The sequence below is a fragment of the Pseudomonas sp. GW821-FHT07F01 genome (assembly GCF_059418825.1).
Genome location: NZ_JBWKQO010000006.1, coordinates 89,259 through 315,014 on the forward strand (window position 1 = coordinate 89,259; position 225,756 = coordinate 315,014).

General features: G+C 63.9%; 204 protein-coding genes, 2 tRNA genes and 3 pseudogenes (1 of these 209 cut by a window edge). 100 read left to right on the forward strand and 109 right to left on the reverse strand.

From position 1 onward, the window contains the following. Positions 1-16: 16 nt before the first annotated feature. The 5 genes from AC07R1_RS22245 to AC07R1_RS22265 all read left to right on the forward strand — a co-directional run bounded on the left by AC07R1_RS22245 (position 17) and on the right by AC07R1_RS22265 (position 5,166). Entirely contained in the window at positions 17-166 is a 150-nt protein-coding gene (locus AC07R1_RS22245) for a hypothetical protein (RefSeq protein WP_493060544.1), read from the forward strand. Between the two features lie 54 nt (positions 167-220). After that, positions 221-535: a RebB family R body protein gene (locus AC07R1_RS22250; RefSeq protein WP_011058564.1), complete on the forward strand. Its 315-nt coding sequence runs from the start codon at positions 221-223 to the stop codon at positions 533-535. Between the two features lie 380 nt (positions 536-915). Further along, complete coding sequence (gabD, locus tag AC07R1_RS22255; RefSeq protein ID WP_011058565.1) at positions 916-2,358, forward strand: NADP-dependent succinate-semialdehyde dehydrogenase; 1,443 nt, start codon at positions 916-918, stop codon at positions 2,356-2,358. Between the two features lie 177 nt (positions 2,359-2,535). Next, positions 2,536-3,813: a 4-aminobutyrate--2-oxoglutarate transaminase gene (gene gabT / locus AC07R1_RS22260; RefSeq protein WP_011058566.1), complete on the forward strand. Its 1,278-nt coding sequence runs from the start codon at positions 2,536-2,538 to the stop codon at positions 3,811-3,813. A gap of 138 nt (positions 3,814-3,951) precedes the next feature. After that, entirely contained in the window at positions 3,952-5,166 is a 1,215-nt protein-coding gene (locus AC07R1_RS22265; protein WP_011058567.1) for a response regulator, read from the forward strand. Positions 5,167-5,272: 106 nt separating this feature from the next. On the opposite strand, the gene AC07R1_RS22270 is transcribed toward AC07R1_RS22265, so the two are convergent. Together AC07R1_RS22270 and desA are read right to left on the reverse strand one after the other, a co-directional pair. Next, positions 5,273-6,265: a GGDEF domain-containing protein gene (locus tag AC07R1_RS22270; RefSeq protein WP_011058568.1), complete on the reverse strand. Its 993-nt coding sequence runs from the start codon at positions 6,263-6,265 to the stop codon at positions 5,273-5,275. A gap of 216 nt (positions 6,266-6,481) precedes the next feature. Next, complete coding sequence (gene desA, locus AC07R1_RS22275; protein ID WP_011058569.1) at positions 6,482-7,666, reverse strand: delta-9 fatty acid desaturase DesA; 1,185 nt, start codon at positions 7,664-7,666, stop codon at positions 6,482-6,484. A 146-nt stretch (positions 7,667-7,812) separates the two neighbouring features. Here desA and dibA point away from each other — a divergent pair, with 146 nt between their 5' ends. The 6 genes from dibA (at position 7,813) to AC07R1_RS22305 (ending at position 14,244) form a co-directional block, all read left to right on the forward strand. Beyond that, on the forward strand, positions 7,813-9,732 hold the full coding sequence (dibA, locus tag AC07R1_RS22280; protein WP_011058570.1) for a phosphodiesterase DibA: 1,920 nt from the start codon (positions 7,813-7,815) through the stop codon (positions 9,730-9,732). Positions 9,733-10,032: 300 nt separating this feature from the next. Beyond that, a complete protein-coding gene (gene oscA, locus AC07R1_RS22285; protein WP_011058571.1) occupies positions 10,033-10,215 on the forward strand; it encodes a sulfur starvation response protein OscA in 183 nt (60 codons plus the stop codon). 171 nt (positions 10,216-10,386) lie between these two features. After that, complete coding sequence (locus tag AC07R1_RS22290; RefSeq protein WP_011058572.1) at positions 10,387-11,397, forward strand: sulfate ABC transporter substrate-binding protein; 1,011 nt, start codon at positions 10,387-10,389, stop codon at positions 11,395-11,397. 150 nt (positions 11,398-11,547) lie between these two features. Beyond that, a complete protein-coding gene (gene cysT, locus AC07R1_RS22295) occupies positions 11,548-12,366 on the forward strand; it encodes a sulfate ABC transporter permease subunit CysT (RefSeq protein WP_011058573.1) in 819 nt (272 codons plus the stop codon). Between the two features lie 12 nt (positions 12,367-12,378). Next, positions 12,379-13,251 carry a sulfate ABC transporter permease subunit CysW gene (gene cysW, locus AC07R1_RS22300; RefSeq protein WP_011058574.1) on the forward strand — a complete coding sequence of 291 codons (873 nt, stop codon included), beginning with the start codon at positions 12,379-12,381 and terminating at the stop codon, positions 13,249-13,251. Positions 13,252-13,254: 3 nt separating this feature from the next. After that, positions 13,255-14,244 (forward strand): sulfate/molybdate ABC transporter ATP-binding protein, encoded by a 990-nt coding sequence (locus AC07R1_RS22305; RefSeq protein ID WP_011058575.1) that lies wholly within the window; start codon positions 13,255-13,257, stop codon positions 14,242-14,244. 141 nt (positions 14,245-14,385) lie between these two features. Here the strand turns inward: AC07R1_RS22305 and AC07R1_RS22310 are convergent, their stop codons facing one another. Further along, positions 14,386-14,910, reverse strand: coding sequence for an Mpo1 family 2-hydroxy fatty acid dioxygenase (locus tag AC07R1_RS22310; protein ID WP_495110949.1), 525 nt, complete (start codon positions 14,908-14,910; stop codon positions 14,386-14,388). A gap of 102 nt (positions 14,911-15,012) precedes the next feature. Between AC07R1_RS22310 and AC07R1_RS22315 the strand changes: the two genes are divergently transcribed. Then, the gene (locus AC07R1_RS22315; protein WP_011058577.1) at positions 15,013-15,699 is read left to right on the forward strand and encodes a Crp/Fnr family transcriptional regulator; all 687 of its coding nucleotides are present in this window, start codon (positions 15,013-15,015) and stop codon (positions 15,697-15,699) included. A 221-nt stretch (positions 15,700-15,920) separates the two neighbouring features. Here AC07R1_RS22315 and uraH read toward each other — a convergent pair whose 3' ends face one another. Together uraH and AC07R1_RS22325 are read right to left on the reverse strand one after the other, a co-directional pair. Then, complete coding sequence (uraH, locus tag AC07R1_RS22320; protein ID WP_220223523.1) at positions 15,921-16,331, reverse strand: hydroxyisourate hydrolase; 411 nt, start codon at positions 16,329-16,331, stop codon at positions 15,921-15,923. Positions 16,332-16,430: 99 nt separating this feature from the next. Continuing rightward, on the reverse strand, positions 16,431-16,919 hold the full coding sequence (locus AC07R1_RS22325) for a GlcG/HbpS family heme-binding protein (RefSeq protein WP_015633712.1): 489 nt from the start codon (positions 16,917-16,919) through the stop codon (positions 16,431-16,433). 136 nt (positions 16,920-17,055) lie between these two features. Here AC07R1_RS22325 and AC07R1_RS22330 point away from each other — a divergent pair, with 136 nt between their 5' ends. Continuing rightward, positions 17,056-17,736, forward strand: a complete 681-nt coding sequence (locus AC07R1_RS22330) for a heavy metal response regulator transcription factor (RefSeq protein ID WP_011058580.1) — start codon at positions 17,056-17,058, stop codon at positions 17,734-17,736. Further along, entirely contained in the window at positions 17,723-19,111 is a 1,389-nt protein-coding gene (locus AC07R1_RS22335) for a heavy metal sensor histidine kinase (protein ID WP_015633713.1), read from the forward strand. The genes AC07R1_RS22330 and AC07R1_RS22335 overlap by 14 nt, the downstream gene beginning before the upstream one ends. A gap of 116 nt (positions 19,112-19,227) precedes the next feature. Here AC07R1_RS22335 and AC07R1_RS22340 read toward each other — a convergent pair whose 3' ends face one another. Continuing rightward, complete coding sequence (locus tag AC07R1_RS22340) at positions 19,228-20,232, reverse strand: AraC family transcriptional regulator (RefSeq protein WP_011058582.1); 1,005 nt, start codon at positions 20,230-20,232, stop codon at positions 19,228-19,230. Positions 20,233-20,331: 99 nt separating this feature from the next. Here AC07R1_RS22340 and AC07R1_RS22345 point away from each other — a divergent pair, with 99 nt between their 5' ends. After that, positions 20,332-21,405, forward strand: coding sequence for a fatty acid desaturase (locus tag AC07R1_RS22345; RefSeq protein ID WP_065364760.1), 1,074 nt, complete (start codon positions 20,332-20,334; stop codon positions 21,403-21,405). 113 nt (positions 21,406-21,518) lie between these two features. Continuing rightward, positions 21,519-21,965 carry a pesticin immunity protein gene (locus AC07R1_RS22350; protein ID WP_011058584.1) on the forward strand — a complete coding sequence of 149 codons (447 nt, stop codon included), beginning with the start codon at positions 21,519-21,521 and terminating at the stop codon, positions 21,963-21,965. A 186-nt stretch (positions 21,966-22,151) separates the two neighbouring features. Here AC07R1_RS22350 and AC07R1_RS22355 read toward each other — a convergent pair whose 3' ends face one another. Genes AC07R1_RS22355 through AC07R1_RS22365 form a run of 3 tightly spaced genes read right to left on the reverse strand, consistent with a single transcriptional unit; the run spans position 22,152 to position 26,184 of the window. After that, positions 22,152-23,762, reverse strand: coding sequence for an arylsulfatase (locus AC07R1_RS22355; protein ID WP_015633716.1), 1,611 nt, complete (start codon positions 23,760-23,762; stop codon positions 22,152-22,154). Between the two features lie 14 nt (positions 23,763-23,776). Further along, positions 23,777-24,592 (reverse strand): ABC transporter ATP-binding protein, encoded by an 816-nt coding sequence (locus tag AC07R1_RS22360; protein ID WP_011058586.1) that lies wholly within the window; start codon positions 24,590-24,592, stop codon positions 23,777-23,779. Further along, positions 24,589-26,184 carry an ABC transporter permease gene (locus tag AC07R1_RS22365; RefSeq protein ID WP_019095371.1) on the reverse strand — a complete coding sequence of 532 codons (1,596 nt, stop codon included), beginning with the start codon at positions 26,182-26,184 and terminating at the stop codon, positions 24,589-24,591. Before AC07R1_RS22365 ends, AC07R1_RS22360 begins: the two co-directional genes overlap by 4 nt. Positions 26,185-26,552: 368 nt before the next feature. Between AC07R1_RS22365 and AC07R1_RS22370 the strand changes: the two genes are divergently transcribed. Beyond that, entirely contained in the window at positions 26,553-27,575 is a 1,023-nt protein-coding gene (locus AC07R1_RS22370; RefSeq protein WP_015633718.1) for an ABC transporter substrate-binding protein, read from the forward strand. A gap of 160 nt (positions 27,576-27,735) precedes the next feature. Here AC07R1_RS22370 and AC07R1_RS22375 read toward each other — a convergent pair whose 3' ends face one another. Further along, complete coding sequence (locus AC07R1_RS22375) at positions 27,736-28,656, reverse strand: LysR family transcriptional regulator (protein ID WP_015633719.1); 921 nt, start codon at positions 28,654-28,656, stop codon at positions 27,736-27,738. 183 nt (positions 28,657-28,839) lie between these two features. Here AC07R1_RS22375 and AC07R1_RS22380 point away from each other — a divergent pair, with 183 nt between their 5' ends. After that, positions 28,840-29,745, forward strand: coding sequence for a TauD/TfdA dioxygenase family protein (locus AC07R1_RS22380; RefSeq protein WP_495110950.1), 906 nt, complete (start codon positions 28,840-28,842; stop codon positions 29,743-29,745). A gap of 378 nt (positions 29,746-30,123) precedes the next feature. Here the strand turns inward: AC07R1_RS22380 and AC07R1_RS22385 are convergent, their stop codons facing one another. Together AC07R1_RS22385 and AC07R1_RS22390 are read right to left on the reverse strand one after the other, a co-directional pair. Beyond that, a complete protein-coding gene (locus tag AC07R1_RS22385) occupies positions 30,124-31,740 on the reverse strand; it encodes an alkaline phosphatase family protein (protein WP_492585228.1) in 1,617 nt (538 codons plus the stop codon). 240 nt (positions 31,741-31,980) lie between these two features. Then, positions 31,981-32,925, reverse strand: a complete 945-nt coding sequence (locus AC07R1_RS22390; RefSeq protein ID WP_495110951.1) for a LysR family transcriptional regulator — start codon at positions 32,923-32,925, stop codon at positions 31,981-31,983. Between the two features lie 154 nt (positions 32,926-33,079). On the opposite strand from AC07R1_RS22390, the gene AC07R1_RS22395 reads away from it, so the two are divergent. Both AC07R1_RS22395 and AC07R1_RS22400 read left to right on the forward strand, forming a co-directional pair. Then, on the forward strand, positions 33,080-35,452 hold the full coding sequence (locus AC07R1_RS22395) for a TonB-dependent receptor (protein WP_077933189.1): 2,373 nt from the start codon (positions 33,080-33,082) through the stop codon (positions 35,450-35,452). 66 nt (positions 35,453-35,518) lie between these two features. Further along, the gene (locus AC07R1_RS22400; RefSeq protein WP_495110952.1) at positions 35,519-36,856 is read left to right on the forward strand and encodes an aryl-sulfate sulfotransferase; all 1,338 of its coding nucleotides are present in this window, start codon (positions 35,519-35,521) and stop codon (positions 36,854-36,856) included. A 64-nt stretch (positions 36,857-36,920) separates the two neighbouring features. On the opposite strand, the gene AC07R1_RS22405 is transcribed toward AC07R1_RS22400, so the two are convergent. The 9 genes from AC07R1_RS22405 to AC07R1_RS22445 form a co-directional block, all read right to left on the reverse strand. After that, on the reverse strand, positions 36,921-37,250 hold the full coding sequence (locus tag AC07R1_RS22405) for a hypothetical protein (RefSeq protein ID WP_236203006.1): 330 nt from the start codon (positions 37,248-37,250) through the stop codon (positions 36,921-36,923). Continuing rightward, entirely contained in the window at positions 37,247-37,684 is a 438-nt protein-coding gene (locus AC07R1_RS22410) for an SMI1/KNR4 family protein (protein WP_011058596.1), read from the reverse strand. The genes AC07R1_RS22405 and AC07R1_RS22410 overlap by 4 nt, the downstream gene beginning before the upstream one ends. 95 nt (positions 37,685-37,779) lie before the next feature. Beyond that, a complete protein-coding gene (locus tag AC07R1_RS22415; RefSeq protein WP_047335383.1) occupies positions 37,780-38,451 on the reverse strand; it encodes a hypothetical protein in 672 nt (223 codons plus the stop codon). Positions 38,452-38,526: 75 nt separating this feature from the next. Then, positions 38,527-38,742: a helix-turn-helix domain-containing protein gene (locus AC07R1_RS22420; protein ID WP_011058598.1), complete on the reverse strand. Its 216-nt coding sequence runs from the start codon at positions 38,740-38,742 to the stop codon at positions 38,527-38,529. Positions 38,743-38,751: 9 nt separating this feature from the next. Further along, entirely contained in the window at positions 38,752-39,330 is a 579-nt protein-coding gene (locus tag AC07R1_RS22425; RefSeq protein ID WP_015633727.1) for a hypothetical protein, read from the reverse strand. A 532-nt stretch (positions 39,331-39,862) separates the two neighbouring features. Beyond that, entirely contained in the window at positions 39,863-40,339 is a 477-nt protein-coding gene (locus AC07R1_RS22430; protein ID WP_174395564.1) for a DUF6392 family protein, read from the reverse strand. Positions 40,340-40,489: 150 nt separating this feature from the next. Beyond that, a complete protein-coding gene (locus AC07R1_RS22435) occupies positions 40,490-41,695 on the reverse strand; it encodes a CynX/NimT family MFS transporter (protein WP_495110953.1) in 1,206 nt (401 codons plus the stop codon). Then, complete coding sequence (locus AC07R1_RS22440) at positions 41,682-42,143, reverse strand: nucleoside deaminase (RefSeq protein WP_401402384.1); 462 nt, start codon at positions 42,141-42,143, stop codon at positions 41,682-41,684. Before AC07R1_RS22440 ends, AC07R1_RS22435 begins: the two co-directional genes overlap by 14 nt. A 28-nt stretch (positions 42,144-42,171) precedes the next feature. Further along, entirely contained in the window at positions 42,172-42,834 is a 663-nt protein-coding gene (locus tag AC07R1_RS22445; protein WP_011058603.1) for an ankyrin repeat domain-containing protein, read from the reverse strand. A gap of 108 nt (positions 42,835-42,942) precedes the next feature. On the opposite strand from AC07R1_RS22445, the gene AC07R1_RS22450 reads away from it, so the two are divergent. From AC07R1_RS22450 to AC07R1_RS22500, 11 genes are all read left to right on the forward strand, one after another. Further along, positions 42,943-43,806, forward strand: a complete 864-nt coding sequence (locus AC07R1_RS22450; RefSeq protein ID WP_011058604.1) for a LysR substrate-binding domain-containing protein — start codon at positions 42,943-42,945, stop codon at positions 43,804-43,806. Positions 43,807-44,318: 512 nt separating this feature from the next. Then, positions 44,319-45,134, forward strand: coding sequence for an energy transducer TonB (locus AC07R1_RS22455; RefSeq protein ID WP_011058605.1), 816 nt, complete (start codon positions 44,319-44,321; stop codon positions 45,132-45,134). A 55-nt stretch (positions 45,135-45,189) separates the two neighbouring features. After that, on the forward strand, positions 45,190-45,915 hold the full coding sequence (locus AC07R1_RS22460) for a MotA/TolQ/ExbB proton channel family protein (protein ID WP_011058606.1): 726 nt from the start codon (positions 45,190-45,192) through the stop codon (positions 45,913-45,915). A 1-nt stretch (position 45,916) separates the two neighbouring features. Continuing rightward, entirely contained in the window at positions 45,917-46,318 is a 402-nt protein-coding gene (locus AC07R1_RS22465; RefSeq protein WP_011058607.1) for an ExbD/TolR family protein, read from the forward strand. Between the two features lie 532 nt (positions 46,319-46,850). Beyond that, complete coding sequence (locus AC07R1_RS22470) at positions 46,851-47,432, forward strand: alpha/beta hydrolase (RefSeq protein ID WP_011058608.1); 582 nt, start codon at positions 46,851-46,853, stop codon at positions 47,430-47,432. A 57-nt stretch (positions 47,433-47,489) separates the two neighbouring features. Next, complete coding sequence (locus AC07R1_RS22475) at positions 47,490-48,422, forward strand: sigma 54-interacting transcriptional regulator (protein WP_011058609.1); 933 nt, start codon at positions 47,490-47,492, stop codon at positions 48,420-48,422. Between the two features lie 392 nt (positions 48,423-48,814). Further along, a complete protein-coding gene (locus tag AC07R1_RS22480; protein WP_011058610.1) occupies positions 48,815-49,597 on the forward strand; it encodes a MetQ/NlpA family ABC transporter substrate-binding protein in 783 nt (260 codons plus the stop codon). Between the two features lie 468 nt (positions 49,598-50,065). Next, positions 50,066-50,731: an amino acid ABC transporter permease gene (locus AC07R1_RS22485; protein WP_011058611.1), complete on the forward strand. Its 666-nt coding sequence runs from the start codon at positions 50,066-50,068 to the stop codon at positions 50,729-50,731. Then, the gene (locus AC07R1_RS22490) at positions 50,712-51,371 is read left to right on the forward strand and encodes an amino acid ABC transporter permease (RefSeq protein ID WP_015633731.1); all 660 of its coding nucleotides are present in this window, start codon (positions 50,712-50,714) and stop codon (positions 51,369-51,371) included. Before AC07R1_RS22485 ends, AC07R1_RS22490 begins: the two co-directional genes overlap by 20 nt. Next, positions 51,368-52,150 carry an amino acid ABC transporter ATP-binding protein gene (locus tag AC07R1_RS22495; RefSeq protein ID WP_495110954.1) on the forward strand — a complete coding sequence of 261 codons (783 nt, stop codon included), beginning with the start codon at positions 51,368-51,370 and terminating at the stop codon, positions 52,148-52,150. The genes AC07R1_RS22490 and AC07R1_RS22495 overlap by 4 nt, the downstream gene beginning before the upstream one ends. Then, entirely contained in the window at positions 52,147-53,031 is an 885-nt protein-coding gene (locus AC07R1_RS22500; RefSeq protein ID WP_019095357.1) for a transporter substrate-binding domain-containing protein, read from the forward strand. The genes AC07R1_RS22495 and AC07R1_RS22500 overlap by 4 nt, the downstream gene beginning before the upstream one ends. A 322-nt stretch (positions 53,032-53,353) precedes the next feature. Here the strand turns inward: AC07R1_RS22500 and AC07R1_RS22505 are convergent, their stop codons facing one another. Further along, positions 53,354-54,550 (reverse strand): AAA family ATPase, encoded by a 1,197-nt coding sequence (locus tag AC07R1_RS22505; protein WP_011058615.1) that lies wholly within the window; start codon positions 54,548-54,550, stop codon positions 53,354-53,356. Positions 54,551-54,824: 274 nt separating this feature from the next. Between AC07R1_RS22505 and AC07R1_RS22510 the strand changes: the two genes are divergently transcribed. The 3 genes from AC07R1_RS22510 to AC07R1_RS22520 are packed head-to-tail and all read left to right on the forward strand — an operon-like array spanning position 54,825 to position 60,069. Then, positions 54,825-55,919 (forward strand): efflux RND transporter periplasmic adaptor subunit, encoded by a 1,095-nt coding sequence (locus AC07R1_RS22510; protein ID WP_011058616.1) that lies wholly within the window; start codon positions 54,825-54,827, stop codon positions 55,917-55,919. Beyond that, a complete protein-coding gene (locus AC07R1_RS22515) occupies positions 55,916-56,986 on the forward strand; it encodes an efflux RND transporter periplasmic adaptor subunit (protein WP_072443775.1) in 1,071 nt (356 codons plus the stop codon). Before AC07R1_RS22510 ends, AC07R1_RS22515 begins: the two co-directional genes overlap by 4 nt. Next, positions 56,983-60,069 (forward strand): efflux RND transporter permease subunit, encoded by a 3,087-nt coding sequence (locus tag AC07R1_RS22520; RefSeq protein WP_011058618.1) that lies wholly within the window; start codon positions 56,983-56,985, stop codon positions 60,067-60,069. The genes AC07R1_RS22515 and AC07R1_RS22520 overlap by 4 nt, the downstream gene beginning before the upstream one ends. A gap of 174 nt (positions 60,070-60,243) precedes the next feature. Here the strand turns inward: AC07R1_RS22520 and AC07R1_RS22525 are convergent, their stop codons facing one another. The 11 genes from AC07R1_RS22525 to AC07R1_RS22575 form a co-directional block, all read right to left on the reverse strand. Further along, positions 60,244-60,870 (reverse strand): class I SAM-dependent methyltransferase, encoded by a 627-nt coding sequence (locus AC07R1_RS22525; protein WP_103407118.1) that lies wholly within the window; start codon positions 60,868-60,870, stop codon positions 60,244-60,246. A gap of 152 nt (positions 60,871-61,022) precedes the next feature. Next, the gene (locus tag AC07R1_RS22530; RefSeq protein WP_011058620.1) at positions 61,023-61,667 is read right to left on the reverse strand and encodes a methionine ABC transporter permease; all 645 of its coding nucleotides are present in this window, start codon (positions 61,665-61,667) and stop codon (positions 61,023-61,025) included. Beyond that, on the reverse strand, positions 61,657-62,781 hold the full coding sequence (locus tag AC07R1_RS22535) for a methionine ABC transporter ATP-binding protein (protein WP_123397760.1): 1,125 nt from the start codon (positions 62,779-62,781) through the stop codon (positions 61,657-61,659). Before AC07R1_RS22535 ends, AC07R1_RS22530 begins: the two co-directional genes overlap by 11 nt. A gap of 1 nt (position 62,782) precedes the next feature. Further along, positions 62,783-63,592, reverse strand: coding sequence for a MetQ/NlpA family ABC transporter substrate-binding protein (locus AC07R1_RS22540; protein ID WP_492618075.1), 810 nt, complete (start codon positions 63,590-63,592; stop codon positions 62,783-62,785). A 113-nt stretch (positions 63,593-63,705) separates the two neighbouring features. Continuing rightward, entirely contained in the window at positions 63,706-65,073 is a 1,368-nt protein-coding gene (locus tag AC07R1_RS22545; RefSeq protein WP_065364776.1) for an LLM class flavin-dependent oxidoreductase, read from the reverse strand. Next, positions 65,073-66,272 carry an SfnB family sulfur acquisition oxidoreductase gene (locus AC07R1_RS22550; RefSeq protein WP_015633742.1) on the reverse strand — a complete coding sequence of 400 codons (1,200 nt, stop codon included), beginning with the start codon at positions 66,270-66,272 and terminating at the stop codon, positions 65,073-65,075. Before AC07R1_RS22550 ends, AC07R1_RS22545 begins: the two co-directional genes overlap by 1 nt. A gap of 39 nt (positions 66,273-66,311) precedes the next feature. Next, the gene (locus tag AC07R1_RS22555) at positions 66,312-67,553 is read right to left on the reverse strand and encodes an SfnB family sulfur acquisition oxidoreductase (RefSeq protein ID WP_011058625.1); all 1,242 of its coding nucleotides are present in this window, start codon (positions 67,551-67,553) and stop codon (positions 66,312-66,314) included. A 486-nt stretch (positions 67,554-68,039) separates the two neighbouring features. Further along, positions 68,040-68,801 (reverse strand): L-cystine ABC transporter ATP-binding protein TcyN, encoded by a 762-nt coding sequence (gene tcyN, locus AC07R1_RS22560; RefSeq protein ID WP_011058626.1) that lies wholly within the window; start codon positions 68,799-68,801, stop codon positions 68,040-68,042. Positions 68,802-68,805: 4 nt separating this feature from the next. Beyond that, positions 68,806-69,471 carry a cystine ABC transporter permease gene (tcyL, locus tag AC07R1_RS22565; protein ID WP_015633746.1) on the reverse strand — a complete coding sequence of 222 codons (666 nt, stop codon included), beginning with the start codon at positions 69,469-69,471 and terminating at the stop codon, positions 68,806-68,808. Next, a complete protein-coding gene (gene tcyJ, locus AC07R1_RS22570) occupies positions 69,471-70,268 on the reverse strand; it encodes a cystine ABC transporter substrate-binding protein (RefSeq protein ID WP_011058628.1) in 798 nt (265 codons plus the stop codon). Before tcyJ ends, tcyL begins: the two co-directional genes overlap by 1 nt. Before the next feature lie 273 nt (positions 70,269-70,541). After that, positions 70,542-71,537, reverse strand: a complete 996-nt coding sequence (locus AC07R1_RS22575) for a D-cysteine desulfhydrase (RefSeq protein WP_011058629.1) — start codon at positions 71,535-71,537, stop codon at positions 70,542-70,544. 189 nt (positions 71,538-71,726) lie between these two features. Between AC07R1_RS22575 and epsC the strand changes: the two genes are divergently transcribed. Together epsC and betT are read left to right on the forward strand one after the other, a co-directional pair. Next, entirely contained in the window at positions 71,727-72,653 is a 927-nt protein-coding gene (gene epsC, locus AC07R1_RS22580) for a serine O-acetyltransferase EpsC (RefSeq protein ID WP_011058630.1), read from the forward strand. Between the two features lie 493 nt (positions 72,654-73,146). Beyond that, positions 73,147-75,108 (forward strand): choline transporter BetT, encoded by a 1,962-nt coding sequence (gene betT, locus AC07R1_RS22585; protein ID WP_161466434.1) that lies wholly within the window; start codon positions 73,147-73,149, stop codon positions 75,106-75,108. A 9-nt stretch (positions 75,109-75,117) separates the two neighbouring features. Here betT and AC07R1_RS22590 read toward each other — a convergent pair whose 3' ends face one another. Then, positions 75,118-75,375 (reverse strand): hypothetical protein, encoded by a 258-nt coding sequence (locus tag AC07R1_RS22590; RefSeq protein WP_015633747.1) that lies wholly within the window; start codon positions 75,373-75,375, stop codon positions 75,118-75,120. Between the two features lie 52 nt (positions 75,376-75,427). Next, the gene (locus tag AC07R1_RS22595; protein WP_495110955.1) at positions 75,428-76,168 is read right to left on the reverse strand and encodes an SDR family oxidoreductase; all 741 of its coding nucleotides are present in this window, start codon (positions 76,166-76,168) and stop codon (positions 75,428-75,430) included. 132 nt (positions 76,169-76,300) lie between these two features. Here AC07R1_RS22595 and AC07R1_RS22600 point away from each other — a divergent pair, with 132 nt between their 5' ends. Next, the gene (locus tag AC07R1_RS22600) at positions 76,301-77,191 is read left to right on the forward strand and encodes a LysR family transcriptional regulator (RefSeq protein WP_011058633.1); all 891 of its coding nucleotides are present in this window, start codon (positions 76,301-76,303) and stop codon (positions 77,189-77,191) included. Between the two features lie 159 nt (positions 77,192-77,350). Here the strand turns inward: AC07R1_RS22600 and AC07R1_RS22605 are convergent, their stop codons facing one another. After that, a complete protein-coding gene (locus AC07R1_RS22605) occupies positions 77,351-78,397 on the reverse strand; it encodes a LacI family DNA-binding transcriptional regulator (RefSeq protein WP_011058634.1) in 1,047 nt (348 codons plus the stop codon). A gap of 205 nt (positions 78,398-78,602) precedes the next feature. Between AC07R1_RS22605 and AC07R1_RS22610 the strand changes: the two genes are divergently transcribed. From AC07R1_RS22610 to mgrA, 3 genes are all read left to right on the forward strand, one after another. Beyond that, positions 78,603-80,861 (forward strand): TonB-dependent receptor, encoded by a 2,259-nt coding sequence (locus AC07R1_RS22610; RefSeq protein ID WP_492618072.1) that lies wholly within the window; start codon positions 78,603-78,605, stop codon positions 80,859-80,861. 143 nt (positions 80,862-81,004) lie between these two features. Further along, the gene (locus AC07R1_RS22615; protein WP_495110956.1) at positions 81,005-82,333 is read left to right on the forward strand and encodes an LLM class flavin-dependent oxidoreductase; all 1,329 of its coding nucleotides are present in this window, start codon (positions 81,005-81,007) and stop codon (positions 82,331-82,333) included. Between the two features lie 149 nt (positions 82,334-82,482). Continuing rightward, positions 82,483-83,520 (forward strand): L-glyceraldehyde 3-phosphate reductase, encoded by a 1,038-nt coding sequence (gene mgrA, locus AC07R1_RS22620; RefSeq protein ID WP_019094917.1) that lies wholly within the window; start codon positions 82,483-82,485, stop codon positions 83,518-83,520. A gap of 95 nt (positions 83,521-83,615) precedes the next feature. Here the strand turns inward: mgrA and AC07R1_RS22625 are convergent, their stop codons facing one another. Next, complete coding sequence (locus tag AC07R1_RS22625) at positions 83,616-84,803, reverse strand: HlyD family secretion protein (protein WP_011058638.1); 1,188 nt, start codon at positions 84,801-84,803, stop codon at positions 83,616-83,618. A 77-nt stretch (positions 84,804-84,880) separates the two neighbouring features. On the opposite strand from AC07R1_RS22625, the gene AC07R1_RS22630 reads away from it, so the two are divergent. Next, entirely contained in the window at positions 84,881-86,476 is a 1,596-nt protein-coding gene (locus tag AC07R1_RS22630) for a DHA2 family efflux MFS transporter permease subunit (protein WP_065364781.1), read from the forward strand. Between the two features lie 14 nt (positions 86,477-86,490). Here the strand turns inward: AC07R1_RS22630 and AC07R1_RS22635 are convergent, their stop codons facing one another. Continuing rightward, entirely contained in the window at positions 86,491-87,537 is a 1,047-nt protein-coding gene (locus AC07R1_RS22635; protein WP_011058640.1) for a GlxA family transcriptional regulator, read from the reverse strand. A gap of 371 nt (positions 87,538-87,908) precedes the next feature. Here AC07R1_RS22635 and AC07R1_RS22640 point away from each other — a divergent pair, with 371 nt between their 5' ends. The 8 genes from AC07R1_RS22640 (at position 87,909) to lpdA (ending at position 96,604) form a co-directional block, all read left to right on the forward strand. Continuing rightward, positions 87,909-89,690, forward strand: coding sequence for a fatty acyl-AMP ligase (locus AC07R1_RS22640; RefSeq protein ID WP_019095745.1), 1,782 nt, complete (start codon positions 87,909-87,911; stop codon positions 89,688-89,690). Further along, the gene (locus AC07R1_RS22645) at positions 89,687-90,595 is read left to right on the forward strand and encodes an acyl-CoA desaturase (RefSeq protein WP_015633759.1); all 909 of its coding nucleotides are present in this window, start codon (positions 89,687-89,689) and stop codon (positions 90,593-90,595) included. Before AC07R1_RS22640 ends, AC07R1_RS22645 begins: the two co-directional genes overlap by 4 nt. A gap of 31 nt (positions 90,596-90,626) precedes the next feature. After that, a complete protein-coding gene (locus tag AC07R1_RS22650; protein WP_015633760.1) occupies positions 90,627-91,583 on the forward strand; it encodes an acyl-CoA desaturase in 957 nt (318 codons plus the stop codon). Between the two features lie 52 nt (positions 91,584-91,635). Then, positions 91,636-91,956 carry an acyl carrier protein gene (locus AC07R1_RS22655; RefSeq protein ID WP_011058644.1) on the forward strand — a complete coding sequence of 107 codons (321 nt, stop codon included), beginning with the start codon at positions 91,636-91,638 and terminating at the stop codon, positions 91,954-91,956. A gap of 18 nt (positions 91,957-91,974) precedes the next feature. After that, complete coding sequence (locus AC07R1_RS22660; RefSeq protein WP_495110957.1) at positions 91,975-93,954, forward strand: alpha/beta fold hydrolase; 1,980 nt, start codon at positions 91,975-91,977, stop codon at positions 93,952-93,954. A 37-nt stretch (positions 93,955-93,991) separates the two neighbouring features. Then, positions 93,992-94,189, forward strand: a complete 198-nt coding sequence (locus AC07R1_RS22665; RefSeq protein WP_011058646.1) for a rubredoxin — start codon at positions 93,992-93,994, stop codon at positions 94,187-94,189. A 202-nt stretch (positions 94,190-94,391) separates the two neighbouring features. Continuing rightward, positions 94,392-95,153, forward strand: a complete 762-nt coding sequence (locus AC07R1_RS22670; protein ID WP_169892889.1) for an alpha/beta hydrolase — start codon at positions 94,392-94,394, stop codon at positions 95,151-95,153. Beyond that, positions 95,150-96,604, forward strand: coding sequence for a dihydrolipoyl dehydrogenase (gene lpdA, locus AC07R1_RS22675; RefSeq protein WP_443692810.1), 1,455 nt, complete (start codon positions 95,150-95,152; stop codon positions 96,602-96,604). The genes AC07R1_RS22670 and lpdA overlap by 4 nt, the downstream gene beginning before the upstream one ends. 57 nt (positions 96,605-96,661) lie before the next feature. Here lpdA and tauD read toward each other — a convergent pair whose 3' ends face one another. From tauD to AC07R1_RS22710, 7 genes are all read right to left on the reverse strand, one after another. Beyond that, positions 96,662-97,501 carry a taurine dioxygenase gene (gene tauD, locus AC07R1_RS22680; RefSeq protein ID WP_065364783.1) on the reverse strand — a complete coding sequence of 280 codons (840 nt, stop codon included), beginning with the start codon at positions 97,499-97,501 and terminating at the stop codon, positions 96,662-96,664. Positions 97,502-97,625: 124 nt separating this feature from the next. Continuing rightward, positions 97,626-98,465 (reverse strand): taurine ABC transporter permease TauC, encoded by an 840-nt coding sequence (tauC, locus tag AC07R1_RS22685; protein ID WP_041115196.1) that lies wholly within the window; start codon positions 98,463-98,465, stop codon positions 97,626-97,628. Then, positions 98,462-99,256 carry a taurine ABC transporter ATP-binding subunit gene (gene tauB / locus AC07R1_RS22690; protein WP_401333652.1) on the reverse strand — a complete coding sequence of 265 codons (795 nt, stop codon included), beginning with the start codon at positions 99,254-99,256 and terminating at the stop codon, positions 98,462-98,464. The genes tauC and tauB overlap by 4 nt, the downstream gene beginning before the upstream one ends. A gap of 27 nt (positions 99,257-99,283) precedes the next feature. After that, positions 99,284-100,261: a taurine ABC transporter substrate-binding protein gene (gene tauA / locus AC07R1_RS22695; RefSeq protein WP_011058652.1), complete on the reverse strand. Its 978-nt coding sequence runs from the start codon at positions 100,259-100,261 to the stop codon at positions 99,284-99,286. Between the two features lie 173 nt (positions 100,262-100,434). Further along, positions 100,435-102,018, reverse strand: a complete 1,584-nt coding sequence (gene gshA / locus AC07R1_RS22700; RefSeq protein ID WP_026020196.1) for a glutamate--cysteine ligase — start codon at positions 102,016-102,018, stop codon at positions 100,435-100,437. A 215-nt stretch (positions 102,019-102,233) separates the two neighbouring features. After that, positions 102,234-102,617: a PaaI family thioesterase gene (locus AC07R1_RS22705; protein WP_011058654.1), complete on the reverse strand. Its 384-nt coding sequence runs from the start codon at positions 102,615-102,617 to the stop codon at positions 102,234-102,236. Then, complete coding sequence (locus AC07R1_RS22710) at positions 102,617-104,941, reverse strand: Tex family protein (RefSeq protein ID WP_011058655.1); 2,325 nt, start codon at positions 104,939-104,941, stop codon at positions 102,617-102,619. The genes AC07R1_RS22705 and AC07R1_RS22710 overlap by 1 nt, the downstream gene beginning before the upstream one ends. Positions 104,942-105,300: 359 nt before the next feature. On the opposite strand from AC07R1_RS22710, the gene ompR reads away from it, so the two are divergent. Both ompR and AC07R1_RS22720 read left to right on the forward strand, forming a co-directional pair. Continuing rightward, positions 105,301-106,041, forward strand: a complete 741-nt coding sequence (gene ompR, locus AC07R1_RS22715) for an osmolarity response regulator transcription factor OmpR (RefSeq protein ID WP_011058656.1) — start codon at positions 105,301-105,303, stop codon at positions 106,039-106,041. Between the two features lie 105 nt (positions 106,042-106,146). Continuing rightward, on the forward strand, positions 106,147-107,460 hold the full coding sequence (locus tag AC07R1_RS22720; RefSeq protein WP_220223540.1) for an ATP-binding protein: 1,314 nt from the start codon (positions 106,147-106,149) through the stop codon (positions 107,458-107,460). Between the two features lie 75 nt (positions 107,461-107,535). Here the strand turns inward: AC07R1_RS22720 and rimK are convergent, their stop codons facing one another. The 3 genes from rimK to rimA are packed head-to-tail and all read right to left on the reverse strand — an operon-like array spanning position 107,536 to position 109,716. Next, the gene (gene rimK, locus AC07R1_RS22725; protein WP_007931744.1) at positions 107,536-108,441 is read right to left on the reverse strand and encodes a 30S ribosomal protein S6--L-glutamate ligase; all 906 of its coding nucleotides are present in this window, start codon (positions 108,439-108,441) and stop codon (positions 107,536-107,538) included. Then, positions 108,438-108,920, reverse strand: coding sequence for a retropepsin-like aspartic endopeptidase RimB (gene rimB, locus AC07R1_RS22730; protein ID WP_007931742.1), 483 nt, complete (start codon positions 108,918-108,920; stop codon positions 108,438-108,440). The genes rimK and rimB overlap by 4 nt, the downstream gene beginning before the upstream one ends. A 16-nt stretch (positions 108,921-108,936) precedes the next feature. Then, complete coding sequence (gene rimA / locus AC07R1_RS22735; RefSeq protein WP_011058658.1) at positions 108,937-109,716, reverse strand: S6 modification regulatory phosphodiesterase RimA; 780 nt, start codon at positions 109,714-109,716, stop codon at positions 108,937-108,939. A 115-nt stretch (positions 109,717-109,831) separates the two neighbouring features. On the opposite strand from rimA, the gene AC07R1_RS22740 reads away from it, so the two are divergent. After that, the gene (locus tag AC07R1_RS22740; protein WP_011058659.1) at positions 109,832-110,236 is read left to right on the forward strand and encodes an RNA-binding S4 domain-containing protein; all 405 of its coding nucleotides are present in this window, start codon (positions 109,832-109,834) and stop codon (positions 110,234-110,236) included. A 38-nt stretch (positions 110,237-110,274) separates the two neighbouring features. Here AC07R1_RS22740 and AC07R1_RS22745 read toward each other — a convergent pair whose 3' ends face one another. Further along, complete coding sequence (locus AC07R1_RS22745; RefSeq protein ID WP_011058660.1) at positions 110,275-111,087, reverse strand: phosphatase PAP2 family protein; 813 nt, start codon at positions 111,085-111,087, stop codon at positions 110,275-110,277. 98 nt (positions 111,088-111,185) lie between these two features. On the opposite strand from AC07R1_RS22745, the gene hslO reads away from it, so the two are divergent. Both hslO and AC07R1_RS22755 read left to right on the forward strand, forming a co-directional pair. After that, the gene (gene hslO / locus AC07R1_RS22750) at positions 111,186-112,088 is read left to right on the forward strand and encodes an Hsp33 family molecular chaperone HslO (protein ID WP_011058661.1); all 903 of its coding nucleotides are present in this window, start codon (positions 111,186-111,188) and stop codon (positions 112,086-112,088) included. 179 nt (positions 112,089-112,267) lie between these two features. Beyond that, positions 112,268-113,812: a phosphoenolpyruvate carboxykinase gene (locus AC07R1_RS22755; RefSeq protein ID WP_011058662.1), complete on the forward strand. Its 1,545-nt coding sequence runs from the start codon at positions 112,268-112,270 to the stop codon at positions 113,810-113,812. 115 nt (positions 113,813-113,927) lie between these two features. Here AC07R1_RS22755 and AC07R1_RS22760 read toward each other — a convergent pair whose 3' ends face one another. Then, complete coding sequence (locus AC07R1_RS22760) at positions 113,928-114,782, reverse strand: EamA family transporter (protein WP_495111039.1); 855 nt, start codon at positions 114,780-114,782, stop codon at positions 113,928-113,930. Between the two features lie 40 nt (positions 114,783-114,822). Beyond that, a complete protein-coding gene (locus tag AC07R1_RS22765; protein WP_495110958.1) occupies positions 114,823-115,176 on the reverse strand; it encodes a DUF1493 family protein in 354 nt (117 codons plus the stop codon). A 233-nt stretch (positions 115,177-115,409) separates the two neighbouring features. Here AC07R1_RS22765 and AC07R1_RS22770 point away from each other — a divergent pair, with 233 nt between their 5' ends. From AC07R1_RS22770 to AC07R1_RS22790, 5 genes are all read left to right on the forward strand, one after another. Continuing rightward, a complete protein-coding gene (locus AC07R1_RS22770) occupies positions 115,410-116,567 on the forward strand; it encodes a YfaP family protein (RefSeq protein WP_495110959.1) in 1,158 nt (385 codons plus the stop codon). Between the two features lie 67 nt (positions 116,568-116,634). Then, positions 116,635-117,765 carry a polysaccharide deacetylase family protein gene (locus tag AC07R1_RS22775; RefSeq protein WP_123431238.1) on the forward strand — a complete coding sequence of 377 codons (1,131 nt, stop codon included), beginning with the start codon at positions 116,635-116,637 and terminating at the stop codon, positions 117,763-117,765. 168 nt (positions 117,766-117,933) lie between these two features. Continuing rightward, positions 117,934-119,868 (forward strand): RecQ family ATP-dependent DNA helicase, encoded by a 1,935-nt coding sequence (locus AC07R1_RS22780; protein ID WP_495110960.1) that lies wholly within the window; start codon positions 117,934-117,936, stop codon positions 119,866-119,868. A 104-nt stretch (positions 119,869-119,972) separates the two neighbouring features. Continuing rightward, on the forward strand, positions 119,973-121,199 hold the full coding sequence (locus AC07R1_RS22785; RefSeq protein WP_495110961.1) for a 3-hydroxyacyl-CoA dehydrogenase: 1,227 nt from the start codon (positions 119,973-119,975) through the stop codon (positions 121,197-121,199). Positions 121,200-121,266: 67 nt separating this feature from the next. Beyond that, positions 121,267-121,701, forward strand: coding sequence for an acyl-CoA thioesterase (locus AC07R1_RS22790; protein WP_011058669.1), 435 nt, complete (start codon positions 121,267-121,269; stop codon positions 121,699-121,701). 188 nt (positions 121,702-121,889) lie between these two features. Here AC07R1_RS22790 and AC07R1_RS22795 read toward each other — a convergent pair whose 3' ends face one another. From AC07R1_RS22795 to AC07R1_RS22805, 3 genes are all read right to left on the reverse strand, one after another. Continuing rightward, positions 121,890-122,363 carry a glycine zipper domain-containing protein gene (locus AC07R1_RS22795; RefSeq protein WP_011058670.1) on the reverse strand — a complete coding sequence of 158 codons (474 nt, stop codon included), beginning with the start codon at positions 122,361-122,363 and terminating at the stop codon, positions 121,890-121,892. Positions 122,364-122,662: 299 nt separating this feature from the next. Then, complete coding sequence (locus tag AC07R1_RS22800; RefSeq protein ID WP_495110962.1) at positions 122,663-125,011, reverse strand: FdhF/YdeP family oxidoreductase; 2,349 nt, start codon at positions 125,009-125,011, stop codon at positions 122,663-122,665. A gap of 281 nt (positions 125,012-125,292) precedes the next feature. After that, entirely contained in the window at positions 125,293-126,180 is an 888-nt protein-coding gene (locus AC07R1_RS22805; protein WP_011058672.1) for a LysR family transcriptional regulator, read from the reverse strand. 136 nt (positions 126,181-126,316) lie between these two features. Here AC07R1_RS22805 and lysM point away from each other — a divergent pair, with 136 nt between their 5' ends. Then, entirely contained in the window at positions 126,317-126,757 is a 441-nt protein-coding gene (lysM, locus tag AC07R1_RS22810) for a peptidoglycan-binding protein LysM (RefSeq protein WP_011058673.1), read from the forward strand. Positions 126,758-126,825: 68 nt separating this feature from the next. Here the strand turns inward: lysM and yrfG are convergent, their stop codons facing one another. Beyond that, positions 126,826-127,488 (reverse strand): GMP/IMP nucleotidase, encoded by a 663-nt coding sequence (gene yrfG / locus AC07R1_RS22815; protein WP_011058674.1) that lies wholly within the window; start codon positions 127,486-127,488, stop codon positions 126,826-126,828. Between the two features lie 224 nt (positions 127,489-127,712). Between yrfG and nudE the strand changes: the two genes are divergently transcribed. Together nudE and cysQ are read left to right on the forward strand one after the other, a co-directional pair. Then, the gene (gene nudE / locus AC07R1_RS22820) at positions 127,713-128,279 is read left to right on the forward strand and encodes an ADP compounds hydrolase NudE (RefSeq protein ID WP_011058675.1); all 567 of its coding nucleotides are present in this window, start codon (positions 127,713-127,715) and stop codon (positions 128,277-128,279) included. An 11-nt stretch (positions 128,280-128,290) separates the two neighbouring features. Then, complete coding sequence (cysQ, locus tag AC07R1_RS22825) at positions 128,291-129,118, forward strand: 3'(2'),5'-bisphosphate nucleotidase CysQ (RefSeq protein WP_495110963.1); 828 nt, start codon at positions 128,291-128,293, stop codon at positions 129,116-129,118. Between the two features lie 141 nt (positions 129,119-129,259). Here cysQ and AC07R1_RS22830 read toward each other — a convergent pair whose 3' ends face one another. The 7 genes from AC07R1_RS22830 to rfbB form a co-directional block, all read right to left on the reverse strand. Next, entirely contained in the window at positions 129,260-129,715 is a 456-nt protein-coding gene (locus AC07R1_RS22830; protein WP_011058677.1) for a YiiD C-terminal domain-containing protein, read from the reverse strand. A gap of 37 nt (positions 129,716-129,752) precedes the next feature. Next, positions 129,753-131,159, reverse strand: a complete 1,407-nt coding sequence (locus tag AC07R1_RS22835) for a sigma-54-dependent transcriptional regulator (protein ID WP_495110964.1) — start codon at positions 131,157-131,159, stop codon at positions 129,753-129,755. A 74-nt stretch (positions 131,160-131,233) separates the two neighbouring features. Beyond that, positions 131,234-133,042: a sensor histidine kinase gene (locus tag AC07R1_RS22840; protein WP_011058679.1), complete on the reverse strand. Its 1,809-nt coding sequence runs from the start codon at positions 133,040-133,042 to the stop codon at positions 131,234-131,236. A gap of 34 nt (positions 133,043-133,076) precedes the next feature. After that, positions 133,077-133,958 carry a dTDP-4-dehydrorhamnose reductase gene (gene rfbD / locus AC07R1_RS22845; protein WP_495110965.1) on the reverse strand — a complete coding sequence of 294 codons (882 nt, stop codon included), beginning with the start codon at positions 133,956-133,958 and terminating at the stop codon, positions 133,077-133,079. Continuing rightward, positions 133,955-134,500, reverse strand: coding sequence for a dTDP-4-dehydrorhamnose 3,5-epimerase (rfbC, locus tag AC07R1_RS22850; protein ID WP_220223547.1), 546 nt, complete (start codon positions 134,498-134,500; stop codon positions 133,955-133,957). The genes rfbD and rfbC overlap by 4 nt, the downstream gene beginning before the upstream one ends. Then, positions 134,497-135,372 carry a glucose-1-phosphate thymidylyltransferase RfbA gene (rfbA, locus tag AC07R1_RS22855; RefSeq protein ID WP_183000643.1) on the reverse strand — a complete coding sequence of 292 codons (876 nt, stop codon included), beginning with the start codon at positions 135,370-135,372 and terminating at the stop codon, positions 134,497-134,499. The genes rfbC and rfbA overlap by 4 nt, the downstream gene beginning before the upstream one ends. After that, on the reverse strand, positions 135,369-136,451 hold the full coding sequence (gene rfbB, locus AC07R1_RS22860; protein WP_072452130.1) for a dTDP-glucose 4,6-dehydratase: 1,083 nt from the start codon (positions 136,449-136,451) through the stop codon (positions 135,369-135,371). Before rfbB ends, rfbA begins: the two co-directional genes overlap by 4 nt. A gap of 239 nt (positions 136,452-136,690) precedes the next feature. On the opposite strand from rfbB, the gene AC07R1_RS22865 reads away from it, so the two are divergent. The 4 genes from AC07R1_RS22865 to AC07R1_RS22880 all read left to right on the forward strand — a co-directional run bounded on the left by AC07R1_RS22865 (position 136,691) and on the right by AC07R1_RS22880 (position 142,310). Further along, complete coding sequence (locus AC07R1_RS22865; RefSeq protein WP_495110966.1) at positions 136,691-139,609, forward strand: aminotransferase; 2,919 nt, start codon at positions 136,691-136,693, stop codon at positions 139,607-139,609. A gap of 265 nt (positions 139,610-139,874) precedes the next feature. After that, entirely contained in the window at positions 139,875-140,753 is an 879-nt protein-coding gene (aguB, locus tag AC07R1_RS22870; protein WP_011058685.1) for an N-carbamoylputrescine amidase, read from the forward strand. Positions 140,754-140,758: 5 nt separating this feature from the next. Then, positions 140,759-141,865: an agmatine deiminase gene (aguA, locus tag AC07R1_RS22875; protein WP_495110967.1), complete on the forward strand. Its 1,107-nt coding sequence runs from the start codon at positions 140,759-140,761 to the stop codon at positions 141,863-141,865. 244 nt (positions 141,866-142,109) lie between these two features. Continuing rightward, positions 142,110-142,310 (forward strand): hypothetical protein, encoded by a 201-nt coding sequence (locus AC07R1_RS22880; RefSeq protein WP_011058687.1) that lies wholly within the window; start codon positions 142,110-142,112, stop codon positions 142,308-142,310. Between the two features lie 81 nt (positions 142,311-142,391). Here the strand turns inward: AC07R1_RS22880 and AC07R1_RS22885 are convergent, their stop codons facing one another. Beyond that, the gene (locus tag AC07R1_RS22885; RefSeq protein ID WP_401024342.1) at positions 142,392-144,491 is read right to left on the reverse strand and encodes a TonB-dependent receptor; all 2,100 of its coding nucleotides are present in this window, start codon (positions 144,489-144,491) and stop codon (positions 142,392-142,394) included. Positions 144,492-144,753: 262 nt separating this feature from the next. Between AC07R1_RS22885 and AC07R1_RS22890 the strand changes: the two genes are divergently transcribed. From AC07R1_RS22890 to AC07R1_RS22910, 5 genes are all read left to right on the forward strand, one after another. Then, positions 144,754-145,449: a DsbA family protein gene (locus AC07R1_RS22890; RefSeq protein ID WP_011058689.1), complete on the forward strand. Its 696-nt coding sequence runs from the start codon at positions 144,754-144,756 to the stop codon at positions 145,447-145,449. A gap of 27 nt (positions 145,450-145,476) precedes the next feature. Beyond that, a complete protein-coding gene (locus AC07R1_RS22895) occupies positions 145,477-145,866 on the forward strand; it encodes a nuclear transport factor 2 family protein (RefSeq protein WP_495110968.1) in 390 nt (129 codons plus the stop codon). Between the two features lie 238 nt (positions 145,867-146,104). Next, entirely contained in the window at positions 146,105-147,391 is a 1,287-nt protein-coding gene (locus AC07R1_RS22900) for an OprD family porin (protein ID WP_015633793.1), read from the forward strand. A gap of 207 nt (positions 147,392-147,598) precedes the next feature. Beyond that, on the forward strand, positions 147,599-148,264 hold the full coding sequence (locus AC07R1_RS22905; protein ID WP_232643933.1) for a hypothetical protein: 666 nt from the start codon (positions 147,599-147,601) through the stop codon (positions 148,262-148,264). Positions 148,265-148,269: 5 nt separating this feature from the next. After that, positions 148,270-148,965, forward strand: a complete 696-nt coding sequence (locus tag AC07R1_RS22910; protein WP_011058694.1) for a tetratricopeptide repeat protein — start codon at positions 148,270-148,272, stop codon at positions 148,963-148,965. A gap of 72 nt (positions 148,966-149,037) precedes the next feature. On the opposite strand, the gene AC07R1_RS22915 is transcribed toward AC07R1_RS22910, so the two are convergent. From AC07R1_RS22915 to AC07R1_RS22945, 7 genes are all read right to left on the reverse strand, one after another. Continuing rightward, positions 149,038-150,159, reverse strand: a complete 1,122-nt coding sequence (locus AC07R1_RS22915) for a lysozyme inhibitor LprI family protein (protein WP_072443802.1) — start codon at positions 150,157-150,159, stop codon at positions 149,038-149,040. Positions 150,160-150,183: 24 nt separating this feature from the next. Next, entirely contained in the window at positions 150,184-150,570 is a 387-nt protein-coding gene (locus AC07R1_RS22920; protein ID WP_011058696.1) for a c-type cytochrome, read from the reverse strand. A 79-nt stretch (positions 150,571-150,649) separates the two neighbouring features. Continuing rightward, complete coding sequence (locus tag AC07R1_RS22925; protein WP_011058697.1) at positions 150,650-151,444, reverse strand: hypothetical protein; 795 nt, start codon at positions 151,442-151,444, stop codon at positions 150,650-150,652. Positions 151,445-151,457: 13 nt separating this feature from the next. Next, entirely contained in the window at positions 151,458-152,285 is an 828-nt protein-coding gene (locus AC07R1_RS22930) for an acid phosphatase (RefSeq protein WP_011058698.1), read from the reverse strand. Between the two features lie 35 nt (positions 152,286-152,320). Beyond that, entirely contained in the window at positions 152,321-153,172 is an 852-nt protein-coding gene (locus tag AC07R1_RS22935) for a MipA/OmpV family protein (RefSeq protein WP_495110969.1), read from the reverse strand. 213 nt (positions 153,173-153,385) lie between these two features. Continuing rightward, positions 153,386-154,420 carry a DUF1254 domain-containing protein gene (locus AC07R1_RS22940; protein ID WP_011058700.1) on the reverse strand — a complete coding sequence of 345 codons (1,035 nt, stop codon included), beginning with the start codon at positions 154,418-154,420 and terminating at the stop codon, positions 153,386-153,388. 161 nt (positions 154,421-154,581) lie between these two features. After that, entirely contained in the window at positions 154,582-155,565 is a 984-nt protein-coding gene (locus tag AC07R1_RS22945; RefSeq protein WP_495110970.1) for a helix-turn-helix domain-containing protein, read from the reverse strand. A gap of 1,072 nt (positions 155,566-156,637) precedes the next feature. Between AC07R1_RS22945 and AC07R1_RS22950 the strand changes: the two genes are divergently transcribed. Beyond that, complete coding sequence (locus AC07R1_RS22950; protein WP_495110971.1) at positions 156,638-158,419, forward strand: GmrSD restriction endonuclease domain-containing protein; 1,782 nt, start codon at positions 156,638-156,640, stop codon at positions 158,417-158,419. A gap of 47 nt (positions 158,420-158,466) precedes the next feature. Here the strand turns inward: AC07R1_RS22950 and AC07R1_RS22955 are convergent. Together AC07R1_RS22955 and AC07R1_RS22960 are read right to left on the reverse strand one after the other, a co-directional pair. Continuing rightward, positions 158,467-159,416 (reverse strand): annotated as a pseudogene (locus tag AC07R1_RS22955) (hypothetical protein). Then, a pseudogene (locus AC07R1_RS22960) lies at positions 159,389-159,906 on the reverse strand (hypothetical protein); the annotation flags it as partial. The pseudogenes AC07R1_RS22960 and AC07R1_RS22955, both read right to left, overlap by 28 nt. On the opposite strand from AC07R1_RS22960, the pseudogene AC07R1_RS22965 reads away from it, so the two are divergent. Next, positions 159,906-160,064, forward strand: a pseudogene (locus tag AC07R1_RS22965) (tyrosine-type recombinase/integrase); the annotation flags it as partial. The pseudogenes AC07R1_RS22960 and AC07R1_RS22965 overlap by 1 nt on opposite strands. An 8-nt stretch (positions 160,065-160,072) precedes the next feature. Continuing rightward, on the forward strand, positions 160,073-160,663 hold the full coding sequence (locus AC07R1_RS22970) for a hypothetical protein (RefSeq protein ID WP_236203030.1): 591 nt from the start codon (positions 160,073-160,075) through the stop codon (positions 160,661-160,663). A gap of 102 nt (positions 160,664-160,765) precedes the next feature. Here the strand turns inward: AC07R1_RS22970 and AC07R1_RS22975 are convergent. The 3 genes from AC07R1_RS22975 to AC07R1_RS22985 form a co-directional block, all read right to left on the reverse strand. Beyond that, a tRNA-Thr gene (locus AC07R1_RS22975) sits at positions 160,766-160,841 on the reverse strand. Positions 160,842-160,954: 113 nt separating this feature from the next. Then, the gene (gene speB / locus AC07R1_RS22980; protein ID WP_011058702.1) at positions 160,955-161,911 is read right to left on the reverse strand and encodes an agmatinase; all 957 of its coding nucleotides are present in this window, start codon (positions 161,909-161,911) and stop codon (positions 160,955-160,957) included. Between the two features lie 29 nt (positions 161,912-161,940). Then, complete coding sequence (locus AC07R1_RS22985; RefSeq protein WP_495110972.1) at positions 161,941-163,326, reverse strand: sodium:solute symporter family protein; 1,386 nt, start codon at positions 163,324-163,326, stop codon at positions 161,941-161,943. Between the two features lie 198 nt (positions 163,327-163,524). Between AC07R1_RS22985 and AC07R1_RS22990 the strand changes: the two genes are divergently transcribed. Further along, complete coding sequence (locus tag AC07R1_RS22990; protein ID WP_065364809.1) at positions 163,525-164,169, forward strand: amidase; 645 nt, start codon at positions 163,525-163,527, stop codon at positions 164,167-164,169. Between the two features lie 53 nt (positions 164,170-164,222). On the opposite strand, the gene AC07R1_RS22995 is transcribed toward AC07R1_RS22990, so the two are convergent. The 9 genes from AC07R1_RS22995 to AC07R1_RS23035 all read right to left on the reverse strand — a co-directional run bounded on the left by AC07R1_RS22995 (position 164,223) and on the right by AC07R1_RS23035 (position 174,801). Continuing rightward, positions 164,223-164,444 carry a formate dehydrogenase subunit delta gene (locus AC07R1_RS22995; protein ID WP_011058705.1) on the reverse strand — a complete coding sequence of 74 codons (222 nt, stop codon included), beginning with the start codon at positions 164,442-164,444 and terminating at the stop codon, positions 164,223-164,225. Next, complete coding sequence (gene fdhF / locus AC07R1_RS23000; protein WP_077933213.1) at positions 164,441-167,338, reverse strand: formate dehydrogenase subunit alpha; 2,898 nt, start codon at positions 167,336-167,338, stop codon at positions 164,441-164,443. The genes AC07R1_RS22995 and fdhF overlap by 4 nt, the downstream gene beginning before the upstream one ends. Then, positions 167,335-168,894 (reverse strand): formate dehydrogenase beta subunit, encoded by a 1,560-nt coding sequence (locus AC07R1_RS23005; RefSeq protein ID WP_103290611.1) that lies wholly within the window; start codon positions 168,892-168,894, stop codon positions 167,335-167,337. Before AC07R1_RS23005 ends, fdhF begins: the two co-directional genes overlap by 4 nt. Beyond that, positions 168,894-169,370, reverse strand: a complete 477-nt coding sequence (locus AC07R1_RS23010; RefSeq protein WP_011058708.1) for a formate dehydrogenase subunit gamma — start codon at positions 169,368-169,370, stop codon at positions 168,894-168,896. Before AC07R1_RS23010 ends, AC07R1_RS23005 begins: the two co-directional genes overlap by 1 nt. A 404-nt stretch (positions 169,371-169,774) precedes the next feature. Continuing rightward, positions 169,775-170,590, reverse strand: coding sequence for an ABC transporter permease (locus AC07R1_RS23015; protein WP_495110973.1), 816 nt, complete (start codon positions 170,588-170,590; stop codon positions 169,775-169,777). A 7-nt stretch (positions 170,591-170,597) separates the two neighbouring features. Further along, complete coding sequence (locus AC07R1_RS23020) at positions 170,598-171,434, reverse strand: ABC transporter permease (RefSeq protein WP_011058710.1); 837 nt, start codon at positions 171,432-171,434, stop codon at positions 170,598-170,600. A 10-nt stretch (positions 171,435-171,444) separates the two neighbouring features. Continuing rightward, positions 171,445-172,557 (reverse strand): ABC transporter substrate-binding protein, encoded by a 1,113-nt coding sequence (locus AC07R1_RS23025; RefSeq protein ID WP_015633809.1) that lies wholly within the window; start codon positions 172,555-172,557, stop codon positions 171,445-171,447. A gap of 85 nt (positions 172,558-172,642) precedes the next feature. Next, positions 172,643-173,734 carry an ABC transporter ATP-binding protein gene (locus AC07R1_RS23030; protein WP_019093895.1) on the reverse strand — a complete coding sequence of 364 codons (1,092 nt, stop codon included), beginning with the start codon at positions 173,732-173,734 and terminating at the stop codon, positions 172,643-172,645. A 149-nt stretch (positions 173,735-173,883) separates the two neighbouring features. Next, positions 173,884-174,801 (reverse strand): LysR substrate-binding domain-containing protein, encoded by a 918-nt coding sequence (locus AC07R1_RS23035; RefSeq protein ID WP_011058712.1) that lies wholly within the window; start codon positions 174,799-174,801, stop codon positions 173,884-173,886. A 283-nt stretch (positions 174,802-175,084) separates the two neighbouring features. On the opposite strand from AC07R1_RS23035, the gene AC07R1_RS23040 reads away from it, so the two are divergent. Then, positions 175,085-176,668, forward strand: a complete 1,584-nt coding sequence (locus AC07R1_RS23040; protein WP_183000655.1) for a zinc-binding metallopeptidase family protein — start codon at positions 175,085-175,087, stop codon at positions 176,666-176,668. A gap of 285 nt (positions 176,669-176,953) precedes the next feature. Here AC07R1_RS23040 and AC07R1_RS23045 read toward each other — a convergent pair whose 3' ends face one another. The 5 genes from AC07R1_RS23045 to AC07R1_RS23065 form a co-directional block, all read right to left on the reverse strand. Further along, the gene (locus tag AC07R1_RS23045; protein ID WP_495110974.1) at positions 176,954-178,162 is read right to left on the reverse strand and encodes a methyltransferase; all 1,209 of its coding nucleotides are present in this window, start codon (positions 178,160-178,162) and stop codon (positions 176,954-176,956) included. Between the two features lie 48 nt (positions 178,163-178,210). Next, positions 178,211-178,900 carry an ABC transporter permease gene (locus AC07R1_RS23050; protein WP_011058716.1) on the reverse strand — a complete coding sequence of 230 codons (690 nt, stop codon included), beginning with the start codon at positions 178,898-178,900 and terminating at the stop codon, positions 178,211-178,213. Then, the gene (locus AC07R1_RS23055; protein ID WP_011058717.1) at positions 178,900-179,592 is read right to left on the reverse strand and encodes an ABC transporter permease; all 693 of its coding nucleotides are present in this window, start codon (positions 179,590-179,592) and stop codon (positions 178,900-178,902) included. The genes AC07R1_RS23050 and AC07R1_RS23055 overlap by 1 nt, the downstream gene beginning before the upstream one ends. A gap of 66 nt (positions 179,593-179,658) precedes the next feature. Then, positions 179,659-180,411, reverse strand: a complete 753-nt coding sequence (locus tag AC07R1_RS23060; protein ID WP_011058718.1) for an ABC transporter substrate-binding protein — start codon at positions 180,409-180,411, stop codon at positions 179,659-179,661. Between the two features lie 13 nt (positions 180,412-180,424). Then, complete coding sequence (locus AC07R1_RS23065) at positions 180,425-181,198, reverse strand: ABC transporter ATP-binding protein (protein WP_011058719.1); 774 nt, start codon at positions 181,196-181,198, stop codon at positions 180,425-180,427. A 565-nt stretch (positions 181,199-181,763) separates the two neighbouring features. Between AC07R1_RS23065 and gabP the strand changes: the two genes are divergently transcribed. From gabP to AC07R1_RS23080, 3 genes are all read left to right on the forward strand, one after another. Beyond that, positions 181,764-183,155 carry a GABA permease gene (gene gabP / locus AC07R1_RS23070; RefSeq protein WP_011058720.1) on the forward strand — a complete coding sequence of 464 codons (1,392 nt, stop codon included), beginning with the start codon at positions 181,764-181,766 and terminating at the stop codon, positions 183,153-183,155. Between the two features lie 196 nt (positions 183,156-183,351). Beyond that, the gene (locus tag AC07R1_RS23075; RefSeq protein WP_495110975.1) at positions 183,352-185,382 is read left to right on the forward strand and encodes a DKNYY domain-containing protein; all 2,031 of its coding nucleotides are present in this window, start codon (positions 183,352-183,354) and stop codon (positions 185,380-185,382) included. Positions 185,383-185,740: 358 nt separating this feature from the next. Beyond that, a complete protein-coding gene (locus tag AC07R1_RS23080; RefSeq protein ID WP_047335447.1) occupies positions 185,741-186,061 on the forward strand; it encodes a hypothetical protein in 321 nt (106 codons plus the stop codon). Between the two features lie 82 nt (positions 186,062-186,143). Here AC07R1_RS23080 and AC07R1_RS23085 read toward each other — a convergent pair whose 3' ends face one another. Then, positions 186,144-186,554 carry a hypothetical protein gene (locus tag AC07R1_RS23085; RefSeq protein WP_011058723.1) on the reverse strand — a complete coding sequence of 137 codons (411 nt, stop codon included), beginning with the start codon at positions 186,552-186,554 and terminating at the stop codon, positions 186,144-186,146. Positions 186,555-186,813: 259 nt separating this feature from the next. Between AC07R1_RS23085 and AC07R1_RS23090 the strand changes: the two genes are divergently transcribed. Genes AC07R1_RS23090 through gltS form a run of 3 tightly spaced genes read left to right on the forward strand, consistent with a single transcriptional unit; the run spans position 186,814 to position 189,757 of the window. Next, positions 186,814-187,539, forward strand: coding sequence for an IclR family transcriptional regulator (locus AC07R1_RS23090; protein ID WP_019093890.1), 726 nt, complete (start codon positions 186,814-186,816; stop codon positions 187,537-187,539). Positions 187,540-187,557: 18 nt separating this feature from the next. Continuing rightward, positions 187,558-188,496 (forward strand): formimidoylglutamase, encoded by a 939-nt coding sequence (hutG, locus tag AC07R1_RS23095; RefSeq protein WP_041115264.1) that lies wholly within the window; start codon positions 187,558-187,560, stop codon positions 188,494-188,496. A 52-nt stretch (positions 188,497-188,548) separates the two neighbouring features. Further along, on the forward strand, positions 188,549-189,757 hold the full coding sequence (gltS, locus tag AC07R1_RS23100) for a sodium/glutamate symporter (RefSeq protein ID WP_011058726.1): 1,209 nt from the start codon (positions 188,549-188,551) through the stop codon (positions 189,755-189,757). Here gltS and AC07R1_RS23105 read toward each other — a convergent pair whose 3' ends face one another. Together AC07R1_RS23105 and AC07R1_RS23110 are read right to left on the reverse strand one after the other, a co-directional pair. Then, positions 189,758-190,735 (reverse strand): alpha/beta hydrolase family protein, encoded by a 978-nt coding sequence (locus tag AC07R1_RS23105; RefSeq protein WP_041115266.1) that lies wholly within the window; start codon positions 190,733-190,735, stop codon positions 189,758-189,760. It lies immediately after the preceding gene. 49 nt (positions 190,736-190,784) lie between these two features. Then, positions 190,785-191,114, reverse strand: a complete 330-nt coding sequence (locus AC07R1_RS23110) for a hypothetical protein (protein WP_041751913.1) — start codon at positions 191,112-191,114, stop codon at positions 190,785-190,787. A 122-nt stretch (positions 191,115-191,236) separates the two neighbouring features. On the opposite strand from AC07R1_RS23110, the gene AC07R1_RS23115 reads away from it, so the two are divergent. From AC07R1_RS23115 to AC07R1_RS23125, 3 genes are all read left to right on the forward strand, one after another. Continuing rightward, complete coding sequence (locus AC07R1_RS23115; protein ID WP_065364820.1) at positions 191,237-191,578, forward strand: isochorismate lyase; 342 nt, start codon at positions 191,237-191,239, stop codon at positions 191,576-191,578. Positions 191,579-191,830: 252 nt separating this feature from the next. After that, complete coding sequence (locus AC07R1_RS23120) at positions 191,831-192,289, forward strand: hypothetical protein (RefSeq protein ID WP_019093885.1); 459 nt, start codon at positions 191,831-191,833, stop codon at positions 192,287-192,289. A gap of 171 nt (positions 192,290-192,460) precedes the next feature. Beyond that, positions 192,461-192,784, forward strand: a complete 324-nt coding sequence (locus tag AC07R1_RS23125) for a hypothetical protein (protein WP_019093884.1) — start codon at positions 192,461-192,463, stop codon at positions 192,782-192,784. Between the two features lie 266 nt (positions 192,785-193,050). Here the strand turns inward: AC07R1_RS23125 and AC07R1_RS23130 are convergent. From AC07R1_RS23130 to AC07R1_RS23145, 4 genes are all read right to left on the reverse strand, one after another. Continuing rightward, a tRNA-Phe gene (locus tag AC07R1_RS23130) sits at positions 193,051-193,126 on the reverse strand. Between the two features lie 104 nt (positions 193,127-193,230). Continuing rightward, positions 193,231-193,503: an oxidative damage protection protein gene (locus tag AC07R1_RS23135; RefSeq protein WP_011058732.1), complete on the reverse strand. Its 273-nt coding sequence runs from the start codon at positions 193,501-193,503 to the stop codon at positions 193,231-193,233. Then, positions 193,500-194,567 carry an A/G-specific adenine glycosylase gene (mutY, locus tag AC07R1_RS23140; RefSeq protein ID WP_053148603.1) on the reverse strand — a complete coding sequence of 356 codons (1,068 nt, stop codon included), beginning with the start codon at positions 194,565-194,567 and terminating at the stop codon, positions 193,500-193,502. The genes AC07R1_RS23135 and mutY overlap by 4 nt, the downstream gene beginning before the upstream one ends. Next, positions 194,564-196,789: an AsmA family protein gene (locus AC07R1_RS23145; protein ID WP_053148606.1), complete on the reverse strand. Its 2,226-nt coding sequence runs from the start codon at positions 196,787-196,789 to the stop codon at positions 194,564-194,566. Before AC07R1_RS23145 ends, mutY begins: the two co-directional genes overlap by 4 nt. Before the next feature lie 342 nt (positions 196,790-197,131). On the opposite strand from AC07R1_RS23145, the gene AC07R1_RS23150 reads away from it, so the two are divergent. The 7 genes from AC07R1_RS23150 (at position 197,132) to AC07R1_RS23180 (ending at position 202,902) form a co-directional block, all read left to right on the forward strand. Next, on the forward strand, positions 197,132-198,793 hold the full coding sequence (locus AC07R1_RS23150) for an OFA family MFS transporter (RefSeq protein ID WP_011058735.1): 1,662 nt from the start codon (positions 197,132-197,134) through the stop codon (positions 198,791-198,793). Positions 198,794-199,030: 237 nt separating this feature from the next. Next, positions 199,031-199,624 (forward strand): imidazoleglycerol-phosphate dehydratase HisB, encoded by a 594-nt coding sequence (gene hisB / locus AC07R1_RS23155; RefSeq protein WP_011058736.1) that lies wholly within the window; start codon positions 199,031-199,033, stop codon positions 199,622-199,624. Continuing rightward, positions 199,624-200,262, forward strand: a complete 639-nt coding sequence (gene hisH, locus AC07R1_RS23160; RefSeq protein ID WP_019093880.1) for an imidazole glycerol phosphate synthase subunit HisH — start codon at positions 199,624-199,626, stop codon at positions 200,260-200,262. Before hisB ends, hisH begins: the two co-directional genes overlap by 1 nt. Further along, positions 200,263-200,523 carry a DUF2164 domain-containing protein gene (locus AC07R1_RS23165; RefSeq protein WP_011058738.1) on the forward strand — a complete coding sequence of 87 codons (261 nt, stop codon included), beginning with the start codon at positions 200,263-200,265 and terminating at the stop codon, positions 200,521-200,523. 42 nt (positions 200,524-200,565) lie between these two features. Then, complete coding sequence (gene hisA / locus AC07R1_RS23170) at positions 200,566-201,303, forward strand: 1-(5-phosphoribosyl)-5-[(5-phosphoribosylamino)methylideneamino]imidazole-4-carboxamide isomerase (RefSeq protein ID WP_007921811.1); 738 nt, start codon at positions 200,566-200,568, stop codon at positions 201,301-201,303. Between the two features lie 9 nt (positions 201,304-201,312). Continuing rightward, entirely contained in the window at positions 201,313-202,083 is a 771-nt protein-coding gene (gene hisF, locus AC07R1_RS23175; protein ID WP_015633827.1) for an imidazole glycerol phosphate synthase subunit HisF, read from the forward strand. Positions 202,084-202,146: 63 nt separating this feature from the next. Continuing rightward, entirely contained in the window at positions 202,147-202,902 is a 756-nt protein-coding gene (locus AC07R1_RS23180; protein WP_053155988.1) for a substrate-binding periplasmic protein, read from the forward strand. A 38-nt stretch (positions 202,903-202,940) separates the two neighbouring features. Here AC07R1_RS23180 and AC07R1_RS23185 read toward each other — a convergent pair whose 3' ends face one another. The 5 genes from AC07R1_RS23185 to gpmI form a co-directional block, all read right to left on the reverse strand. Continuing rightward, positions 202,941-203,747, reverse strand: a complete 807-nt coding sequence (locus tag AC07R1_RS23185) for a divergent polysaccharide deacetylase family protein (RefSeq protein ID WP_495110976.1) — start codon at positions 203,745-203,747, stop codon at positions 202,941-202,943. Positions 203,748-203,862: 115 nt separating this feature from the next. Next, the gene (locus AC07R1_RS23190; protein ID WP_011058743.1) at positions 203,863-205,173 is read right to left on the reverse strand and encodes a S41 family peptidase; all 1,311 of its coding nucleotides are present in this window, start codon (positions 205,171-205,173) and stop codon (positions 203,863-203,865) included. A gap of 31 nt (positions 205,174-205,204) precedes the next feature. Next, positions 205,205-206,491, reverse strand: a complete 1,287-nt coding sequence (locus AC07R1_RS23195) for a murein hydrolase activator EnvC family protein (RefSeq protein ID WP_019093876.1) — start codon at positions 206,489-206,491, stop codon at positions 205,205-205,207. Positions 206,492-206,665: 174 nt separating this feature from the next. Then, on the reverse strand, positions 206,666-207,580 hold the full coding sequence (locus AC07R1_RS23200) for a DUF1460 domain-containing protein (RefSeq protein WP_103290632.1): 915 nt from the start codon (positions 207,578-207,580) through the stop codon (positions 206,666-206,668). Between the two features lie 166 nt (positions 207,581-207,746). Next, positions 207,747-209,288, reverse strand: a complete 1,542-nt coding sequence (gene gpmI, locus AC07R1_RS23205; RefSeq protein WP_342403503.1) for a 2,3-bisphosphoglycerate-independent phosphoglycerate mutase — start codon at positions 209,286-209,288, stop codon at positions 207,747-207,749. Positions 209,289-209,452: 164 nt separating this feature from the next. Between gpmI and AC07R1_RS23210 the strand changes: the two genes are divergently transcribed. Genes AC07R1_RS23210 through secB form a run of 3 tightly spaced genes read left to right on the forward strand, consistent with a single transcriptional unit; the run spans position 209,453 to position 210,642 of the window. After that, the gene (locus AC07R1_RS23210) at positions 209,453-209,866 is read left to right on the forward strand and encodes a rhodanese-like domain-containing protein (RefSeq protein WP_011058747.1); all 414 of its coding nucleotides are present in this window, start codon (positions 209,453-209,455) and stop codon (positions 209,864-209,866) included. Next, complete coding sequence (gene grxC, locus AC07R1_RS23215) at positions 209,866-210,120, forward strand: glutaredoxin 3 (RefSeq protein ID WP_011058748.1); 255 nt, start codon at positions 209,866-209,868, stop codon at positions 210,118-210,120. Before AC07R1_RS23210 ends, grxC begins: the two co-directional genes overlap by 1 nt. Before the next feature lie 42 nt (positions 210,121-210,162). After that, positions 210,163-210,642 carry a protein-export chaperone SecB gene (gene secB, locus AC07R1_RS23220; protein ID WP_011058749.1) on the forward strand — a complete coding sequence of 160 codons (480 nt, stop codon included), beginning with the start codon at positions 210,163-210,165 and terminating at the stop codon, positions 210,640-210,642. A gap of 95 nt (positions 210,643-210,737) precedes the next feature. Here the strand turns inward: secB and trmL are convergent, their stop codons facing one another. Beyond that, positions 210,738-211,193, reverse strand: coding sequence for a tRNA (uridine(34)/cytosine(34)/5-carboxymethylaminomethyluridine(34)-2'-O)-methyltransferase TrmL (gene trmL / locus AC07R1_RS23225; protein ID WP_047283558.1), 456 nt, complete (start codon positions 211,191-211,193; stop codon positions 210,738-210,740). On the opposite strand from trmL, the gene AC07R1_RS23230 reads away from it, so the two are divergent. After that, complete coding sequence (locus tag AC07R1_RS23230) at positions 211,192-211,632, forward strand: hypothetical protein (protein WP_495110977.1); 441 nt, start codon at positions 211,192-211,194, stop codon at positions 211,630-211,632. The genes trmL and AC07R1_RS23230 overlap by 2 nt on opposite strands. Positions 211,633-212,317: 685 nt before the next feature. Here the strand turns inward: AC07R1_RS23230 and ntrC are convergent. Then, positions 212,318-213,754: a nitrogen regulation protein NR(I) gene (gene ntrC / locus AC07R1_RS23235; RefSeq protein ID WP_011058752.1), complete on the reverse strand. Its 1,437-nt coding sequence runs from the start codon at positions 213,752-213,754 to the stop codon at positions 212,318-212,320. After that, a complete protein-coding gene (gene glnL / locus AC07R1_RS23240) occupies positions 213,751-214,836 on the reverse strand; it encodes a nitrogen regulation protein NR(II) (protein ID WP_011058753.1) in 1,086 nt (361 codons plus the stop codon). Before glnL ends, ntrC begins: the two co-directional genes overlap by 4 nt. Positions 214,837-215,207: 371 nt before the next feature. On the opposite strand from glnL, the gene AC07R1_RS23245 reads away from it, so the two are divergent. Then, entirely contained in the window at positions 215,208-216,302 is a 1,095-nt protein-coding gene (locus tag AC07R1_RS23245; RefSeq protein ID WP_232643961.1) for a bifunctional transcriptional activator/DNA repair enzyme AdaA, read from the forward strand. On the opposite strand, the gene AC07R1_RS23250 is transcribed toward AC07R1_RS23245, so the two are convergent. Continuing rightward, positions 216,285-217,697 (reverse strand): MFS transporter, encoded by a 1,413-nt coding sequence (locus AC07R1_RS23250; RefSeq protein WP_283990403.1) that lies wholly within the window; start codon positions 217,695-217,697, stop codon positions 216,285-216,287. The genes AC07R1_RS23245 and AC07R1_RS23250 overlap by 18 nt on opposite strands. 157 nt (positions 217,698-217,854) lie before the next feature. Next, positions 217,855-218,754, reverse strand: a complete 900-nt coding sequence (locus AC07R1_RS23255; RefSeq protein WP_011058756.1) for a LysR family transcriptional regulator — start codon at positions 218,752-218,754, stop codon at positions 217,855-217,857. A gap of 110 nt (positions 218,755-218,864) precedes the next feature. Between AC07R1_RS23255 and AC07R1_RS23260 the strand changes: the two genes are divergently transcribed. After that, entirely contained in the window at positions 218,865-220,586 is a 1,722-nt protein-coding gene (locus AC07R1_RS23260; protein WP_065364827.1) for an acyl-CoA dehydrogenase family protein, read from the forward strand. Positions 220,587-220,621: 35 nt separating this feature from the next. Then, complete coding sequence (locus AC07R1_RS23265) at positions 220,622-221,809, forward strand: CaiB/BaiF CoA transferase family protein (protein ID WP_236185292.1); 1,188 nt, start codon at positions 220,622-220,624, stop codon at positions 221,807-221,809. 3 nt (positions 221,810-221,812) lie between these two features. Here AC07R1_RS23265 and AC07R1_RS23270 read toward each other — a convergent pair whose 3' ends face one another. From AC07R1_RS23270 to glnA, 3 genes are all read right to left on the reverse strand, one after another. Continuing rightward, positions 221,813-222,319, reverse strand: a complete 507-nt coding sequence (locus AC07R1_RS23270; RefSeq protein WP_015633837.1) for a DUF4124 domain-containing protein — start codon at positions 222,317-222,319, stop codon at positions 221,813-221,815. Between the two features lie 68 nt (positions 222,320-222,387). Then, positions 222,388-222,942: a chorismate mutase gene (locus AC07R1_RS23275; RefSeq protein WP_011058760.1), complete on the reverse strand. Its 555-nt coding sequence runs from the start codon at positions 222,940-222,942 to the stop codon at positions 222,388-222,390. 137 nt (positions 222,943-223,079) lie between these two features. Continuing rightward, positions 223,080-224,486: a glutamate--ammonia ligase gene (glnA, locus tag AC07R1_RS23280; protein WP_011058761.1), complete on the reverse strand. Its 1,407-nt coding sequence runs from the start codon at positions 224,484-224,486 to the stop codon at positions 223,080-223,082. Between the two features lie 331 nt (positions 224,487-224,817). Between glnA and thiI the strand changes: the two genes are divergently transcribed. Then, positions 224,818-225,756, forward strand: the 5' portion of a protein-coding gene (thiI, locus tag AC07R1_RS23285) for a tRNA uracil 4-sulfurtransferase ThiI (RefSeq protein ID WP_011058762.1). Its footprint extends 516 nt past the window's final position; only the first 939 of its 1,455 coding nucleotides appear in the window; the start codon lies at positions 224,818-224,820; its stop codon lies beyond the right edge, outside the window.

Consider the following 225,756-nt stretch of genomic DNA (forward strand, 5'->3'; position numbering starts at 1 on the left):
GCAGCAGCAAAACACCCTGGCCCAGGCGGCCACCAACCAGGGCGTGATGCAGATCTACAGCGTCGACACCACCGCCGGGGCGGCGGCCACCGAAAAAGTCGCCCAGGGCGGGGTCTCCGACAACCTCACCAGCCTGTTGACGGTTCTCAAGTCCTTTCAGAGCTGATGGCTGAAAGCCTGATTTTCCGTTGAACCTACCTGCTGAAAAAATGGAGTTTTTATGAGCACAGTCAGTCCGCAAATCACCGATGCCGTCACCCAGACCAACGTCAAGGTCGTCGCCGAAGCGCCAGCCATGTCGATGGGCACCATCTACCAGTCCATGGGCCAGTCCGTGGCCATCCTGTTCCAGAACTCGGTTTCGGCGCAGCAGCAGCAAAACACCCTGGCCCAGGCGGCCACCAACCAGGGCGTGATGCAGATCTACAGCGTCGACACCACCGCCGGTGCGTCGGCCACCGAGAAAGTCGCCCAGGGCGGTGTGGCCGACAACCTCACCAGCCTGTTGACGGTGCTCAAGTCGTTCAGTAGCTGACCGTTCCCCAGGCGCCATGCCAGCGCCCCCGCCGCCTGCCATAGGCTGCGGGGGCGTTGTCTTTTGCCCGGCGGCATGGGAGGTTGAAGCGGATTTTTTACCGCTAGGCGCCTTTACGTTCTTTTTTTCGAACAGCCTATTGTCCTTTACCCCCGTTGACCCTAGGATTCGTTTGAGATTTCAAACGCTCTTGCCTGGGTGCCCAAACGCACGTCTATTCTTGTGTGCGACTTTTTCGTGCTTTTACCCAGTGAACGATTTTCCTGACGGCAGCCTGGCCACGGGCTGGTGACAGCGCCCCGGCGCTCTCCTCCTGACCTGGCGCCTTTCTACAATCACAATTCGCCCCGCGTATGCGCGGTGCTGTTAAGGAAGCCGACATGCAGCTCAAAGACGCCCAGTTGTTCCGCCAACAAGCCTTCATCGATGGAGCTTGGGTCGACGCGGACAACGGCCAGACGATCAAGGTCAACAACCCCGCTACCGGTGAAATCCTCGGTACCGTACCCAAGATGGGCGCCGCCGAAACCCGCCGCGCCATCGAGGCCGCCGACAAGGCCCTGCCGGCCTGGCGTGCCCTGACCGCCAAGGAGCGCGCCACCAAGCTGCGCCGCTGGTATGAATTGCTGATCGAGAACCAGGACGACCTGGGTCGCCTGATGACCCTGGAGCAGGGTAAGCCGCTGGCCGAAGCCAAGGGCGAAATCGCCTACGCCGCCTCCTTCATCGAATGGTTCGCCGAAGAAGCCAAGCGCATCTACGGCGACGTGATTCCCGGCCACCAGCCCGACAAGCGCCTGATCGTGATCAAGCAGCCGATCGGCGTGACCGCGGCCATCACCCCGTGGAACTTCCCGGCGGCGATGATCACCCGTAAAGCCGGCCCGGCCCTGGCCGCCGGTTGCACCATGGTCATCAAGCCCGCTTCGCAAACCCCGTTCTCGGCCCTGGCCCTGGTGGAACTGGCGCACCGTGCCGGCATCCCGAAAGGCGTGCTGAGCGTGGTCACCGGCAGCGCCGGCGACATCGGCGGCGAGCTCACCAGCAACCCGATCGTGCGCAAGCTGTCGTTCACCGGCTCCACCGAGATCGGTCGCCAGCTGATGGCCGAATGCGCCAAGGACATCAAGAAAGTCTCCCTGGAGCTGGGCGGCAACGCGCCGTTCATCGTGTTCGACGACGCGGACCTGGATAAGGCCGTCGAAGGCGCGATCATCTCCAAGTACCGCAACAACGGCCAGACCTGCGTCTGCGCCAACCGCCTGTACATCCAGGATTCGGTCTACGACGCCTTCGCCGAGAAATTGAAGGCAGCAGTGGCCAAGCTGAAGATCGGCAACGGCCTGGAAGAAGGCACCACCACTGGCCCGCTGATCGACGAAAAAGCCGTGGCCAAGGTCCAGGAACACATCGCCGACGCCCTGAAAAAAGGCGCGACCCTGCTGGCCGGCGGCAAGTCCATGGAAGGCAACTTCTTCGAGCCGACCATCCTGGTCAACGTGCCCAAGGATGCAGCCGTGGCCAAGGAAGAAACCTTTGGCCCACTGGCGCCGCTGTTCCGCTTCAAAGACGAAGCCGAAGTCATCGCCATGTCCAACGACACCGAGTTCGGCCTGGCCTCGTACTTCTATGCCCGTGACCTGGGCCGTGTGTTCCGTGTGGCCGAGGCCCTGGAATACGGCATGGTCGGGGTCAACACCGGCCTGATCTCCAACGAAGTGGCGCCGTTCGGCGGCATCAAGGCCTCGGGCCTGGGCCGTGAAGGTTCCAAGTACGGGATCGAGGATTACCTGGAAATCAAATACCTCTGCCTGGGTATCTGATCCGGTTTCAAGCGCCGGGGGCACGAGAGCGCTGTCCCCCTGCGCAGCTTTAAAAAACGCACTTTTCAAGGTGGCCCGGGACCGCTCCGACAGTCGATCATCGCATGCTGTCGCAGGCGCTTCCCCGCCCCGCAACCCTTGAATCACACCGCTGCCGCAGCGGTGAATGAGGACACTATGAGCAAGACCAACGCATCTTTGATGAAACGCCGTGAAGCCGCTGTACCGCGCGGTGTTGGCCAGATTCACCCGATCTTCGCCGACAGCGCGAAGAACGCCACCGTCACCGACGTTGAAGGCCGCGAGTTCATCGACTTCGCCGGCGGTATCGCGGTACTGAACACCGGTCACGTGCACCCGAAGATCATCGCCGCGGTGACCGAGCAACTGAACAAGCTGACCCACACCTGCTTCCAGGTCCTGGCCTACGAGCCTTACGTGGAGCTGTGCGAGAAAATCAACGCCAAGGTGCCAGGTGATTTCGCCAAGAAAACCCTGCTGGTGACCACCGGTTCCGAAGCTGTAGAGAACGCCGTGAAGATCGCCCGTGCCGCCACTGGCCGCGCCGGCGTGATCGCCTTCACCGGCGCCTACCACGGCCGCACCATGATGACCCTGGGCCTGACCGGCAAGGTCGTGCCGTACTCGGCCGGCATGGGCCTGATGCCAGGCGGCATCTTCCGCGCGCTGTACCCGAATGAACTGCACGGCGTGAGCATCGACGACTCCATCGCCAGCATCGAACGCATCTTCAAGAACGACGCCGAGCCTCGTGATATCGCCGCGATCATCATCGAGCCGGTGCAGGGCGAAGGCGGCTTCTACGTCGCGCCCAAAGAGTTCATGAAGCGCCTGCGCGCCCTGTGCGACCAGCACGGCATCCTGCTGATCGCTGACGAAGTGCAGACCGGCGCTGGCCGTACCGGCACCTTCTTCGCCATGGAACAGATGGGCGTTACCGCCGACCTGACCACCTTCGCCAAGTCCATCGCCGGCGGCTTCCCGCTGGCCGGTGTCTGCGGCAAGGCCGAGTACATGGACGCCATCGCTCCAGGCGGCCTGGGCGGCACCTACGCCGGTAGCCCGATCGCCTGTGCGGCGGCCCTGGCGGTGATGGAAGTGTTCGAGGAAGAGCACCTGCTGGATCGCTGCAAGGCTGTTGGCGAGCGCCTGGTGACCGGCCTCAAGGCCATCCAGGCCAAGTACCCGGTGATCGGTGAAGTGCGTGCCCTGGGCGCGATGATCGCGGTGGAACTGTTCGAGAATGGCGACAGCCACAAGCCGAACGCCGCTGCCGTGGCCCAGGTCGTGGCCAAGGCTCGCGACAAGGGGCTGATCCTGCTGTCCTGCGGCACCTACGGCAACGTTCTGCGGGTTCTGGTGCCGCTGACCTCGCCGGATGCCCAGCTGGACAAAGGCCTGGCCATCATCGAAGAGTGCTTCGCTGAACTCTGATGACGCTGTGACCTGATCGACAGAAAAACCCGCTTCGGCGGGTTTTTTTTCGCCCTCAGGCGGCTCCAGGGGGATTTGCGTTGTATGGAAGCCCGCGCATTGACTAAGGTGCAAGGGATTGCCTAGGGAGCGTGCTGCATGACCGCTGTTGATTTACCCGCTGTACCTCGCGTGCTGATTGCCGAGGCTGATCCCTGGTCTCGTGATTTGCTCAAGCAAGTGCTGTTGAACGTGCGCTGTGATGCGCGTCTGGACTTGTGTGCCGACGGTCAGGAGGCCATGGACCTGCTGAGCGCCAAACCCTATGACCTGATCATTGCCGATTGGGAGCTGCCGGGCATCGATGGCCTGTCGCTGCTGCGCGCGGTGCGCCAGCGCAAGCGCAATCCGGTGCAGCCGTTCATCCTGCTGAGCGTGCGCAGCGACAGCGCCAGCGTGCGCGAGGCCTTGCCCCTGGCGCCCACTGCCTACCTGACCAAGCCCCTGAACATGGAGGGGCTGACCCAGCGCCTGCAGGGCCTGCTGCTGGACGCCGGCCAGGAAGTCTCCTGCGAGGTGCCGGCCCTGGCGCCGGGCATGACCCTGTGGCCCTTTCTCGAACGCCGGCGCGATGTGGCCGACGGCGCGCCGCTGCTCACCGATGTGCAATTGGCGGTCAAGCGCAGCCTCAACCCCGAAGGCCTGGACCTCAAGGTGCTGGAGGAAGAGATCCGCACCGATCCCCAGGTCACCGCGGTGCTGATCGCTGCAGCCAACAGCGCCGCGCAGCACCATGGCGACGGCGTGCAGACCCTGTCCCAGGCCCTGCATCGGCTGGGCACCGGACAGAGCATGAACCTGATCCTCGGCCTGACCCTCAAGCGCAGCGCGCGCCTGAGCGATCCGGCCCTGGCCGACTATGCCGAGCGCTATTGGGAGCTGTCCCTGCATACCGCGGAATACGGCCGGACCCTGGCGCGCCTGCTGGACCTGGACCAGGAGCGCTGCTACTGCGCCGGGCTACTGCATCGCCTGGGCGACCTGGCGCTGCTGCGTTGCCTGCAGGAGTGGAAACAGGCCGGCGGCGAGCTGGACGACCAGGAAGAAATCGGCGATGCCCTGGAGCGCTTTGGCGCGGCCTACGGCTCGGCGCTGCGGACCCGCTGGCGCATGCCCCTTGAACTGCGGGAGCTGATTGCCTCGATCTACCAGTTGGGCGGTGGGGTGTATTCCCGCGAGGCGCTGGTGATGAACCTGGCGGCGCAGCTGGCGCGGCTGACCGAGCACGAAGGGGTGGAAGAGATCGCGCGCTGCAAGACCGCGCGGCTGCTGAAGGTCGGGCTGCCGGAACTGACCCGCCTGCGCAAGGGCTGAACCACTGTAGGAGCCGGCTTGCCGGCGAAGAGGCCTTCGAGTCTTGTGCAAGCCTTGCGGGCGCCTTCGCGGGCCAGCCAGCTCCTACGGGCGAGTGATCGCGGGTTTATCCGGTGATGATGCGGTTCTTGCCCTGGCGCTTGGCTTCGTACATGGCGCTGTCGGCGCGGGCGAACAGGTTGTCCAGGCTTTCGTCTTCCGCCAGCAGGCCGGTCAGGCCCTGGCTCACGGTGATGGTGAACGTCTGGCCCTGGTGGCTGAAATTCTGGCGCTGGATCTCCCGTTGCAGGCGCTCGGCCACCTGGCGGGCCATGTCCGCGGTGCAGCCGGGAAAAACCGCGGCGAACTCCTCGCCACCGATCCGCCCGAACAGGTCGCCGCGACGCAGGGCCGCGCGCCCGCTTTCGGCGATGCGCTGCAGGACGATGTCGCCTTCGGGGTGGCCGTAGGTGTCGTTGATCACTTTGAAGTCATCGATATCCAGCAGCAGGAAGGCCAGGGACGAGCCTTGCAGGCGCGCCTGCTCGAACTCGCGGTTGGCGCATTCGAAGAAGTGCCGACGGTTGCTGCTCTGGGTCAGCACGTCGGTGGTGGCCAGGCGTTGCAACTCGGTTTCCAGCTGCTTCTTTTCGGTGATGTCTTCGGCGATGCCGACCACGATCAGGCGTTGCCCGGGCTCGGCATTGCGGTTGATGAAGCATTTGTCGCTGAGCCAGCGCACCTGGCCCTGGGCATCGATGATGCGGTATTCGCGATCTTCCACCGCGCCCTTTTCCAGGACCTGGGCCAGGCTGCGCTCGGCGTACTCCAGGTCATCGGGGTAGATGCTGTCGCGCCATTGATTGCAGTCCGCCAGGAGCAGGCCTGCGGGGCGACCGAAGATCCGTTCATAGGCCGGGCTGACGTACAGCACCTGGCGGCTGTCCCAGTCGAAGGCCCAGAGCACCGCGTTGACACTGACCAGCAGCGAGCTGAACAGCTGCTCGCGTTCGGTCAGGCGGGCCACTTCGCCCTGTGCATGCATCAGGGCCATCAGGGTTTGCGCGGCTTCGGGCCACTGTGGAAGCGCAGAGGGAGTGTGTGGGTTCTTGTTGACCATCGGCACAGATCTCAAAGGGCGTGCCGCGCGCCGTTAGGCAGCGGCTACAACCAAGCCCGCCTGGGTGGCGAAGTGTTGTTTGAGATAGGGGATCGGGCGCTAAGTTCCCGGCCGCTACAGCGATAGCGCGAGCGCCCGCCAGACGGTCGAGAGGGGCCTGCAAGGCTTGATTTCAGAAGGGCAGCCCCTCGCCACGGGAGTGGCGAGGGGCTGGGGTCAGGCGGTGGTGGGACGCAGGGAATAGGTCTTGAGCTGATGGGCGAAATCACGCAGGGACTGAATGCCGCTGGCCTCGGCCTCGTGTACCCAATCCTTGATGGCCGCGAGCATGTCGTGGCCGTTGGAGCTGGTCTTGACCCAGATCTGCTGCAGGGCCAGACGCTTCTCGTAGATCACCTTCAAGGCCTGGCTGTGCTCCAGCATGCTCTGGATGCGCAGGTGGTGGCGGTCTTCCAGCAGGCTGGTTTCCCGGGACAGCAGGCGCTTGGCGCGGTGGAACTGGTGGCGCACCGAATGATCGACCTTGGCCAGTTCCTGTTTCACCAGCGGGCCGATCACCAGCTTGCGGTACTGGGCCATGATCTGGAACCGGTTGTTGAGGATGGCCATGGCGGTGTCCATGTCCAGGTGGCCCTTGCCTTCGACCCGGTGGGCGATAGGCGCCACGCGCTGGACCCTGGCCAGACGCAGGAAGCTGAAGACCTTGATCCAGGCCCAGCCCAGGTCGAACTCCCACTTCTTCACCGAGAGCTTGGCCGAGTTGGGGTAGGTGTGGTGGTTGTTGTGCAGCTCTTCGCCGCCGACGATGATGCCCCAGGGCACCAGGTTGGTGGCGGCGTCGCGGCATTCGAAGTTGCGGTAGCCCACCGCATGCCCCAGGCCATTGATGACCCCGGCGGCCCAGAACGGAATCCACATCATCTGGATGGCCCAGATGGTGATGCCGATGGTGCCGAACAGCAGCAGGTCGATGGCTGCCATCAGCGCCACGCCGCCCAGCTTGTAGCGGCTGTAGAGGTTGCGTTCGATCCAGTCTTCCGGGCAGTTCTTGCCGTAGATGCGCAGGGTCTCCGGGTTCTTCGCCTCTTCGCGATACAGCTCGGCGCCCTTGCGCAGCACAGTGGACAGGCCCTTGACCACCGGGCTGTGGGGGTCGTCGGCGGTTTCGCACTTGGCGTGGTGCTTGCGGTGGATGGCGGTCCACTCGCGGGTGTTCTGCGCCGTGGTCAGCCACAGCCAGAAGCGGAAGAAATGTTTCAGGCCGGCATTGAGTTCCAGGGAACGGTGCGCGGAATAGCGATGCAGATAGACCGTGACCGCGACAATGGTCACGTGGGTCATCAACAGGGTGACTGCCACCAGTTGCCAGGCGGACAAGCCAAGTAAACCTTCGTACCACATAGGCGATAAGGCCCTCGATAAAGAAAAAAACAGCCCAGGCATTATCACTAAGCCCACTGAGAAAACCAGTCGCCCTTTCAGATAAGAGTGGCGGAATGTTTCTTCCTCTATAATCCCAAACTTTTCGTGTGGAAATAGACGGACTTATGTCGGTTTCTTATCGCAATGGTTTGCGTGCCGCGCTGCTCTATCTGCTGTTGTCGCTGGTCTGGTTGCAGTTCAGTGGTTACTTATTGAGCAGTTTCTTCGATGAGTTTTCCGATCGGGCCCATTGGCAACTGGTTGGCGGCTATGCCTGGGCGGTGGTCAGCGCGGTGCTGATCTTCTTCGCCCGGGCCCGTCTGCTGCGGGTGTTGGGGGCCGATCGCTGGCTGCGCCACCAGCAGAAGGACCGCGAGCGCCTGCGCCAGGCGGCGGCGGTGTTCGACTGCACCCGCGAAGGGGTGCTGGTGAGCGATACCCAGGGGCAGATCGTCCACGTCAACCGCGCCTTCATCGAAATCACCGGCTACCAGCGCGAAGAGGTGCTGGGCCGCCAGCCGAGCCTGTTCAAGTCCGGGCATCATTCGGCGCAGTTCTATCAATCGATGTTCGACTCGTTGCAGAAGACCGATGAGTGGAGCGGTGAAATCTGGAATCGGCGCAAGAGCGGCGAGATCTACCCGCAATGGCAGACCATCCGCGCGATCCGCGATGAGCAGGGCGAGCTGACTCATTACGTTGCGGTATTTTCCGACATCAGCGCGATCAAGGATTCCGAGCACGAGCTGGCTCACCTGGCCCATCACGATCCGCTGACCGACCTGCCCAACCGCCTGCTGTTCACCGACCGTGCCGAACAGGCCCTGGCTTCGGCGCAGATCCACAAGCGCGGCTGCGCCATGCTGATGATCGATCTGGACCACTTCAAGATGATCAACGACAGCCTGGGGCACAACGTCGGCGACCAGCTGCTCAAGGCGGTGGCCGAGCGCCTGGGCGGGATGTTCGGCCCGGGCATCACCCTGGCGCGCCTGGGCGGCGACGAGTTCGCGGTGCTGGCCGAAAGCTGCCCGCAGCTGGTGCAGGCGGCGGCCCTGGCCCAGCGCATCATCGACGGCCTCAAGGAGCCCTTCCAGCTCGGCGAGCAGCAGGTGGTGATCAACGCCAGTATCGGTATCAGCCTGTTTCCCAGCGACGCGCTGAGCGCCAGCCAACTGCTGCGCAACGCCGATGCGGCGCTGTTCAAGGCCAAAAGCGCCGGGCGCAACGGTTACGCCCTGTACACCGAGGAGCTCACCGCCCATGCCCAGCAGCGGGTGGAAATCGCCTTCGAGCTGCGCCGCGCCCTGGACCAGCAGGAACTGCGGGTCTATTACCAGCCGGTGCACGACCTCAAGACCAGCCGCCTGGTAGGCGTCGAGGCCCTGGTGCGCTGGGAGCATCCCGAGCGCGGGCTGGTGTCGCCGGCGGAGTTCATACCGATTGCCGAGCGCACCGGGATGATTGCCGAGATCGATGCCTGGGTCATGCAGCAGGCTTGCCGGCAGATGTGCCAGTGGCAGGCCGATGGCGTGGTGCTGTCGTTTATCGCGGTGAATGTCTCGACCCGCCTGTTCGCCCGCAGCGAGCTGTACCAGCAGGTGGCCCAGGTGCTGCACGAGACCGGGCTGGACCCGGCCTACCTGGAGCTGGAAGTCACCGAAAGCGCGGTGATGGATGACCCCGAAGTGGCCCTGGAGCAAATGCACCGTTTGCGCGAGCTGGGCATTCGCCTGGCCATCGACGACTTCGGCACGGGCTACTCCTCCCTGCTGCGGCTCAAGCGCCTGCCGGTGCAGAAGCTCAAGATCGACCAGGGTTTTGTCGCCGGCCTGCCGTTCGACGAGGACGATGCAGCGATATCCCGGGTAATCATTGCCCTGGCCCAGAGCATGGGCATGCAGGTGCATGCCGAGGGTATCGAGCAGGTGGAACAGGCGCGTTTTCTTCTGGAACACGCCTGCGACCTGGGCCAGGGCTACTGGTTCGGCCGGCCGATGCCGGCGGCGCAACTGGTCTGGAGCAACGCCCCGCAGATCCGTTGATCCCTGTAGCCGCTGGCGCAGGCTGCGAACGGTTTGGGCGGCATACCGACGTGGCAGGCGCGGTGTTGAGGTTTGGCGCAAGGGCGCCAGGCAAGGCCCTGGGGGCCTTTGCGCAGCCTCGCTGATGCTCGGCAGCGGCTACAGGGTTGGGGCTAAGCTGCTGTCAGCTCGAATAATTTCTTCTGGTTATATAAACATTCTTAAATAGTATTTTTAAGAATATCCGGCCCTATCTAGTATTGCTCCCACGCCGCAAGCAGTGCCGCCACTGCCAGGCACATCCCACTCAGGAGCAACACCATGAGCGCATCTCTACGTAGCGTTGACGGCCAGGACGAAGCAACCATCTTGCGGGAAATTCAAAGCGCACTGCGCGACCTGCGCTTCGGTGCGGTGGAAATCACCGTGCACAACGCCCAGGTCGTGCAGATCGAACGCAAGGAAAAATTCCGTCTGCAGCAGCCCGGCCACAAACCGAGTTGAAAGTACCTCGCTGAACACCGCGTCACCCTCTCGCGAACGAGAGGCCCGACTGGTCAACCGGAGGGCGTCATCCATGACCCCCTGCACGAATCCCAGCGTTCCTTTTCGAATGCGGGCTGAAATCGCCATAAGAAAAATGCCAGCACCTTAAAAAATTTCAGGAGCTTCACCATGTCGTCGATTCGCCGTTATGCCCTGGCCGCCCTCGCCAGCGCCGTTTTCGCCGGTTCCGCTGTTGCCAAGGACTATGAGCTGCTCAATGTGTCCTATGACCCGACCCGTGAGCTGTACCAGGATTACAACGCCGAGTTCGTGAACTTCTGGAAGAAGGACCACCCGGGCGACAACGTGAAGATCCAGCAATCCCACGGTGGCTCCGGCAAGCAGGGCCGGGCGGTGATCGACGGCCTGCGGGCCGACGTGGTGACCCTGGCCCTGGCCGGTGACATCGACGAAATCGCCAAGCTCGGCAAGACCCTGCCGGCGGACTGGCAGAAGCGCCTGCCCGACGCCAGCACGCCCTACACCTCGACCATCGTGTTCCTGGTGCGCAAGGGCAACCCCAAGGGCATCAAGGATTGGGGCGACCTGATCAAGAAAGACGTCTCGGTGATCACCCCGAACCCGAAAACGTCCGGTGGTGCACGCTGGAACTTCCTCGCCGCCTGGGCCTATGGCCTGAAAGCCGGTGGCAGCGAAGCCAAGGCTCAGGAATATGTGAAGGAGCTGTTCAAGCACGTGCCTGTGCTGGACACCGGGGCCCGCGGCTCGACCATCACCTTCGTCAACAACGGTCAGGGCGACGTGCTACTGGCCTGGGAAAACGAAGCTTTCCTGGCCCTCAAGGAAGACGGCGGCGCCGACAAGTTCGATATCGTCGTGCCTTCGCTGTCGATCCTCGCCGAGCCACCGGTGGCGGTGGTGGACAAGAACGCCGAGAAGAAAGGCAACACCCAGATCGCCGAGGCCTACCTCAAGCACCTGTACAGCCCGGCCGGCCAGGAAATTGCCGCGAAGAACTTCTACCGCCCACGGGACAAGGACATCGCCGCCAAATATGCCCAGCAGTTCCCGAAACTGGACCTGGTAACTATCGACAAGGACTTCGGCGGCTGGAAAACTGCCCAACCGAAATTCTTCAATGACGGTGGTGTGTTCGACCAGATCTACACGGCGCAATAACCCTGTTGTAGGGGCTGGCTTGCCAGCGAAGGCGCCCCTGAGGGCAAAGCACGACTTGCGGGCCCTTTGGCCGGCAAGCCGGCTCCTACCAGGCAGAGCCCGCATTGAGTTGCGGGTTTTGCGTATCCGTTCCGTTAACCAAGGACTCTTATGTCGCGTCGTATCTCCCCCGTCATACCCGGCTTCGGGCTGACGCTGGGCTACACCTTGGTGTACCTCAGCCTGATTGTGCTCATCCCCCTGGCGGCGATGTTCGTGCATGCCGCGCAACTTACCTGGGAACAGTTCTGGGCGATCATTTCGGCGCCACGGGTGCTCGCCGCGCTCAAGCTGAGCTTCGGTACCGCGTTGTATGCGGCCATCATCAACGGCGTCATCGGCACCCTGCTGGCCTGGGTCCTGGTGCGCTACAGCTTCCCCGGGCGCAAGATCATCGATGCCATGATCGACCTGCCATTCGCCCTGCCCACCGCCGTGGCGGGCATTGCCCTGACTGCGCTCTACGCGCCCACCGGCCTGGTGGGGCAGTTCGCCACCGACCTGGGTTTCAAGATCGCCTACACCCCCCTGGGCATCACCCTGGCACTGACCTTCGTCACCCTGCCATTCGTGGTGCGCACGGTGCAGCCGGTGCTGGCGGACATCCCCCGTGAAGTGGAAGAAGCCGCCGCCTGCCTGGGTGCCAAGCCGTGGCAGGTGTTCCGCCATATCCTGGTACCGGCCCTGCTGCCGGCCTGGCTCACCGGTTTTGCCCTGGCCTTTGCCCGGGGCGTGGGCGAGTACGGCTCGGTGATCTTCATCGCCGGCAACATGCCGATGAAGACCGAGATCCTGCCCCTGCTGATCATGGTCAAGCTCGACCAGTACGATTACACCGGCGCCACTTCCATCGGCGTGCTGATGCTGGTGGTTTCCTTCATTCTGCTGCTGCTGATCAACCTGCTGCAGCGGCGCATCGAACGACCTTAAGGAGGCGCGACCATGTCCCAATCGTCCATTTCCGCCGCGTCCTCCGCCAACGCCGCCCGCCGTGGCAGCGCCACCTCGCGGCGCCTGCTGATCGGCCTCGGCTGGCTGATCTTCGCCCTGTTCCTGCTGCTGCCGCTGTTCATCGTGGTGTCCCAGGGCCTGAAGCTCGGCCTGGGGGCGTTCTTCGATGCGATCTTCGAGCCCGACGCCCTGTCGGCGCTGAAACTCACGGTGATCGCGGTGCTGATCTCGGTGCCCCTGAACCTGGTGTTCGGGGTCAGCGCTGCCTGGTGCGTGAGCAAGTACTCGTTCCGCGGCAAGAGCATCCTGGTGACCCTGATCGACCTGCCGTTCTCGGTGTCGCCGGTGATCGCCGGCCTGGTCTATGTGCTGATGTTCGGCGCCCAGGGCCTGTTCGGCCCGTGGCTTTCGGACCACGACATCCAGATCGTCTTCGCCTTGCCGGGCATTGTCCTGGCCACCATCTTCGTCACCGTGCCCTTCGTTGCCCGGGAACTGATCCCGCTGATGCAGGAGCAGGGCACCCAGGAAGAGGAGGCCGCCAGGTTGCTGGGGGCCAATGGCTGGCAGATGTTCTGGCACGTCACCGTGCCCAACATCAAATGGGGCCTGATCTACGGCGTGGTGCTGTGTACCGCCCGGGCCATGGGTGAGTTCGGCGCGGTGTCGGTGGTTTCCGGGCACATTCGCGGGGTCACCAACACCCTGCCGCTGCACGTGGAAATCCTCTACAACGAGTACAACCACGTCGCCGCCTTTGCCGTCGCCAGCCTGTTGCTGATCCTTGCGTTGTTCATCCTGCTGCTCAAGCAGTGGAGCGAATCCCGAATCAACCGCCTGCGCGCCAGCGCCGCGGAGGAATAAGTCATGTCGATCGAAGTCCGTAACGTCAGCAAGAACTTCAACGCCTTCAAGGCCCTGAACAGCATCAACCTGGACATCCAGAGCGGCGAGCTGGTGGCCCTGCTGGGCCCGTCCGGCTGCGGCAAGACCACTCTGCTGCGGATCATCGCCGGGCTGGAAACCCCGGACCAAGGCAGCATCGTGTTCCACGGCGAGGATGTCTCGGGCCACGACGTGCGTGATCGCAACGTCGGTTTCGTGTTCCAGCACTACGCCCTGTTCCGCCACATGAGCGTGTTCGACAACGTTGCCTTCGGCCTGCGCATGAAGCCGAAGAACCAGCGCCCCAGCGAGAGCAAGATCGCCGAGAAGGTCCACGAGCTGCTGAACATGGTGCAGCTGGACTGGCTCTCCGACCGTTACCCGGAACAGCTCTCCGGCGGCCAGCGCCAGCGTATCGCCCTGGCCCGCGCCCTGGCGGTGGAGCCCAAGGTGCTGCTGCTGGACGAACCCTTCGGCGCCCTCGACGCCAAGGTGCGCAAGGAGCTGCGGCGCTGGCTGGCGCGGCTGCACGAAGACATCAACCTGACTTCGGTATTCGTTACCCACGACCAGGAAGAAGCCATGGAAGTGGCCGACCGCATCGTGGTGATGAACAAGGGCGTGATCGAGCAGATCGGTTCCCCGGGCGAGGTCTACGAGAACCCGGCCAGCGACTTCGTCTACCACTTCCTCGGCGACTCCAACCGCCTGCACCTGGGGGAGGACAACCACGTGCTGTTCCGGCCTCACGAAGTGTCGCTGTCGCGCTCCGAACTGGAAGACCACCACGCCGCCGAAGTGCGGGATATCCGTCCGCTGGGGGCCACCACCCGGGTGACCCTGAAGGTGGAAGGGCAGAGCGAACTGATCGAGGCCGAAGTGGTGAAGGACCACGACAGCCTGATCGGCCTGGCCCGTGGCGAAACCCTGTTCTTCAAGCCCAAGGTCTGGCAGAAACACGCCAGCCTCTGACCCCGCCGACATCACGCCCGCTGTAGGAGCTGGCTTGCCAGCGAAAGCGTCCTTCAGGTTTGCACCTGGCTCGAAGGCCTCTTCGCCGGCAAGCCGGCTCCTGCGGGGGCCGGCCCAATATTCCCGAAGCGTTCCCGGGCTTCAGACCATGGCTTTCTTGTGCCGCAGGGCCACCGGCCCGGAACGCTGCTCGATGGCCTGCTTCAGGTCATGGCGCAGGCCCAGCAGGAAGGCCAGTTCGGCCACCACGAACAGCGGGCCGACAATCAGCCCCGAAAGGTCGTCGACGAAGGCCGGCTTGCGGCCCTCGTAGTAATGGCCGATGAACTGGATCACCCAACCGGTCACGAACAGGCCCAGGCCGCTGCTCAGCCAGAGCCCGGTACTTTGCGCCGCCAGCACCTGGCCGGCCCACACCGATAGCGCCATCAGCACCGTCATCAGCACCCCCAGGCGCACTTCCAGGCGCAGGTAGAACACTGACGCGGCCAGGGCCAGCAGCAACGCCGGCGACCACGACAGCCCGGCCATGCTCCAGGCGGGACGCGACAACAGCACGGCCACCGCCACCACGATCATCGGAATGCCGATAAAGTGGCTGGCGATATTGCGCGGGTCGCGGTGGTAGGCGGCGTATTGACTGAGATGATCAACGAGGCTTTTCATTGTTGTTCCTCCGTTAGGGTGGCTCGATCATGCCCGGCGGCGGTGCTCGGCTCTGTCAGCTAGGCGACAATCATTGCGATGCCCTGAGGGAAAGACCTGTTCATGGACCTGCACCAGTGGCGTGAATGCCTGATGACCGGCCAGTGGTTCAGCCACCTGCCGGCTTCCTTACAGAATAGTTTGCTCGACAGTGCGCGCCTGCGCCGGCTGACGGCGGGGCAGTGCCTGTTCCGGCGCGGCGATCCGCCCTGCGGGCTGTACGCGGTGCTGGAGGGCACGGTGCGGGTGGGCGCGGTCAGCGAGCAGGGCAAGGAGGCCTTGCTGAGCCTGATGGAAGCGCCCCACTGGTTCGGCGAGATCTGCCTGTTCGACGGCCAGCCCCGTACCCACGATGCCTACGCCGAGGGCGCCTGCACCCTGCTCCAGGTGCCGCAGGCGAACCTGCTGCAACTACTGGAGCAGCAGCCGCAATACTGGCGCCAGTTCGCCCTGCTGATGAGCCACAAACTGCGCCTGGCCTTTATCAACCTGGAGCAGTTGAGCCTGATGCCGGCCCCGGCGCGGGTGGCCAGCCGCCTGCTGGCGATGGCCGCCGGCTACGGTGAAGTGGCCCAGGCCCGCCGCGTGCTGCAACTGCCCCAGGAACAACTGGCGCTGATGCTCTCGCTGTCGCGCCAGACCACCAACCAGATCCTCAAGGAGCTGCAGCACCAGGGCATCCTGCGCCTGAGCTATGGCGAGATTGAAATCCTCGACACCGAGCGCCTGCGCGCCCTGACCTCGCCATAGAAGCCCCCGCAAGATCGCCTTCGCCGGCAAGCCGGCTCCTACAGAAACCCCCGCGTTGTTCCTGCCTCCCGTAGGAGCTGGCTTGCCAGCGAAGAGGCCCGCAAGATCGCCTTCGCCGGCAAGCCGGCTCCTACAGAAACCCCCGCGTTGTCCCTGCCTCCCGTAGGAGCTGGCTTGCCAGCGAAGGGGCCCGCGAGATCGCCTTCGCCGGCAGCCGGTTCCTACGAGCCACGATAGGTCGAGAACCCATAAGGGCTGAGCAACAACGGAATGTGGTAATGCTGCTCGGTCTGCCTGACCTCGAAGATCACCGGGATCTCCGGAAAGAAGGTCTCGCGCTTGGCTTGCCTGAAGTACTCGCCGGTCTTGAACACCACCCGATACTCGCCGGCCGTCAGCGCCCGGCCCGCCGGAAACAGCTCGGCAATCCGCCCCTGCTCATTGGTCACCCCTTCGGACAAGGGCTTCCAGTCCTGGCCCACCTGCTGCTCCAGGGTCACCTTGACCCCCGGCGATGGCAGGCCGTTCTCCAGGTTCAGCACGTGCACGCTCATCGGATTGCCTGCCGCCAGGGCCAGGCTCGACAAACCACACAGGCCGATGGCCGCCAGACTATTACGCAAAACATTCATGCCCCACTCCTTCCTCGATTGAACAAACAACAGAACCTGTAGCCGCTGCCGAGCCCGCGAGGCTGCGAACGACCGCAACGCGGGCGCAGGTTTTCACGATCACTCACGCCCGGCCTCGGTAGCCAACCCCACCCGCTGCGCGGCCTGGAGCGCACATGCCTCGTCCTGCGCTGCGCCACCGGCCCCGGCAATCCCGATGGCCCCCACCAACTGCTTGCCGGCAAACAACGCAAGGCCGCCACCGAGCAACAACAGCTCCGGCAAGGTATTGAGATTGGCCGCCTCGGGGTTGTTGCGCGCCCGTTCGGCGAACAGCCGGCTCGAAGTCTTGGTCGACAGCGCGGTGTAGGCCTTGCGCTGGCTGGCCGGGCCGTTGTGCGGGCCCACCCCATCGCCGCGCATCGCCACCAGCAGGTTGCCGCCACGGTCCAGCACCGATACCGCCGCGGTGCACTGGGCCAGGCTGGCATCGGCCAACTGGCGGGCGGCGGCCAGGTCCAGTTCGGCATGGCGCGGCAGTTCGAGCGCCGCCAGGGCCGTGCCGGCGAGGCTCAGGCCGAGGCCCAGGACAAGAGGTTTGCAGATCATCGAACGAGCTCCATAAAGACCGGTGGCCACCTTAGCCAGCGCACTCCGTCAGAACTCCGTCGTCTTGATTACAAGTTTGTAATGGGCAAGCGCGCGTCGGGCGCCTAGCCTGTGCCGATCATTTCCGAGGTGCGCCATGCGTTTGCTGGTAGTTGAAGACGAAGCCAAGACCGCCCATTTCCTTGCCAAGGGCCTGGGAGAATCCGGCTTTGCCGTGGACGTGGCCCTGAACGGCCTGGACGGGCGCTATTTCATCGAGCAGCAGGAGTACGACCTGATCATCCTCGACGTCATGCTCCCCGGCCTCAACGGCTGGCAGTTGCTGCAACTGGTGCGCCAGCGCGGTGCCACCCCGGTGCTGTTCCTCACCGCCCGCGACGCTATCGAAGATCGGGTCCGCGGCCTGGAACTGGGCGCCGACGACTACCTGCTCAAGCCCTTCGCCTTTGCCGAGCTATTGGCCCGGGTGCGCACCCTGCTGCGCCGCGGACCGCTGCGCGAGGCCGAGTCCTTCAGCATCGCCGACCTGGAGATCGACGTGCTGCGCCGTCGCGTCAGCCGTGGCGGCCAGCGCATCGCCCTGACCAACAAGGAGTTCGCCCTGCTGCACCTGCTGGCCAGCCGCCAGGGCGAAGTGCTGTCGCGGACCCTCATCGCCTCCCAGGTGTGGAACCTGAACTTCGACAGCGACACCAACATGGTGGAAGTAGCGGTACGAAGGTTGCGGGCCAAGGTCGACGACCCCTACATGCCCAAGCTGATCCACACCGTGCGTGGCGTCGGCTACCAGCTGGAAGCCCCGGATGAAGCGCTCTAGTTCCATCGCCTGGCGGCTGGCCCTGGCCTTTGCCGCGGTCTGCGCCCTGGTGCTCAGCGTGATCGGGGTGTTCCTCTACCGTTCCCTGGCCGGGGAAATCGCCTACCGCGACGACCTGGCCCTGCTCGGCCGCCTGGAACAGGTGCGGGCCCTGCTGCAGGACAGCGACAGCCTGGATGCCCTGCAAGCCCGGCCCCGGCTGTACCAGAACATGCTGGGCAACCAGGAAAGCCTGCTGCTGGTGCTGCGGGCCGATGGCTCGACGGTGATCGACATCAACCCGCGCCGGCAGCCCCTGCCCGCGCTCGACCCCATTGCGCTGCAACAGGCGCCGCAACGCACCGATGTCCGCCTCTGGCCGGGGCCGGACGATGTGCCGGTGGCGCTGCTGGCGGGCCAGGCCCGGGGGCCCAAGGGCGAAGCCCTGACCGTGGTCGCCGGCAAGGTTCTCAGCGAGCGCGAGCAGATGCTCGCCAGTTACCGCCTGCGCCTGTACCTGGCGGTGGGGCTGGGGGCCTTGCTGGCCTTCGCCCTGGGCCTGCTGCTGTTGCGCCGGGGCTTGCAGCCCTTGCGCCAGCTCAGCGAAGCGGCCCGCCAGATCGACCTGCGCAGCCTCGACCGGCGCCTGCACACCAACGGCATCCCGGCGGAATTCCACGAGCCGGTGCAGGCCCTGAACGCCATGCTGGCGCGGCTGGAAGAGAGTTTTGAGCGCCTGTCGCAATTTTCCGCCGACCTGGCCCACGAGATCCGCACGCCGTTGCACAACCTCCTGGGCAGCAATGGCCTGGCCTTGAACCAGCCGCGCAGTGCGGCGGAGTACCAGGAAGTGCTGGCCTCCAACATGGAAGAGTTCGAGCGCCTGGGACGCATGGCCGAGAACCTGCTGTTCCTGGCCCGGGCCGAGCAGGCCGATGCGGTGCTGGACCTGCAGGTACTGTCACTGGCCGGTGTCGGGGCGCAACTGTGCGACTACTTCGAAGCCCTGGCCGACGACCGCCAGTTGCGCCTGGAGAACGGTTTTTCCGGCGAGCTGCGGGCTGACCAGCAATTGCTGCAACGGGCCCTGGGCAACCTTCTGGCCAATGCCGTGCGTCATGCCGATGCAGGGTCGCTGATCCGCCTGCGGCGCCACGACGAAGCGGGCTGGTGCTGGTTGCAGGTGCACAACCAGGGCCCGGCGATCGCCCCCGAGCACCTGCCCCGGCTGTTCGACCGTTTCTACCGGGTCGACCCGTCTCGAGCCGAGCCGGGGGACTCCGGGGGCCTGGGGCTGGCCATCGTGCACTCGATCATGCTGCTGCATGGCGGCCAGGTGCGGGTCACGAGCGATGAGCAGGCCACGGTATTCGAACTGGGCTTCCCCCTCCTGTAGCCGCTGCCGAGGCTGCGACAAGGCCGCCAGGCCTTCAGCGGTCTGCAGTATTTGCGCCCGCGTTGCGGTCGTTCGCAGCTTCGCAGGCTCAGCAGCGGCTACAAGGCTGCTGGGGCTTAGCGCAGGCCGTCGCGAAATTGCCCCGGGGTCATCCCGGTCCAGCGCTTGAATGCCCGGCTGAAACTGCTGGCATCGGCAAACCCCAGCAGGTAGCTGATCTCGCTCAGGGAGCATTCCAGGTCCCGCAGGTGCAGCAGGGCGAGGTTTTCCCGGCATTCGTTGAGCAGGGTGTCAAAGCGCGTGCCTTCATCCGCCAGGTGCCGTTGCAGGCTGCGCAGGCTCAGGTGCAGGGCCTGGGCCACTCGCTCCGCCGAAGGTTCGCCTTCGGGCAATTGGGCTTCGATCACCCCGCGTACCTTGCGCTCCCAGGTCAGGGGCCGCAGTTGCAGGAGGGTGCGCTTGAGCACCGCTTCGTTGTGCTCGGCCAGCTCCGGGTTGGCGTCGTCCAGGTGGCTGTCGAAATCGTGCAGGCCGAACTCCAGGCAGTCGTCCACGGCGGCGAACTGCACCGGGCAGCGGAATACCTTGTGCCACTGGCTCGGGTCCGCCGGGGCCGGGCGCCGCAATTGCACGGCCAACGGCGCGTAGTCACGGCCCAGGCGGTTGCGGCAGGTGCGCACGTAGATCGCGGCAAAGGCGTCGATGGCTTCGAAGGCCGGTTGCGGCGCGCCTTCGGGCACCTTGAGGAAGAACCGGTAGCGGTCCGCTTCCCGGGTCAGGGCCAGTTCCAGGGCATCGCTGACCACCTGGTGATAACGCACGATGCGTTCGAACACTTCCCGCAGGCTGCCGCTGGCCACCAGGGCGTAGCCCAGGGCATGGAAGGTGGTGGGGCTGACAAAGCGCGACACCCGCAGGCCGATGGCCGGGTCGCCGCTGGCCTGCACGGCGAGATGCCACAGGCGGGTGGTGGCCGACAGCGGGTAGCGGGCGTTGGGGTCGTCCATCAATTGCGGGTCGAGCCCGGCTTCGCGGCATAGTGCGGCGCTGTCGAGGTCCAGAGCGTCCAGTTGCTTGCGCAAGGCGCGGGTCCAGCTGGCAAGGGAAGTGGCTTCGGTCATGCGATTGGCGCGTCCGGTCAACAGGTTGGCGTTTACGGCTAGCGCCCGGAGCCGGGGCTCGGGGCAGGATGCACACATCACTGACCAGAGGATGGAATCATGCAGGGTATTTCTGCAAGCCCCGAGCGGATGAACGCGCAACAGCGGGCGGCGCACATTCGCCAGGTGGTCCTGGCCCGGGGCGATGAACTGCGCCGGCGCTTTCCCTTGCTGCGGCACCAGGACGCGCTGGGCGCGGGGATCCTTGCGTTCGCTCTGTCGGGGATGCTGGGGTCAGCGCTGCTCTATGTCACGGGTCACCTGGCCTGGTGGGCGTGCCTGCTGCTCAACGCGTTCTTCGCCTCCCTGACCCACGAGCTGGAACACGACCTGATCCACAGCATGTACTTTCGCAAGCAGCGCCTGCCCCACAACCTGATGCTGGGGCTGGTGTGGCTGGCGCGGCCGAGCACCATCAACCCCTGGGTGCGCCGCCACCTGCACCTGAATCATCACAAGGTGTCCGGCAGCGAGAGCGACATCGAGGAGCGCGCCATCACCAACGGCGAGCCCTGGGGCATCGCCCGCCTGCTGATGGTGGGGGACAACATGATGGCGGCCTTCATCCGCCTGCTGCGGGCGCCGGGGGCCAGGCGCAAGCTGGGCATCCTCGTTCGTACCCTGGCGGTGTACGCGCCGCTGGCATTGCTGCATTGGGGCGCCTGGTATGTGTTCCTGGGCTTTCATGGGGCCAACGGCGTGGCCGCCCTGCTGGGCAGCCCGATCCAGTGGTCGCAAGACACCGCGTCGCTGATGCACTACGTCGATATCGCCGTGGTGGTGATCATCGGCCCCAACGTGCTGCGCACCTTCTGCCTGCACTTTGTCAGTTCCAACATGCACTACTACGGCGACATCGAGCCGGGCAACGTGATCCAGCAGACCCAGGTACTCAACCCCTGGTGGATGTGGCCGTTGCAGGCCTTCTGCTGCAACTTCGGCAGCACCCACGGCATCCACCATTTCGTGGTCAGGGAGCCGTTCTACATCCGCCAGATGACGGCATCGGTGGCGCATAAAGTGATGGCCGAGATGGGCGTGCGCTTCAACGATTTCGGCACCTTTGCCCGGGCCAACCGCTTTACCCGGCAGGAGCGCGAAGCGATGCAACCGGCGCATAACGCCCGGGCTTGAGGGGGCGGACTGTCTTTCTGGTTAAATACCCAAGGACCGATAACGTTAAGCCAAGGTCACGCAGTGCCGGGAAACGCCCGGAATCCGCGAAGAGGCAACGACAGGGAGACAGTATGAGCAGTGCGGTAAGGCGATTGATCGCCGTTGCCTTGATGAGTGTGGGCAGCGCGTCGCTGGCCGACTCGGTGGCGCAGGGCAGTGACGAGGCACTGGCGCTGAGTATCTTGAAGCATCTGGAAGTGAACGGTTTTCGCAATTCCTTGCGGCCGCGGCATTACCCGGACGGCACCACGCTGGGCCAGACGCCCTATCGGATCTACGAGAAGGCCGCAGGCGCCGAGGGCACCTACAGCGCGGTGGACGAAGAGCAAAGCTGGGTCTACAGCGTCAGAGTGATGGAGCAGGGGAAGCAGGGCATCGCCATCTGTTTTGTCGACCAGAGCCTGCGCGGCAGCTACTTGGCCGCTTCGCCGTTGCGGGTCGAGAAAAACCGGGCTGGGCATTACGTCGTGGTCAAGGAACTGCCGAATACCCCGGCTTGCCGCATCACCCGAGGCTGAGGCCAGCGCCTGGCGCAGCTCGGTGTATTCACCGACAACCCAAACGCACCCCGTAGGAGCCGGCTTGCCGGCGAAAGGGCCCTGGAGACTTGTGTTGTTCTGGAGGACGCCTTCGCTGGCAAGCCAGCTCCTACACAAGCAGGCTCCTCCAGGGGCCGGTTCATAGACAAGCCAGCTCCTGCAAGATCAATCCGGCTGGAACGGTGATTCGCTGAGGATCACTCCGGTTTCATCCACATAACGCTGCCATTCTTCCAGCAGGGTGCGCAGTTTTTCCGGCTGGCTGTGGGCCAGGTCGTGAATCTCCCCCGGGTCCTGGCCCAGGTCGTACAGCTGCCACGTCGCCGGGCCCACGGGGCCGGGGATGTACACCGCCTTCCACTGGCCCTGGCGAATTGCCCGGCGGCCGAACAGCTCCCAGCCGGTTACCGTTTGTTCGTCATGCACCCGGGCGGTTTCGCCGGAGAGAAAGCCCAGCCACGACTTGCCCCGCAGTGGCGCCACATCGCGCCCGCGCCAGCGCTTGCCCGGGTGGCGCACGCCGGCCAGGTCGAGCAGGGTCGGAGTAATGTCCATCACCGTGCCGAAGCCGTGGCTGATCTGCCCCTTGAGCGGCAGTTGCGGGTAGTGCAGCAACGCCGGCACGCGAATTCCGCCCTGGGTGGTGAAGGCCTTGAACAGCCGCGATGGCGCAGTGGCCGCCTGGGCCCAGGCCGGGCCGTACCAGACGTAGGAGTTGGCCCGGCCGATGTTCTCCAGGCGGTTGTCGTAGTGCTGGTTGAGGTAGGTCAAAAGCTCCGGGCCGAACTTGGGGAAGGCTTCCAGCAGCGCGCCCTCGGCACCGTTGTCGGACATGAACAGGATCAGGGTGTTGTCCAGCTGGCCTTGCTGGCGCAGGTAGTCCACCACCCGGCCGATGTTCCAGTCCATGCGCTCGACCATCGCCGCATACACCTCCATGGCCCGTGCCGACACCTGGCGCTGTTCTTCGCTGAGGGCGTTCCATTCGGCGTTCAGGTTGATCAGCGGATGGGGCTCGACCTGCGGGTCCACCAGGCCCAGGGCCTGGAGTTTTTCCAGGCGCTCGCGGCGCAGCACTTCGGGGCCGGCGTCATAGCGGCCCCGGTACTTGGCGACGATTTCCTCCGGAGCCTGCAGCGGCCAATGGGGCGCCGAGAACGGCAGGTAGGCGAAGAACGGCCGGCTCTGGTCGCGCTCTTTCAGGTACTGCAAGAGCTTGTCGCCAAAGGCATCGGAGGAATAGAAACCCGCTGGCAGTTCATCGATGAAGCGGTCGTCCTCGATGTACAGCGCCGGCGTGGATTTGAGCAGCCCGGGGGTGTGCTCGTCGTAGGTCGGCTCGAAGCCGTAGTGGTTGGCCGCCCCCGGCAACAGCGAGAACGAGCGCTCGAAGCCCCGGGCATGGGGCGCGCGTTCGGCAGTCAGCCCCAGGTGCCATTTGCCGCTCATCAGGGTCTGGTAGCCGGCCTCGCGCAGCAGTTCCGGCAGGGCCACCACGCGGTCGTTGAGGTAACCCTCATAGCCCGGCTTGCCGATCAGCTCGGGGGTCAGGGCTTCGGCCATGGTGCCGATCCCGGCAATGTGGTGGTCGGTGCCGGTGAGCAGCATGGAGCGGGTTGGCGAGCAGGTGGGGGCGGTGTGGAAGTCGGTCAGGCGCAGGCCGTTGAAGGCCAGGGCATCGAGGTTCGGCGTGGCGATCTCGCCGCCGAAGGCGCCGAGGTCGGAGAAGCCCAGGTCGTCGGCCAGGATCACCAGGAAGTTGGGACGTTGCGGCATCGAGTCACTCCTGTTCAGCAAGCAATGAAGGTCAGGGGCAGGTCGCGGATCTGTACCGGCGAAGGCGCCTGGTAGAGCTCGTCGCGGGTCAGTTCGTGAAGCAGCTCCTCACGCAGTTGGTGGAAGTCGAAACTGCTGCGCTGGCGCGGGTGGGGCAGGGCCACCTCGACCACGCGCTTGATCCGCCCCGGGCGCGGTTCCATCACCACCACCCGGTCGGCGAGGAAAATCGCTTCCTCGACATCGTGGGTCACCAGCACCGTGGTGATCTTGGCCCGCTCGCGGATCGCCAGCAGTTCGTCCTGCATCTGTTGGCGGGTCAGGGCGTCGAGGGCGCCGAAGGGTTCGTCCAGCAGCAGGATCCGCGGGCTGGCCACCAGCCCACGGGCAATGGCCACCCGTTGCGCCATGCCGCCGGAGAGCTGATGGGGATAGGCCCGGGTGAAATCCTTGAGGCCCACCAGTTCGATGAATTCGCCGACCCGCTGCTGGCGCTCGGCGGCGCTCAGGGGCTCGTTGACCAGGCCCAGGCCGATGTTCTCGGCCACCGTCAGCCAGGGGAACAGGCGGTGTTCCTGGAACACGATGCCGCGCTCGCCGCCGATGCCGCTGACGGCCTTGCCGTCGACCCGGATCTGGCCACGAAACTCGGTGTCCAGGCCGATCAGCAGGCGCAGCAGGGTGGACTTGCCGCAACCGCTGGAACCGACGATGGCGACGAACTCGCCTTCGGCGATGTCCAGGTTGAATTCGCGGATCGCCTCCACCTCGCCACCGGCGACGGCGAAGGTCTTGCCCACGTGAGTGAAACTGACCAGGGGTGCGTTCATGCGTGTCTCCAGCGGGTGGCGCGAAGTTCGAGTTGTTGCCCGATCAGGTTGAGCAGGGCCCCGGTAAGGCCCACCAGGAGCATGCCGGCCATGATCAGGTCCATGCGTAGCAGTTGCTGGGCGCTGATCATCTGGCTGCCGATGCCGCCGTTGGACGGCATGAAATATTCCGCGCCGATGGTGCCCAGCCAGGCGTAGATCAGGCTGATGCGCAGGCCGGCGAAAATCCCCGGCGCGGCGCCGGGCAGCACCAGCCGGCGCAGCCGTTGCCAGAGGTTCAGGCGCAGTACCTGGGCGGCTTCCGCCAGTTGCGGCGAGAGCTGGGCGACGCTGCGCTGGGTGGCGATGAACAGCGGGAAGAATGCGGCCAGGGCGACGAACACCCACTTGGCCAGTTCCCCCAGGCCGAACCAGGCGGTGAGCAGCGGCACCCAGGCGAAGATGGCGATCTGGCGGATGGCGGCCAGGGTCGGGCCCAGCAGGCGTTCACTGAACCGCGACAGGCCCAGCAGCAGGCCAAAGGCAAAGCCCAGGCCGCCGCCCAGCAGAAGGCCGCCGAGGGTGCGGCCCAGGCTCAGGCCCATGCCCCCCAGCAGGCTGCCATCGAGCAGGCCGTTGCCGGTGGTGGCGAGTACCGCCAGGGGGCTGGGCAGGATGTTCGGGTCGACCCACTGCTGGTCGCTCGCCACTTGCCACAGGGTTAGCAGCGCCAGGGGCAGCAGCCAGGGTTGCAGGCGCTGCCAGCCCTGGTAGCGCGGGCCGCGACGGAATTCGGCGGTGGCCGGGTGCGGCCAGTGCACCAGCCGGCGGTCGAGCCAGCCGATGCCGCGGTCCATGCACACCCCCAGCAGGCCGATCACCAGGATGCACACGAAGACGATGTCCAGCATGAACAGCTGGCGTGCCCAGACCATCAGGTAGCCGATGCCTTCGCTGGAGGCCAGCAGTTCCACTGCCAGCAGCGAGGTCCAGCCGGTGGCCAGCGCCAGGCGCACCCCGGCCATGAAGGCCGGCAGCGCAGCGGGCAGCACCAGGCGGCGCACCAGCAGCGCCGGCGGCAGGCGCAGCACCGCGGCGGCTTCCCGCAGCCGGGGCTGGGCATCGCGCACGCCCACCAGGGTGTGCAGGGTCACGGGCACCACCACCGCCTTGATCAGCACCACTAGCTTGAGCACTTCGCCGATGCCGAAAAACACCATGAACAGCGGGATCCAGGCCAGGGTGGGGATCTGCGACAGGGCGCCGAAGGTGGGAAACACTAGGCGCTCCAGGCGTCGGCTGAAGCCCAGGGCACCCCCCAGCAGGGCGCCGGCGGCGATACCCGCCAGCAGGCCCCAGAACAGCCGTTGCAGGCTGATCGCCAGATGGCTCCACAGCTCGCCGTGGGCCAGCTCCAGGGCACTGCTCCAGACCAGGGCCGGGGCCGGCAGGATCTGTTCGCTCATCCATTGATTGCGGCTGGCCAGCCACCACAGGGCGAACAGGCTGATGGGCAACAGCCAGGGCAGCAGCCGCTGGCTGATCAGGGGCCAGCCCGGGCGTCCGTCGGACGGCGCCGCCAGGGGCAGGCTGAGCAGGGAAACACGGGCCATGGATGACCTCCGTCGTCGGGTACTGCATGGCGTGGGTCGATGCCGTAGGGGCTGGCTTGTCGGCGAATCAGCGTTTGAGGGTCTGTTCGCTGGCAAGGCGGTTTCTACGTGTTATGCATTTGTGATCTATTAAAATTCTTATCGATTCTATTAAGAGATAAGAAAGGCCATTTAAGGCTTCTCGCCGACACGCATCCAATGCATTTGAAGAATATTTTTCATGCATTTCATGCATATCCCCGGGGACGCCCGTGGCAGCTGATTTATTCGATATGGTTATTAAAATGTGAATTTATAGTATTTAAATGTTGAACGATTCCGTGCCTACCTTTTGCTCCTCTCAGCCTTTGCCACCAGGAGCCGCACCCATGAACCTTCCCTTCAAACGCGTCATCAGCCTGTTCGCCGCCCCGGCCCTGGCGGGGCTCCTGGGCTGCCTGCCGCTGCTGGCCCAGGCCGACGAACTCAAGGAAATCCGCATTGCCGTGCCCGACCTCAGTGCCGGCACCCAGCACAGCGGCGGTGGGGTGGTGGATGTGCTGCGCCAGCAACAGATCTTTGAAAAGGCCTTCGCCGACCAGGGCATCAAGATCCAGTGGAATTTCTTCAAGGGCGCAGGCCCGGTGATCAACGAGGCCTTCGCCAACGGCCAGGTGGACCTGGCGTACCTGGGGGACCTGGCCGCCATCATCGGCAAGTCCAACGGCCTGGATACCCGCCTGCTCAGCGCCTCGGCCCGTGGGGTCAAGCACTATCTGGGGGTGGTGCCGGGTTCCGGGATCAAGACCCTGGAAGACCTCAAGGGCAAGCGCGTGGCAGTGTTCCGTGGCACCGCCACCCAGCTGTCGTTCGACGCGGCCCTGGCCAGCCGGGGCCTGAGCGAGAAGGACCTGAAGGTGGTCAACCTTGACTTCAACGCGGCGGTAGCTGCATTGGCGGCCAAGCAGATCGACGCCTCCTGGGGCAGCACCGGGCTCTCGGCCCTGCGCAGCAAAGGCCTGGCCGAACTGCCCCTGAGCACCAAGGACCTGGGCGGCGCCGGCAGCGTGCAGAGCGTGCTGGTGGGCGCCGGCAAGTTTGTCGACGAACATCCCGAGGCCGTGGAAAAACTGCTCAAGGCCCAGCAGCAGGCCGTAGAGTGGCTGACCCAGGACAGCAACAAGGAAGCCTACATCCAGCTGGTTTCGGGGCTGGCCAGCTACCCGCCGGTGATCTTGCAGGATGACCTCAAGGACCAGCGCCTGAGCGAGATCTTCCCCTCGACCCTGGACCCGGTGTTCCTCGGCAAACTGCAGGATTCGGTAGACCTGGCGGCCAAGGAACGCTTGATTCGCAAGCCGTTCAAGGTGGATGCCTGGGTCGCCCCGCAGTTGGCCGCTGCCGGTCTTTGAGGTCGGCACCATTCGCCGGCAAGCCGGCTCTTGCGTAACCCTGGAGCCGGCTTGTCGGCGAGGGCGGTCTTGAGGGCCTCTTCGCTGGCAAGCCAGCTCCTACGGTCGACGGGGATATCGTGCGGGATCTTGTAGGAGCCGGCTTGCCGGCGAAGCTGTTCTACACGGCGATGGCGTGCCCCTGCCGATCCACCGCCACCAGCACTTCGATCATCTTGCGCGCCGCCGGCGACAGGCGAAAACCGCTGCGGCTGACGATGCCGCAACGCGCATTCAGGCTGTCGATGTTCTGCGGCAGGTTGCGCCAGTGCAGCAGCGCCAGCGAACCCTGGGCGATGTCTTCGGCAAAGGCCTCGGCGGTGCCCACGCCGATGGCATTGGACTGGCGGACGATCTTCACCAGCGCCGGAAAGTGCTCGGTTTCGATGGTGGGTGAAAAATCGATGCGTCCGCTGAGGTTGGCCAGCAGCTTGCGAATCCCCGGGGGGATCAGGGTGGTGGCCAGGGGGTAGTCGAACATGTCGTTGGTGGACAGGCTTTCCTTGGCCAGCAGCGGATGCCCGGGACGGCAGAAGAACACCCCGCGCTTGGGCGTCAGGGGCTGGGTCTGGTAGTTCGGGTCGGCCTCGAAATGGCGGATGTCGGCGATAAAGAATTCGATCTCTTCGCGGTTCAGGCTGCGGCTGAGTTTTTCCCAGTTATCCACGGCAAAGCAGGTGCGCACCTTCGGGTGGGCACTGGTGAATTGCGCCACCGCATCGGGCACCAGTTTCACCGCCGGGGCCGGGCCGCAGCCGAAGCGCACTTCGCCGGCATCGAGCTTGGTCATCTGGGTCACTTCGCTGCTGAGCAAGGCCGCGCCCTGAACCAGGCTCAAGGCGTGTTGCAGCACCACCTGGCCTTCCGGGGTGGGGCGCAGATCCTTGTTGCCACGGTCCACCAGCACGCAGCCGAACTCCTGCTCCAGGCCCTGGATACTGCGGCTGAAGGCCGGCTGGGTGATGCCCATGGCGTCGGCGGCGCGGACAAAACTGCGGTGTTCATTGAGGGCGATGAAGTAACGCAATTGGCGAAGATCCATATGCTTTCCCGGCATCCGAAAAATAGCTCGAAGGCATTTGCGACGAGTGAGGAATGAGGTTTTAAATGCAAGCTCTTATTCCGTCAACGAAGCATGTAGTTATCTATTAGATCTAAATTGAATATAGATAGAGCGTTGTTTCGCGGCGGTTCCACTGTAAGCAGTCCGATGAGGGTGTACCTGATGAGCAATGCCGCCTTAGCCGTTCAACCTGCTGTTCATGCCCTTGATATTCACCCGGTGGCCGGCCGTATCGGCGCCGAGATCCGTGGCGTGCAACTGTCCGGCGATCTCGACGCCGCCACCGTGGAAGCGATCCGGCAAGCGCTGGTGCAGTACAAGGTGATTTTCTTCCGTGGCCAGACCCACCTCGACGACCAGAGCCAGGAAGCCTTCTCGCACCTGCTGGGCGAACCGGTGGCCCACCCCACCGTGCCGGTACGCGACGGCACCCGCTACCTGATGGAGCTGGATGGCGCCCAGGGCCAGCGGGCCAACTCCTGGCACACCGACGTGACCTTCGTCGACGCCTACCCCAAGGCCTCGATCCTGCGCTCGGTGGTGGCCCCGGCCTCCGGTGGCGACACCGTCTGGGCCAACACCGCCACGGCCTACAACGAACTGTCGGCGGAACTGCGGGAGCTGGCGGACAAGCTCTGGGCGGTGCACAGCAATGAATACGACTACGCCGGGGCCAAGCCGGACGTTTCGGCGGAGAAGCTGGAGCGTTACCGCAAGGTGTTCACCTCCACGGTGTTCGAGACCGAGCACCCGATCGTTCGCGTGCACCCCGAGAGCGGTGAAAAGAGCCTGGTACTGGGGCACTTCGTGAAGCGCATCAAGGGCTATTCCCAGGCGGACTCGGCGCATTTGTTCGGCTTGCTGCAAAGCCACGTCACCCGTCTGGAAAACACCGTGCGCTGGCGCTGGAGCGCAGGGGACGTGGCGATCTGGGACAACCGCTCGACCCAGCACTATGCCGTGGACGACTACGGCACCCAGGACCGCATCGTGCGCCGTGTGACCCTCAAGGGCGACGTTCCGGTGGGCGTCCACGGCCAGCGCAGCCAGACCATCAAGGGGCTCTGACCCGCCCCCTCAAGCCCCTACGGGCATTTACCCGATGAACCTACCCACTGTAGGAGCTGGCTTGCCAGCGAAGGCGCCCTCGAGAGCACTGCAAGACTTGAGGGCCTCTTCGCCGGCAAGCCGGCTCCTACAGGAATTTACGCGATGAACCTGCCCGCTGTAGGAGCTGGCTTGCCAGCGAAGGCGCCCTCGAGAGTGCTGCAATGCCCAAGGGCCTCTTCGCCGGCAAGCCGGCTCCTACAGGAATTTACGCGATGAACCTGCCCGCTGTAGGCGCCGGCTTGCCAGCGAAGGCGCCCCTGAGAGTGCTGCAATGCCCAAGGGCCTCTTCGCCGGCAAGCCGGCTCCTACGGGGGAAGGTGCAGGTACGGGTGGGGGTTACCACACGCCGATCTGTACCAGCTTTTCGCTTTCCGGCTCGCCGTAGCGAAAACGCTGGCCGCGCAGGTCGATTTCTTGATGGCTGATGGTGGTACGGCGTTTCAGGCCGCGCAGCCATTCCAGCACATATCCCAGGTGTTCTTCGCGCACCGCGGCATAGGCCGGATCGGCCCCCAGGTCGTGCAACTCCTGGGGGTCGTTGTGCAGGTCGAACAACTGCGGGCGCAAGCCATCGTAGGCCAGGTACTTCCAGCGCTCGCTGCGCACCATGGTCATGCGGCAGCGGTCGATGGGCTGGCCCAGGCGCTCTCGCGCAGGGGCCTGGAAGGCGTAGTCGTATTCGCTGATGGCGTAGCGGCGCCAGGCCGGTTCGGCGCCGTGCAGCAGGGGGATCAGCGAGCGGCCTTCCAGGCGATGCTCGGCCCCCGGCAGGCCCAGGGCCTCGAGAAAGGTCGGCAGGGCGTCGATGGTTTCCACCAGGCGTTCGTCCACGGTGCCGCGGCTGCTGTCTGCCGCCGTGCGCGGGTCGCGGACGATCAGCGGCACGCCCACCGCCGGTTCCAGCAGAAATTCCTTTTCCCCCAGGTAGTGGTCGCCAAGGAAGTCGCCGTGGTCGCTGGTGAAGACGATCAGGGTGTCGTCCCAGCGGCCGTTGCTCTGCAGGAAGTCAAACAGCCGGCCGAGCTGGTCATCCACCTGCTTGATCAGGCCCATGTAGGTGGGCACCACGTTCAGGCGCACCTCATCCCGGGAAAAATTCAGGCTTTCTTCATGCTGGCGGAAGGCGGCGTAGACCGGGTGATCGCTGAGCTGCCCTGGCGCGGCGCGCACCGCCGGGATCACCTGCTCCGGGCCATACAGCGAGTGGTAGGGCGCGGGTGCGATATAGGGCCAGTGGGGCTTGATGTAGGACAGGTGCAGGCACCAGGGCTGCTCGCCTTGTTCGCTGATGAAGTCGATGGCGCGGTCGGTGGTGTAGACGGTTTCCGAGTGCTCTTGCGCGACCCGGGCCGGCAGGTGGGCGTTGCGCATTTTCCAGCCGCTGCGGATTTCTCCCTGCTCGCCGGCCCCGGCGTTGGCCCAGTCGTGCCAGGGGTTGCGCCCTTGGTAGCCGAGGTCGCGCAGGTAGTGTGTGTAGGGCGCCGACTCGCGCTTGTCGTCGAATACCGGGTCGTCGGGGTAGATGCCGTCATGGCGGAAATAGGGCTCGAAGCCGACTTCGTTGAGCACCTCGGCCTGGGCACTTTCGGGGTCGATGGCCAGGCGTTGCAGGGCGTCGAGGTTGGGTGTGGCGTGGGTCTTGCCCACCAGCGCGGTGCGGATGCCGTGGGGTCGCAGGTAGTCCCCCAGGGTCAGTTCTTCAAGGGGCAGGGGCACGGCGTTCCAGGCCACCTGGTGGCTGCTGACGTAGCGCCCGGTGTAGGCCGACATGCGCGACGGGCCGCAGATGGTGCCCTGGGTGTAGGCGCGGCTGAAGCGCACCCCGGCGTTGGCCAGGCGGTCGATGTTCGGGGTATGCAGGTGCGGGTGGCCGTAGCACGAGAGGTAATCCCGGCGCAGCTGGTCGCACATGATGTAGAGCACGTTGCGCACGGGCGGATGGGTATTGGACATGGGGTTCACCAAGGGGAAGACAGGCGAGGTTTTTCGCCTCCGGCGGGGGCTTCCGGCAAGCGCATTTGCCGAATAGTTTCGATGCGTTTCATGCAATGCCGACCGGCCCCCCACGTCGTGTGCGGACGGCAGGGTCTTGTAGGAGCTGGCTTGCCAGCGAAGGCGTCCCTGAGAGCGCTGCAAGGCTCAAGGGCCTCTTCGCCGGCAAGCCGGCTCCTACGGTGAGAGCATGCAGGTGGCTCAGACCGCCAGGTTGTCCAGGCTGCACACGTCCTCGTCCTGTTCGTCGATGCGCTTGATCTCGTCGATCATCGCCGCGGCCAAAGGCGACAGGCGATAGCCGGCGCGGCTGACGATGCCGTAGCGGGTGTAGAGCTCTTCCAGGTCGTCGGCCAGGCCGTCGATCTTCAGGCACACCAGCTCGCCCTTGGCGTTGTGCAACGCGTCGCTGTAGGAACCGATGATGCCGATGGCATCCGAGCGCATGACCACCCCCAGCAGGCTGTAGCTGTTTTCGCATTCCACATTGGGCGTGAAGTCCGGCTTGCCGCTCAGGTCGACAATGACCTTGCGCAGGTTGGGCGGGCGGATGGTCACCGCCAGTGGGTAGCTCATCAGTTCGCTGGCGCTGACACTTTCGCGCTGGGCCAGGGGGTGTCCGGCGCGGCAGCAGAAATGCCATTTGCGCGGGCGCAGGCGCTGGGTCAGGTAGTCCGGATCGGCCTCGAAGTGCCGGGTGTCGGCAACGAAGAATTCGAACTCTTCGCTGAGCAGGCGCTTGCTCAGGCTTTGCCAGTCATCCACCTGGAACTGCACCCGGGCCTTGGGATAACGCCCGATAAAGCTGCCGATGGCCCGGGGGATCAGCCCGGCGGCTGGCGCGGGGCCACAGCCGAAGCGCAACTCTCCCGCTTCCAGGCCATTGAACTGGCTGATCTCGTTGGCCATCTGCTGGGCGCCGCTGACCAGCCGGCGCGCGTGCTCCAGCAGCAACTGGCCCTGCTTGGTCGGCGCCAGGTCCTTGCGCCCGCGATCCACCAGCTGGCAGCCGACGCTGTGTTCCAGGGCCTGGATGCTGCGGCTGAAGGCCGATTGCGAGAGGTTCACCGCCGCTGCGGCCGCGACAAAGCTGCGCTGTTCGGCGAGGGCGATGAAGTGGCGGAGCTGGCGCAGGTCGATATGCATTTTTCACATAAAAAATATCGGGGAAATGCATTGGCTATGCATTAGGTCGACTCCTTATAAAGGCAATCTCTTATGCAGTAAATCTTTGTAAAAACATAAATAAATAACTTTAAGGAATATACAAGGCTGTATATTTTCTGACCAGGAGCCGCCCATGAGCCCGTTGTCCCTCGCTTCACCCCTCTCGCCCCGGCGGCTCAAGCGCCTGCCCCTGGCGCTGTTGCTGGCCGGCAGTGCCAGTTGGACACCGACCTGGGCCGAAGAGGCCCCGGCGCCGCAAGCCACCCCGGCCAAGAGCAGTGCCAACAAGGCCAAGGCCGATGATGGCCAGTTGCAGACGGTGACCGTCACTGCCCGTCGACGCGAGGAAAGCTCCCAGAGCGTGCCCACCCCCATGAGCGTGGTCAGCGGCCAGGCCCTGGAGAGCCAGCGGGTGTACCGCATCCAGGATCTGCAGCAACTGGTGCCCAGCGTCAACGTCGCCTACATGCATGCGCGCCAGTCCAGCGTGTCGATCCGTGGCCTGGGCAACAACCCGGCCAGCGACGGCCTGGAAGGCAGCGTCGGGCTGTACATCGACAACGTCTACCTCGGAAGGCCGGGGATGGCGGTGTTCGACCTGATGGATATCGAGCAGCTGGAAGTGCTGCGCGGCCCCCAGGGCACCCTGTTCGGCAAGAACACCACCGCCGGGGTGATCAACATCAGCACCCGGGCGCCGAGCTTCACCCCGGAGCGCAGCATCGAAACCTCCCTCGGCGAGGATGGATACTTCCAGACCAAGGGCACGATTTCCGGGCCGCTGACCGATGAGCTGGCGGGGCGTTTTTCCGCCTATCGCACCCGCAGCGACGGCGACATCAAGAACGAATTCGACGGCCACGACCTCAATGGCGGCTCACGCCAGGGCTTTCGCGGGCAGTTGCTGTACAAGCCCAATGAGAGCTTCAACCTGCGCTGGATCGGCGACTACAACGAAGAGGATTCCAGCGCCGGCACCCGAGTGCTGTACAGCACCGGCCCGACCATCAACGGCACCAATGTCTACGAGTCGCGCGCGGCGGCGGCCGGCGCGACCCTGGTCAATGGTTCGCACCGCAAGGTCAACCTGGACAACGACCAGCACGTGACGGTGTTCCAGGGCGGCACTTCGCTTGAGGCCAACTGGACCCTGCCCAGCGACTTCACCCTGACCTCGGTCAGCTCCTACCGCTGGTGGAATTTCACCCCGCGCAACGACGATGGCCTCAACGTTCCGGCCAGCTACAACGCCGGGGTTTCGGTGCAAGACAAGCAGTGGTCCCAGGAATTTCGCCTGGCCTCGCCCACCGGCGGCTTCTTCGACTACGTGCTGGGCGCCTACTACTTCGGCTCCGACCTGGACAACAAATCCTTCGCCTATTACGGGCCCAAGGCGGACATCTGGAACGGCACCCCGGCCGGCGCCCTGAGCAACGTCACCAGCATCGGCAACGGGCATATCCAGACCAACAGTTTCGCCCTGTTTGCCCAGGGCACCTGGCACCTCACCGAGCGCCTGGATTTCACCGCCGGCCTGCGCGGCACCTACGAGGAGAAAAGCGCCTGGGTGACCCGTAACGCCCCGGTGGGCGGCGTGGCGGTGGCCGGCGCCGCCGCCAACGCGCGGCGCGGGCGCACCGGAGCCTATGACTCCGGCGACCTCAACCAGTACAGCACCAGCCCCTCGGGCCTGCTCAACCTCAGCTACCGCATCACCGACGACCTGCTGGGCTACGCCACCCTGTCCCACGGCGAGAAGTCCGGTGGGGTCAACCTGACGGTGGGGTCGGCGCCTACCGCCGGGGCCGATTCGCTGCTGATCGGCACCGAGCGCGCCAACAACGCCGAGCTGGGTTTCAAGAGCACCCTGTGGGACCGCCGCCTGCAACTCAACGCCAACCTGTTCTGGACCCAGGTCAACGGCTACCAGACCAACGCCTACGACGACGTCAACCGCGTGCAGTACCTGACCAACGCCGGTTCGGTGCGCTCGCGCGGGGTGGAAGTGGAAAGCACCCTGGTGCCGATCCGTGGCCTGACCCTGAACCTCAACGGTTCCTACAACGACGTGCGCTACCTCTCCTACAAGGATGCGCCGTGCCCGCCGGAAGTCAGCCTGCGCCCCGGTGCCCCGGCCTCGTGCGATCTCAGCGGCCACCAGGTGGTGGGCGCCTCGAAATGGATCGGCAACGCCAACGGCGAATACAAGTGGAACCTGGACAACGGCCTGGAAGAGTACGTCACCGCCAGCTATGCATTCCGTTCCAAGGCGGTGGGCACCGTGGAGGATTCCGAGTACGGGCAGATCCCCAGCTACGCCGTGGTCAACCTTTCCACCGGCTTGCGCGGCAACTACGAGCAGGGCCAGTGGGACGTTTCGCTGTGGCTGAAGAACGCCTTCGACAAGACCTACTACACCACCCTCTGGACCGGCGGCAACGGCGGTTACGAAGGCCTGCTGGGCACCCCGCGGACCTTGGGCGTGACCGGTCGCTACGATTTCTGATACCCGGCTTTTCGCACCTTGCGCCGGGTTCTCCGGCGCCTTTCGACTTGAACAGGAGTGCTTGTCATGTTGCGCCTCACCACCGCTTTGCCCCTGCTGCTGTCCACCGCCCTGCTGGCCTCGGCGGTGCAGGCCGCGCCCAGCGTCTACCCCACCGGCGTCACTCGCTACGACCCGGCCAGGGCCTATAACCAGTACGTGATCTTCAGTGGTGCCGATAAGCAGACCCACCTGATCGACATGAACGGCAACGAAGTGAAGAACTGGCCCCAGGCCGGTTTCCCCTCGGCCATCATCGACCCGCAACTGGTGGGCGGCGAGCGTGGCCGGGTGCTGTTGCAGCTCAAGGACAAGGAGCCCGGGCCCCTGGGTTCGGCGGGCAACGGCCTGGGCAACCAGAGCGTCGGCGAGCTGGACTGGAACGGCAAGCTGGTCTGGCAGTGGGGCGACCAGGCCCCGGGCGGTGCGGCCCAGCAGCATCATGACCAGCGCCGGCTGAGCAACGGCAACACCCTGGTGCTGGCCAACAAGGTGCACAAGGTGGCGGGGTTCAAGGAGCCCCAGGTGATCGACGACGCGATCTATGAAGTCAGCCCCGAGGGCCAGGTCAAATGGCAGTGGCTGGCCTCCGAACACCTCACGGAATTCGGCTTTACCCCGGCGCAACTGAAGCTGGTGTACGGCACCGACAACCCGGACTACCTGCACATCAACAACCTCAGCGTGGTGGGCCCCAACCAGTGGTTCGACGCCGGTGATAAACGCTTCGCCCCGGACAACCTGCTGATCGACTCGCGCAACGCCAACTTCATCGCCATCCTCGACAAGCACAGCGGCAAGGTGGTCTGGCGCCTGGGGCCGAACCTGTCGCCGATCAACCCGAAGACCGCCGCCAAGGTGCCGCGCCCGGTGGACCAGTTCGTCGGCCAGCATGACGCCCACATCATTCCCGCCGGCTTGCCAGGGGCCGGGCATCTGCTGGTGTTCGACAACCAGGGCACCGCCGGTTACCCCTCGGTGCCCCTGGGACTGATCGCCGGCTCCCGGGTGCTGGAGATCGACCCGATCAAGAACCAGATCGTCTGGCAGTACAGCGCCGCCAGTTCCCGGCAGCCGGGCTGGGCTTTCTACAGCTCGTTCATCAGCAGTGCGCGGCGCCTGCCCAACGGCAATACCCTGATCGACGAAGGCATGAACGGACGCTTCTTCCAGGTGACGGCCGGCGGTGAAATCGTCTGGGAATACGTCAGCCCCTATCTGGGCAAGGCACCGGGCAGCGAGGCCATCAGCAACTGGGTGTACCGGGCTCTGCCGGTGAGTTACGACTGGGTGCCCCAGGGCACGCCGCGTTCGGAAACGGCAGTGAGCGTGCCGGACTCGGGGCTCAAACAGGCGGGGATTTGAGCAGGTTCCCGGGGGCGGGCGGCCTCGCCACAAATCAGGTGCGGGAGCAGCCCTGGGGATGGCTTCAGAAGTAGAAAAACAGGCCGGTGTCGCGTTCCAGGGCCAGTCGATTCAAGGCGATCAGCTTGGGGAGCAGTTCGTCTTGCGCCGTAGCGGCCCGGGTCAGGATCGACAGGGCCGTGGCCAGGGCGGCCTGGCCCTGGATCGAGGCGTCCTCGTAGTCATCGATCAGGGTGCCCAGGGCACGGTTCAAGCTGGGCAGCAGGTCGCTGCGGGACAGGGTTGCCCACTGCTCCGGGGACAGGGCCAGCTCCTCCAGGTCGCCCGGTAGGCACTGGTCCAGGTCCAGGCGTTGCTGGGCGTCTTTGCTGGTGGGCACGACTATCCACTTCATGGCTGCCACAGCTCGACAAAGGCCTTGAAATCGGCGGCCACCGGGTAACGGCTGGCGCTCTCGGGGTCGAAGATTTCCACCGCCACGGCCGGGCTGTTGAAGTCCAGGCAGATCAGCAGGCCGCCGGCATCCCGGGCAATCGGCAGGCAGCCTGCGGCGAGCCCCGGCACACGGCCAGGGCTGGCGTACCAGAGCAGGGTCCAGGGCTGGCTGCTCAGGCCGAATTCGAAGAACTCGCTGATGCAGGTGTAGCCGCCGTCATAGGCGAAGCCGCCGATCCCCGGCGTGGCGGCCTCGGCGTACTGCACCAGCTCCAGGTACAGCGACGGAAACTCGACGCCGAGGCGATGCTGCACCTGGGCGATCAGCTGTTCGTCCACGATAGATCCGGGTTCTATTTCCCAGGCATTCCAATCCAGGGTCATGCTCGACATGCGCCTTGTCGTTGAGGGACCGCGCCCGCCCGATGGAGGATCGGGCGGGCGTCGAGGGGCGATTGTAGGCGTGTCGCCCGGTGCGTGGTAGGCGCTTATTTGCAGCTATGGCCTTCGGGCAGGGTGACGGTGTATTTGCGCTGCACCCGGTTGCGGAAGTCCAGGTTGTCCAGGCTTTCCTGCACCAGGAAATCCTCGACCTTGGCGTCCTGGCAGTCCTCGTTATAGGACGAGGCCCGCAGCAGGAATACCGTGCGCCGGCTCTGCTCGTCCTTGGCCTTGATGTTGAAGGTACTGAGGGTGGTGTAGCCGGTGCGCTCCGAGGAACCCACCGGGCCCCAGGTGGTGGTCGGGGTGCTGTTGCACACCAGGTTCTTGTCTTTATGGGTGCTCTGCTTGCACACCGTCTTGGTGCTGCTGGGCACCTGGCCGTAGTCGGTGGCGGTGTAGCGGTAGCTGACCTTTTCGCTGCCCACGTCGAGGGTGAAGTTCATTCGGAACGGCGGATGGTTCTTGGGCAGCGACGTATCGGTGTAGACCTGCTTGAAACCCATGCCATGCAGGGCGGCGACCATGTCGCGCAGGTAGTAGCTGGCGTTGAGGCCGTGGGCATCGTTGGCTCCGTTGATGCTTACCAGCACCGGGGCCTGAGGGTCGAAGTAGTAGTCCGGGGCCGGAGTGGCGGCAATCGCCACTTCGAGTTTGTTGGCGCAGCCGGTCAAAAGACAGGCGAGCAAAAGCAGCGGGCAGAGCAGGTAGCGAGTCATGAATAAGCCAATGTGCAACGTGAGGAGTGGTAAGGCTTTAACGATCGGGACTCGGATCAAACAAACGCGGGGGTGTCACGCGGGCTCGGTGGCCTGATATTCCAGCAGGTCGCCGGGTTGGCAGTCGAGTGCGGCGCAGAGTTTGTCCAGGGTCTCGATTTTCATCCCCTTGACCTTGCCATTTTTCAGCAACGACAGATTGGCCTCGGTAATGCCCAGGATGGCGGCCAACTCTTTCGAGCGAATCTTGTTTTTAGCCATGACAACGTCAAGCCGAACGATAATGGTCATCTCATTGTTCTATATGTAGTGACTGTGCTCATCACTGAGGACTTTGGCGTCGCGCATGATAATGGAAAACGAGCAGAGCAAGATTCCTTTGACCACCTCGTAGGCCGCGTAGGACGAGAAGCCCGCGGAAATCTGCAGGATGCGCTGGCCGGGCGGCAGGTCGATGGACAGGGCCAGGCCTTGCAGGGTTTCCATCATCGGGAACGTGGCCGGGGCGACTATCCACAGCATGCCCACGCGCCAGAGGATGCGGATGTTGCGATCGCTCCAGGTTTCGCCACGGGACAGGCGCAGGAAGAACACGCCGGTCAGGTACAGGGCGAAGCTCGACAGCAGCAGTGGCAGGAAGTCGAGGATCACCAGCAGGGCGAAGCTCAGCGACGAGAGCTTGAAGTCCGCTTCCAGCAGGCGCGGCGAGTGTTCGGCGAATACGCCGAGCAGGGCGCCCAGGACCTGGTCCTTGCTGTAGATCCAGAGCCCGGCATTGCCGCCCAGCTCCACCACGCCCATGACCCAGGCCAGGATCGCGGCCAGCAGGCCGACCCGTCGTAAGCGGTACTGGGCCGAGCCGTTGATTTGGGAGTTCATGCGTTATTCCTTGCAAAACTTTGGGGGTGGCAAATTATTGATAAAAAATTATCGAATTACAATAATTTATTTTCAATAATCGTCACGACTCCAGGCCAGGAATCATGCTGTGGCGAGGGAGCTTGTTCCCGCTCGGGCGCGTAGTGGCCGTAAAACCTGAGGTTGGGGTCTTATTGGTGTACCTATCCATTGCTGCGGTCACGGCCACTTATGGTTTCGCTCTTGCAGCGAGTCACTTTGAAGCCCGGAATGCCGGCCAGCCCAAAGTAACCAAAGGCTCCTGCCCCTCCACTCGGTGCCTCGCCTGCGTTTGGCCATCGTGTCTAAGGGGGCAGGAAGATCAAAAGCCAGAGCAAGATCAAAATCTGCCGGCGGCCTGCCTGCCGGCCTATCTCTGTCGTCCTCCACGTTTCCCGTCGCCGCTGCCGAGCCTGCGAAAGGGACTGCAGGGCCTTGCTTGGCGATCTCGCGCCGGTCCTCTGATGCCTGGCGGATCGCCGCGAGTCTCCACGAGCCACTCTGTGTGGCCGAATCAGTCGCGCTGCGGCTCCAGCAAGTCGAACGACAGGACCTTGATCTGCCGGTCGGCGCTATAGACGAACCCAACCCGCGCACCGGGATGCAGGTGCTCCGGCAGGCGGTAGCTCTCCCAGGCGTTGAGCGTGTATTGCCCATCTGCTGATGGCCTGCGCTCCCCCGATCGCAGGGGCGTACCCAGCAGGTTGCGGATGTCGGCGTGGGTCATGCTGCGCGAGAACGGGGCGGGCAGCTCGCCCCTGTAGAAGGAGCGCCCCTGTTCAAGGGGCATGAGTTCGATCAATACCTTTTCCAGGGCCAGGCTGTCTTCCCAGAAGTCCAGCATCAGGCCGGGCTCGACGATCACGGTCAGCCAATCGAATTCGTCGTAGATCTTGTCCGTCGGGGTCTCGATGCGTTCTCCCCGGGCGATCAGTTCTGCATGGCTGAGCCCCAGGCTGCTTACCCAGCGGCCGATCGTTGCAGCGTCCATCGCTATTCCTGTGTCCTGAGTTGAGTGTGTGCCCGTTGTCGCGAGAGGCGTTGGCGGCCGATCTTAGCCGGTCGAGAAGGATAGTGGTGCTGTGGCGACATGAAGAACGCCGCCTGCCGTGCTGGCAGGCGGTGGGTTGGAGGGCCGGTGTCAGGCCGGTTGGGGCGCGGTATCGAGCTGGGCCCGGGCCTGATAGCTGGCGGGGCTGAAGATCCGGGTCAGGAACAGCATCGCCAGGACACCCACGATCAGCACCCACCAGGCGCTGACAAAGCTGCCGGTGACTTGCCGCAGCCAGCCGCTGAGCCATGGCGAGACGGCGTTGATCAGAAAGCCCACGCCCTGGACAAAAGCCGCCAGTTGCCCGGCTTCCCGAGGGTCGCGCCGGTGATCCAGGGTGAGGATCAGGCTCAGGGCAAAGCACGCTCCGAGGCCGAAGCCGATCAGCGCCACCCACAGGTGCGGGCTCTGCAAGGGCCACAGCACCAGCCCGAGAAAACCCGCGGCCTGGGCCGCGAGGCTGATGCCCAGCAGCGGGCGGCGGTCGCTGCTGCGTTGGGCCAGAGCCGGCATCAGCAGGGCGGCGCTGACTTGGAACAGGGTCATGAAGGCCAGCAGCGAACCGCTCTGGCTGGCGCTCCAGCCCATCTGCAGGTAGTAGGCCGGCACCCAGGCGACCATGCTCATGTAGCCGCAGTTCACCAGGCCGAAATACAACGCCAGCAGCCAGGCGCGGCGGTTGTTCCAGAGCCCGGCCAGGGGAGCCGGGCTGCCGTTGCGGCGTCCGGCGCCCAGGGGCAGGCAGGCCCAGAGCAGCAGCGCCGCCATCGCCGGTAGCAGCCAGACGCCAAGCCCCGCCTGCCAGTTGGCGAAGTGGCTGGCCACCTGCGGGCTGAGCAGGGCGGCAATGCCGCCACCGCCCATCAGCGAGGCCGAGTAGACGCCCATGGCCAGGGCCACCCGGTGCTGGAACTGGCGCTTGATCAACGCCGGCACCAGGGCCTGGATCAAGGCCACCCCGGCGCCGCCGAGCAGGGCGGTGGCGAGCAAGGCCGCGGCCTGGCCGAAGAACAGCCGCACCAGGCAGGCCAGCAGCACCAGCAGCAAGCCCAGGGAAACGCCCCGACGCTCGCCCAGGCGGGCTTCGATGCGTACACCGAGCAAGGCCACCAGGCCCATGCAGATCACCGGCAGGCTGGTGAGCCAGGCGCTGCTCTGGAAGCTCATGCCGGTGGCGCCGCGGATCTCGTTGAGCAGCGGGCTGACCGAGCTGAGGATGGGCCGCAGGTTCAGCCCCAGGCACACCAGCAGGGCCCAGCCGGCCCAGCGCTGGAAGGTGGATTCAGTTCGCTGCATGACGCTCCTGCCAATCCTGGTAGAGGGCGCTCATCGCTGCCTGGGGCAGGTGCAGCACCGGCAGGCGCTGGGCTTCCAGGGGCTTGCTCAGTTGCTGGTAGATGGCCGCGGTGGACAGGCCGAACGGCTCAGCTTGCTCATTGCTGGCAGCGAATACCGCGCGGGACACGCCGCACAGGTACATGGCGGCCAGGCACATGGGGCAGGGCTGGCCGCTGGCGTAGATCACGCAACCATCCAGGCGCGGGCCCAATTGCCTGCTGGCGGCGCGGATGGCCAGCATCTCGGCGTGGGCGGTGGGGTCCTGGCTGAGGTGGATTTCATTCACCGCCTCGGCCAGTACCCGGCCGTTGTGCACCAGCAATGCGCCGAACGGGCGGCCGCCCTGTTCGACATTGCGCCGGGCCAGTGCCACGGCCTGTTGCAGGTAGTGTTGATCGTCGTGCATGCAAGGTTCCTTCAAAAGAGGGGCGGGCTCAGGCAGCGCCGGCATCGCGCAGCAGCTTGGCGATGGCGCCCTGGCCACGGCGCTCGGCCTGTTGCAACGGGCTGAGGCCGGCACGGTCCGGCAGGTTCAGGTCGGCGCCGGCGGCAATCAGTTGGGCGACGATCTGTTGGTGCGCCGGGCCGCCGTCGGACAGCACTATGGCTTCCATCAGGCAGGTCCAGCCCAGGTGGTTGACGTGGTCCAGCTCGACGCCAGCCTCGATCAGCAGGCGCACGGTTTCCACGTGGCCGCGTTCGCAGGCCGGGATCAGCGCGGTGCCGCCGTAGCGGTTGGTGCTCTTGAGATCGGCGCCGTGGGCCAGGGTCAGCTTGAGGATTTCGTTGTGACCGCTGGCGCCGGCCAGCAGGTAGGGGCTGTCCTGGATCAGGTTCTTGCGGTTGACGTCGGCCCCGGCCTCGATCAGCGCCCGGGCGATGTCGATGCGGTTGTCCCGGGTGGCCACCAGTAGCGGGCTGCTGCCGTCCAGGCCACGACCATCGAGCGCCGCGCCTTGCTCAAGCAACTGTTGCACCTGTTGCAGTTGCCCCTTGCGTACCGCTTCCAGCAACGCGCCATCGCTGGCCATGACCACCCCCGCAGTGAACAGGCCGGCGGCGATCAGGCCGCGTTTGAGAAAACGCTTGAGTTGCATGAGAACCTCCCGTTCCGGCTGATGAAAGGGAAGTATGGTGACGGCCATGGGTATTCTGAAATTAAATATAATCATGCCAACCAGTGGCATTCAGGATGGTAGGTCAACATGTTGGATCCGGTGTTGTTACGCAGTTTTGTCGCGGTCGCCGACAGCCAGAACTTCACCCGCGCCGCCGAGCGCCTGCACCTCACCCAGTCCACTGTGAGCCAGCAGGTGCGGCGCCTGGAAGAGAGCCTGGGCTGCCAGTTGCTGGACCGTGACCAGCGCCGGGTGGTGGCCACGGTGGAGGGCGAGCGGCTGCTGGCCTACGCCCGGCGCATCCTGGCGCTGCATGAAGAGGCCAGCGATATGCTGGTCAACCAGCGCGGCGAAGAGGTCCTGCGCCTCGGGGTGCCGGAAGATTTCGCCGCCGAGCGCCTGATGCCCATGCTCTCGCGCTTTGGCCTGGACTACCCGGCAGTGCGCCTGGAGGTCAGCAGCGGCCTGGGCCCTGAGCTGTTGCGCCAGTACCGGCGGGGTGAGTTCGACCTGCTGCTGGTCAAGCAGATGGGCCACAGCGATGACTGCGTGGACTCCTGGCCCGAGCCGCTGTGCTGGGTCGATAGCGTTCGCCAGCCCGCCTTTGGCCGCGATCCGTTGCCTTTGGTGGCGTTCCCGGTGGGCGGCCTGTACCGCCAGGAAATGCTCCATCACCTGGAGGTCGGAGGCTGGCCGTGGCGCATCGCCTATTCCAGCGCCAGCCTGGCCAGCGTCTGTTCGGCGGTGGCGGCGGGCCTGGGCATCAGCCTGTTGCCGGTACGGGTGCTGGGCAAGGGGCATCGCGTGCTCGACGCCGACAGCGGTTTGCCGGACATCCAGGGCGTGCGCCTGGCGTTGTACGCCGGCAGTGGCTTGAGCCGGGCCGGCAAGGAGCTACAGGAACAGTTGCGGGCAGTGGCAAGCGTCAAGCCGCAAGTGGCCAGGCGATGACTGTCTGCTGGTTGGCCAGGTTCGTCTGCACCAGGGCTGTACAGGCCGATCATCCGGGGGGCGAGTTGCGGAACAGCTTCGTCTAGCCGTCGCGCGTTCGATAACAGGCGGCCGCCGGGATCTCGTCGCCTCATGCCGGTAGCACAGTGCCCCAGCGGCCCTGGAATGCCCCTTCACAAGATTGTTCAAGCAGCGCAAGGGCTGATCTTGAGGGGGCGCTGCTGCTTGGAGAGCTGTTCCATCCCCCGCCAAGCGTCTTGTTTCGATGCTTTGCGGGAATATTTTCGATGCCCGCAAGGCATGGTGTTTTTCCCTCTTGGCTGCAGCCCTTGAACCACGGGGCCTGGGGCTTTTTCGCGAAATCATGTATTCGATTTCGATCTATCTATAACTTGAAAGATTACTTTAAGAGATAAGCACGGGGCACTGATCATTGACCCCGCGGCACCGTTGCGTGGGGGCAGTTCAAACGCCGGTGCCGGGTTTTTCAAAAGATCGTAGGGAGTGAATCCATGGGCAATGTCCAGACCGCCGCCAGTGCACACGAGGTGCTGTGGCGCCAGGCACCGAGCGGCGAGTTGGTCGACCTCGGCCGGCCTCACCGCTTGCCGCTGGGCCAATTGCGTCTGCAACGCACGCCCAAGGGGATATTGCGTCGCCGTGAGGCCATCATCCTCGGCGCCGCGGCCCTGGTACTGCACGCGGCAGTGATCTACTGGCTGAGCCAGAAGCCGACCCCGGTGCTGCCGATCGTACCGCCGGAAATCCCGCCCATGACCATCGAGTTCTCGCGCCCGGCGCCGCCGGTGGTCGAGCCCCCACCGCCACAGCCGGTACAGCCGGTGGTGGAGCCGCCACCGCCAGTGGAGGACGAGCTGGCCGTGAAGCCGCCACCGCCCAAGCCGGTGCCCAAACCCAAACCCAAGCCGGTGCCCAAGCCCGAGCCGAAACCTGCGCCCAAACCGGTGCAGCAGACTCCGGCGCCGCCACAGCCCGCGGCCCCGGTAGCCGCTCCGGCTCCGCCCGCGCCACCGGCCCCGGCGCCCGTGACCCCGGCTTCGGCGAATGCCGCGTACTTGAAGAACCCGGCGCCGGAATATCCGTCGCTGGCCCAGCGTCGCGGTTGGGAAGGCACGGTGCTGCTGCGGGTACATGTACTGGCCAGCGGCAAGCCGGGCGAGATCCAGATCCAGAAGAGCAGTGGTCGCCAGCAACTCGATGACGCCGCCCTGGCCGCGGTCAAGCGCTGGAGTTTCGTCCCTGCCAAGCAGGGCGACGTGGCCCAGGACGGCTGGGTCAGCGTACCCATAGATTTCAAGATTCATTGAGCCGCAAGGCCGATCAACCAACACGCGCTAAACGCTTACACAGAGGGAACACATCATGACGTTACTGGCATCTCCACTGGAATCCATCGAAAGCGCGGTGATCTGGCTGTTGGTGGTCTTCTCCGTCGCCACTTGGGGCCTGGCCCTGGTCAAGGGCGTGCAGTTCGCCCGCCTCAAGTCCCAGGATCGCAAGTTCCATAATCAGTTCTGGGCAGCGTCCAGCCTCGACTCCGCTGCCTCGTTGAGTGAAACCCAGCCCGGCGCGGCGGCCCGGGTGGCCCAGGCCGGCTATGCGGCGATCCAGGTTGGCGAAGCGCCCCACGCGGCGGACCTGAGCCAGGCAATCAACCACCAGGACCGTCTCGAACGTGCCCTGCGCCAGCAGATCGTGCGTGAGCGTCGTTCCCTGGAAACCGGCCTGGCGGTGGTTGCCAGTATCGGCAGCACCTCGCCCTTCATCGGCCTGTTCGGCACCGTGTGGGGGATCATGGAAGCCTTGAAAGGCATCAGCGCTGCTGGTTCGGCGAGCCTGGAAACCGTGGCCGGTCCCATTGGCGCAGCCCTGGTGGCGACGGGGGTGGGGATCGCCGTCGCAGTGCCGGCGGTGCTGGTCTACAACTACTTCCTGCGGCGCCTGAAGCTCACGGCCGCGGACCTGGACGACTTCGCCCACGACTTCTACAGCCTGGCGCAGAAGAACTCCTTCCGCGTGCTGATCCACCCGAGCGTGCACAAGGCCGCGGCCCAGGGCAGCCCGCAAAAAGTGAAGGAGGCGTCCTGACATGGCCTTTTCCACCCAAGACAGCGATGAAGTGCTGAGCGAGATCAACGTCACGCCGCTGGTGGACGTGATGCTGGTGCTGCTGGTGGTGTTCATCGTCACCGCGCCGCTGCTGACCAACGCCATTCCGATCAACCTGCCCAAGACCGAGGCCGTGGCCCCGGTGGAGCAGAAAGACCCGCTGGTGGTGAGCATCGACGGTGCCGGCAAACTCTTTATCAACAAGGACGAGATCCAGCCGGACCTGCTGGAAACCAACTTGCAAGCGGCCAAGGCCAAGGACCCGCAAGTGCGGGTCCAGCTGCAGGCCGACGATGGCGTCAACTACGGCGAAGTGGCCCGAGCCATGGCGTCCATCGAGCGTGCGGGCATCACCAAACTGTCGGTGATTACCGCGCGCTGAGACCGAGCAACAACGCCACGACTTTTCAGGCCGTCTCCTTGGCAGGGTGCGGCCTTTTTTTTGCCTGGCGAAAAAGCCCCCGCAAGAACACCACCGTAATCGCGCCAGCCGTAGGCGCTGGCTTGCCAGCAAAGGCGTCCTTGAGCACGGTGCAAGGCTTGCGGGCCCCTTCGCCGGCAAGCCGGCTCCTACAAGAACACCGCCGTAATCGCGCCAGATGTAGGCGCTGGCTTGCCAGCGAAGACGTCCTTGAGTGCGGTGCAAGGCTTGCGGGCCGTTTCGCCGGCAAGCCGGCTCCTACAAGAACACCGCCGTAATCGCGCCAGATGTAGGCGCTGGCTTGCCAGCGAAGGCGTCCTTGAGTGCGACGCAAGGCTTGCGGGCCTCTTCGCCGGCAAGCCGGCTCCTACGGAGGCCGGGGGGAAGTTTTATATTCGTTTAAGGTATTAATAAATAGCTTCTTATTCCTTAACGAATATAAATCCCCTCCCTATACTCGTCCGGGAACAGACACGCAGCAGGAGAGTTCCCCATGCGCAACGAATCCATTCGCTACTTGATTGTGCCGGGCTGGCAAGGATCGCCAGAAGATCATTGGCAAACCCACTGGCAGAACAGCCTGCCCAACAGCGCGCGGGTGGAGCAGGCCGACTGGCTGACGCCGCGCCGCGAAGATTGGGTGGCGGCCCTGGCCGAGGCCATTGCCGCCGACGACACTCCGGTGATCCTGATTGCCCACAGCCTGGGTTGCATTACCGTGGCTCATTGGGCCGCGCGCGCGCCCGTAGCGGCCCTGCGCCAGGTGCGCGGTGCGTTGCTGGTGGCCCCGGCGGACGTCGAGCGCCCGGCCTGTGCCCCGGCGCTGCGCAATTTCGCGCCGATCCCCCGGCACCTGCTGCCGTTCCCCAGCCAAGTGGTCAGCTCGGATAACGACAGTGCCGTGAGCGCGCCGCGGGCCCTGGAGCTGGCCCGTGACTGGGGCGCCGAAGCCGGGATCCTGGCCGGCGCCGGCCATATCAACGTCAAGTCCGGCCACCATCGCTGGGAGCAGGGTTTCGCCTATCTGTACCGCTTGCAGAACCGCATGGAACAACACGCCCTGCGTCGTGCCTGATCGTCCTTTTTTCGTTTAAACGCCCCGTCCCCCGGCGGTCTGGGGCGGGAGCCTGCCATGAGTGCCCATACCCCATTCGGTCAGCCGTTGCTGACCTTCCCCGATGCCGAGAAAAGCCCCCTGAGCATCCGCGCCAAGGCGCTGGTGTTCGTCGACCCGCGCTCGCGGCAGTTGCGCGAAGAGCTGGAGCAACTGGCGCCGCGTTCGGTTTCGGTACTGATCCGTGGCGAAACCGGCACCGGCAAGGAGCTGCTGGCCCGGCACATCCACCGTGCCAGCGATCGCAGTGGCCTGTTCGTCTCGGTGAACTGCGGCGCCATCAGCCCGACCTACGCCGACGCCGAACTGTTCGGTTATGCCGCCGGCAGTTTCAGCGGTTCGGCCAGCAGCCGCGCCGGCTGGTTCGGCTCGGCCAACGGCGGGACCCTGTACCTGGATGAAATCGGCGACCTGCCGCTGCCGATCCAGACCAAGCTGCTGGCCGCCCTGGAGAACCACGAAGTGACCCGGGTCGGCGCCCAGCAACCGAGCCCGGTGGACGTGCGCCTGGTGGCGGCCACCAGCATCGACCTGGCCCAGGCGGTGGCGGCGGGCAAGTTTCACGAGCGCCTGTATCGCTACCTCAGCGAAGGCCAGCTGGAACTGCCGGCGCTGCGGGAACGGGTGGGAGACATCGAGTCCCTGGCCGAATACTTCCTCGGCATCTACAGCCAGCGCCTGGACCTGCCGGTGCCGCTGATCAGCGAAGCCGCGCAGCAGGCCCTGAATCGCCACAGCTGGCCGGGCAACACCCGGGAGCTGGAGAACGTCATCCACTTTGCGCTGCTGGTCAGCAGCGGCGAGGAGATACTGCCCGAGCACCTCAACCTGCCGCCGACGCCCTCGCCGCTGGAGCAGATCCAGCAGTTGTTGCAGCAGATCGCCGAGATCGGATCCGCTGTCGAGCGCCAGGCGCTGCACCAGTTGCTGCAACGCACCGCCCTGACCTGAAACCCCGGCCACCGTAGGAGTTGGCTTGCCAGCGAAGGCCTCCGCTAGGGCGACGTAGGGCCGGAGGGCCTCTTCGCCGGCAAGCCGGCTCCTGCCAAGACGACTTCAGATCCGACCCGTAGGAGCTGGCTTGCCAGCGAAGGCGTTCGTTAGGGTGATGCAAGGCCTCAGGACCTCTTCGCCGGCAAGGCTGGCCTGGCAGGTGGGAAATCGCAGGCTAGAGCGCCGGGAGGCTGTATGAACAAAATGGAATATGAACGTGAATAAAAGATATTGTTCGGGAATAAAAAATCTCGGTATTGTCCGCCTCACGCCAGCAGTGGCACTTCACTGGCACCTCAATCAGTTCCCTATTTGAAGCCGTCGTCGACCTCGACACCTAAGGACCTTGCATGAAAAAAGTTCTGTTGTTCACCGCACTGGCGGCAGCCCTGAGCGCAGGTATCGCCCAGGCTGGCGAGAAGCTGGTGGTCGCTGCGACCCCGGTGCCCCACGCCGAGATCCTCGAGCTGATCAAGCCGACCCTGGCCAAGGAAGGCGTGGACCTGGAAATCAAGGTCTTCACCGACTACGTGCAGCCCAACGTGCAGGTCGACCAGAAGCGCCTGGACGCCAACTACTTCCAGACCCTGCCCTACCTGAAAAGCTTCAACGAAGGCAAAGGCACCCACCTGGAAACCGTGATCGGCGTGCACGTCGAACCTTTCGGCGGTTACTCGAAGAAGGTCAAGACCCTGGCCGAGCTGAAAGATGGCGCAACCATCGCCATCCCCAACGAAGGCAGCAACAGTGGCCGCGCCCTGATCCTGCTGCAGAAGGCCGGTCTGATCGAGCTCAAGGACCCGAAGAACGCCGTGGCCACGCCCAAGGACATCGCCAAGAACCCGCACAACTTCAAGTTCAAGGAACTTGAGTCGGCCATGCTGCCGCGGGTCCTGGACCAGGTTGACCTGGACATGATCAACACCAACTACGCCCTGGAAGCCGGCCTGAACCCGGCGAAGGATGCGCTGATCATCGAAGGTTCCGATTCGCCTTACGTGAACTACCTGGTGGCTCGCCCGGACAACAAGGACAGCCCGGCCATCCAGAAGTTGGCCAAGGCCCTGACCAGCCCGGAAGTCAAAGCCTTCATCGAGAAAAAATACAGCGGCGCAGTACTGCCGGCGTTCTGATGAACTAGGCTACTGACGCGACAAACCCCTTCAAGGTTTAAACGCCGACGGCTAGCGCAGCGTCGGCGTTTTTTATTGCGCCCGAAAAAACCGTAGGAGCCGGCACCTACACAGGGGCGTTTTTGGCAGTGGGCTGGGTGGCCCGGCGCAGGGCCGCCAGCCATTTCATCAGTTCATGGGGGGCCAGGGGTTGCGGGGTCTTTGCATCGGCCATGGTGGTCGTCCTTGAGAGGTGCAGCGTCCAGTGGGGGGATGGGCGCGAAAGCTCCGTTCGACCCGGTAGAAAAGGTAGTAGCCCTGCGCCAGCCCGGCAAATCCGCGGGTTAGGTTTTTGGGTGATATCAATATGCCTTAACGGTATTTAAATTCTGCTTTTTATAGCTATAAAGTCGCGGCAGCCGGGCGGTTACCCATCGCCCCATGGACTGCACCACCGCCGCTGTATCCCAGCGGCGTCCAGGACTTTCAATGACCCTCGACTACGCCTTTATCCTCAGCACCCTGCCGGCCTTTCTCAAAGCCGTTGGGGTAACCCTGCAGGTCGGCCTGATCGCCATCGGCACTTCCCTGCTGGTGGCCCTGATCAACGCCACGCTCCTGGTATTTCGCACCCCTTACCTGCACCGGTTGATCGGCCTGTACGTGGAACTGGCGCGCAATACACCGCTGCTGATCCAACTGTTCTTCGTCTACTTCGCCTTGCCGGCCCTGGGGATCAAGGTCTCCGGCTTCACCGCGGCGATCATCACCATGACTTTTCTTGGCGGCGCCTACCTCACCGAGGTGCTGCGGGCCGGCGTGGAAGCCGTGCCCCAGGCGCAGCTGGAGTCGGGGCGCTCCATCGGCCTGTCGCAGTGGCAGTTGCTGCGCTACGTGATCCTGCCCCAGGCCGGGATCCTCAGCCTGCCGTCGCTGTTCGCCAATTTCATTTTCCTGCTCAAGGAAACCACCGTGGTCTCGGCGGTGGCAGTGCCGGAAATTCTCTACACCACCAAGAGCTACATCGCCCTGTACTACAAGACCTACGAAATGCTCGCGGTGCTGACGCTGATCTGTGTGCTGTTGTTCCTGCCCCTGTCGCTGTTGCTCAGCCGTCTGGAAAGGAGGTTGCAGCATGGCCAGTTCGGGTCTTGAGCTGTTGCTGGTGTCCCTGCCGCAACTGGCCAGGGGCGCTGCGCAGACCTTGTCGATTTCCTTGCTGAGCATTGCCTTCAGCACCCTGGGCGGCGTGCTCTACGGCGTGCTGCGCAGCCTGCAGCGCAAGGTGCTGGACGTGCCGCTGCGGATCTACCTGGAGCTGTTCCGGGCGATTCCGGTGCTGGTCTGGCTGTACCTGCTGTTCTTCGGTTTTCCGATCTTCTTCGGCATCAGCATTCCCAGCTTTACCTGCGCGGTGCTGGTGTTGTCGCTGTGGGGCGCCAGCGAGGTCGGCGAGGTGGTGCGCGGGGCGCTGCAGTCCCTGCCCCGGGGCCAGCGTGAGGCAGGGCTGTCCATCGGCCTTTCCGGTGCCCAGTTGTACGGCTACGTGTTGCTGCCCCAGGCGCTGAAACGCATGACGCCACCGACCATCAACGTCTACACGCGGATCATCAAGACCAGCTCCCTGGCAGTGCTGATCGGCGTGGTGGACGTGATCAAGGTCGGCCAGCAGATCATCGAGCGCACCTACGAGTCGGTGCTGATCTACGGCGTGCTGTTTCTGTTTTTCTTCTTTATCTGCTACCCGTTGTCGGCCGCCTCCCGCGTGCTGGAACGGCGCTGGACGCAAGCATGAGCGCATTGATCGAGTTCCAGGGTTTCAACAAGTTCTTCGGCCCGCAGCAGGTGCTCAAGGAGGTCGACCTCTGCGTGGCGGCGGGTGAGGTGATCGTCATCCTCGGCCCCAGCGGCTGCGGCAAGAGCACCTTGCTGCGCTGCCTCAATGGCCTGGAAACCGCCCACAGCGGCCACCTGCGTTTTGCCGGGCGCGAACTGCTGAGCCCCGCTACCGACTGGCGCCAGGTGCGCCAGCAGATCGGCATGGTGTTCCAGAGCTATCACCTGTTTCCCCACATGAACGTGCTGGACAACATCCTCCTGGGGCCGCTCAAGGTGCAGAAGCGCGAGCCCCGGGAAGCCCGGGCTCAGGCCGAGGCGCTGCTGGAACGAGTGGGCCTGCTGGACAAGCGCGAGGCCTTTCCCCGGCAGCTTTCCGGCGGCCAGCAGCAACGCATCGCCATCGTCCGTTCGTTGTGCATGAACCCCCAGGTGATGCTGTTCGACGAGGTCACCGCGGCGCTGGACCCGGAGATGGTCAAGGAAGTGCTGCAAGTGATCCAGGGCCTGGCCCGCGACGGCATGACCCTGTTGATCGTCACCCATGAAATGGCCTTCGCCCGGGCCGTGGCCGACCGTGTCGTGTTCATGGACGGCGGGCGCATCGTGGAACAGAACCCCCCCGAGGCTTTCTTCACGAACCCGCAGAGCGCACGCGCGCAGCAGTTCCTGGAGAAGTTCTCCTTCGTTGAAGCACTGCCCAAGAAAGCCCCTAAAAAGGAACTGGAGCTCTTATGAAAACTGCCAAGTCTTCGCTGTTGTTACTGCCGCTGTTCGGTCTGGCCCTGCTGGCCGGCTGCGATAAATCCAATGATGCACCCAAGCCTGCGGCCACGGCCGCCAGCGCCGCGCCGGCGGCCGGCTACCTGGACAAGATCAAGGCCCGGGACAAGCTGATCGTCGGTGTATTCACCGACAAGCCGCCGTTCGGTTTCGTCGATGAAACCGGGCGCTACGTGGGCTTCGATACCGACATCGGCCGGCAATTCGCCAAGGACCTGTTGGGGGACGAGAACAAGGTTGAATTCGTCGCCGTGGAACCGGCCAGCCGCATTCCCTTCCTGCAGAGCGACAAGGTCGACCTGATCCTGGCCAACATGACCGTGACCCCGGAGCGCAAGGAGGCGGTGGAGTTCACCAACCCCAACCTCAAGGTGGCGGTCCAGGCCCTGGTGCCTGAAGGCAGTGAAGTGAAGAGCCTGGATGACCTGGCGAGCCGCACCACCATCGTCACCACCGGCACCACCGCGGACATCTGGCTGACCCAGAACCACCCGGACTGGAAGCTGCTCAAGTTCGAGAAGAACACCGAATCCCTGCAGGCCCTGGCCAATGGCCGTGGCGACGCCTATGCCCAGGACAACCTGATCCTGTTCAGCTGGTCCAAGCAGAACCCGGGCTACCGCGTATTGCCGCAGACCCTGGGCGAACAGGCACCGATCGCCCCGGCGGTGAAGAAGGGCAACATCGAACTGCGGGACTGGGTGAATGCCGAACTGGCCAAACTGGGCGAAGAGAAATACCTGCTCAAGCTGTATGACCAGTACGTGCGCAAGGAACTGAGCGACGACACCAAGCCCGAGAGCGTGATTGTCGAAGGCGGCAAGTGGCAGGGCTGACCCCTCCTCCCTCCGCGTAGGAGCTGGCTTGCCAGCGAAGGCGTCCGCGAGGACGGTGCGGGGCTTGAGGGCCTCTTCGCCAGCAAGCTGGCTCCTACAGTGGGTGTATTTGTAGGAGCTGGCTTGCCAGCGAAGGCGTCCGCGAGGACGGTGCAGGGCTTGAGGGCCTCTTCGCCAGCAAGCTGGCTCCTACAGAGGGTGTATTTGTAGGAGCTGGCTTGCCAGCGAAGGCGTCCGTGAGGACGGTGCAGGGCTTGAGGGCCTCTTCGCCAGCAAGCTGGCTCCTACGGGGGGCATGGCAGTCGGGGCCGGCGGGGAGGGGTCAATCGGGCCAGTTCCACGCCGGTTCGTCCAGCATGCGCTGGCCGACGATGCCGGTCTGGCCCAGTTGTTTCTCCAGCACGATGCAGTTGCATTCGGGGTCTTGCTGCAAGGCTGCGATCAGCCGCCGGGCGTGGGACACCACCCACACCTGGCACTGCTGCGAGGCGCGAATGATCAGGCGCGCCAGGGCCGGCAACAGGTCCGGGTGCAGGCTGGTCTCCGGTTCGTTGAGCACCATCAGGGTCGGTGGTCGTGGGGTCAGCAGGGCCGCTACCAGCAACAGGTAGCGCAAGGTGCCGTCGGACAGTTCCGCGGCCGACAACGGTCGCAACAGGCCTTCCTGATAGAACTGCACCCCGAACAGCCCCCCCGGAACGGCATCGATCTCCAGCCGCGACTCCGGGAAGGCATCGCTGATGGTTTCGTGCAATGCCTGCTGATCGCCCACTTCGATGATGGTCTGCAACGCGGCGGCCAGGTCCCGGCCATCGTGGTGCAGCACCGGGGTGCGGGTGCCCAGTTGTGGTCGGCGCGCGGGTGCCTGGCTGTCGGTGCGCAAGTGGTCATAAAAACGCCAGCCACGGATCTGCTCGCGCAGATGCAGGACCTCGGGCGATGAACTCAGGTTGCCCACCCGGTCGAACAGGCTGTCGCCGCTGCTCGTGTGCTGCGCCAGCACCTCCCATTGGCGGCCCGCACGGGCTCGTATCATCGGGCCCTGGCGGTCCACCAGGGCACTGGCCGAGCGGTACAGGGGCCCGCCCCAGATGCTCTCGCGCTTGATCCACGGGTCGAGAGTGAAGCGCGAGGCAATCGGCGAGCTGTGCCCGGGCAACATGAAATGGCCGCTGGAATCCGGCAGCCCCAGGCTGATCGCGTACCCGAAGTCCTCACCGGCAAAGCCCAGTTGCAGGCGTCTGGCGGCCTTGCGCGGCCCGCCCTGGATCGGCACCTCGCCCTGGCTCATGCGTCGGCTGATCTGTTCCGGCCCGGCCCAATACGTCGATTCCAGCCCGCCTTCCTTGGCCAGGGCGTTGACCACGCCGCCCTGGGCGGTCTCCGCCAGCAGGCGCAGGGCGCGGTACAGGTTGGACTTGCCGCTGCCGTTGGCGCCGGTGACCAGGTTCAGCCGACCCAGGGGGATCACCAGTTTGTTGATGGAGCGGTAGTTGGCCACCGCCAGGGTCTTGAGCATGCCGGGTCTCCTGTTGCGTGGTGCGCAGTGTGCCTGATTTGTGGAGCCGCAGCTTGCTTGCGGCGGCCCTCGAAACCGACGTTGTGCTTGCCAGGATAGAGCGCGTCGAGGGCCGTTGCGGCTGCTGCGCCCCGGGGTGCCGGCCGGCCAGCGGGAGCAAGCTCCGCGCCACCGAAACCCTCTCTGATGAGACTGGCGTGCAGCGGTTGAACCCTGTTCTAAGCTCACAGTCGTAACGTCACTGGCGAGACAGCATCACGCAAAAGGAGCCTGCATGGCTGCGTTCAATTCGAAGTGGATAGTGGGATTGACCCTGTTGCTGCTGCTTGGCGGCTGCGGGGCGGAAAAGCCCGGGGAAAAGGAGCGCCCGCGGGTGCGCATCCTGGAGGTGCAGAGCAGTGACTTCGCCCCTTCGGTGACCCTGACCGGTGACGTCCAGGCCCGGGTGCAGACCGAACTGTCGTTCCGCGTCGGCGGCAAGATCATCCAGCGCATGGTCGATGTCGGCGATCGGGTTACCGCGCAACAGGTGCTGGCCAAGCTCGATCCCAAGGACCTGCAGACCAATGTCGATTCTGCCGCGGCCTCGGTGTTCGCCGAGCAGGCCCGGGTCAAGCAGGCCGGCGCGGCGTTTGTCCGCCAGCAGAAGCTCTTGCCCAAGGGCTACACCAGCCAGAGCGAATACGATTCGGCCCAGGCCGCCCTGCGCAGCAGCCAGAGCGCCCTGAGCGCGGCCCAGGCGCAACTGGCCAACGCCCGCGAGCAACTGAGCTACACCGAGCTGGTGGCCGAGGCTCCTGGGGTGATCACCGCGCGCCAGGCCGAGGTCGGCCAGGTGGTGCAGGCCACGGTGCCGATCTTCAGCCTGGCCCGGGATGGCGAGCGCGATGCGGTGTTCAACGTCTACGAGTCGCTGCTGATGCAGCCACCGGGCCAGGAAACCATTCACATCAGCCTGCTGGACAACCCCAAGGTGACCACCACGGGCAAGGTCCGCGAGGTGACGCCGGTGGTCTCGGCCCAGAGCGGCACGGTGCAGGTCAAGGTGGTGCTCGATTCGTTGCCGGCGGGCATGGACCTGGGCTCGGTGGTCAGCGCCACCGCCCGGGCCCATGGCAAGGCCAGTGTGGTGCTGCCCTGGTCGGCCCTGACCAAGAATCTCAGCGAGCCTGCCGTGTGGCTGGTGGGCGAGGACGGCAAGACGGCCCTGCACACGGTGAAGGTCGGGCGCTACCTCACCGGCAAGGTGATCATCAGCGACGGCCTCAAGGGCGGCGAGAAAGTGGTGGTGGCGGGTGGGCAGTTGCTGCACCCGGGGATGTTCGTGGAGATCGCCTCGCAAACGAGCGACCAGGGAGCACAGCCATGAAGCGCCTGCTGCCGTTGTTGTGTGCCAGCGCCTTGTTGCTGGGCTGCTCCAGGGAAGAGCCGGCGCCGGAGCCGGTGCGCCCGGTGCTGTCGTTCCGGGTGGCGCCCCAGGCCGAGGAAAGCCTGGGGCGTTTTGCCGGCACCATCCAGGCCCGCTACGAGACCAACCTGGGCTTCCGGGTGCCGGGGCGCATTGCCAACCGCAATGTCGATGTCGGTGCCGAAGTGGGCCCCGGGGACTTGCTGGCCACTCTGGACCCCACCGACCAGCAGAACCAGCTGCGGGCCGCCCAGGGCGACCTGGCCAAGGTCGAGGCGCAGTGGATCAACGCCCAGGCCAATGCCCGGCGCCAGCAGGAACTGTTCGATCGCGGCGTGGGCGCCCAGGCGCAACTGGACATCGCCCAGACCGACCTGAAGACCACCGGTGCCTCCCTGGACCAGGCCAAGGCCTCGGTGCGCCAGGCCCGGGACCAGCTCAACTACAGCGAACTGCGCAGCGATCACGGCGGCGTGATCACCGCCTGGAACGCCGAGGCCGGGCAGGTGGTGACCGCCGGCCAGCAAGTGGTGACCCTGGCCCGGCCGGAGATCAAGGAAGCGGTGATCGACCTGCCGGCCAGCCTGGTGGACCAGTTGCCGGCCGGTGTGGAGTTCAAGGTCGCGGCACAGCTGGATCCGAGCATCAGCACCACCGCCACGGTGCGTGAGATCGAACCCCAGGCCCAGAGTGCAACCCGTACCCGCCGCGCCCGCCTGACCCTCAAGGACACGCCCGAGGCCTTTCGCCTGGGCACCGCCATCAGCGTGACCCTGAGCTCGGCCATCGAGCCGCGCACCGAGGTGCCGTTGACCGCCCTGCAAGAGGTGCAGGGCAAGACCCGGATCTGGATCGTCGACCCCCAGAGCCAGACGGTGGCTCCGCGCGAGGTCACGGTGCTCAGCCGCGACAGCGCTTCGGCGTTGATCAGCCAGGGCGTCAAGTCCGGCGAGCGGGTGGTCAGTGCCGGGGTCAACAGCCTCAAGCCGGGGCAGAAAGTCAAAATCGATGAGGACCGCGCACAATGACGCCCGACAGCAAAGGGAGCTTCAACCTGTCCGAGTGGGCGATCAAGCATCAGTCCTTCGTCTGGTACCTGATGTTCGTCGCGCTGCTGATGGGCGTGTTTTCCTACATGAATTTGGGGCGCGAGGAAGACCCCTCCTTCACCATCAAGACCATGGTCATCCAGACCCGCTGGCCCGGTGCGACCCAGGAAGAAACCCTGAAGCAGGTCACCGACCGCATCGAGAAGAAACTCGAAGAGCTGGACTCGCTGGACTACGTGAAAAGCTACACCCGCCCCGGCGAATCGACGGTTTTCGTCTACCTGCGCGACACCACCAGTGCCAAGGACATTCCCGAGATCTGGTACCAGGTGCGCAAGAAGATCAACGACATCCGCGGCGACTTTCCCCAGGGCCTGCAGGGCCCGGGGTTCAACGATGAGTTCGGCGATGTGTTCGGCTCGATCTACGCCTTCACCGCCGATGGCCTGAGCATGCGCCAGCTGCGCGACTACGTGGAACAGGTACGGGCGCAGATCCGCGAAGTGCCGAACCTGGGCAAGGTGGAGATGGTCGGCGAGCAGGACGAAGTCATCTACCTGAACTTCTCCACCCGCAAGCTGGCGGCCCTGGGCATCGACCAGCGCCAGGTCCTGCAGAGCCTGCAATCGCAGAACGCGGTGACCCCGGCCGGGGTGATCGAGGCAGGGCCGGAGCGCATCTCGGTGCGCACGTCCGGGCAGTTCGCCTCGGAGAAGGACCTGGCCACGGTCAACCTGCGGCTCAACGACCGCTTCTACCGGCTGGCGGACATCGCCGAGATCAGCCGCGGCTATGTCGACCCTTCCACGCCGCTGTTCCGCTTCAATGGCAAGCCGGCCATCGGCCTGGCGATCGCCATGAAGAAGGGCGGCAACATCCAGGACTTCGGCAAGGCCTTGCACGCCCGCATGGACCAGCTCACCGCCGACCTGCCGGTGGGCGTCGGGGTGCACAAGGTTTCCGACCAGGCCGAGGTGGTGGAAGAGGCAGTGGGCGGTTTCACCAGTGCCCTGTTCGAGGCGGTGATCATCGTGCTGGTGGTGAGTTTCATCAGCCTCGGGGTCCGCGCCGGGCTGGTGGTGGCCTGCTCGATTCCGCTGGTGCTGGCCATGGTCTTCGTGTTCATGGAGTACAGCGGCATCACCATGCAGCGGATCTCCCTGGGGGCGCTGATCATCGCCCTGGGGCTGCTGGTGGATGACGCGATGATTACCGTGGAAATGATGGTCACGCGGCTGGAGAAGGGCGAGAGCAAGGAGCAGGCAGCGACCTTCGCCTACACCTCCACCGCCTTTCCCATGCTCACCGGGACCCTGGTGACCGTGGCCGGCTTCGTGCCCATCGGCCTCAACGCCAGTTCTGCCGGTGAGTACACCTTTACCCTGTTCGCGGTGATCGCGGTGGCCATGCTGGTGTCGTGGATAGTCGCGGTGCTGTTTGCCCCGGTGATCGGCATCCACATCCTCAGCACCAACGTCAAACCCCATTCCGATGAGCCGGGGCGTATCGGACGGGCCTTCAACGGTGGCCTGCTGTGGGCCATGCGCAACCGCTGGTGGGCCATCGGCATCACCGTGCTGCTGTTCGTGGCTTCGGTGTTCTGCATGCGTTTCGTGCAGAACCAGTTCTTCCCGTCATCGGACCGGCCGGAGATCCTCGTTGACCTCAACCTGCCGCAGAACGCTTCGATCAACGAGACCCGCCAGGCCGTGGACCGCCTGGAGGCCACCCTCAAGGACGACCCGGATATCGAGCGCTGGAGCACCTACATCGGCGAGGGCGCGATCCGTTTCTACCTGCCCCTGGACCAGCAACTGCAGAACCCCTACTACGCCCAGCTGGTGATCGTCAGCAAGGGCCTGGAGCAGCGCACGGCCCTGACCCAGCGCTTGCAGAAACGCCTGCGGGAAGATTTCGTCGGCATCGGCAGCTATGTGCAGGCCCTGGAAATGGGCCCGCCGGTGGGGCGGCCGATTCAGTACCGGGTCAGTGGCAAGGACATCGACCAGGTGCGCAAGCACGCTATCGAACTGGCCACCGAGCTGGACAAGAACCCGCACATCGGCGAGATCATCTACGACTGGAACGAGCCCGGCAAAGTGCTGCGCATCGACATCGCCCAGGACAAGGCGCGGCAACTGGGGCTGTCCTCAGAAGACGTGGCGCAGTTGATGAACAGCATCGTCAGCGGCTCCACCGTGACCCAGGTGCATGACGACATCTACCTGATCAACGTGGTCGGTCGCGCCGACGACAACGAGCGCGGCTCCCCGGAAACCCTGCAGAACCTGCAGATCGTCACCCCCAACGGCACTTCGATCCCGCTGCTGGCGTTCGCCAGCGTGCGCTACGAGCTGGAGCAGCCGCTGGTGTGGCGTCGCGACCGCAAGCCGACCATCACCATCAAGGCCGCGGTGCGCGATGCGATCCAGCCCACCGACCTGGTCAAGCAACTGAAGCCGGACATCGACCATTTCGCCGCGCAACTGCCCGCCGGCTATTCGGTGGCCACCGGCGGCACCGTGGAGGAAAGCGGCAAGGCCCAGGGGCCGATCGCCAAGGTGGTGCCGCTGATGCTGTTCCTCATGGCGACCTTCCTGATGATCCAGCTGCACAGCGTGCAGAAGCTGTTCCTGGTGGCCAGCGTGGCGCCCCTGGGGCTGATCGGCGTGGTCCTGGCCCTGGTGCCCACGGGCACGCCCATGGGCTTTGTGGCGATCCTCGGGATCCTGGCGCTGATCGGCATCATCATCCGCAACTCGGTGATCCTGGTGACCCAGATCGACGAATACGAGCGTGAGGGCTATCACCCCTGGGACGCGGTGCTGGAAGCCACCCACCATCGACGGCGGCCGATCCTGCTGACCGCGGCGGCGGCCAGCCTGGGGATGATCCCGATTGCCCGGGAAGTGTTCTGGGGGCCGATGGCCTACGCCATGATCGGCGGCATCATCGTTGCCACCTTGCTCACCCTGCTGTTCCTCCCGGCGCTGTACGTGGCCTGGTACAAGATCAAGGAACCGAGCAAGGACACCGAGCGCACCCGGCCCACGGCCTCGTAGGCGCTGGCTATTTCCGTAGGGGCTGGCTTGCCAGCGAAGAGGCCCGAGAGACAGGCGCCTGACTCGCAAGTGCCTTCGCCGGCAAGCCGGCTCCTACGGGGTATGCGGCGTTGCAGAGGGCGTAGGCCCCCCACGGCCTCGTAGGAGCTGGCGAGCCGGCTCCTCGCAGGGGGATCAGGCCTTGCGCCAGACGCTGGCCAGCCACGGTTGCTGTTCCCGAGGCAGGCCGGCGGGGCGGTAGTAGTGTTCCAGCTCGACGAACCCGGCATCCGTCAGCAACGCCTGCCAGGCCGCCAGGTCGTGGTAGGCACCATAGCGCGGGCCGTTCCAGCCTTCCTGGTTGTCACCCCGGGGATTGGAGCTGAACAGCACGCCGCCGTCCTTCAGGCTGGCATGCAGTTGCTTGAGCACCCGCGGCAGTTCCTGGCGGGGAATGTGGAACAGCACCGCGTTGGCGAAGATCCCGTCGAAGCGTTCAGCCGGCAGGTCGAGCTTGAGGAAGTCCTGCTGCCAGACCTCGCAGCCACTGTCTTCCCGGGCCATCTGGGCGAAGCGCTCGCAGCCGTCGAGGCCGACGGCGACATGGCCCAGGCGGGTAAAGGCCTGCAGGTCGCGGCCGGGGCCGCAGCCAAAATCCAGCACGGTGAATGGCGCCGGGCCCTGGATATGCCGCAGCAGCGCGTCGATGTTCTGGCTGACGTCGTGGTCGCGGGTGCCTTCACGAAAGTCTTCGGCCACCTGCTGGTAGTGGCCGAGGGTGGTTGCGGTGATGCTGTCGAGATCGTCGGGGGCGAGTTTCATGGCGGGCTGCGTGGCTAGAGAGGAGGCGGCCAATATACCGCCAATGACGGCCTGGCGGCCTGTTCGCGAGCGAGCTCGCTCCTACGGGATGATCATCGTCCTTGGTAGGAGCGAGCTTGCTCGCGAAGGCGTCCGAACGGACACCACAGCCCTCAGCGCTTGTTCAGCACCCGCGCCAGGCGGTCGCCACCCAGCTGGATCGCGGCTACCAGAATCACCAGCAGCACGATCACCGTGAGCATGATCTGGCTGTCGAAACGCTGATAACCGTAGCGGTAGGCAATGTCCCCCAGGCCGCCCGCGCCAATCGCCCCGGCCATGGCCGAGGAGTTGATCATGGTCACCAGGGTGATGGTGAAGCCGCCGACGATGCCCGGCAGCGCCTCGGGCAGCAGCACGTGCCAGACGATATGCCAGCGTCGGCAACCCATGGCCTGGGCGGCCTCGATCAGGCCGTGGTCGACCTCACGCAGGCTGACTTCGGCGATCCGCGCAAAGAACGGCGTGGCGGCGATGGTCAGCGGCACCACGGCGGCCCACACGCCATAGGTGGTGCCGACGATCAGCCGGGTAAAGGGGATCAGCGCCACCATCAGGATCAGGAACGGGATCGAGCGGAACAGGTTCACAAAGGCCCCCAGCGCCCGGTTCAGGTTCGGCGCCTCGTAGATCCCGCCCTTGCCGCTGGTGACCAGGATCACCGCCAGGGGAATCCCCGCCAGCAGGGCAATCAGCGAGGACACGCCGACCATCAGCAGGGTGTCGAGAATGCCCTGCAACAAGCGATCAAACCACATAGCCCAGTACCTCCACTTGCTGTGCCCATTGCCCGGCGCGCTGGCGCAGTTGCGCAGCCTCCAGGGACGAGCCCTGGACCGCCAGCAGCAGTTGCCCCAGGGCGTGGCCCTGGATGCGTTCCACGCCGCCTTGCAGCAGGCGTACGCGGCCGCCCAGGGCGCCGAACAGCGCCGCCAGGTCCGGTTCCTCATGGCTGCTGCCGGTGAAGCGCAGGCTCAGCACCAGCGCCGCATCGGAAGACGTCGGATGGCTTTGCAGGCGGTTCTGCAGTTCTTCCGGCAGGCCGTGCTGCAGGGGCGCCAGCAGGGTCTTGCTGACCTCGTGCTGCGGGTTGCCGAAGACTTCCCAGACCGGCCCCTGCTCGACGATGCGCCCGTGCTCCAGTACCACCACCCGGTCGCAGATATCGCGGATCACCGCCATCTCGTGGGTGATCAGGATGATGGTCAGTCCCAGGCGCTGGTTGATCTCTTTCAGCAGGCCGAGGATCGACTGGGTGGTTTCCGGGTCCAGGGCCGAAGTGGCCTCGTCGCACAGCAGGATCTCGGGATCGTGGACCAGGGCCCGGGCGATCCCCACTCGCTGCTTCTGGCCGCCGGACAACTGCGCCGGGTAGGCCTGGTGCTTGTCCTTGAGGCCCACCAGTTCCAGCAGCTCGCGGACCTTGCGCTGGCGCTCGGCCTTGGGCACCCCGGCCACCTTCAGCGGCAGCTCGACGTTGTGCCACACGGTCTTGGCCGACATCAGGTTGAAGTGCTGGAAGATCATGCCGATGCGCCGGCGCAGGGCCACCAGGCGGTCTTCGTCGAAGTCGCCGATGTCCACCTGGTCGATCAGCACCCGGCCGCTGCTGGGCTGCTCCAGGCGGTTGATGGTGCGGATCAGCGACGACTTGCCGGCGCCGCTGCGGCCGATGATGCCGAACACCTCGCCGCGCTGGATCGAGAGGTCGATATCGTGCAAGGCCTGCACCGGACCCTGCTGGCCCTGGTAGGTCTTGCCCAGGCCGATAAAGCGCACCTGGGCGCGATTCAGTTCGGGGTGCAGCTCGGTCTGCTCGGCGCGCCGGGGCGCCGCTTCCGGCAGCTTGCGCTGTAGCGTCGCGACACTCATCTCAACCTTCCCAGCCGGCTTGGTAGAGCTTGCCGTGGGCTTTGTCCAGAGCGTCGCGAACGGCAGGCGAGTGCTGGTAGATGTCGACGAACTTGATCAGCCGCGGGTCGTTCTTGCTCTTGGGCTGGATGACGAACTGGATCACGTATTCCTTGTGGTCCAGGCCGTCGAACAGCAGCGCCGAGCCGGCATCGAAGGTCTTGGCCAGGCGGATGTAGGCCGGGTAGCCCTGGACCAGGTCAGCGTCGTCATAGGCGCGCACCAGCTGCACGGCTTCGACCTGGAGGATCTTGATCTTCTTCGGGTTGCTGACGATGTCTTCTTCGGTGGCCTTGTAGCCAACGCCCGGCTTGAGGGTGATCAGCCCGGCCTTGGCCAGCAGTTGCAGGCCGCGCCCGCTGTTGATCGGGTCGTTGGCGATGGCCACGCTGGCGCCTTGTGGCAGTTCGTCGAAGCTTTTGTATTTCTTCGAGTACAGGCCGACGTTGTTGATGATGCCCGGGGCGAAGGGCACCAGGTCGAAACCGGCGGCGGCCTTGGCGTTTTCCAGGAACGGGATGTGCTGGAAGTAGTTCACGTCGATGTCACCGGCGGCCAGGCTGACGTTGGGCGCGATCCAGTCGGTGAACTCCACCAGCTCGACTTTCAGGCCCTGCTTGCCGGCCTCTTCCACGGCGGCCTCCAGGGGAATGGCGAAGGCGGCGGTGGTGCCGACCTTGAGCGGCGCGTCGGCGGCGAAGACGGCGCTGCTGAACAGGCCGAGGGCGAGGGCCAGGGCTTTGACCGGGTGGCGCAGGCGTTTGCTTTTCATGTGGGTCAGGGTCCAAGTCGGGGCGAGGGAATGTGCAGGTTTTGCGGGCCTCTTCGCTGGCAAGCCAGCTCCTACAGGTGAGGTGTGCAGGAGCCGGCTTGCCGGCGAAGCGTTTAGCGGCGGTAGGCCGCGCCGGTGTGTTGTTCGGGCAGCTTGCGGCCCTGGCGGAAGAGCTTTTCCCGCAGGGTGCCATCGTCGTAGGCGGTCTTGTAGGAGCCGCGGCGCTGCAGTTCGGGGATGACCAGGTCGATGAAGTCGACGTAGCTTTCCGGGGTGACGATGCGGGTCAGGTTGAAGCCGTCCAGGCCGGTTTCGGCGATCCAGGATTCCAGGTCGTCGGCCACCTGCTGCGGCGAGCCGACCACGGTGAAGTAGCGGCCGCCCAGGGCGTGCTGGTCCAGCAGCTTGCGCCGGGTCCAGTCGTTGTTCTGCAGGTTCTTGGTGGCCGACTGGATGGCATTGCTCTTCACGTACTGGATCGGCTCGTCGATCTCGTACTGGGAAAAATCGATTCCGGTGGACGCGGAAAAATGCGCCACGCCGGCTTCGGCGCTGGCATGGCTGCGGTATTCGGCGTGCTTCTTCCAGGCCAGCTCCTCGGTCTCGCCGACTATCACGTTGAGGCCCATGAACACCTTGATGTCCTCGGGATTGCGCCCGGCGGCCACGGCGCTGGCGCGGACCTTGTCCACCTGGGCCTTGGTCGCGGCTTTGTTTTGCCCACTGATGAACACGCACTCGGCGTGGCGCCCGGCGAACAGCAGGCCGCGATCCGAGCTGCCGGCCTGAAACAGCACCGGGGTGCGCTGCGGTGACGGTTCGCACAAGTGATAACCGCTGACCTGGTAGAACTCGCCCTGGTGCTCGACCTTGTGCACTTTGTCCGGCTGGGCATATATGCGCTGCTCGCGGTCATTGAGTACCGCGTCGTCTTCCCAGCTGCCTTCCCAGAGTTTGTACAGCACCTCCAGGTACTCGTCGGCCTGGTCGTAGCGGCGGTCGTGTTCGATCTGCTCCTTGAGCCCCATGGCCTGGGCGGCGCTGTCCAGGTAGCCGGTGACGATGTTCCAACCGACCCGGCCACGGCTCAGGTGGTCAAGGGTGGAAAGGCGCCGGGCGAACAGGTAGGGCGCCTCGTAGGTGAGGTTGGCGGTCAGACCGAACCCCAGGTTCTTGGTGACAGCGGCCATGGCCGAGACCAGCAGCAGCGGGTCGTTGACCGGCAGTTGGATCGACTCCTTGAGGGGCACATCCACCGAGTTCTGGTAGACGTCGTAGACCCCGACGATGTCGGCGATGAACAGCCCGTCGAACAGCCCGCGCTCCAGCAACTGAGCCAGTTCGGTCCAGTATTCGAGGGTCTTGTACTGGGTCGAATTGTCCCGGGGGTGGGTCCACAGGCCGTGGTTGATGTGCCCGACGCAGTTCATGTTGAAGGCGTTGAGCAGGATCTTCTTCTTGGTGGTTTGTGGCGCGGCCATCAGATGGTCCCCCGCAGCGGCGGGTTCTGCTGGTTCAGGTAGTAGTTGCCCACCGCGTGGTACTTCCAGCGCACCGGGTCGTGCAGGGTGTGTACCCGGGCATTGCGCCAGTGGCGGTCCAGGCCATGCTCGGCCAGGGTCGCCTGGCTGCCCGCCAGTTCGAACAGGGTGCTGCCGGCGGCCAGGGAGATTTCCGTGCTCAGGGCGCGGACCTCGGCCACGGCGATGGACGCGGCGGCCACGGTGTCGGCGTTGGTGTCGGCCTGGGCCCGGTCGAGGAACTCCCCGGCGCGTTCCAGCAGGGCCTCGGTGGCGTGCAGGCGGATGCTCAGGTGGCCGAAGCTCTTGATGGTCAGCGGGTCGTCGGTGGCCTTGTCGTTGCCGGAGTCGATCCACGGCCGGGTCTTGGTGCGCACAAAGCGCAGGGCGTCTTCATAGGCGGCGCGGGCGATGCCGGTGTCGATGGCGGCGTGAAGGATCTGCGCCAGCGGGCCGACTGGGGTCGGGCGCTCGAAGGCGCTCTGGAACGGCACCACGTCGGCCTCGTCCACCCACACGTTGTCGAATTGCACCGAGCCGCTGCCGGTGGTGCGCTGGCCGAAGCCGCTCCAGTCGTCGATCACGTCCAGGCCCTGGGCGTCGGCGGGGACGAAGGCCAGTTGCTGCACGCCGTGTTCATCCACCACCGAGGTGGGGATGCGCTGGGCGTAGAGGGCGCCGGTGGCGTAGAACTTGCGCCCGTCGATGCGGTAGCCCGGGCCGTTGCTGTCGCGGCTCAGGCGGGTGGTGCGGTCGTGGGCGGTCTTGGTGCCCAGCTCGGCCAGGGCGTTGCCGAAACGCCGGCCGGCCAGGACTTCGGCATACAGCCGCTGCTTCTGCGGCTCGCTGCCATTCACCCGCAGCACTTCCAGGGCGTAGAAATGGTTCTGCGGGATCTGCCCCAGGGAGGCGTCGGCCTCGGCGATCAGGGCGATGACCTTGGCCAGGGTGACGTTGGAAACCCCGGCGCCGCCGTATTCCTTGGGCACGCTGATGCCCCACAGGCCGGAGCGGGAAAAGGCTTCCAGCTCGGGGTGCGGCAGGCGCCGCTCGCGGTCGCGCAGGGCGCTGTCGCGCTTGAAATCTTCCGCCAGGTCGCTGGCGACAATCAGGGCTTGCTCATCGCTGGTAATGACCGCGACGTGTTGGGAAAGAGACATGTGTTTCTCCAGAGATCTGGTCAAAAGCGTTCTGGGCGGTTAAATCCAGGAGTGCCGGGCAGGCAAGGTGCCGTTCAGGTGATAGGTGCCCACGGCGTGGTACTTCCAGCGCACCGGGTCGTGCAGGGTGTGCACCCGGGCGTTGCGCCAGTGACGGTCGAGGTTGAATTCGGCGAGGGTGGCGCGGCTGCCAGCCAGCTCGAAGAGCTTTTCACTGGCCAGCAGCGAGATCTCGGTGGTCAGCACCTTGGCTTCGGCCACGGCGATGGAGGCGCGGGCCGCGGACTCGGCAGTGATCGGCGCCGCGCTGACCTGGTCCAGCACCTGCCCGGCCTTGCGCAGCAGGGCTTCGGCGGCGTGCAGTTCGATCTGCAGCTTGCCGATGTCGGCGATCACATACAGGTCATCGCTGGCCCGCTCGACGTTGGCATCGATCCACGGGCGTGCTCGTTCACGAACGAAACGGATGGCGTCGGCCACGGCTTCCCGGGCGATGCCGGCGTCAATGGCGGCCTGGATCAGCTGGGATACCGCGCCCTGGATATTCGGTGTTTCGTTGATCCGCCAGTTGTCCAGCACCAGCTCGGCGTCCACCCGCACATCGTTGAGCAGGATGGTGCCGCTGGCGGTGGTGCGCTGGCCGAAGCCCGACCAGTCGTCGACGATGCGCAGCCCCGGGGTGCCACGACGGACGAAGGCCAGCACCTGGCGGCCTTCCTCGTTGAGTGCCTTGACCGCCACCCAGTGAGCGAACAGGGCGCCGGTGGAGTAGAACTTCTGGCCATTGATCACGTGGCCGTCGGCGTCGGCGGTGATCCGTGCCTTGAGTTCCAGGGTGTTCTTGGTGCCGCGTTCCGGGCCGGCGTTGCCGATGCGCCAGCCTTCCAGGACGCTCTGCAGCAGCTGTTTCTTCTGCCGCTCGGTGCCGCAGCCGAGAATCAGGCCGAGGATGCCGAACTGGTTCTGCGGGATCTGCCCCAGGGCCGGGTCGGCCGCGGAAATGATGGCGAAGACTTCGGCCAGGGTGACGAAGGAAACCTGTGGCCCGCCGTAGGCGCGGGGCACGGAAATACTGCCCAGGCCGCTGCGGGTGAATTGTTCGATCTGCGCCCAGGGCAGCTTGCGCTGGCGGTCGCGCTGGGCGGCCTGCTGGCGGGCCGCGTCGGCCAATTCATGGGCAGCCTGAAGGGCTTCGGCGTCGTTGCGCAGAACCCGAGCGGGCAGCAAAAGGGGAGCGATATCCAGGTCACTCTGGACCTGGGCTTCGATCAGACTGGACATCAGTGCCACTCCTTGGCTGCACGCAATGCCCTGGCGATCTGCACTGGGGTGATTGTGTTCCGGACCATACCTACCTCACATCTTTTGGATAGGCCGCGTCATGCGGCGAAATCAGAATCAAGAATGTCCGGTGGTCCGGTGCATATACCCTATGCGCGTATAAAAATTAAATAAACTAACTTTTAGGAATATGAATAGAAGGGTTGAATCGAAGCCCGCAGGCGTTATGGATCAAGGCCTTAGCGTGCTTCTACGGCTGTGGTTCTAGCGACGAATGTCCCCCAAAACCACCCCGTACCTGTACGTAGGAGCTGGCTTGCCAGCGAAGGCGTCCGCGAGGGCGATGCAAGGCTCGAGGGCCTTTTCGCCGGCAAGCCGGCTCCTACGGGGGAGGGGGCGTGATCTGCTGTAGGAGCTGGCTTGCCAGCGAAGGCGTCCGCGAGGGTGGTGCAAGGCTCGAGGGCCTCTTCGCCGGCAAGCCGGCTCCTACAAGGGGGCGTGGCTTGCGCCGAGGAACTTGCTGAGAAACTGTCGGGTGCGTTCGTGCTGGGGGTTGGCGAACAGCGCCTTGGCTTCGCCCTGTTCGACGATCACCCCCTTGTCGAAGAAGATCACCCGGTTGGCCACGTCCCGGGCAAAGCCCATCTCGTGGGTGACGATGACCATGGTGCGTTTCTCTTCGGCCAGGCTGCGGATGGTGGCCAGTACTTCGCCCACCAGCTCCGGGTCCAGGGCCGAGGTGGGTTCGTCGAACAGGATCACCCGGGGTTCCATGGCCAGGGCCCGGGCAATCGCTACCCGCTGTTGCTGGCCGCCGGACAGGCGCCTGGGGTAGGCATCTTCCTTACCTGCCAGCCCGACCTTGGCCAGCAGCGCGCGACCCAGGGCGACGGCTTGCTCCCGCGGGGTCTTCTTCACCACCAGCGGGCCTTCGATGACGTTCTCCAGGGCGGTGCGGTGGGGGAACAGGTTGAAGTTCTGGAACACGAAGCCCACTTGCTGGCGCAACTGGCGGATCCGGCCCTGCTGATGGCTCAGGGGGATGCTGCTGTCGATGCTGATGTCACCGATGCGGATGCGGCCGCTGGTGGGTTCTTCGAGAAAATTCAGGCAGCGCAGGAAGGTGGTCTTGCCCGAGCCGCTGGGGCCGATGATGGCGACCACTTCGCCTTCCTTGACCTCCAGGTCGATGCCATTGAGCACCGTCTGGCCCTTGAACTGCTTGGTCAGTTTTTCCACCACGATCATGGCTTCAGGACTCCTGGTCGTGCCGATTGACCCGCTCTTCAAGCCGGTTCTGCAGGTGCGCGAGCACGCTGGCGAGAATCCAGTAGATCAGGGCGGCGGCAAGATACATGGTGAAGATTTCGAAGGTGCGGGCGGTGATCAGCTGCGCCTGGCGGAACAGTTCAGGCACCTGGATGGTGGCGGCCAGGGCCGTGTCCTTGACCAGGGAAATGAAGCTGTTGCCCAGCGGCGGCAGGGCCGTGCGCATGGCTTGGGGCAGGATCGCCCGGCGCAGGGTTTGCGCGCGGGTCATGCCGATGCTGGCGGCGGCTTCCCATTGGCCACGTTCGATGGAGCCGATGGCAGCCCTGAGGATTTCACAGGCATAGGCCGCCATGTTCAGGGAGAAACCGATCAGCGCGGCGGGCAGCGGGTCCAGTTCCAGCCCCAGTTGCGGCAGGCCGTAATAGATCACGAAGAGCTGCACCAAGAGCGGCGTGCCGCGAAAGAACGACACGTAGATGCGGGCGATCCAGCTCACCAGGGCCAGGCGCGACAGGCGCATCAAGGCCAGGCCAAAGCCCAGCAGCAGTCCGAAGAACATGCCGCCGAGGCTGAGGATGACCGTGTAGTACGCGCCTTTGAGAAGAAATGGCGCTGATTCCAGCGCCAGTTGCAGGCCTGCTTCCATTATTGGGTGACGTCAGCGTTGAAGTATTTTTCCGAGAGTTTTTTCAACGTGCCATCGGCCCGCAGTTCCTCGATGGCCTTGTTCACCGCCGCCAGCAGCTCAGGTTCGCCCTTGCGCAGGGCCACGCCGGCTTCCTGGCGGGAGAAGGGCTCGCCGGATACCACCAGGGTGTCCTTGGTTTTCTTGATCAGCTCGAAGGCCGCCAGGCGGTCCACCAGGATGGCTTCGATACGGCCTACGCGCAGGTCCTGGTACTTGGTCGGATCGTCGTCGTAGGTCTTGATGATGGCGGTGGGCACGTTGTCCTTGAGCCACTGCTCGTAGTTGGTGCCCAGGCCCACGCCGACCTTGTGCCCACCCAGGTCGGCGGCGGTCTTGAACTTGCCTTCGTCCTTCTTCTGGGTCAGGGCCTGGATGCCGGAGACGGTATAGGGGATGGAGAAATCGTACTTTTTCTTGCGCTCTTCAGAGATGGTCACCTGGTTCACCACGGCGTCCAGGCGCTTGGACTCCAGGGCGGCGAGAATGCCGTCCCACTTGGTCGGCTGCAGCTTGACCTTGACCCCGAGCTTGTTCGCCAGGGCTTCGGAGAATTCCACCTCGAAGCCGGTCAGCTTGCCGTTTTCGTCCACATAGCTGAACGGTGGGTAGGTGCCTTCCAGGCCGACGTTGATGACTCCGGCATCCTTGATTTTCTGCAGTTGCTCGCCGGCAACCGCTTGCCCCATCAGCCCGGCACCCAAGGCCAGGCCCAGTGTGCCAATCAGCAGATTGCGACGCAGTACGGAAAAATTCATGACAAGCCCCTGTGTGTTTTCTTATGCACGATGCGGGTGGAGTTGCAGGTCAATCGGTGAGGCGCGAACTGTGCTTTATCCTGCCTTAAATGCGCGTGGCGCGTCTCGTGGCAATTGGGCCTGCGGCGCGACTATAAGACGGCATTTATAGGTTTAAAAATAATATAAATTTACTTTGTTATTCCTTTTTGTTTGGCTCTCCTCGCACCATCCTTCCGTAGGAGCTGGCTTGCCAGCGAAGACGGCATCGAGGGCGATGCAAGGCTCGCGCTGCTACGAGAAGGCGCCGGCGTAGGCGAACAGGGCCGGGGCGCCGCCGGTGTGCAGGAAAATCAGCGGGCCATCGTCGAAGCGCTGGCGACCGACCCCGTCCAGCAGGCCGGCCATGGCCTTGCCGGTGTACACCGGGTCCAGCAACAGGCCTTCCTGGCTGGCCAGCAGCTTGACCGCCGCCAGCGTCCCGGCATTGGGTTCGCCGTAACGGGGGGCGAAGTACTCGTCCCACAACTGCACGTTGAAAGCGTCGGGCAGCTTCACTCCCAGCAACTCGGCGGTGCGCTCGGCCAGGCCCTGGACCTTGGGCCGCTGGTCTTCTTCGCTGCGTGACACGGTAACGCCGATCACCGGCAGTTGCGGCAGCACTTCGCTCAAGGCTAGGGCCAGGCCGCTGTGGGTGCCGGCGCTGCCGGAGGCCAGGACCACGGCGGCAAATTCCAGGCCGCTGTCTTCGATCTGCTGCGCCAGCTCCAGGCCGGCGCGCACGTAGCCCAGGGCCCCCAGGGCGTTGGAGCCGCCGATGGGCACCAGGTAGGGTTTCTTGCCGTTGCTGCGCAGGCGCGCGGCCAGGGCGTGCAGTTGCTCGTCGGCCTGGTCGAGGTTTTCCACCAGCTCCACCTTGGCGTCGAACAGGTCCAGCAGCAGGCGGTTGCCATTGCCCAGGTAGTTGGGGTCTTGGGTGCCGGTGGGGTTTTCCAGCAGGGCCACGCAGCCCAGCCCCAACTTGGCAGCCAGGGCTGCGGTCTGGCGCACATGGTTGGACTGGATGGCACCGGCGGTGATCAGGGTGTCGGCGCCCTGGGCCAGGGCATCGGCGGCCAGGTATTCGAGCTTGCGCAGCTTGTTGCCGCCCATGGCCAGGGGTGTGCTGTCGTCACGCTTGACGTAGACATCGCGACCGATCCAGGCCGACAGGCGTTCGAGTTTTTCCAGGGCGGTGGTAGACCTGAGCAGGTCGAGACGGTTAAAGCGGGCGAGCTGTTGTTTGATCATGGGGCCGCACGGAACAGGGAAGGTGCAAGGACTATAGGCAGCCCTTTTTGCCCGGGCAACCGCCAATCGCTTATGCGAAAAAGTGCTTGAAGCCAGACAATTAGTTCTTAAGCGCCGCCGTCGCCGGGCGTAAAGTGATCGCCGTTTGCGCGGCCCGATTGTCCGGCCGCCCGAGTAAGGAGTCTTATCGTGAGCGAGCGTTCCAGCCATTGGCAATTGCAGACCATCGTTGGCCAACTGCGTGATGCCCGTGACCAGTGGCGTACCCGCAACGGTCGCGTCAGCGGCGAGCAGGGCGGGCGTGAGCTGCCGTCGCGGGCGGCCATGGCGGAAATCCTCGAGGCCCTGTGCGGTGCCCTGTTTCCCATGCGCCTGGGGCCGGTGGACCTGCGCGAAGAGAGCGAGGATTTCTACGTGGGCCATACCCTGGACGCGGCGCTCAACGCCTTGCTGGCCCAGGCGCGCCTGGAGCTGCGCTATGTGGCCCGGCAGAGCGGCGAGGCCGATGCCGAAGTCAACGCCCGGGCGATTCGCCTGATCCAGGATTTCGCCCTGGCCCTGCCGGGCCTGCGGGTGTTGCTGGACACCGACGTGCTGGCCGCCTATCACGGTGACCCTGCGGCCCGCAGCGTGGATGAGGTGCTGCTGTGCTACCCCGGCATCCTGGCGGTGATTCACCACCGCCTGGCGCACCATCTGTATCGCGCCGGCCTGCCGCTGCTGGCGCGGATCAGCTCGGAAATCGCCCACTCGGCCACCGGCATCGACATCCACCCGGGTGCGCAGATCGGCCGCAGCTTCTTCATCGACCACGGTACCGGCGTGGTGATCGGCGAGACCGCGATCATCGGCGAGCGGGTGCGCATCTATCAGGCGGTGACCCTGGGCGCCAAGCGCTTCCCGGCGGACGAGGACGGCCAGTTGCAGAAGGGCCACCCGCGCCACCCGATCGTCGAGGACGACGTGGTGATCTACGCCGGCGCGACCATCCTGGGGCGCATCACCATCGGCAAGGGCTCGACCATTGGCGGCAACGTCTGGCTGACCCGCAGCGTGCCGGCCGGCTGCAACCTGACCCAGGCCAACCTGCAGCACGACGACGGCTCGCAGAAGTAGGCGCTGGCTTGTGTAGGCGCTGGCTTGCCAGCGAAGGCGTCTCTGAGAGCGATGCAGGACTTGCCGGCCTATTCGCCGGCAAGCCGGCTCCTACGGAAGAAGGTGTACGCCCGCCTGTTGTAGGAGCTGGCTTGCCAGCGAAGGCGTCCCTGAGGGCGATGCAGGGCTTGCGGGCCTATTCGCCGGCAAGCCGGCTCCTACGGGAGAGAGGCCGGCCCGGGAAGGGGCTTTTTCTGCTGAACGATTGCGTTCGACACACGTCATACCCTTCCCTGAGCTAGCGTACAAAAGGTACCGCTGAGCCCTGCGATTAGTCCTGAGCCCCCTATCCATGTTTAACTTGAACGCTTGTTCAAGTTAAACCGGTGGTTCGCTGCCCGCTCACAACAGGAGGCTTGCCTTTGCTGAGTCCGTCTATTTCAGCCATGTTTCATCCCTTCGAGGTGCACCGTTCATGAGTGCACCATCCACCTCCGCGAATGCTCTGATTCGCATGAACCCTCCGGTGTTCTACTTCGCCGCGAGCTTTATCCTGATCTTCGGCGTGGTGGTCATTTCCATGCCGGAACAGGCCGGCGCCTGGCTGCTGGCGGCGCAAAACTGGGCGGCCAATACGGTCGGCTGGTACTACATGCTGGCGATGACCCTGTACCTGGTCTTCGTGGTGGTCACCGCCTTGTCCGGCTACGGCAAGATCAAGCTCGGTGCCGACCACGACGAACCCGAGTTCAGTTACCTGTCCTGGGCCGGCATGCTGTTCGCCGCCGGGATCAGCATCACGCTGTTCTTCTTCTGCGTTTCCGAGCCCCTGACCCACATGCTGCAACCGCCCCAGGGCGAGGCCGGCACCGCCGAGGCGGCGCGCCAGGGCATGCAGCTGCTGTTCCTGCACTGGGGCCTGCACGGCTGGGGCGTGTTCGCCTTCGTCGGCATGGCCCTGGCGTACTTCGCCTACCGGCACAACCTGCCGCTGGCCCTGCGTTCGGCGCTGTACCCGCTGATCGGCAAGCGCATCAACGGCCCTATCGGCTACGCGGTGGATGGCTTCGGCATCATCGCCACGGTGTTCGGCCTGGGCGCCGACATGGGCTTTGGCGTACTGCACCTGAACTCCGGCCTCGACTACCTGTTCGGCATCGCCCACACCCAGTGGATCCAGGTTGGCCTGATCACCCTGATGATGGGCGCGGCGATCATTGTCGCGGTGTCCGGGGTCGACAAGGGCGTGCGGGTGATGTCCGACATCAACATGCTGCTGGCGGTGGCGCTGCTGCTGTTCGTGCTGTTCGCCGGGCCCACCCAGCACCTGCTCAACACCCTGATCCAGAACCTGGGCGACTACCTGGGCGCCTTGCCCACCAAGAGCTTCGACGTCTACGCCTACAACAAGCCCAGCGACTGGCTGGGCGGCTGGACGGTGTTCTACTGGGCCTGGTGGATTGCATGGTCGCCGTTCGTGGGCCTGTTCATCGCGCGGATTTCCCGGGGCCGGACCATCCGCGAGTTCGTGTTCGGCGTACTGCTGATTCCCCTGGGCTTTACCCTGGCGTGGATGTCGATCTTCGGTAACAGCGCCATCGACCAGGTGCTCAACCACGGTATGAGCGCCCTGGGCATGTCGGCTATCGACAACCCGTCGATGACCCTCTACCTGCTGCTGGAAACCTACCCCTGGAGCAAGACCGTGATTGCGGTCACGGTGTTCATCAGCTTCGTGTTCTTCGTCACCTCGGCGGATTCCGGCACCGTGGTGCTCTCGACCCTGTCGGCCAAGGGCGGCAACGCCGATGAAGACGGGCCGAAATGGCTGCGGGTGTTCTGGGGCGCGATGACGGCGCTGGTTACCAGCGCGCTGTTGTTCGCCGGCAGCATCGACTCGCTGAAGTCGGCGGTGGTGCTGACCTCGCTGCCGTTCTCGCTGATCCTGCTGTTGATGATGTGGGGGCTGCACAAGGCGTTCTACCTGGAATCCCAGCGGCGCATCGCCCAGTTGCATTCCCTGGCGCCGGTTGCGCCTTCGCGGCGGGGCAAGGGCGGCTGGCGCCAGCGCCTGAGCCAGGCGGTGCATTTCCCGTCACGGGATGAGGTGTATCGCTTCCTCGACCAGACAGTGCGCCCGGCCATCGAAGAGGTGACCGCGGTGTTCGTCGAGAAGGGCTTGAACGTGGTGACCCAGCCCGACCCGGCCAACGACAGCGTGAGCCTGGAAATCGGTCATGGCGACCAGCACCCGTTCATCTACCAGGTGCAGATGCGCGGTTACTTCACCCCGTCCTTCGCCCGTGGCGGCATGGGGCCCAAGGAGCTGCGCAATCGCCGTTACTACCGGGCCGAGGTGCATCTGGCCGAGGGCAGTCAGGATTACGACCTGATGGGCTACACCAAGGAACAGATCATCAACGACATCCTCGACCAGTACGAACGCCATATGCAGTTCCTGCATCTGGTGCGCTGAGCCGTTCGCTCAGGCCTTGGTGAGCAACAGGTAGAACACCAGGGCCAGCACCGGCACGGCAAACACCAGGCTGCCGACCGCCAGCTCCGAACGCAGGGGCTGGTGGGCGGTGACCATGCCCACCGCACCGTTGATGACCGTCAACGCCAGCCACAGCCCCGAGAAGCCATAGCCCAGGGTCTGGCGGCTGAAACCCAGCCGCTCGCCGATAAACAGCACCAGTGCCAGCAGGATCAGGCCAAAGGTGATGATGATGGTGGTGTGCATGATGGGTACTCCCCGGGAGCCGGTGTGCCGGCGCATATATCGAGCATAGGCGTCAAACCAGCCCGCCATTGGCCCGCAGGATCTGCCCGTTGACCCAGGCCGCCGCCGGGCTCGCCAGGAAGCTGATGATGCTGGCGATATCCTCCGGCTGCCCCAGGCGTTCCAGGGGCGGCATCCTGGCGAAGCTGGCCACCTGCTCGGCAGTCTTGTCCTTGAGGAACAGTTCGGTGGCCACCGGCCCCGGCGCCACGGCATTGACCGTGATCTGGCGCCCGCGCAGCTCCTTGGCAAACACCTGGGTCAGGGATTCCACCGCCGCCTTGCTGGCGATGTACACCGCGTAGCCCGGCAGGTTGAGGCCGACGGTGCTGCTGGAGAAATTGACGATACGGCCGCCGTCATTCAGGCGCCCGGCGGCTTCGCGCAGGGTGTTGAAGGTACCGCGAGTGTTGATGGCGAAGGTCTGCTCGTAGAGCTCGTCGCTGTGCTCGGCCAGGGGCAGCGCCTTGAGGATGCCGGCGTTGTTGATCAGCACATCGACCTTGCCCAGTTGGGTCTCGGTCTCTTCGAACAGCCGGCGCACATCGCTGGCGCTGACCACGTCGGCCTTGACCGCTATGGCCCGGTGCCCGGCCTGGCGCAGTTCCACCACCAGCCGGGAAGCTTCCTCGCTGCTGCTGGCGTAGTTGATCGCCACGGCGTAACCCTCCTTGGCCAACTGGCGGGCGATCACTGCGCCTATGCCTCGGGAGGCTCCGGTGACAATGGCGACTTTTGCGGCTTGAGCGGTCATGGGGTCAGTCCTTCACGGAGGTTGAACGGCTTGTCTGGGCAACAGGTTCACGGATTTACCGTGCTGGATAAATGCGCCAGAGTTGCCTTGACTGTTCAATATTCGCCAACAATCGAGCTTCTGGAGCCACCTGTGGACCAAGTCAAAGGGATGAAAGTGTTCGTAAGGATCTACGAGCGCAGCAGCTTCACTCTAGCCGCCGATGACCTGAACCTGCCCCGGGCGACCCTGACCCACACCCTCAACCAGTTCGAGGCCTGGCTCGGCACCCGGCTGCTGGAGCGCAGCACCCGCCGGGTACGCCCGACTCTGGATGGCCAGGCCTATTACCCCCGTTGCGTGCAACTGCTGGCGGAGCTGGAAGAGGCTGAACTGGCGTTTCGCACTGTTGAGCCCCATGGGCGCTTGCGGGTGGACATGCACGGCACCCTGGCCAAGCACTTCGTGATCCCGCGGCTGGGGGAGTTCATGCAACGTTATCCACAGATCGAACTGGCCATCAGCGAGGCCGACCACTTTGTCGACCTGGTCGCCGAGGGCGTGGACTGCGTGCTGCGTGCCGGCAACCTGGAAGGCTCCTCGCTGATTGCCCGGCGGGTGGCGAACCTACAGCAGGTGACCTGCGCCAGCCCCGCCTACCTGGCGCGATACGGCGAACCGCAGAGCCTGGACGAACTCGGCGCGCATCGGGCGGTGAACTACGTTTCGCGTACCGCCACCCGCTCGTTCCCCTTCGAGTTCCTGGTCGAGGGGCAGGTGCGCGAAGTGGCCATCGATGGCGCCTTGTCGGTGTTCGGTGCGCAGATCTACGGCGCCTCGGCCCTGGCGGGGCTGGGGATCATCCAGTGTCCGCGTTATCACGTGGCGCGGCAGATCGAGCAGGGATCGATGCGCGAGATTCTCTGTCACACGCCGCCCCCGGCAATGCCGGTGTCGGTGGTCTACCCCCACAGTCGGCACATGTCGCCGCGGGTGCGGGTATTTGTCGACTGGCTGGCGCAGGTGTTTACCGAGGCGCATTGACACCCCCCGATGGCACGCCATGCGCAGGAGCTATGGGCCGCCAGCGAAGGCGGCCGCGAGAGCGATGCCGGACCTGATGGCCTGTTCCCCGGCAAGCCGGCTCCTGCAGGGTGGAGCTATGGGGCGCTGCGCGAGCTCTCTGCCTGAGGGGCGGTGGGCTCAACTGCTTTCGCGCTCGATCAGCCGGCATTGCAGCAGGTTCAGGCGTTGCACCGTGCCTGCCACTGGCAGCACTCCCAGGCTCTCCAGCACCCGGGTCGCGGCCAGTACGCCGATCTGAAGCGCCGGTGGCTGGATGGTGCTCAGGCTGGGCAGCAGCATCTGCGCAAAGGGATAGTCGCCAAAGCCCAGCACCGCACATTCCTCGGGGATCTTCAGCCCGGCTCGTTGCCCCGCCAGCAGGCCGCCGGCCGCCAGGTTGTCGTTGGCGAAGATGATCGCGTCGGGGCGTTCCGGGCTGCCCATCAGCGCTTCCATGGCCTGTTTGCCGGCCTCGAAGGGCGCGCGGTCGGCATCCGGGGCAAACACCCGGGGCGCCAGCCCCAACTCGGCCAGCGTTGCCAGATAGCCGTCGCGCCGCTCCAGGGCACTGAAGTCTCCGGGGGCGCTGTTCTGCACGAAGGCGATGCGCCGGTAGCCTTTGGCGTGCAGGTGGCGAGCGGCCGTGACCCCTACCTGAAAGTGCGAAAAGCCGATCTGCAGCGGTTGGCGCTGGGGCTGGTAGTCCCAGGTTTCGATCACCGGGATCTCGGTGTCGGCGAGCATCTTTTCCGTGCCCGGGCTATGGAAGTGGCTGGTCAGTACCAGGGCTGCCGGCGACCAGCCGAGAAAGGCCCTTACCGCGCTCTCCTCCTGCCTTGCGTCGAAGTAGCTGGAAGCCAGCAGCAGTTGGTAGCCATGGCGGCTGAGGGTGTCGCTGAAGCCCTGGATGGTCTGGGCGAAAATCGGCCCGGAAATGTTCGGGATGACCATGGCGACAATCCTCCCGCGGGCCGAGGCCAGCCCGCCGGCCACCAGGTTCGGTACATAGCCGAGTTCGGCGACCACCGCGGCGATGCGTTCACGGCGCTCGGGGGAAACACTGTCGGGCTGGTTGAAATAGCGCGAAACGGTGATCGCCGACACCCCGGCCTGGCGCGCCACGGTGTTCAGGGTTACGCGGCCGGCGCCGCGGCGCTTGCGGCCAGGCGCTTGGTCAGAGCTCATGAGCGCATTCCTTTGGCTGAACAAAAAGGCATATAAAAGTAATTTTTCAGTATTGGACGCTCTATCAGGAGCCTGTCGATACTGGTGATGTTAGCGCTAACAAAGCGCCATGTCTGCTACTCGCTCGAGCGAATGCCCAAGACAGTTTTCAGGCGCTGCCGGCACAGATCGGCAGCGGTTCGGGGCATTTTTCAGCAGGTGCAGCATGCAGAACTTTCTTGGGGAACAGCACAGTCTCACGCAGTCGATCCGTGGTGCCACGCCATTGCGACCCCATCTGGGCTGGTTGCTGGCGGGGCTGGCCGCCTTGCCGCTGCCGGCGGCTTATGCCGCTGACAGCGGCGCCAGCGCGCAGGATCAGGAACCGACCCTGAAGTCGGTGACCGTCACCGCCACCCGCCGCGAGGAATCGCTGCAGAAAGTCCCGGTGGCGGTCTCGGTGGTGGAGGGCGAGCAACTGGAGCGGGATAACCGCAACGGCGTTGCAAGCATCGTGCAGCAGGTGCCATCGCTGAACTTCCGCACGGGTGCCTCGAACAAGGACACCTCGCTGTTCATCCGTGGCGTGGGCACCATTTCCACCTCACCGGGGGTGGAGCCCACGGTGGCGACGGTGATCGACGGCGTGGTCTACGGCCGCCCCGGCCAGGCCACCCTGGACCTGCTGGATCTGGAACGGATCGAAGTCCTGCGCGGGCCCCAGGGCACCCTGTTCGGCAAGAACGCCTCGGCCGGGGTGCTGAATGTCATCACCAAGGCGCCTACCGCCGAGACTCATGGCTACATCGACCAGGCCTACTACAGCGGCAATGAAAGCCGCACCCGTTTCGGCATTGGCGGCAGCCTGATTCCCGACACCCTCAAGGGCTCGCTCACCACCTTGTTCGGCAGTTACGACGGCAATGTGGATAACCGCCACAACGGCCAGGAGGTCAACGGCTACAACCGCAAGGGCGTGCGCGGCAAGCTGGAGTTCACCCCCAGCGAGGACCTCAAGTTCACCTTCGCGGCGGACTATATGCAATCCCATGATGACGCCCCCAACGGGGTGGTGAGCAAGGCCCTGACACCTGCCTTTGCCAATGCCCTGAACCCCGTGCGCGCCAGCAGCGACAACCGGGACATCAACACCGACACCCGTACCCATGTGGACGATATCAACAAGGGCCTTTCCGGCCAGCTGGACTGGAGCCTGGGCGACTACACCCTGACCTCGATCACCGCCTGGCGCGGCTGGAACAATACCCAGTACCAGGACGGCGACCGTCTTGGCACGGTCACTGCGGCTTTCCCCGGGACCGCCGACAAGGGTGACCTGGACTACAACCAGTACTCGCAGGAGCTGCGCCTGGCATCGCCCAAGGGGCGGTTCCTGGAGTACGTCGGTGGTCTGTTCTACATGCACGGCAAGGATGAAGAAACCTACCAGCGCACCCTGACCACGACCACCGGCGCCAACCGGGGCATTGCCGACTACAGCACCACCAACGACAGCTACGCGGTATTTGGCGAGAGCACCCTGAATTTCACCGAGGACTTTCGTGGCATCGCCGGCCTGCGCTGGACCCACGATGACCTGAAGTACGATCACCGCCGGGTCTCGACTTCGGCGACCACGGTCAGCGGTATCCAGCCGGGCACCCAGAGTTCCGGCTCGGTGGACGAGGATGGCTGGTCCGGGCGCCTGGGCCTGCAATATGACCTCAGCGCCACGGTCACCAGCTACCTGACCTATTCCCGGGGCTACAAGGGCCCGGCCTACAACGTGTTCTTCAACATGCAGCCGCGGGACACCCAAGCACTGAAACCCGAAACCTCCAACACCTGGGAGGTGGGGATCAAGGCCAGCAGCTGGAACAACCGGCTGACCACCAACCTCGCGGTGTTCCACAGCGAATACGACAACTACCAGGCCAACTTCTTCGACACCGTGGCCGGGCAGGTAGTGACCCGCCTGATCAATGCCGGGAGCGTCAGCAGCGAGGGCGTGGAACTGGATTACGCCCTGCAGGCCACCCAGCAACTGAAGTTCTCCGGGGCCCTGGCCTACACCCGGGCGCGCATCGACGAATTCGCCTGCCCGGCGGGCGCGGCGGCTTCGTGCAATGTCAACGGCAAGCCGTTGCCCTTCAGCCCGGACTGGAAAAGCTACGTGCGCGCCGACTACAGCATTCCCCTGGATAACGGCCTGGATATCGAGTTGGGCACTGACTACAGCTGGCAAAGCGAAGTGCAGTACGACATCAGCCAGAACCTCGACACCCGGCAGGGCGCCTACGGCATCTGGAACGCCAGCATTGCCCTGGCCGACTACAACGATGGCTGGCGCGTGGCATTGCTGGGCAAGAACCTTGCCGACAAGTCCTATTCGCCCTTGCTGGCCAGTGGCGGCAACTACATCTACCGCGCCGTGCCCCGGGATGACGAACGTTATTTCGGCGTGCAGTTGCGCAAGGATTTCTGATGCCCTGCCGTTGTAGGAGCCGGCTTGCCGGCGAATGGGTCGGCGAGCTGGGAGCAGGTCTTGAGGGCGCTTTCGCTGGCAAGCCCGCTCCTACAGCGGGCTTTGGCGGTGCCCTTTTTGCAGCATGAAACAAGGAGTGATCCATGTCCCGTTCCACTCGCCAGCTCAAGCTCGGCGCCTTTCTCATGGCCACCGGTCACCACGTTGCCGCCTGGCGTCATCCGGATGTTCCGGCCCAGGCAGGGCTGGATTTTGCCGTCTATAAAGAACTGGCGCAGATCGCCGAAGCCGCGCGCTTCGATGCACTGTTCGTCGCCGACAGCCTGGCAGCCCCTACCGGCCCCATCGCCAGCCGCATGGCCCGCTCCGATTACTTCGAACCCTTGACGTTACTGGCGGCCCTGGCGGCCGTGACCGAGCGGATAGGGCTAATTGCCACTAGCACTACGAGCTATAACGTACCGTACCACGTAGCACGTAAACTCGCGTCGCTTGACCATCTTTCAGGTGGTCGGGCGGGGTGGAACCTGGTGACTTCCGACAATGCCGCCGAAGCGCGGAATTTCGGTCGGGAGGAACATTTTGGGCACACGGAACGTTATCGCAGGGCCCGGGAGTTCCATCGGGTGGTCACCGGGCTCTGGGACAGCTGGGAGGACGACGCCTTTGTCCGCGACAAGGTCAGTGGCGAGTATTTCGACCCAGACAAGCAGCATTTACTGGACCATCGCGGTGAATTCTTCCAGGTCAAAGGACCATTGAATGTGGCGCGCCCACCCCAGGGATACCCGGTGATCGTCCAGGCCGGTTCTTCCGAGAGCGGTCGTGAGCTGGCGGCCCAGACCGCCGAAGTGGTATTCACTGCCCAGCCTTCCATGGCCGCCGCGCAGGCCTTCTATGCCGACCTGAAAGGGCGCCTGAAGCAGTACGATCGTAGTACGCAATCCCTGAAAATCATGCCTGGGGTATTCGTGGTGGTGGGGGACAGCGAAAGTCAGGCCCGGGAAAAGTTCGAAGCCTTCCAGGACCTGGTGGAGCCCGAGGTGGGCGTGGCCCTGTTGGGGAGGATGCTGGGCAACTTCGACTTGTCCGGCTACCCGCTGGATGCACCGTTGCCGGCGCTGCCACTGACCGAGAGCGGCCAGCAGAGCCGCCAGCAATTGCTCACCGAGCTGGCCGGCAAGGACAACCTGACCCTGGCCCAGCTGGGGCGCAGGATTGCCGGTGGCCGTGGGCACTACAGCCTGATCGGTACGCCCGGGCAGATAGCCGACGAACTGCAAGCCTGGTTCGAGGAGGGCGCGGCCGATGGTTTCAATGTGCTGGTGCCGCATCTCCCTGGCGGGCTACGGGACTTTGCCGGCGGGGTGATTCCGGAACTGCAGCGGCGCGGGCTGTTCAGAACTGAATACGAGGGCCGAACCCTGCGGGAAAACCTGGGGTTGGCGCGACCGAAAAATCAGTTTGTGTGACAACGCGGCTGGCGCAGGGGCCGGCTTGCCAGCGAAAGCGCTCGTGGTGGCCAAGGCTTGCGGGCCTTTGGCCGGCAAGCCGGCTCCTACCGTGGGGCGCTTTGATCGACGTTAGTCGTTTTGGAAAGACCTGACTCAGAGAGGATTCGATGACTTACATAGCTGCTGAAAACCGCTACGACTCCATCCCCTATCGCCGTGTCGGCCGCAGTGGCCTGGTACTGCCGGCGCTGTCCCTGGGGCTGTGGCACAACTTTGGCGACAGCACGCCGATCGACACCCAGCGTGCCCTGCTGCGCACCGCCTTCGACCTGGGGATCAACCACTTCGACCTGGCCAACAACTACGGCCCGCCCTACGGCAGCGCCGAAATCAACTTCGGCCGCCTGCTGCGTGAAGACTTCAAGGCCTATCGCGATGAATTGATCATCTCCAGCAAGGCCGGTTGGGACATGTGGCCCGGGCCTTACGGCCAGGGCGGCGGTTCGCGCAAGTACGTACTGGCCAGCCTCGACCAGAGCCTGCAGCGCCTGGGCCTGGACTATGTGGATATCTTCTATTCCCACCGCTTCGACCCGGATACGCCGCTGGAGGAAACCGCCAGCGCCCTGGCCACCGCCGTGCAGCAGGGCAAGGCGCTGTATATCGGTATTTCTTCCTATTCGGGGGCCAAGACCCGGGAAATCGCCGCGTTGCTCAAGGAGTGGAAGGTGCCGCTGCTGATCCATCAACCGGCCTACAACATGCTCAACCGCTGGGTCGAGAAGGACCTGCTGGACACCACCGAGGAGCTCGGCGCCGGGGTCATCGCCTTTACGCCGCTGGCCCAGGGCCTGCTTACCGACAAGTACCTCAATGGCATTCCCGAGGATGCGCGGGTCAATCGTCCGGGGGGCGGCTCGTTGCAGGCTTCGCACTTGTCGGAGGCCAATATCGCCCATGTCCGCGCGCTCAACGAGATCGCCAAGAACCGCGGCCAGAGCCTGGCGCAACTGGCCCTGGCCTGGACCCTGCGCGACCCGCGGGTGACCTCGGCGCTGATCGGTGCCAGCCGGCCGGAGCAGATCATCGAGAACGTCGGGGCGTTGCAGAACTTGAGCTTCAGTGTCGAGGAACTGGCGGAAATCGATCATTTCGCCAAAGAAGGGCGCATCAACCTGTGGGAAAAACCTTCGACGGCAGAGTGAGGTAAGTCTGCCCCTGCACCGATAAAACAGCCCCCGGCAGAGCGATCTGCCGGGGGCTGTTGGCTTTGCCGCCTGGAGCGGGGCGGCAGGCGTCGTTACCTGGTCGTGCTGCTGACTTTCAAGGAGGACGGATTGCCGGCCACGGTACGGTCCTGGGGATCATCGAGGTCGACCTTGGCGGTCACCGACAGGCCCGGCCGCAGGCGTTCGAGGCCGGACTGGTTGGCGTCGAAGCGAATGCGCACCGGCACCCGCTGGACGATCTTGGTGAAGTTGCCGGTGCCCGGTTCGAAGGGCAGCAGGGCAAAGGTCGAGCCTGAACCCGGAGCCAGGCTTTCCACGGTGCCGGTGATGCTGACGCCCGGCAGGGCATCGATCTTGATCTGCGTCGATTGCCCCGGGTACATGTGCTGGGTCTGGGTCTCCTTGAAGTTGGCCAGTACATAGAGGTCATGCAGCGGCACCAGGGTCAGCAGGCGCGAACCCGGTTGCACGTAATCGCCGACCTGGATCTGCCGATTGCCGACGGTGCCGTCCATCGGTGCATAGATGGTGGTGTGGCGCAGGTCCTGCTGGGCCAGTTCCAGCCGCGCCTTGGCGGTTACCACCTTGGCCTTGGCCATCTGCAATTGCGCTTGCAGGCGTTGCCGTTGCGCGGTGGTGACCGCAAGGTCGTTCTCCGCCACTTGCAACATGGCCTGGGCATAGGCCAGGCCTTGTTCGGCGGAGATGGCCTGGGTGCTGTATTTCTCCACTTCATTGCGCGCCACGGCGCCGGTGGTGACCAGGGTATCGAAGCGATTGCGCTCCGCACCGGCACGCTTGGATTCGGCCTGGTTGGTGCGGATCGAGGTGCGCGCCGCCTGCACGCGGGCACTGGCCAGGCGCTGCTCGGCGTCCTGGATGGTCAGCGCGGCCTCGGCCAGGGCGACCTGGGCCTGGTTGTCCGCCAGATCGCCTTCGGCCAGGGATACCCGGCTGTCGAACTCTTCGCTGTTGATGCGCACCAGGGGCTGCCCGGCGGTGACGTTCTGGTGATCCTTGACCAGCACCTCTGTCACCAGGCCATGGACCCGCGGCGCGACGGAGGTCGCATCGGCGGCGATGTAGGCATCGTCCGTGGCCTGCGTCGACGGCGCCATCAGCACCCAGCCAACCCCGACTGCTACCAATGTCAGGGCGATAGCGCCGGCGATCAGCGGGCGCTTGGAACGCTTGCGCGGCTTCTCGGACTCTTGGGCGGCTTGCAGGATGGCGTTCTGAGTCTGGGTGCTCTGCTCCATGTTGAAGCTCCATGCTGTTTTGAATTACGATCATAATATTCACATGTCGGTCGCAATACTACAGGGAAGTACCTACCGTGACGACAAGCGCAACTGACCTCTCCGAAGCGGGTGCCCAGCCCGGCCAACAGTCCACCAAGCGCAAGTTTCTGGTCTTCACGATCATGGCTTTCGGCATGTTCATGGCGCTGATCGACATCCAGATCGTGGCGGCCTCGCTCAACGACGTGCAGGCCGGGCTCAGTGCCGGCCCTGATGAAGTGAGCTGGGTGCAGACCGCCTATCTGATTGCCGAACTGATCATGATTCCCTTCTCGGCGTTTCTCGCCCAGGCGATTTCCACCCGCTGGCTGTTCGCTGCCAGCGCGGCGTTCTTTACCCTGTTCAGCGTGGGTTGCGGGATGGCCTGGAACATCGAGTCGATGATCGTGCTGCGGGCCCTGCAAGGCTTTGCCGGCGGGGCGATGGTGCCCACGGTATTCGCCGTGGGGTTCGTGTTGTTCGAAGGCAAGCAGCGGGCGATGGTCCCGGCAATCCTTGGCATGACCGCGGTGCTGGCACCGACCCTGGGCCCCACGGTGGGCGGCCTGGTGACCTTCTACCTGGACTGGCGCTGGATCTTCTTCATCAACGTGCTGCCGGGGCTGCTGATCTGCATCGGCGCGGCGTTGCTGATCGATGTGGATCGCCCGGACCTGTCCATGCTGCGGCGTATCGACTGGCTGCATTTCGTCGCCATGGCGCTGGCCCTGGGGTGTTTTGAATACGTGCTGGAGGAGGGGCCGCGCAAGGACTGGTTCAGCGATACCGGGATCGTCATTGCGGCCTGGGTATCCCTTGTGTCCTTTGGTTTGTTCATCGAGCGCTCGTTGTATTCGAACAACCCGATCGTGTCCCTGGTGCCGTTTCGCGACCGCACCTTTTCCATTGCCTGCCTGTTGAACCTGGTGATCGGTTTTGGCCTTTATTCGTCGACCTACCTGGTGCCGGTGTTTCTTGGCCGGGTGCGTGGCTTCGATAGCCTGGAAATCGGCACCACGGTTTTTGTCGTGGGCATCGGGCAGTTGGTCAGTACGATTATTGCAGCCCGAGCCTCGGAAAAAGTTGATCGGCGCCTGATCATCTCGGTGGGTTTCCTCGGCCTGGCGCTGAGCCTGTGGCTGACTTCCCGGGTCACCTCCAACTGGGGATTCGATGAGTTGCTGGTGCCGCAGGTGGCGCGTGGGCTGTTCCTGATGCTGTGCATCGTGCCGAGCGTGAACATGGCCTTGAGTTCGTTCCAGGGGGTTGAACTGCGCCAGGCCTCCGGGCTGTTCAACCTGATGCGCAACCTGGGCGGCGCCATTGGTATTGCTACGGTCAACACCTGGCTGCAGGACGATGCCCGGACTCAGGTCCTGCGCCTGTCCGAGTCGCTGGGGAGCAAGGCTGTCGCCGCCCAGGAACTCATGGGCCAACTGGCGCTGAAGATTGCCGCCGATACACCGGATGCCAGCCACGCTTTCCTGATGGCTCAGGGCATTCTCGGCCGCCTGGTGGGGCGTGAAGCGCTGACCCTGGCCTTTGGCGATGTGTTCCGCCTGATGGCGATGATGTTCGTGGTGGCGTTGTTGCTGGTGCCGTTGTGCAAGGTGCCCCCGGCCGCGCCAGGCGCAGCCGAGGAGGAGAAGTGATAAGCAGCCGGGGCCTAGATGATCGGCGGCCCGGAGCGGGTCTTGCGCAACTGGCTGGGGGTGCAGCCCATGTTTTTCCACATCAGGCGGCGTAGAGCGGTGGAATCGGCATAGCCCACTTTGAAAGCAACTTCTTCAATGCTCATATTGGTGGTTTCCAATAAGCTTTGAACATGTTGCAGGCGAACTTTCTGAATGAAGGCCATGGGCGGCTTTCCCGTGGCGCTACGAATTCTGCGGGATAAGGTTTTCTCGGTTATACGCAAATGTTCGGCAATGGTGCTCAGTGGCGGAACGTTGGGCAGGCAATCCTCGATGAACTTCTCCATTAACAAAACTTCACGGTTTTCCGTTTGCAAGTTGGACAAGGCCATGTAGTGATATTGCGCCGGTCGACCATCTATCAACAGATAACGCATGGTCAATTCAGCAATCTGATTGCCCATCTTATTACGCAATATGTAGAGCATTAGATCCATTTGCGACATGCCTGCGCCTGCTGTAATCATATTTCCGTCATGAATAAGCATGCGTTTTGTGTCGAGTATCGCTTCGGGATAACGCTCTTTGAAAGTTTCATACAGTTGCCAATGAGTAGTGACCGTATGCCCCTCCAGAACCCCCGCCTCACCCAGGACGAAAACTGCTGAACAGGACGCCGCCGTCTGCTGCCCGCGGCGGTGATGGTCATGCACCAGCTGGCTGAGCTTGCGGATATCGGCGTGCCCGAGCCGGGTGATCAGTTCGCTGGACAGGCTGAGCCCAGGCAGCCTTTTTTCCCGGCGACAGCCAAAGAAATCCAGCTCCTGGGTGTTCTCCAGCCCCAGTCCCGGGATCACCAGCATGCTGCCTTCGATGGCCTGGACCTTGTCCAGTGGCTGGGCATCCAGGCGCATGCCGTTGCGCATGCGAACCGATTCGCTGCTGCCGATAATCTTCCAGGTGATGGTTGGCCGGCCCATGACTTCGGCGACCTGGTTAGCTGTTCGCAGCACATCCAGGGTGATCGCGACACTCGATCCCATGGCACCTTCCAGCGCAATAAGCGTGAGCACATCCATGTCCATTTTCTCCCTGTAAGTGTCCATTTGTGCATTAGCAAAATATACAAGCTGGTGGCAGACTTCTCAACGCATCCAGATTTCACTTTCCTGCCCACGCTATTCCCTGTGGGACATAAAAAAATATGCATTCATCAAGTGAATGCGTTGCTCTGTCAATAAAATGACATCTTTGTCTACTGCCTAGTAAGAGCTCCCCTTCTTAGGGGCGTTTGTTCGGTTCCTTAGTGCTGAAAATAATAAACGACCTTTAGGTCAATATATGGCTCTCCATTTAAAAAGGATTTTGAATGAACTACGCCGTGCCTCGTGATTATCTTAATGATGTCAATCCAGCCATCTCAGCGCATGTAGCAGTTGATGATCTGCCGTTGGCTGAAGTCCCGGGCATCGAATGTTTAAGTTCGGTTACCGAAGTACTGGCCTATCGCGCATGGCGGCAACCCGATGCCATTGCCTTCATCCATCTGCTCGATGGCGAGCGGGAGGAGGCGTCGATCAGCTACGCCGAACTGTGGAAGCGTAGTCAACGATTGGCCGCCGCGCTGCAGATCTTCGAGCCCCGTGAAAAACGGGTGCTGATGCTGTTCGAGACCGGTATCGACTACATCGTTTCACTGTTCGGCCTGCTGCTGGCCGGTGCCGTGGCGATCCCGGCCTTTCCCCCAGTGGGGACCCGGGGGCTGGAGCGGCTGGCACTGATCTGCGCTGATGCCCATCCGCAACTGGTGCTCACCAGCTCGCGCTTCATGCGGTCCCAGGAGCGGGTCAACGCTCTGCTCCAGGGTGATTTGCCCGTGCCCCAGTGGGTTGACCCGGAGCAGTTGGCCGAGGCGGATTCATCCTGGCGCGGGCAGGCGCTCGCCCACGGCCAACTGGCCCTGCTGCAATACACCTCGGGCTCCACCTCGGCGCCCAAGGGCGTGATGCTGACCCACGACAACCTCTACAGTAATTGCCGCAGTGCCAGCCAGTGGATGGGCCCGGCCAGGAATCGCGTGGGTTGCAGCTGGCTGCCGCCCTATCACGACATGGGCCTGATGGGCGGAATCCTGCAGCCGATCTTCGATGCCTTCCCTACCGTGCTCATCAGCCCCGGGCACTTTGTCCAGCGACCGCTGCGCTGGCTGGATGCGGTGTCCAGGTACGGCGCCGACGTCACCATCGCGCCCAACTTCGCCTTCGACCTGTGTGTCGAAAACATCACCGACGAGGAACTGGCAGAGCTCGACCTGAGCAAGCTCAAGGCTATCTATTGCGGGGCCGAGCCGGTGCGCCAGAGCACCCTGGCGCGCTTCTCCGAACGTTTTGCCGCCGCCGGCTTCAACCCGGCGGCCCTGGGCCCCTGCTACGGGTTGGCCGAGGCCACCGTACTGGTCTCGGGCAAGCGCCACGATGAGCCGGCGTTCAATACCCAGGTGGATCGGGACCAACTCGCCAGTGGCACCCTGGCCATCGTCGATGCCGAGGATGCCCGGGCCCTGCCGCTGGTCAGTAGCGGCAGGGTCGCCCCGGGCCTGCGTGTGGCGATTGTCGACCCTGTCAGCCTGCAACCGGTGGCCGACGGCCAGATCGGCGAGATCTGGGTCCAGGGCGACAACGTGGGCGCCGGCTACTGGGGCAAGGAAGCGCTGAGCCAGCAGGTGTTTCGCGCCAGCCTGCCGGGCATCCATGGGCGTTTCATGCGCACCGGCGATCTTGGCGCGCTGCACCGCGATGAGCTGTTCGTCACCGGGCGCCTCAAGGACCTGATCATCATTGCCGGGCGCAACCTGTATCCCCAGGACCTGGAGCTGGCGGTGGAAAGCGCCGACCCGCGCATCCGCAGCAACGGCTGCGTGGCGGTGGGCATCGATAACGGCCAGCAGGAACAACTGGCGATCGTGGCCGAGGTCAAGCGCAGCGAGAAACTCGATGAAGCCCAGCAGGAACAGCTGCGCCAGGTGATCACCAGTGCGCTGGTCAGCCAGTTCGGCGTGGCCCCGGCGCGCATCCACCTGGCGCCCATGGGCGGCATTCCACTGACCACCAGTGGCAAGGTCCAGCGCCAGGCCACCCGCAAGGCCCTGCTCAACGACACGCTGGCGCGCTATGGCGCCAGTCGCGCGGCTGCGGCACCTACCCTTAAAACTGCTACGGATGCCCTGTCATGACGGCCATGAATCCTCATATCGACCGCACCGGCCAGCGCGAGCGGCAATTGGCCTGGCTGACGGTCGCAACTCCGGCAGTGGGCACCGTGGTGGCCCTGGTGCTGGCCTGGCATCAGGGCATCGGCTGGCTGGAAATCGGCGCGCTGGCCAGCATGTACCTGCTGACCGCCCTGGGAGTGGAAGTGGGCATGCACCGGTTCTTTTCCCACCATGCGTTCAAGGCCGGCCCGGTGATCACCGCATTCTTTGGCATCGCCGGTTCGATGGCGGCGCAGGGCCCGATCCTGTTCTGGGCGGCGACCCATCGCCAGCACCACGCCTTCACCGACAAGGAAGGCGACCCGCATTCGCCGCGCCCGCTCAAGGCGGGTTTTATCGGCAATATCCAGGGCTGGTGGCACGCTCACCTGGGCTGGCTGTTCAGCCTGCGCAAGCAGAACTGGAGCCAGTTCGTGCCGGACCTGCTGCGCGATCGACTGATCATGCAGATCAACCAGCGCTACTACCTGTGGATCATCCTCGGCCTGCTGCTGCCCAGCCTGGCATGCGGGCTGATAACCCGCAGCTGGGAGGGCGCGCTCAGCGGCCTGCTGTGGGGCGGCTTCGTGCGGATCTTCCTGGTGGACCACGCCACCTGGTGCATCAACTCCTTTGCCCACCGGGTTGGCGGCCGCGACCACAAGACCCGGGATACCAGCCGCAACGTGTTCTGGCTGGCGATTCCGACGGTAGGGGGCGGTTGGCACAACAACCACCATGCCTTCCCGGCGCTGGCCCATGCCGGCCTGAAACCCTGGCAGTTGGATATTGGCGGCCTGTTCATCGAGCTGCTCGCCCTCTGCGGCCTGGCCTGGGATGTCAAACGGCCCGGCCCGACCGTGGCTGCAGAACCTTCAGAAAGCTGATTGCCGGTCCCTACCTCACAGGAAGCAATTCATGGACGAGATACTCACCAACACAGCGACACCAGAGGTCGGCGGGGTTGCCCAGCTGAGCCCGAGTGCGGCCAGGACCAAGGCGCGGATCGCGCTGGCAGTCATGCTGGTGCCCCTGTTCGGGACTTTCGAGGCAATCCGGCTATGGTTCACCGGCCAGGTCCATGCCCTGGATTTCATCCTCTTCGCGGTGTTCTACGCGGTGCAGATGTTCGGGGTTTCCATGGGCTACCACCGTTACCTGGCCCATCGTGCGTTCAAGACCTCGCGGCTGATGAGCAGCCTGATGCTGATCGCCGGTTGCATGGCGGCCCAGGGGCCGATCCTGTTCTGGGTCACCACCCATCGCCGGCACCACACCTACAGCGACCAGCACGGTGACCCGCATTCCCCCAACCTCATGGGCCAGAGCCGCTGGCAACGGGCCAAGGGGCTGTGGCATGCGCACATGCCGTGGATGCTGGCCCCGGACATGTCGAGCTGGAACTTCTTCGCCCCGGACATCCTGCGCGACCGCCGGCTGTTCTTCTACAACCAGACCTACCTGTTCTGGGTGGCCCTGGGGGTAATCCTGCCAGGGGTGATCGGCGGGCTGGTCAGCCAGAGCTGGTCCGGTGCCTGGAGCGGCCTGATCTTCGGCGGCCTGGCGCGGATCTTCGTCGCCAACCAGGCGGCCTGGTGTGTGGGCTCCATCTGCCACCGCTACGGCGCTCGCCCGTTCGTGACCCACGACCAGAGCACCAACAACTGGATCGTGGCCTTCCTCACCTTTGGCGAGGGGCTGCAAAACAATCACCACGCATTCCCTGCCTGGTACCGGCATGGCGTGCACTGGTGGGAGCCCGACCTGTCGGGCTGGACACTGGCGTTAATGGGCAAGCTGAGACTGGTCTCAGACCTGCGTTCCCCGTCCCAGGCAATGATCGACAAAGTCCGCAAGCGCCAGGCCTCGTCCTGAAACGCCCAATCGGCTGATCGTATTAACCACCTCACTCATCAAGGAAGATCCTATGTCCAATTTCATCTCCAATTTGCTGAGCACTCTGAGCTTCTCAGAGAAAAAACAGGCGGCGGTCGAACTCAACGAGGACAGCATCAAGCATTGGCTGGTGCAGAAGATGGGCGCGCTCTTGAAGATCGATCCTTCCCAGGTCGATACCGCCCGCAGCTTCGAGTCCTACGGCCTCGATTCGCTGGTAGCGGTGAAGGTGGCGGGTGACCTGGAGAAGTTCATGGAGCAGCGCCTGTCGCCGGCCCTGCTGTTCGAATACTCCAGCATCGATGACCTGTCCAAATACCTGGCCAATGAACTGACCACATCCGAAGTTTGACTTCGCAGGAGCTTGGCCATGGCCATTGCACAGATGCCCTCGCAAAAAAACGATAAATTCAATGACCTGCTCCGACGCTCTCAGGAGATCGAGGGCCTGCGTCTGACCGACGCAATCCCCAAGCACCTGTATCAGCCGCGGGTATGGCGCGGGATGCTCAGCTTCGTCGTCAGCTACATGCTCTACATCGGTGCCATCGTGGCGGTCGCCCACGTGCACTGGATGTTCTACCTGCCGCTGTGGCTGGTGGCGGGCCTGGGCGGCTGGGGCCTGTTCTGTGTCGCTCACGATTGCGGGCACAACTCGTTCTCGCGCAACCGCAGCTTCAACCACATCCTCGGGCACATCGCGCTGCTGCCGTTGCTGTACCCGTTCCACGGCTGGCGCCACATGCACAACATGCACCACGCCAACACCAACAACCTGGAAATGGACGTCGACTGGCGCCCGGTGCTGCGCGTGCAATATGACGCCATGCCCTGGTGGGACAAGCTGGTCTACAGCAGCACCCGCACCTGGCTGTTCTGGCTGGGCACGGTCAACTACCAGCGTCACTCGGGCTTCCGTCCGTCGATGTTCCACAAGCTCGAAGCGCGCAACGAAGTGCGTCGCTCGATCCTGTTCATGGTGGTGGCTGCGCTGATCTACCTGCCGACCCTGGTCTACTTCACCGGCTTCACCGGCCTGTTCCTGTACTTCATCGCCCCGTGGCTGGCGACCCATGCCTGGTTCAGCCTGACCACCATGATGCACCACATCAGCGACGAGACCCCGTTCCTCACCAAGGAACACTGGAGCTTCAACAGCAGCCGCCTGCTGCTGACCACCGACTACATGTACCCCAAGTGGCTGCTGTTCCTGACCCACTACATTTCGGTGCACACCGCGCACCATGTGGCGCCGATCATTCCCCACTACAACCTGCCCGAAGCCCAGGCCGCGTTGAAGACGGCCTTCCCCGGCATGGTCCGGGAAAAGCCCATGACCGTGCAGGACGTGTGGCACGTGGCGCGTAGCTGCCACCTGTACGACCCGGTGAACGGCTTCTATGAGTCCTTCGACCAACCAGCCCAGGCGGCCGGTGACCCGAGCACCCCCGGAGCCCGGGCCGCCAACGGCCCGTTGACCATGAAGCAGCAGATGCTGCGCAGCTACATGGGCGTGCTGGGATCGGTGTCGCTGGAGACCGCCGGGGCCAAGGCCACCGACCTGTTCGGCTACACCCGGGAATACATCAAGCAGCCGGACAAGGAAATGAGCCCCCTGGGCGCCCAGCGTTTCCATATCAAGGGTATCCCCGGCGTTCCCCATGGCTATCAGTGGGGCACGGGCAACCAGACCATCCTGCTGGTCCATGGCTGGGGTGCGGACAGCCGCAGCCTGTATTCCTTCACCCGGGTCCTGCAGCGCCAGGGCTTCAAGGTCGCGACCTTCGATGCGCCGGCCCACGGCATCTCGCCGGGCTCGCTGAGCACCATGACCGAGTTCAAGGACGCGGTGAAAGCGGCGATTGTCGCCCTCGGCGACGTGGTGGGTATCGTTGCCCATTCCCTGGGCGGGATCGCCGCCACCGGAGCCCTGGCCGAACTGGCCGAGACTCATCGGATCAAGGCCCTGTGCCTGCTGGGCTCGCCGGCCAACCTGCCGGTGGTGATCCAGCGCTGGGCCAACGGCTACCTGAAGCTCAAGCCGGCGGTGGTCCAGGCCATGCACCGGGAACTGTGGAAACGCAACGGCGTGCCGGTGGAGCACTGGGATATCCCGGCGCTGGGCAACGCCCTGCAACTGCCAACCCTGGTGCTGCATGACCTCAACGACCCGATCGTGCCGTTCTGCGAAGCGCAGCAGATCACCACGCTGATGCCATGGGCCAAGCTGGAGCCGGTGGCTGGGCTCGGGCATGTGCGGATCCTCTCCGATGCCGCGGTGCTGGAGCAGGTGGCGCAGTTCCTCGTGGAGAACGTCAAGGTGGCCGAAGTGGCTCAGGCCAGCGCATGAGAACAACGCATAACCCTTTGATGATGGTTGACCACCCATGAGCACCTACGCTGAAAACGCTGTGGCCGAGTCCGGCCTGTGGATGTGCCTGATCTGTGGCTGGATCTACGATCAACGCCTTGGCGATCCGGATTCGGGGGTGCCTCCGGGCACCGCCTGGGACGACATTGCCGAGGATTGGACCTGCCCGGAATGCGGCGTGAGCAAGTTGGACTTCAACATGGTGAAGCTGTAGCCCAGCGCTTGAATTCTGTAGTCGATGAGGAAGGAAGATGGCGACCCAAGAGCCAAGGCCGGCACCTGCCAGGGGCCGGCGCAACAGCTTCAGGAAGATGCTCTTCAAGGGCATTTACAACGGGGTTCTGGGGCTGCTTCGCTGCAGCTTCTGGATCGAGTCGCGGCTTTTTCCCCAGCGCGCTGCAGCACGGGCGCTGAAGATGTTCACGACGCCACAACGGCTGCGCCAGCATTTTCCGCAGACCTTGCCCAGCGCCACGGTGCAGGACCTGGAAACCGACCAGGGGCGCCTGCGCTGCTTTCGCTGGACCCCACCGCAGGTCCGGCGCCGCGTGGTGCTGGTGCACGGTTGGAGTGGCGCCAGCACCCAGTGGCAGTACCTGATCCCGCTGTTGCTGGAGGAGGGCTGCGAGGTCCTCTCCTTCGACTGCATCGGCCATGGCGGCAGCGGCGGTCGGCAGGCCTCGCTGCCGACCTTCGTCAGCATGCTCGACCAGGTGCAAAAGCAACTGGGGCCCTTCGACACCGTGATTGGTCACTCCCTGGGCGGCGCTGCCGCCGGGTATGCCTTGAGTACTCCGGTCGGCAAGGGTTTCCAGCGGGCGGTCCTGGTGGCCGCGCCGGCCGATATCGAAAACGTGGTCCGGCGCTTTGGCGCATTTTTGTGGATCAACGATGACGTCAGGCAACGCATGCAACTTCTGGTTGAGCAACGCTATCAGAAGGACATGGCCAGCCTGGCGGTCAGCCGTTATGGGCGTCAGGTGGAGGTCCCGGTGCTGCTGGTGCATGACCAGCAGGATCAGGAAGTCCCGGCAGATGACCTGCAATCCTTCGCCGAAGGCTTGCGACACCGGCGGGTCTTGCAGACTCGCGGGTTGGGCCATCTGAAAATTCTCAAGGACAGCGCGACCATGGAGGCCGTGGTCGAGTTTGTCTGTGCAAAGGACGGCAACCTATGAGTGAAAGTTACGATGTGATCGTTATTGGTGCGGGTCCCGGCGGCTATGTCGCCGCCATCCGGGCCGCGCAACTGGGGCTCAAGACAGTCTGCATCGAGCGCTACAAGGGCAAGGATGGCAAGACCGCCCTGGGCGGGACGTGCCTGAACGTTGGCTGCATTCCCTCCAAGGCACTGCTGGACAGTTCCCACCACTACTACGAAGCGCGCAACGGATTCGAAGTGCACGGCATCGGCATCCGCAATCCGCAGATGGATGTGCCGGCCATGCTGGCGCGCAAGGACAACGTGGTGCGCAATTTCAACGGCGGCATTGCCTCGCTGTTCAAGGCCAATGGCGTGGCCCTGCTGGAAGGTCACGGCAAGCTGCTGGCCAACAAGGAAGTGGAAGTCACCGCCGCCGATGGCAGCACGCAACGCATCAGCGCCGGCAATATCATCCTGGCTCCCGGCTCGCGGCCGATCGACATTCCCGCGGCGCCCCTGGCCGGCGAGGTGATAGTGGACTCCACCGGCGCCCTGGAATTCACCCAGGTGCCCAAGCGCCTCGGGGTGATCGGTGCCGGCGTCATCGGCCTGGAACTGGGGTCGGTCTGGGCACGCCTGGGGGCTGAAGTCACAGTGCTGGAAGCCCTCGACAGCTTCCTCCCGGCGGTGGATGCGCAGATCGCCAAGGAGGCGCAGAAGATCCTCGGCAAGCAGGGCCTGGATATCCGCCTGGGCGCCCGGGTGACGGCCTGCGAAGTGCAGGGCGACAGCGTCAAGGTCAGCCTCAGTGAGGCCGGCGAGGACAAGCAGCAGGTGTTCGACCGGCTGATCGTCGCCGTCGGTCGCCGCCCGCTGACCACCGATCTGCTGGCCGCCGACAGCGGCGTGCACCTGGACGAACGCGGTTTTATCCACGTCGATGGCCAGTGCTGCACCAGCGTCCCCGGGGTGTTCGCCATTGGCGACGTGGTACGCGGCCCGATGCTGGCGCACAAGGCTTCTGAAGAGGGGGTGATGGTGGCCGAGGGGATTGCCGGGCATCGGCACCCGTTGAACTACGACCTGATCCCCTCGGTAATTTACACCCACCCGGAAATCGCCTGGGTCGGCCAGACCGAGCAGGCCCTCAAGGCCGAGGGCGTCGAGTTGAACATCGGCACCTTCCCGTTCGCTGCCAGCAGCCGGGCCATGGCGGCCAACGACACCGCCGGGCTGGTCAAGGTGATTGCCGATGCAGGCACCGACCGCGTGCTGGGCGTGCATGTGATCGGGCCGGGCGCGGCGGAGCTGGTTCAGGAAGGGGCCATCGGCATGGAGTTCGGCACCAGCGCCGAGGACCTGGGGATGATGGTGTTCTCCCATCCGACCCTGTCCGAAGCCCTGCATGAAGCCGCGCTGGCCGTGAATGGCCAGGCGATCCATATCGGCAATCGCAAGAAGAAAGCCCCCGCCGGCGTCAAATAGCCAGTGGCCCCGGCCCCGCTCATGCAGCGCGGCCGGGGTTTGCTGCATCCCCGCGTTTCAGCGAAAGAACGGCACATCCCCAAGAATGGTCGCGCGCTGCATCACCCGGCGCTGTGGACGGTAGTCGTCCACCGCATAGTGCTGGGTCACGCGGTTGTCCCAGAAGGCAATGTCGTTCTCCTGCCAGCGCCAGCGAATGGTGAATTCCGGGCGGGTGGCGTGGGCGAACAGCAGTTGCAGGATGGCTGCGCTTTCGCTTTCCGACAGCTCGTTGATCCGGGTGGTGAAGCCGTCGTTGACGAACAGCGACTTGCGCCCGCTCACCGGGTGCGTGCGGATCACCGGGTGCGACAGCGGCGGGTTCTTGCGCCGGGTTTCTTCCCAGCGCGCCAGGTCCTCGGGGGTGTTGCCGAAGCGCTCCAGAGGGAAGGACTTGGTGAAGTCGTGGGTCGCGGTCAGGCCCTGCAGCAGATTCTTCATTGGCTCCGACAGCGCCTCGTAGGCGGCAATGCCGCTGGCCCACAGGGTATCGCCGCCGAACTCCGGCAGCAGCTTGGCGCTGAGCACCGCGCCCAGGGCCGGGGTCGGCAGAAAGGTTACGTCGGTGTGCCAGATGGCGTTGTCGCGCACGTCGGTCTCGGCGGTATCGAGGATCAATACCTCCGGCTGCTCCGGCACATTGGGGTAGATCGGGTGGATGTGCAGGTCGCCGAAGCAGGCGGCGAAACGCGCCTGCTGCTGCGGGGTGACCGGCTGGTTGCGAAAGAACAGTACCTGGTGCTTGAGCAGCGCCTGCTCGATGGCGTCACGATGTTCGATGCTCAAGGGCTGGCTGATATCGATGCCGCCGATCTGGGCGCCGAGGGCGGAGCTTAGAGGAGTGATGGTCAGGCTCATGGTCGTTCTCTTGTACGGCGCCGGACGTCGGCGTGGTCGGATTCGGTTTATCTGCATCAATCTTGAAATCGCTGGCATGCACGGCTACAGACAACCGGGGCAATCGACGCAAGGCAGGCGCCAGTCAGTGGCTCTGGCCATGCCAGGGCACCAGCTTGCGCTGCAGGGCGCGCAGGCCCATTTCCATGGCGAAGGCGATCAGGGCAATCACCAGGATCCCCAGCACCACCACATCGGTGACCAGGAATTGCGCGGCGGACTGCACCATGAAACCCAGGCCGCTGGTGGCGGCAATCAGCTCTGCCGCCACCAGGGTCGACCAGCCCACGCCCAGGCCGATGCGCACGCCGGTGAGGATGTCCGGCAAGGCGCTGGGCAGGATCACATGGCGAATCAGCTGGGCCCGGGTAGCCCCCAGGGACTGGGCGGCGCGCAGCTTCGCCGGGTCCACGGTGCGCACGCCGGTGGCGGTGGCGATGGCGATCGGGGCGAAGATGGCGAGGTAGATCAGCAGCACCTTGGACAGCTCGCCAATGCCACACCAGATAACGATCAGCGGCAGGTAGGCCAGGGGCGGAATCGGCCGGTAGAACTCGATCAAAGGGTCGAGCACGCCACGGGCGATGCGGTTGGCGCCGATGGCGATGCCCACCGGAATCGCCGTCAGCACGGCAAAGCCCAGGGCCAGGCCGATGCGTTGCAGGCTCGCCGCCAGGTGCTGCCATAGGGTGGAATCCATGTAGCCGCTGGTGGCCAGCAACCAGCCCTTTTGCAGCACCGCAGAAGGGGGCGGCAGGAACAGCGGCTCGATCAGGCCTGTGGCGGTGACGGCCCACCACAAGGCCAGCAGGACCACCAGGGTCAGCACGCTGATCCAGCGGGTGCTCAGGCTGCGGCGCGCGATTTGTGGCGCTTTGGGGTTGGCATCGCCGGTGGCGGTGGCGGGAATCTCGTAGCTGCTCATGGCCGCTCCTGCTGCTGGGTGGCGCTGCGCTGGGAGAACACCCGGGCCAGCACGTGTTCGCGGGTTTCGATGAACCGCGGGTCGGACTTGATCGCCCGCGCCGGCTCGCCGGCGGCGTAGCGCTGGCCGAAATCCAGGTTCAGGCGCTCGACTATCTGCCCCGGGTTGGGGGCCAGGAGGATCAGGTCGGTGGCCAGGAACACCGCTTCTTCGATGTCGTGGGTAATCAGGAACACCGGCTTGGCGGTGCGGCGCCAGACCTGCAGCAACAGCTCCTGCATCTGCTCGCGGGTGAAGGCATCCAGGGCGCCGAAGGGTTCGTCCATCAGCAGCACCCGCGGGTCGGCCGCCAGGGCGCGGGCCAGGCCCACGCGCTGCTTCTGGCCACCGGAGAGCTGCCAGATGCGGCGCTTGTCGAAGCCGGCCAGGTCCACCAGGGCAAGCATTTCCCGAGCCCGGGCTTCGCGCTTGTCGCGGGCCACGCCGGCCAGCTCCAGGCCGAAGGCGACGTTGCCCAGCACGTCCTGCCAGGGCAGCAGGGCATCGTCCTGGAACACCACGCCGCGTTCGGCGCTGGGGCCCTGCACCGGTACGCCATCGAGCTGGATGCGCCCGGCGCTGGGTTCGACGAAGCCGGCAATCAGGTTCAGCAGCGAGGTCTTGCCGCTGCCGGAAGGGCCCAGGGCGACCAGCAGTTGCTGTGGCCCCAGGGTCAGGGAAATATCCGCCAGCACCGGTTCGGCGGCGCCGGGGTACTGTGCGCTGATGCGCTCCAGTTGTAGCAAGGCCATGACGGCTATCTCCTGTCCTGACGCGGGTTATTCAGGGATGAACTTGGCGCTGACGTAGGGGGCGTAGTCCGGCAGCACTGCCTCGACCTTGCCCTGCTCCTTGAGGAACGCGGCGGTGTCGGTGATGGCCTTGGTGGTCGGCGCACCGAGGCTGACCACCTGGTCGGCGGCCAGCGGGTAGACGTTGCCCTGCAGCAGCAGCGGGATATCGCTGGCCTTGGCTCCGGAGAGTTTCACCAGCTTGTCGACGTTGCCCTGGTTGGCCAGCCAGGCTTGCGGGTCCTTGCGGTACTGGGCGTAGGCATCCAGGGTCACCTTGGCGAAGGCCGTGACGATTTCCGGGTGCTTCTCGGCAAAATCCTTGCGCACGATCCAGGCATCGAAGGTCGGCGCACCGAACTTGGCCAGTTCACCGGAGGTGATCAGCACCTTGCCGTTTTCCTTGGCCACGCCCAGGGCCGGGTCCCAGACGTAGGTGGCGTCGATATCGCCGCGCTTCCAGGCGGCGATGATCGCCGGTGGCGCGAGGTTGAGGATCTGCACTTTCGAGGGGTCGATGTTCCAGTGCTTCAGGGCTGCCAGCAGGCTGTAGTGGCCGGTGGAAACGAAGGGCACGGCGACTTTCTTGCCGACCAGATCCTGAGGGCTGTTGATCCCGGAACCGTCCCGGGCCACCAGGGCTTCGGCGGCGCCGATCTGGGTGGCAATGAGGAAGGTCTGCACCGGCACCTTGCGGGTGATGGCGGCGGTCAGCGGGCTGGAGCCCAGGTAGCCGATCTGCACATCGCCGGAAGCGATGGCGGCGATGACGTCGGCGCCGTTATCGAATTTGCGCCAGTTGATCTTGGCCTGGGTGGCTTTTTCATAGCTGCCGTCGGCTTGCGCGACCTTGGCCGGGTCGACGGTGGTCTGGTAGGCGACGGTGACGTCGGCCGCCTGGGCGAAGAAACTCGCTGCGGCCAGGGACGCGGCCGCCAGGAGGCGAAGGGGGAAATGCAGTTTCATGGGAGGCTCCTCATAGGCGACCGGTGATCGGCGTGGGAGGAGACTAAATGATCTAAGAATGCAGAAATAAATAACTTATTTGCATTAGCTTATGAGGGGAATATGCAGCGTGCTGTTCGCCGGCAAGCCGGCTCCTACGGGAGGGGTGTAGGAGCCGGCCGGCCGGCGAAGCGTCAGTTGCTGATGGCCAGGATGCTGGCCTGGTAGGCACCGACGAACACGTCGAAATCACCCACCTCGTTCTGTTCAAGCTCGGTCTGCTGTTCCAGGGATTTGCGCGCCGCTTCTTCGAACGCGGCTTGCTCTTCCTTGCTCAGGGCCTGGCTGCGGAAGTACTCGGCATGGGCCTGGCTCTGGCGCAGGGAGAACTGGGTGAAGCTCTCCTTGTGCTCGCTCATGGCCGCCAGCACCTGGGCCGAAGGGGTCAGGGACGAATCCTTGACCTTGGCCAATTGGGCGTCCAGGGCCTTGCTGTGCACGTCGCTGCCATGGCTCTGGTCGAGCAGGGCGGCCAGAGGGGCGATCTGCTCCAGCAGTTGGGCGGCCCACTCCTTCATTTCCACCGGCTGGCCCTGGCGTTGCAGCTGCAGGCCCGGGCGCCGGCCTTCCTTGACCACGGCGAGGAAGTTCGAGGTGGCATTGCCGCACTCGTTGTTCTCGAACAGCGGGCTGTCGTTGAGTGCGCAATACAGCAGGAAGGCGTCGAGGAAGCGGGCTTCCTGGATGTCGATGCCCAGTGGCAGGAACGGGTTGATGTCCAGGCAGCGTACTTCGACGTACTGGATACCCCGGGCCATCAGCGCCTGGATCGGCCGCTCGCCGGTGTAGGTCACGCGCTTGGGGCGGATGTTGGAGTAGTACTCGTTTTCGATCTGCAGGATGTTGGTGTTCAGTTGCACCCATTCGCCATCCTTGTGGGTGCCGACTTCCACATAGGGCGCGTAGGGCGTGGCCACGGCCTTGCGCAGGCTGTCGGTGTAGCTGTTCAGGTCGTTGTAGCAAGGGGTCAGGCCGGCCTGGGCCTTGCTCTGGTAGCCCAGGTCGCTCATGCGCAGGCTGGTGGCGTAGGGCAGGTACAGGGTCTCGGCGTCCAACTGCTCCAGCTGGTGCGAGCGGCCGCGCAGGAAGCCCGCGTCCAGGGCCGGCGAGGCACCGAACAGGTACATCAGCAGCCAGCTGTAGCGACGGAAATTGCGGATCAGCGCGATATAGGCCGAGGACTGGTAGTCACGGTCGGTGCCGACAAAGCCCTCGGCCTGCTTGAGCAGCGGCCATAGCTGTTCCGGCAGGGAAAAGTTGTAGTGGATCCCGGCAATGCACTGCATGGTCTTGCCGTAGCGCAGGGCCAGGCCCTTGCGGTACACGTACTTGAGCTGACCGATGTTGGAGGTGCCGTAGTAGGCGATGGGGATATCTTCCTCGGCCGGCAACGGGCACGGCATCGATGGACTCCACAGGTACTCGTTGCCGAGCTTGCTGTAGGCGAAGCGATGAATCTTGTCGAGGCTGGCCAGGGTGTCCGCCGGGTCCTTGAGGGCCGGGGTGATGAACTCCAGCAGCGACTCGGAGTAGTCCGTGGTGATCTGTTCGTTGGTCAGCGCGGAACCCAGTTCTTCCGGGTGCGGGGTCTGTGCCAGGCGGCCTTCGCCGGTGACACGCAGGCATTCACGTTCGATGCCGTGCAGGCACTGCTCGAGCAGAGAGAGGTTAGCGCGCTCGCCGAGCAGAGCCAGGCGGCGGTTGAGAAGTTCGCTCAAGTTGGATTCCTTCACGCGTCAGTCGCCCCAATATGGGGGTGGGCAGGACGGTCTACAAGGGTGAAGTTAAAACTGGCGTTTTCGCCTGGTTTTTGAGTCAAGCCGACTCGCCTGAAAACGCCAATCCTTCATCCCTGAATCTGGCTTTAGCGCGGGCAGAAAACTCCGACGCCGCTTTTGCAGCGCCGAAATTAACCCAAATACATGACAGGGAGCTATAGGACCGCGAAGGTGCCTTGTGCTTTTGCGACCAGTTTGTCGCCCTGGATCACATCCGCTTCCACCACCAGGGTGCGGCGGCCGGGGTGGATCACCTTGGCCCGGCACAGCACCTCGCCCTCGGCCACGGCGCGGATGTAGTTGATCTTGCACTCGATGGTGGCGCTCTGCTGGTCGAAGCCGTGGGTGCTGGAGCAGGCCAGCCCCATGGCAATGTCCACCAGGCTGAAGATCGCCCCGCCGTGCAGCTTCTGCCCGCGATTGCGCAGTTGCGGGGTCAGCTCCAGGGCGACGTCCGCTTCGCCGGTTTCCAGGCGTTGCAGACGGCAGCCGAGCAATTGGCTGAAGGCGCTTTCGGTCAGGCCGGCAGGGATCTGCATCAGCGTTTCTTCAACTGCTTGGCGTTGGCGAACAGCGAGGCCATGGCGTTGTTGCTCGGGGCGGGCGCGGCGCTCTCCTTGCGCGGTGCATTGCCCTGGGAGGAGCGTGGCGCCGAGCCGGGGCGGGAGCCACGGGCACCGTCGATCTTCTCGCCCGGGGTGTCGCCCATGCGCATCGACAGGCCGACGCGTTTGCGCGGGATATCGACTTCCATGACCTTCACTTTCACCACGTCACCGGCCTTCACCGCTTCGCGTGGGTCCTTGATGAACTTCTCCGACAGCGCCGAGATGTGCACCAGGCCGTCCTGGTGCACGCCGATGTCGACGAAGGCCCCGAAATTGGTGACGTTGGTCACCACGCCTTCGAGGATCATCCCCAGTTGCAGGTCCTTGAGGTCTTCGACACCGTCCTGGAACTCGGCGGTCTTGAACTCGGGGCGCGGGTCGCGGCCGGGCTTGTCCAGTTCCTGGAGGATGTCGGTGACGGTGGGCAGGCCGAAGGTTTCGTCGGTGAACTTTTTCGGGTCCAGGCGCTTGAGGAAGCCGCTGTCGCCGATCAGCGAGCGGATGTCGCGGCCGGTGTCGGCAGCGATGCGTTGTACCAGCGGGTAGGCTTCCGGGTGCACTGCGGAAGCGTCCAGCGGGTTGTCGCCGTTCATCACACGCAGGAAGCCGGCGGCCTGTTCGAAGGTCTTTTCACCCAGGCGGGCGACTTTTTTCAGCGCGGCGCGGGTCTTGAAGGCACCGTGTTCGTCGCGGTGGCTGACGATGTTCTGCGCCAGGGTCGCGTTGAGGCCGGAGATCCGCGCCAGCAGGGCCACGGAGGCGGTGTTGACGTCGACGCCCACGGCGTTCACGCAGTCTTCCACCACCGCGTCCAGGCCACGGGCCAGTTTCAGTTGCGAGACATCGTGCTGGTACTGGCCGACACCGATGGACTTGGGGTCGATCTTCACCAGCTCGGCCAGTGGATCCTGCAGGCGGCGGGCGATGGACACCGCGCCACGGATCGATACGTCCAGGTCCGGGAATTCCTTGGCCGCCAGCTCCGAGGCCGAGTACACCGATGCACCGGCTTCGGAGACCATGACCTTGGTCATCTTCATGGCCGGGTATTTCTTGATCAGCTCGGCCGCCAGCTTGTCGGTTTCCCGGCTGGCGGTGCCGTTGCCGATGGCGATCAGGTCCACCGAGTGCTTGGCGCACAGGGCAGCCAGAATGCCCAGAGTCTGGTCCCATTTGTTATGCGGCACATGGGGGTAGACGGTGGCGTGGTCCAGCAGCTTGCCGGTGGCATCCACCACCGCCACCTTGCAGCCGGTGCGCAGGCCCGGGTCCAGGCCCAGGGTGGCGCGCGGGCCGGCCGGAGCGGCCAGCAGCAGGTCGTGCAGGTTGTGGGCGAAGACGTTGATCGCCTCGGTTTCCGCGCCATCGCGCAGTTCGCCCAGCAGGTCGGTTTCCAGGTGGGTGTAGAGCTTGACCTTCCAGGTCCAGCGCACCACTTCGCCGAGCCATTTGTCGGCCGGGCGGTTCTGGTTCTGGATGCCGAATTGCTGGCCGATCATGCCTTCGCACGGGTGCATGGTGCCCGGCAGCTCGTCACCGACTTTCAGCGCGGAGCTGAGAATGCCTTCGTTGCGGCCACGGAAAATTGCCAGGGCGCGGTGCGACGGCATGCTTTTGAGTGGTTCATCGTGTTCGAAGTAGTCGCGGAACTTGGCGCCTTCCTCTTCCTTGCCGGCGATCACGCGGGCGCTGATGGTGGCTTCCTGCTTGAGGAAATTGCGCAGCTTTTCCAGCAGGCTGGCGTCTTCGGCGAAGCGCTCCATCAGGATGTACTTGGCGCCTTCCAGGGCGGCCTTGACGTCGGCCACGCCTTTTTCGGCGTCGACGAAGCGTGCGGCTTCGGTTTCCGGAGCCAGGTTCGGGTCGTTGAACAGGCCGTCGGCCAGTTCGCCGAGGCCGGCTTCCAGGGCGATCTGGCCCTTGGTGCGGCGCTTCTGCTTATAAGGCAGGTAAAGGTCTTCGAGGCGGGTCTTGGTGTCGGCCAGCTTGATGTCGCGGGCCAGCTCCGGGGTCAGCTTGCCTTGCTCTTCGATGCTGGCCAGGATGCTGATCCGCCGTTCGTCGAGTTCTCGCAGGTAGCGCAGGCGCTCTTCCAGATGACGCAGCTGGGTGTCATCGAGGCTGCCGGTGACTTCTTTCCGGTAGCGGGCGATGAAGGGCACGGTGGAGCCTTCATCCAATAGAGCGACGGCCGCTTCGACCTGTTGTGGGCGTACGCCGAGTTCCTCGGCAATGCGGCTGTTGATGCTGTCCATAAAACCACCTGACAAATTGTGAAAGCAGGCCCGCGGGCACGAAAATAAGGCCCGGCGAGTCTGGTTGAGCGGCCTGGCACGCGCCGCCACCTGGATCAAAAGACTGCCTGTTGACCCGTGAAATCGAAAAAATACTGCCGGCCCGGGTAAAAAAATAAACCGGCCGCAGGCGTACTGATCAGATATTGCCCAACACAAAAGGCGGCGCATTATACCCAGCGTTAGCCGTTGCGGGGTGATCGCCAGCCTCAGGCCGACAGCGGGTTTGCTGGCGATAGAGGAAAAATCTGCTAACAATGCACTCGGTGCGTATAACGGCAGCTACGCCATAATGCGCACCGAGATTAGAGGAGCATCCAATGAGCAGCACTGTACAAACTGCTGAAGGCGAAAAAATTCTTATTGTTGACGACGACCCTGGGCTGAGCAGCCTGCTGGAGCGTTTCTTCGTCAGCAAGGGCTACCGTGCCCGCGCAGTACCGAACACCGAGCAAATGGATCGCCTGCTGGGTCGCGAAGTGTTCAACCTGGTGGTACTCGACCTGATGCTGCCCGGCGAAGACGGCTTGACCGCATGCCGCCGCCTGCGCAGCGCGAACAACCAGATTCCGATCATCATGCTCACCGCCAAGGGCGACGAGCTGAGCCGCATCAAGGGCCTGGAACTGGGCGCCGACGATTACCTGGCCAAGCCGTTCAACCCCGACGAGCTGATGGCGCGGGTCAAGGCCGTATTGCGTCGCCAGTCCGCCCCGGTGCCGGGTGCGCCGGGCAGCGAAGACGAAAGCGTGACCTTCGGCGACTACGAGTTGTCCCTGGCCACCCGCGAGCTCAAGCGCGGCAATGAAGTGCACATGCTCACCACCGGTGAATTCGCGGTGCTCAAGGCGCTGGTGATGAACGCCCGCCAGCCGCTGACCCGGGACAAGTTGATGAACCTGGCCCGTGGTCGCGAATGGGACGCCCTGGAGCGCTCCATTGACGTGCAGATCTCCCGCCTGCGTCGGATGATCGAGCCCGATCCTTCCAAGCCGCGCTACATCCAGACCGTCTGGGGCGTGGGTTATGTCTTTGTGCCGGATGGCACCGCGACCAAGTGATCATTGATTTGTAGGAGCCAACGCCCGGGCCGGTAACGACCCGGGCGTTCGCATTCCGCAACGGTGCGAGCGCGAGTCGCTCCTGCAAAGTGTGTAGTGGCTGTTATGAAAACCCCGCTGTGGTTCCCCCAGAGTTTCTTCTCCCGCACCCTGTGGCTGGTGCTGATCGTGGTGCTGTTTTCCAAGGCATTGACCCTGGTTTATCTGTTGATGAACGAGGACGTGCTGGTGGACCGGCAGTACAGCCACGGCGTGGCCCTGACCCTGCGAGCCTACTGGGCCGCCGATGAATCCAACCGTGACCAGATCGCCGAGGCTGCCGGCCTGATCAAGGTGGTGGGCAGCGGCGTACCGGCCGGCGAGCAGCATTGGCCCTACAGCGAGATCTACCAGCGGCAGATGCAGGCCGAATTGGGCGCCGACACCGAAGTGCGCCTGCGCATGCATGCGCCGCCGGCGCTCTGGGTGCGGGCGCCGAGCCTGGGGGATGGCTGGCTCAAGGTGCCGCTGTACCCCCACCCGCTGCGGGGGCAGAAGATCTGGAGCGTGCTGGGCTGGTTCCTGGCCATTGGCCTCTTGTCCACCGCCTCGGCCTGGATTTTCGTCAGCCAGCTCAACCAGCCCCTCAAGCGCCTGGTGTATGCCGCCCGGCAACTGGGCCAGGGACGCAGCGTGCGCCTGCCCATCAGCGATACGCCCAGCGAGATGACCGAGGTCTACCGCGCGTTCAACCAGATGGCCGAGGACGTGGAACAGGCAGGGCGAGAACGGGAGTTGATGCTGGCCGGGGTGTCCCACGACCTGCGCACGCCGCTGACCCGGCTGCGCCTGTCCCTGGAATTGATGGGCGATCACACTGACCTGACCGACGACATGGTGCGGGATATCGAGGACATGGACGCCATTCTCGACCAGTTCCTGGCCTTCATTCGCGATGGGCGCGACGAGTCGGTGGAAGAGGTGGACCTGGGCGATCTGGTGCAGGAAGTGGCGGCGCCCTACAACCAGAACGAAGAGCGGGTGCACCTGCGCCTGGAGCCGATCCAGCCGTTCCCGTTGCGCCGGGTGTCGATGAAGCGCCTGCTCAACAACCTGATCGGTAACGCCCTGAATCATGCGGGTACGGAAGTGGAAGTGGCGGCCTATGTGTCCGGTGACACCAATGCGCCCTATGTGGTGCTCAGCGTGATGGACCGTGGCGCGGGGATCGATCCTTCGGAACTGGAAGCGATCTTCAACCCCTTCACCCGTGGCGACCGTGCCCGGGGCGGCAAGGGCACCGGGCTGGGGCTGGCCATCGTCAAGCGGATTGCCGCCATGCACGGTGGCAATGTCGAACTGCGCAACCGCCCCGGTGGTGGCCTGGAAGCGCGGGTACGCCTGCCGCTGGGCTTGCTGCTGCCCCGTGATGCGGATTGATCAGGGCTTCGCTCCTGCAGGCAGCACATAGCCCGTAGGAGCTGGCTTGCCAGCGCAAGGCCGGCAACGCGATCCCTAGCCCTTGCCCTTGGTCCGGGTCATGTTCGGCCCGCCGTTCTTCTCGATGTGCTCGATGATGATTCCCGCCACGTTCTTGCCGGTGGTGGTCTCGATGCCTTCCAGGCCCGGCGAGGAATTGACTTCCATCACCAGCGGCCCGTGATTGGAACGCAGGATATCCACCCCCGCCACGCTCAGGCCCATGACCTTGGCCGCCCGCAGCGCGGTCATGCGTTCTTCGGGAGTGATCTTGATCAGGCTGGCGCTGCCGCCGCGATGCAGGTTGGAGCGGAACTCCCCCGGCTTGGCCTGGCGTTTCATCGCCGCGATCACCTTGTCCCCCACCACGAAGCAGCGAATGTCGGCGCCGCCGGCCTCCTTGATGTACTCCTGGACCATGATGTTCTGCTTCAGGCCCATGAAGGCCTCGATCACCGATTCCGCCGCCGTGGCGGTTTCACACAGCACCACGCCGATGCCCTGGGTGCCTTCCAGCACCTTGATCACCAACGGCGCGCCATTGACCATCTCGATCAGGTCGGGAATGTCGTCCGGGGAATGGGCGAAGCCGGTCACCGGCAGGCCGATGCCACGCCGCGACAGCAACTGCAGCGAGCGCAGCTTGTCCCGGGAGCGGGCGATGGCCACCGATTCGTTGAGGGGGAACACCCCCATCATTTCGAACTGGCGCAGCACCGCGCAGCCATAGAAGGTCACCGAGGCACCGATCCGCGGGATCACCGCATCGAAGCCTTCCAGGGGCTTGCCGCGGTAGTGGATCTGCGGCTTGTGACTGGCGATGTTCATGTAGGCCCGCAGGGTATCGACCACCACCATTTCATGGCCACGCTCGGTGCCGGCCTCGACCAGACGACGAGTGGAATACAGACGCGGGTTACGCGACAGCACAGCGATCTTCATGCAACACCTGTGGCAGAGGTAGTGGATACCGGGAACACCGGTTTGTCTTGTACGTACTTGATGCCCGGATTGACCACCAGTTGGCCGTCGATCAGAGCCTTGGAACCCAGCAGCAGGCGATAGCGCATGGCCTTGCGGCAGGCGAGGGTGAACTCCACTCGCCACACCCGATCGCCCAGGGCCAGGGTGGTGCTGATCACGTAGCGCACCTGGGCCTGGCCGTTGGAGCTTTTAATGGTTTTCATCGCCACCAGCGGTGCTTCGCAGCGCCGGTGACGCAACTGCACCACACTGCCCAGGTGGGCATTGAAGCGCACCCACTGCTCACCGTCGCGCTCGAAGGGCTCGATCTCGGTGGCATGCAGGCTGGAGGTGCTGGCCCCGGTGTCGATCTTGGCGCGCAGGCCGGCCACGCCCAGATCCGGGAGCGCCACCCACTCGCGCAGACCGACAACGGTCAAATGGTCAAAAGTCTTCAATAAGGAAAATCCGCAATTAGCTGTTCCAGGCCGCGGCCGGAACCTCGGCCAGGGCTTTGAATGCAGGCTTGGCGAACCAGTAGCCCTGCATCAGATAAATTCCACAGTCGCTGAGAAAGTCCCGTTCACCGGCGCTTTCAATACCTTCGGCGATGACTGTAACCCCCAACTCCGCACACATTGTGACAATCGCGCGGATGATCGCCTGGCGTACGCGATCCTGGTCCACATCGCGCACCAGCGCCATGTCGAGCTTGATCAGGTCGGGTTGGAAATCCGCCAGCAGGTTCAGCCCCGAGTACCCCGAGCCGAAGTCGTCGATGGCGGTCTTGAAGCCGAATTCGCGGTATTCACGCAGAATATTGGTCAAATGGCGATAGTTATCTACGTGCTGGCTTTCCAGGGTTTCGAAAATCAGCCGGTCCAGGGGAAAACGCTGGGCCCGGGCTGCCTCCAGGGTGCTGCGGATGCACAGTTCCGGCCGGTACACGGCGTTGGGCATGAAGTTGATCGACAGGTGGCTTTGCATACCCAACTGGGCGGCGAGGGTGATTGCCTGGGTCCGGCAGCGCTGGTCGAAACGGTAGCGATTGCTGTCATTGACCTGGCCCAGCACCGTTCCCGCCCCTTCGCCATTGACCCCGCGCACCAGGGCTTCATGGGCGAAGACCGAGTGGTCCCGCAGATCGACTATGGGCTGGTAGGCGAAGGAAAAATCGAAGCCCAGTGGCTGGCTTTGCTGGCAACCTTCGCAACGGTTGCCGGGCGAGGTCAGGGAAGTGGGGAAGTCAGTCACGGGGACTCCTCGCGTATCAGGGCGCAACCTGGGTTATTTTAGGTGAGCGGCAGGGTTTATGAGAGCCCGCTTGCAGGCGGTAAAGTTGCGACATTTTTCAGCGAGGGGAATTCCAGTGGCGCACAAGCAGGAAGAAGAGGACAAGGTTCGTCTGGATAAATGGCTGTGGGCAGCGCGCTTCTACAAGACTCGTGCCCTGGCCAAGACAGCGATTGAAAGCGGCAAGGTGCATCACCGGGGCGAGCGCTGCAAACCGGGCAAGGAGCCGCGGGTAGGCGATGAATACCAGATTCGCGCCGGCTTCGACGAACGTACCGTGGTGGTCCAGGCCCTGTCCATCGTCCGCCGTGGCGCTCCTGAAGCGCAGGCTCTGTACGCGGAAACCGAGGCCAGCATCGCCAAGCGCGAAGCCGCTGCGGCCCAGCGCAAGGCTGGTGCCCTAGGAGTGAGCACCGACGGTAAACCGAGCAAGAAACAGCGCCGGGACCTGTTCAAGTTCCACGGCAGCAACCACGAATGAAACCGTAGGAGCCGGTAAGCCGGCTCCTACGGGGCTGCTTAGCGCAGCAGGCTGCTGGCGCGCACCACGCTCATGCGCGAGAGCACGGGCATCCGGCTCAACAGGTTGAACAGCGGGTGGGTCAGGCGCAGCAGGAAGTTCGACATCCGCGCCGCGTACGGGGTGTAGTAGCCCCAGCCCAGGGCCAGCACCGCCAGCAGCACACCGCCGATGTAGTCGTCCTGGCCCCAGTGGGCGCCTGCCACCAGGCGCGGCATCATGAACAGCAGGGTCAGGCCCCAGACGATCAGGAACTGGCCGATGCTGCGGCTGAAGATCCCCATGAACAGGCCCCAGATCAGCAGCACCGAAGCGTGGTCGCCCGGGAAGCTCTGGCTGGAGCGGTCCTTGAGTTCCCAGGTCTTTTCCCAGCCCGGGAAGTAGTCGCTCATGTGCACGGCGCCTTCCAGCACCATGGACGGGCTGTTGTGCTGCCAGTTCATGACGGCCACCAGCTTGGAAAACAGCGCGCGAATCACCACCATCAGAATCAGGATCGATAGAAAGCCGAAGAAGGCACGGCGCACGTCCACCGCCTTGAACACCCAGTCACCGCGAATCAGCAGGCCGAGCATGATCAGCCCCACCACGATATCGAACGGCCGCAGGCTGGCCACGGCCCAGATATGCAGCCAGGTCGAGTTGCTTGCCAGAGGGGCGTTGAGGTGGTGGAACAGCCATTCGTCGAAGACCGTGCAGAGCGCCTGCCCGGTGGGCCACAACCAGAAACCCAGCAGGGCCAAAGGGAGTAAATTGCACAGAACCAGCTTGCCGAGGTTCCACCTTGCTTGGAACAAACCCGGATTGTTCATAAAATATCTCCAATCACCGCAAAACTGCACCCTCATGGTGCAAAGCCGCAATTTTCGGTGCTTGTCACCTTTTTGTCATCATTCAGATACCCAGACCTATGACTGATTTGCCGGATACCGACTTCACTCAACGCTTCATCTTCGATGAGAGCGACACCCGCGGCGAGCTGGTGGCGCTGGAGCGCAGTTACGCGGAAGTCCTCGCCAAACACCCCTATCCCGAGCCGGTTGCACAGCTGCTTGGCGAACTGATGGCGGCGGCATCGTTGCTGGTCGGCACCCTGAAATTCGATGGCTTGCTGATTCTCCAGGCCCGTTCCGAAGGCCCGGTGCCGCTGCTGATGATCGAGTGCTCCAGCGAGCGCGAGATCCGTGGCCTGGCCCGTTACGACGCGGAGCAGATCGCCCCTGATGCCACCCTCGCCGACCTGATGCCCAACGGCGTCCTGGCCCTGACCGTGGACCCGACCAATGGCCAGCGCTACCAGGGCATCGTCGACCTGGACGGCACCAACCTGGCGGAATGCTTCACCAACTACTTCGTCATGTCGCAACAGACCGGCACCCGTTTCTGGCTCTATGCCGACGGCCGCAGCGCCCGTGGCCTGCTCCTGCAACAACTGCCCGCCGACCGCCTGCGTGATCAGGAAGAGCGTGACGCCAGCTGGCAGCACCTCACTGCCCTGGCCAGCACCCTGACCGCCGATGAGCTGCTGAGCCTGGACAACGAAACCGTGCTCCACCGCCTGTACCACGAAGAAGCCGTGCGCCTGTTCGACGTGCAGCCGCTGCGTTTTCGCTGCAGTTGCTCGCGGGAACGCTCGGGCAATGCGCTGGTCAGCCTGGGTCTGGAAGATGCCCAGCAACTGGTGGTCGAACATGGCGGCAGCATCGAGATCGATTGCCAGTTCTGCAACGAACGCTACCTGTTCGATGCCGCTGATATCGCGCAATTGTTCGCGGGGGCGGGCGTGGACACGCCGTCAGATACTCGTCACTAAAACGATTCAGCGCAGGTAAATTACCTGGCAAACGCCGGAATTACGCCGTGCTGACGGGAGGGCCCTACTATTTTGGGGCTTTTCTGGCATAATCCGGCGCACTTTTTTCGCGGTAGTAGTGCGCGAGTTTCTACTACAAAACGTTTGGAGCACTCGGCCAATGGCCGACGGGGAACCTCATGACGCAAGCCAATAACGCCGTGTACACCGATCTGAGTGTGGATGATCTGGTCAAAGAAGCCCTGAACCGCGGTGAGGGCGAGCTTGCCGATACCGGCGCTCTGGTGGTTCGCACCGGTCATCGTACCGGCCGTTCGCCAGTGGATCGTTTCATCGTAGAAGAGCCCAGCACCCAGGACGCTATCGCCTGGGGCCCGATCAACCGCAAGTTCCCGGCGGCCAAGTTCGACGCCCTGTGGGACCGCGTTGAAGCCTACCTGGGCGAGCGCGAGCGTTTTGTTTCCCATGTGCATGTAGGTTCCGATCCGGCGCACTACCTGCCGGTGAAAATGACCACCGAGACCGCCTGGCACAACCTGTTCGGCCGCTGCCTGTTCATCAACCCCGAGCAGTACAACGCCGGTGGCAAGGATGAGTGGCAGATCCTCAACGCGCCGAACTTCGTCTGCGAGCCAGAGCGCGACGGCACCAACTCCGATGGCACCGTGATCCTCAACTTCGCGGCCAAGAAAGTGCTGATCGCCGGCATGCGCTACGCCGGTGAAATGAAGAAAGCCCTGTTCTCCGTGCAGAACTTCCTGCTGCCGGCTGCCGACGTACTGCCGATGCACTGCGCTGCAAACATGGGCGAAGAAGGCGACGTGACCCTGTTCTTCGGTCTGTCGGGCACCGGCAAGACCACCCTGTCCGCTGACGAAAGCCGTTACCTGATCGGTGACGACGAACACGGTTGGGGCGTGGGCGTGGTGTTCAACATCGAAGGCGGTTGCTATGCCAAGTGCATCGACCTGTCGGAAAAGAACGAGCCGGTGATCTGGAAAGCCATCCAGCACGGTGCCGTTCTGGAAAACGTGGTGATCGACCCGGTCACCAAGAAAGCCGACTACGCCGACGACAGCCTGACCCAGAACAGCCGCGCCGCCTACCCGCGCGAGCTGATCGAAAAACGCGCACCGAAGAACCTCGGTGGCGAGCCTAACGCCGTGATCTTCCTGACCTGCGACCTGACCGGCGTACTGCCGCCGGTGTCGATCCTCAGCGAAGAGCAAGCCGCCTACCACTTCCTGTCCGGCTACACCGCTCTGGTGGGCTCGACTGAAATGGGTTCGGGCTCGGGCATCAAGTCGACCTTCTCCACTTGCTTCGGCGCACCGTTCTTCCCGCGTCCGGCGGGCGAATACGCCGAGCTGCTGATCAAACGCATCCGCGGCTTCGGCTCCAAGGTCTACCTGGTCAACACCGGCTGGACCGGCGGTGGCTACGGCGTGGGCAAACGCTTCAACATCCCCACCACCCGTGGCGTGATTGCAGCGATCCAGAGCGGCGCGCTGATCGGTGCCGAGACCGAGCACCTGGACATCGTCAACCTGGACGTGCCCAAAGCCGTACCGGGCGTCGAGACCGGCCTGCTCAACCCACGCAACACCTGGGCTGACAAAGCCGCCTACGACGAAGCCGCCAAGGCCCTGGCCGGCCTGTTCATCGAGAACTTCAAGAAGTTCGACGTGAGCGACGCGATCAAGGCAGCCGGTCCAAAGCTGTAAGCCTCGACCTGCAATGAAAAAGCCGCCCTTCGGGGCGGCTTTTTTGTGCGCCGCTGTACCCGCAGGCGCAGGCTGCGATGGGATGCGCGGCATCCCCTGGGCCAGCCAGACACCCTCACGTCTTCAAGTGCAACACCAGCGCCCCCAGCAACACCAGCACCACCCCCGTCACCTGCACCGCCGTCAGCCGCTCCTTGAAGAACACATAGCCCAGCACCGCAGCGATGCCGCCGGACAGGGTGCTGATTACCGTCACCACCGACACCGAGCCGCTCATGGCACCCCAGGAAAAGGCGAAGAAGGCGCCCAGGTTCATCAGGCTGGTGGAGGCCAGCAGGCCGCAGTTCTTCAGCGGCGGGATCTTCAGCCCGTCCGCAACTTTGAACACCATCAGCAGCATCACGCCGCTGCCCACCGCGTAACCCAGCCAGAGCATGCTGATCGGCCCCAGTTGCGGCAGGGTGTAGCGGCCCTGCAGCCAGAAGCTGGTGCCATAGAGGAAGGCCGAGAGCAGGGCGAAGAAGATCGAGCGGCCGGCGGCGGTGCTGTGGGGCAGCTTGGAGTCCGAGTGCAGGCTGGAGAGGATCACGCCGATCACGCACAACAGGATGCACATGAGCTGCAGCAGGCTGATCTGCTCGCCACTGGCCCAGGACAGCAAGGTGGTGACCACACCGTAGGAGGTCACCAATGGGGCGACGATGGAGGCTTTGCCCAGGGCGAAGGCCTTGCCCAGGGCCAGGGCGCCGGAGACGGTGAAGGCCGCGGCGACCACGCCCATCAGCCATACCTCCAGGGGCGCGGCCATGGCCTTGAGCAGGAAGGCGGGAAAGATCACCAGCAGCAGGCTCATCAGGGTGAACCCCAGGCTCTGGCTGAAGAACACCGCACGTTTCACGCCTACGGCGCGCACGTTGAGCCCCACGAGAAAATCGGTGCCGCCCCAGAGCAGGGCGGCGAGCAAGCCCATCAGTACGTCCACGGCATTTCCTTATGTACTGCCGTGGACCTTAGAGGCCTTCCAGCTCCTGAGTGTCCCAGCGTTGCTCCTTGAGCGCCCGGTACAGCATGCCGATGGTCAGCGGGAGCTTATCTCCCCGACCCTTGGCGCGACGCTTGAGGGACACATCGTAGCCTTCGGGCTGGAAGTAGCGATAGCTGTCGAAATCGACAAAATCGATATCAAACTGTTCTTCCAGAGCGTTGAGTAAATGACGGGCGTCGGCGCCGTCGCAACCCAGGTCGAGATTGATCGCGGTGTTCAGGCGAAGAGTCTTGCGCTCGGGCAGGCCTAGTTCCTCATGCAGCAGTTGCATGAGCTGGCGCATGATGACGTCGTCGGGAAAGCCGGGGGCCAGTTGCATGGTCGGGGTTCACTTGCGGTTTCCAGGAGCTGCAGTGTAAGGCGAGTAGGGGTTTGGCTTGCAAGTGCTCGGAGGTCGGGACGGGGGGCGTTGCTCCGGGTAGGCAAGACTGTCGTTTTACGCTGTATTTACGGCGCCAGGCCGAGCATTGGCGGGCAAAACTGTGTATGGTTCGCCGCTGATGGGTGGGGCGGGACAGAGGTCCGGCCGTCGTTATCTACAGGGATTTTGTTATGGCTTTTTTCCGCCTGGCGGCGTTGTTGTGGCTAGGGATGCTGATGAGTCCGGTGCAGGCTCAGTCGTTGTCGCTCCAGGTGCTGGATGCGGTGGTCAAGGACGCGGTGCTGGCCGATGCCGAAGTGCAGTTGGGGCAGGCTTCCGGGCGGACCGATGCCCAGGGGCGAGTGACGCTGGAGGCCGCCGATTCGCCGGCCGGTGAACTGCTGATCCGCAAGCTCGGTTATGCCGACCTGCGGGCCAAGTGCCCGTGCCAGGGGCTGAGCTACGCCATGAGCCCGGTGCTCAAGGATCCGCAAAGCCTGCGCGTGGTGCTGAGCTGGAGTGCACCGGGGGAAGACCTGGATGCGCATTTGAGTTATCCCCACCGGTTGCTGTATTACGCCACCGGCACCGGGCCGGGGGCGCGGATGAATGTGGATAGCACCGACAGCCGCGGGCCGGAGACCCTCACCATCGAACAGCCTGTGCCGGGCGATGCCTACGTGTATGCGGTGCACGACTTTACCAACGGCAATAACCCCGAATCCTTGCGCCTGGGCCGCAGCCAGGCGCAAGTCTTTGTCTATAAGGGCCCGACGCTGATGCGCAGCTACCGGGTGCCACAGAACCGCCAGGGCAACCTCTGGGTAGTGTTTCGCCTGACGGCCAATGGCCAACTGCAGGACATCGATCGGGTGCTGCAAGGCAACGAGGAAGTGGAGTCGCGGATGAGCAACCTCGATCCGCTGCTACTGGCCAATGGCAAGCCCATCGATGAAGTGCTGGCCAGGGACGAGGGGCCGGTGGATGCCAAGAGCCTCAACCAGAAAGGCGAGGCTTCCTACCGCAAGGGCGACTTCGGCAGTGCGGGTATCTACTATCGCGAAGCCATCGAGCTGGATCCTGGCTTTGCCCAGGCCTACAGCAACCTGGCGCTGTCCAACCGCAAGAACAGCCGCCCCGACGAGGCCGTGGCCGCCGATCGCCAGGCAATCGCCCTGGCCAGTGGCCCGTCGGCACCCACCATACGCGCCAGCGCCTACTACGACATGGGGCGCATCTACGAAGATGCCGGGCAATTGGTCACGGCGCTGGAGCACTACCGCAAGGCCCGGGAGCAGAAGGCCAACCCGGTGTACGACAAGGCGATAGAGCGGTTGCAGAACCGCTGATCACACAGGCAGAAGTTATCTCCACAACGCGCCGGCAGTGGCGCGTTGTGCATTTATGGAGGTTGGTATGCGAATTCGTGTTTTCCCCTGGTTGCTGGCGCTGTGTCTGACCACAGGGGTGGCCCAGGCGGCCGGGCCGCTGGTGTTCGCCACCATCGACCGCAGTGGCTGGCCGAATCCGCTGACCAGCGCCGCAGATTTCGATACCGCCTCCCGGGCCGAGATTCTGATGTTCAGCAAAGCCCTGCTGGCCACCGAGGCCTTGGATGACAAGGCCCTCAAGCAGCGGCTTGGAGTGCGGCAGCTTGACCGCAAGTCGGTGGATCAACTGCGCCAGCGTTTTTGGGACCAATTGCTGGGCAACTACCGGCAGGCCAGCCAGGGCTGTGATGGCCAGCCTTTCTGTCTGCAGGTACGCAGCCTTGGGGAGCTGCGGCAACTGGCGGCCAGTTTCACCGGCGCCAGCAAGGCGGCCTACGGCGCCTGGGGTGAGGCCAGTGGGCAGTTTCATCAGCAGTACCTCAATGAACAGCTGCGCCTGGCCGCCTTGTTTCCCGCCGTCAGCAGTGAGATCCAGCGCATGGACCCGGCAGAGCGCCTGGGCGACGAACTGGCAGACCGGCAGTTTCTGCTGACCTTCGACGATGGGCCGAGCCTGAGAGACGGGCCTACGGATCAGTTGATCGAGGTGCTGCGGGCCTACGATCTGCATAGCCTTTTCTTTGTCCTGGGGGACTCGTTTCAGGCGCGCCTGAGCCAGTCTTCGGCAGGGAAAATGCGCGAGTTGTACGACGGTCAGTGTGTGGGCGTACACGGCTGGGAGCACAAGTCCCACTCCTCCTGGAACGAATGGCAAAGCTCGGTGATTCGCAGCGCCAACTTGGCCAACCGCACGTTGACCAATGAGTACCTGCCGCTGTTCCGGCCGCCATACGGGCAGCGTCGCAGTGACAGCGCCGGGTTCTTCAAGGCCCAGGGGGTGCAGGTGATGCTGTGGAACATCGACTCCCAGGACTGGAGCAAGAAGGTCGGCGCCGAGGCGGCCGCGCAGCGGGTGCAGACACTGATGCTGCTCTGGCGCCGGGGCATCATTCTGTTCCATGACACCCATGCCAAGGCCGCCCAGGCGGTGCCGGCCTTGCTCAAGGCCAATCAGCACAACGGCGTGCAGTGGCTGGATTGCCGGACCTTGCGCTAGCGGTGGCCTCCTTTAGCGGCAAGCCGGCTACTGCGCTGGGGCTGGCTTGCCGATGAAGCTTCTTGTGCCCGGTATCATCCGGTAGCGCTTTTCCTTCGACCTTTTCTGGCCCTGCCGACCTGTCCCGCTAGTCTTCAAGACAGGTCAGCGGTCCAAGGAGTGACCCTTATGCACAGCACCCTGGAACAGGTCTTCGGTTATCCACAGTTTCGTCCGGGCCAGGAGGCCGCGGTCAGCGCGGTGCTCTCCGGGCGCTCGGCGGCAGCGATCTTTCCCACCGGTTCGGGCAAGTCCCTGTGCTACCAGTTGCCGGCCCTGCTGCTGCCGCACCTGACCCTGGTGGTTTCGCCGCTGCTGGCGCTGATGCAGGACCAGTTGGCCTTCCTCCAGCGCCACGGCATTGCCGCTGCCAGCATCGACTCGGCCCAGGGCCGGGATGAAGCCAATGAGGTCATGGCCCGGGCTCGTTCCGGGGAGCTGAAGATCCTGATGATCTCGGTGGAGCGGCTGAAGAACGAACGCTTTCGCAATTTTCTGCAGCAGGTGCCCATCTCCCTGCTGGTGGTGGACGAGGCGCACTGCATCTCCGAATGGGGCCACAACTTCCGCCCCGACTACCTGAAACTGCCGGACTACCAGCGCCAGTTCAACATCCCCCAGGCCCTGCTACTGACGGCCACGGCGACCCCCAAAGTGATCGCCGACATGCAGGCCAAGTTCGCCATCGCCCAGCAGGACGTAGTAACCACCGGTTTCTACCGGCCCAACCTCAACCTGCTGGTGGAGCCGGTTCGGGGCGCCGACAAGCGTCGGCGGCTGGTGCAGTGGATGAGCGACCGGGCCGGGCAGCCGAGCATTGTCTACGTGACCCTGCAGAAAACCGCCGAGCAGATCGCCGAGCACCTGAGCCAGCAAGGCATCGCCGCCGAGGCCTACCACGCCGGCCTGCCCCACGAGCAGCGCGAGTCGATCCAGCGTCGCTTCATGGAGGGCCGCAGCCACTGCATCGTCGCCACCATCGCCTTCGGCATGGGCATCGACAAGAGCGACATCCGCAACGTGGTGCACTTCGATCTGCCCAAGTCCATCGAGAACTACAGCCAGGAAATCGGTCGTGCCGGGCGCGACGGCCAGCCTTCGGATTGCCTGGTGCTGGCCAACCGCGACAGCCTCAACGTGCTGGAAAACTTCGTCTACGGCGACACCCCGGAATTGAGTGGCATCCGTTGTGTGCTGGAGGAGTTGCAGGCATCGGCGGCGGACGGGCAATGGGAGTTCCTGCTCGGCCCCCTGGCGGACCAGAGCAACATTCGCCAACTGCCACTCAAGACCTTGCTGGTGCAGTTGGAACTGCGGGGCCTGATCGCGCCGCGCTATGCCTATTTCGCGGAATACCGCTTCAAACTGCTGCTGGAAACCGAGGCCCTGCTGGCGCGTTTCGAAGGCGAGCGGAGGGACTTCGTCGAGGCCGTGATCAACACTTCAAGCCGCGCCAGGACCTGGGCCACGGTGAATTTCGACGCGCTCTACGAGCAGTACCAGGCGCCGCGCAACCGGGTGGTCAAGGCCCTGGACTACTTCCAGGAAAAAGGCTGGGTAGAGCTGGAAAGCAAGCAGATGACCGAGGTCTACAGCCTGTTGCAGACTGACTTTGACCTGGCGGCACTGAGTGCCGACCTGCACGGTTATTTCACCCGCCACGAGGGCAGTGAAATTGCGCGGATCCACGCCATGCTCGACCTGTTCGCCACCGAGCAGTGCCTGGGTTACCGCCTGGCGGAGTATTTCGGCGACCGGCAGGCACCCCAGCGTTGCGGGCATTGTTCGGTGTGCCATGGCGAGGTGGCGCGGCTGCCGGAGCCGCCGGTTCTGCCCGTGCTTGTGGATAAGAGTTTCGACGGGCTGTGTGGCCACTTTATCCACAGGCACCAGCAGCACACCGGCGATGTACCCGGGGCGGAACGCCTGACCCGTTTTCTCTGTGGTATCAGCGTGCCGTTGTTCACCCGGCTCAAGGCTCGGAGCATCCCCGGTTTCGCGGCACTGGAAGATTACCCTTATGCCGCAGTGCGGGCGTGGTGCGAGGCCCATTTGCCAGGCTGAAAATCCATCTGCTGAATGCTGCTCATCACAGGAATAAATTTCAAAAATGATGAGGGCCTGACTATGGTGGGGGCTGTCTTTGGATCGCCCACAAGAGAGCCAACATGAGCCAGACAGCTTTCGATATTCAGCGCGCCGCCGTGATCGGTGCCGGCACCATGGGCCGTGGCATTGTCATGTGCCTGGCCAATGCCGGCCTGCCGGTACTTTGGCTGGACAACAACCCGCAGATGCTCCAGCAGGCCCTGGCGGCGGTGGCGGACACCTATGCCCACAACGTGCGCCAGGGGCGCATCGATCAGGCCGAGGCCGATGCGCGGGTGGCGCGGATCAAGCCGGCGGCGGATTATCCACAGCTCGCCGACGTGGACCTGGTAATCGAGGCGGTCTACGAAAACCTCGAACTCAAGCAGCAGATCTTTCGCCAGATGGACGCGACCCTCAAGCCCGAGGCGATCCTTGCCAGCAACACCTCGGCCCTGGATATCGACGCGATTGCCGCAGTCACCCAGCGGGCGCCACAGGTACTGGGCCTGCACTTCTTCAGCCCGGCCCACATCATGAAACTGCTGGAGGTGGTGCGCGCGGCCAAGACCGCGCCTGCGGTGCTCGACGCTGCCCTGGCCCTGGGGCAGCGCATGGGCAAGGTCAGTGTCGTGGCGGGCAACTGCTTCGGCTTCATCGGCAATCGCATGCTCAACACCTACGTGCTCGAGGCGCGCAAGATGCTGCTGGAAGGGGCGTTTCCCTATCAGGTGGATGGCGCCTTGCAGGGGTTCGGTTTCGCCATGGGCCCGTTCCGCATGTATGACGTGGTGGGCATCGACCTGGGCTGGCGCGCCCGGCAACTGGACGGTGTGGGCCAGGATGCGCCCGAGGTGCAGATCGACAACCGGTTGTGCGAGTCGGGTCGTTTCGGCCAGAAGAGTGGCGACGGCTACTACCACTACGAACCCGGCAGCCGCCAGGCCGAGCACGACCTGCAGGTGGATGCGCTGGTGCTGCAGGTCAGCGAGGAGCTGGGTTACCGGCGCCGGGACATCGGCTCCGAGGAGATCCTCGAGCGCTGCCTGCTGGCGCTGGTCAACGAAGGTGCGAAGATTCTCCAGGAGGGCATCGCCCAGTCGGCCGCCGACATCGACCGGGTCTATCTCAATGGCTACGGTTTCCCCAAGGAGCAGGGTGGGCCGATGAGCTGGGCGGATGCCCAGGGGCTGGAGCAGGTCCGCCAGCGTTTGCAGCACCTGCAAGCCGAACACGGGGCGCATTGGCGCCCGGCGCAGTTGATCGAGGAACTGGCCGCGGCCGGAAAAGGGTTTGCCCAGGCTTAGCTGCCTGGGGTGAAATGCCGGGCGATCAACCGATCGCCCGGCCTTCAATCGATGGGAGAGAGCCCTGATGTCCGAGCCTATGCCGCAACGCGGCGACTATCGCCATTTCCAGCCGATCATCACCCGCTGGCATGACAACGATGTCTACGGCCACGTGAACAATGTCACCTACTACAGCTTCTTCGACACGGCGGTGAACACCTACCTGATCGAACGGGGCGGGCTGGATATCCATGACGGCGAGGTGGTGGGATTCGTGGTCAGCTCGGCTTGCGATTACTTTGCGTCCATCGCCTTTCCCGAACGCATCGAGATCGGTTTGCGGGTCGGCAAGCTGGGCAACAGTTCAGTGCAGTACGAACTGGCGGTGTTCAAGGCGGGAGAGGCGGATGCCTGTGCAGCGGGGCGTTTTGTCCATGTGTTCGTGGACCGGGCATCGAACCAGCCGGTGCCGATTCCGCCCGCATTGCGGGCGGCGCTGGAACAGCTGCTGGTGGCGTGAACGTCGATAATCGATCTGGAATCTGGAATCTGGAATCTGGAATCTGGAATCTGTAGCCGCTGCTGTAGGCTGCGATCGGCTCCGCAGGAGACGCTAACCTGTCTCCACGAGCCGCCTGACACACCGCAGCGCCTGCTCTGGCGAGTCCTGCGGCCTCGTTCGCAGCCTGCGGCAGCGGCTACAGGGGATCAGTCGCGGTAGTGGCGGTGCTTGCGATGCCCGTAGGCATGGCCACGGCCACGGTGGCCGTCGCGGTAGTAGCGGCGGTCGTCGCGGCCGCGGTAGTCGCGATCTTCCCGGGCACTTTCATTGCCCATGTAGTTGCCCAGCGCGCCGCCGGCGCCACCGCCTGCCGCTGCGCCGATCAGGCTGCCGGTGTTGCCGCCCATGCTGCGGCCCACCACATTGCCGCCGGCTGCGCCCAGGGCGCCGCCAATGGCTGCCTGGCCACGGCTGCGTTTGTCCGCGCCCACTGCGCTACCGCCGGCGCCGCCCAGGGCCGCACCGATGGCGGAACCGGTATTGCCGCCGATCTGCTGACCGACCACCGAGCCTAGAACCCCGCCCAATGCGCCGCCCACACCTGCTTCAGTGGTGCCTCCGGCAGAGGCGACGCCGCTGACCAGGCCAAGGGACAACAAGAGAATCGAGGAGAACTTCATAGAGGAGCCTCAAAGGGATGACGGCGCGATCCTGAGGCTGTATCGAGGGGCTTACAAACGAAATCCGACGAATAGCACGAATTGTACACAATCTCGTAACTTATTGTTTTTAATGCGGAACTTAAGCGATTTTTGCGGGTCTTTAGCTACTTCGGAACGGCCGCTTTGATACAAAAGCGGCCTTTTTTGTGCCTGCGGTTCAAGGCTGCGCAGCGGCTGTCGCCGGCAGGCCGGCTCCTACGATTCACGCGCTAACCGTAGGAGCTGGCTTGCCAGCGAAGAGGCCCTCAAGCCAGGAATCAGGCCGAGCGAGCCATGATCAGGCCGCTGTCGCTGGCCGCTTCCAGGCGAATGGCGATGAACTTGGAAGTCGGGGTGTGGCTGCCGTCGCCGGTGCTTTCCAGCGGTACCAGGGGGTTCACTTCCGGGTAGTAGGCCGCGGCCTGGCCGGCCGGAATGTCGAAGGCCAGCAGGGTGAAGCCCTTGACCCGGCGCTCGCGGCCGTCGTCCCAGAGCGAGACGATATCGGCCTTTTGCCCCGGCTTGAAGCCCAGGCGGATGATGTCCGCCTCGTTGGCGAACAGCACGTCGCGCTGGCCCTTGACCCCGCGGTAGCGGTCGTCCAGCCCATAGATGGTGGTGTTGTACTGGTCGTGGGAGCGCATCGATTGCAGGATCAGGTCCGGCAGTTGGCCGGTGGCCCGGGTGCGCTCGTGGATCAGGTCCTTGGGCAACGAGTTGGCGCGGAAGTTGGCGCGCCCCGACGGGGTGTTCCACTGGCGGGCGCCGGCGCTGTTGCCCAGGTAGAAACCGCCAGGATGCTTGAGCCGTTCGTTGAAGTCCTTGAAGCCGGGAATGGTGTCGGCGATCAGGTCGCGGATGCGTCCGTAGTCGGCCGCCAGCCAGTTCCAGTCCACTGGCCGGCTGCCCAGGGTTGCAGCGGCGATACCGGCGAGGATCCACGGCTCGGAGCGCATCTGCGACGACAGCGGCTGCAACTGGCCGTTGGAGGCGTGGACCATGCTGAAGGAGTCTTCCACGGTCACCGCTTGCGGGCCGCCCGCCTGCTCGTCGATATCGGTACGCCCCAGGCACGGCAGGATCAGTGCGTCCTTGCCGTGGGCCAAGTGGCTGCGGTTGAGCTTGGTGCTGATCTGCACGGTGAGGTCGCAGTTGCTCAGGGCCTGGAAGGTACGCGGGCTGTCCGGGGTAGCCTGGGCGAAGTTGCCTCCCAGGCCGATGAATACCTTGGAGCGGCCTTCGAGCATGGCGTGGATCGCCTCGACCACGTTGTGGCCGTTGTCCCGGGGGACCTTGAACTGGAAGCGCCGCTCCAGGGAGTCGAGGAAGGCCACTGGCGGGCGTTCGTTGATGCCCATGGTGCGGTCGCCCTGCACGTTGCTGTGGCCACGCACCGGGCACAGCCCGGCGCCGGGCTTGCCGATGTTGCCGCGCAGCAGCATCAGGTTGGCGATTTCCTGGATGGTCGGCACCGAGTGGCGGTGCTGGGTGATGCCCATGGCCCAGCACATGATGACGTTCTTGCCCTTGGCATACATGCGCGCCGCTTGCTCGATCTCCACCAGGGCCAGGCCGGACTGCTCGACGATCTGCTCCCACGGGGTGTCGTCGATGGTGCCCAGGTAGTCGAGCACGTTGGCGGTGTGGGCATTGAGGAAGTCGTGGTCGAACACCGACGCCGCGCCGGCTTTCTGCGCATCGCGCTCCCACTGCAGGAGGAACTTGGCCATGCCCCGCAGCAGCGCCATGTCGCCGCCCAGGGCCGGGCGGAAGTAGGCGGTATTGGTCGGGCGGTTGCCGTTGGTGAGCATCTCGATCGGGCTTTGCGGGTGCTGGAAGCGTTCCAGGCCGCGCTCCTTGAGCGGGTTGATGCACACCACCTGGGCGCCGCGCTTCACTGCTTCACGCAGCGGTTCGAGCATGCGTGGGTGGTTGGTGCCGGGGTTCTGGCCCCAGACGAAGATGGCGTCCGCGTGTTCGAAGTCGTCGAAGGTCACCGTGCCTTTGCCGACCCCGACGCTCTGCGCCAGGGCCACGCCGCTGGCCTCGTGGCACATGTTCGAGCAGTCGGGGAAGTTGTTGGTGCCGTAGGCGCGCACGAACAGCTGGTACAGGTAGGCCGCTTCGTTGCTGGCCCGGCCCGAGGTGTAGAACTCGGCCATGTCCGGGCTGGGCAGGTTGTGCAGGTGCCTGGCGATCAGGCTGAAGGCATTTTCCCAACTGATGGGCTGGTAGCGGTCGGTCTCGGCGTTGTAGCTCATCGGCTCGGTCAGCCGGCCCTGGTACTCCAGCCAGTAGTCGCTCTGCTCCAGCAGCGAAGTGACGCTGTGCTTGGCGAAGAACGCCGCGTCCACCCGGCGCTTGGTGGCTTCCCAGTTGACCGCCTTGGCGCCGTTCTCGCAGAACTTGACCATGCCGCTTTCCGGCGAGTCGCCCCAGGCGCAGCCCGGGCAGTCGAAGCCGCCGTTCTGGTTGGTCTTGAGCATCATGCGGATGTTCTTCAGCGCGTTGTCGCTGGTCAGCCAGGCCTGGGCCACGCTGATCAGGGCGCCCCAGCCACCGGCGGGTCCCTTGTAGGGCTTGTAGCGGGCTACGGGTTTCTGATCGGCTTGGTTATGTGTACTCACGGGCGACTCTCCATCGCAGGCTGCTGACCCGCAGCGCACGCTCGGCGGCAGGTGGACAAGGTTGAGACGCTGCTCGCGCGGCCGGCGTCTGGCCGGGCAAATGCCTTCGCGTACTAGCGTTCGAGGGATGCTGTGGGGCTGGCTGGCAGCGAGTGCGGGTGCCCGTTTCGCCGGGGCTGGCGCCGCGCCGGGGTGACCAGCGGCGTAACGGCTCCCAAGACTAAGCGCGGCAATCTGTCGCGTCTAATTGCTAGTACTGATCTATTGATAGATGGCGTCGATCAAGAATCGCCGAAGGATTGCTGGTAGAGGGCGAAGCAGGCTTGCGCCAGGGCCGAGCGCGGCGCGCTGCGGCGCATGATCAGGCCCAGGCGGGCCAGGGTCTGGGCATCGGCGATGGGTTGCAGGCGCAGGTGCTCGGTGAGGGTTTCCAGGCCGCTGTCCAGAGGCATCACGGCGCAGCACAGGCCGCCATGGACCATCTGCACCAGCTGATGGACGGCGTCGGTCTGCAGCACCGGCTGCGGTTGCAGGCCGCGGATGTGGAAGTTGTGGTCGATGGACTGGCGAAAGTGCATGCCGCTGGTGAGCAGGCCCAGGGGCAGTTCGATCAGCGCCTCCCAGCTCAGGGGCTGCTCGCCGAAGCTGAAGTGCCGGTGGTCGTAGAGCAGGCCCATGTGGGTCGGTTCCAGGGGCAGGGAGTCGAAATTCTCGCTGTCCAGGCGCTCCAGGTAGGAAACCCCGAGGTCCAGGCGATTGCTGGCCAACTGTTCGAGGATCTGTTCCGAGCTCAGGGACGAGAGTTCGAAGCGCAGGTTCGGGTGCTCGGCATGCAGGCGCTGCAGCAGTGGCTGGGGATTGAAACTCGACAGCGGCACCACCCCTACGCGCAGGGTGCCCACCAGGTTGCCGCGGCAGGCGGCGGCCTCGGCCAATAGCCCGTCATGGGCGGTGAGCACGGTGCGGGCCCACGCCAGCACCCGCTCGCCGGGTGCGGTGAAGCCTTCGAAACGCTGGCCGCGCTTGACCAGCGGCAAGTCGAGCTCTTCTTCCAGGCTGCGCAGGCGCATGGAGAGGGTCGGCTGGGTGATGTGGCAGCGCGCGGCGGCTTGGCCGAAATGCCGGGTTTCGTCGAGGGCGATGAGGAATTTCAGCTGCTTGAGGTCCATCTTCGCTCCGGAGCGGCAAAAGGCCGGGATTCTACCGCGGGCCTGTGACCTTGGGTCACTGGTCGCCCGGGAACCTCATCCGGCCAGGCTGGTCTAGTCTTTCGCGTCTGGATCTATCAACCAAGGAGTGTGCGACATGAGCATTTTCAGCTTTGTGAAGGAAGCCGGTGAGAAACTGATCGACCTGTTGACCCCGGGTAACGCCAATGCCAGTGAGCAACTCAAGGAGCACATCGAAAAGGTTGGCCTGGGCAATCCCAATGTTCATGCCACGGTGGAAGGTGACAAGGTGATTGTCAGCGGTGAAGTGGCGAGCCAGGAAGAGAAGGAGAAGATCCTGCTGGCCCTGGGCAACATTTCCGGCGTCGGCAGTGTCGAGGACCAGATCACCGTGACCGGTCCGGCGGTGGTTTCTGCGGTATTCGTCACCGTGAAGAAAGGCGACACCCTGAGCGCCATCGCCAAGGTGCAGTACGGCGATGCCAACAAGTACAACAAGATCTTCGAGGCCAACAAGCCGCTGCTGTCCCACCCGGACAAGATCTACCCGGGCCAGGTGCTGCGTATTCCCGAATGATCGGTTCTCTTCGCGGGCAAGCCCGCTCCCACGGGGTTCTGTAGGAGCGAGCTTGCCCGCGAAGGGCTTCACAAGCCTTCGATCAACGCCCGGTAATCCCCCACCGCCGCGAACTCCGCGGTGTCTTTCGGCCCTCTGCGGCTGTCCGGCTGGCTCACCGCCAGCAACTGCGCCACACCAAAGTCCCGCGCACTGCGCAGGATGGGCAGGGTGTCGTCGATGAACAGGCTGCGGGCCGGGTCGAAGCGGATATCGGCCTGCAAGGCGTCCCAGAACTGTGGGCTTTCCTTGGGGAAACCATAGTCGTGTGAACTGATCAGGCGTTCGAAGTATGGCGCCAGTTCGATCCGTTCCAGCTTCAATGACAGGGAGTCGCGATGGGCGTTGGTGATCAGGATCACCCGCTTGCCGGCTTGCTTGATGGCTGCAAGAAAGGTGTCTGCGTCCGGACGCAGGGCGATCAGGTGCGCGGTTTCCAGCTTCAACTCGCGCACCGGCAGTTGCAGTTCGGCGCTCCAGAAGTCCAGGCAATACCACTGCAACTGGCCGGCGTTGCGTTCGAACAGGGGCTCCAGCTCCAGCTCGGCCATGGCCCGGCTGACCCCGTGCAGCTCGGCGTAGCGCTGGGGCAGGTGTTCCATCCAGAAATGGTTGTCGTAGTGCAGGTCCAGCAAGGTGCCGTCCATGTCCAGCAGGACGGTATCGATCTGGTGCCAGGGCAGTAGGGCCATCGAACACTTCTCCAGTGGTAAGAAAACAGCCGACCGGCGGGGTCGACAAGGCCAGTGGGGCAGGGAGGCCCGGTCACTAGAACGGATAGAAAGGAGCCGCCTCGAAGAGGGCGGTCACACGCAGTAAACAATAGGTTCCGCCGTGGTGCTGTGCACCGGCAATCTGCAACCCAGTCACTTTAAAACAGGCTGTATAGTAACCCGCTATCGCCAAGGAGCCCGCTATGCGCCAGAAACCCACCGTACTCGCCCGCGAGATCGTCGCCACCAGTCGTCTGTTCTGTGTCGAAGAGGTGCAGTTGCGGTTTTCCAATGGCGTCGAACGTACCTATGAGCGCCTGGTGGGCAAGGGCGCCGGCTATGGCGCGGTGATGATCGTGGCAATGCTCGACGCCGAGCATGCAGTGTTGGTGGAGGAATACTGCGGCGGCACCGACGCCTACGAGCTGTCGTTGCCCAAGGGCCTGATCGAGCCGGGGGAGGATGTGCTGGCAGCGGCCGAGCGCGAGCTCAAGGAAGAGGCCGGGTTTGGCGCGCGGCAACTGGAGCACCTGACCGAGCTGTCGCTGTCCCCGGGCTACATGAGCCAGAAGATCCAGGTAGTGCTGGCCACCGATCTGTATGAAGAGCGCCTGGAAGGCGACGAGCCGGAGCCGATGCGGGTCGACAAGGTCAACCTGCGCGAACTGGCGAGCCTGGCGCAGAACCCTCAGTTCAGCGAAGGCCGGGCCCTGGCTGCGCTTTACCTGACCCGCGACCTGCTGAGCCAGCGCGGGGTCTTTCAAGCATGAGCGAGACTTCAATGAATTTTCCCCACCCCTTGCTGGCGCCGGTTGCCGAGCTGGCCCTGCGTGCCGGTGAAGCGATCCTGCCGTTCTGGCGCGCCGATGTGGCGGTCAATCACAAGGCCGACGAGTCGCCGGTGACCGCCGCCGACCTGGCCGCCCATCACCTGATCGTGGCCGGCCTCACGGCCCTGGACCCGAGCATCCCGGTGCTGTCCGAAGAGGATGCGGACATTCCCCAGGCCACCCGCGCCAGCTGGCAGCGCTGGTGGCTGGTGGACCCGCTGGACGGCACCAAGGAATTCATTTCCGGCAGTGAAGAATTCACCGTCAATATCGCCCTGATCGAGCAGGGGCGGGTGGTGTTCGGCGTGGTGTCGATGCCCACCAGTGGCCGCTGCTACCTGGGAGGCGCAGGCCTTGGGGCCTGGCGCGTGGATCGCGAGCAGGCACCGCAGGCGATCCAGGTGCGTGAGCAACCGGGGGCCGGCGAGGCGTTTACCGTGGTGGCCAGCCGCCGGCATTCGAGCCCGGAGCAGGAACGTCTGCTCAGTGGTTTGAGCGCCGCCCTGGGTGAATTGCAACTGGCCAATATCGGCAGTTCGCTGAAGTTCTGCCTGCTGGCCGAAGGCGCGGCGGACTGCTATCCGCGCCTGGCGCCCACCTCGCAGTGGGACACCGCGGCGGCCCAGGGCGTGCTCGAAGGTGCGGGCGGCGAGGTGCTGGATCTCAGCGGTGCGCCGTTCTGCTATCCACCTCGGGAGTCGTTGCTCAACGGCTTCTTCCTGGCCCTGCCGGCCAAGGCGCCCTGGCGCGCCAAGTTGCTGGAACTGGCCCGCTCCTGATCACCTCGCGGCGACTTGCCGCTGCCACCCTAGTGCAGGAGCCGGCTTGCCGGCGACGGGGCCCTTGGGCCCTGTGCAACCATTTCCGGCCTCTTCGCTGGCAAGCCAGCTCCTACAGATTTGAGCCGGGTCGCAAACGGGTTAGCGGTGCAGGACGTACTGGCCGGTAAAACGCACGGCGTCTTCTGCGCTGCCGGCATTGACGACCCGGGTGTGCAAGGTCAGCCGGGCACGGCCGTAGCGCTGATACATGGCGAGGAATTTGTTCCAGACCTTGTCATCCGGTGCGGCGCAGATCGCCACGGCGTCGCCGGTCACCGGCAGCGGGTAACTGATCTGGCCTTCCTGGATGACGATATGCCCGTCATCGATGCCCTGTTCCTTGAGCCGCAGGTGCAGCCAGCCCCAACCGGCGAGCACCGCACCGCAGTACAGGCTGCCGCCGAACATGGTGCTCTTGTGGTTGACGTTGGCCTCCAGGGGCAAGTGCAGGCGCAACTCTTGCCCCTGCCAGTCGAGCACCTGCAGACCCATGTCCCGTGTCAGGGGGATGTCGTGATGGAGGATGGATTCCAGGTATCGACTGTCGCGATTCATGCCGGGGCCTCAGGGGTCAAGGGAATAACGGAACGCTTCATTCTGATTCGTCGCCGGGCTGGTTGGCGCCGCCGTCGGCGAAGTTCAAACCGTGCTTGCGCAGCTTGTCGTGCAGGGTCTTGCGCGGAATCCCCAGGGCTTCGGCGAGGCTGCGCATGGAGCTATGGGGCTGGGCCATTTCAGCGGCGATCAGGGTCTTTTCGAAGTGCTCCACCTGCTCGCTCAAGCCTCCTTCGATCAGGTTCGGGGCCGCAGCCGCGGGCGTACCCGGCTCGTTGTTGTCCAGGGCCAGTTCCAGGCCCAGGGCGAAGCGTTCGGCGGCGTTCTGCAGCTCGCGCACGTTGCCCGGCCAGCTGTGGCGCAGCAGCAAGGCACGGTGTCCGGGTTGCAGTTCCTGGGGGGGCAGGCCGTGGCGGGTGCTGGCTTCGTCGGCGAAGTGCTGGAACAGCATCAGCACGTCTTCGCCACGCTCGCGTAGCGGTGGAATGCGCAGCGGCGCGACGTTCAGGCGGTAGTAGAGGTCGGCGCGAAAGCGTCCCTGGTCCGCGGCCTGGCGCAGGTCTTCCTTGGTCGCGGCGATGATGCGGATATCCAGCGGGATCAATTGATTGCCCCCCAGGCGTTCCACCACCCGCTCCTGCAGCAGGCGCAGCAGCTTGACCTGGACATCCAGGCTCATGCTTTCGATCTCATCGAGGAACAGGGTGCCGCCGTTGGCAAATTCGAACTTGCCGATGCGGCGTTTCTGCGCGCCGGTGAAGGCCCCCGGCTCGTGGCCGAACAGCTCGCTTTCCACCACCGATTCCGCCAGGGCCCCGGCGTTGATCGCCACGAACGGCCCGTTGCGCCGTCCGGAGAGATCGTGCAGGGCACGGGCCACCACTTCCTTGCCGGCGCCGGTCTCGCCGAGGATCAGCACATCGGCCCGGGTCGCCGCCAGGGCGCCGATCTGCTGGCGCAGGCGCAGCATCGGCGCTGACTGGCCTACCAGCCGTGCACTGAGTTCCTGACGGTCGCTGAGGGCCAGGCGCAGGCTGCGGTTGTCCAGCACCAGGCGCCGCCAGTCCAGGGCGCGGCGCACGCTGTCCAGCAGGGCATCGCTGGCGAAGGGCTTTTCCAGAAAGTCATAGGCGCCGGCACGCATGGCCTGCACGGCCAGGGGCACGTCGCCGTGGCCGGTGATCAGCAGCACCGGCAGTTCCGGGTCCTGGGCATGCAGCTGGTTGAGCAGCTCCAGGCCGTCCATGCCGGGCATGCGGATGTCGCTGACCACCACCCCCGGCCAATCCCGCTCCAGGCGCGGCGCCAGGCCCTGGGCTTCGGCGAGGGACAGCACCTTGAGCCCCGCCAGGTCCAGGGTCTGGCTCAGGGCCTGGCGCAGGTGGGGATCGTCGTCGATCAGCACCACTTGCAACTGAGGATCGAGGCTCTCGGGATGGCTCATCGCTCACTTTCCAGATCGTGTCGGGGCCGGGAGCGCCGGGCCGGACAGGGTTGATATCGGGTTGCCGCTCTGCTTCATACCCCGCGGTCCTCGGAGGGCTGCAGGCTGACTCCGGGGGCCCCGGCCCGCAGGCGCAGGGTGATCAGGGCCCCGCCTTCGCGGTGGTTGGCGAATGACAGTTCACCACCGAAGGCACGCATCAGGGTGTCGCAGATGGCCAGCCCCAGGCCCAGGCCCTGAGTACGGGTCTTGGTGGTGTAGAACGGCTCTCCGGCGCGACCCAGCGCTTCCATGCAGAAGCCCGGACCGTTGTCGCGAATGTACAGGTTGACGCCGGTGGCGGTGGATTCGGCACTCAGCCAGAGTTTGCGCGGTGGGCCTTTTTCGGTCAGGGCATCCAGGGCATTGGCCAGCAGGTTGCCCAGTACCTGGCGCAGGCGGGTTTCCCCGGCTTCGACCCACAGGGTGGCAGCCGGCAGGTCGCGGATCAGTTCCACTTCCATGGCCCGGCGGCGCTTGGCCAGCAGCGCCAGGGCGTCGTCCAGGGCCGGTTGCAGGGCCACGCTTTCCGGGGCGTGGTGATCGCGCCGGGCGAAGGCCCGCAGGTGGGCAATGATCGAGGCCATGCGCCCGGTCAGTTCGCTGATCAGTTTGAGGTTGCCTCGGGCGTCGTCGGTGCGCTGGTGGTCCAGCAGCACTTCGGCGTTCTCGGCATAGCTGCGGATCGCCGCCAGGGGCTGGTTGAGCTCGTGGCTGATGCTGGCCGACATGGTGCCCAGAGCCGAGAGCTTGCCGGCCTGGACCAGGTTGTCCTGGGCCCGCACCAGTTCCTGCTGGGCGGTTTCGCGCTCCAGCACTTCCTGCTTCAGGCGCCGGTTGAGGCTTTCCAGGTCGCTGGTGCGCTCGGCCACACGCATCTCCAGCTCGCGCCGCGCCTTGGCTTCGAAGGCGATCCGCTCCAGGTAGTGGCGGCGGCGCTGCATCATCAGGCCGAGCAACAGCATCAGCACCAGCAGCGCGGCGGCGCCCACGGCCACTACCGTGCGCACCGGCCGGTCGATCAGAGTGCGCGGTGCGAGGATGCTCACGGCCCAGCGGGTTTCGTCGATCTGCTGGGTCTGGGTCAGCCAGGCATTGGGGTTGAGGTTCAGCGGCCTTGGGTCGCGAGTCGGATAGGGCTGGATGGCGACGATCGCCTGGCGTTCCTCGTCGCTCAGCGGCCGGGTCGCGCGAAAGCGCCATTCCGGGCGCGAGGTGAGGATCACCACGCCATTGTGGTCGGTCATCAGCAACTGTTCCGGGGTCTTGCCCCACAGGCTTTCGGTGTGGTCCAGGTCGACCTTGACCACCAGCACGCCAAGGATCCGCTCGCCATCGCGCACCGCGGCAGCAAAGAAGTAACCGCGCTTGGCCGAGGTGGTGCCCAGGCCGAAGAAGCGCCCCAGGCGCCCGGCCATGGCCTCGCTGAAATAGGGGCGGAAGGCGAAATTGCGACCGACGAAGCTGTCGTGCTTGTCCCAGTTGGAGGCCGCCAGGGTCTTGCCGCTGGTGTCCATCAGGTACATCACCTCGGCGCCGGTCTGGGCACTGATGTTCTTCAGCAGGCGGTTGGCGTTGCCCTGGGTCACGCCATCGTCCGGGGCGCCGAGTACCGCGCGCAGTGCCGGCAGGTCGCCGAGGATCTGCGGCAGCACTTCGTAGCGGTGCAGGGTGCCCAGCAGGTTGGCCACGTACAGGTCGAGGGTCTGGCGGTTCTGGCTGGTCAGCTCGTTGCGGTAGTAGCGCTCCGCCAGATGCTCCAGCGGCCACAGCAACGGCGCCAGGCACAGTGCCAGCAAGGCCAGGCTGCGCCAGCGAGGGCGACGGGGAAGGGGTGGGGTCATGGAAAAGGCGCCTGTGGATACAGGCGCATTATGCCTAGCCCTGCTCGGCAAGACACTCGCGCAATGCGGTGTGCCAGTCCGGCTGGACCACGCCCCACTCCCGTGCCAGGCGGCTGCAGTCCAGGCGCGAGTTCAACGGCCGCGGCGCCGGTGTCGGGTAAGCGCTGGAAGGGATGGCTTCAAGGACGGCGCAGGGTTTGTCCATGGCCAGCAACTGCTCACCGATGGCCTGGGCAAAGCCGAACCAGGAAGTCTCGCCGTGGGCGGTGAGGTGATAGGTGCCCCAGGCGCCGGGCTGCCCGGCTCGCCAACGATCGATCAGCGCCCGGGTGCTGGTGGCGATGGTGCCGGCCCAGGTGGGCGCGCCGATCTGGTCGGCCACTACCCGCAGCTCGGGTTTTTCCTGCAGCAGGCGCTGCATGGTCAGCAGGAAGTTCTTGCCATGGCTGGAATAGACCCAGCTGGTGCGCAGGATCAAATGCTGGCCCTGGACCAGCCGGATCGCCCGTTCGCCAGCCAGCTTGCTCTCGCCGTAGACACTCAGCGGGTTGGGTTCGTCGTCCTCAACATAGGGCGTTTCCTTGCTGCCATCGAACACGTAGTCGGTGGAGTAGTGAATCAGCGGCACACCCAGCTCGAAGGCTTCCTGGGCGAAGATCCCGGGGGCCGTGGCGTTGATAGCAAAAGCCAGCTCCGGCTCGCTCTGGGCCTGGTCGACGGCGGTGTGGGCGGCGGCATTGATGATCAGGTCCGGGCGAATGGCGCGCACTTGCTGGCGGATCTGTTCCGGGTGGCTCAGGTCCAGTTGCTCACGACCCAGGACCACCAGCTCGCCCAGGTCGCCGAGGCGCTGCTGCAGCTCCCGGGAGAGCTGGCCGTGCTGGCCGCTGATAAGGATTTTCAGAGGAGCGTTCATGGGAACAGATCGGCCTCTTCAAGGCTTTTACCTTTCTGGTCCTTGGCCGAGAGCGTTGGCATATCCTGCAACTGCCAGTTGATCGCCAGGGTCGGATCGTCCCAGCTGATGCAACGCTCAGCAGAAGGCGTGTAGTAATCGGTGGTCTTGTAGAGAAACTCGGCAGCGTCGCTGAGTACTACGAAGCCATGGGCGAACCCTTCGGGAATCCATAGCTGGCGATTGTTATGTGCAGACAGGCGAACACTTGCCCAACGGCCAAAGTTCGGGGAGCTGCGCCGGATATCGACGGCTACGTCCAGAACCTCGCCGGCAATCACCCGGACCAGTTTTCCCTGCGGGTGCTCAATCTGGTAGTGCAGACCACGCAGGACATTCTTGACGGATCGCGAGTGATTGTCCTGTACAAAGCTCTTCTGCAAGCCGGTGGCCTCTTCAAAGGCCTTGGCATTGAAGCTCTCGTAGAAGAAGCCACGCTCGTCGCCAAAGACCTTGGGCTCGATAATCAGTACACCGGGGAGCTCTGTCTGAATGATGTTCATTGGGTTTCCCCCGCCAGAGTGAACAGGTACTGGCCATAGCCGGTCTTGCCGAAATAAGCGGCGCGCTCCAGCAGGTGCTCGCGGCTGATCCAGCGGTTCTCATAGGCGATCTCTTCCAGGCAGGCGACTTTCAGGCCTTGGCGATGCTCGATGGTCTGCACGTATTGCGAGGCCTCCAGCAGGCTGTCGTGGGTGCCGGTGTCGAGCCAGGCAAAGCCCCGGCCAAAACGCTCCACGTGCAGATCGCCACGCTTGAGGTAGGCGTTGTTGACGTCGGTGATCTCCAGTTCGCCCCGGGGCGAAGGCTTGACGTCCCTGGCAATCTGCACCACGTCATTGTCGTAGAAATACAGGCCGGTGACCGCGTAGCTGGACTTCGGCTTCTTGGGCTTTTCTTCGATGGACAGGGCACGGCCCTCGCTGTCGAAGTCGATGACCCCGAAACGCTCCGGGTCCTTGACCCAGTAGCCGAACACCGTGGCGCCGCGGGTGCGCTTGGCGGCGTCGCGCAGCTGTTCGCCGAAGTACTGGCCGTGGAAGATGTTGTCGCCCAGGATCAGGCACACCGGGTCATTGCCGATGAACTCCTCGCCAATCAGGAAGGCCTGGGCCAGGCCATCCGGCGAAGGCTGCTCGGCATAGCAAAAACGCACGCCGAACTGGCTGCCGTCACCCAGCAGGTTGCGGTATTGCGGCAGGTCCTGGGGGGTGGAGATGATCAGGATGTCCTGGATGCCGGCCAGCATCAGTACCGAGATCGGGTAGTAGATCATCGGCTTGTCGTAGATTGGCAGCAGCTGCTTGGACACACCGAGGGTGATGGGGTGCAGACGGGTGCCGGAGCCGCCCGCCAGAACAATGCCTTTGATCATGCAATCAGATCCTTGATGTCGGTGGAACCCAGGCGTTCGCCCTGGTAGCTGCCGTCTTGTACCCGGCGGCACCACTCGAGGTTTTCCAGGTACCACTGCACGGTCTTGCGCAGGCCACTGGTGAAGGTTTCTTCCGGAACCCAGCCCAGCTCGCGCTCGATCTTGCCGGCGTCGATGGCGTAGCGCAGGTCGTGGCCGGGGCGGTCCTGGACGAAGGTGATGAGGTCGGCGTAGTGAGCCACGCCTTGGGGTTTCTGCGGGGCCAGCTCTTCCAACAGGCTGCAGATGCCGCGTACCACGTCGATGTTTTTCTGTTCGTTGTGGCCGCCGATGTTGTAGGTCTCGCCGACCGCGCCTTCGGTCATCACCTTGAACAGGGCCCGGGCGTGATCCTCGACATACAGCCAGTCGCGCACCTGCAGGCCGTTGCCGTACACCGGCAGCGGCTTGCCTGCCAGGGCGTTGAGGATCACCAGCGGAATCAGCTTTTCGGGGAAGTGGAACGGGCCGTAGTTGTTGGAGCAGTTGGTGATCAGCACCGGCAGCCCATAGGTACGCTGCCAGGCGCGGACCAGGTGGTCGGATGCGGCCTTGCTGGCGGAGTAGGGCGAGCTGGGGGCGTAGGGCGTGGTTTCGGTGAACAGGTCATCGACGCCATGCAGGTCGCCATAGACTTCATCGGTGGAAATATGGTGGAAACGGAAAGCGGCTTTTTCCGCCTCGGGCAATGTGTGCCAGTAGGCGCGGGTCGCTTCCAGCAGGCTGTAGGTGCCGACGATATTGGTCTGGATGAAGTCGGACGGCCCGTCGATGGAGCGGTCGACATGGGACTCGGCAGCCAGGTGCATGATCGCGTGGGGCTGGAAGCGCGCCAGCACGGCGCTGACGGTGGCCTGGTCGACGATATCGGCCTTGACGAACTCATAGCGGCTGTTGCTGGCGATGCTGTGCAGCGATTCCAGGTTGCCTGCGTAGGTCAGTTTGTCCAGGTTCAGCACTTCGTGTTCCGTGTGCTGAAGCAGATGGCGGACCAGGGCCGAGCCGATAAAACCGGCTCCGCCGGTAACGAGAATGCGCATATTTGGGGCCTGTATCCTTGAAAACGGTCATTTGCTGCGACGAATGCAGCATAGCTTGTCGATAGGACGCCTAGGGTGCAATAGCAACAACCGCTTGATTGCTCTGCGAACTGTCGGAAATTTCGCCGGCCGAAGTTTACAGCAGGCAAGGCTCTGGTCTTGCCTGCGCGCTTTGGGGTTGCGCATTACCTTGCGCAGTGGCGATATAAGCGGCCTATAACAATTCCAGGGGTCGTTGTATGTTGCTCGCCACCTTGATCCACCGTGCCAGTCTGCCCAGCCCGCAAGTCTTAGCGCAGCAAGCGCTGGAGTTGCTGGAAAGCCACTACGGCCTGCACGGCACCCTGCACTCGCTGGGCAGCCAGCAAGACCTCAACTACCGCGTCGACAGCCCCCAGGGGCGGTTTGTCCTGAAGATCTGCCGCGGCGACTACTCGGCCCTGGAGTTGCAGGCGCAGCACGCCGGCCTCAAGCATCTGCAACAGCGCCCGGAGCTGCGAGTGCCCAGGGTCATCCCGGCGACAAACGGCGCGGACCTGCTGTCCCTGGAGATCGCCGGGCAAGCGCTGCACGTGCGCCTGCTGGACTATATAGAAGGCCGCTCCCTGACCCAGCTGCCGCACCTGGGCGGCGAGCTGGTGGCGGGCCTGGGCCGGCTGTGCGGGCAGATGGACCTGGCCCTGGCGGATTTCGAGCATCCGGGCCTGGAGCGCACCCTGCAATGGGACGCCCGGCATGCCCAGGCATTGATCGGGCATCTGCTGCCGGTCATTGCCGACCCGCAGCAACGAGCGGTGATCGCCAGCGCCGCGCAACGCGCCGAGCGCCGCCTGCATCCGCTGCTGGAGCAACTGCCGGTGCAGGCCATCCATATGGACATCACCGATGACAACGTGGTCTGGCAGCGGGATGAAGCACGGCATTGGCAGGTGCAGGGGGTGATCGATTTCGGCGACCTGATCCGCACTTGGCGCATCACCGACCTGTCGGTGACCTGCGCGGCGCTGCTGCATCACGCCGAGGGCGACCCGCTGCGCATCCTCCCGGCGATCCAGGCCTACCATCAGGTCAACCCGTTGCAACGGGCGGAGCTGCTGGCGCTCTGGCCTCTGATCGTGGCCCGGGCGGCGGTGCTGGTGCTCAGTGGCGAGCAGCAGGTCAGCATCGACCCGGGCAATGCCTACAGCCGTGCCAACCTGAGCCACGAGTGGGAGATTTTCCAGGTCGCCAACTCGGTGTCGTTCGAGTTCATGGAGGCGGCGGTTCTCACCGCTGTCGGGCACGCACTGCCTGCCATTGGCGGTGAGGGGTTCGCCCCGCTGTTGCCGAGCCTGGTGGGGCGCGAATTCGCCCTGATCGACCTGGGCGTGCTCAGCCCGCACTTCGAGGCGGGCAATTGGGAGCAGCCGGGGATCGACGATCGCCTGTTGGCCGAAGCTGGCGCCGCCCATGGCCTGGCCGCCAGCCGCTATGGACAGTACCGCCTGTCGCAGACCCGTCCCGATAGCGCCGAGGAACCCTCGACCTGCCCCTTGCATGTACAACTGCAAGTGCCGCCAGGCACCGCTGTGGAAGCGCCGTTCGCCGGGGTCCTGCACCGTGGCGAGCAAGGCCTGTTGCGCCTCGATGGCCCGACCCTGAGTGTGCACCTGTGGGGCGTCGAGCCTTCGTTGCAGCCGGGAGCGGCGCTGGTCAAGGGCCAGGTGCTGGGCGCCGTGGCGGCGGATGGTCGGCTCAAGGTGCAGCTGTGTCGCGCTGTCGAACTGGATCCGCCGCTGTTCTGTACACCGTCCCGAGCCCCGGCCTGGCAAGCCCTTTGCCCCTCGCCGGCGGCGCTGCTGGGGCTGGCCTGCGATGCCGAGCCGGAACTGGATCCGCAAACCCTGCTGGAGCGTCGTGACGCCAGTTTTGCCCGCTCGCAGAAGCACTATTACCTCGACCCGCCGCGGATCGAGCGCGGCTGGCGCAACCACTTGATCGACATGCAGGGGCGTTCCTACCTGGACATGCTCAACAACGTCGCGGTGCTGGGCCACGGTCACCCGCGCATGGCCGCTGAAGCGGCGCGGCAATGGTCGCTGCTCAACACCAACTCGCGTTTCCACTATGCGGCGATCGCCGAGTTCTCCGAGCGCCTGCTGGCCCTGGCACCGGATTCCATGGACCGGGTGTTCCTGGTCAACAGCGGCACCGAGGCCAATGACCTGGCGATCCGCCTGGCCTGGGCCTACAGCGGCGGGCGCGACATGCTCAGTGTGCTGGAGGCCTACCACGGCTGGTCGGTGGCGGCTGACGCAGTGTCCACCTCCATCGCCGACAACCCCCAGGCCCTCACCAGCCGTCCGGAGTGGGTGCACCCGGTGACCGCGCCCAACACCTATCGCGGCGAGTTCCGCGGCCAGGACAGCACCCCGCACTACCTGCGCAGCGTCGACCAGCAACTGCACAAGCTGGATGAGCAGCAACGCCAGCTGGCCGGTTTCATCTGCGAACCCGTGTATGGCAACGCCGGAGGGATTTCGCTGCCACCGGGCTACCTGCAGCAGGTCTACGAGCGGGTGCGGGCCCGGGGCGGGGTGTGCATCGCCGACGAGATCCAGGTCGGCTACGGGCGCATGGGCCAGTTCTTCTGGGGCTTCGAGGAGCAGGGCGTGACCCCGGACATCATCACCATGGCCAAGGGCATGGGCAACGGCCAGCCCCTGGGTGCGGTGATCACCCGGCGGGAAATCGCCGAAGCGCTGGAGGCCGAAGGCTATTTCTTCTCCTCGTCCGGCGGCAGCCCGGTCAGTTGCCGCATCGGCATTGCGGTGCTGGACGTGATGCAGGAGGAGAAACTCTGGGAAAACGCCCAGGTGGTCGGTGAACACTTCCGGCAGCGCCTGGAGGCGCTCAAGGAAAACCACCCGCTGGTGGGAGCGGTGCATGGTTCCGGTTTCTACCTGGGGCTGGAACTGATCCGCGATCACGCCACCCTGGAACCGGCCACCGAGGAAACCACCCTGCTGTGCGAACGCCTGCGCGAGCTGGGGATTTTCATGCAACCTACCGGCGATCACCTGAACATCCTCAAGATCAAGCCGCCGATGGTCACGACTCGCCAGAGCGTGGATTTCTTCGTCGACATGCTGGCCAAGGTGTTGAGCGAAGAGCTGTAGGCGCAGGGCTCGGCTTTGCGTTGACCTCCATTCGCCGGCCGGCTCCTGCAACGCTTGGTAGGAGCCGGCTTACCGGCGAATGCGCTTCTTGATAGTTCGATTGTTATCGGCTTTTTGTCGGTAATTTATCGTGCATAATGATTTTTCAGCTTTTAAAGTCGATATTTATCGGATATAAAGTGGCCGTATCCAGGGCCGGCCTCGCCGTGCCCGGTGCCTTGTGTCCGTTGTCATCGACCGCTTCGCCTTGCCCAGGAGTTGATCCATGAGCCGTACCGTTACCGTCGCCGCTACCCAGATGGCCTGTTCCTGGGACCTTGAGGCCAACCTCGAAACCGCTGAGAAACTGGTGCGCGAAGCCGCGGCCAAGGGGGCGCAGATCATCCTGATCCAGGAACTGTTCGAGGCGCCTTACTTCTGCCAGAAGCCCAACCCGGATTACCTGCAACTGGCCACCACGGTGGACAGCAACGCCGCCATCGCGCACTTCCAGAAAGTCGCCAGGGAGCTGCAAGTGGTGCTGCCCATCAGCTTCTACGAGCTGGCCGGGCGGGCGCGTTTCAACAGCATCGCGATCATCGATGCCGATGGCAGCAACCTCGGGATTTATCGGAAAAGCCACATCCCGGATGGCCCCGGCTACCACGAAAAGTACTACTTCAACCCGGGCGATACCGGCTTCAAGGTATGGAACACCCGCTACGCGAAGATCGGCGTGGGCATCTGCTGGGACCAGTGGTTCCCCGAGTGCGCCCGCAGCATGGCCCTGCAAGGCGCGGAAATTCTCTTCTACCCCACCGCCATCGGCAGCGAGCCCCACGACCAGACAATTTCCTCCCGCGACCACTGGCAGCGGGTGCAGCAGGGCCATGCCGGGGCCAACCTGATGCCGCTGATCGCCAGCAACCGCATCGGCAACGAAGAGCAGGACGGCTACGACATCACCTTCTACGGCTCGTCCTTCATCGCCAATCAGTTCGGCGAGAAGGTTCAGGAGCTCAACCAAACTGAAGAAGGTATCCTTGTGCACAGCTTCGACCTCGACGAGCTCGAGCACATCCGCAGCGCCTGGGGCAGTTTCCGTGACCGTCGTCCGAACCTCTATGGCGCGCTGAAAACCCTCGACGGTTCCCTGGAGTCCTGAACACTATGAGCACTTTGCACAGCACGCCGCGCGCCGACGGTTTCTACATGCCCGCCGAATGGGCGACCCAGACCCAGGCCTGGATGATCTGGCCCGAGCGCCCGGACAACTGGCGCCTGGGCGGCAAGCCGGCGCAGGCCGCCCATGTCGCGGTGGCCAAGGCCATCGCGCGCTTTGAACCGGTGACAGTGGCGGTGTCCGCGGCCCAGTATGAAAACGCCCGGGCACGCCTGGACGTGCCCAATATCCGTGTGGTGGAAATGTCCAGCGACGACGCCTGGGTCCGCGACACCGGCCCGACTTTCGTCATCAACGCCAGCGGCGAAGTGCGCGGCGTGCACTGGGGCTTCAACGCCTGGGGCGGCTTCGAAGGCGGCCTGTATTCGCCGTGGAACCGTGACGAGCAGGTCGCCAGCAAGGTGCTGGAAATCGAACGTTGCCAGGAGTACCGCACCGAGGGCTTCGTGCTCGAAGGTGGCTCGATCCACGTCGATGGCGAAGGCACGCTGATCACCACCGAGGAATGCCTGCTCAACCACAACCGCAACCCGCACCTGTCCCGCGAAGAGATCGAGGCGGTACTGCGCGAGCATCTAGCGGTGGAGCAGATTGTCTGGCTGCCGGACGGCCTGTACAACGACGAAACCGACGGCCATGTGGATAACTTCTGCTGCTATGTGCGCCCGGGCGAAGTGCTGCTGGCCTGGACCGACGACCCCCAGGACCCGAACTACCCGCGTTGCCAGGCCGCCCTGCAGGTGCTGGAAAACACCCGTGACGCCAAGGGCCGCACCTTCAAGGTGCACAAGATGCCGATTCCCGGCCCCTTGTACGCCACCGAAGAGGAATGCGCCGGGGTCGACGCGGTGGAGGGCAGCCAGGAGCGCAACCCTTCGGTGCGCCTGGCGGGTTCCTACGTGAACTTCCTGATCGTCAACGGCGGGATCATCGCGCCCAGCTTTGACGACCCGATGGACGCCCAGGCCAAGGCCATCCTGCAGCAGCTGTTTCCCGAGCACGAAGTGGTGATGGTGCCGGGCCGTGAACTGTTACTGGGGGGCGGCAATATCCACTGCCTTACCCAGCAACAGCCCGCGCCGCAGCGGATTTGAGTGCCGTTGTAACAGCCGATGCCGGTTGTTTGCCGGTGCCGGCCCGGCCCGTGGCCTGAGCTTCGCCAGCCAGCCCGCAGCCTAGACAGGCCGCGGGCTTTTTCATGGCCGTATATCGGCACGGGTGGCACATTGGCATAGCTCTTGTATCTCTCCTGGCGTGATTCTGAGACATGGAGAACGGTGTTGTTCTGTCATAAAGCTTGGATAAGTTAGGCCGCTCAGATACCAGGAGAGCGCTGGAATGAACATGGTCAGCGAGCGGGCGTCCCATCCCTTGGCAATGAATAACGAGTCGCTGCAGGTGCTGGCCCAGTGGTTGAAGTCCAATGGAACGCGTCAGATCAGGGAACCTGATCCGCGCCGGATCATCATTGAGCGTTACCCCGCTGGATTGCTCAGCGAGGCGGAACTGCAGGCGTTGTGGGATGTGGTGAAAGGATAGACAAACAAGGGATTGTGCGAAGCGCTGCCGGGATGGCAGCGCTTTTTTTTGCCTGGCATTCAGATGCCGGGCATCCGGGGGTCAGAAGCGGTAGTTGCCGGTGACCACCAGGCTGCGAGGGTCGCCCGGCTGGATCTGGAAGGCGCTGGTGGCGGAACTGTAGTACTCGCGGTCGGCGATATTGTTTAGCGCAGCGCGTACGTCCCAGTCCTTGTGCCGGTAACCGGCCAGGGCGTCCCAGCGGCCATAACCGGGCAGCGCCACGGTGTTGCTGCTATCGGCGAAGCGGTCGCCGACCAGGGTCAGGCCGGTCTCGGCGTACCAGCCCAGTTCCGGTTTCCAGGTGATGAACAGGCTGCCATTGCGCTTGGCGACGTTGTTCACGCGCTTGTCTTCGAAGCCGTTGTTGTCCTTGACCACCACGGCGTCCTGCAGGCCGATGCCGCCGCGCAGGTACCAGTTGCCGACGATCTTGCCGGTGCCCGTCAGCTCGATGCCGCGGGAGCGTTGCAGCCCGGTGAGCAGGGTGATGCTGCGGTCCTGCGGATCGGAGGTGCGACGGTTGTAGAGCTCCAGCTCATACACCGCCAGGGTGGTGCTCAGGCGTTCGTCCAGCCAGTCGCTCTTGACTCCGACTTCCTTCTGCCGGGTGAGCTCGGGGCTCAGGTCGTTGCCGTTACCGGCGGCGTTCGGGGTGATGCCGATCAGGCCGCCGCCCACCGGTGAGAACGACTTGCTCCACGAGGCATAGAACGAGTGGTGCTCCAGCGGCGTCCAGACCACCCCCAGGCGCGGGCTGACGCTGTGGCTTTCGCGGCTTTCGGAGAGCCCGTTCTTGCGGTTGCTGGTCTGCACATCAAAGTTGTCGTAGCGCAGGCCGGCGAGCAATTGCCATTGATCGTTCAGGCGCAGTTGGTCCTGCACATAGAGGGCCCGGCTTTCGACCTCGGTGTGGTTGTTGCTGGAGACCTGCATGCGGCCGGTGTGGCTCTGGTACGGGTTGGGGTTGTACAGGTCGACGGCGGGCACCGCCTGGCTGCCCGGCCCGGAAGTGGCGGCGTTGTAGAGGATCGGGTCGCGGCGCTGGCTGCCGAGCTCCAGGCCGGTGAGCAGGCGATGTTCCAGGCCGAAGGTGTCGAAACGGCCCTCCAGTTCGGTGTTGTTGTAGACGTTGCGGGTCTTCAGGTCTTGCTGCCAGCGTTGGCGTTGGACCTTGCCCGTCGTGGCGTTGTAGCCGGTCTGGTAGGTGTTGTCGAAGTCGCTGTCGAGCTTGAATACCCCCAGGGTGTGGCGCAGTTGCCAGTTCTCGCTGAGCTCGTAGCTCAGCTTGGAGCGCAGGGACTGGGACTTGTCGTCGATGTAGTCGCGGTGATCGCCGTAGGTGGTGTCGCGGCTGACGTCCGCCGGGCGTCCGTTGACCCCGGGGATGCCGCGGTCCGGGGTGCGGTTGTAGCGGCTGTATTCGTACTGCACCAGCCAGTTCAGGTCCGGGGTCAGTTGCCAGCTCATGGACGGGGCGAACAATTGGCGGTTGCCGCTGACGCCTTTGCGGAAACTGTTCCGGTCCTCGTTGCCCAGGTTCAGGCGCAGGCTGATGTTCTCTGTCGGGTCGGCGCTGAGGTCGGCATACAGGCTGCGCAGGTCCTGGCTGCCGCCCTGGACTTCGACGCTGGAGCGGCGGCCGAATTCCGGCAGCTTGCTCACCCGGTTGATGATCCCGCCCTGGCTGCCACGGCCGTAGAGCACTGCCGCCGGGCCCTTGAGCACTTCGATGCGCTCGATGTTGTGCAGGTCGCGCACGTATTGGCTGTCGTCGCGGATGCCGTCCAGGTAGAAGTCGTTACTGGCATCGAAGCCGCGGATCCGCAGGCTGTCGAAGCGCGTGTCCGAGCCGCTGCTGACGTTGGGAATGCCACTCAGGGCGCTGCCCAGGTCGTTGACGCCGTAGTCCAGCACGTTGGCGGTCTTGATTGTGTCGATGGCCTGGGGCACGTAGCGCGCCGGGGTCGAGGTACGGGTTGCAGTGCTGACTTCCTTGACCCGTGGGTCATCGGGGTCGGCTTCGGCCTCGGCACTGATGGAGGTCATCGGCAGGGTAGTGCTGGCAGCGCAGGCAAAACCGCTGGCCAGCAGGGTGCAAAGACCCAGGGACAGGGGCATGAGGCGGAAATGGGCAGGCATCTGAAACGCATCCGAGAAGGGGAAATTCGAGGGTGCGAATGGTAATGCTTGTCATTAACAGATGTTAAATATTCCCTAATAAGTTCCCCGGGCTATTTGTTTCTGAATGTATCTTTCGGGTTTCGGTTCGCACACTGAGGCTAAACAGACGGATTCGACCGGTTACAGCAACAGACTAAAAGCCAATTCGAGGTTTTTTCCTTGGCGCGCGCGGCCTAGTCTGCGTGACATCGAATTTTCAAGACCTTGCTGGAGCCCAGATATGTCCTTGGCCACCCTTCACTATATTTATGACCCCCTGTGCGGCTGGTGCTACGGTGCCAAGCCGCTGGTGCAGGCCGCCCAGGCGGTGGTGCCGGTGGTGGCCCATGCCGGCGGCATGATGACCGGGCGCAATCGCCAGCCGGTCTCGCCGCAACTGCGCGATTACGTCATGCCCCATGACCGGCGGATCGCCGAGTACACCGGGCAGCCTTTTGGCCAGGCCTATTTCGAGGGCCTGCTGCGGGATGAGACGGCCACCTTCGACTCGGCGCCGCCGATTGCCGCCGTACTGGCGGCCCAGGCTATGGAAGGGCGGGGCCTGGAATTTCTGGGCCGGTTGCAGACGGCGCATTATCTGGAAGGGCGCAGGATCGCCGACCGGCAGGTGCTGCTGGAGCTGGCGCAGGCCCAGGGGTTTGCCCCGGCTGCCTTCGAGGCGGCCTTCGACCAGGCGGTGGCCCATGAACTGGACAACCATATAAAGGCCAGCCGGGCCCTGTTGGCCAAGGTCGGCGGGCAAGGCTTCCCGACTCTGGTGCTGGAGCGCGATGGTCGTTACCAGCTGCTCGACATCAGCCCCTGGCTGGGCAAACCCGAGGCCTTCGCCGACTGGCTGAAGACCTCCCTGGGCGCCGATAGCGGCCCTCACGATGGCGTGGTCCAGGCCTGTGGCCTGGACGGTTGCACACCCTGAACTCACCTGACCTGCGTGGAGTCACCCATGGATAACCTAGCGTTGATCAAGAGCACCTACGAAGGTGCCAACTCCCAGGAAAATGCGCGCAACACCGCAGCGGCCCTGGCCCCCGATGCCCGCTGGACCGAGGCGGCAGGCTTTCCCTATGCCGGCACCTACATAGGGTTCGAGGCGGTGCTGGAGCACGTCTTCAAGCGCCTGGGCTCGGAATGGCAGGACTTCACCTTCAAGGCCGAGAACTATGTGGCCCAGGGCGACAAGGTGTTCGCCTATGGCAATTACCAGGGCGTCTACAAGGCCTCGGGCAAACCGATCGATGTACGGGTGGCTCACTTGTGGACACTTAAAGATGGCAAGGTCACCCACTTCGAACAATTCGTGGACAGTCACAGTGTGCAGCTGGCAATGCTCTAGCCCGCAGTTCTTAGAATATTTTCAGCTATTCAAAGACGATTCACGAAATTGACACGTTGTTAAAGGCGCAGATAGGATTCGCCCCAACGCCTGTGGCCAGGAGCCATATTTCAGAATAATAAAAGGCCCACCGTGCTCACCCGCGGTCGGGCTTTTTTGTTTCAACGGTAGAAGAGCGTTCAATCGCCATAGCCGCGGAGCTCACAGCGCGTCACCAACCCGTAATAAGGAAAATAAAATGTTTAAACAGCGGATCTGCTTGGTTGCACTGGGGATTTTGAGCGCAACACAGGCCATGGCCGACGGCCAGGCCGACGCGAAGGGTTTTGTTGAAGACAGCAGCCTGAAAGTGCTGTTGCGCAACGCTTACATCAACCGTGACTACAAAGATGGCAACCCGGACAAGGCTGAATGGGGCCAGGGTTTCATCGGCACCTTCTCCTCGGGCTTCACCCAGGGCACCGTGGGCGTGGGCGTTGACGCCTTCGGCCTGTACGCACTGCGCCTGGACGGCGGCAAGGGTCGCAGCGGTGCCGGCGGCATCGACTTCTTCAAGCAGGGTGACAGCGGTAGCGCTGCAGACGACCTGGCCAAGGCCGGTGCTGCAGTCAAGTTCCGTTTCTCCAACACTGTGCTGACCTACGGTGACCAGATGCCGGCCCTGCCGGTGCTGAACTACGACAACTCGCGCCTGCTGCCGGAAAGCTACACCGGTACCCTGATCACCTCCAAGGAGATCAAGGGCCTGGAGCTGAACGCAGGTCACTTCACCGCCGAATCGCGCAAGAGCGCCGAAGGCCGTGACAGTGGTGGCCTGAAGTCGATCAACGTATTGGGCGGTAGCTACCAGTTCACCGAGCAGTTCAAGGGCGCGCTGTACGCTTCCGACGTCGAAGACGTGCTGAAGAAGCAATACATCAACCTGAACTACGTGTTCCCGCTGGCCACTGACCAGTCCCTGACCCTGGACTTCAACGGCTACCGTACCGAGCTGGACAAGTCCTACGCCGAGAAGGCTAAAGCCGGCGGCGAAGACAACAAGATCTGGAGCCTGGCAGCCACCTACGCGATGGGCCCGCACTCCTTCACCCTGGCGCACCAGCGCAGCACCGGCGACAGCCACCTGGGCTATGCCTATGGCGGCTACCAGCGCGGTCAGAACCGCGTGGGCGATGGCGGCAACACCATCTACCTGGCCAACTCCTACTGGTCCGACTTCAACGCCGAAGACGAGCGCAGCTGGCAGCTGGGCTACGGTCTGGACTTCGGCGCCTTCGGCGTACCGGGCCTGACCTATAACGTGGCCTACGTGCGTGGCGACAACATCACCACCTCGACCTCCACCGGCGGCAGCGAGCGGGAAATCTTCAACCAGTTCAAGTACGTAGTACAGAGTGGCCCAGCCAAAGACCTGAGCGTGAAAGTACGCAGCTCGGTACTGCGCGTTTCGCAGAAGTCTTCCGAGTACAACGTGGGCGGCAACGAACTGCGTGTGTTCGTCGACTACCCGATCAACGTGTTCTGATGAACGCCTGATCACCCCCTGATATCAGGTGGTTGCCACACGAAAAGCCCCGACTGGTTCGGGGCTTTTTTGTGCCTGGGCATCCGGGTTGCAGAAATGCCCGGGATGGCGGATGACTGTTCTCGCCCGGGTGCTTTTTTCAGCCAGTGGTTGGCGCATATCAATCTTGTTACAGTCCACCCCCCTGTCTCGTCACGGATGATTTCGATGTTCCGTACCCTGCTATCCGGCCTGTGCCTGCTGAGCGTCGCCAGCATCGCCCACGGCCAGCAAGCGACTGCGCCCGAGCAGTTGCTGAGCGACTTCTCCCGCTGCGATGCGCAGTTCTTCCAGAACCTGAATACCGCCCGACTGCCGACCGGCACCTTGAGCCTGGCCCGGTACGGTGCGGTAAGCGCGCCCAAGGTCATGAACCCTTTGCAGGAAGGCGGGCGCTACCAGGCCTTCGAACAGCCGCTGCTGGTCAATGGCGTGCGCCTGGTGGGCTACTACAACGAAGCTCAGTCGCTGAAGTCGGTGGGCAACCTGCTGTTCTGGGGCTTTGTCGCCGAGGGCCAGCCCAAGGACGTGGCCGCGGCGCTCAAGCCGCTGCTGGTGGACAACAGCCGCCTGAAGGCAGACCGCAGCGCCATGAGCCGGGTGGAGATCCGCCGGGTCGGCGACCCCATCGACCAGTGGCGCACCGAAGGCCTGGCGGGCGGTGGCGTGGCTACGCCGTTCGGTTATGTCGAGCGCATCCTGAGCATCGACATCGGTACCACCCACGCACCGATTGCCGGACGCACCACGATCTTCTGCAGCTTGCAGGGTACGGTCACCGCGCCGTTGCTGCAGGTGTATCGCCCTGACCTCAACGCCCATCTGCTGGATTGAAAAACATGCCTTCATTGTCTGTACGCGGGTCGCTCCTGCTTGTGTGTGCCCTTGCTGTGACTGGCTGCGCCAGCCTGCAGAGCCAGGACCAGATCAACTACGCCCATTGCCGCATGGTGGGCCAGGCTTCCAAGGCCGAAAAATTCGACGTGGTGCTGCAAGAGGCCGACCTGTGCCTTGAGAAGAACCAGCTGAGCCAGCCCATGCAGAGCCTGGTGTACTGGCTCAAATCCGATGCCTACGCCAGCTTCAAGCGTTACCCGGAAGCCATCGCCGCCAAGGAAAAATCCATCGAGTTGGGCCCCAAGCCCGATGCTCGGGCGGTGCTGGACCTGAGCCGTCTGTATCGCGAAGCGGGCAACCCGCAAAAGGCCCTGGAGCTGGTGCAGTCCAACCTTGACAACAACCTGGGCGAGGCGGGCAAGGGCAGCGGTTTCAACATGCCGACCTACTACCACCTGGGCCAGACGCTGTACGACCTGGGTCGCTACCGCGAGGCCGCGGAAGCCTACAGCACCGGCCTGTTGAAGCAGCCCGACTATGCCTGGGCCTTCTACCACCGCGGCCTGGCCTACGACAAACTGGGCCAGACCGACGACGCCCGCGCCGACTTTGCCCAGTTCGCCAAGCTGGTGAACCAGAAGTACGTCGAGCCGCAGCACCAGGCCAAGCTGGCCGAGTACAAGATCAAGCTGCCTTGAATGCAGCGTGGTTGATGCAATAAAAAAGGCTCGCCTGATCGCGAGCCTTTTTTTATCCGCGAACGCTGTTCGTCAGTCGTCCGGATTGATGGCGAACTTCAGCTGGTTGCCCTGCAGGTAGACCACCGCTTCACGGCCATGGATATCCACCGGCCGGGCCGACATTGCGTCGTGATCGGTGACTATCTTCGACAACTCCTTGCCCCGCATATCGACCCGCCAGATACAGGCCCGGGGCCCTTGGTTATCGAAGTACAGCACCGGGCGCGTGGTGCTCCAGGTCGGGTTGACGATGGCCCATCCGGCATCGGGCTGTTTCTGCTCGGTGATGTTCTCCGAATGGCTGCCCGCGTTGGCGCGGTCATAGTTCAGGGACAGCTGGCTGCTGTCGCGATTGAGGTCCTGCTCCACCCGCGCCCGGGCGTGCATGAAGGTGTTGGAGCCAACCTGGAACACCTGCTGGGTGCTGGAGGGCGCGCTGCGCGAACCCAGGCGGTAGACCATGCTTTGCTGCAACTGGCCCGCCAGCTGCTCGCGGTAGTAGAACTGGCCATCGACTATCCCGGCGTAGCGCGGCCCCTGGTCGTTGGCCCCGGGATTGGCCCAGCCGGCGAAGGCGATGTCCTGGGCGATGGGATGCAGCCCCGGCTGGTCATCGGCGTACTCATACAGGGTGCCGACATACACCGGCTTGCCCTGCTGATAGCGCCCGACAAACAGCACCACATGCAACACCCCGGCTATCACCTGGGCATCGACGATCTGCTGGTCGCCCTGGGGCAGGGTGCTGTTGAAGGTGGCCAGGGTGAAGTTCTGCCAGTCGTCCGGGTCATATACCAGGTACGCCTCGCCGGGAGCCAGTGGGCGCAGTGCGTCCGGGGCGGGCTCGGGAGGAATCGGCAGCGACGTGAGCATTTTCACCTGGGCCCGGTAGACCGACTCCAGGCAATCGGTGTCGGGGCAGGTATTGCGGGTGTTCTTCAACCAGTGGCCTTGCAGCAGGCGGAACACCTGCAAGTGCTTCAGCGCCTGGTAGCGGCGGGTCATCTCCTCGTCCTTGGCGGACAGCGTCGGCGTGGCGCAGACAGTCTTTTCCACTTGGGTCGAGGCCTTGGCGCAGTCGAAGCCGGCGGCCTGCAGATCGGGCGCCAGCGCGAGGCTCATGGCCGCCAGCGAGAGCAAAGGGAGCTTCATCAACACATCCTTGTCGAAAACGGGTCAGGGGGTCTGGAACGTCTGCAGATAGGCCAGCAGATTATCGATTTTTTCCTCATCGCTCAGCCCCCAGAAAATCATCCGGGTACCGGGCACCACGGCCTTGGGGTCTTCCAGGTACTGGATGAGCTTGTCCCGGCTCCAGACAATGCCCGAGGACTTCATGGCCGTCGAGTACTGGTAGTCCGCGGCGCTGCCGGCGGGGCGGTCGATGATGCCATTGAGCTGCGGCCCGAAGGAACTGCGCACCGAAGGCCCGATGTTATGGCAGCCGCTGCACAGGCGCTTGAACAGCTTGGCGCCGGCTTCGGCATCACCGGCCAGGGCCGGGGCGCTGAATAGCAGGGAGTGGAGCAACAGGGTCAGGATCGATACGGCGATGGGCTTCATGGGCGGCCTGCGTGCAGCTGGAATCGGCGGCTATTGGAGCATGAAGCGCATGCCTGGGGGGAGCCTTGCGATACAAGGCTCAGAAGCGCCCACTGATACCCAGCAGCGGGCCCTTCTGGACGATGTCGTAGACAAACCCGTCATGGCGATAATCGACCCCCATGGCCCGGTAGCCGGCCACCGCCGAAAAGCCCGGCAGGAACTCCCAGCCCGCCAGTGCGGCCAGGTCCCAGTCTTCCCGGGACTGCCCGGCGCCCGCCATGCCCCAGGCGGAGAGCCAGAACCGCTCGTTCACGGCGTAGTGCCCGCGCAACCCCGCCATCGCGTCGGCCCAGGTGGCCTTGTCCGAGCCCGACAGGCCCCCGGCCGGACCACCGTGCAGGGTGATGCTGGTGCTGCTGTACCAGACGCGCACGCCGCCGGCGATGTCCAGGCGATGATCGTCATCCCCCAGCACCTGGTAGCCGCCCCCCAGGAAACCCGAGGCGGTCTTGCTCTGCACCTCTAGCTTGGACGCCAGCGCTCCGGCTGGCAGCCGGTTGCGGGTGTCGGTGTCGATGTACATCAGGTCGGCGAGCACGCTGTAGGGGCCGCGCCGCGCTTCGCCCATCAGCATCACCGACATGTCGACACTGCGCGCGATGTCCGAGAAGTCGGACTTGATGAACTGGGTCCCTGTGCTGCGGTGGCCTACGTGCCCGCGGATCCCGGCGCCCCACACGTACGGGCCGCCGTTGAACCGCCAGCCATCGTCGTCTGCCGCCATGGCCACGGGCGGCAGGCTGGTTCCGGCGGTCGTCAAGGCGCCCAGCAGCAGCGCCAGGCGGGTACGCCGGTGCAGCAACGGTGAGTGCGGATGGTCACGGTGGATCATGCTGTTTCTCCGATCAGTGCTGGGTCAGCCCAAGAGCCACGCCTTCGGCTGCGCAGTCCTCGGCAGGCTTCAGGCCGGCCTGCTGCGCCGCCTTGACCTCCTCCTTCGCGGCCGCCAGATCGGCGAGGAATGCCGGATTGCCATGCAGGCTGGCGACCGTCGCGGCCCCCATGATGCGGCCAGCGTCCACGTCGCTCTGCCAGTGGGCGTCGCAGATGACCCGGCTCTGGCCGTATGCCAGGCCACGGGTCATCAGTTCGGTGGCGCGGGCCGGGCTGATCTCGGCCAGGACCAGCCCCCAGGCCCAGCCCGCGGCGGAGTGGCCGGAGGGCCAGGAGCCATCCGTGCGCAGCAGTGGCTCCATGTCCTTGCGGCACGTGCCTTCGTCATGCACCACGAAGGGGCGAGTACGGTTGTAGGCATTCTTTCCGGCGTAGGTGGAGCCCCCCGCATCCGTCAGGGTGCGCTGCATCAAGGTATAGAGATGGGGTGTGCTCTTTTCGCTGATCTGCGTGCCCAGCGCGCAAGAGAAGGTTTTCGCCGGGCCGGGGAATGACAGTTCTGCATCGGTTGCCGCGAGTTTCTCCCGGCTCGAGCCACGCAGCGCCAGCGCCGCACGCCGTGCTTCTTCATCCCGCGCGAGGGCCGCGGAGCCCGGTTTTGGCGGGGCCCCGAGCAATGCCAGGCGTACAGGCAAGTCAGCCGGTTCAAGGTAGCCTGGCGCCAGTTTGAAGTGCGGGTCGGTGACCTTCGTGGCGGCGTCCTCGGCCAGCGCCCATGCCGACCAGAGCAGGCCGGCCAGGGACAGTGTCACCGCGAAGGGTTCAGGTATTTTTTTCATCGTGCGTTCTCTTTTCTATCCATGACCACGGCTGATCAGAACCGGTACAAGGCGTCCAGATAGGCTCCGGCACCGACCTTTTCCCCCGTCAGCGGGCTGTCACGGGCGTCGGAGACCAGGGCGTAGGTCTTGATGCCACCTTCCAGCGCCAGCTGTGGCTGCCATTGCCAGGTCAGGCCCAGCTTTAAGGTCACGTCGCGCATCCCGCCACCGGGGTGGTATTCATCGAACCGGGTGCGTGCGGCTTGCTGGGCGGTGACGCCAAAGCGGGCCATCATGTCGTTCTCGTTGCTCCAGGTGCCGTACAGCGTCGAGTCCAGGGTCAAGGTCGAAGACAGCGGGTAGGTGGTGGCGACCCCGGCTTCCAGGTACGTCGTACGGCCCAGGCTTTCGCCACCGTAATTGCGCCTCTGGCTCGATTGCAGGCCGCGTACGAACAAGCGGCCGGCGGGCAGGATCCAGTACGCTTCCGCCCCCACCAGGGCGGTGCTGTCCAGGTTGCCCATGCCCCGCAGGTAGTCATCACGGCCGTCCAGGGTGTGAATGCGTTCCTTGCGCCCCGGGTCATAACCCACCAGCAGGGCCACGCCGAAAGGCGCCAGCCCCGGCAGATCCCATCGCAGCCCTTCCGGAAAGGCTGCGGTAAAGGTGCCCCAGTCCTGGGTCGGCATGACCGCCTTGAGCTTCAGTGACGGGAAGGCGGCGTAGTGGGAAGAGCCCTGGTACAACGGGCCAACAGCCAAGCCGCCGCCTACCGTCACCGATGGCGTGCCGCCTGAATCGGCCGGGGCAGCCTGGGCAGGCGGCACCAGCATCAATGCAAGGGCTGCACCTAGGGAGAACACCACGGGAGACCTGAAAGAATGTGAATGATCCTTGAGTGTCATTGTTCATTTCCTTGGGTGTGAACTCTGTAGTGCAGAGCCATTGCTGAGTTGATCACCAATATTCAACTTGCAGGTGCTGGTATCCGAGTCGAGTGCAGGCTGGTAAACCCCCGGCGCAAGCGCTGGCCTCATGGATCGCCCCAGTGCGTTTACAAGTACCGATGGCGGGAGTCCGTCGTTTCGACAAACTTGCACTTGCTCGAATAATCGAATCTACAAATCGACGGGCTCGGGCGTTGGAAAACGCCATTGGCCACTGAGTATTTCGTTACTCGGTCGATAGAGCCTGACGGTGTAGTTCCAGCCGGGTGTCGTAACCAGGCAATTGACGACCTTGGCCTCGCAACCCCCGAACTGGATGACAATTGAACCATCGGCACTTTTCTTGGCAGTGAGGTTGTTCAGCGAATAGGCGTCATAGGGGTTTTTCTGAAAGTACCCGTCGGCGTTGTAAACACTCACAGACCAGAAACTCTTGACCGGTACCTGTTCAACCTTGAGCCGGTAGACGGTTTTTCCATCGTTGTGCGGCAATACTGCTCCGAGGTAGATGGCGTCCCTGCTCGGGTTGCCGCCCCAGCCCGTTGCGGTTCCGATCAGGTGGCGCACCGGATCGACCCTGCCCTTCGGGCCAAAGGACTGGTTGTAATCGGGAAGGGTCGAACCCAGAACAGCCAGGGCATCACGCACTTTTTTCTGGCTCGCCTGATCCCACTTCGGAACCACGAACTCCCCGTGCCTGGCCTGGCTGACCTGGATGGCGTCCTGCAGCGCATGCACCTGCTCGAGGTCTTTGCGATCCGTGGGGTCGAAGAACAGGCGGATAGCGACAAATACATAGCGTGTGCCGATGTCCTCTTTCGCCAGCGTATGGGGACCGGGCCCATAAATGACTGCCGGCACGTAGTGATCTTCGTTGACCACTTGCATCGACATGAACCTCTCACCGGCTTCAGGCAAGGTGACAGTCACCGGGCCGGCATCGAGATCGAACACCGCTGACGAGTAAAGCGTGTCCCTGTTCATGCGGATGACATCCTGAGCGTCGATGGCAACCGCTTCGCGGCTGTGAACAAACCGCCCCAAGCCTCCACTCTTCACACTCTTGCCCATGTAGAGGTCGGACTCGGCGCGAGCAAAGTTATCGACATTTACCCGCACCGTCGCATCAGCGGATGACTGAGCGTGTGCACTGGCAAAAGTGGCCAGCGTCAGGGCGACGATGCAGGCCGTGGATGAATCGGGCATGTAAACCTCTAGCTCTTTTAAGTGGGCATTACCTTTTCAGACTTTATAAGAACACCCTGCTGGAAACTTGCCATTTGGTGCCAAAAGCACAACAGGCAAGTACCGCGAAGTGGGTTATTTGAAGGCGCCCGATAGTGGGGCGGGAGGGTCAGGTGAAGAGGTTAACGATCATCTTTCAAGAGCGAGCGGTAGCGCGACGGCGAACTTCCGGTCCAGCGCTTGAAGGCTCGGGTAAAGTGCGCCTGATCACTGTAGCCCACCATGTAGGCAATCTCGGTCGCGGTGTATTTGCCGCTGGCAATCAATTGCAGTGCTTCGCTGCGACGGGTTTCGTCACGCAGGTCTTCGAAGTCGATGCCGCAGTACTTGAGGCGACGCTGTAGCGTTCGGGAAGACAAGCCGATGTTTCTTGAAATAGCGGTAAGTTTGGATCGATCCTGATCCGCGATCCGTTCGATCAGCACACCGGCGGCTTGCGCGGTCGACTTCAAGGCCTCGGTGACTTTCCAGGCGTCATCCCGGTCAGGTTGCAGAGGGGTGTCGAGCAGCTCACGGTCGAATTCGATCATGTTGTGCTTCGCGTTCATGTGCAGATTCGGCCCCAGGTACTCCTCCAGCGCCTCATCTCCTCGCTCCCGCGGGTTTTGCAGATGCACCCGTATGGCGCAAGGCTCGCCGGACATGAGTGGCACTTTCCTCAGCAGCGCCAGAGTGCCGAGAATGACCTGTTTCGGATCAGCCCCGTGCTGCCCGGTGAAGTGCTGGATCAGCTTCGTCGTACGGCCTTCGGTAACGATTCTTACGTCACTTCCTTGATGCAGTAAGTCCGTATGGATCGCTGCCACTGCGCACGCCTGGGCAAGGTTGGTCGAACCCAGGATCAACCCGCCCCAGGCGCCGAGTGAGCGTACTTCGATCAGATGCCCCACCGTTGCACCCGCGAAGGGGTCCTGTGCGACCGCGGCCATTTCATTGGCGATGTGAAAACAGGTCGCTCGCGGCACCCAGGCATCCGGGTATTGAAAAACCTGCGGGGAAATCCCGTAACGCCGGAAGAACTCCAGCGGCGACACCCCGCGCATGCTCAGGTAGGGCGCTATTTGCTGAAGCGTGCTGAGTTTGATGGAGGGCGTTGCATGGGTCATGAGCGTTTGCACCTGGTTCAAAGGCCGTGCACGTGAAGAACGTCCGAGTCCGCAGGAAACACTAGCGCAAAACACCTGCCGGAGTCGTGCTGGCGATGTGCATTAAACACGAAGGACGTTGTGCTTGTGGGACTTGCGAAGAAGGGTGAGGGGGCTGAAGCGCGGCGATACCGGGTCCAGCAAGGTGCTGAAGGCATCGGGAGAGGATTGTTTGACCCTGGAAACAACAAAGCCCTCGCATCGCTGCGAGGGCTTTGTTTTGTATGGTGCCGGCACCAGGAGTCGAACCCGGGACCTACTGATTACAAGTCCAAGAATATGGCCAATGAACATTGATGGTTCCAGGACTGGCCATGTATTAAAGGGATATTAGGGAAATAGGAGAAGGATTTCTCTGTCAGGTGTGGACGTTTTGTGGACGCTAAACGTCGTTACGGCATGATGATGAGCTGTGCAATCTACGGTGGTCCGGCAATTAGGCTACACGCCATAGCCTGCCTGGTTATTGGCGTTTCGCCCTGGTCTGTTCGTGTTCGACCTAGTGAGCAGATTCTGGAGTGATTCCAATTTGGAAAACATGGGTTTTCCATAGTTTTTCAGCTTCTCGTCAAGGCTGGCTGGGGCTCTCAGAATTGCCACGTCACCAGAGGCGCCGCAGCGTGTCGTGCAAGCGCATGACATTTCTCTGCAAAACCTTTCATCCAGTGCAATCGCTAAACACCCCACAGACCCTGCAGCGGGCCTGGGCGAGGGCATGGTTTGCACTACCACCTGGCTTTGCACAAAAAAGGGACACAGAGCCCGTCGGCGGGAGGGGGATAAGTGATTTTTTCAGCTTGTTTTTTTGCATCTCGGTTTTTTTACGTGAGCCTGTTGCTTTGAGCGACGGGGGTGCCTGAATGGCTTTTTCTCGCACGCCGATGCTGCGGCCAGTGCGTTATTGGCTGCTATGCAAAGCCGGTTATCGCAACTCTACGTAACCACCTGTTGAGTAGTTGGGTGCGTGGGCAGTTGTGGAGCCTCCATGATGGCATTATGGTGGGGTCTTTAGAGAGTGCGGACAGGGAAATCTATGAGCATCACTCCACGTGGTATGAGCGTCACGGAAGCCTATCGGTTGTACAGAGAAGATCGGTTAATAGTTAACCGGAAGTATCAGCGAAAACTGGTGTGGACTCTTGCTGAGAAGCAAAAGCTTATCGATAGTCTGGTATCCGACTATCCAATCCCTTTGATAATGCTCGCCGATGCCTCTCGTGGCAGCGATACTTATTATGAAATCATGGATGGGATGCAAAGATTAAATGCGATATTTTCGTTTATAGAAAATGGATTTGATTTGAATGGTGCCTTTTTTGATGTTCAAGAGTTTGCTCGTGCTAAACAAGCAGCAGAAGCAGGAATCTTTGAGCCGGTCGATAGAAATGTATCCGAGCTACTGCCACCAAATGTTTGTGCCAATATTGTTGACTATCAGCTTGCAGTAACAATTTTCCCTATAGAGAGTGAAGCTCAAGTAACTGATGTTTTCGGCAGAATCAACTCCGGCGGCCGACAACTAAGCTCCCAGGAAAAAAGACAAGCTGGGAGAGTAGATGATTTTTCTATGGTAGTTAGAGAACTTGCATCAGAAGTTAGGGGTGATGCATCGCGCGAGATATTGCCTTTATCTGGGATGCCTGAAATTAGTATCGATTCGCTTCGATCGAGCATGGGTTACACATTAAAGACAGAAGAAATATTTTGGTGTAGACAAGGAATCCTAAGAAGCCAGCAGTTGCGGGACAGTGAAGATGAGGAAATGATACTAGATATTTGCGCATCAATCGTCCTTGGCGAACCAATTGCTCGCAGCAAGGAATTGTTTGACAAGATATATGATGAAAGTGAGTCTGAATGTAATAGAGTCCGAAGAGCGTTCTATACCTATGGCGGGGATCGCCTCAAGGAAGAGGTAAAGGTCACGATGTCTGTGTTGAATCAGATCATCGCAGGTTACAATGATGCACCAAACACCTTGAGAGCCGTGGTCAATCCAGCCTCTGGCAACCCGATAAAAAACTCGTTTTATTCGATATTTATGGCGCTGCATAATTTGGTTGTAGTTAACGAAAAGACTCCGGAAGACTATGTGAAAATCATGCAGGCAATCACCGGCCTTCAAACTAGCTTAGTCGCCAGCGCCAACTATGCGACCACCCCGGATCGAGTAAAAAACGTAGATAAAACTATCGGCTTGATTCAAAGGTATTTTGTAAAGAGAGATCCGCCAATGTGGCGCCACGGCGCAGGATTAGCATTGGATATGGAAAATGCACTCCGAAGGTCGCGGCTAGAGACCTCTCGATATGAATGCAAGCAGGGGCTGCTGAGATTAAACGACGAGCGCGATTTTGATGTAGATCTACCGTCAAAGATCATCGAGACGATTTGCGGTATAGCCAACGTTGGGCCTGATGCGGATGGTTTTCTTTTTTTAGGAGTGGCCGATAAAAAGGCTCATGCAGATAGAATTGCCGCCCTCGACTCTGTGCAGCCAGTTTTAATTGGATCGCGTTATATAGTCGGGCTTGATCGTGAAATGAAAGTACTAAACATGGATGCAGAGCAGTATTTAGAGAGATTTCTGCAGCATGTGCGCAAATCCGAACTCTGCGAGCCACTAAAATCACAAGTTCTGTCACAATCAGACTTTGTAGAGTTCAAAGGGCTGTCAGTGCTAAGAATTAGAGTTCCTGCTCAGTCATCAGTTTCATTTCTTGGGGACAATGCATTTATCCGAGAGAACTCTTCAACTGTCGAGGCTAAAGGGAAAAAGCTTATGGCCATAATTGATGTCTTTCGGAAGAATTAATTCCTCTTCCAAACGAGTCAGACGCTTATGGCGTCTGACTTAAATATTTAAGATGTAATCTGTTTCAGTTTGATCGACATTCGCAATGCAGTAGCCCCACCCGAAGTAAAATCAAGAGCATTACTTGGTGGGGGGGGTGGTCCGTGGGTATGGCTGGCTAGCTGCGCGTTCATCTCCTGCACCAGGTCCAGCAGATCGCACAACACCTGCAGCACGTTGACCGATTCTGACCCAAGCCAGGTCTTGGGCGCCTGCAGGCGCTGACTGATCCCGCTCACGCTCTTGCGCAGCCCCTGGATCTGCTCCTGCAGGTTGCCGCCCACCGTGGCGTTGAGCTTCTGCCCCACCACTAGGTTCAAGTCGCGGCCGGTGCCCTGGTGTAGGTCACCCACAGCCGCCAGGCTCGCGGACCCGCCCGACAGCAGCTTGAGTGCGCCCATGGCCTTGACTCGGTCGAATGGTCGTCCACCGTCCTGATGTGATTCTGGAAGCGCTCGGCGTTGTCCAGGGCCTCTACTTCGCGCTCGATCGCCTTGTCCTGGATCTTTCCATCGGTCTGGCGCAGCCAGTTGCCGTCGGCATCGACCCGCTGCTGGCAGGCCTCGCTGTGCTGCCACACCTGATCACCTTTCGGCACCCGGGGCAGGCTCAAGCCATGCGGCAGGATCTGCTGGATAAACGGCTTGTGCGGCAATCCATAGGCGAAGCACACCACCACCGTGGTGTTTTCCTCGGGGAAGCCGAACATGCCAGCCTCTTGGCCACCCATGGGCGCCGGCAGCGGCAGGCCGGCCAGGATCGGCAGATCCGGGTCCGGTTCGCCATCGGGCAGCAGCACCTGGACGTCCACGCCGTAGCGCGGCCGGAAGTCATCGCACAGCCCGGGCGCCGCCGGCGCATCCGGTACTGCGACCACACGGCCGAAGCGTGGCAGGTGATAGCCGCCGGTAAGTTCGGGGAATTGCCGCTCTACGCTGCGGCGGATTGCGTCTTCCATTTGATGGCCATCTGATTGCCGGCGAGCGTCACGCTGGTGACCCGCTCGCCCTGGTTGAAGGTGGCGCCCGGGCGCAGTCCTGGAAGAACCGCGATCATGGCGCTCTGATTGCCCTGGTAGCCGTCGAACAGCTCGACGGGCAACTGCAGCGGTGCGCGGGTGCCGAAGAAGCTATCCGCCCAACTGCCCACGAACACCTCGCCGTCGCCCTGCTGCTGCCAGATAAAGTCGGGCATGCTGAACACCTGGGCCAGGCTGTCCATGGCCAGGTAACCGCTGGCCAGGCTGTAGAAGAACGGGGCCTTGGTCTGGGCATAGGGCCTTTCCGGCACCCGGAAGCGCAGCCCGGTCTTGCTGCTGATCGCCGCCAGAACGCCCCGCAGATCGACGTGGCGCAGGTTCAGGGGCAGCGGATTGGCCAGGATCGCCGCCAGTTCGCGCAGACCAGGATCTGCTGCACGCCGTTGACCGCGGTCGATCGCTCCACGTACCTTCGCCCGCCACTACATGGCCAAGGGCGGAGACATTCTCACGCTGCAGCGTGTCTTGGGGCATGCGTCCTTGGCTATGACAATGAAATACGCACACTTCAGCCCGGGGCATTTGGCTGAAGTAATCAATCTAAATCCGTTGGCAAACTTCTCTTAAGGAAAGACATGGCCGATCCACTTGAGTGGTGTGTTGTCGTTTGGAATACGTTGGGTAGTACTACCGGTGAGAAAGGTACTGACTGGAGCACGCTTGGGGTTGCTGCCGTTACAGGGCTTGTCGGAATTTTAGGAAGCACCTGGAACTTGAATCGGCAGTCCAAGGCCGAAAGCCGTAGCGTTCGGGCTGCTCTACTTGCTGAGGTAGGGGCGTTGCTTGAGGTAGCTGAGCGTCGAGGATATCTTAAGTCTCTTCATGAGGGGGTGAAGGCTATATCATCCTACCCAGCACTTGAGCTTGAAAAATTTAGTGATAGCGACTTTGCGATCTCGATCAAAATCCCGGATCACTACAACCGAATCTATCAAGAAAATGTGAAGCGACTGGGAACGTTGTCCGTTTCTGAGGCTATGCAAATTGTTCGTTTCTATCAGCTCGTGGATAGCTTGAGAGTGGATGTGACGGAAGGTGGGATTCTCTTTGAAGGCACCAAGAACTATGAGGCATTCCAAGAGGCTGCTCAGATACTCGAAACCGCAATGGCTATCGCCCGCTCATTGACCGCTGAACGGAAAAAATTCTGGCGGCGTTTTTTCTAGGAGCGTGGACAGAATGTGGACGCTTGCGGGGGCAGACCACGTTGTTCGGCAGTATCCAGAAACAACAAAGCCCTCGCATCGCTGCGAGGGCTTTGTTTTGTATGGTGCCGGCACCAGGAGTCGAACCCGGGACCTACTGATTACAAGTCAGTTGCTCTACCAACTGAGCTATACCGGCGTGTCAGGGCGACGATTATAGCGATTGGCGGGCTTCTGTAAACCCCTGAAATCTGACTATTTTTGCGAAGCGCTCAGGGCCGTGTCCGCTGGCAAACGATTGGCTGGCCCTCCTCAGGAGCCTTGCGCTATCGATTCGGCGAGGATGCACAGCAACTCGAACATCAGGGTCGCGCCCACCAGGGCGGTGGCGCCGCCGACGTCGAAGGGCGGCGAGACTTCCACCACGTCGGCGCCGACCAGGTTCAGGCCGCGCAGGCCGCGGATCATCTGCTGGGCCTGGAGGGTGGTCATGCCGCCGATCTCCGGGGTGCCGGTGCCGGGGGCGAAGGCCGGGTCGAGCACGTCGACGTCGAAGCTGATGTAGGTCGGGCCGTCGCCCACCACGCGCCGGGCTTCGGCCAGGGTGGCTTCGACGCCGATGTCGGCGAACTCTTCCATGTGGATCACGCGAATCCCGCAGTCCCGGGCGAAAGCCTCGTCGTCGGCGCTGTAGATCGAACCGCGAATGCCGATCTGCACCGTGCGCTTGGGGTCCAGCAGGCCTTCTTCGATGGCGCGGCGAAAGGGCGTGCCGTGGGTGTAGAGGTTGTCGCCGAAGTAGCGGTCGTTGGTGTCGGAGTGGGCATCGAAGTGCACCATGCCGATGGGGCGGTGGCGGGCCAGGGCGCGGAAGATCGGCAGGGTCACCAGGTGGTCGCCACCCACCGCCAGGGGCACGGCGCCGGCCTGGTGCAATTGGCTGAAGAAACCTTCGATCTGTTTCAGCGAATCCAGCAGGTCGATGGGGTTCACCGGTGCATCACCCAGGTCACCGACCCGGACCAGGTCATAGGGGGCGATGCGGCTGACATGGTGCACCTTGCGCATCAGGCTCGACTGGTTGCGCACCTCCCGCGGGCCGTGGCGGGCACCGGCACGGTTGGTGGTGCCGCCGTCCCAGGGCACGCCCACCAGGGCGATCTGCACCTGGGCCGGGTCGTTGAACAGCGGCAGGCGCATGAAGCTTGGAATGCCGGCGAAGCGTGGTACCAGGGCGGCATCCACGGGTTGGGGAAAGGGCTTGGACATGGCGGGGTTCCTTGTTCGCTGTGAAGGGTTTATTCGGCGGCGTTGCGCAGTGCCGGTGCCGCCCGGCTTGTCAGGCTGACGCCGACAAAGGTCAGCAGGCTGACCCCGAGCCCGTAGTAGATCGGGGTGTTGGCGAGAATGCCGTCGCGGACCATGAACGCGATCACCGTCAGGCTGCCGGTGAGCATGCAGGCGATGGCGCCCCTGGCCGAGGCGCGGCGCCACAGCAGCGCGCCCATGATCGGCACCAGCAGGCCGCCCACCAGCAGGTTGTAGGCGATGCTCAGCCCGGCGATCACGTCGTTCACCAGGCACGCCATCAACAGCATCGCCGCGCCCAGCCCGAGGGTGATCCAGCGGCTGCTGGCCAGGTGGTTTTCCCCGCCCCGGGTAAGGAAGCGGCTGTAGATGTCTTCCTTGAGCACCGTGGCCGAAGCCAGCAGGCAGGCGCTGGCGGTGGACATGATGGCGGCCAGGGCAGCGGCCACCACCAAGCCGCGCAGGCCGGCGGGCAACACGCTGCGGGTGATTTCGGCGAAGGCGTTTTCCGCCACCGCCAGGTCCGGCAGCAGCAGCTTGGCGGCGGCCCCCACCAGGGCGCAGGCGGCGCCATAGAACATGCAGTAGATCCCGGCGCCGAGCCCGGCGTAGCGCACCACGCTTTCACTGCGGGCGGTGAACAGCCGCTGCCAGATGTCCTGGCCGATCAGGGCGCCGAAGAAGTACAGCAGGAAGTAGGTGAGGATGGTGTCCAGGCCGATATTGCCCAGCTCGAAGAAGCCCGCCGGCAGGTTGGCCTGCAAGGCTTCCAGGCCGCCGGCCTGGCCCAGGCTCATGGGCAGCAGGACGCCGAAGATCCCCAGGGTCATGATCACGAACTGGATGATGTCGGTGAGGGTCAGCGACCACATGCCGCCGATCACCGAGTAGAAGATCACCAGGCCGCCGCCGCAGAGGATCGCTGTGATCCGCGGGATCTCGAACACCACTTCGGTGATCGAGCCGATGGCGATGGTGGCGGTCACCGCCACCATCAGGTCGTAGGCCACCATCACGCAGCCACCGATCAGCCGCGAGGACGCCTGATAGCGCTGCTCCAGGATCTGGGTCACGGTAAAGACCCGCAACTGGGCGATCTGCCGGGAGAACACCAGGCTCAGCACGATGATCCCCAGACCCAGCATGAACACCAGCCACAGCCCGGAAATGCCGTAGCTGTAGCCCAGGCGCACCGAGCCTATGGTGGAAGCGCCGCCGAGCATCACCGCCGACAGCGTGCCCAGGTACAGGGCCGGGCCCAGGCGGCGCCCGGCCACCAGAAAGTCATCCTGGCTTTTCACTTTGCGCATGCCCCACCAGCCGAGGCCGGCCATCAGCAGGACGTAGATCGCCATTACCAGATAATCGAGTGCCATAACCGTCGCTTCCTTTTGTTTTTGTTGTTGAAGGCAGGTCGGGGCAGCGTAGGTGGCAGGGGTTGCCGGGTACATCCCGGCGGGCACAAGCTGGCTTGTGTTTTGTGGAAAGTGCCTGGGTGGCAGTGAAGGCTGCGGGTACTCGGCCGATAGCCTGTGCGGGCCCGGTGGCCGCCTCAGTCAAAGGAAACTTCAGTGATGAATCTCGCAACTCCCACCCTGCTGGCCGCGTTGGCGTTGCTCAGCGCTTGCAGTGTCAAACCGGTACAGCCCTATTCGGAACCGCCCCTGAGCGTGCCGACCGCGCAGTTGCGGGTGATCACCAACGGCGAGGTGCGCGGGGACGCCTATGCCGGGTGCCTGGGGGACAGCAAGCGCCTGGCCAAGGCCGGGCGTTTCGGCAGCGATCAACAGGCCAACATCAACTACCCGCAGTTCCCGGTGCAGCCCCGGCAGATCGACATGCTGCCCAGGTTCGCGCCGAAACTGCCGGCCTACGCAGGGGCAATCCGCAGGGGCGAGGGCGCCTACAACGAGATCGCCACCGAGTACCGGGTACCGGCGGGCCGGCCTTTCCTGCTGGAAGGCGGGGGCGTGGCGGCGGGTGGCTATGGCAGCACCTACAGCACCTGCCCCGAGGTGAGGAAGGTGGTGCTGTTCGAGCCGGGCAAGAGTTACGAGGCCTATGTCGGCCTGAACTACATCCCCCAGGCGAACGGCGAAACCGCAGCCATGTGTGCCTTTGCGGTGTACCAGTTGTTGCCCCTGGGCAAGCCGGGAGCGGTCATGCCGATGGCGGTCCAGGCCAAGCCGCCGGTGGACAGCAAGTGCCCGGGTAGCTGAGCCGTTGGAGGGTAGCCCCGGCCTGGGGTAGCAGGCCGGGGGTGAGGGCTGGTCTAGGCCTCCCAGCCCGCGTCGCGCACCGCCTGCTGCACGAGTGGATGCAGTTCGGCCCCTTGCTGCTCGGTCTGCCAGGCCAGCAGTTCCTTGCGCATGCCTGGGGTCCAGAACATCTGCATGTGGTTGCGCACGCTGAGCACGGCCTGTACCTGGTCCGGCTCATTGGCGAAGTACGAGGCGATCTGGTTGGCCATCTTGATCAGGTTGGCGGTGCTCATCGGCGCACCTCCGCCTTGCCGCCCCGGGAGCGGCCACGCTTGTCCAGCAGGCGATGCTGCTCTTCGCTGAATGCCTGGTAGCGCTTCTGCCATTCGGAAGGGTGGTAGACGCGGCTGACTTCCACCGCGGTGACCTTGTATTCCGGACAGTTGGTGGCCCAGTCGGAGTTGTCGGTGGTGATCACGTTGGCCCCCGACTCGGGGAAGTGGAAGGTGGTGTAGACCACCCCCGGTGCCACCCGCTCAGTGACCCGGGCCCGCAGCACGGTCTGCCCGGCGCGGCTGCCGATGCCCACCCAATCGCCTTCGTTGATGCCCCGGCTCTCGGCATCGGTGGGGTGGATTTCCAGGCGGTCCTCGGCGTGCCAGGCGACGTTGTCGGTGCGTCGGGTCTGGGCGCCGACGTTGTACTGGCTGAGGATGCGGCCGGTGGTCAGCAGCAGCGGGTAGCGACCGTTGACCTTCTCGTCGGTGGGCACGTAGCCGGTGAGCATGAAGCGCCCCTTGCCACGCACGAACTCGTCGATGTGCATGGTCGGCGTGCCGTCCGGCGCGGCGTCGTTGCACGGCCATTGCAGGCTGCCGTGGCGGTCCAGGCTGGCGTAGCTGACGCCGGTGAAGGTCGGGGTCAGGCGGGCGATCTCATCCATGATTTCCGAGGGATGGCTGTAGTGCATCGGGTAGCCCAGGGCCGCGGCCAGGGCCAGGGTGCCTTCCCAGTCGGCCTTTCCGCCCAGCGGTTCCATGACCTTGCGCACCCGGGAGATGCGCCGTTCGGCGTTGGTGAAAGTGCCGTCCTTTTCCAGGAACGAGCTGCCCGGCAGGAACACGTGGGCGAACTTGGCGGTTTCGTTGAGGAAGATGTCCTGCACCACCACGCATTCCATGGCCGACAGGGCCGCGGTCACGTGCTGGGTGTTGGGGTCGCTCTGGGCGATGTCCTCGCCCTGGCAGTACAGGCCCTTGAAGCTGCCGCCCAGGGCTGCTTCGAACATGTTGGGAATGCGCAGCCCGGGATCGGCCTGCAGGGTGACGTTCCAGGCCTGCTCGAACTGCTGGCGCACCGCCTGGTTGGAGATGTGCCGATAGCCCGGCAGCTCGTGGGGGAAGGAGCCCATGTCGCAGGAACCCTGGACGTTGTTCTGCCCTCGCAGCGGGTTCACGCCCACCCCTTCGCGGCCGATGTTGCCGGTGGCCATGGCCAGGTTGGCGATGCCCATGACCGAGGTGCTGCCCTGGCTGTGCTCAGTGACCCCCAGGCCGTAGTAGATCGCCGCGTTGCCGCCGGTGGCGTAGAGGCGGGCAGCGGCACGGATGTCGGCGGCGGGCACGCCGCAGATGGCGCCGAGCACTTCCGGCGAGTTGTCCGCGCGGCTGACGAAAGCGCTCCACAGGGCGAAGGCCTCGGGCTCGCAGCGGGCGCTGACGAACTCCTGGTCGACCAGCCCTTCAGTGACGATCACATGCGCCAGGGCATTGAGCATGGCCACGTTGGTGCCGGGGCGCAGGGCCAGGTGCAGCTCGGCGCGGGCGTGCACCGAGTCCACCAGGTCGATGCGCCGCGGGTCGATGACGATCAGCTTGGCCCCTTCACGCAGGCGCCGTTTGAGCTGGGAACCGAACACCGGGTGCGCGTCGCTGGGGTTGGCGCCCATCACCAGGATTACGTCGGCCTGCATCACCGAGTCGAAGCTCTGGGTCCCGGCGGATTCCCCCAGGGTCTGCTTGAGGCCGTAGCCGGTAGGCGAGTGGCAGACCCGGGCGCAGGTGTCGACGTTGTTGTTGCCGAAGGCCGCCCGCACCAGTTTCTGCACCAGGTAGGTTTCCTCGTTGGTACAACGGCTGGAGGTGATGCCGCCGATGGAATCGCGGCCGTACTTGAACTGGATGCGCCGCAGTTCGCTGGCGGCGTAGGACACTGCTTCGTCCCAGCTGACTTCCTGCCAAGGGTCGCTGATGTGCTTGCGGATCATCGGCTTGGTGATGCGGTCCGGGTGGGTGGCGTAGCCCCAGGCGAAGCGGCCCTTGACGCAGGAGTGGCCGTGGTTGGCCTGGCCGTTCTTGTCCGGAACCATGCGCACCAGCTGGTCGCCCTTCATCTCGGCGCGGAACGAGCAACCCACGCCGCAGTAGGCGCAGGTGGTGATCACCGCCCGCTCCGGCTGGCCCATCTGCACCACGCTCTTTTCCATCAGGGTGGCGGTAGGGCAGGCCTGCACGCAGGCGCCGCAGGACACGCATTCGGAGTCCAGGAAGTTGTCGCCACCGGCCGCCGCAACCCGGGATTCGAAGCCGCGGCCGCTGATGGTCAGGGCGAAGGTGCCCTGGGTTTCCTCGCAGGCGCGCACGCAGCGGTTGCAGACGATGCACTTGCTCGGGTCGTAGTCGAAGTAGGGGTTGGAGGTGTCTTTCTGATCCTGCAGGTGGTTGGCGCCGTCATAGCCGTAGCGCACTTCCCGCAGGCCCACCTGGCCGGCCACGGTCTGCAGTTCGCAGTTGCCGTTGGCCGAGCAGGTCAGGCAGTCCAGAGGGTGGTCGGAGATGTACAGCTCCATCACGTTGCGGCGCAGGGTCGCCAGTTTCGGCGTTTGCGTATGCACCACCATGCCTTCGCTGACCGGGGTGGTGCAGGAGGCCGGGTAGCCGCGCATGCCGTCGATCTCCACCAGGCACATGCGGCACGAACCGAAGGCTTCCAGGCTGTCGGTGGCGCAGAGTTTGGGAATGGTGGTGCCCATCAGGGCCGCGGCGCGCATCACCGAGGTGCCCTGGGGCACGCTGATGCTGCGCCCGTCGATGTTCAGGCTGACCTGCACCTGGCTGTCGCGGGCCGGGGTGCCGAAGTCCACGGCATTGAGATCGATATCTGTGGCTGGGTCGAAAAGAGTGATCATTGCTCGGCCTCCGAGGGCGCCAGACCGAAGTCGGCGGGGAAGTGCTTCAGGGCGCTGGCCACCGGGTAGGAGGTCATCCCGCCCAGGGCGCACAGCGAGCCGTATTGCAGGGTGTCGCACAGGTCCTTGAGGATCAGCGCCTGCTCATCGCGGCGGCCTTGATCGGGAGCGGCCAGCAGGCGATCGATGACCTCCACGCCGCGGGTCGAGCCGATGCGGCACGGGGTGCATTTGCCGCAGGATTCCTCGGCGCAGAACTGCAGGGCGAAGCGCGCCATGCGGGCCAGGTCCAGGCTGTCGTCGGCCACCACTACGCCACCGTGGCCGAGCATCGCGCCCATGGCGGCGAAGGCTTCGTAATCCAGCGGCGTATCGAACTGCGAAGGCGGTACCCAGGCGCCCAGGGGGCCCCCCACTTGCGCCGCCTTCAGTGGCCGGCCGCTGGCGGTGCCGCCGCCATAGCCTTCCACCAGCTCGCGCAGGGTCAGGCCGAAGGCCCGCTCCACCAGACCGCCGTGGCGCACGTTGCCCGCCAGTTGGAAGGGCATGGTGCCCAGGGACCGGCCCATGCCGTAGTCACGATAGAACGGCGCGCCCTTGGCCAGGATCAGCGGCACCGAGGCCAGGGTCAGCACGTTGTGCACCAGGGTTGGCTGGCCGAACAGGCCTTGCAGCGCCGGGATCGGCGGCTTGGCGCGGACGATGCCGCGCTTGCCTTCCAGGGAGTCCAGCAGGGCGGTTTCCTCGCCGCAGATATAGGCCCCGGCACCGACCCGCACCTCCAGGTCGAAGGCCTGGCCACTGCCGCTGACATTGGCCCCGAGGTAACCGGCATCCCGGGCGATGTCCAGGGCCTCGCGCAGGGTCGCCACGGCCTGGGGGTATTCCGAGCGTACGTAGATGTAGCCGTAGCTGGCACCGACCGCGAGGCCGGCAATGGCCATGCCTTCGATCAGCAGGAACGGGTCGCCCTCCATCAGCATGCGGTCGGCGAAGGTGCCGGAGTCGCCTTCGTCGGCGTTGCACACCACGTACTTCTGCTGCTGCGGCGTGTCGCGCACGGTGCGCCATTTGATCCCGGCGGGGAAGGCCGCGCCGCCACGGCCGCGCAGGCCGGAATCGAGCACCGCGGCCACGGTCTGCTCGCCGCCCAGGGCGATGGAGCGGGTCAGGCCCTCGAAGCCGCCGTGGGCCCGGTAGTCGGCCAGGGACAGCGGCCGGGTAATGCCGGCGCGGGCGAACAGCAGGCGTTGCTGGTTCTTCAGGTAGGGCAGGTCTTCGACCCGGCCCAGGGCCAGGGGATGGCTTGCGGCATCGCCTTGCAGGGCGTCCAGCAGCGCCGGTACGTCGGCGGCGCCCACCGGGCCGAAGCCCAGGCGCCCGTCCGGGGTGTCGACTTCCAGCAGCGGCTCCAGCCAGTACAGGCCACGGGAGCTGGTGCGTTGCAGTTGCAGCGGCAGCTGGCGCTGTTCGGCCTGGGTGGCGATGGCCTTGGCCACTTCATCGGCGCCCACGGCGCGGGCCAGGGAATCACAGGGCAGGTAGAGGCTGGGCATTACGCGTCCTCCCGGCAGCTGTCGAGCAGCGCGTCCAGGCGCTCGGCGCTCAGGCGTGCATGCAGCTGGCCATCCAGCTCCAGGGCTGGCGAGCAGGCGCAGGCCCCCAGGCAATACACCGGCCGCAGGCTGATGTTGCCGTCGGCGCTGCTGCCGTGGTCGTCCAGTTGCAGGCGCTCGCGCAGTTGCGCCGCCAGTTGCTCGGCGCCGCGGCTCTGGCAGGATTCGGCGCGGCACAGGCGCAGGATGTGCCGCGCCGGCGGTGCGCTGCGAAAGTCATGGTAGAAGCTGATTACCCCGCGAACTTCGGCCTGGCTCAGGTTGAGGCTGTGGGCTATTTCCGGGATGGCGGGATCGGGGATGTAGCCGAGCTCTTCCTGGATCTGGTGGAGGATCGGCAGCAGCGCGCCCGGGGAGTCTTTGTGGCGCTCCAGCAGGCGGTGGATCAGAGGCAGGTGCAGTGTTTCATCAGGCATACAGCATTCCTCACGGTCACGGACAAACCTGGTGGTTGTCGGCTGTCCGAAAGTGTCGGCTGCGGCGCTGGTTGCCACGTCACGGTAGCGCGGCGTTTCAGGCCGTTGGCCATGCACCCTGAATGGGCATCTTGTTGTACCCGGCGCGGTCGTTGCCGCACCTGTTCAGGGCATAAAGGGCAGCTTGACACGCTGCTTCTGGTTCATCTGCACGAAAGCGACTTGTTCGGTTCCATCTACGACCACCCATTGAGTCTAGAAGAGCCTGGGCAACCGGGTGGGCGAGCGGGGCACTATCGGATAAAACGCGGGGAGTGAGGGATGACTTCGGTCAGCTCGGAAGCGAATAGCCAGGGAGTAGGGTGGGCCCTGTGGCGAGGGAGCAAGCTCCCTCGCCACAGGCGTTAGGGGCGGGCGCGGCGCTGGGCGGCGTACTGCAAGGCCAGGCGGCCCATGAGTACCAGCAGGGTCAGGCCGATCAGCAGCACCGAGATCGCCGCCACGCTGGGGTCGACGTTATCGCGCAGGCCGCTCCAGATCCGCCGCGGCAGGGTGTTGACGTCGACACTGGTGATGAACAGGGTCACCGCCACTTCCTCCCAGGACAGGGCAAAGCTCAGCAGCGCGGTGGAGAAGATCCCCAGCTTGAGGTTCGGCAACATCACCAGGAAGGTGGTCTGCATCAGGCTCGCCCCCAGGTTGCGCGAGGCCAGTTCGATGCGCCGGTCCACCTGGCTCAGCGCCACCAGCATGGTCACCACGCCGTAGGGCACCACCATCACCACATGGGCGATCACCACCCCGGGCAGGGTGTCGTAGCCCCAGCCCGGGGCGATGCGCCCGAGGTTGGTTTCCATGAAGTACAGCACCAGCGCCGAGATCACCGGCGGAATGGCCATGGGCAGCAGCACCAGGCCGATCAGCAGGGTTGCCAGGCGCGAGCGCAGGTACCAGATGCCGAGGCTGAAACTCACCGCCAGCAGGGTGGCGATCAGGCTGGTGGCGCTGGCGATGGCCAGGCTCTGGCCGATGCTCGACAGCCAGTCGGGGTTGCTCAACAGCGCCTCGTAGTGGCGCAGCGACCAGTGGCCGTCGGGCATCGACAGGTAGCGTTTGGCGGTGAAGGAAACCGGGATCACCGTCAGCAGCGGGAACAGCATGAAGGCCATGGCGACCACGGCGATCAGCCGGGTACTCAGGGCAGTGCGATGTGTATTCATAGTGACCTCAACCCACCAGTCGATTGACACGGGTGATGCGCATCAGCAGCCAGATCAGCGCGCTGACCAGGGTCAGCAGCACCAGGCTCAGGGCCGCGCCCAGGCCCCAGTTGCTGGTCTGGAACATCTGCAGGAACACGTATTCGGCAATCATCACCGTCTGCCCGCCGCCCAGTAGCACCGGGGTGATGAAGAAGCCCAGGCAGAACACGAAGACCATGATGAATGCCCCCAGCAGCCCCGGCAGGGTCTGCGGCAGCAGCACCTGCCAGAAGGTGCGCAGGGCGCCGGCCCCCAGGCCGCGTGAGGCCAGCAGCACCCGTTGATCCAGCTGGCGCATGCTCGACAGCAGCGGGAACAGGGCATAGGGGATCATGAAGTGCAGCATGCCGATCACCACCCCCAGTTCGTTGCGGGTCAGTTGCAAGGGGTGATCGATCCAGCCCAGGGACAGCAGGCTGTCGTTGACCACGCCGTTGCTGCGCAGGGCGATCAGCCAGCCGAAGGCCCGCACCAGCACTGAGATCCAGAACGGGATGAACACGCAGATCTCCACCATGCGTTGCCAGAACGGCGGGCTGAACACCCAGCAGTAGGCCAGCAGGTAGCCGATCACCAGGGCCAAGAGGCTCACGGTCAGGCACAGGCGCAGGGTGCGCAGGAGCATGTCGTGGATCGCCGGATCGGTTGCGATGCGCTGGTACTGCCCGAAGCCTGTCTCCGGCAGGGTGAAGCTCCAGCTCACCACGCCGAAGAACGGCAACAGGTAGAACACCACCAGTAGCAGCGGCAGCGGGAACAGCAGCAGGCTGCGTTCCAGGCGTGCGGTTCGGGTTGCACTCATGGTCGGCGGCTCATTTGGACAGGTGGGTCAGGTACTGCTCCAGGGTGCTGGAGTAGTGGTCGGCGTACCACTGGGTGTCGAGGAAGATCTGCTTCTTCATGTTGGCTTCGGAGGCGCAGTTGATCTCCCGCTGTTCGGCGCTCATCAGTTGCTGGGTGGCGGCGTTGGACGGGCCGTTGCCCAGGGCCTCGAACAGCTTCAGTTGCCCGGCCGGCTGCAAGGCGTGCTGGATGAACTGCATGGCCGGTGCGGTGCCCGCGGGGTTGTCCTTGAGCACGCCCCAGCTGCTGGCGTTGAGGAAGGCATGGTCGAAGCCCCACTTGATGCGGCCGCCGCTGTCTTCGTGGAGCAGGGTGGCGCGGGTGTGCCAGATGGCGCCCATGGAGGCTTCGCCTTCGATCATCAACTGCTGGCTTTCCGCACCCGACCCCCAGAACGACAGGACATGGGGCTTGAGCTCATCGATCTTGCGCAAGGCGCGGGGCACGTCCAGCGGGTACAACTGCTCGGCGGCCACGCCATCGGCCAGCAGCGCGGCTTCGAGCATGCCGTTCATCCACTTGTAGAGGGTGCGCTTGCCGGGGAATTTCTCCACGTTCCAGAAATCCGCCCAGTCCTTGGGGCCGTTGTCGCCGAACTTCTGGCTGTCCCAGGCGATCACGTAGCTGAACAGGTAGCCGGCGATGCCGTGCTCGTGGGACAGCGACGGCGCCACCAGGTCCCGCTGCACCACGCTGTAGTCCAGGGGTTGCAGAACCTTGTCGCGGCCCAGGGTCATGGCGCTGTAGCTGTCCACGTCGACCACGTCCCAGCTCGGCCGGCCGCTGGCCAACTGCGAACGGATGGCCCCTTCGGTGGGGCCGGCGCCGTCGATGCGCACCGGGATGCCGGTGCTCTTGGTGAAGCTGTCGGTCCAGGCGCTGCGAAAGGCATTGAGTGCGTCGCCGCCCCAGTTGACCACCACCAGGGGCTTGTCGGCGGCCCAACTGATACCGCTGCGCAATGCCAGGGGCACCGCCGCCAGCAGGCCCATGGCCTGGAGGAAGGTGCGGCGGCTGACCTGCCCGCCGCGGGCTTTTTCGATGAGGATTTCAATGCAGTCGCGTTGATGGTGCTGGCTCATGGGGCAAGTCCTCGCGAGGCCGGTGCAGGGCGCGCCGGCCGATTATTGTTAGGGGAGAGCTGTGCGCGATGGGGGAGCGGCCGGCTCAGGCTTCCAGCAGGAAGCTGTGGCGTACCGGCCAGCTCAGCCACACCGGGGTGCCGCTGGGCAATCGGGCGCCGGGGTGGTCGCCGGGCACCGAGAGGTTCACCGGTGCCAGTTCCGGGCTGATGTTCAGCGCCAGGTGGGTGCTGGAGCCCTGGTACACCCGCTCGCCGAGGCAGGCGGGCAGCACGTTGTGCTCGCCGGCTTGCGGGCGCTCGGTGTGCAGGGTCATGTGTTCCGGGCGTACCGCCAGCAATTGCGGCTGGCTGCTGATTTCCCCGGACGTGGTGGCCTGCAGCGGGCTGTCGCCAAAGCGTCCGCTGGCCTGGCTGCCGTTGCGGGAAATGCCTTGCAGCGGGAACAGGTTCATCTTGCCCAGGAACTCGGCGACGAAGCGGTTGCGCGGGCGGTCGTAGATGGTTTCCGGGGTGTCGATCTGTGCCAGCCGCCCCTGGTTGAAGATGGCGATGCGGGTCGACAGCGCCAGGGCTTCACCCTGGTCATGGGTGACGAAGACGAAGCTGGTGCCGACCTGGCGATGAATGCGTTGCAGCTCGGTCTGCAGTTGCTCGCGCAGGTTCTTGTCCAGGGCCGAGAGCGGCTCGTCCAGCAGCAGCATGTCCGGCTCGAACACCAGGGCCCGGGCGATGGCGACGCGCTGTTGCTGGCCACCGGAAAGTTCGGACGGCTTCTTGTTCAGGTGGGCGCCCAGGCCCACCACTTCGAGGATGTGCTTGACCCGGCGCTGGCGCTCCTCGGCTTTCACGCCTCGGATGCGCAACGGGTAGGCGACGTTGTCGGCCACGCTCATGTGGGGAAACAGCGCGTAGCCCTGGAACACCATGCCGTAGTTGCGTTTTTCCGCCGGCCGCCGGCTGATGTCCACACCGCGCTCCAGCAGCTTGCCGGCGCTGGGGGTGAGGAAGCCCGCGAGGATCATCAACAGGGTGGTCTTGCCTGAGCCCGAGGGGCCGAGCAGGGTGAGGAATTCGCCTTGGCGAACGTCGAGGTCGATGCCGTCCAGGGCAGTGAAATTGCCGTAGAACTGGCTGATTCCTTGGGCGCTGAGTTGAGTCGAGGGACTGCTGGACACTACGGAGATCTCCCGCAAAGCCGGCCTGCGCTATGGAATTTTTATTGTCGGAACAGCAGGCGGTCGGCTCATTATTGTGAAAAGCAACGCCACATCAATGGAATAATTTTTGTCTCATTGGTGAGTGAAATTTCCCAGTCGCGAGCGCCTCAGGGTTCGCCGGAGGGGGCGTCCGAGATGTGCTGGGCGCTGGTCTGCAACTGGTTCTTCAACCAGGCGCTGAAGGCCTGGACCACCGAGCGCTCGGCCTTGGCCGGGTCGATCACCAGGAAGTAGCCGCGCAAGGCGCTGATGCTGATGTCGAACGGGCGCACCAGCAAGCCCCGGGCCAGGGCGTCGCCACTGAGCAGGTTGTCGCCAATCGCCACGCCCTGCGCGGCGATGCAGGCCGACTGGGCACAGTGCGCATCGGAGAAGGTGATGCCGCTGTCGGCGTTGACCTGGCTGGCGCCCGCCGCTGCCAGCCAGACCCGCCAGTCGCTGGTGTCGCTCATGTGGATCAGCGGGAAGTCCTTGAGGTCCAGTGGGGTCTTCAGGCCGCCGATGGCGTTGATCAGGCGTGGGCTGCACACCGGCGAGAAGCGCAGGGTAACGATCTGCTCCACCAGCAGCCCCGGCCAGTCGCCGATGCCATAGGCGATGAACAGGTCGGCTTCGGCGTCGCTGGTGTCGTCCTGGGAGCGCGGGCTGACCACTTGCAACTGCACCTGGGGGTACTGGCGCAGGAAACCGTTGATGTGATTGCACAGCCAGAAACTGGCGAACCCCGGGTTGCAGCTGATGCGCAGTTTTCCGGACACCGACAGGCCGTCGAAACGCCTCCCGGCGTCCTGGATGTCGGCCAGGATGCGCCGCACCTCCCGGGCATAGCACTGGCCCTGGTAGGTCAGGCCGATGCCGCGCCCAACCCGTTCGGTGAGGGCAAAACCCAGGCTCTGTTCCAGGCTGATGATCTGGTGGCTGATGGCGCTGCGGGTCAGGCTCAGTTGCTGGGCGGCAGCAGTGACGCTGCCCAGCCGGGCGACCGCGTCGAGGGCGCGCAGGGCGGTGATCGAGGGGTAGCGCATACAACCTCCGGGTCAAGGGAACCTGTGTTCGACGGCGTTCGTATTCCGCACATAGTGCGGCGCAGTATGGGCCGCCCTCTCGGCAAACTGGTCAATTTACTTTGACATTGCCGCCTAAAAAATTCGATTGATGTAATCGGCGCTTCACCAATACTGGGCCTCGATCCGGCCTTTAGCCGACCGGACAAGCCTAATAACAACAAGAGGTCCCGCAGGCCGAGTGGGGGCGCTGTGGCGTCCTGGCGCCGGCCGGCCGGAACCTGGATAACCAGGAGTGCCGCGGATGTCCCGTTACAAAGAATTCGCCATGGATTGGGTTGAGCGCCACCGCCAGCAACTGTCGGACTGGCACCAGATCATCTGGCATTACGCCGAGCCGGCCTTTCGTGAATACAAGTCCAGCGCCTGGTACGTGCAACTGCTGGAAGCCGAGGGCTTCACCGTCGAGCGCGCCAGCGGCGGCATGCCCACGGCCTTCTGCGCCACCTTCACCCAGGGCCAGGGACCGCTGCTGGCCACCTACGGCGAATACGACGCGGTGCCCGGCAACTGCCAGGCGGCCACTACCCGCAAGCAGCCGCGCGATGGCCTGTCGCGCTTCGCTCCTGGGCACACCGACCCGCACTCGGCCCTGGGCATCAGCGCCCTCGGCGGGGCCCTGGCGGCCAAGGCGACTATGGTGGAATTCGGCCTGCAGGGCAGCATCAGGTTCTTCGGCGAGCCGGCGGAAAAGCTCCGCGCCTCCAAGCCGGTCCACGCCGCCAAGGGCTACTACGATGACCTGGATGCCGCCATCAGTTTCCACCCCACCTACATGCTGCCGCTGAACAACACCACCACCTGGGACACCCACTGCGGCATCGCCTACGCCTACATCTACAGCTTTACCTGCGAGGATCCGCAGAACTGGATCGCCGCCGATCGCTACAGCCCGATCCCGCAGAACCATCTGGCGGCCCGGGCGCCGGGGGCCAACGACGCCCTGGTGCATTTCTACACCCTGAACGAAAGCCTGCGCCGTTCGACCCTGCCGTTCACCGGCCTGTGGAGCTACAACGAGGCGATTCTCACCGCCGGCCAGGCCACCGCGGACAACCTGCCGCCGCACCTGTCGCAGATCCAGTACCTGCTGCGCTGCGATTCCATCGAGCAGGCCGAGACCATCTCCCAGGTCATGGACAACAACGCCGCAGCGGCGGCCATGGCCACCGGCTGCCGCTGGAAAAAGACCTGGGTGTGCAAGTCCCGGGGCGGCCTGCCCAACCACGTCATGGCCCAGGCCACCTACGACAACCTGGCGGCGGTGGGTGCTCCACAGTGGGACGAAGAAGCCCGGGAGATCGCTCGGGAAATCCAGCGCAACCTTGGCCTCGAAGCCATGGAACGGCCATTTCTGCCGGCCACCGAAGCCTTGATCGAACCCCAGGAATGCGAGCGCCAGATGCGCCTGCAAATGCCCGCCTGGCAGAACTACCTGACCTCCGATGACTACCCGGAATACACCTGGCACTGCCCCACCGTGCGCCTGCTGGTGGCCCGGCCGATGCTCAGTGCGCCGCCGGGGACGGTCTATCCGGATTGGGTGTCCAACGCCCTGGGCGGCATCCGCCAGACCATCGACCCGATGATCGAGGTCGCCGCCAAGACCATTGCCGCGACCCTGGTGGACCTGCTGACCGACGAGGCGTTGCTCAGCGCGGCCAAGGCCGAGTTCGTCGAGCGCACCGGTGGCGGTATCGGCGGCAGTCGCTGGCAGGCGCCGCTGCTGCCCGAGGACTTCAAGGTGCCCCACGATTTCCGTTGGCCGGAGTACATCAGTACCGCCCGGGGCGAAGAATGGTGGATCCCGGCGCGAGCGGACGAATAGCCCGCGGCAGGAGGTGACAGAGCCTGTGGAAACGGCCTGGACGAGAGGGCGTTATGCCCGTTCGTTCAGGTGTTTATGCACAACGGATGGGTTGCCAGGGCCTGGACGGGCCGGTTTTGTGGACCGTTTCTCATTCCTTGCGCAACTGGCTGTTTTTTCGACGGTTTATTTTGTGAACAAAAAATGACCAGCCTCTGTTTTTGGCTCCAGGCCAGGCTTTCATGGGCTTTCATTGAATTCCATCAACAGACTTATCCACAGGTCGCGACAGGCCGTCGCAGGCTCTCAACGCTCCGCCAGAAGCAGCAGATTGCGCGGGGTCAGGTGCGCAGGGCAGAAGGTGCCCAGGCGTACCTGGTAGCCCTGCTGTTGCAGAAACAATGCCCGGTCCAGCACCAGCCACAGTTCCAATGGCCGGCGGAACAGGCCGCGCAGCAGTTCCAGGTTGCGCACCTGGGCCAGGCGCTGCCAGCCGGCGGCTTCCAGTGCCGGCCAGTCTGGCTGGCCCACTGTGGATAACTCCTTGAGCGCGAAAAGGTCGCGGCAGTAGTCGGCGAAGGGCTTGTCCAGCCAGTGGCTGGGCAGCGACGGGGTGGGCAGGTATTCATCGACCCCGCGCACTTGCCGCTGCAGCAGGTCGAAAGCCAGGCGGCGGGCCATGGAGCTGTCGCGCTGGCGCCGCACCCGAGCGCCGGCGGTGACGGTTTCGCTCATGGGCAGGGCCAGGTCCTCCAGGGACAGTTGCAGGTGTGATGCCTGGGCCGCTGTGGATAACCCCTGATAGTGGCTGGCGCTGGTGCGGTTGTAGCAACAAGGGGCAATGGCCAGTTGCTGGCAGCCGTTCTGGCTGGCCAGCTGGATCAGGCGCACATGCAGGTCGCCGCAGGCGTGCAGGGCCACTGGGGTGTGTCGGGCATCGAGGTGGCGGTCGGCGTCGGCGGCCAGTACATCCTGGTGCAGGTGCCGGGCAGGCAGGCCGTGGTGCTGGCTCAGCTGCGCGCCGCTGGTCACCAGCGCCGGATCGTATTCCAGGCAGGTCAGTTGTTGCCCGGGCTGCAGCAGGCGCCGCCCCAGGTGGCCCTTGCCCGAACACCAGTCGAGCCAGTGCTCGGTTGCCCGGGTGAAGTGCAGGCGGCCGGCGAAGGCTTCGATCTGCTGCCATTTGCGCCCGGGGACGTCGACACTGAGGCGCTGGCGCAGGGGCGGCAATGCCTGGCCGGGCCATTCGGCCACGGCAGACAGGGCCCCGGAGCGCGCGGCCAATTCGCCGAAGGGGGCGGGTGCCTGGAGGTGTTCCGGGTGGTTGTGGGCAGCCTCGGCGTCTTCCAGGGTGCGCTGGCGCAGCCACTGGGCGAGTTCCGGGTAGGAGGTTTCCCAGGGCAGGTGCAGATACTGGAACGGACGAGGCCGCCAGAGATCCTGGTGTTCAAGCAGGAAGCCGTCCAGGGCCTGGAAGCGATCGAGCAGCGCGGGGCCTTGGAGGATGGCGGGCATGGTGTCGAGTCCGGGGCAGACCCGCTCCCTGGCGGGAGCGGGAGAGGGTCAGCGTCCCTGGCAGGCGTCGACCCGCAGCCAGCGTTCCAGTTGGCGGAAGGCCTGGACCAGGATGAACGACATCAACAGGTAGAACACCCCGGCGGTGAAGAACATGTCCACCGTCAGGTAGTTGCGGGCGATGATGGTACGCGCCATGCCGGTCAGCTCCAGCAGGGTCACGGTGCTGGCCAGGGAGCTGGCCTTGAGCATCAGGATCACTTCGTTGCTGTAGGCCGGCAGGCCGATGCGCGCCGCCCGCGGCAGGATGATATAGAACAGCGCCTTGGGCCGGGACATGCCCAGGGCCCGCGCGGCTTCGATCTCACCGGGGGGAATGGCCTGGATGGCGCCGCGCAGGATCTCGGCGATGTAGGCCGCGGTGTGCAGGGTCATGGTGGCGGTGGCGCACCAGAACGGGTCGCGCAGGTAGGGCCACATGAAGCTGTCGCGCACCGCATCGAACTGCGCCAGGCCGTAATACACCAGGAACAGCTGCACCAGCAGCGGCGTGCCGCGAAAGAAGAAGATGTAGGCGTAGGGCAGGGCGCGCACGTACCAGAGCTTGGACGAGCGGGCGATGCCCAGCGGGATGGCCAGCAGCAGGCCGAGAATCACGGCGATGCCCACCAGCTCCAGGGTCAGCGTCGCGCCCTGGATGAACTTCGGCAGCCATTTGTAGATGACTTCCCATTCCATTACGTCGTCCTCACAAAGCCGCGGGCGGCGCGTTTTTCCAGGAAGTGCATGCCGGTCATGGCCAGCACGGTCAGGCCCAGGTACATGAAGGCCGCGACCATGAAGAAGGTGAAGGGATGCTTGGCGAAGGTCACGGCGTTCTGCGCGTGGCGCATGATTTCTTCAAGGCCGATCACCGACACCAGCGCGGTGTCCTTCATCAGGATCATGAACAGGTTGCCCAGGCCCGGCAGGGCGATGCGCCACATCTGCGGCAGGATCAGGCGGCTGAAGATCCGAAACTTGGAAAGGCCCAGCGCGGTGCCGGCCTCGCGGTGGCCCTTGGGGATGGCCAGGATCGCGCCACGAAACACTTCAGTGGCATAGGCGCCGAAGCACAGCCCGAGGGCGATCACCCCGGCGAGAAACGGACTGAGGGCCAGGTCGGGGTTGCCGAAATGCTCGCCCAGCGCGCTCATCATGTTCACCGTGCCGTAGTAGATCAGCAGCACCCACAGCAGTTCCGGGACGCCGCGCACGATGGTCGAATAGGTTTCGCCAAGCCAGCGCAGTGGCTTGTACGGGGAAGTCTTGGCCAAGGCGCCGAGCAGGCCGAGCACCAGCCCCAGGCATAACGCCGAGAGGGCCAGCTTGACGGTCATCAGCGCGCCGGCGGCGAGCGCCGGGCCGAATCCGTAGAGATCGATATTCATGGGGTCTGGATGGCTTTGCTAAGGACCGGCGCCCAGGGGGGCGAGCACCGGTCAGGCAAGTCAGTATCAATAGATGCTGAACGGGAAGTACTTGTCGTTGATCTTCTTGTAGGTGCCGTCGGCCACGATTTCTTTCAGGGCGGCGTTCAGCTTCTCGCGCAGTGGATCTTTCTTGCGCACGGCAATCCCGATCTTGTCGCTTTCCACCATTGGCTCGCCCTTGAACTCATAAGGCTTGCCCGCGTCGCTCTTGAGCCACTCGTAGTTGACGTACTTGTCGGCCAGGATCGCGTCCAGGCGGCCGGAGGTCAGGTCCAGGTAAGCGTTTTCCTGGGTGTCGTAGAGCTTGATGGTGATGTCGTCGCCCAGGTTGTCTTCCAGCCAGGTGCCGGCCAGGGTCGCCCGTTGCGCGCCGATGATCTTGCCCTTGAGCGAGGCCTTGTCGGTCTTGAAGTCGGTCTTGGCCTTGGGCGCGATGAACTGCAGCTTGTTGGAGTAGTACGGGTCGGTGAAGTCCACCGCCTGCTTGCGCTCATCGGTGATCGACAGCGAGGAGATCAGGAAGTCGAACTTCTTCGCGTTCAGGGCCGGGATGATGCCGTCCCAGTCGGAGGTGACCACGGTGCACTCGACTTTCATCTTGGCGCACAGGGCGTCACCGATGTCCTTGTCGAAGCCCACGACCTGGCCGCTGGCGTCCTTGTTGTTGAACGGTGGGTAGGCTGCTTCGATGCCCATCTTCAGGGTCTCGGCGGCAGCGCTGGCGCTGAAGGCCAGGGTGACGGCAGCGGCCAGGAGGATTTTCTTATAGCTCTGCATGCGTGTAGCTCCGTTAGCGGTTGCTGGACATGAATTGTTTGCAGCGTGCCGAAAGCGGGTTCTCGAAGACCTGCTGTGGCGATCCTTGCTCTTCTACCAGACCCTGGTGCAGAAACACCACTTCGCTGGAGACCTGACGGGCAAAGCTCATTTCGTGGGTGACCAGCAGCATGGTGCGGCCTTCTTCGGCGAGGGCGCGGATCACGTTGAGGACTTCCTGGACCATTTCCGGGTCCAGGGCCGAGGTCGGCTCGTCGAACAGGATGACTTTGGGTTGCATCGCCAGGGTCCGGGCGATGGCGGCGCGCTGCTGCTGGCCGCCGGACAGCTGTGCCGGGTAGGCGTGGCGCTTGTCGGCGATGCCGACCTTGGCCAGCAGCGCCTCGGCCACTTCGATGGCCTCGGCCTTGCTCTGGCCCAGCACCCGGCGTGGCGCCTCGATGATGTTGTCGAGCACGCTCATGTGCGGCCAGAGATTGAAATTCTGGAAGACGAACCCGATTTCGCTGCGCAGGCGGTTGATCTGCTTGCCGTCGGCGGCTACCAGCTCGCCGTTTTTCGCGGCCTTGAGCTTGAGCTCTTCGCCGGCCACCAGGATCTGGCCCTGGTGCGGGTTTTCCAGCAGGTTGATGCAACGCAGGAAAGTGGACTTGCCGGAGCCGGAGGAACCCAGGATCGATATCACGTCACCGTCGCGTGCGGTCAGCGAGATACCCTTGAGTACCTCCTGAGTGCCGTAGCGTTTGTGCAAGTTGCGGATTTCAAGCGCGGGCGTGGCCTCAGCCATGTGCGGTCCTCATTGAGTTCATTGTGCTCCTGCTGTTGGGCGGCCTTCCTGGCGAGGCGCCAAGCTAGCATAGGGTTCCAAGCGCAGCCAACAGCGCTACCGGAGGTAAACAGACGGTGTGTGGCAGGTTGTCGCATCAGCACAGAAGACTGTCGCCCCATCAACAACCGAACGCCTGTTTGAACCCTGGATCCGCCTGAAATCCGGTAGGTGTCGCGTAAAAAAAGGCGCGATGGTGCCAGCTTTGGCCGGGTGTTGGAAGGGTTAACGGGCCAAAGGTCATGGATCTGCACTCTAATCGCTCATCGGCTGCTTTTCGGGTGTGTTTTTGGTGCGCCATTTCGTCCTGCAAGTGAGTCGGCCGGTAACGAAATGGCGAAATGCCATTGTTCTCAATGACTTGGGATTTCCATCGGTCGGCTCGCCAACCCTTGTTGCCCGGGGTTCTGTAACATTTTGGCGCAATTCTTGCGTGCGATATAAAGAACGCCCTGTTGGATTCTTTTTACGAGAACGAATGCAGACCGGGTGGAGTTACTCTTTTTTCGTTGCAAAGGTGCTTTTCATGAGCGGTACGCAACTCTCCAATGACCTCGAACAGGGGCTCAAGCCGCGGCATGTGACCATGCTGTCGATTGCCGGTGTGATCGGCGCAGGCCTCTTCGTCGGCTCCGGCCACGCCATTGCCGAAGCCGGCCCCGCCGTGCTGCTGGCCTATGCTGCCGCCGGCACCCTGGTGGTGCTGGTGATGCGCATGCTGGCGGAAATGGCCGTGGCTTCGCCGGACACCGGATCGTTCTCCACCTACGCGGACCGCGCCATCGGCCACTGGGCCGGTTTCACCATCGGTTGGCTGTACTGGTGGTTCTGGGTGCTGGTGATTCCCCTGGAAGCCAACGCTGCCGCGACCATTCTGCATGCCTGGTTCCCCAACGTGGCGATCTGGGTCTTCACTCTGGTGATCACCCTGCTGCTGACCGCCACCAACCTGTTCAGCGTGAAGAACTACGGTGAGTTCGAGTTCTGGTTCGCCCTGATCAAGGTGGTAGCCATCATCGGCTTCGTGATCCTCGGCCTCGCCGCCATCTGCGGCCTGCTCCCCAACAGCCAGGTCAGCGGCGTATCGCATCTAGTGGACACCCAGGGCTTCATGCCCAACGGCATGGGCGCGGTACTGGCCGCCATGCTGACCACCATGTTCTCCTTCATGGGCACCGAGATCGTCACCATCGCCGCGGCGGAATCCCACAACCCGGGCAAGCAGATCTCCAAGGCCACCAATTCGGTGATCTGGCGGATCGGCCTGTTCTACCTGGTATCGATCTTTATCGTTGTGGCCCTGGTGCCGTGGAACGACCCGAGCCTGGCCCAGGTCGGCTCCTACCAGACCGTGCTCGACCGCATGGGCATCCCCAATGCCAAGCTGATCGTTGACCTGGTGGTGCTGGTGGCCGTGACCAGTTGCCTGAACTCGGCGCTCTACACTGCCTCGCGCATGCTGTTCTCCCTGGGCAAGCGTGGCGATGCCCCGGCCGCCGCCAAGCGCACCAACGCCAGCGGCACGCCTTACTGGGCGGTGATCCTGTCCACCGCTGCGGCCTTCCTCGCGGTGTTCGCCAACTATGTCGCTCCGGCGGCGGTGTTCGAATTCCTCCTGGCCAGCTCCGGCGCCATCGCCTTGCTGGTGTACCTGGTGATTGCCGTCTCGCAACTGCGCATGCGCCACAAGCGCATGGCTGCCGGCGAGAAGATCGCCTTCCGCATGTGGCTGTTCCCGGGCCTGACTTACGCTGTGATCGTGTTCATCGTCGCGGTGCTGGGCATCATGCTGTTCCAGGAAGAGCACCGGGTGGAGATCCTCGCCACTGGCCTGCTGAGTGTCATCGTCATCGCTGCCGGCCTGATGGTGGCCCGTCGGCGCAAGGCCGAGCGCAATGGTGCCCTGGCACTGAACTGACGGTTTGCTCCGCTCTTTATGAAAAGGCCGCGCTCAGAAATGACCGCGGCCTTTTTCATGCCCGGATGCAACTTTGGGGGGGGGGGGGGGGCTGCTGGTGGCGGGCAGAGGCTCGCTCGCGGCCTGGCGACGGGGCGCTTTACCCACCCGGGGCGCCTGCTGATAATCCGCCACTCGGTTAGCTTGGGATGCAGCGATGAAAGACCTGGATATGGATGATGCCGAGTGGGAACTGCTCGACCTCGAATGGCATCAAGGGTTCGCCTTCGTGGAAGGGGCCCTGTTGGTGGAGGAGCGAGCCCGGGACGTGTACCTCATGCTGCAGCGTGAAGGGCGGACCCCGGCTGAGCAGGCTTGCCAGGCCGCGACCGAGCAATTCCCGGCTTCCCCCCTGGTAGAGGGCGAGCCGCTCTGGCGACATCGTGTTCATCGGCACCTGCTGCGTGATGCGCGGGTCGATTATTATGCGTTGCCCCGTTACTTCGCGCGTTATGGCTACCACCCGTTGCAAGCCTTGCCGGTGCGTGTGTGTCGGGGCTTGCAGAGCCTGGGCCATGACCATTGGCGTGATCAGTGCCGTGCCTACTTCTGTCATGACTACGGGCAGGAGGTGATCGACGGCGCGCAGCCTGAGCGCCTGGCGCTTGTGCACCCGGTGCCAGAAAACTGGCCTGCGGGGTCGGTGCTGTTCAGTGACGGGGACAAGGTCTTCCTCGGCGCCCGAGCGATCGCCAGCGCGGAGCAGCAGGTACGCGGTACCAACCATCCGGCTTATCAAGTGATCAGCGGCCAAGTCTGCCGGGGCGGCGTTGTGCTGCATCAGAAGGACGGTTCGCCGTTGCCGATTGCCAATCCGGATGGCTTCCAGATGCTGGCCTGGCGCTGGGGTACGGATGGGCATTCGGTGATCGTCCAGGCGCAGCAGGGCTCGAGCATCGCCTATGAGTATTTCTACCGCATCGACAACGTCGATCTGGCGACTTTCAGCGTGCTCAACGAGCGCTACGCCAAGGACGCACGGCGTGCTTATTACCTGACCGGAAAAACCCTGCGCTATGTCGGTGACTTCCGCCTGCTGAACCGTGTTCAGTCGGTGTTCGATGCCGGTGGCCGGATCTTGAGCCAGAGTGAAGCGGCGGACCCGTACTTTGCCGTGGACGATCAGTTCGTCTACTGCAATGGCACCCGCCTGCGTGGTGCCGATGGCCCGAGTTTCCGTCACCTGGGATTCGACTACTACGCTGACCGGCATCGCGTCTACCGGCGCAGCAAGCCGCTGGACGTGGATGTAGAGAGTTTTGTGGTGGCTCAACTGGAGCGTGGCGAAGGCAACTATTCGCCGTTGCTGGTGGGTGACAGGCACGGCCCGCTCGGTTCGGATGGGGTGATCGATGACACCATGCTGCAAGAGTGGTCGGCGTACTTCGAGGCGCATCCGCAGTTGCAAGATTATTGGTGGCATCGCTTGCAGGCACCATCGGCGTCAACAGCCCAGGCCTTGCGTTCCATCGGCTCTGGGTTCGAGCTGGGGAGCCAGGTGCACTTCCATGGCCGCCCCATCAATGGTCTGGATGCCGGTAGTTTCAAGCTGCTGGACACACACCTGTGTGGCGACGCCAATGGCTTGTATCTGATCCCCTTTCATCGCGCCGAGACCCGGGTGCCGGAGCGATTCTCTTCGGCCTGCGCCGATCATTACCGTGCCCTGGGCGGCCCGTACCTGACCGATGGCCAGAGGGTTTTTTGCCACAGTGTCTTTTATCAGGTGCCCGAGCCTATGGCCAAAGCGGATCTGGCCAGCTTCGAGTCATGCGGGCATGGCTGGGCCCGGGACAAGGGGGCGGTGTATTACTACGGCGCAAGAAAGAAGCCCCTCGACCCGGCGCACACTCGCGTCATGGGCAGCTACGCCTTCACCGCGACACTGATGTTTGCTGCCGGCAAACCGCTGGAGGTGGAATTCAGCCCGGAGGAAGTGATGGTTCCTCATCCGGACTTTCTGCAATTGGGCACGCGCAAGCTGTTCTGTGGCCGGCGGCCGGTGAGTGCCAAGCGCATCGACCTGGCCAGCCTGGAGTTTGTCGCGGACCGCTATGCTCGCGACAAACAGCGTTTTTATCAGTACGACGGCTACGCGACACTCAGCGAAATCAGCGCCGAGCAGTACCACCAGGCACTGAAGAAGGCCCCGGCAGGGGACGCCGGCTCTGAGAGTTTGGCGTTCTGAAAGGCAAAAAAGGCTGCCGTCAGCATTGACGGTGGCCTTTTTGCTGGATTTGTGACTTGTTACATGGCGTTTCATGGACAGCCCGCTGGCGAAATAGTAGCCTGCGCGCTCTTCGATAAGAGCTCTTGCGTGCCAGCGTGAGAGGAGCTATGGAATAGCGCTGTATTGCAAGGGATTGAATGCTTGTCGGGGCCCTGAATCCGCCTTCTGCCTCTGTCCCTTGTTCCCTGCGTAGCCGCCATGGTTCCTGAGTGTCAGCGCCTGCCTGACAGTCCCGGCTCGAAGAACGAGCATTCAGGGTTCAATGGTGATCGCCCGGCCATTGGTCCCTTAAAGAAAGGGCGGCAAGGAGACGCGCATGGCGTTCACTAAAATCATCTTCAAAAACCCGAACACCGGAGCCATCAAGGAAGCGCCAGTCGGTTTCTCCTGGACCGTGTTCTTCTTCGGCTTCATCCCGGCACTGTTCCGCGCCGACTGGAAATGGGCTGCCATCATGTTCCTGCTGGCCATGTTCACCTTCGGCCTGAGCAACCTGGTGTTCATGTTCATCTACAACAAGCTGTATGTACGCGACCTGATCGGCGCAGGCTTCAAGGCCCAGTCCATCGCCAGCGGCGACCTCAGCTTCGCCAGCTCGCGCATCGGCATGGAAATCCCTCGGCTGGAAGCCGCCTGAGCATCACGCCAGGCTGTTTGGCTGAAACGGAAAAGGGCGCATTCATTGCTGAATGCGCCCTTTTTTCATGCCCGGAAGAAACTCAGCCTTCGGCGCTGAACAGTGCCTGGGATGCGGCCATGTAGTCGGCCTGGAAGGCCTCGGACTCGATCCAGGCCAGGGCCGTGGCCTCGTCGGCCTCGGTGGACCAGTTACGGTATTCGATCAGCGCCGCAAGGATGAAGTCCGTGGCGCCCTGTTCGCCCTCCTGCTCATAGACCAGCTCCAGCAGCGGGTCCGAGAGGAAGACCGTGCACAGTGCCTGCTGGCTGGTTTTCTCGGCGTCGCGCATCTTCACGAACAGCTCGGTCAGGTCCACCGATTCGAAGTCGATGCGGCTGTCGTTGGGGTCCAGTTCCAGCTCCGAGGTCGGTGCGGTGCGCTTGGCGCGGTTCTGCTTGGCCTTGGCCTTTGCCCGGGCGGCACGTTTGTGTTGTTTGTCGATCGATGCCATGGGCGTCTTACCTTGTTGCGCAAAGGGGCGGCGCTCGCGGATTCGGGGCGAACGGCCGGTCAGGCGGGAAAGGATGCCAGCAAATCGCCGCGCTGGCACCCGCCAAGGCCTCAAGGCGGGTACCGACGATCCTGCATGGGCCGAGGTCCATTGCGGCGCAGCACCTGTGCCAAAGGTTTTTTGCAGCCTTTTCCCACTGCCTGGGAATCTGATTTCATTTGCCGGGAAACTCCATGCACCATGGCTGCAAGAGGCCGCTATGCACTACCACACGCCCACTGACCGTCTGCTGCAAATACTCGTGGCCCTGGGGCAATCCCCGGAGGCCATGTCTGCCAAGGAGCTGTCGCTGAACCTGCAGCAGCCCCTGAGCAGCACCTATCGCCACCTCAAGACCCTGCTGCGCTGGGGGCTGGCCCAGGACAATGGCCAGGGCCGTTACCTGCCAGGGCCCGCTTGCCTGCAACTGGCGAAGAAGTTCGACCGCGAAGGCCTGCTGGTGACCCTGGCCAAGCCGGAGCTCAACCGTCTGGCCGAACTCAGCCAGGAAAGCGTCGCGCTGATGGTGCCAAGCAACGGGCAGGCGATCTGCATCGAGCTGGTGGACAGCCCGCAGCCCTTGCGCTGCTGCTACCAGAAAGGCCTGGCGCAGCCGCTGCTGCTGGGCGCCTCGGCCAAGGTGTTGCTGGCCTACATGGAGCCTGAGCTGTGCTTGTCGATCCTGCGCCAGCAGGGCGTCGAGGAGGCGGATTTCGCCGCGCACCTGGACAGCTACGGGGCCATTCGCGCCGCCGGGCATGCGGTGAGCCTGAGCGAGATCGATCTGGGCATCTGGGGTGTCAGCGCGCCCTTGCTGGACAGCCGTGACCGCTTGCAAGGCGCCATCAGCCTCATGGCCCCGGCGTTCCGCGCCGAACAGCGCAGTGAGCGGCTGATCCGCTGGACCCGCGAAGCGGCCCAGCGCCTGAGCGCCCGACTGGATTGAATTGACTGGAGCAAGACCATGATCAGCACCGCCCCCATGCACCTGTGGCAGGGTCGTATCGACCTGGCCGAAGGCCTTGCCGCCCGGCGCTGGCACCAGTGGGTGCAGCCCTGGGCCGAACAGCAGCCGGCGGGTATCGCCTTGCTCGGGCTGGCCTGTGACGAAGGGGTCAAGCGCAACCAGGGGCGCACCGGTGCCAGCCAGGGCCCGGCAGCCTTGCGCGCGGCCCTGGCCAACCTGGCCTGGCACGGCACCGGCCCGCTGTACGACGCAGGGGACGTGACCTGTACCGACCACCACCTGGAAAGCGCCCAGCAACGCTACGCCGAGCGCCTCGGCCTGTTGCTCGAACAGGGGCACCTGGCCCTGGGGCTGGGCGGTGGTCATGAAATCGCCTTTGCCAGCTTCAGTGGCCTGGCCGATCACCTGCGCCGCCAACAGCCCTGCCCGCGCATCGGCATTCTCAATTTCGATGCCCACTTCGATCTGCGCCATGCGCCGCAAAGCAGCTCCGGTACGCCGTTCCGGCAGATCGCCGAATACTGCCGGCAGGCCGGCATGCCTTTCGAGTATTGCTGCCTGGGGGTCAGCGAGTTGAGCAACACCCAGGCGCTGTTCGAGCAAGCCCGGGAACTCGATGTGCGCTACCTGCTGGACCGGCAGATGCAGGGCTGGAACCTGCCGGCAGTCGAGGCCTGCCTGGACGCTTTTCTCGACGGTATCGACGTGCTCTACATGACCCTGTGCCTGGATGTGCTGCCAGCCAGCCAGGCTCCCGGCGTCAGCGCGCCCTCGGCCCACGGGGTGGATGTGCAGGTGGTCGAGCACCTGGTACGCCGTGCTCGGGCCAGCGGCAAATTGCGCGTGGCCGACATTGCCGAACTCAATCCCGGGCTCGACCAGGACCAGCGCACCGCCCGTGTGGCCGCGCGTCTGCTGGCCAGCCTGATTCACTGAGGGGCATGCCCCTCGCCGCGCAACACCACAATGACAAGAAGAGATGTTTGCCATGCCGACTTTTGAATTGGACGCGCTGACCACCCTGGCGCTGGCCCTGATCCTGCTGGGGGTGGGAGCCCAGCTGAAGAAACGCAGCCGCTGGCTGACCCAGCTCTGTGTCCCGGCGCCGGTGATCGGCGGTTTCGGCTTTGCCCTGATCGTCTGGCTGCTGCGCGATCAGCAACTGCTGGCGATCAAGCTCGACACCGCGATCCAGACGCCCTTGATGGTCGCGTTCTTCACCACCGTGGGCCTGGGGGGCAGCCTCGGCCTGCTGCGTCGTGGCGGCAAGATCCTGTTCGTCTACCTGGGGGCCTGCTGGTCCCTGGCGCTGCTGCAGAACCTGGTGGGGGTCGGTGCCGCCAAGGCGCTGGGCATCGACCCGCTGCTGGGCATCATGGCCGGTGCGGTGTCCCTGGAGGGTGGCTTTGGCGCGGCGGCGGCCTTTGGCCCGATCGCGGAAAACCTCGGGGCGGTGGGGGCCACCACGGCGGCCCTGGCCTCGGCCACCTTCGGCATGGTTGCCGGCGGCTTGCTGGGCAGCCCGCTGGCGCGCTGGCTGATCGAGCGCAACCGCCTGCAGATCCAGGCCGATCAGGTCAGTACCCTGCAGCACCTGGAAAGCGCTGCCCAGGGTTCGGTGGCGCCTTTGGATGCCCCGACCCTGCTGCGCCTGCTGACCTGCATTCTGCTGATCATGGTGCTGGGTTTCTGGATCGGCAGCGCGCTGAACGAGCACCTGGGCATCGTCCTGCCAAGCTACGTGGGGGCGATGTTCGTGGCGATCATCCTGCGCAATCTCAATGACCGGGCGCGGATCATCGACATCCCCGACAGCGCCGTGAGCACCCTGGGCGACGTATGCCTGGGGGTGTTCCTGACCATGGCCATGATGAGCCTGAAGTTCTGGGAACTGGAACAGCTCGGCCTGCCGCTGCTGGTGATCCTGGTGGTGCAGGTGCTGGTGATGGTGCTGCTGTGCGTGTTCCTGCTGTTCCGCCTGTTTGGCGGCAACTACGACGCGGCGGTGTTGTGTGCCGGCTTCATGGGCCACGGCCTGGGGGCCACGCCCAATGCGGTGGCCAACATGGGCGCGATCTGTGATCACTACAAGGTCTTTTCCTACAAGGCCTTCATCATCGTGCCGCTGTGCGGTGCGGTATTGATCGACATCGTGGCGATCCCGCTGATCACCTGGTTCATCAACGCCTTTGCCTGATCAGCGCCCCGGCGTCAGCTCTTGCCCCGGGCTGTTCGGGGCCGGGCTTGCGTGCTGCAGCCAGTGCAGCAGCAGCGGCCAGAGCCGGCTTTCGAAGCGGCTGTGGAAGAAGGCGAAGTGGCCGATCTCGACCTCACCGATGTCCTCGGGGCGAATGCGCCAATGGGTGCGCGTGCTGTTGTCGAAGTAGCCCAGTAGCCGCTCGATGGCTGCCACGGTGCCGAAGGGGTCGTCGCTGACGCTGATGGCGAGGATCGGGGCGCTGACCTGGGCGAAGGGCTGCCCACTGCGCTCTGCGGCCAGCCTGCGGCCGCTGGGGCGGCCTTCGTAGCGTGGGTGCGGGGTGGCCCAGTCGCGGACCACCCCGGCGGGGGTGTCTTCCATCCAGCCCAGGCGCTTGCCGGGGAAGTAGCCGTACAGGCGGGTCAGCAGGGGCATCAGCACATGCCACTTGCCCAGCATGCGCCAGCGCTGGGCGGGCACGTAGTCGCGCCAGTAGGCGAACTGCGCGCCCATGGTGGCCGCGCGGCGGATCACCCCGGCGGAGGCCGCCAGGCCCAGGGCGCAGCCGCCGAAGCTGTGGCCCACCACGTCGATCGGTTGCCCGGGAAACTCGCGCCGGGCGCGTTGCAGCATGGCTTCGAAATCCAGCGCGCCCCAATCCGACCAGGATGCCTTGAGCCCCTTGAGCGAGGCCGGGCGCGACTCGCCGATGCCGCGGTAGTCGTAGGTCATCACGTCGAAGCCGTTGGCGAACAGGTAGTCGGCGAAGCGAAAGTAATAGCGGCAGCGCACCGAGGTCGCGGCGTTGATGATCACCACTGCGCGCGCCGGATCGGCTTGCGCGTGGCGCCAGCTGAAGCCGCCAAGGCGGAAACCGTCCGCCGCCACTTCGCTGAAGCGTTCACTGGGGCCGGGCGCCGGCTCGGCAGTGGCGGGGCGGGCGGCAGGCAGGTCGGGCGAGGACAGCAGGGACATGGGCGGTTGTTCCTTGGCGGCTGTAACGGGCCGGAGCGACCCCAGGCGTTCAGCGACGATTTTTTTGTGCGCCCATTAATACCCGGGCGATCCACAGCGCGGCAACTGCCAGGGCTCCTAGCAACAGGGTGCTGGTGCCCTGCCAGAGCAGCTCGATATAAAACTTGGTGGGCTGCAACGCCTGGCTGTAGGCGAGCTTCGGCCCGGCACGGTTGCTGGTGACGATCTGCCCGTCCAGCAGCGCGCTTACCAGGGTCCAGCCCAGCAGCGCAGTCAGTGCCAGCAGCACGCTGCCGATCAGCAAAAAAAACCAGGCCCCGCTGCGGGTCTTGCCGGGCTGGGGATGGGGCAGGCGGACTCGGGTTCGTTTCTGGTTCACGAGAGCAGTTCCTTTGCGCCCGGATGGGCGGATGCCTGCAACTTTACTCCCAGGCGGGCCCATGGGAATAATCCGGGCCCGGTCGAGCCCGGGTATCCCTATTCGTCGGTGGAGCCTTGAGCATGGAAGTGAAGAACCAGATGAGCCCGGAACAATGCCAGGGCATGGACGATATCCGCCGGGAAATCGATGCCCTGGATCGAGCGGTCATCGCCTTGCTCGGCGCGCGCTTCCAGTACGTACTGGCGGCATCGAAATTCAAGACCTCGGCGGCCACCGTGCGCGCCGAGGAGCGTTTCAAAGCCATGTTGGCCACTCGTCGCGATTGGGCGGCGGCCGAAGGCCTGAACCCGGATGCCATCGAGAAGATGTACAGCGATCTGGTGCAGCACTTCATCGCCGAGGAGATGAGGCATTGGCAGGCGGCGCAGGCTCCGAGCCGAGGGGCTGGTCCCCTAGCCTAGGTACCTTTGGTTAAAGGCCTCACGCCGAATCGATCTAAACCGCCCTGTGTCAGGTTTTACACTCAATAGCAGGAGCTATGGGCGAGCCTGGTTGCACAAGGCGAGCGAGGGTTTTCATTCGGCTTCTGGCCTGAGACATGGCCTGGCCATTCAAGATGAAGCAGGGGAGACCCGGGCGCTGCCGTCCCGGGGCCAGAGGCCTGACGGTGGCGTCCCATTCAGTGGTTCGAGACGAACCCGGGAGTGGTCATCATGAAGTCCTTTTCTATGAGTGTCCTGTCAGGTGTCATCGCGGTGCTGCTATTGGCCGCACCAGTGAGCGTGCGCTCCGCCTCCACCAGCAATGAGCCGATCGACCCGGCTGGCGTGCAATTGGAGCCGCTGCAACAGAACGGCATTTCCTATGTCAGCGGCGGCATCGGCCTGGACGAGTCGCGGGCCATTCAGCAGGCCAAGGGTTACAACCTGCACATGACCTTTTCCGTCGGCTCAGGGAATGAATACACCTCGGATGTCGATGTGCTGATCCAGAACCCGCAAGGGCATCAGCTGTTGAGCCTGAGCGGAGTGGGCCCGATCGTCTTTGTGCAGTTGCCGGCCGGCAGATACCAGGTCATCACCACCCGCAAAGGGCTGGAACAGCGCAGCATGGTCGACATGGGCGTGGCGACCATGCGTGATCTCAACGTCCACTGGAATAACGGTTACTGAGAGAGGGCTGGAATGTTGCCCGGTGCTGAGTCTGGGCAATGGCCAATTGCACGCATGAAAAGTCCTGAATCGAGTGATTCAGGGTTTTTGCGGGTCGCTGCCAAATCAGCGGCCGGGTGTAGGAACCTGATCATAAGAAGCACCCAGCGCTTTGGGTGTTGTTTGCTGTCTATGCGTTATGGCAGCTGTACGCGGGCACGCTTCGGCGTGGCCGGATCTTGTGACCGTTTCCTACCCCGCGTGCCGCTGTTCGATCTTCTGGCCTGCGCCGATCAGCGCATACGCGTCCTCCACAAGCTGGTGAACAGCCTGTCCTGCATGACCGCGCAAGCTGCCGACGCCAGCGATCTGTTCCAGATCGCCGACATCGCCTCGTTGCTGCTCGGTGATGGCGTGGCCTTGCTCGATGTGGCCCAGGGGCAGGCGATGGAGGCTGTAGACGGGGCCGCTGATCGGCGCAGGCAGATAATGAGTGAAGGCAGCCAGGATCGATAGGATTCGGGCTGCCTTCAAACTGGCCTGACGCAGCCCTTAAGTCCCCACAGGGGGGGGGCAGCCTGAAGGGTTGGCAAACTGAGAGAGTGCCGGCAAGCCACGACTTGAGTCGGGTCATGGGGGGCGGGGTATCTCTGCCGGGGTGCAACACTCTTGGCGGTGCAGGTTATACGGGGAAGGGCCAAATCTCAGGCAACAAAAAACCCGCACTAGGCGGGTTTTCTGGTTGCTTTCACGTGATGCATACACCACCTGAAAGCTGAAGGTGGTGCCCAGAGACGGAATCGAACCGCCGACACGGGGATTTTCAATCCCCTGCTCTACCGACTGAGCTATCTGGGCAACGGGGCGCATTAAACGGGTTTTTCAGGGGGGCGTCAAGCAAGTTTTGAAAAAATGTTTAATTATTACCGTCGCTTACGTTCCACCCCCGATTTTCAACAGCTTTACTCAGCCGGCGGCACGTAGCCGTCGGCCTTGGCGTATTCCTCGCCGGAGAAAAACTTGTCCATCTCGCCCTGCAGATATTTGCGATCGTCGGCATTCATCATGTTCAGGCGCTTTTCGTTGATCAGCAGGGTCTGGTGTTTCTGCCAGTCGGCCCAGGCCTTGGCCGAGACGTGATCGAAAATATCCTGGCCCTTGGCCCCCGGGTAGGGAGGGCGCTCCAGGCCCGGCAGTTCTTCCTGGTACTTGCGGCACATTACGGTGCGGGTCATGACGACTCTCCTGCATTCAAGACTTCGGCCGCGCGTTTGAGCAGTGTTTTCACCGGGGCGGCAAGGCCCAGGCGCGGCGGGGTGGCGAGGTTATACCAGAGCCAGTCGGCCTCGGCGACGTGCAGGGCCGACTCTTCGACCCGGATCAGCCAGGGTTCGATGGCCAGCTGGAAGTGGCTGAAGGTGTGCACCAGCCCGGGCATTTGCTGTTGCTGGCCCAGTTCCAGGGAGTGCTGCAGGGCCAGGTGCTGGATGTCGTCCAGGCCATCCAGCTCCGGCAGGCTCCACAACCCGCCCCAGAGGCCGCTGGAGGGCCGCCGGTAAAGCAGGATGGCGCCTTCGCGGTTGGCCAGCATCGGCATCAGGGTGCGCTTCTGAGGCACTTCCTTGCGTGGCTTGGGGATCGGGTAGCGGGTTTCCAGGCCGAGCATGTGGGCTTCGCAGCCGCGCTCCAGGGGGCACAACAGGCAGCTGGGCTTGCTCCGGGTACAGAGCGTCGCCCCCAGGTCCATCATCGCCTGGGTGTAGTGGTTGACCCGGCTATGGGGGGTGAAGCGCTCGGCGGCGGCCCACAACTGCCTGGCCACCTTGGGCTCCCCGGGGTAGCCCTCCTGGGCCGTGAAGCGCGCCAGCACCCGCTTGACGTTGCCGTCGAGGATCGGCGCCCGCAGGCCCATGCTGATGCTGGCGATGGCGCCGGCGGTGGACAGGCCGATGCCCGGCAGCTCGGTGAGCTTTTCCACGTCCCGGGGGAACTCGCCGCCGTATTCGGCCATGACGATCTTCGCGGTCTTCTGCAGGTTGCGCGCCCGGGTGTAGTAGCCCAGGCCGGTCCACAGGTGCAGCACTTCGTCTTCCGGGGCTTCGGCCAGGGCCTGCACCGTGGGCAGCGAGGCCATGAAGCGGTCGAAGTAGTTGAGCACGGTGCTGACCTGGGTCTGTTGCAGCATGATCTCCGAGACCCACACCCGATACGGGTTGATGTCCTGCTGCCAGGGCAGGTCATGGCGGCCGTGGCGGTCGTACCAGTCCAGCACCGCCGTTGAAAACGCCTCGGCTCTCATCGCTTGAACAGCCCCTTGAGCGCGTTCTTCAGTTCCGGGCTGACCTTGTCCCCCAGTTTCTCGTCGATCTTTTGCTGCAGGCGGTCACCGGCCAGCTTGGCCGCTACCTGGCCCAGGCCGTCCTTGTCCAGGCGGCAGGCCTTGGCCCCCAGCTCCAGCGGGCCGCGGCAGCGCAGCGGCAGCTCGATGCCGGTAAAGCGCTCGCCCACCTGGCAGGCCGGGTCCGGGTTATCCCGCAGGTCGCCTTCGACAATGATGCCGACCCGGTAGTCCATGCCCAGCACTCGCAGGTCGATGTCGCCGTTGCCGTTCACCGTCATGCCGGGGATGCGCACTTTCAGGTCCGGGTTGCTGGCCACGCCATTGCGCAGCGTCAGGTTGCCCTTGAGCTCCTGGAAGGGCGTGTCCTTGCCCCGTGGCGTGCTGCTGAGGTTCTTGCGGTTGAGCACGGCGATGCCCTGGCACAGCTGCTGTTCGATATTGGCGTTGAGCAGCACGCCGTTGTTGATGACGAAGCTGGCGGTGCCGTTGAGGCTGTCGATCAATGCCTTCTGGCTGTTGCCGCTGCCGCTGAGGTTGCTGTTCAGAGTCACCAGGCCCTTGACCGGAGGATTCTGGCCCTGGCTTTCGAGGATGCGTTCCACCGGCACCCGGTTGATCTTGGTCTGCAGGCTCAACTGCGGTGTGCTCTGGCGCACATCGAGGTTGCCGCTGGCATCGAAGCTGCCGTTGTACAGCTCGCCGCGCAGGCTGGAAAGCTTGAGCAGGCCACCCTGGCCGGAGGCCTTGAGTGCGGCATTCTGGATCGGCAGCTTGTCCAGGGTCAGTTGGCCGAAGTTCAGGTCGGCATCGACGTCGAGTTTGCTCAGGCGCTCCACCGGCAGCAGGCGGTCAGTACTCCAGGCGCCCTTGGTCGGTGCGTTGGGCAGCGGGGTGCTGCCGGCTCCGGCCATGGCATCGGCTTCGCTGCTCTGCACTTCGGCCTTGCGTGCCGATGCCGCGCTGTTGGCTTCGGCGGACTTGGGCGGCAGGTAGCGGTCGACATTGAAGGTGTCGGCCTTGAGCTGGGCGCGCAGGGATTGCTTGTCGAAGTCCTCGATGGCCAGGCGGCCGCTGAAGGTGCTGTCGTCGAGCTTCAGGTTCAGGTCTTCCAGGGCCAGGCTGGTGGGCGTGCCTTGCAGGCGGCTGACCAGCTCGACCTTGCTCAGGCTGCCTTCACCCATGGCGGGCAGGGTCTGGCCGATGCTGTCGACGAATCTCGCCAGGTCGAACTGGGCAATGGAGATGCCGCCGCTGATCTGCGGGGTCTTGTCCAGGTCGTTGACCTTGAGCTCACCCAGGGCGCGCAACTGATTGAGGGAGACCTTCAGGCCGGTCCACTGGGCAACGTTGGCGGCCTGGTCCAGCAGCAGCTGGCCCTGGGCTGCGAAGGTCAGGGTCTTGCCTTGCAACGGGTCGCCGGCGGCTTCGCCGGACAGGCGCATGTCTTCGAACTGGTAGCGCTGCAGGGCGCGGTCGAAGCGCAGTTCGCCATTGAGTTCGGTGCGCACGCGCACTGCGGGTTGGCTGCTGGCGAGGAAGGCCGTGAGCTTGACCGGGGTGTTGGTGGCTTCGTGAATCGGCCCGGTACTCAGCTGGATGCTTTCGGCGGTGAACTGCTTGTCGGTCTGTTCATCGTTGTACTCAACCCGGGCGTTGTTCACGGTCAGGCTGTCGATGTCCAGGCGGATCGGCTGCGCGGGTTTGTCCGCACCGGCTGGTGGTTGGCTGGCTTCGCCGGTGCTGGCGGCCGGAGTCTCGGCCTGCTTGTCGGTCGGTGCGGCCTTGCCAATGTCCTGCCAGTTGCCGTGGCCGTCCTTGTTGCGGGTCAGGCGCAGGTTCAGGCCTTCGACACGCACATCGCTCATCTGCACTTCGCGGCGCAGCAGCGGCAACACCCGGACCGACAGGCCGAGCATCTGCAGGTCGGCGAAAGGTTGGGTCGGGTTGGCCAGGGTGGCGACGCCGGCATCGTGCAGTTCCAGGCCCAGCCAGGGGAACAGGCTCCAGCCGATGTCGCCATTGAGCGTCAGCTCGATGTGGGCCTTGTCGCGGGCAATCTGGCGAATCTCGTCTTTGTAGTCGTTGGGATCAAACAGGTGGGTCAGGGCGAAGCCCAGAGCCACGATGATCAGCAACAGCCCGAGAATTACCAGACCCAGGATTTTGCCGAACGCTTTCATGGGCGAGTCCTTGTATGTCGAATTCAAAATTTAGCGGGGGAGTATAGCGCTCTGAACCTGACGACTGGTCACCCATTGCAGTTAGAGGTTTTTTCGTTGTAGCGGTTTTTTTTGGCCAGCGGCCTGGCCTGTGGGCAAAGCAGCTGCGGGAAAAAAGGTGATGTCAGTTTGGTTTTTTAGTTTGTCGCAAATGGTAACCTCTCGCGGTTCGTCCGCCCTTGTGCGACTTAATGTCGCGTCTGCCCAAATGGAGCTTTACTCAATAAAACGACCGCGCCGGTGTGCCAAGGTCGTCGCAGAAGAGTGGCCGATGAACAATTCTAATAATTGGGGGAAACATCCATGAGCACTAGCAACGCGGCGGCCAGTCCGTCCGCTCAGCCAGCGTTCTTGTCCAAAGAACGCATCATCGCCAAGCCCGGTTTCAACCGCTGGCTGGTTCCGCCGGCCGCTCTGGCCATCCACCTGTGCATCGGCATGGCCTATGGCTTTTCGGTGTTCTGGCTGCCGCTGTCCAAGGCCCTGGGCGTCAGTGCGCCCGTGGCTTGCGAGCCCGGCATGGGCTTCATCGCGCAGATCTTTTCGTCCCAGTGTGACTGGCCGATCTCCATGCTCGGCTGGATCTACACCCTGTTCTTCATCTTCCTGGGGTGCTCGGCGGCGATCTGGGGCGGCTGGCTGGAACATGCCGGCCCGCGCAAGGCCGGTGTGGTTTCGGCACTGTGCTGGTGCGGCGGCCTGCTGATCTCGGCGCTGGGGATCTACACCCACCAGATCTGGCTGATGTGGATAGGCTCCGGGGTCATCGGCGGTATCGGCCTGGGCCTGGGCTATATCTCCCCGGTGTCGACCCTGATCAAGTGGTTCCCGGACAAGCGCGGCATGGCCACCGGCATGGCGATCATGGGCTTTGGCGGCGGCGCCATGGTCGGTGCGCCCCTGGCGGCGGCCCTGATGGGCCACTTTGCAACGCCGACCAGCGTTGGCGTGTGGCAGAGCTTCCTGGTGATGGCGGCCATCTACTTCGTGTTCATGATCGGTGGCGCCCTGGCCTACCGGGTTCCGCCTACCGGCTGGAAGCCTGAGGGCTGGACCGCACCGGCGAAGAAAGCCGCCAATGCGATGATCACCCACCGCCACGTGCACGTGAACGTGGCCTGGAAGACCCCGCAGTTCCGCCTGGTGTGGCTGGTGCTGTGCCTCAACGTTTCGGCCGGTATCGGCATCCTCGGCATGGCCTCGCCCCTGCTGCAGGAAGTGTTTGCCGGCAAGCTGCTGGGCAATGGCCTGACCTTCAGCCAGCTGGACGCCGGGCAACTGGCGCAGATTGCCGCGATTGCCGCCGGCTTCACCGGTTTGCTGAGCCTGTTCAACATCGGCGGGCGGTTCTTCTGGGCGTCGTTCTCCGACTACCTGGGCCGCAAGAACACCTATTTCGTGTTCTTTGCCCTGGGCTTTGCCCTTTATGCGCTGATCCCGAACCTCGGCCACCTGGGCAATATCGCCCTGTTCGTGGCGGCGTTCTGCATCATCCTGTCGATGTACGGCGGCGGGTTCGCCACGGTGCCGGCCTACCTGGCGGACCTGTTCGGCACCCAGATGGTGGGCGCTATCCATGGTCGCCTGCTGACCGCCTGGGCCGCGGCGGGCGTGCTGGGCCCGGTGCTGGTGAACTACCTGCGCGAGTACCAGCTGAGCATCGGCGTCGAGCGCGCTGCGGCTTACGACATCACCCTGTACATCCTCGCCGGCCTGCTGGTGCTGGGCTTTTTGTGCAACCTGCTGGTGCGCCCGGTGGCCGACAAGTACTTCATGACCGACGAGCAACTGGCGGCCGAGCAGGCCCTGGGCCATGACAAGGGCGCCGACAACAGCGTCGTGCTGGAGTGGAAGGCCTCATCCGCCAGCCTGCCGCTGGTGATCGCTGCCTGGCTGGCCGTGGGCATTCCCCTGGCGTGGGGCGTGTGGGTCACCCTGCAGAAGACCGCGGTGCTGTTCCATTAAGGGCTTCGCCGGCCAGCCAGCTCCTGCGCAGGAGCCCGCTGGCCGGCGAACAAGGTGCCCGGGCCTGCCAGGCCTGGCGCCTTCACCGGCAAGCCGTTTTCTATAGTTGTCATGACAGGTACAGCCCCGCAGCCATTGGCTGGCGCCCGTCAGGATATTGTCCATCGTGTTTCTGTTTAGCCGCCGTGGGGCCTATACTATTCGCCTTTTTCGCCCAATGATTTTGCGGAGCTGGTGATGGCCGAACGTAAGGCATCTGTCGAGCGCGACACTCTGGAAACCCAGATCAAAGCCTCGATCAACCTGGATGGCACCGGAAAGGCCCGATTCGATATCGGCGTGCCCTTCCTTGAGCACATGCTGGACCAGATCGCCCGGCACGGGCTGATCGACCTGGACATCGAAAGCAAGGGCGACCTGCATATCGACGACCACCACACCGTGGAGGATGTCGGTATCACCCTCGGCCAGGCATTCAGCAAAGCCATCGGCGACAAGAAAGGCATCCGTCGCTACGGCCATGCCTATGTGCCGCTGGATGAAGCCCTGTCCCGCGTGGTGATCGACTTCTCCGGCCGCCCCGGCCTGCAGATGCATGTGCCGTTCACCCGCGCCACCGTCGGTGGTTTCGATGTCGACCTGTTCCAGGAGTTCTTCCAGGGCTTCGTCAACCACGCCAACGTGACCCTGCACATCGACACCCTGCGCGGCACCAACACTCACCACCAGATCGAGACCGTGTTCAAGGCCTTCGGCCGCGCGCTGCGCATGGCGGTGGAGCTGGACGAGCGCATGGCCGGCCAGATGCCGTCGACCAAGGGCGTGCTGTAATGCAGACCGTCGCCGTCATCGACTACGGCATGGGCAACCTGCACTCGGTGGCCAAGGCCCTGGAGCACGTGGGCGCCGGCAAGGTGCTGATCACCAGCGATGCCAGCGTGATTCGCGAAGCCGACCGGGTGGTGTTCCCCGGAGTGGGCGCGATCCGTGACTGCATGGCCGAGATCCGCCGCCTGGGCTTCGATGCCCTGGTGCGCGAGGTCAGCCAGGACCGTCCGTTCCTCGGTATCTGCGTGGGTATGCAGGCGCTGCTCGACCACAGTGAAGAGAACGAAGGCGTGGACTGCATCGGCCTGTTTCCCGGCCAGGTGAAGTTCTTCGGCAAGGGCCTGATCGAGGATGGCGAGCACCTGAAGGTGCCGCACATGGGCTGGAACGAAGTGAAGCAGGCGGTGGATCACCCGCTGTGGCACAACATTGCGGACCTGGCGCGCTTCTACTTCGTGCACAGCTACTACATCAATGCCGGTAACGCGCGGCAGGTGGTGGGCAGCGGTCACTATGGCGTGGATTTCGCCGCGGCGCTGGCCGACGGCTCGCGTTTCGCCGTGCAGTTCCACCCGGAGAAAAGCCATACCCACGGCCTGCAGCTGCTGCAGAATTTCGCCGCCTGGGACGGTCGCTGGTAAATGGCGATCAAGAAACCCAAGCCGCCGATCCTGAGCCTCACTGCCGAACAGGAGAGCGAGGCGACGCACAAGATCAAGCGTTTCCTGGAGGATCGGTTCGAGCTCGAGCTGGGCTCGTTCGAAGCGGCGGAGGTTCTTGAACTGTTTACCCGCGAAATTGCTCCGCACTATTACAACCGGGCGATTTTCGATGTGCAGGCGCACCTCAAGGAGAGGTTCGAAAGCATCGAAAGCGACCTGTGGGCGCTCGAGAAAAACTGATTTCCGAGTGAAGCTGAACAATCGAACTTGAAGGTTTGCCAGATGCTGATTATTCCCGCTATCGATCTCAAGGACGGCGCCTGTGTGCGTCTGCGCCAAGGCCGCATGGAAGACTCCACGGTGTTCTCCGATGACCCGGTGAGCATGGCCGCCAAATGGGTTGAAGGGGGTTGCCGGCGCTTGCATCTGGTGGACCTGAACGGTGCCTTCGAAGGCCAGCCGGTCAACGGCGAGGTGGTCACCGCGATCGCCAAGCGTTACCCGAACCTGCCGATCCAGATCGGTGGCGGCATCCGCTCCCTGGAAACCATCGAACACTATGTGAAGGCCGGCGTGAGCTACGTGATCATCGGCACCAAGGCGGTCAAGGAGCCGGAGTTCGTCGCCGAGGCCTGTCGCGCGTTCCCCGGCAAGGTGATTGTCGGCCTGGACGCCAAGGACGGTTTCGTCGCCACCGACGGCTGGGCTGAAGTCAGCAGCGTGCAGGTCATCGACCTGGCCAAGCGCTTCGAAGCCGACGGCGTGTCCGCCATCGTTTATACCGACATCGCCAAAGACGGCATGATGCAGGGTTGCAACGTTCCCTTCACCGCAGCCCTGGCGGCGGCCACCAAGATCCCGGTGATCGCTTCCGGCGGTATCCACAACCTGGGCGACATCAAGGCCCTGCTGGATGCCAAGGCGCCAGGAATCATCGGCGCCATTACTGGCCGCGCGATCTATGAAGGCACCCTCGATGTTGCAGAAGCCCAGGCTTTCTGCGATTCGTACCAAGGCTGAGGATTCGCCATGGCACTGGCCAAACGCATCATCCCTTGCCTGGACGTGGACAACGGCCGGGTGGTCAAGGGCGTCAAGTTCGAGAACATCCGCGATGCCGGTGACCCGGTAGAAATCGCCCGTCGCTACGACGAGCAGGGTGCCGACGAAATCACCTTCCTCGACATCACCGCCAGCGTCGATGGACGCGATACCACCCTCCATACCGTCGAGCGCATGGCCAGCCAGGTGTTCATCCCGCTGACTGTGGGCGGTGGTGTGCGCACCGTGCAGGACATCCGCAACCTGCTCAATGCCGGTGCGGACAAGGTTTCGATCAACACCGCAGCAGTGTTCAATCCCGAGTTCGTCGGCGAAGCGGCGCAGCACTTCGGCTCCCAGTGCATCGTGGTCGCCATTGACGCGAAGAAAGTCTCCGGCCCGGGTGAAACCCCGCGCTGGGAAATCTTCACCCATGGCGGGCGCAAGCCCACCGGGCTGGACGCGGTGGAGTGGGCGAAGAAGATGGAAGGCCTGGGTGCCGGCGAGATCCTGCTCACCAGCATGGATCAGGACGGCATGAAAAACGGCTTCGACCTGGGCGTGACCCGGGCCATCAGCGATGCCCTGGGGATTCCGGTGATCGCCTCCGGCGGTGTCGGCAACCTCCAGCACCTGGCCGACGGCATCATTGAAGGCCATGCCAGCGCAGTGCTGGCGGCGAGCATTTTCCACTTCGGCGAATACACGGTTCCCGAGGCCAAGGCCTATATGGCTCAGCGCGGGATTGTTGTGCGGTAGCCACTGGACAGCATGGCGTGCTCACGGCACTCTTGAGCACGCCATGGATTCCGGTAGCCCGTCATGTTCAAACGTCTTCTAGTGGTTGTCGCCAGCGCTTCGCTTGTTCTTTGCGGCCTCGCCCGCGCTGATGAACCCGCCGACACCTCCCTGGTGTTGCTGACGGAAAACTTCCCTCCCTACAACATGGCCAAGAACGGCAAGAACTTCGCCCAGGGCGAGAATATCGACGGCATCGCCGTGGATATCGTCCGCGAAATGTTCAAGCGTGCCGGAATCAATTACAGCCTGACCCTGCGTTTCCCCTGGGAGCGTATCTACAAGATGGCGCTGGAACAGCCGGGCTATGGTGTGTTCGTCATGGCGCGCCTGCCGGACCGCGAGCCGCTCTTCAAGTGGGTCGGCCCCATTGGCCCGGATGACTGGATCATGCTGGCCAAGGCCGGCAGCACCATCAGCCTCGAATCCCTGGAGCAGGCGCGCAAGTACAAGATCGGCGCCTACAAGGGCGATGCCATTGCCGAGACCCTGACCAAGCAGGGCCTGGCACCCCAGGTGGTGCTGCGGGACCAGGACAATGCCAGGAAGCTGGTGGCGGGGCAGATCGACCTCTGGGCCACCGGCGACCCGGCCGGGCGCTACCTGGCCAAGCAGGAGGGCATCAGCGGCCTCAAGACCGTGCTGCGCTTCAACAGCGCCGAGCTGTACCTGGCCCTGAACAAGGACGTCTCCGATGAGGTGGTGGCCAAGCTCCAGGCGGCCCTGGACCAGATGCGCCAAGAGGGGCTGGTGGAAGAGATCATGGGGCGTTACCTGTAGGCGCTTCGCTGGCAAGCCAGCTCCTGTGGCGAAGGCCTCTAGCGATAAACCCCGTTCTTGCCATGCCCGGCCATGGCCTTATTGCTGCGCAGGCTGATCATCGACTTGATATCGATCCACTCGATGCCCTGGGCCTTGAGCCTGGGCAGCTCACGTTCGAGCACTGCCAGGGTCTGTGGATAAGGGTGGCCGATCATCACCGCCGAACCCTGTTTGCGCGCCAGTTTGATCGCGGTCTGCAACTGTTGGCTGATCGCCGCTTCGGTACGTTCGTCATCCAGGAACACATCCCGGGAAACACTGGCCAGGCCGATCTTCTGCGCTTCGGCGGCGGCCACCGTCTGGGCGCTGGTGCGGCTGTCGACGAAGAATTTGTGTCGCCGCTGCAAGTCGGCCATCAGCCAGGCCATGGCCTGGGGCTGGGCGGTCATGCGGCTGCCCATGTGGTTGTTGATGCCGCTGGTGTAGGGCACGGCCTGGAAGGCGGCGTCCAGGCGTTTTTGCAGTTCTTCGACGGGCAGCTCGGGGTGCCAGGCGAACGGCCCGGTGGCCGGGTCCATGGGCATGTGCAGGATGACGATCTTGCCGGCGCGATGGGCCTCGCGGGCAAATTCGGCAGCGTGGGGCGTGTCGGGCATGATCGCCGTGGTGACCGGGCCGGGCAGGGCCAGTACGCGACGGTCACGGGGCAGGTTCTGGCCGAGGTCGTCGATGATCAGGCTCAGGTAGGCCTTGGGCGCAGCGGCTGTGGGTTCGGCGGCTTGGGTCGCGAGGGGCAAGAGGCACAGCAGGGTGAGCAGCGGGGCCTGGAGCGAGCGCAACAGCAGTGAGCAGCGGGAAATCATGGGGATCGGGATCAGGCCTTTAGGGGGATGGGCACCCTGGCGGGCGCTTGGCTGGCGAGCCAGCTCCTACGCAAGCCGGCTCCTGTAGGAGCCGGCTTGCCGGCGAAGGGTTCAATCATTTGCCGCGGGTGATGCTCAGCCCCTTGAGCAGGCTCAGGGCCTGGGCCAACTGGTAGTCGTCGTCCTGCGGCATCGGCTTGGCCTTGCTCGCTGCACCACTGGGCTTGTCGGCGCCGCCGTTGCCATTGCCCAGGTGGCCCTGCAGGTCGGCTTCCTTGAAGTACTCGCCGTCCTGGGATTCGCTGGTGATCTTGGCGCGGCGCACTTCGATGTCCGGAACGATGCCCTGGGCCTGAATCGAGCGGCCGTTGGGGGTGAAGTACAGCGCGGTGGTGATCTTCAGCGCCCGGTCGTTGTTCAGCGGCAGCACGGTCTGCACCGAGCCCTTGCCGAAGCTGGTAGTGCCCATCAGTACTGCGCGCTTCTGATCCTGCAGGGCACCGGCGACGATCTCCGAAGCCGAGGCGCTGCCGCCGTTGATCAGCACCACCATCGGCACGGCTTCGCTTTCGTCCTTGCCGGTGGCGGAGAAGCGCAGTTCGGAGTTGGCGATGCGGCCCTTGGTGTAGACGATCAGGCCCTTGGTGATGAAGTGGTCGACCACCTCCACCGCGGCTTGCAGCACGCCGCCCGGGTTGTTGCGCAGGTCGAGGATGATGCCGTTGAGCTTCTTGCCGTTGTCCTTGCGCAGCTTGGCCAGGGCCTTGGAGACTTCCTCGCCGGTCTTGACCTGGAACTGGGTGATGCGGATGTAGCCGTAGCCCGACTCCAGCAGCTGGCTCTTCACGCTTTTCACCTGGATGGTGGCGCGGGCCAGGGTCACGTCGAACGGCGTGCCGCCGTCGCGCACCAGGGTCAGGGTGATCTTCTGGCCGATCTTGCCGCGCATCTTGTCCACGGCTTCGGTCATGGTCTGGCCACGGGTCGGCTGGCCGTTGATCTTGACGATCAGGTCGCCGGCCTGGATCCCGGCCTTGGATGCCGGGGTGTCGTCGATGGGCGAGACCACCTTGATGAAGCCGTCCTCGGCGCCGACTTCGATGCCCAGGCCGCCGAATTCGCCGCTGGTGCTTTCCTGCAGTTCGGCGAAGTCTTCCGGGCCCAGATAGGCAGAGTGCGGGTCGAGGTTGCTGAGCATGCCCTTGATGGCATTCTCCAGCAGGGTCTTGTCGTCTACGGGTTCGACATACGCGGCCTTGATGCGGTCCATGACCTCGGCGAAGGTGCGCAGCTCTTCCAGCGGCAAGGGCGCCTTGGTGGTCGCGGCGGTTGCTGCTTGAGCGGTTTCGGCGGCAAACGCCTGAGGCGCTCCGATCACCAGGGCGATCGTCAGGGCCAGCGAGGTAAGGCGGGACAAATGCAGCATGTCGAACGAACTCCTAATTTAGATGCAGCGCTTATCCTTGCGCGTGGCACCACTGTGCCGGGTCGCTGGGGCGGCCCTGCTGACGAATTGCAAAGTACAGCGCAGGAGTGTCCTGTCCGCCACTATTACCGACGGTGGAGATGGACTCTCCGGCCTTGACCACGTCGCCGGCTTCCTTGAGCAGCGTCTGGTTGTGTCCGTAGAGGCTCAGGTAACCGTTGCCGTGATCGAGGATCACCAGCAGGCCGGCGCCGCGCAGCCAGTCGGCGAACACTACCCGGCCACCGTGCACGGCGTGCACCTGGCTGCCGGCGGCGGCGCTGATCATCACGCCGTCCCACTTGGAGCGGGAGTCGTCGCCACGGGTTTCACCAAAGCGTGCCAGTAGTCGACCATCAACGGGCCATGGAAGTTTTCCCCGGGCTGAAGCAAATGCCCCGCCATAGGAAGGGCCGGCGCTGGAAACCAGGGCTCCAGGGCTTGATCTTGCGGGTTTGCGCGGCTCATCGCTGGCGTCGGCCTGGGCCTCACGCAAGCGCTTTTTTTCGGCTTCCTGCTGGGCGATCAGCGCTTTCTGCCGCGCTTCCTCTGCCTCGCGAGCCTGGCGTGCCAGGGTTTCCTCGATGGTTTTCAGGACCTTGGCCAGGTCGGCCTGGTCCTGTTCGCGGGCCTTGAGCTTGTCGTCACGGGCCTTCACATCGTTGTTCAGCTTGGCCAGGGCCAGCTGGCGCTCCTTGCGCACCTTGTCGAGTTCTTCGCGCTGGGTGTCTAGGCTGCTTTTCTGCACCAGCAACTGGGCCTGCTGCAGGGAGATGTCCTTTTCCACATTGGCCAGCTGGCGCAGGGTCTCGTTGAAATTCTTCAACTGCTCCAGGCGTGCCTGGCTCAGGTAGTCGTAATAGGTCAGGGTGCGGGCGAATTTTTCCGGGTTCTGCTGGTTGAGCAGCAGCTTGAGGTATTCCTGGCGCCCGTTCTGGTAGGCCGCGCGGGCCTGGATGGCGATCAGTCGCTGCTGTTCAGTGCGCGCGCTCTGGAGTTTTTTTTTCTCCTCATCGAGTCGCTGCAGCTCGGATTCGCTTTTCTTCAGCTCTTTTTGCAGGGCCTCGACCTGCTTTTCCAGCTTGCCCATCTCGGTTTCGGTGCCGCGCAGTTCTTTCTGCACCCCGGACTTCTCTTCCTGCAGCTTGCCCAGCAGCTTTTTCAGCTCGGCAATGTCCTGACGCGTGGCGTCCAACTGTTGTTGGGTTTGCGCGCGCTCGTCGGCGAAAGCCGGTTGGAGCAGGCAGATCAGAGCAAGGGTAATCAGGGCGCGAAGCATAGAGGCGGGCGACACCAGGGAAAGGGACGGCCTAGTATGCCCGCCCATCGCTGCAAAAAAAACGCCTCAAAGCCAACTGCTTTGAGGCGTTCGTCATAAAAAGCCGTTTCCGGGCCGTTATTGGGCCATTTGCTATCAGCGTGCCGCCGCCGTGGCCTGGGGCGGCGGCGCCGATCAACCTTGTGCGGGCGAGCGAGCCTGATGCAGCAGCGCCTGGGTGCCGGCCTTCGCGGCCGAGGCATCCTGGCTGGCCTGGCTGTCTTGCCGGGCCCGCAGGACCACGATTCCCGGGACGTTGTGCACGTACTCCATGAAGGGTGAGTCGATCACCGCGCCCTGGTCCTTTTTCGAGGAGGCGTTGCGCAGGACGGGGCCCTGGGCCGTCTGGATGAACAGCCCGGTATGGGTGACGTCCAGGCCCGAGAGGTGGGTATAGATGCCGATGTAGTCGCCGGTTCGCAGGTGGCTGAGCAGATGCTGGTCAATCAATGCGCTGGGAATGTAGGTGATGTCGCGTTCGGCCACGGGCAGGCCGGGCAGGTAGCGGCCGCCATCGGCCTTTTGATTGAGGCGCTTGGCCACGGTCACCGCGTTCGCACTCAGCTGGGCGGTCACATCCTCGGCCATGGGTTGCCCGGCATGGGCCCAATCGGTGAAGAAGTGGCGGCGGTTGAGGAAGTTGATATCGCCGTTCACGTAGCGAATCTGCACCAGGTTGTTGATGAAGCCGGCCTCGTCGCTGGACTGGCGCAAGGCCTCGACGTAATCCAGGTAGGTGAAGCAGTCCAGGCCCCTGAAGTCGACCACCAGCTTCTCGGCCAGGGTTGCGGAGCCGTGCAGCCGGTTTGCCGCGTAAGGCGTGTGCAGGAACTCCCGGGAAATCAGGTCGTTCATCTGGCCTATGTCGGTAGAGCCCCGAGGAGGCTGGATCTTCAGCAGTGCTTTCAATTTATTGGCGGTCTGAGCATCCATTTCCACCGGGCTGTGTTGCTGTGCGAGGGCACTGGCATCCACCGGCTGTTGAGCAGGAATCTGGCTTGCACAGCCTGACAGGAGGGAGGCCAGAAGCAGCGTAGCCGTCTTGTTCATGGAGATTCTCTCTGCTGTTATTGATAACGATAATCATTATTCAATAAGTGCCCGACGCTTGTCTGCTTTTACTTCCATCGCCCTGATTCGCCCTGTGCAAGGCCACCATGAAAAACGCCCGACGGTTGCATCGGGCGTTTTTGCCTGCAATGGCGAGCTGGAGGGATCAGTGCGCCGGGTCCACCAGGATCGACGTGCCGGTCATTTCCGCGGGCTTGGGCAGGCCCAGCAACTTGAGCATGGTGGGCGCCACGTCCGCCAGAACCCCACCTTCACGGACTTTCAAGGCGCGTTTGCCGACATAGATGAATGGCACCGGCTCGGTGGTGTGGGCGGTGTGGGCCTGGCCGGTGGATTCGTCGGACATCTGCTCGACGTTGCCGTGGTCGGCGGTGATCAGGGCTTCGCCGCCGACCTTTTCCAGGGCGTCGACGATACGTCCGACGCACAGGTCCAGGCATTCCACGGCTTTGACCGCCGCCTCGAACACGCCGCTGTGACCGACCATGTCGCCGTTGGCGTAGTTGACGATGATCACGTCATAACGCTGGTGCTCGATGGCGTCGACGATCTTGTCGGTGACTTCCGGGGCACTCATTTCCGGCTGCAGGTCGTAGGTGGCGACTTTCGGCGACGGGATCAGGATGCGCTCCTCGCCCGGGAACGGCTCTTCGCGGCCACCGGAGAAGAAGAAGGTGACGTGGGCATACTTCTCGGTCTCGGCGATGCGCAGTTGGGTCTTGCCGTTTTTCGCCAAATAGTCGCCCAGCACGTTCTCCAGGCTGCCCGGGGCAAAGGCCGATGGCGCGGGGATGCTGGTGGCGTACTGGGTGAGCATGACGAAGCCGGCCAGCTTAGGCTGGCGTGGGCGTTCGAAGTCCTTGAAGCCGTCTTCGACGAAGACCCGGGTCAGCTCCCGTGCACGGTCGGCGCGGAAGTTCATGAACACCACGGCATCGCCGTCCTCGACCTTGACCGGTTCGCCGATGGTGGTGGCCTTGACGAATTCGTCGCTCTCTTCACGGGCGTAGGCGGCTTGCAGGCCTTCCTGGGCGGTGGCGGCGTTGAACTGGCCCTGGCCGTCGACGATCAGGTTGTAGGCCTGGGCCACACGGTCCCAGCGGTTGTCGCGGTCCATGGCGAAGTAACGGCCGATCAGGCTGGCGATGCGGCCCTTGCCCAGGGTCTTGAAGGTTTCGTCCAGCAGTTCGATGGACGACTGGGCGCTTTTGGGCGGGGTGTCGCGGCCATCGAGGAAGGCATGCAGGTAGATCTTCTCGGCGCCGCGCTTGAAGGCCAGTTCGGCCATGGCGATCAGGTGGTCCTGGTGGCTGTGCACGCCGCCGTCGGACAGCAGGCCGAGGATGTGCACCGCCTTGCCGGCATCCACGGCCTTGTCCACGGCCGCGCAAATGGTCGGGTTCTCGAAGAACTCACCGTCACGGATGGCCTTGGTCACCCGGGTGAAGTCCTGGTACACCACGCGGCCGGCGCCGAGGTTCATGTGGCCGACTTCGGAGTTGCCCATCTGCCCGTCCGGCAGGCCGACATCCATGCCCGAACCCGAGATCAGGCCGTTGGGCATGCTGGCGCACAAGCGGTCCAGGACCGGCTTCTTGGCCGCATAGACGGCGTTGGATTCGTGGCTTTCGCTGTGACCGAAGCCATCCAGAATCATCAGGACCAAAGGTTTAGGCGTGGTAGTCATGGCGTCCACTCGTGGCTGGATAGGAAAGAGATGAAAGGGAGGTGTTGAAAAAGGGAGTGGCAGTTTAAAGCGAAGTTCCGGTGGAGTCACCGCCGGGCGGGGTTTGGTCGACCCGGAGGGCTGTGTATACTGGCCGACATTTTAACGCCCTGGAACCTCCTTAGATGGTTGCTCACCTGATTCAATTCGCCACTGAACACTACTTGCTCGTCGGCGCCTTCGCCATCCTGCTGGCTCTGTTGATCGCTCATGAATTGAGCCGCGGTGGCCGCAGCCTCAGCACCCGTGAACTGACCGCGCTGGTCAACAGCGAGCAGGGCGTCGTGATCGATATCCGTCCATCCAAGGACTATGCCGCCGGCCATATCGTCGGTGCACTGAACATTCCCCAGGACAAGCTGGCCGCCCGTGTAGGCGAGCTGGAGAAGCACAAGTCCAAGACCATCATCCTGGTGGACGCCCAGGGCCAGCACGCCGGCACCCACGCCCGCGAGCTGCTCAAGTCCGGTTTCACCGCGGCCAAGCTGTCCGGCGGCGTGGCCAGCTGGAAGGCCGATAACCTGCCATTGGTGAAGTAATGTCCAAGGTCATCGTCTACTCCAGTGATTACTGCCCTTACTGCTCGCGCGCCAAGCATCTGCTGGCGAGCAAAGGCGTAGCCTTCGAAGAGATCAAGGTCGATGGCAAGCCCCAGGTACGCGCCGAGATGGCCCAGAAGGCCGGGCGTACGTCCGTGCCGCAGATCTGGATCGGCGCCACCCACGTAGGTGGCTGTGATGATTTGTTCGCCCTGGAGCGTGCCGGCAAGCTCGACGCGCTGCTAGCGGCCTGAAATTCCCAACCCTATAGACCCAAGATCAAGAAGGACTCTGAGATGACTGACCAACAGAACACCGTTGCCGACGACGAAAGCGCACCGCAATTCTCCCTGCAGCGTATCTACGTGCGTGACCTGTCCTTCGAAGCGCCGAAAAGCCCGGCGATCTTCCGTCAGCAGTGGGAACCTAGCGTCGGCCTGGACCTCAATACCCGCCAGACAGCGTTGGAAGCCGACTTCCACGAAGTGGTGCTGACCCTGTCCGTGACCGTGAAGAACGGCGACGAAGTGGCCTTCATCGCTGAAGTCCAGCAGGCCGGTATCTTCCTGATCAAGAACCTGGATGAGGCTTCCATGAGCCACACCCTGGGTGCTTTCTGCCCGAACATCCTGTTCCCTTACGCTCGTGAAGCGCTGGACAGCCTGGTGACCCGCGGTTCGTTCCCGGCGCTGATGCTGGCCCCGGTGAACTTCGATGCGCTGTACGCCCAAGAGCTGCAACGCCTGCAGTCCGCTGGCGAAAACACCGTTCAGTAAGTGCTGGTTGCGGTACGAAAAAAGCGCCTGTAACGGCGCTTTTTTCATGCTCGGGCAAAACCTGTAGGAGCGGGCTTGCCCGCGAACCCCCGGCTCTACTTGAACCCCAACTGTCTCCAGCCTTCATAGACCGCAACGGCCACGGTGTTGGACAGGTTCAGGCTGCGGCAGCCTTCGCGCATGGGCAGGCGCAGGCGCTGTTCGCCGGGCAGGGCGTCCAGCACGTCCGCCGGCAGGCCCCGGCTCTCGGGGCCGAACAGGAAGGCGTCGCCCTCCTGGAAGCTGGCGTCATGGAAGGGGCGCGAGCCCTTGGTGGTGAAGGCGAACAGGCGCGGCTGGCCGAGGCTTTCCAGGCAACTGGCAAGGTCGGCATGGCGTTGCAGGGTGGCGTATTCGTGATAGTCGAGACCGGCGCGGCGCAGGCGCTTGTCGTCCATTTCGAAACCCAGCGGCTCGATCAAATGCAGGTGGCAGCCGCTGTTGGCGCACAGCCTGATAACGTTGCCGGTATTCGGCGGAATTTCTGGTTGAAAGAGGATGACGTGAAACATGCACGGCTCCGAAGAGAAAGACAGGCTGCATTCTACGCCTGAAGCGTACTCGCGACCGAAGCTAATGCTGCGGGTGTTCGGCTCCCTGGCGATTGTCGGGGTGATGGTAGGGCTGATGATCGGCCGCCTGACCCAGCCTGATCCGGTGGCGTTGCAGCAGGTCGAGGTGGCGTCCGATGGGCTGGTGCTGTGGTTCAACCATGAGCCCAAGCTCCATGGGGAACACATCGATGGCACCGTGGCGCTGCTGTTCGATGCCCAGGGGCAGGCACAGAAGGGCCAGTTGCAGGTCAATCAGCGCAATGTGAACTGGCGGGTGCGCCGGGCGGACCAGGGCCTGCTGCTGAACCTGGTGGCCGCGCGGCCGCTGCGGGGCCAGTGGGACGGGAGCGAGGTGGAGGGGCGCTGGCGCCTGGCGATCCACCTGCGGGAGGAATAAAAGAGGGAAACCCCGGCCTGCCTGTACCAAGGCCCCCAAAAGCGGGAGGGGCTGAGCGCCACGAGGGCGATGAGTCCCGGTGTAAAGAAGGGGATTCCCGGCCTGCCTGTACCAGGGTCCCCAAAAGCGTGGCCCGTCGCGATGCGCGGGATGGGCCTGGTGTTAAAGAGGGAAGTCCCGGCCTGCCTGTACCGGGGTTCCCGAAAGCCTGGCCCGTCGCTGTGAGCGGGGTGGGCCTGGTGTTAAAGAGGGAAGTCCCAGCCTGCCTGTACTGGGGTTCCCGAAACCTTTGGCCGTCGCGATGTGCGTGCCGAGCCAGGTGTTAAAGAGGGGAATCCCCGGCCTGCCTGTACCAAGGTCCCCGAAACTGGGTAGTGACTGGGTTATTGCAGGTGGCGTGCCAGTTTTGGCTGCAGAGGCGTTGATTGCTGGGATAAAAAGCCGAAAGCCCCGTAATCCGGGGCTTTTGCGTTTTCGACGGAGGGCTTTTCAGAGCTGAGGCGCGGGTTGTACCCGGGCTGGATGGCACTGCAGCGCGCCTTCGGGCAGTGCATGCACCCCATCCTGGTGCACGCACATCCTCATCGTAGGAGCCGGCTTGCCGGCGAAAGCGCCTGTGGGCGCACTGCAAGGTTCAAGGGCCTCTTCGCTGGCAAGCCAGCTCCTACATGCCGCGGCCGGGGCTTCAGCCTTCCTCGCCTTCATCCTCGTCGCCACCGTCGACCTTCATCCCCAGCTCCTTGATCTTGCGGGTCAGGGTATTGCGCCCCCAGCCCAACAGGACCGCGGCATCGCGGCGGCGGCCGGCGGTGTGCTTGAGGGCGGTCTCGATCATGATCCGCTCGAAACTCGGTACCGCGCTGTCCAGCAGGTTCGATTGCCCGCGGGCCAGGGCCTGGTCGGCCCATTGGCGCAGGGCCTGTTCCCAGTTGGTGACCGGCGCTGAATCCTGGGGCAGGCTCAGCAACTCCGGTGGCAGGTCGCTGATATGCACCTCGCGACCCGAGGCCATGACGGTGATCCAGCGGCAGGTGTTCTCCAGCTGGCGCACGTTGCCCGGCCACGGCAGGTTCTTCAGGTATTCCTCGGTTTCGTTTTTCAGCAACTTGGGTTCCACCGCCAGTTCCTGGGCGGCGCGGCTGAGGAAGTGCCTGGCCAGGGTCGGGATGTCTTCGCGACGGTCCGACAGGCGCGGGATATGGATGCGGATCACGTTGAGGCGGTGGAACAGGTCCTCACGGAACTTGCCGGCGTGCACCAGGGTTTCCAGGTTCTGGTGGGTCGCGGCGATGATCCGTACATCGACCTTGACCGGGGTATGGCCACCGACCCGATAGAACTCGCCATCGGCCAGGACCCGCAGCAGGCGGGTCTGGGTGTCGGCTGGCATGTCGCCGATCTCGTCGAGGAACAGGGTGCCGCCGTCGGCCTGCTCGAAGCGCCCGCGCCGCAGGTTGGCCGCGCCGGTGAACGCGCCCTTTTCATGGCCGAACAGCTCGGATTCCATCAGGTCCTTGGGGATCGCCGCCATGTTCAGGGCGATGAACGGCGAAGCCGCCCGCGGGCTGTGGCGATGCAGGGCATGGGCTACCAGCTCCTTGCCGGTGCCGGACTCGCCGTTGATCAGCACTGTGATGTTGGAGTGGCTCAGGCGCCCGATGGCGCGGAACACCTCCTGCATCGCCGGCGCTTCGCCGATGATCTCCGGGGTGCGAGCCAGGGTCGGGGCCACTTCCAGGCCTTGCTGTTCCTGGGCGTGCTGATTGGCGCGCTTGACCAGCGACACCGCTTCATCGACATCGAACGGCTTGGGCAGGTATTCGAAGGCACCGCCCTGGTAGGAGGCGACAGCGCTATCCAGGTCCGAATGCGCGGTCATGATGATCACTGGCAGGCGCGGGTGCTGCTCGCGAATCCGTGCCAGCAGGTCCAGGCCACTGGCGCCGGGCATGCGAATGTCGGAAATGATCACGTCCGGGGCCTGGCGGGCCAGGCGGCTCATCACCCCGTCGGCGCTGTCGAAGCTCTGGGTGGTCATCCCTTCCTGCTGCAAGGCTTTTTCCAGGACCCAACGGATAGAACGGTCGTCATCGACGATCCACACGGTTTCACTACGGCTCATGTCGATGGGGCTCCTTGTTCCAGTGGCAGAAAGATCGAGAACGTGGTGTGGCCGGGATGGCTGTCACATTCGATCAGACCCTGGTGCTGGCTGATGATGTTCTGGGTGATGGCCAGGCCCAGCCCGGTACCGTCCGGGCGGCCGCTGACCATGGGGAAGAAGAGGGTGTCCTGCAGTTCCGCGGGGATGCCCGGGCCGTTGTCGATGATCTCGATCTTGCTCACCAGGCGATGGCGCACGTGGCCGATGGTGAACTGGCGCATGGTGCGGCTGCGCAGGGTGATGCGCCCCAGGCGCATTTCATTCTGGCTGCTGATGGCCTGCATGGCGTTGCGTACGATGTTGAGCACCGCCTGGATCATCTGTTCGCGGTCGATCAGCACGTCGGGAATGCTCGGGTCGTAATCGCGCACCAGGGTGATACAGCCCTGGCTTTCGGCTTCCACCAGGCTGCTGACCCGCTCCAGCACTTCATGGATGTTGGTCAGGGCCAGGGATGGGAGCTTGTTCGAGCCGAGCATGCGGTCCACCAGATTCCGCAGGCGGTCGGCTTCTTCGATGATGACGTTGGTGTAGTCCTTGAGGCTTTCCTCGGGCAGCTCCCGGGCCAGCAACTGTGCGGCGCCGCGAATGCCCCCCAAGGGGTTCTTGATTTCATGGGCCAGGCCGCGCACCAGCATCTTGCTGGTTTCCTGCTTGGACAACTGGGCCTCTTCCTTGGTGATCCGCAGCAGCCGGTCCCGGGGGTGGACTTCCAGCAGCAGCAAGGTGTCGCCGTTGCTGAGGATCGGCGTCACCGCGTAGTCGACGGTCAGGGTCTGGCCGGTCAGTGCGGTGAGCATGGCTTCGCGCTTGGTGAAGGGGTGCGCCTGCTCCACCGCCTGACGCAGGGAGCTCAGGGCCTCGGCGGATTCGGTGAACAGCTCGCTGATGAATTGCCCATGGCTGCGCTGGCCGCTGATGGCCAGGAGCATTTCCGCCGCTGGGTTCATGTACTCAAGGCGCAGGTCGGCATTGAGCAGGATGGTGGCGGTGGTCAGGTTGTCCAGAAGCAGGCGGTGCAGTGGGTCGCTGATGGTCATGGGTAGATGGTGACCTCTTTTGAAGCAAGACAATCCGGGGCCGGTCCCGAAGTGCGCGCGCGGCTAAGGCGCTGTGGTGGAGAAAATGCAAAAACCAAACCAAGGCTCCGAAAAGAAGCGCGCATGCCCTGAAACAGGCGTTTGAAGCCTGGTTCTGTGGCGTTTTGCCAGCGCTGGCGGGTATTTTCGAACCAAAATGGGCTGGTATTGGCACCTGAGTGCAAGGCATTGCACCAATATAGTGCATGAATCTGAGCGGCGCTCGATGGGCGCGCCTTGATAGAAGAATCAACGCCCGTTTTTCAGCGGCGCGGGGCAAAGGGCGGGTTTAGAGTGCTCGAACCCGATGCTTCAAGGTTTAGGATGCGGCCATGGAAAATGCCCCTCTGCTGTTCCAGCTTCCCGATGACGACACCCTGTACCAGGCGCTGCTGGCACGGGACCCGGCCTATGAAGGCTTTGCCTTTGTCGGGGTGAAGAGCACCGGCGTGTTCTGCCGCCTGACCTGCGCTGCACGCAAGCCCAAGCGCGAGAACACGGTGTTCTTCGGCTCCATCAAGGGTTGTGTCGAAGCAGGGTTCCGCGCCTGCCTGCGCTGTCGTCCGCTGGAGCGGGCCGGGGTCCAGGAGCCCTGGGTGCAGACCTTGCTCGAGCAGTTGGGCAGCGACCCGGAACGCCGTTGGTACGAGGACGACCTGGTCGCCCAGGGGCTGGACCCATCCACCGTGCGCCGTGCGTTCAAGCGCTATTTCGGCGTCACCTTCCTGGAAATGGCGCGCCTGCGTCGCATGGGCCAGGGCATGCAGCAACTGGCCTCGGGAGAGCCGGTGATCGAGGCGCAGATCAGCGCCGGCTTCGACTCCGACAGCGGCTTTCGCCACGCCTTCAGCCGCCTGGCGGGCCAGCCGCCGTCCAACCTGCGGGGGCGGGAACTGCTCAAGGTCGATTGGTTGCAGACCCCGATCGGCGTGATGCTGGCGGTGGCCGACGCCCAGGTCCTGCATCTGCTGGAATTCTTCGACCGCCCGGCACTGGCCAATGAGTTGCAGAACCTGCAGAAGAGCAGCGGTTCGAGCATAGGTTTCGGGCGTTTTGCCCCCATCGACCAGATCGAGGCCGAACTGCAGCGTTACTTCGCCGGCGAGGCGGTGCACTTCGCCACACCGCTGGCGATGAGCGCCTCGCCCTTTACCCGTACCGTCTGGCAGGCGTTGCGGGCCATTCCCCTGGGTACCACCTGCAGCTACGCCGAGGTGGCGCGGCAGGTTGGCTCGCCCTCAGCGGTGCGCGCGGTGGCCCGGGCCAATGCCGCCAACCAGATTTCCATTGTCATTGCCTGCCACCGGGTGATTGGCGCCGATGGCTCCCTGACCGGCTATGGCGGTGGTCTGTGGCGCAAGCGCTGGCTGCTGGAACATGAGCGGCGCCTGCACCACTTGCAGGGTGCATCAGCGAGCGGGCTGTAGCTCGCTGCCGGGCACCGGGTCGGGCCGGGAAACCTTATCCACAGGTGGCTGGGCGCCAGTCTGGCGCGCCAGTTCGTCGGCATCCGCCTGTTCCGCCGTGGACAGTTCGGCGGCGTTATGGCCGATGCGCTTGAGCAGGGCCAGCATGCATGCCAGCGAAACCAGGGCGTAGCAGGCCGAGGCGATGGCCACGCCGATGATGCTGCCGGTGCCATTGAGGATGCTCTGGGCCAGCACCGGCGTGGCGCCGCCCACCAGCAGTGAACACAGCTGATAGGAGATCGACAGTCCGCTGTAGCGCACCCGGGTCGGGAAGGCCCGCGCCAGGATGCCGCCCACCGCGCCATAGAACATCGAGTGCGGCACCGTGGCCAGGCACATGCCCAGCACCGCGATCCAGTAGTGACCGGTCTCCACGGCGAAGAACATCGCCGGCATCAGCAGCAGCTCGGGCACCACCATCAGCACCATGGCCTTGCGCATGTCCATGCGTGAAACCAGCACCGCCCCCAGGGGTTGGGTGATGAACTGCACCACCAGGGCCATGACGATCACGCTGAGGAAGCTGCTCTGGCTGTAGCCCAGCTCCTTGGTGGCCCAGGACAGGGCGAAGGTGCTCTTGAAATAGGTGACGTGGATGATCGGCAGCACCCCGGCCCCCAGCAGTACCAGGCGCCAGTGGTCGCGCAGGACTTCGAGAATCGGCAGCTTGACGGTCTTTTTCTGCTCCATCAGGCGCTTCATGTCATCGGACTCTTCCAGCTTGAGGCGGATGACCATGCCGATGATCACCAGCACCGCCGACAGCAGGAACGGAATGCGCCAGCCCCAGAGCAGAAAGTCCGGAGTCGGCAGGGCGCTGAGGCCGAAGAACACCAGGGTTGCCAGCAGGTTGCCGGCCGGCGAACCCTGCTGGGCGAAGGCGGCATAGAGAATGCCCTTGCCCTTGGGCGCGCTTTCGCTGGCGATGAGGATCGCCCCGCCCCATTCGCCGCCCACCGCGATGCCCTGGATGATGCGCAGGGTCACCAGGGCAATGGGGGCCCAGACGCCGATCTGCAGGTAGCTGGGCAGCAGGCCGATGCAGGTGGTGGCCAGGCCCATCATGATCAGGGTGATCACCAGGGTGGTCTTGCGGCCGATCTTGTCGCCCATGTGGCCGAAGATGATGCCGCCGACGGGGCGGGCGATGAACCCGGCCCACAGGGTCAGGAAGGACAGCAGGGTGGCCGTGCCGGGGGGCAGGTCGGCGGGAAAGAACACCTTGCCGAACACCAGGGCGGCGGCGATGCCGTAGGCGTAGAAGTCATACCACTCGATGGTGGTGCCGATGAATGAGGCGATACCCGCCTTGCGGGCTTTCTTGTGGGCAGCGGCATCCTGGGCAGCGTTCATGTTCAATTCCTGCGTTTTTATTGTTATATGCGCCCCTGATCGGGCGCATGGACCTCTGGCAAGGTCCGACCGCTGGGAGCCTATACAGGCAGGAATCGAAAAATATAATGATTAAATCTTATGGTTTGATACGTGATTGCGTATCGCGCCCCAACGCTCAGCGCCCTCCGGCGGCCGGTTTGATCAGGGACTTGAGCAGCCCTAGAAAGCTTTCGGCCGCCGCCGAAGGCTTGTCCTCCAGGCGGATCGCCTGGATCTGCGAAGGCGCGCCGGAGCCTTCGAGCTCGCCGTAATGCACGCCCGGCTGGCCGAGCATGGCCAGGGTCTGGGGCACCAGCGCCACGCCCATCTCGTGGGCCACCATTGCCACCACCGTTTGCCATAGCCGCGTCTCGTGGCGAATGCGCGGGCTGAACCCGGCCGCCACGCAGCGGGAAATGATCAGGTCGTGGTAGTGCGGCGAGACCGCCCGCGGAAACAGGATGAAATCGTCATTGGCCAGTTGCGCCAGGTCGATCCGCGCCTGGGTGGCCAGCGAGTGGCTCTGGGGCAGGCAGCAGAGGAACGGCTCGGCCAGCAGCGGTTCGCTGTGGATGCCGGCGGCGAAGGTGCTGCCATGGACGAAACCGATGTCGATCTGGCCGCGTTGCAGGGCCTGGGTCTGGTCGGCACTGTTCATTTCCATCAGCACCACTTCGGTTTCCGGGTATTGCTGTTCGAAGGCCTTGACCGCCTCGGGCAGCCCGCGGTGCAGGATCGAGTTGACGAAACCCAGGCTCAGGCGCCCGGCAAAGCCTTCTGCCGAGCGCTGGGTCAGGTGCCGCGCCTGGTCGGCACGCAGCAGCAGGTAGCGGGCCTCGTCCAGCAGAACCTGTCCGGCGTTGGTCAGGCTCACCGACTTGTTGTTGCGATTGAGCAGTTGGACTTCCAGTTGCCCCTCAAGCTTCTTGATGTCGAAACTCAGGGCCGGCTGGGAAATGCACAGACGGTTCGCGGCCCGCCCGAAATGCAGTTCTTCGGCTACCGCGACGAAGTAGCGCAACTGTTTGAGGTCCATGGCGACTCCGGTTCTACGATATGGGTTTCTTATCGTAGTTGATTGATTTTGTATTAGATACTTATCGATGGCGGCTCTAGTCTCGGCCTACAAAAAACAGGAGACGCGCCATGACCGCCGAGCCCCGCCCCATTGAAGACAGCCTCAACATCCCCGACAGCCGCGGCATCAACCTGTTCGAGTGTGACGCCGGCCTGGCCGCGCTGCTCCAGGTCTACCTGCCCTCGGCGGTCTACCAGCAGTGGTTGCCCACCTTGCAGCACCTGGGCGCCCGGGCCGGTGGCGAGCTGGATGTGCTGGCCCTGAGCGCCGACAAGAATCCCCCGGTGCTGCAACCGCGTACCCGCCGCGGCGAGAACCTGCAAAGCATTGCCAAGCATCCGGACTACGTCACCCTGGAACGGGTGGCCTTTGCCGAACTGGGGCTGGCTGCCATGAGCCACCAGCCCGGAGGCCCGCCGCCGCTGATCAAGTACGCCCTGACCTACCTGTTCGTCCAGGCCGAGTTCGGCCTGTGCTGCCCGGTGAGCATGACCGACTCCCTGACCCGCACCCTGTGCAAGTTCGGTACGCCGGAACTGGTGGCGCGCTACCTGCCGCAGTTGCAGTCCCAGGATTTCGAGACGCTGTTCCAGGGGGCGATGTTCATGACCGAACAGGCCGCCGGTTCCGACGTTTCGCGCACCGAAACCCGGGCCCGGCTGGAAGATGGCCAATGGCGCCTGTTCGGAGAGAAGTGGTTCTGCTCCAACCCGGATGCCGACCTGGCCATGGTCCTGGCGCGCCCGGAAGACGCACCACCGGGCATGGCCGGGGTGACCCTGTTCCTGTTGCCCAAGGTGCTGCCCGACGGCTCGCGCAACCACTACCGGATCCAGCGCCTGAAGGACAAGCTGGGCAGCCGCTCCATGGCCAGTGGCGAGATCACCCTGGAAGGCGCCACGGCCTACCTGATCGGTGAGGTCGGCCGCGGTTTTCAGCAGATGGCCGACATGATCAACATGTCGCGCCTGTCCAATGGCGTGCGCGCGGCGGGGCTGATGCGCCGGGGGCTGAGCGAGGCGTTGTACATCGCCCGCCAGCGCCGGGCCTTCGGCAAGCACCTGATCGAAATGCCGCTGATGCAGCGCCAGTTGCTGAAGATGATGCTGCCCGCCGAACAGGCGCGCTCGGTGTTCATGCAGATCGCCAGCTTGCTGCCCCGGGCCGATGGCGGCGATGAGACGGCGCGCAAGTGCGTGCGGATCCTTACGCCGCTGATCAAGTTCCGCGCCTGCCGTGATGCCCGCCGGGTGACCGGCGATGCCATGGAAGTGCGCGGCGGGGTTGGCTATATCGAGGAGTGGAGCGATGCCCGGCTGGTGCGCGATGCGCACCTGGGGTCGATCTGGGAGGGCACCAGCAACATCGTCGCCCTGGACATTGCCCGGGCGGTGACTCGGGAGCAGGCGCTGGAGCCGTTGCAGGGCTATCTGGCCGGGCTGCTGGCCGAGGCCGATTTGCCACCGGCGAGCCGCCGGCTGTTCGATTCGGCCCTGTTGCGCACCGTGACCGGCTTCCATGCCGTGGCGCAGCAGCGCCGGGACGAGCAGGTGCGGCAGGTGGGCAGCGTTCTCTATCACCTGGCCAGCGCCATCTTCATGGCCTGGGAGGCCGCGCGCCAGGGTGCGGACCGTCGGCGCCTGGCCCTGGCTCACCTGGTGCTGGTGCACAAGGTATTGCCGCGCGATCCGTTGGGCCTGGAGCCGGTGATCGATGCCGAGCTGCTGGCGCGCCTGGCCAATGAAAGCCCGCTGTCCCAGGCCCAAGCCATGCAATTGCTGCCGGCCTGAATGGCCGTCCTTGTCCGATCTGCCGGAGTACATCCATGACGTTTGCCCAAGGCGCCCTGGCGGGCGTGAAAATCATCGATCTCAGCCGTGTGCTGGGCGGCCCCTACTGCTCCCAGGCCCTGGCCGACCACGGCGCCGAGGTGATCAAGCTGGAACCTTTGAGCGGTGATGAGACCCGGGGCTGGGGGCCGCCTTTCGAAGGTGATGACGCGGCGTATTTTCGCGGTATCAACCGTAACAAGCAGGGGATCGCCGTCGACCTGTCGCGCCCCGAAGGCCTGGAACTGCTGATGCAGTTGCTGGAAGGCGCCGACGTGCTGATCGAGAACTTCAAGCCGGGCACCCTGCAGCGTTGGGGCATCGGTTACCAGGAGGTGCTGAGCCAGCGTTTTCCGGCGTTGATCCACTGCGGGATTTCCGGCTTTGGCGCCGATGGCCCGCTGGGCGGGCTACCGGGTTACGACGCGGTGATCCAGGCCATGGCCGGGCTGATGAGCGTCAACGGCGAAGGCGACGGCGGGCCGTTGCGCATCGGCCTGCCGATTGTCGATATGGTCACAGGCCTGAATGCCCTGGCGGGGATTCTCCTGGCCCTCAACGAGCGCCAGCGCAGCGGCCTCGGGCAGTCACTGGACATCTCCCTGTACGACTGTGGCGTGTCCCTGCTGCACCCGCACCTGCCGAACTACTTCGCCGCCGGCAAGACGCCCAAACGCACGGGCAACGCCCATCCCAACATTGCTCCCTACGACAGCTACCGCACTGCTGGCGAGCCGATTTTCCTGGCGGTGGGCAACGACCGCCAGTTCACCCGGCTGTGCCAGGAACTGGGGGCCGGCGCGTTGCTGGAGGACCCGCGCTTTACCGACAACGGCCAGCGCTCGGTCAACCGCGAGGCCTTGAAGCAGCAACTGGAGCATTACCTGTCGGCACACGACGGCGCGTTGCTGGCCCCGCGGCTGATCGGCCTGGGGGTGCCTTGTGGTTCGATCGCCACCGTCGACCAGGTGGTGGCTCATCCCCACACCCGGCATCGCGGGCTGCTGGTGGAACTCGATGGCTACCGGGGCATAGGTTCGCCGGTGAAGTTGTCGCGCACGCCGGCCAGCTACCGTACGGCGCCGCCGAGCCTGGGGCAGGACACCCGGGCGGTATTGCAGGGGCTGGGCCTGGATGAACCGACCATCGCCGCACTGCTGGCCAGCGGCGTGGTGCACGGTTGAGGCTCAGGGGCGGCGGGCCCGCAGCAGAGTGAAGCTGATGGCCGGGCTCTGTTGCAGGACCTTGTCGCCAGCCAGCACCTGCACCGCCAACCGGTGCTGGCCACGGTCGATATTCACCAGTTGCAGCTCGGGCCCCTGGCCGGCCTGGCCATAGGGCTGGCCATCCAGCAGCAGGCGCAGACGGTGGCCGGGCCGCAGGCTGGGCTGCAACTCCACCTGCACGCTGAAACTGCCGTTGTTGGCGCGCAAGGCACCGTGCTCCGGTACGCCGCTCAGTTGCAGCCGTTCGTAGGCCAGAAGGGTGCTGGCAGGTTGTGCTGCCGGCGTATGTGGCGCCGGTGTGGCCGGGCTGGGGAGGCGATTCGGCGCGGGCGTTTCAATCTGCCGGTACGAGGTTCCCGGCGGCTGGTCGCTATAGGCGCGATTACCGGCCGAGTCGGTGTACTGGTAGATCTGCGCGCCGGCTGGCAATGCGCTGATCCACAGCAGGCAAGCAATGACGAGGTGCATCTCGCTGATCCTGGCGGGTGCCTGAAAGGCTCCAGCATAGGGTGCTGCTGCGCGTGGCACAGGCGTGGTTAACCTTTGAACACACATAACTCTGCCGTGGCACGAACCATCGCCAGTCGTCGCAGCGGGTCGCTGCTGCTGGCCTGATTGGCCCGGGCCAGCCATTGCGGGCATTGGCGGTCTGTGCGCTGCGGGCTGAAGTCGGCCAGTTGCTGCAGCAGGCGTTTTTGTAACTGATCAAGTTGGGGGCGGATCTGCCCGGCCAGGTCCTGGCGCGGAGTGTCCGGTGCCCGGCCTTGCAAGTGCCAGGTCGAGAGTCGGGCGTATTGCACCAGCTTGTTGGCTTCGATCTGGGCGGCGAAGAACTGCCCAACCGTTTCTTCGCTCAAGTGATAGGTTGCGGCCTGGGCGGTTGCCCCGGCGATCACCTGTTGTTCCCGCGGGCGGTCTTCCACGGCCTTGTGGCTGTCCCATTTGCTCAGGGCCACCTGATCGGCAATCGCCAGGCGTTCGCCGATGCTCTGCAGCAGCGGGGCGAGGGCGGGCGGGGCGTCACTGGCGCAGGCGGCGGTGGCGAACAGGCTGCAAGTCAGGGCGAGGCACAGGTTGAGGCGCGAAGTCATGGGCGGGCTCGGCTGCTGATGGGGAGACGGCGCCCATGATGCACGCAACCACCCCGGGCAGGGCAAATGCGCGGGCATAAAAAAAGGCCTCCCGAAGGAGGCCTCTTGATCACGCGGCTTGCGCCGGCGCTACCGGATCAGCAGCTGTAGTACAGCTCGTATTCCAGTGGGTGTACGAAGGTACGTACCTTGATTTCTTCTTCGCTTTTCAGGGCGATGTAGGCGTCGATGAAGTCGTCGCTGAAAACGCCGCCTTTGGTCAGGAACGCACGACCTTTGTCCAGCTCTTCCAGGGCTTCCTTCAGGCTGCCGCAAACTTGTGGGATCTCTTTGGCCTCTTCAGGCGGCAGGTCGTACAGGTTTTTGTCAGCAGCGTCGCCAGGGTGGATCTTGTTCTGGATGCCGTCCAGGCCGGCCATCAGCAGGGCAGCGAAGGCCAGGTACGGGTTGGCAGCCGGGTCCGGGAAACGGGCTTCGATACGGCGGGCCTTAGGGCTCGACACGTAAGGAATACGGATCGAAGCGGAGCGGTTGCGCGCCGAGTAGGCCAGCATGACCGGGGCTTCGAAGCCTGGCACCAGACGCTTGTAGGAGTTGGTCGCCGGGTTGGTGAAGCCGTTCAGGGCCTTACCGTGCTTGATGATGCCGCCGATGAAGTACAGGGCGGTATCGGACAGGCCGGCATAGCCTTCACCTGCGAAGGTGTTCTTGCCGTCTTTCCAGATCGACATGTGGACGTGCATGCCCGAGCCGTTGTCGCCGTACAGAGGCTTGGGCATGAAGGTGGCAGTGCGGCCGTAGGCGTCAGCCACGTTGTGCACCACGTACTTCAGGGTCTGGGTTTCGTCGGCCTTCTTCACCAGGGTGTTGAACTTGACGCCGATTTCGTTCTGGCCGGCAGTCGCCACTTCGTGGTGGTGAACTTCGACGGTCAGGCCCATTTCTTCCAGTGCGTTGCACATGGAGGTACGGATTTCGTGGTCGTGGTCGAACGGTGGAACCGGGAAGTAGCCGCCCTTGACGCCTGGACGGTGGCCCTTGTTACCGCCTTCGATGTCCTGGTCGGACATCCACGAACCTTGTTCGGAGTAGATCTTGAACATGGAGCCGGAGATGTCGGACTTGAATTTCACCTGGTCGAAGATGAAGAACTCTGGCTCTGGGCCGGCGAATACGGTGTCGCCGATACCGGTGGCTTTCAGGTGCTCTTCGGCGCGCTTGGCGATGGCACGTGGGTCACGATCGTAACCCTGCATGCTCGAAGGTTCGATGATGTCGCACACCAGGATCAGGGTCGGTTCTTCGGTGAACGGGTCCAGTACGGCGGTTTCGTCGTCCGGCATCAGGATCATGTCGGAGGCTTCGATGCCTTTCCAGCCAGCGATGGAGGAGCCGTCGAACATCTTGCCAGCTTCGAAGAAGTCTTCATCCAGCGCATCACGAGCCGGCATGGTCACGTGATGTTGAGTGCCCTTGGTGTCAGTGAAGCGCAGATCAATCCATTTGACGTCATGATCTTTGATGAGTTGAACCGACTTCGACATAGTGTCCTCCGGGTGGCTTCGGGCTTGGTGTTGGAGTGCCCTTAGAATGTGGGTGATGCCGGCGCGAATACTCTGCCATGGCAACCTGCCTCACAAGGGAGCAAATTGCATGCCAGTGCCCCGAGATGGGTTTTCTGCCCCAAAATCACGCTTTCTGCGACGTATTGGGTTGAATGCCGGCATTCGGCGCACTGCAATGTAGCGTCTTTGCCAATAAATGACCCGTTTTGGTGCATCGAAAACCTTCTGCACATAAACTGGTTAAACCTTGAGCAATTTCCGCTATAATCCGCGCCCCCCTTTTTCGGCTGGCCCAGCGCGCGCTGTTTTCATGAAACTAATCGTTAAAGTTTTCCCGGAAATCACCATCAAGAGCCGCCCGGTTCGGACGCGTTTCATCCGTCAGTTGGCGAAGAACATCCGTGCCGTGCTCCGCGACCTGGACCCGGCCGTGGTGGTCAATGGTGTGTGGGACAACCTCGAGCTGGAAACCGCCGTCAGCGAGCCCAAGGCCCTGAAGGACATGACCGAGCGCCTGAGCTGCATGCCCGGCATCGCGCATTTCCTGCAGGTCGACGAGTACCCTCTGGGCGACTTCGACGACATCGTCGCCAAGTGCAAGCAGCACTTTGGCGAAGCCCTCCCGGGGAAGGTTTTTGCCGTGCGCTGCAAGCGTGCCGGCAAGCATGAATTCAGCTCCATGGACGTGGAAAAATACGTCGGCAGCCAACTGCGTCGGCAGTGCGGCGCCGCCGGAATTTCCCTGAAAGAGCCTGAAATCGAAGTGCGGATGGAAATTCGCGACCAACGGTTGTTCGTGATCCACAGCCAGCACAACGGCATCGGCGGCTACCCGCTGGGCGCCCTGGAACAGACCCTGGTCCTGATGTCCGGCGGTTTCGATTCCACGGTGGCGGCCTACCAGATCATGCGCCGCGGCCTGATGGGGCATTTCTGCTTCTTCAACCTGGGCGGGCGTGCCCATGAACTGGGCGTGATGGAAGTCGCGCACTATATATGGAAGAAGTACGGCAGCTCCCAGCGCGTGCTGTTCGTCAGCGTGCCGTTCGAGGAAGTGCTCGGGGAAATCCTCGGCAAAGTCGACAACAGTCATATGGGCGTCATTTTGAAGCGTATGATGTTGCGTGCCGCGTCGAGCATCGCCGACCGCCTGCACATCGACGCGCTGGTGACCGGCGAGGCGATTTCCCAGGTATCCAGCCAGACCCTGCCGAACCTGTCGGTGATCGACTGCGTGACCGAGAAACTG

Coding starts and splice junctions, on each gene's coding strand:
- AC07R1_RS23025 (WP_015633809.1), bottom strand. CDS start 172,557: ATGAGCCAGCACCATCAACGCGACTGCATTGAAATCCTCATCGAAAAA.
- AC07R1_RS22465 (WP_011058607.1), top strand. CDS start 45,917: ATGGCCTTTTCCACCCAAGACAGCGATGAAGTGCTGAGCGAGATCAAC.
- AC07R1_RS22670 (WP_169892889.1), top strand. CDS start 94,392: ATGTTCACGACGCCACAACGGCTGCGCCAGCATTTTCCGCAGACCTTG.
- yrfG (WP_011058674.1), bottom strand. CDS start 127,488: ATGGCCCTACTGCCCTGGCACCAGATCGATACCGTCCTGCTGGACATG.
- AC07R1_RS22350 (WP_011058584.1), top strand. CDS start 21,519: ATGAGCAGTGCGGTAAGGCGATTGATCGCCGTTGCCTTGATGAGTGTG.
- AC07R1_RS22940 (WP_011058700.1), bottom strand. CDS start 154,420: ATGCCCGATTCATCCACGGCCTGCATCGTCGCCCTGACGCTGGCCACT.
- AC07R1_RS22490 (WP_015633731.1), top strand. CDS start 50,712: ATGGCCAGTTCGGGTCTTGAGCTGTTGCTGGTGTCCCTGCCGCAACTG.
- AC07R1_RS23040 (WP_183000655.1), top strand. CDS start 175,085: ATGTCCCGTTACAAAGAATTCGCCATGGATTGGGTTGAGCGCCACCGC.
- AC07R1_RS23055 (WP_011058717.1), bottom strand. CDS start 179,592: ATGAATATCGATCTCTACGGATTCGGCCCGGCGCTCGCCGCCGGCGCG.
- hutG (WP_041115264.1), top strand. CDS start 187,558: ATGATCAGCACCGCCCCCATGCACCTGTGGCAGGGTCGTATCGACCTG.
- AC07R1_RS23190 (WP_011058743.1), bottom strand. CDS start 205,173: ATGCTGCATTTGTCCCGCCTTACCTCGCTGGCCCTGACGATCGCCCTG.
- AC07R1_RS23260 (WP_065364827.1), top strand. CDS start 218,865: ATGACCGCCGAGCCCCGCCCCATTGAAGACAGCCTCAACATCCCCGAC.
- gabT (WP_011058566.1), top strand. CDS start 2,536: ATGAGCAAGACCAACGCATCTTTGATGAAACGCCGTGAAGCCGCTGTA.
- AC07R1_RS22890 (WP_011058689.1), top strand. CDS start 144,754: ATGTCCTTGGCCACCCTTCACTATATTTATGACCCCCTGTGCGGCTGG.
- AC07R1_RS23115 (WP_065364820.1), top strand. CDS start 191,237: ATGGAAGTGAAGAACCAGATGAGCCCGGAACAATGCCAGGGCATGGAC.
- AC07R1_RS22885 (WP_401024342.1), bottom strand. CDS start 144,491: ATGCCTGCCCATTTCCGCCTCATGCCCCTGTCCCTGGGTCTTTGCACC.
- AC07R1_RS22505 (WP_011058615.1), bottom strand. CDS start 54,550: ATGCTCAAGACCCTGGCGGTGGCCAACTACCGCTCCATCAACAAACTG.
- AC07R1_RS22535 (WP_123397760.1), bottom strand. CDS start 62,781: ATGAGTGTCGCGACGCTACAGCGCAAGCTGCCGGAAGCGGCGCCCCGG.
- AC07R1_RS23010 (WP_011058708.1), bottom strand. CDS start 169,370: ATGCCTGATGAAACACTGCACCTGCCTCTGATCCACCGCCTGCTGGAG.
- AC07R1_RS23090 (WP_019093890.1), top strand. CDS start 186,814: ATGCACTACCACACGCCCACTGACCGTCTGCTGCAAATACTCGTGGCC.
- AC07R1_RS22925 (WP_011058697.1), bottom strand. CDS start 151,444: ATGATCCACCGTGACCATCCGCACTCACCGTTGCTGCACCGGCGTACC.
- AC07R1_RS23270 (WP_015633837.1), bottom strand. CDS start 222,319: ATGCACCTCGTCATTGCTTGCCTGCTGTGGATCAGCGCATTGCCAGCC.
- AC07R1_RS23245 (WP_232643961.1), top strand. CDS start 215,208: ATGGAAAATGCCCCTCTGCTGTTCCAGCTTCCCGATGACGACACCCTG.
- AC07R1_RS23180 (WP_053155988.1), top strand. CDS start 202,147: ATGTTCAAACGTCTTCTAGTGGTTGTCGCCAGCGCTTCGCTTGTTCTT.
- AC07R1_RS22945 (WP_495110970.1), bottom strand. CDS start 155,565: ATGACCCATGCAACGCCCTCCATCAAACTCAGCACGCTTCAGCAAATA.
- hisA (WP_007921811.1), top strand. CDS start 200,566: ATGCTGATTATTCCCGCTATCGATCTCAAGGACGGCGCCTGTGTGCGT.
- AC07R1_RS23165 (WP_011058738.1), top strand. CDS start 200,263: ATGGCGATCAAGAAACCCAAGCCGCCGATCCTGAGCCTCACTGCCGAA.
- AC07R1_RS22520 (WP_011058618.1), top strand. CDS start 56,983: ATGACGCCCGACAGCAAAGGGAGCTTCAACCTGTCCGAGTGGGCGATC.
- AC07R1_RS23210 (WP_011058747.1), top strand. CDS start 209,453: ATGGTTGCTCACCTGATTCAATTCGCCACTGAACACTACTTGCTCGTC.
- mutY (WP_053148603.1), bottom strand. CDS start 194,567: ATGAGAGCCGAGGCGTTTTCAACGGCGGTGCTGGACTGGTACGACCGC.
- gpmI (WP_342403503.1), bottom strand. CDS start 209,288: ATGACTACCACGCCTAAACCTTTGGTCCTGATGATTCTGGATGGCTTC.
- AC07R1_RS22930 (WP_011058698.1), bottom strand. CDS start 152,285: ATGAAAAAAATACCTGAACCCTTCGCGGTGACACTGTCCCTGGCCGGC.
- AC07R1_RS22900 (WP_015633793.1), top strand. CDS start 146,105: ATGTTTAAACAGCGGATCTGCTTGGTTGCACTGGGGATTTTGAGCGCA.
- AC07R1_RS23230 (WP_495110977.1), top strand. CDS start 211,192: ATGCACGGCTCCGAAGAGAAAGACAGGCTGCATTCTACGCCTGAAGCG.
- AC07R1_RS22990 (WP_065364809.1), top strand. CDS start 163,525: ATGAATCTCGCAACTCCCACCCTGCTGGCCGCGTTGGCGTTGCTCAGC.
- AC07R1_RS23195 (WP_019093876.1), bottom strand. CDS start 206,491: ATGCTTCGCGCCCTGATTACCCTTGCTCTGATCTGCCTGCTCCAACCG.
- AC07R1_RS23255 (WP_011058756.1), bottom strand. CDS start 218,754: ATGGACCTCAAACAGTTGCGCTACTTCGTCGCGGTAGCCGAAGAACTG.
- AC07R1_RS22995 (WP_011058705.1), bottom strand. CDS start 164,444: ATGAGCACCGCCAACCTGATCAAGATGGCCAACCAGATCGCCTCGTAC.
- AC07R1_RS22450 (WP_011058604.1), top strand. CDS start 42,943: ATGTTGGATCCGGTGTTGTTACGCAGTTTTGTCGCGGTCGCCGACAGC.
- AC07R1_RS22910 (WP_011058694.1), top strand. CDS start 148,270: ATGCCTTCATTGTCTGTACGCGGGTCGCTCCTGCTTGTGTGTGCCCTT.
- AC07R1_RS22635 (WP_011058640.1), bottom strand. CDS start 87,537: ATGGATGTGCTCACGCTTATTGCGCTGGAAGGTGCCATGGGATCGAGT.
- tauB (WP_401333652.1), bottom strand. CDS start 99,256: ATGGCCTTGCTACAACTGGAGCGCATCAGCGCACAGTACCCCGGCGCC.
- AC07R1_RS22760 (WP_495111039.1), bottom strand. CDS start 114,782: ATGGGCTTGCTCGCCGCCCTGCTCTGGGGCGGCACCGATTTTCTCGTG.
- AC07R1_RS22410 (WP_011058596.1), bottom strand. CDS start 37,684: ATGTCGAGCATGACCCTGGATTGGAATGCCTGGGAAATAGAACCCGGA.
- cysT (WP_011058573.1), top strand. CDS start 11,548: ATGTCGCGTCGTATCTCCCCCGTCATACCCGGCTTCGGGCTGACGCTG.
- AC07R1_RS23075 (WP_495110975.1), top strand. CDS start 183,352: ATGAAAGACCTGGATATGGATGATGCCGAGTGGGAACTGCTCGACCTC.
- AC07R1_RS22385 (WP_492585228.1), bottom strand. CDS start 31,740: ATGTCCAATACCCATCCGCCCGTGCGCAACGTGCTCTACATCATGTGC.
- AC07R1_RS22840 (WP_011058679.1), bottom strand. CDS start 133,042: ATGACCCCACCCCTTCCCCGTCGCCCTCGCTGGCGCAGCCTGGCCTTG.
- hslO (WP_011058661.1), top strand. CDS start 111,186: ATGACTGATTTGCCGGATACCGACTTCACTCAACGCTTCATCTTCGAT.
- AC07R1_RS22555 (WP_011058625.1), bottom strand. CDS start 67,553: ATGTCCAGTCTGATCGAAGCCCAGGTCCAGAGTGACCTGGATATCGCT.
- AC07R1_RS22435 (WP_495110953.1), bottom strand. CDS start 41,695: ATGCAGCGAACTGAATCCACCTTCCAGCGCTGGGCCGGCTGGGCCCTG.
- AC07R1_RS23105 (WP_041115266.1), bottom strand. CDS start 190,735: ATGTCCCTGCTGTCCTCGCCCGACCTGCCTGCCGCCCGCCCCGCCACT.
- ntrC (WP_011058752.1), bottom strand. CDS start 213,754: ATGAGCCGTAGTGAAACCGTGTGGATCGTCGATGACGACCGTTCTATC.
- rimK (WP_007931744.1), bottom strand. CDS start 108,441: ATGAAGATCGCTGTGCTGTCGCGTAACCCGCGTCTGTATTCCACTCGT.
- AC07R1_RS22310 (WP_495110949.1), bottom strand. CDS start 14,910: ATGAAAAGCCTCGTTGATCATCTCAGTCAATACGCCGCCTACCACCGC.
- AC07R1_RS22645 (WP_015633759.1), top strand. CDS start 89,687: ATGACGGCCATGAATCCTCATATCGACCGCACCGGCCAGCGCGAGCGG.
- AC07R1_RS22765 (WP_495110958.1), bottom strand. CDS start 115,176: ATGCAACTGGCCCCCGGCTTTCCCGACGACGTCATCATGCGCCAGCTC.
- AC07R1_RS22705 (WP_011058654.1), bottom strand. CDS start 102,617: ATGCAGATCCCTGCCGGCCTGACCGAAAGCGCCTTCAGCCAATTGCTC.
- aguB (WP_011058685.1), top strand. CDS start 139,875: ATGAGCCGTACCGTTACCGTCGCCGCTACCCAGATGGCCTGTTCCTGG.
- AC07R1_RS22390 (WP_495110951.1), bottom strand. CDS start 32,925: ATGCATATCGACCTGCGCCAGCTCCGCCACTTCATCGCCCTCGCCGAA.
- AC07R1_RS23120 (WP_019093885.1), top strand. CDS start 191,831: ATGAAGTCCTTTTCTATGAGTGTCCTGTCAGGTGTCATCGCGGTGCTG.
- AC07R1_RS22895 (WP_495110968.1), top strand. CDS start 145,477: ATGGATAACCTAGCGTTGATCAAGAGCACCTACGAAGGTGCCAACTCC.
- AC07R1_RS22530 (WP_011058620.1), bottom strand. CDS start 61,667: ATGTGGTTTGATCGCTTGTTGCAGGGCATTCTCGACACCCTGCTGATG.
- AC07R1_RS22500 (WP_019095357.1), top strand. CDS start 52,147: ATGAAAACTGCCAAGTCTTCGCTGTTGTTACTGCCGCTGTTCGGTCTG.
- AC07R1_RS22290 (WP_011058572.1), top strand. CDS start 10,387: ATGTCGTCGATTCGCCGTTATGCCCTGGCCGCCCTCGCCAGCGCCGTT.
- oscA (WP_011058571.1), top strand. CDS start 10,033: ATGAGCGCATCTCTACGTAGCGTTGACGGCCAGGACGAAGCAACCATC.
- grxC (WP_011058748.1), top strand. CDS start 209,866: ATGTCCAAGGTCATCGTCTACTCCAGTGATTACTGCCCTTACTGCTCG.
- cysW (WP_011058574.1), top strand. CDS start 12,379: ATGTCCCAATCGTCCATTTCCGCCGCGTCCTCCGCCAACGCCGCCCGC.
- AC07R1_RS22455 (WP_011058605.1), top strand. CDS start 44,319: ATGGGCAATGTCCAGACCGCCGCCAGTGCACACGAGGTGCTGTGGCGC.
- AC07R1_RS22330 (WP_011058580.1), top strand. CDS start 17,056: ATGCGTTTGCTGGTAGTTGAAGACGAAGCCAAGACCGCCCATTTCCTT.
- AC07R1_RS22655 (WP_011058644.1), top strand. CDS start 91,636: ATGTCCAATTTCATCTCCAATTTGCTGAGCACTCTGAGCTTCTCAGAG.
- AC07R1_RS22805 (WP_011058672.1), bottom strand. CDS start 126,180: ATGGACCTCAAGCAGCTGAAATTCCTCATCGCCCTCGACGAAACCCGG.
- AC07R1_RS22785 (WP_495110961.1), top strand. CDS start 119,973: ATGAGCCAGACAGCTTTCGATATTCAGCGCGCCGCCGTGATCGGTGCC.
- AC07R1_RS22380 (WP_495110950.1), top strand. CDS start 28,840: ATGAGCAATGCCGCCTTAGCCGTTCAACCTGCTGTTCATGCCCTTGAT.
- AC07R1_RS22830 (WP_011058677.1), bottom strand. CDS start 129,715: ATGAATCGCGACAGTCGATACCTGGAATCCATCCTCCATCACGACATC.
- cysQ (WP_495110963.1), top strand. CDS start 128,291: ATGAATTTTCCCCACCCCTTGCTGGCGCCGGTTGCCGAGCTGGCCCTG.
- AC07R1_RS23045 (WP_495110974.1), bottom strand. CDS start 178,162: ATGCCCGCCATCCTCCAAGGCCCCGCGCTGCTCGATCGCTTCCAGGCC.
- glnL (WP_011058753.1), bottom strand. CDS start 214,836: ATGACCATCAGCGACCCACTGCACCGCCTGCTTCTGGACAACCTGACC.
- AC07R1_RS23060 (WP_011058718.1), bottom strand. CDS start 180,411: ATGCAGAGCTATAAGAAAATCCTCCTGGCCGCTGCCGTCACCCTGGCC.
- AC07R1_RS22355 (WP_015633716.1), bottom strand. CDS start 23,762: ATGCCGCAACGTCCCAACTTCCTGGTGATCCTGGCCGACGACCTGGGC.
- AC07R1_RS22950 (WP_495110971.1), top strand. CDS start 156,638: ATGAGCATCACTCCACGTGGTATGAGCGTCACGGAAGCCTATCGGTTG.
- lysM (WP_011058673.1), top strand. CDS start 126,317: ATGAGCATTTTCAGCTTTGTGAAGGAAGCCGGTGAGAAACTGATCGAC.
- AC07R1_RS22425 (WP_015633727.1), bottom strand. CDS start 39,330: ATGAACTCCCAAATCAACGGCTCGGCCCAGTACCGCTTACGACGGGTC.
- tcyN (WP_011058626.1), bottom strand. CDS start 68,801: ATGATCGTGGTGGAAAAACTGACCAAGCAGTTCAAGGGCCAGACGGTG.
- AC07R1_RS22935 (WP_495110969.1), bottom strand. CDS start 153,172: ATGACACTCAAGGATCATTCACATTCTTTCAGGTCTCCCGTGGTGTTC.
- tcyJ (WP_011058628.1), bottom strand. CDS start 70,268: ATGAATTTTTCCGTACTGCGTCGCAATCTGCTGATTGGCACACTGGGC.
- AC07R1_RS22665 (WP_011058646.1), top strand. CDS start 93,992: ATGAGCACCTACGCTGAAAACGCTGTGGCCGAGTCCGGCCTGTGGATG.
- AC07R1_RS22880 (WP_011058687.1), top strand. CDS start 142,110: ATGAACATGGTCAGCGAGCGGGCGTCCCATCCCTTGGCAATGAATAAC.
- AC07R1_RS22315 (WP_011058577.1), top strand. CDS start 15,013: ATGGACCTGCACCAGTGGCGTGAATGCCTGATGACCGGCCAGTGGTTC.
- rfbA (WP_183000643.1), bottom strand. CDS start 135,372: ATGATCAAAGGCATTGTTCTGGCGGGCGGCTCCGGCACCCGTCTGCAC.
- AC07R1_RS22370 (WP_015633718.1), top strand. CDS start 26,553: ATGAACCTTCCCTTCAAACGCGTCATCAGCCTGTTCGCCGCCCCGGCC.
- AC07R1_RS22345 (WP_065364760.1), top strand. CDS start 20,332: ATGCAGGGTATTTCTGCAAGCCCCGAGCGGATGAACGCGCAACAGCGG.
- hisB (WP_011058736.1), top strand. CDS start 199,031: ATGGCCGAACGTAAGGCATCTGTCGAGCGCGACACTCTGGAAACCCAG.
- AC07R1_RS23150 (WP_011058735.1), top strand. CDS start 197,132: ATGAGCACTAGCAACGCGGCGGCCAGTCCGTCCGCTCAGCCAGCGTTC.
- glnA (WP_011058761.1), bottom strand. CDS start 224,486: ATGTCGAAGTCGGTTCAACTCATCAAAGATCATGACGTCAAATGGATT.
- AC07R1_RS22550 (WP_015633742.1), bottom strand. CDS start 66,272: ATGTCTCTTTCCCAACACGTCGCGGTCATTACCAGCGATGAGCAAGCC.
- AC07R1_RS22795 (WP_011058670.1), bottom strand. CDS start 122,363: ATGAAGTTCTCCTCGATTCTCTTGTTGTCCCTTGGCCTGGTCAGCGGC.
- AC07R1_RS23085 (WP_011058723.1), bottom strand. CDS start 186,554: ATGGCATCGATCGACAAACAACACAAACGTGCCGCCCGGGCAAAGGCC.
- AC07R1_RS22515 (WP_072443775.1), top strand. CDS start 55,916: ATGAAGCGCCTGCTGCCGTTGTTGTGTGCCAGCGCCTTGTTGCTGGGC.
- AC07R1_RS22790 (WP_011058669.1), top strand. CDS start 121,267: ATGTCCGAGCCTATGCCGCAACGCGGCGACTATCGCCATTTCCAGCCG.
- AC07R1_RS22495 (WP_495110954.1), top strand. CDS start 51,368: ATGAGCGCATTGATCGAGTTCCAGGGTTTCAACAAGTTCTTCGGCCCG.
- speB (WP_011058702.1), bottom strand. CDS start 161,911: ATGTCCAAGCCCTTTCCCCAACCCGTGGATGCCGCCCTGGTACCACGC.
- desA (WP_011058569.1), bottom strand. CDS start 7,666: ATGTGGTACGAAGGTTTACTTGGCTTGTCCGCCTGGCAACTGGTGGCA.
- AC07R1_RS22920 (WP_011058696.1), bottom strand. CDS start 150,570: ATGAAGCCCATCGCCGTATCGATCCTGACCCTGTTGCTCCACTCCCTG.
- AC07R1_RS22335 (WP_015633713.1), top strand. CDS start 17,723: ATGAAGCGCTCTAGTTCCATCGCCTGGCGGCTGGCCCTGGCCTTTGCC.
- fdhF (WP_077933213.1), bottom strand. CDS start 167,338: ATGATCACTCTTTTCGACCCAGCCACAGATATCGATCTCAATGCCGTG.
- AC07R1_RS22445 (WP_011058603.1), bottom strand. CDS start 42,834: ATGCAACTCAAGCGTTTTCTCAAACGCGGCCTGATCGCCGCCGGCCTG.
- gltS (WP_011058726.1), top strand. CDS start 188,549: ATGCCGACTTTTGAATTGGACGCGCTGACCACCCTGGCGCTGGCCCTG.
- trmL (WP_047283558.1), bottom strand. CDS start 211,193: ATGTTTCACGTCATCCTCTTTCAACCAGAAATTCCGCCGAATACCGGC.
- AC07R1_RS22480 (WP_011058610.1), top strand. CDS start 48,815: ATGAAAAAAGTTCTGTTGTTCACCGCACTGGCGGCAGCCCTGAGCGCA.
- AC07R1_RS22485 (WP_011058611.1), top strand. CDS start 50,066: ATGACCCTCGACTACGCCTTTATCCTCAGCACCCTGCCGGCCTTTCTC.
- AC07R1_RS22610 (WP_492618072.1), top strand. CDS start 78,603: ATGCAGAACTTTCTTGGGGAACAGCACAGTCTCACGCAGTCGATCCGT.
- rfbD (WP_495110965.1), bottom strand. CDS start 133,958: ATGAACGCTCCTCTGAAAATCCTTATCAGCGGCCAGCACGGCCAGCTC.
- AC07R1_RS23185 (WP_495110976.1), bottom strand. CDS start 203,747: ATGATTTCCCGCTGCTCACTGCTGTTGCGCTCGCTCCAGGCCCCGCTG.
- AC07R1_RS22440 (WP_401402384.1), bottom strand. CDS start 42,143: ATGCACGACGATCAACACTACCTGCAACAGGCCGTGGCACTGGCCCGG.
- betT (WP_161466434.1), top strand. CDS start 73,147: ATGAACCCTCCGGTGTTCTACTTCGCCGCGAGCTTTATCCTGATCTTC.
- aguA (WP_495110967.1), top strand. CDS start 140,759: ATGAGCACTTTGCACAGCACGCCGCGCGCCGACGGTTTCTACATGCCC.
- secB (WP_011058749.1), top strand. CDS start 210,163: ATGACTGACCAACAGAACACCGTTGCCGACGACGAAAGCGCACCGCAA.
- AC07R1_RS23265 (WP_236185292.1), top strand. CDS start 220,622: ATGACGTTTGCCCAAGGCGCCCTGGCGGGCGTGAAAATCATCGATCTC.
- AC07R1_RS22360 (WP_011058586.1), bottom strand. CDS start 24,592: ATGAACGCACCCCTGGTCAGTTTCACTCACGTGGGCAAGACCTTCGCC.
- AC07R1_RS23250 (WP_283990403.1), bottom strand. CDS start 217,697: ATGAACGCTGCCCAGGATGCCGCTGCCCACAAGAAAGCCCGCAAGGCG.
- AC07R1_RS22430 (WP_174395564.1), bottom strand. CDS start 40,339: ATGGACGCTGCAACGATCGGCCGCTGGGTAAGCAGCCTGGGGCTCAGC.
- gabP (WP_011058720.1), top strand. CDS start 181,764: ATGAGCGGTACGCAACTCTCCAATGACCTCGAACAGGGGCTCAAGCCG.
- AC07R1_RS23035 (WP_011058712.1), bottom strand. CDS start 174,801: ATGCGCTACCCCTCGATCACCGCCCTGCGCGCCCTCGACGCGGTCGCC.
- AC07R1_RS22865 (WP_495110966.1), top strand. CDS start 136,691: ATGTTGCTCGCCACCTTGATCCACCGTGCCAGTCTGCCCAGCCCGCAA.
- AC07R1_RS23020 (WP_011058710.1), bottom strand. CDS start 171,434: ATGAGTGCAACCCGAACCGCACGCCTGGAACGCAGCCTGCTGCTGTTC.
- ompR (WP_011058656.1), top strand. CDS start 105,301: ATGAGCAGCACTGTACAAACTGCTGAAGGCGAAAAAATTCTTATTGTT.
- AC07R1_RS22755 (WP_011058662.1), top strand. CDS start 112,268: ATGACGCAAGCCAATAACGCCGTGTACACCGATCTGAGTGTGGATGAT.
- rfbB (WP_072452130.1), bottom strand. CDS start 136,451: ATGCGCATTCTCGTTACCGGCGGAGCCGGTTTTATCGGCTCGGCCCTG.
- AC07R1_RS22770 (WP_495110959.1), top strand. CDS start 115,410: ATGGCTTTTTTCCGCCTGGCGGCGTTGTTGTGGCTAGGGATGCTGATG.
- AC07R1_RS22395 (WP_077933189.1), top strand. CDS start 33,080: ATGAGCCCGTTGTCCCTCGCTTCACCCCTCTCGCCCCGGCGGCTCAAG.
- AC07R1_RS22660 (WP_495110957.1), top strand. CDS start 91,975: ATGGCCATTGCACAGATGCCCTCGCAAAAAAACGATAAATTCAATGAC.
- nudE (WP_011058675.1), top strand. CDS start 127,713: ATGCGCCAGAAACCCACCGTACTCGCCCGCGAGATCGTCGCCACCAGT.
- AC07R1_RS22720 (WP_220223540.1), top strand. CDS start 106,147: ATGAAAACCCCGCTGTGGTTCCCCCAGAGTTTCTTCTCCCGCACCCTG.
- tauC (WP_041115196.1), bottom strand. CDS start 98,465: ATGAGCAGCTACGAGATTCCCGCCACCGCCACCGGCGATGCCAACCCC.
- rfbC (WP_220223547.1), bottom strand. CDS start 134,500: ATGAACATCATTCAGACAGAGCTCCCCGGTGTACTGATTATCGAGCCC.
- AC07R1_RS22460 (WP_011058606.1), top strand. CDS start 45,190: ATGACGTTACTGGCATCTCCACTGGAATCCATCGAAAGCGCGGTGATC.
- AC07R1_RS22525 (WP_103407118.1), bottom strand. CDS start 60,870: ATGAAACTCGCCCCCGACGATCTCGACAGCATCACCGCAACCACCCTC.
- gabD (WP_011058565.1), top strand. CDS start 916: ATGCAGCTCAAAGACGCCCAGTTGTTCCGCCAACAAGCCTTCATCGAT.
- AC07R1_RS22545 (WP_065364776.1), bottom strand. CDS start 65,073: ATGGCCGCGCCACAAACCACCAAGAAGAAGATCCTGCTCAACGCCTTC.
- AC07R1_RS23050 (WP_011058716.1), bottom strand. CDS start 178,900: ATGGAATGGGAAGTCATCTACAAATGGCTGCCGAAGTTCATCCAGGGC.
- lpdA (WP_443692810.1), top strand. CDS start 95,150: ATGAGTGAAAGTTACGATGTGATCGTTATTGGTGCGGGTCCCGGCGGC.
- AC07R1_RS23005 (WP_103290611.1), bottom strand. CDS start 168,894: ATGCCCAGCCTCTACCTGCCCTGTGATTCCCTGGCCCGCGCCGTGGGC.
- AC07R1_RS23145 (WP_053148606.1), bottom strand. CDS start 196,789: ATGAAAGCGTTCGGCAAAATCCTGGGTCTGGTAATTCTCGGGCTGTTG.
- hisF (WP_015633827.1), top strand. CDS start 201,313: ATGGCACTGGCCAAACGCATCATCCCTTGCCTGGACGTGGACAACGGC.
- AC07R1_RS22265 (WP_011058567.1), top strand. CDS start 3,952: ATGACCGCTGTTGATTTACCCGCTGTACCTCGCGTGCTGATTGCCGAG.
- AC07R1_RS22475 (WP_011058609.1), top strand. CDS start 47,490: ATGAGTGCCCATACCCCATTCGGTCAGCCGTTGCTGACCTTCCCCGAT.
- AC07R1_RS22405 (WP_236203006.1), bottom strand. CDS start 37,250: ATGAAGTGGATAGTCGTGCCCACCAGCAAAGACGCCCAGCAACGCCTG.
- AC07R1_RS22340 (WP_011058582.1), bottom strand. CDS start 20,232: ATGACCGAAGCCACTTCCCTTGCCAGCTGGACCCGCGCCTTGCGCAAG.
- AC07R1_RS23200 (WP_103290632.1), bottom strand. CDS start 207,580: ATGAACAAGACGGCTACGCTGCTTCTGGCCTCCCTCCTGTCAGGCTGT.
- AC07R1_RS22270 (WP_011058568.1), bottom strand. CDS start 6,265: ATGGTCAACAAGAACCCACACACTCCCTCTGCGCTTCCACAGTGGCCC.
- AC07R1_RS22625 (WP_011058638.1), bottom strand. CDS start 84,803: ATGGAGCAGAGCACCCAGACTCAGAACGCCATCCTGCAAGCCGCCCAA.
- AC07R1_RS23080 (WP_047335447.1), top strand. CDS start 185,741: ATGGCGTTCACTAAAATCATCTTCAAAAACCCGAACACCGGAGCCATC.
- AC07R1_RS23065 (WP_011058719.1), bottom strand. CDS start 181,198: ATGGCTGAGGCCACGCCCGCGCTTGAAATCCGCAACTTGCACAAACGC.
- AC07R1_RS22415 (WP_047335383.1), bottom strand. CDS start 38,451: ATGACTCGCTACCTGCTCTGCCCGCTGCTTTTGCTCGCCTGTCTTTTG.
- AC07R1_RS22745 (WP_011058660.1), bottom strand. CDS start 111,087: ATGAACAATCCGGGTTTGTTCCAAGCAAGGTGGAACCTCGGCAAGCTG.
- AC07R1_RS22615 (WP_495110956.1), top strand. CDS start 81,005: ATGTCCCGTTCCACTCGCCAGCTCAAGCTCGGCGCCTTTCTCATGGCC.
- AC07R1_RS22305 (WP_011058575.1), top strand. CDS start 13,255: ATGTCGATCGAAGTCCGTAACGTCAGCAAGAACTTCAACGCCTTCAAG.
- AC07R1_RS22915 (WP_072443802.1), bottom strand. CDS start 150,159: ATGAAGCTCCCTTTGCTCTCGCTGGCGGCCATGAGCCTCGCGCTGGCG.
- AC07R1_RS22420 (WP_011058598.1), bottom strand. CDS start 38,742: ATGACCATTATCGTTCGGCTTGACGTTGTCATGGCTAAAAACAAGATT.
- AC07R1_RS22780 (WP_495110960.1), top strand. CDS start 117,934: ATGCACAGCACCCTGGAACAGGTCTTCGGTTATCCACAGTTTCGTCCG.
- AC07R1_RS23125 (WP_019093884.1), top strand. CDS start 192,461: ATGCGTTATGGCAGCTGTACGCGGGCACGCTTCGGCGTGGCCGGATCT.
- dibA (WP_011058570.1), top strand. CDS start 7,813: ATGTCGGTTTCTTATCGCAATGGTTTGCGTGCCGCGCTGCTCTATCTG.
- AC07R1_RS22325 (WP_015633712.1), bottom strand. CDS start 16,919: ATGATCTGCAAACCTCTTGTCCTGGGCCTCGGCCTGAGCCTCGCCGGC.
- tauA (WP_011058652.1), bottom strand. CDS start 100,261: ATGAAACTGCATTTCCCCCTTCGCCTCCTGGCGGCCGCGTCCCTGGCC.
- tcyL (WP_015633746.1), bottom strand. CDS start 69,471: ATGGAAGCAGGCCTGCAACTGGCGCTGGAATCAGCGCCATTTCTTCTC.
- AC07R1_RS22365 (WP_019095371.1), bottom strand. CDS start 26,184: ATGGCCCGTGTTTCCCTGCTCAGCCTGCCCCTGGCGGCGCCGTCCGAC.
- uraH (WP_220223523.1), bottom strand. CDS start 16,331: ATGAATGTTTTGCGTAATAGTCTGGCGGCCATCGGCCTGTGTGGTTTG.
- tauD (WP_065364783.1), bottom strand. CDS start 97,501: ATGAGCCTGACCATCACTCCTCTAAGCTCCGCCCTCGGCGCCCAGATC.
- AC07R1_RS22775 (WP_123431238.1), top strand. CDS start 116,635: ATGCGAATTCGTGTTTTCCCCTGGTTGCTGGCGCTGTGTCTGACCACA.
- AC07R1_RS22595 (WP_495110955.1), bottom strand. CDS start 76,168: ATGACCGCTCAAGCCGCAAAAGTCGCCATTGTCACCGGAGCCTCCCGA.
- hisH (WP_019093880.1), top strand. CDS start 199,624: ATGCAGACCGTCGCCGTCATCGACTACGGCATGGGCAACCTGCACTCG.
- AC07R1_RS22400 (WP_495110952.1), top strand. CDS start 35,519: ATGTTGCGCCTCACCACCGCTTTGCCCCTGCTGCTGTCCACCGCCCTG.
- AC07R1_RS22985 (WP_495110972.1), bottom strand. CDS start 163,326: ATGGCACTCGATTATCTGGTAATGGCGATCTACGTCCTGCTGATGGCC.
- AC07R1_RS22575 (WP_011058629.1), bottom strand. CDS start 71,537: ATGATCAAACAACAGCTCGCCCGCTTTAACCGTCTCGACCTGCTCAGG.
- AC07R1_RS22590 (WP_015633747.1), bottom strand. CDS start 75,375: ATGCACACCACCATCATCATCACCTTTGGCCTGATCCTGCTGGCACTG.
- AC07R1_RS22710 (WP_011058655.1), bottom strand. CDS start 104,941: ATGGACAGCATCAACAGCCGCATTGCCGAGGAACTCGGCGTACGCCCA.
- AC07R1_RS22605 (WP_011058634.1), bottom strand. CDS start 78,397: ATGAGCTCTGACCAAGCGCCTGGCCGCAAGCGCCGCGGCGCCGGCCGC.
- AC07R1_RS22650 (WP_015633760.1), top strand. CDS start 90,627: ATGGACGAGATACTCACCAACACAGCGACACCAGAGGTCGGCGGGGTT.
- AC07R1_RS22375 (WP_015633719.1), bottom strand. CDS start 28,656: ATGGATCTTCGCCAATTGCGTTACTTCATCGCCCTCAATGAACACCGC.
- AC07R1_RS22540 (WP_492618075.1), bottom strand. CDS start 63,592: ATGAAAAGCAAACGCCTGCGCCACCCGGTCAAAGCCCTGGCCCTCGCC.
- AC07R1_RS22835 (WP_495110964.1), bottom strand. CDS start 131,159: ATGAGCCATCCCGAGAGCCTCGATCCTCAGTTGCAAGTGGTGCTGATC.
- AC07R1_RS22970 (WP_236203030.1), top strand. CDS start 160,073: ATGGCCGATCCACTTGAGTGGTGTGTTGTCGTTTGGAATACGTTGGGT.
- AC07R1_RS22470 (WP_011058608.1), top strand. CDS start 46,851: ATGCGCAACGAATCCATTCGCTACTTGATTGTGCCGGGCTGGCAAGGA.
- AC07R1_RS23275 (WP_011058760.1), bottom strand. CDS start 222,942: ATGACTTCGCGCCTCAACCTGTGCCTCGCCCTGACTTGCAGCCTGTTC.
- AC07R1_RS23135 (WP_011058732.1), bottom strand. CDS start 193,503: ATGACCCGCACCGTAATGTGCCGCAAGTACCAGGAAGAACTGCCGGGC.
- AC07R1_RS22250 (WP_011058564.1), top strand. CDS start 221: ATGAGCACAGTCAGTCCGCAAATCACCGATGCCGTCACCCAGACCAAC.
- mgrA (WP_019094917.1), top strand. CDS start 82,483: ATGACTTACATAGCTGCTGAAAACCGCTACGACTCCATCCCCTATCGC.
- AC07R1_RS23015 (WP_495110973.1), bottom strand. CDS start 170,590: ATGAATACACATCGCACTGCCCTGAGTACCCGGCTGATCGCCGTGGTC.
- AC07R1_RS22510 (WP_011058616.1), top strand. CDS start 54,825: ATGGCTGCGTTCAATTCGAAGTGGATAGTGGGATTGACCCTGTTGCTG.
- AC07R1_RS22905 (WP_232643933.1), top strand. CDS start 147,599: ATGTTCCGTACCCTGCTATCCGGCCTGTGCCTGCTGAGCGTCGCCAGC.